This window comes from Neobacillus canaveralius (assembly GCF_047237705.1).
In the GTDB taxonomy this organism is placed as follows: domain Bacteria; phylum Bacillota; class Bacilli; order Bacillales; family Cytobacillaceae; genus Neobacillus; species Neobacillus niacini_K.
The window spans coordinates 2,447,672-2,678,357 of sequence record NZ_JBDFLL010000001.1 but is presented as its reverse complement, the minus strand read 5'-3'; the positions used below and the strand labels follow the sequence as shown (position 1 = coordinate 2,678,357).

The following is a 230,686-nucleotide window of genomic DNA, read 5'->3' as shown; positions in this document are numbered from 1 at the left end:
TATTCAATACAATCATCATTAATTTCTTATATAATGAGTTCAAAGGAGTGTTTTAATGAATTATGAATTAGTTGAAACCTTTGCTATATTAGCGAAAACAATGAATGTAACCAAAACCGCGGAAAAACTATTTTTATCTCAGTCCACTGTCAGCTATCGATTAAAAGCTCTTGAAGAAGAACTAGGTGTCACATTAGTTGAAAGAGACCGAGGTTTTAAACATATAAAATTAACAGACTCTGGAAAGTTCTTTCTATCCATTGCTTTAGAATGGCAGAATATTAATGATAAAATCCAGAATTTCGCTTCTTCCCCATTTAAAAAAACAGTATCAGTAGGTGTTGTGGATAGCGTTAATAATTATCTATTTTCGGAGATTTATCAGGAGATATTTAAAAATACTCCAGATGTACAGCTAACGATAAAAACGCTCCATACAGGTGAGATTTATGATCAGATTGACGCAAGAATCATTGATATAGGATTCGCTTTAAACCATATCATTCTGCCTAACATTGAATCGGTAAAAATTTTAGATGAGGAAATGGTATTCGTTTCTAAATCCGACAATTATGGTCATGTTAAGGAAATGGACCCCGAGGAACTTAATCCTAATAATCAAATCTTTATCAATTGGGGAGAAGAATACTTAAACTGGCATAATAAATATATTCCTCATCATTCAACTCCTAAATTAATCACGGATTCAGCATTATTATCATTTGAATTACTTGATAACGATTCATGGTTAATCGCCCCATATAGTGTGGTAAATAAATTGAGAAAAAAGATTTCAGTCCATCTGTTACCGTTTAAAGAATCTGCTCCACAAAGAACGCTTTACATGATTAGTAATAAAAGTCCACTATACAGTAATAGGGATGCAATCAAAGAATTTAAAATACTTATAAGTAATTACATGGTCGAGCAGGAAAGATGGCAGCAAGAGTTTAAAGAAGGTTTAATTAAACCAGAATTGTAATTCCATACTTTCTTAAGAGGTGGGGATTCCCTTGTAATGAGCTAATTTTTTAGCCTATTGCGAGGGCTTTTTTATTGCCATTCATCTATTTAAGAAAATTTTACGAATAAATATTAAATTTTTCCCCTTTTAGATGGCAATAATCAAATTTATCGATAATTAATATGTAAAAAAACCGTTTTTAATAAATGTAAGCGATTGCTACTATTAAACTAGATTTCCGGAATCGAAATGATAAACCTAATTAAGGGGCGAATAAATCATGCTAACGTTTAATCGTAGTTTTGAAAGACCAGACAAAAAATGGTTTGAAAAGTTTGCTGCTATAGCTACACCAATAATTGGTGATGTAATGGGAAGACAAAATATCATGGATCATAGAATTAGACCCATTTGGACAGGGGCACGATGCGTTGGATCTGCATTAACAGTTATGAGTTATCCTTCTGATAACTTAATGATACATCTTGGTGTCAGCTTAGCAGAAGAAGGAGATATCCTTGTCGTCGATGCAGGAAATTATCAAAACGCAGGTGTTTGGGGAGAAATTTTAACAGTTAATGCAATGAACCGTAAAATTGGCGGCATCATCATTGATGGTGCTGTAAGGGATATTAAAGAAATCGAAGAACTAGGTTTTCCAATGTTTGCATCGGGAATCAACGCCCGGGGTGGTTACAAGAGTAATCCAGGAACTGTAAATAAGCCAGTATCTTGTGGAGGAGTTGCAGTTTGCCCGGGAGACTTAATTGTAGCGGATGAAAACGGTGTAGCGGTCATTCCTAAGGAAGACATAGAAATTGTCTATGACAAATGTTTAGCCAAAATCGAGGCAGAGCAACAAATTATGGAGCAGCTAAAACGTGGAAAAGATACGTTGGAAATTATGAATATGGATGAAACGCTTGTAAAACTTGGAATCAAGCTAATATAGAAAGAGGTGCTACTTGATGAAAACGTTTATTTTTGACCCCATTGAATCCAGTGCTTTACGATATGCAATGGATAGACTAGATGTTGTCGCTTGGAGCGATAAAGAGATTGAAGATTATTCGAAAGCAGAAGCAGTCATTGTACGCACTTTTAAAATGACGAAAGAAGTAATAGACAAAATGCCAAATCTAAAAATTATCGCAAAACATGGTGTAGGAGTAGATAATATAGATTTGGATTATGCCAACAGTAAAGGAATAAGAGTGACGAATACTCCTCAAGCTAACATGCACTCCGTATCTGAATTAGTTATTGGTCTTGCATTAAATAGTGCAAGAAAAATTAGCTTATCTCAAAAATTGCTGGATAAAGGGATCAGCAAAAATTCTCCTGTTGAATTAGCAGGATTTGAATTACAAGAAAAAACAATTGGCTTAATTGGATTAGGACGCATTGGAACATTAGTGGGACATAAATTAAAAGCAGCCTTTAATATGAATGTTCTCGTTTATGATCCATACGCGAGTGAAATGCAATGCAGCGAAGAAGGATTTATTAAACAGGATTGTTTGGACGATGTATTAAAAGAAAGTGATATTGTTAGTATTTCTGTTCCATTGACAATAGATACAGAGAATTTGATTGCTGCACGTGAGCTTTCCATTATGAAAAAGAATGCTATTTTAATTAATACATCTAGAGGAAAAATTATTAATGAACAAGACCTCTATCATGCATTACGAAATGGTGAGATTTTTGGGGCCGCACTAGATGTTTTCGCAGAGGAACCTATTTCTAAGGATCACCCATTATTAACATGTGATAATTTCATTGGTACTCCTCACAATGGTGCAAACACTGTAGATTCACTCATTCGAATGGGTACCGGTGCTGTAGATGAAATTGTTCGGTTACTAAACCACGAAGGAGCTTCATCAAGAATTTCATGATTCATTCGGAATTATTATATTTTTTAGAGGTAAGCTACACCACAGGAACTTCTATTCCTTGCCGGAGAACATTTTAAATCTATGTCCAAAAGCAATGCTTTTGGACATCCTTATTTATACTGATTATCATCTGTACCCGAGTAAGACTCTATCGCATTTTGAAGAGCATTGTGCGCTTGACCGAAGGCTGCGGCAGAAGATACATCCCCTGCATTCTGCAAGGCCACAATCGAATTTCTCGCTTGCGTTACTGCAGTGATACAGTTCTCAAGCATATTACCTTTATCACCATACTGTTCCCGTGCAGCCTGAAGCTGAAGAAGGCATTGATCTAAATTGTTGGATTGTGGATTATCATATGCCTTTTCTAATTCCTCTTTTACCTGTTGTAAAATTTCCTTCATCAACCTGTCCCCATTTCTTCATAGTTAGTAACAAATGGTATTTTGACCAAGCTATCATAGAATTATTCTAGAGAAAAAGTACAAAACAATAACGTTCCTTATAACGCGTAAGAAACAATCAGGAAATTAACAATTCATATTAAAACAAAACGTAAATGTAAAAATAAAAAATCTAGCGATTAATCCCTAGATTTCAATAATCTTAGGAGCATATTTGAACGTCCTAACGAAATCAACTAGGTATCTTTCATATAAATCAAATTTCCATTTTTCCTCATCAAAACTCGATCCATATCCAAAAGATAAATTAAAAGAATGGAATTCTTCTTGGATTTCAATGAAAGAATTTGAAGAAATACACTTGCAACAAATGTGTACAACTAGCACCGTTTACATCTGAACAATTGGTATTAAGTTAGGATACAGAAAAACATTCTAGTGCAAAGACTTAGTGAATTGGGAGATATAAATATAATTAATAAGTTGGTAAACTTATAATTAGTAACCTATACTTTTATGAAATAATTAAAGCCTAATTTCTCGTTTTAGTAACTTGAAATTAGGCTTTTTTATATAATATATTTCCTTAGCGTTGTAAATCCGTATTTATCTATACTAAGAAGTAGAATGGTTTGGATTAGCCAAGTACCGATTCGATACCTTATCATTGTCAATACATCGCTACGTTGAATACTTCAACTATACTAGCATCAATACTTTATTTAATAATAAAATATCAAGTGTTCGAAGAAACTTTTCACTCAATTTTTCTTCATAGAATACTTTAAATACTAATGATTTTCAGAGTACAGATAACCCCATTTTCCTGACTCTACCCCTACTAGAATACATACACCTGCCTAATCTTCTTATAAAGAATCAAAAAAGGCATCCTTTCGCAACCTATATAGCCATTCTAAAATAATTTTATCAAAAAAATAAATCTTTATATTCGTAAGTTTGCCCGCCTATGTAGGTGAACGAAGACCCTTAAAGTATGAAGATATATGAATCTTAAATCTCTATTTTATGAATCATATGCATTTAAGGCATTCACACTGTGAGCTAAAGCTGAACCTGCTTTTAATGCCGTTGCAACCATAATAGATTCTGCTAGTTCTTCCTTTGTTGCATTTGCCCGTTTTGCCCTTTTCGTATGATCGTCAATACAGTATGGGCATCCCGTTGTATGAGCAACCGCAACCGCAATCAATTCCTTCTCTTTTACACTTAAAGTACTTTCTTTCATTGCTTTTCCATCAAAATCAACAAATGACTTAAAAACTTCTCCATTGAGTTTTGAGAATTCTTTTAATCTATTAAAATATCCTGCTCTATACAATTCTTCGTCTTCATTTTGATCATATGCATTTAAGGCATTCACTCCATGAGCAAGCGCAGAGCCTGCCTTTAAGGCTGTTGCAACCATGATGGCTTCAGACATTTCTTCTTTAGAAACATTCTTCGATTTTCCTTGTTTAACATGAAGTTCAATACAATAAGGACAGCCTGTTGTATGAGCAACCGCAATGGCGATTAGTTCTTTTAGCTTTTTTGTTAGTTTCCCCTCTGCTAATGCCAGTCTATCAAAATTCATGAAAGCTTTAAAAACATCTGGTACAAGATCACTTAATTCACCAATTCGGTTAAAATATGATTTTTTATACAGTTCTTCTCTATTCAAAGTTTTCCCTCCCAATTTTCTATACTTCTTTTTTCAATCGTATTAGGCTCCCTATCTTCTATGCCTATTTATTAACCCTTACTCATGACCATCACCTTTTGTTTTCAAATAAATTATCGGACTAAAAGGTTCAGACAATTATATTAATTGAAAACATTTTATCACTTTTACGCAAATAAAAATTGACCTATATCTATAACATAAAAGAAGATAGGGTAGGAATTTGATCAAGATATTGACAAATCTCCCAATCCATTAGTCAAACATAGTAAAGGCAGAGTTACTGTATGAAATATCGGTTTGTTACCACAAGGCAAATTTACCATACCTCCGATGGGTATGTCAATATATAAAAATATAATACCAGTTATCGGTTACTGGTATTAAATATTGGGACTTAGAAAACCGTTTAAACACTTCCATTAATTCCTGAATTGCTTCTTCACCATTTCCATCTTTTATCGCAACGGATACACAATGATGTGTATGCTTTTCCAATAAATGAAGACCTACTTTATTCATGGCTGCATTGATAGCAGAAATTTGGGTAAGAAAATCCATACAATATCGTTCATTTTCAATCATATTTTGAATACCGAATACTTGACCTTTTATCCGTTTTAATCGGGTTATTAACTGATCTTTTTCTTTTGTTTATCTGTGTGTCACCTTTATTTCTTCAGCGTTGTTCATACAAGTATCACCTTCTTTTCTTAAAATGGTAAGCTATACGTAACTGGGGTACGAATATGATTTGTACCCTAAAAAGGAGGAATTTGAAAAGGCATGAACAATTTAATGAGTGTATTGAAGAATGTCTTGCTTGTTTAACAGAATGTAATCATTGTTATGATGCATGTTTAAAACAAGAGGGGGTACCACCAGCAAAAGGCAGATTAACAACGTTAAGGGATCTGGATACAAAAAATAGCCGGTTTTCTCCACGCTAAGCGTGTAACTAACCGGCCTGATTGATTATAATACAAAAGTAGGTTACTAAATAAATCGCTTTTTATTCCACTAACTTAGTTACGATTCTATCATTTTGGACCATCCTATTCTCCTTGCTTCGATGAACGGACAAATAGGAGGGCCAATACTGCTCCTGCAAAAGCCACCATGCCTGACCAGAAGAACGCTTGTTGATAGCCCTCGTTTAGAACTACTACCGGGTTCCCTGCAGTACTAGAGGCAATTGCTGCTGCAATGGAAACCATGATAGCTAAGCCAACTGCTGAACCAATCTGGTACGTCGTGTTATATAAACCAGATGCAAGACCAGATTCTTCTGACTTAGCCTCCGATACAGCTGCCGTGGTTGCTGGGAGATAGGCAAGGGCATTGCCAAGAGCAGCCAATAGTAGAGCGATGAACACATCACCCCAATAATTCCCATTAATTGTATTATTTGAAAATAAAATTCCTGCAATACCAAGTATGATAAATCCAATCATCATTGTTATTTTCATACCCAATTTATTCATAACTCTTTCAGCTAGAACAATCATGAATATAGCCATCAGAATCGGCGCCGGTAACATTCCCATTGCCGCTTTAAAAGGTTCAAATTTTAATACTTGTTGCAAGTATAAAATAAGGAAATAAATAAGAGGGAACCAAGATGCCGATAATAAAATAAGAGAAATGTTCCCTGCTGCCAAATTAGGCGTCTTAAAAATGCTAAGTGATACTAATGGATCTTTTCTAAACACTTGAATAAGGATAAAGAAGATGAATAAAACAACACCAATTCCTAAAGGTATTATAGTTGAAAGTGCTTGCCAGCCATTATGTTCTACATTTACGATTCCATAAACAATTAGAACGAGGGCTGCTGTTATAGCAATAGCACCTGCATAATCAATACGACCTGTTTTTGGCATATATTTTTGTAAAAGCTTTGGTGCTAATAACAAAACGATAATACCGACAGGAACATAAAATAGTAGTGTCCACCGCCAACTAAGTAATTGTGTCAAAACACCGCCAAGAACGATACCAAGTGCACCGCCTGCTGCACCAGAAAGCCCCCATATTGCAAGCGCCTTTCCCATTTCTTTCTTATTGGCAGAAAATAAAATCATAACAATTGAAAGTGCTGACGGTGCAATTAAAGCCGAACCAACACCCTGGATTGCTCTTCCTATGTTCAATGACATTTCGTTCCAAGCTAATCCAGCGAATAAAGACGAAACAGTTAAGATTGAAACACCCCACATAAAAATGCGGCGGTGACCAAACAAATCAGATAGTTTTCCTCCTAAGAGTAGTAATCCCCCAAATAAAATAAGAAAGGCGTTCATAACCCATTGTAAATTCGCCTCTGTATATCCAAGTGCACCTTTAATAGATGGTAAGGCAACTTGAACAACAGCTGAATCCATCATTACTATAAAATTTGCAAATCCCAATAAAGCCAATGCTTTCCAACGCTTCGGATCGGGTTGTGCAATAGTCTGTGAATGTGTTGACATTATTCAATTTCCTCCAATTTTTTTCGGATTTATTTTCATTTCATTTTGACTTCGAGACTCCTGTGAGTAGCAAGATTATCTTGTTTTTATACCCTCTCCTAGTAAAAATATAGTAAACTTGCGCATAGTATTTAATATAAATTTTCACACTCAACAATAGCAGCATGCATTCGACAGATTAAGTCTTTCATTTTCAGGTAATTATATTTTATTTTGCTGAAAGTTCACTTTCTGTTACCCATTTATGATTTTTCACTTGTTCTCCACCAGTTGTCGAAGTGTAATCAACCATAAAAACAGTAGTTTGTTGGGCTGAATCAATTGTTGCTTTTGCACCCTTCATGCCTTTGATGTGGTCAGCTTCAACGGTTGCTTCATCTCCAGGTTTATATGGTTTTTCGCTTGCATCTTTAATTTCTTCATGAATAATCCATTTGTGATTTGTTACTTTTTCACCACCAAATGTCGGTGTATACGAAATTATATAAACAGTGGTATCAAATGCACCAACAATGGTTGCTTCAGCGCCATTCATCCCTTCCATGTGATCAGTATTTATAAGGGCTTTACTCCCAAATTTAAATTTAGGATTCACCGCCATTTTTAATCCCTTGGGTACTTCGCCTGAACTTGAATGATTCATGTGATCCATTTCTTCCATGGCTTCATCGTTCGCAGAGCTTGAATTCTTTTCTTGCTCGGAATTATCGCTTTGATTCATTTTTCCATGTTCGTTCTCATTATCTCCATTGGAGCAAGCTACTAAGAGTACGCCAAGGGTCAATGTAAGTAAAAATAGTACCGTTCGTTTAGTTTTCATCATTATTAACACCTTTACTTAATATTTAGTAAATTTTTTCTGTTCTTCTTTGATTTCACCCATTACATCATCTGTTAGTCCACGGGTTGACTTTTTAAATTCCTTCAACGTTTGCCCAAAAGCGCGACCGATTTCCGGAAGTTTTTTCGGTCCAAAAATGATTAAAGCAAGAATAAAAATCAAAATTAATCCTGGCACTCCTATGTTAGAAAGCATGGATTTATATTCCCTTCTATTATTATTATTTCTATTACGGTTAACGTACTAAAAAATCTGATTGAGTTAGAAACTGAGATAATTCTTACCAGAAATATATATACTAACTTATTAATTGTACTCTACCTATCCGTTTCAAAAATTTATGAAACGATTCTCGTTTTTTTTTCTTTTGTGCATAAATTGCGATAATTTTGTCAACTGCCTCATATAATTGCTCTTGCCCTAAATATTCTAGAAATAAAGAACCAACCTCTGTGCCCTTCCCTTTTTTCCCCTTTCAGTTAATTATTTACTATACGTCGGTAAGGTATATATTACTGAAATTATACCTGCCGCTAAATAATGCGACAGGTGATATCAGTTTTTTAAATTTAAAATCTTCCTTATCTCATCTATATTTTGTTCAAATCCAATCAGGACTTTCGGTTTGCTCATCAACCCCAACAAGGATTTATTCTTAAATACAAATGTTGGAACAATTCTTGTACCTGTTATTTTAACTAAATCTTCTTCTTTAGAAGGCTGTTTCGTTAGATCGTATTCAATATACGATACGTTATTTTCGGAAAGAAACTCTTTCCCTGTCTGACAATCTGTTCAGGTAGGTCTGGTATAAAGCTCTAGTTGAACTTTTGTCATAGACAAATCACCCTTCCATTTTTATTATTTAACTTCTATAACAAATGGGTATATATTGACCTGTCCTCCAAATTTGAATTCAGCCCAAAGCTTATAAATACCTGGCTTATCAAACTGCGTGTCAAATACAGTTTTATCATCTGCTACTGGGTGAACATGGATATATTTTTCTCCATCTTCATCCAAGACCACAACATGACCTAATGCGCCTAAATGTGGCTCAGGTTTTGCATCCTTTACATCAAAATTAAGAGTTATCTCCTTGTTGACCTCAAAGGATTCAGTAGTTAATTCAACTGTTTGACCATTGATGGTCTTTGTAAAATCCGAATCGGCAACGAGTTCGTTAACACCGTGTTCATGATGCGTTTCACCAACATGGAATTCAATTGGCATTACTGAATATTGAAGACCTTTTGGTTTTATGTCAACGAACGCTTTATAAGAATTACCAACTAAACTTACCTTCTGTTGGTAGATTCCATCGCCCTTTTTCTCTGGATGTAAATGATGATACTCTTTTAAGTCTGAACTTACGACAATGAAATGCATATTTTTTTCATGAGAAACTTCCAGTTCCGGAACATGATTATTTTTATCTTTTAGCTCAATGGTGATTTCTCCGTTAGCATAAGATACTTTTGGTGTAACCTCGCTAGTAGTGTTTGCACCATGATTCTCGTGATCTTGATGACTATGTTGATGATTAATGCTTTCTTCCTCCTGTTCAGTAGTTGTAGTTGTATGGTTATTGTGTTCCCCTGATTTTGGATTAATACTTGCATACACACTGTAACCAGCGATGACAATCCCAAGGTACACGATAGCTGAAACCGCCCAAATCATAATACTATTTTTCATATAAGAATCCTCCACTCCATTCAAGCCTTTAACTTAATTCTCTGAAGTCTGAGTGCGTTTAGAACAACCGATACAGAACTAAATGCCATCGCTGCACCGGCTAACCATGGTGCTAAGAAACCGACTGCTGCAATTGGAATTCCTATAACGTTATATGCAAGCGCCCAGAAAAGATTTTGTTTAATATTAGTTATTGTCTTCTTACTCATGAAAATCGCATCTGCAATACTAGTTAAGTCGCCTCTGATGAGGGTAATGTCAGCTGCTTCCATTGCCACGTCGGTACCTGTACCAATCGCCATCCCAATATCAGCTGTTGCAAGTGCCGGAGCGTCATTAATTCCATCTCCTACCATTGCTACTTTTTTACCTGCTTGTTGGAGCTTTTTCACTTCTTCAGCTTTGCCTTCTGGTAATACTTCTGCTATGACTTTCTTAATTCCAACTTGGTTGGCAATTGCCTGTGCGGTTTGGGTATTATCCCCTGTAATCATTACTACATCTAAACCCATGCTATGCAAACGGAAAATGGCTTCTTTAGATGTTTCTTTAATGGTATCAGCGACCGTCACAATTCCAGCAAAACGTCTATCAATAGCTACCAACATGGCTGTTTTCCCTTGTTTCTCCAAGTTCTCCATTTTTACTAATTCATCTTGCACATTGATGTTATGTTTAGCCATAAGTCTGCGTGTACCGATGAATAATTGTTTACCATTCACCGTTGACTGAATACCAAAACCAGGGATGGCTTCAAATGTTTCAGATGACCCCAGGTTAATTTCTTTTTCCTTTATACCTTCCACAATTGCTTCTGCAAGTGGATGTTCGGAGTTTTTCTCAGCCGTACCAACGAGCGTTAGAAATTCCCTTTCATCCACGCCTTCTGCTAAAATAACATCTGTTAATGAAGGTTTTCCGTTTGTAACAGTACCTGTTTTATCAAGAATAATCGTATCTAAGCGATGAGTTGTTTCAAGGTGTTCCCCGCCTTTAAATAAAATCCCAAATTCGGCTGCACGACCTGAGCCAGCCATAATCGAAGTTGGTGTTGCCAAACCAAGTGCACAAGGACAAGCGATAACTAATACCGCAATAAATTTCTCAAGAGCATCCGCAAAATCTCCAGGGTTTACAGCAAAATACCATACAAGGAAAGTAATAATTGCTATTCCTACAACGATCGGCACAAATATTCCTGAAATCACGTCAGCTAACCGCTGAATAGGTGCTTTAGAACCTTGTGCTTCTTCAACCACCTTAATAATTTGAGCTAAAGCTGTATCTTTTCCAACTTTTGTTGCTTTAATTTTCAAGAAACCATTTTTATTAATCGTTGAACCAATTACCTTATCTCCAATCGTTTTATCAATTGGAATGCTTTCACCCGTTAACATTGATTCATCAACCGCTGATTGACCTTCCACAATTTCACCATCAACCGGCACTTTTTCACCCGGCTTTACATAGACAATATCCTCTTCTAAAACATCTTCGATTGGGATAATCATCTCGATACCATCGCGAACAACTGTTGCATTTTTCGCCTGTAATCCCATTAACTTCTTAATTGCCTCAGATGAACGCCCTTTTGCCTTTGCTTCAAATAATTTCCCTAATAGAATTAAGGTAATAAGCACTGCACTTGTTTCATAATAGAGCTCTACCATATGAGCACCGGAGCCAATAGAAATAATACTTAAATATAAACTATAGAAATAAGCAGCTGATGTACCAAGTGAAACAAGCACATCCATATTTGCACTCTTATTTCTTAACGCCTTAAAAGCTCCTACATAAAACTGTTTACCAACGACAAATTGTACTGGTGTTGCTAAAGCTAATTGAACCCAAGGATTCATAAACATATCTGGCAGCCAAATAAATGACGTAAATTCAAAGTGACTCACCATTGCCCACAATAACGGGAATGATAGTATGGCAGAGAAAAGAAACTTTCCTTGTTGCTTTTCAATTTCCTTTTGACGATGGTCAACTTGTTCTCCTGCATTTTCTTTCTTTTGTTCAAGGGCATAGCCTAATTTTTTGATTGCCTCTTTCATTTCAGAGACAGAGACCTGTTCTGGATTATACTCGACAAGGACTGTTTCTAACGCGAAGTTGACAGTCGCCTTTTCGACCCCATCGAATTTATTAAGCCTTTTTTCAATTTTATTTGCACATGCGGCACAGGTCATTCCTGTTATATTAAATTCCACTTTTTCCTTTACAACATCATATCCTAAAGATTGAATTTTCTTTTGAAAATCCTGTTCAGATACCACTTCTGGATCATATTTTATGGTGGACTTTTCAAGTGCTAAATTAACATTCGCCTCTTTCACGCCCTCCATTTTTTTGAGTCCTTTTTCAATTCTTGTTGCACATGCCGCACAGGTCATTCCTGTAATTTGAAAATATGTTTCTTTTATTTCACTAATCATCGTTATTCACCTCTCTCATACGGGTAGGGGGTATAATTTATTGTTAAAGATAACGTGCTTTTCTGCGCACGTTATTTTTAACATCTATTCAACATCATAGCCTTGGTCATCAATTGTTTCTTTAATCTTGCTTAAAGAAACTTCAGCAGGGTTAAATTCTACATCGACTGTCCCTTCAGCTAAATTAACTTTAACAGAATTAATCCCTTGTAACTCTCCGACGCTTCCTTCAATAGAATTTACACAATGACCACAAGACATTCCATTAACCTTTAATGTAATGTTTTCCATCAATAATCACTCCTCATTATTTTTTCATTAATCTTTCAATTGTTAAAAGAACTTCATCTAAAACTTCTGTATCACCTTCGTTTATTCGTTCCAATACACAAGTTTTTAAATGTCCTTCTAGAAGAATCTTTGCCACACTGTTTAAAGCAGATTGTGTAGCAGAAATTTGTGTAATAACATCATCACAATAAGTATCCTTTTCAATTAATCCTTTTATCCCGCGAATTTGACCCTCAATTCGATTTAAACGAGTGACCAAATTTTTCTTTACTTTGTCAGAATGATGACTCTTTCTTTCTTCAGAAAGAAGACAATCATGATTCATGTTTTCATTCATCCAACCTCACCTCACATTCCTAATTTACTATACCCCCCTATAGTATGTCAAGAAACTTTTTGAAATCCTTTTTGCTTTACCAGAGTGGGAGTTGTTATGTAGGGGATATGCAGAGATTTAACCTTCATTTTGGTTTTTGCCCTACAAATTGTATGACATGGGATAAACCATTATGGAGCTTTCCTTCATGCCTGGTAACCTCCCCCATAAAAAAGTGGATAATCCTCCAATCCGAGAAGACTTGTAAAAATTCTTCTGGATTATATAAAAAGTCCAAATCCTTTGGTCCGCCACTTACATATGGTAATTGGTATATTGAATATACCTCTGATACATAATATCCACCTGGCTTAATCGTTTCCTTAACACCTTGAAGTGTTTTCTTGCGTAAATCTGTTGTAAAATGCCCGAAAATGCAAACAAGCTGATCCCACTTATCTTTTTCCCAGTTTATATCATTTAAATCAACAAGCTCGGTACTAACCGTTACAGCTCTGCTATCGGCGAGTTTTTTTGTTTTTGCTAAGCCGGATTCCGCATAGTCCCAAGCGGTTACTTTCATTCCTTGTTCAGCTAAAAAAACTGCATTGCGCCCTTCTCCTTCAGCGATTGCCAAAGTATCACCGGATAATTGAAGTTTTTTCCGGATATCTGCTAAAAATACATTGGGTTCTTTTCCATAAACATAATCATCATCCTGAAATCGAATATTCCATTGATTCAACATATTTCTCCTGTCTAATCAATATTATTTATTAATTCTGTCATCATTTCTCCATCCATTGGACCAATTATCTTTTTACGGATAATACCATGAGAATCAATGACATAACTTGTTGGAATTGTAATAGCCTGATATCGGTCCCCTATTTCTCCCTCTAGATCAAGTAACACTGGAAAAGTTACGTGATTATCTTTAATAAATTTCTCAATATTTTTTATATTTTTTTCAGATGTAGTTAAATTGACTGCAAGTATTTCTACGATTTTGTTTTGTTCTTCATAAAAATCTTGCATATGGGGCATTTCTGCTTTACATGGCGGACACCAAGTTGCCCAAAAATTTAATATTACTTTCTTTCCTCTTAATTCAGAAAGCTTTAGTTCTTCCCCATCTATTGTTTTCATTTGAAAATCGGGAGCTTTATTGCCTTCCTGAACTCCGATTTTTATTTTTTCTTCACCTGTTGGCATTGTACTGGCTGTATTCTCCATTTTTACTTTAGGGATTTTGCCAGAGGAATAAAAGATTCCAAAAGCTAACAATCCAGCCAAACTTATTATTAATAATCCATTTTTCGATGAAGATACCTTCCTGGTAAGACTCAATATATAAAGCAAAAGGGAAAGTAATCCTACGAAGAGATGAAAAAGAATATTTTCATTAATTAAGAAAAGCAATAAAAAATGATACCCGCTTAATACTGAAAAACTTAAAATTAATGCTGTTTGCAAGGTCATCAAAAAAGAAATGTTTAATTTCATAGTTTTATAAAAGAAATAAATAACTGAGCCAAGAATTCCTAAAAATAACCCTTTATCCCCACCTGTAAAATACAACAACGATAATGGACTTTTAACTATTAATTTTGGCTCCAGCAACAGCAAACTGCCTTTCCATATAAGAAATCCTAAAAAAACACTATTTGATACTAAATCAAATAATTTTTTATCTAATTCATTTCTTTGTGAACGCAGCAACCATAGCTTTAAAGTAATAAATCCTATTAGAATTGCAATTGCAAGAACAATCCATTTCATCATGATGGTAAAAGACCCAATTTGTACTACGTCGATTCTCGGCTCCTCCCTTCATTTATCAAGAGTTACTAAAAAAATAGTATTAACTCTTGCTTATTTTAAAGTATTTTTTGTATTAATATGATGACTCCTACCAGGAGCCAAATGAAAACCCCAGGTCATATGGGAGGTGAAAATTTCGAACGGGGTTTTTTATTATTTATTCCTCAAGTACCGTTACCACAATTCTTAGAGCTATTATTATTCAAAATTTATCTCCCCTATGGACTTTTACTTTATGGCTCCAACTCAAATAAAAAATTTATGTCCTTTCTACAGTTTAATCCGTCACTCCGTGTAGTCTTATTATTATCCCTGACAACTTTGTTCTTTTTTTGGTGTTTTTGTTCTCTCACCAACAAAACGATTATCCCTAAAATCAAAAGAACTATTGAAGGCATTGTATCTCCAATACCCTGACCTGCATTTAAATGTGTAAACGCAGCACCTGCCATTAGTAACACTGCCCCTCCAGAAGCCAGTAATGCGAATTGTGAGTACCAAAACCCAATTAACAATCCAAGCGCTCCTAGAATTTCTCATACGCCGACTATGTACATAAATTCTACTGAATAACCAAACGTTTCTGTAAACACATGAATTTGTTGTTGATTACCAGTTACCTTCTTAACACCAGCAAGAATAAATGCAACGGAATAAAATCCTTGAATAATACGCAACATCCATATCATATAAAATCCCCTTTATATCTAGCCTATTTCTTCAACGCTAAGGTTTAAAAAAATCAGCCAGGATTTTCTCACCCAGCTCGTTTCAATTTTATCGAGTTAGTTCATCACGTCTTAATCCACATCTCCAATAACAAAAAGCAATATAACTGCTAACGGTTATTAACTACTTTAAACGTTTTCTTAAAAATTGTTTATCAGATTAGCAATAACGTCTAAGTCCTCCTCAAAAGCAAAATTCCCATTATTTAATAAATGAAATTCCATTATTTTCATCAATGCTACTATTTTCTTGAATGGCTTTATCACTAATGTTTGTTCCAATTACCCCCTGTACTTTTTCAATCGTCTTACAATTTACCCTTCCTTGATCTTGTAAAGTGAAGCGCAACCGGGTTACACAGTGAATTACATTTTGAACATTTTCTTCCCCACAATGCTCAAGAATGCCTTTAGATGTCTTATAATATCCATCAGTGTCTCCTCCCATTTTCATTTTGTAAGCATCACTGCACTCCCCACCATATAACCTTCCATTCTTATATAACGTAAAAAAGATTATTTTGGCTACCTCTCCAGAAATCCTCTCAGGCAATTAAAAAACCTAAATTACAGTCAATGTAGGAATACATAGCTTCCCCTACACTTTCTGTAATTTAGGTTTTGCCTGATTAACCAGTAACAATCCTAACTAGATATTTAGGTTTTGCCTGCTTAACCAGTAACAATCCTATTGGATATTTAATTTGATTACTTTGCCCCACCTATTTTAATCGTTTTCCTAAAAATTGCTTAATCAGATAGGCACTAGTTTCTAATTCTTCTTCTAAAGGAAAATGCCCGGTATTTAATAAATGAACCTCGCATTCTTTAACATCGTTTTGGAAGGCTAACGCTCCTTTAGGTCCAAAGAACATGTCATTTTTCCCCCAAGCTACTAATACAGGAGGCTGATATGTTCTAAAGAATTCCTGCCAGCTCGGATATTGTTTAAGGTTGTTTCGATAATCGTAAAATAGTGCAAGTTGTATTTCTTTATTGCCAGGACGATCCAAAACGAATTGATCCATATTCCAAGCATCTGGGCTAATTCGATCAGGGTTACGTGTCCCATTTGTATATTGATACTTTGTAAAGTCCGCTGATAAAAGGGCTTTTAAATTATTTTTATTTTCCTCATTAGGATTTTCCCAATAAGTGCGTATAGGATCCCAAGTAGACAATAATCCTTCCTCATATGCATTTCCATTTTGAGTTATAATGGCTTGAATTCGTTCAGGATGTTTCGTTGCTAATCTAAATCCTACTGGAGCGCCGTAATCGTGAACATAGATACTAAATTTCTCTAAATTTAATTTCTCTACAAATTTATTTATTAGAAGAGCTAAGCTATCAAAAGTATATTCAAATTCATCCATTCCGGGTTGATCGCTATTTCCGAAACCTGGGTAATCTGGCGCGATAATGTGATATTCATCCATAAGTTTATTTAATAAATTTCGATACATATGAGAAGAAGACGGGAAACCATGAAGTAATAAAATTGTGGGATTGCTTGTATTACCAGCTTCTCGATAAAAGATATTAATGTTATTAATATTTATTGTTTTGTATTGTACTAACATATTTTCACCTCATGTTATTGAAAATGATATTTTCATCATTTATTTTACTCACGTAGTGAACCCTATCTAAATTATAGCAATTAAACTCGGATCACTTTAAATTGTCCGCCACCATATATCATCTTTATATAGTCAATTTTTGTATTTTCAAAATATACCTTATCTCTTTTATTAACTAGAAACTGAATCCCACTTTCTTCAGTAATTTCATCACTCTCTAAAGCTGACTCTTCCAGAGCCAGACGAAGTTGCGGTCCTCCTCAGCCAATCCCCATTGATAAACGGATTAATGGCTTCCTACCTTCTTTAATAAGGTCTTTAACTTCTTTGGTAATTTCCGAAATTGCAGCCTGCGTTATTTTAACCATATATTTCCTCCAAAAGAATACTTATTTTATAGTTTTATCCGCCCTATTTTTTATGGCAAATACGCTTAAAGTAAATCATTTAAATCTTTATAGCTGTTGCTAAAATTAATAAGGCTAATTCTATTCCAAGATCTTAGTGCTTACCAGATTATCCGGAATCATCCACGTATTAACTAACTACATTTTCCTCGGATAATAAAGAAACTTTGCCTTCAACACCTATTTGAACATCTGCTTTTTTCAACATGTTTCCGACTGCGCATCCTTTATCTGCAGCTACAATTGCTCTATTAGCTGATTGAATCTGCTCTTCTGTTGCATCAGCAGATAAAATAATATGAGGATAATGTATAATTTTGAATCCTTCTTCCTTTGAATTGGTTGCTTCCGAATCCATTGTCAAACCAGCTACAGGCAGTTTTCTTGTTTCAAGCATAGCGGCAAGAGTCATCGTATAACAGGCTACGGCAGAAGTTACCAGTAATTCTTTAGGCTCTGTACCTTCTCCACTGCCACCCAATAATTCAGGTATCGCTATTTTTGTTTCAAGATAATTTGCTTTAATTATCCCCGTTCCTTTTGTGTTTCCATTCCACACAGTCTTTAAATTTATTTTTGCCTCCAAGTATTTTCACTCCTTAACTAAAATACAAACTTAGTTAACTAGTTTATTAGTTAACTATACATTTAACTATAATTAATATTAATAATGTTTGTCAACTCTTTTTTATCAGCTGGTTAAAAGCACTTTTGCAGAACTTGATTTTTTAAGATTTCTTCATTAAGCTAAACATATTTAGACTATTAGTTAACTAAGAAAGTTGGTTATTTAATTATGGAACATTCAGGCTTACTTTTTAAAATCGATTCCAAATCTCCCATACCCATCAATTTACAGATAAAGGAACAAATAAAATGGTTAATCGGAAAAGATTTACTCAAACCTGGAGATACCCTCCCTTCGACCAATCAGTTAGCGGATCAACTATCCATTAACCGAAATACGATACAAGGAGTTTATTCTCAACTAAAAGAAGAAGGTCTATTGTCTATACAAAAGGGGCGGGGAACGCAAGTTGCCGGCGAGGAAGAAATTACGAGGTTTAAAATACAAAATACCTATTTTTCTTTTGTGGAACAAACAATTAAGGATGCCTACGAATTAGGTTTCACTATCGAAAACGTGTTGTTGTCCGGATTTGCCTACATGCAGCTGTTCGGACAGCCTCTGAAACGGAAGTTGAGTTATCTCTTTATTGAATGCAAAGTAAGTTCGTGCATTTTTTATTTGGATGAAATAAAACGGATGACATCTGCAGACATTCATACTATCGATGTGTCATCGTCACCAGAAAATATCCTTATTGAGTCCATTCACAATGCGGATGTGATTGTGACGAGAGCTGATTTAGCTGAGAAGGTGAAAAGGTTTGCCGACGCCGCTAAAAAAACGGTCATCTCCGTTGGTTCCTCAAACGATGTGTCGCTGTTACTGAACATGTTAAGACCATAATGATTTTTTATGGGGACGTAAAAGTGAAAAGCCCAATTCCCCCATGAAGATGATAAATGTTAATTGTTTTGTTGAATACCCTTGTTTTCATATAAAAAAGTAGACGAGTTCCCCCGTCTACTTTTTCATTATTAAACTACCAATTTATCCTGCTTCTTTTCAAAAGCCATTAACTGCATGTTTTTTCCTACCTCTTTATCTTCATGAGAAACTAATCCCTTTGTATCACTCTTGAATTCAGTTAAAGTGCGTTCGAATTAAATTTTTCACGGACAACGAACAATTAAAGGAGTGGACAATTGTAAGTTTGTATAAAAATTCCATTTTTGAAACACTATTTTTTGTATCAGGTCCCAACGGGCGACTCTTGTTGGAAAAATCTACACAAATTCCTCATAAAAACACAAAAACCTAAATTACCCTTCACATTTAAAAAAGGTACAATTTAGGTTTTAAACTTGCAAAAACAGTAACAATCCTAATTTTGGGTTTTGCCTGAAAATAGTAACAATCCTAATTTTAGGTTTTGCCTGTAAAACATTAACAATCCTGATAAAAATAATTTTGAAATTACCTTTTATTTTCTATATTAACATTTTCACAAATTCTCACCATTGGACTCAATTACTTTCTTATACCAATCAAAAGATTTCTTCTTACTTCTTTTTAAGGTTCCATTTCCTAAATTATCTCGATCCACATAAATAAGTCCATAACGTTTCTTCATTTCTCCAGAACCTGCACTTACAATGTCAATACAACTCCACATCGTATAGCCCATTACAGGTACCCCATCTAGGTCTATCGCATCTTTCATTGCCTTAATATGATCCGATAAATAATTGATTCGATAATCATCATTAATGTTTCCATCTGAATCAGGGATATCATTTGCACCTAAACCATTCTCTACTACAAATAAAGGCTTTTGGTATCTATCATATAATTCAATCAACATTATCCTCATACCTAAAGGGTCTATTTGCCAGCCCCATTCAGAGGACGGTAAATATGGATTTTTGACAGAATCAAATATATTTCCAGTAGTTTGTTCCGCTATTTCAGGATTAGCAGTACCCACACGAGACATATAATACGAAAATGAAATAAAATCAACCGTATTATTTTTTAATAGCTCCAAATCCTCTTTCTCAAAATCAATTTGAATTCCTTCTCGTTCAAATTTTTTAATCATATAGCTTGGGTATTCTCCTCTTGCTTGAACATCCGAAAAGAAATAGTCTTCCCTATCTCTTAATTGACTTACAAGAACATCATCAGGATTACAACTATATGGATAATGCTTTCCAGCGCCTAACATACATCCTACTTGGTTTTCAGGATCTACTTCATGTGCAATTTTTGTAGCTAATGCATTCGCTACTAACTCATGATGAGCAGCTTGGTATTTGACTTTTTCCTTTTCTTTTTCATCAAGATCCCCAACATATAATCCAGCTGCCATAAAAGGTGCATGTAATACCATATTGATTTCATTGAAAACAAGCCAATACTTAACTAAACCTTTATATCTCGTAAATACTACTTTGCATAAATTTTCGAAAAAATCTATCATTTTCCGATTTCTCCAAGACCCATACTTTTCAACTAGATGCATTGGACAATCAAAATGAGATATGGTTACTAAAGGCTCAATACCATATTTTCTACATTCTTTAAAAACTTTCTCATAATATTCAAGACCAGCCTCATTAGGCTCTTTTTCGTCTCCTTTTGGAAAAATTCTTGTCCATGCAATTGACATACGGTATGTTTTAAAACCTAATTCACCAAGTAATGCTATATCTTCCTTATATTGATGGTACATATCAATTGCATTTTTTGCTGGATAAAAATAATCATCTAAGAAATGGAACATCTTCTTTTCACCCATAACTACCGCTCTTCTATCTTCTCCTACTGGTAGTAGATCGACATTTGCCAATCCTCTATTATCAAGGTTATATGCTCCTTCACTTTGATTAGCGGCAGTTGCTCCGCCCCATAAAAAATTTTCTGGAAACCCCATAATTATCCTCCTTATAATTCCATTTTAATAATTGGTTGAAGTTTTTTCACATCTTGATTTTCTTTAAGTAATTTCGAAATCCTTTTGTTTGTTGTAGACTGATTGGTGATAACAACCGGTGTAGTGATATCATAGCCTTGTGATTGAATATACTGAATATCAAAGTCTAAAAGAAGATCGCCAGCTTTTACTTGGTCACCATCATTAACTTTTGGAGTAAACCCTTTTCCCTCAAGTTTAACTGTATCTAACCCTACATGAATTAAAATTTCATCTCCATTTTCTGATAAAAGTCCAATTGCATGCCCTGTCTTAAACATTACTTTGATACTCCCATTAACCGGTGAATAAACCTTACCAACTGATGGAACAATCGCTACGCCATCTCCTAATAACTTTTTGGCAAAGGTTGCATCAGCTACTTTATCAATTGAAATAATTGTTCCTTCCATTGGAGAAAGTAATTCATCTCTTTCACATTGGATACTATTATTGTTATCACTTGTTTTTTTATCGGTTAAGTCCTTAAAACCTAATACAAATACAGCTATAAAAGAAACGATAGAGGCAATAACAGCGACAATAATTGCATTAATAAAATTAGATGATTGCTCTGGGGAAATAAATTGGATCATCGATATAACACCTGGAGAAGCCAATGCAAAGGACTTTATCTTAAATATACCGACAAATATTCCTGCAACACCAGAACCAATCATAGCTGCGAATATTGGTTTTTTAACTCTTAAAAGGACTCCGAATAGACCTGGCTCTGTTATTCCAGCTATACTCGCAGATATAGCTGAGGAAACGGCAACTGATTTAAAATTTTTATTTTTTGTTTTAACTCCAACCGCTAGACAAGCAGCTCCAAGCGCAAAGTTAGTTGCCAACATCATGGGTAAAAATAGTCCATCAAATCCTGGTCCAGCAAAGTTAGCAAACATAATAGGATCAAAAGCATGGTGCATTCCTGTAATAATTAACAATGGCAATAAAGCAGAAAGAATAGCCATAGTAAGCCATGGTGAATACTGTTGAGCAATTTCTGTAATTTGAGTTAAGCCTTCCCCAATTATTGCGCCTAGTGGTGCAAAAACAATTAAAACAATAGGGATTGTTATAACCAATGCCAAGAGCGGTTTAAATATTGCTTTACTCCATCCTGGCGTTAACTTATCGACAACAGGTAAAATTAATTTTAATATCCACGCTGCAAATAAAGGAGGGATTACTGCTGAGACATAACTAGTAGAATAAATCGGCATGCCTAAGAATGATAAACCCTCTCCAGCCATTCCTTTAATTAATAAAGGATGGATTAAAACAGCAGATACCACCATAGAAAGAACAATATCTGTATTTAATTTTTTTGCAGCGGTATAGGCTAATATCACCGGTAAAAAATAGAAAGCTGTATCTCCAATAATATTCAAAACATTATAGGTGGGCGTATCATCTAATCCAACCATTGCAAGAATGACTATAACAAGTTTTACCATCCCACCACCAATAATGGCAGGAAGCGCAGCTGTTAAGGATCCAGAAACGTAATCAAAAATAGAAGTTAGAAAACCCTTCAGGTTTTTCTTATTTGAAACATTGCTTTGCTCTTCTCCCTCCGAAGAGGTACGCTTATTCTTGGGGAGTACATTGAAGACACTAGCCACCTCTCCTCCGATAATAATCTGATACTGTCCTCCTTGCTTCATTACCCCTTTAACACCTTGTATACTTTCTACAGATTCATCATCTGCTTTAGACTCATCTTTTAAAACGAAACGCAACCTGGACATACAGTGTGTGGCAAATTCAATATTTTCTTCCCCACCAATAGCCTGTGTAATCTCTTCTGCTATTTTTTTGTAATTCATTTTCTTTTCCTCCTATACAAATTCAAAATTATCTTCCCCACCTATTGTATTGGTAATCTCTTCTGCTATTTTTGGTAATTCATTTTTTCCCCCTATAAATAAAAAGACCCAAACTCCTGTGGTTAAAGAGTTTGGGTCAAGCTCGAATAATTCGATAACAATCCCATTTATAAATCATTTATGACACGGTTAATATGAATAGTGATATAAGATAACTCAGCTGTTGTTAGCTTATGCCTTGTTTCTTCATAAACATAATCATGGATTTTTAATGCACAATTATATTCTTTTGGATAACTGTGACGAATCATCGAAAACAATTCCATATTGTCGTCAGGTATGGACCGATTCATCGTAATTCGTTGCACAAAAAATTTCAAGTGTGTTAACAATCGTCCATAAGATAGGTTTTCTTCAGCAAATTCAATATTAAAAGTATACTGTATAATATTGAATATCTGCTTGATAATTTTTGTCATTCCTACCGTGTTTTCCATGGTATTATCCAACTCAGCATTAACGATATGCAACGCTATTGATATTGCTTCATCAACCGGCAATTCAACTTTTAATCTTCTTGAAATAATTTCCAATGCTTCTTTCCCTATCAAATACTCATGATGATAAAAATGTTTAACTTCCCAAGCAAGAGGATTTTTAAAATCTAAACCCTTTTCATGTCGTTCAATGGCAAAATGTAGATGATCAGTGAGTGAAATATAAATGCTATCACTTAACCTTTTTCCTAGGGAAAGTTTTGCATATGACACTATTTCGTTAATTGTTTGAATTTCTTCCAATGGAATATCTCGTAGCAAATGTTTAAACCTATCTGTATTACTAGGGTTATCTAGCGTGTATACCTTTTCAATTTGGCTAGGATCAATTGCTTGACCAATTTCTTTATGAAAACCCACGCCTTTTCCCATAATAACAACTTCATTTTCATTTTGCACTGACGTTACAATATTGTTATTTATTATTCTTACGATTTTCATCACAATCCTCCTTTCAAATATTATTGAACAAAAAAAATAGTTATACCCAACACAAATAAGTTGGACATAACTGGGTTAAGCTTACATTTGTAATAACAATCCCTATATTATATCGTAGATACACTGTTAAATTATAGACTTGCCCACTTAAGGTAACAATCTAATTAGGATTATAACACGCTTACAAATAAAATCAACATCTTTTATTTGAAGCTTTTTTGCAATCAATGCTTTTTGGAAAACATTTCAATAACTATAAGACACGCTTTCATTAGTTGTCAAATGTTTTGTAAAACCTGCGTAGAATCGTAGCTGGATTTTAAGAATGAGCTGGTTGCTCCAATGTGTTCATATATAAATAACCCATTTTTTAGCATGAACTATTTAATAATAACAATAGATAATTTATAGCTCACATAATTACTCAAGCCTGTCAAGAATTCATCTAATATTTCATTGGAGGGGAATTTTCACTCGAGGAGATAACAACTTTCTCCACTGAATTTGTAGTTGTTTATGACGTATTGATTTTGTTCTTTTATGAACGAGAGATAAGGTGATGAATCGTGCTTTTCGTATAAATATGTATAATTGCATGAACAAGATACCCCATTTTTACTTGTTGAAGGGTATACCATTAAAGTGAATCGTCGCACAGGCAATAGTAGTTAATGGGGTTCCACCTCACCGTATGGGACTCGCCACATCCACCTTCTTTATATTTTTTGAAATCGGTACTGGATTTGGTCCTTATCTTCTTGGATTGTTTATTCCAAAAACCGGCTATAATGCCCTGTATGCTTTTTAGGGAATCATCGTCTTTGCAACGTCTGTCCTCTATTACTTCCTGTACGGAAAAAAAGAACGTGCACATCGGATGCGTATGGCTGCATCAACATGATAAGTGTTTAGCTAAGGGCATCCTGCAGCAGCACGGGATGTCCTTTTTGAAGTTTTTCCATATTCCTTACCTAACCCACAACCCTCTTTTGAGAGGGAAATTAATAGTATTTTCAAGTGCCTTGTTTTTGTACTCATAAGATGTATTTGTTATGTTAATATTTGGGGCTAAAGCAAGAAGAATGTATAAAAATTAGTTAAAAACTGCATGTAAATTATATAAAAAATTTGGTTTTACACTTTTTGATAAACCACTACGGGTTCTGACTATTTTGCTATGAATGCATGGTATTTAAAAGCTTTAAATTAACGATAGAAGTCCATTAATCTGGTAGTCACTTTAACGATTTTTTAGTATGCTAAGTACAGAGAATTAATCGTATTGAACTAGTTACACGGAGACTGTTAGTAAATTAATAGTGAATTTCTCCTAAAGGGGGGTGTTCCAAATAGAACTATCCATTCTAGATAAACAATTAAGGGAAATAACCGATTTTGAAAGGAAGCATTCCGGTGCTGAGCTGTCTTTTCCTAAATTTGGTGGGTCACCTCACATCATTCCAATCGAACGTTTTCTCAAACCAGATCAAAATGTAGCCTTTTTTAAACACCCACGATTTATCAAATTTACTGAACACCGACATTCTTTCATCGAAATGAATTATGTTTACTCTGGTACTTGCATACAAGTGATTAATGGCAAAGAAGTTATACTAAAAGAAGGGGATCTTTGTATCCTTGATACAAACGTCTTACATGATATCCATATTGCTAAAGAAGAGGATATTATCATAAACATTATGATTCGTCCCAGCCATTTTGACTCCATCCTTCTTCATAGAATGGCGGGAAATGATTTATTAACTGATTTTTTTGTACATGCAATTTATGAACAAAAGAAAGATAGCCGATATATTTTATTTCTTAGGAACCAAAATCATGTATTGAAAGACCTAATATTGAGGGCAATATGGGAAAGCTTTCACCCGCAGCTTTGCTCTAGTGAAGCCATTAATTCCTATATGCTATTAATTTTTACTGAACTGCTAAGAATGTATGATAAAGAGAAAAAGAAAGAAGAACCCGTTTTAAAAAAGGCTGTATTATCTGACATTCTTAGCTATATGGAACAGAACTATCAAAGTATAACCTTAGAAAAAACAGCAGAGAAATTTCACTTTCACCCCAATTATTTGACGAGGATTCTAAAAAATAATTTAGGCAAAACATTTATGGAATTATCACATCAATTAAAGAACAAAAAAGCAACAAGTCTTCTAGAAAATACTGATTTAACCATTGAGCAGATTGCGAATCAAATTGGTTATTCGAATGTTGGCTTTTTTATAAATCGTTTAAGAAGCTACATGGGGTTACTCCTACAGAATACAGAAAGACAAAGAAAGCTTTACTCTAAGCAAGTAAAGCTTTCTTTGTCTTTTTGGTATTTTTTATAACTTTATTTCAAGCTGTTGTAACTTGCCTAACTCTTAATTTTGCGCTAACACTTCATATTCTGTGAGCATAATGAATTCTAAAGAAATTCCGGCATAAAGTTTAACTCTGGCAAATATTCTAAAATGCCAAGGAATGACCGTTGCCGCTTCACCGCAAGCGGTGGAACCATGCCCATTAAAACCGTTCGTTGGAACGACGAACGGGACGCTGCCGCCAAATTTACTTTGTTCTGCCTCTACATCGTTTCGATACTTTTGAAAAAATGCAGCTGTATCCATGTTAAAGCTGGCTTTCTCTTCAGTTTATATAATAACTTGCAAGACTACTATAGCGATATCCTCCTAGATTCTATCCAATTGAAACCAAAACGGATAATCAAATTGGAACCATTTGAGTATAATCTAAAAAAATGAAAAGCCTGTAGAAAATTATACACTACAGGCCTATTTCAATAATTAAGTTATTTCATCCTACATTCTCTTTTGGTAATACTTCCTTCATTTATTTATTACTGCGGTTTAGAACCCGCCATAATAGAACGGAACTCATAACTTCCTGATTGGAGTTCATACACTGCTTTACCATCTTTAAACTCGATAAACTTAACCCCTTTTACCTTAGTTATTGGCTGTCCGCCTTCCTTAATGGTATTAACATTGTTTGTAGGAATATAGACTGTTGCAGTTGTATTCGCAGGTACAGTTGTATGATAAGTAAATGTTCCATTCTTGACTTTCCATTTACTTTCGATTGTTCCATAAACTGAATCAAATGAACTATCCACCCACGTTATACGGCTGCCACTATCAATGGTTGGCTGAAGAATAAAATGTTGGAATCCAGGTTTATTTGGATCATTTGAAATACCCGCCATGTATTTGTACATCCATTCAGCCACAGCTCCATAGGAATAATGATTAAAGGAATTCATACCTGAATCTCCAAAGCTGTCTTGAATGGAATAAGAATTCCATCTTTCCCAGATCGTCGTTGCTCCATTCTTAACACTGTATAACCAAGATGGCATTTCATCCTGTAACAGTAATGTATAAGCTAATTCCTCTGCACCTATATCAGATAATACCGGCAGGATCACATTTACACCTAAGAAACCGACTGCTAACGTATTTTCTGGTTGATCTTTTCGAATCATGCTGCCCTCATTTTTAATATTAGCAGTAAGATTTTCAATCATTTTTTCCTTTTGGGCCTCTGTTTCATAAAGACCAAGTTTTAACGCCCACAGTAGTCCTGTTTGTGCATTATCGGCACCAGGATAACCATGTCTAGAGACGGTAAAATTATCGGCGGATGCTGTTAAGAGATTAAAATCTTCATCAAAATATTTATTGATAAAATCAGACTTAATCTCCGCAAATAGTGTTTCATATTTTTGAACCATTTCCTCATTCCCAATCACTTTCGCCATTTTGCTCATAAGCTGCGCATCATAAGCACGATAAATGGTATTTAAATAAACGGTTGAGGTAGCTTGGAATGCCAGCCAGTCGCCAAATAATGCTGTACTATAACCATTCGCACCAACATAGTCCATATATTTATCCATTTGTGAAAAGTTTTTTTCAATAATCGTTTTATCTCCGGTCTGCTGAAATAATACCCAAGGGATGATAATCCCTGCATCACTCCATCCGGAAGCAACCGTATTTGCTAGGAAACCTACAAAGCCAGTTGGCATAACACTTCCATACTTCCCATTTTGTTCTCTACTGTGGACATCCATAATCTCACTGTAATTTTCTAAAAATGGTATATCATTAAAATTATAAACTGCAGTTTGTGCAAATAATTGTGCATCCCCAGTCCAGCCCGCACGTTCTGCCCGTTGAGGAGAATCTGTTGGGATAGATAAGTAATTTGATCTCTGTCCCCACAGGATATTATTAAATAATTTATTTACATCCTGATCTGAAGTGGATATGGATCCCACCTGTTCTCCTACAGAGGTGATGACTTTCCCTTTTACTGAAATGACACTAATATCATGATCAACGCTAATTTCTACATATCTAAACCCATGAAAAGTGAATACAGGCTGATACTCTTCCACCCCATCGCCAGATACGATATATTTATCTGTCTGTGCGGCAGTTGTTAATGCTTTTCGATAGAGAGTATCTTTTGGTCCATCACTGCCACCTGCTGCAATCGTTGAATTTTTTCTGCCATCATTAAGCATTTCTGCGTGCCTCATTGTAATTGTAGTGCCATTAGTACCTGTTACTTTAATATTGGGTACGCCGGCAAAGTTTTGCCCCATATCAATTATCAGTGTTTCTCCGGCCTTAAGAGAAATTTCGGTATTTATATCAACATTGCTTGTAATCGCATGACCGAAATCGTACGTTGATTTCCCGCCTTCTGAAACTGGCTTCTCAATTCCACTGTACTTTAACCCTTTGATTGGCGTTAGCGTATATTCCTCCGCTATACGAGCAGCCGCACCCCTATTTCCCTTAACTTTTCCTTTATAATCAAATACAGAAACAGGATTCCATTGGCTATCATCAAAAGTTATAGTGTTCCATCCATTAATTTCTTTTGCTATGTTTGCATCATAGGTTTCGCCGTCAAAGAAATCGTTTGCTAATATAGGGCTCTTATCACTAGATTTCCAGTTTGACTGATCTGTGACAATAACAGTCTTACTACCATCCTTATACGTTACAACCATTTTTGCTAGTAAAGCCAATTTGTTACCTACCTTTTGAGGATATTCCCCGGTTTGACCGATTCGTCCTCCAAACCAGCCTTTACCCACCATAACACCTAAACTGACTTTAGATTGATTAGAAATATAGCTTGTTACATCATATGTTTGATAATTTACATACGATTTATAATCAGTCCACCCTGGATTTAGTGTCTCATCGATCGAGTTACCTTTATTGATCAACTTAACTTTTTCCCCGTTTATAAATGCGTTATATATGCCTAACGATGTAATATAAAGTTGGGCACTCTCAATTGCCTTGTTTCTTAAGTCTTTTTCTGTTCGGAATAAGGTAACATTAACTGGGTCCGATGTACTTTTATCATCTGTAATCCACTTTGCTCCCTCCCAGTTGGTTGTACCATCCGTACTCATTAAACCTGTTTCGAAATATGCTTCTTCCTTCGATTCTAGTATATTATTATTCTGGTCCCACACTTTCACTTTCCAAAAATACCGGGTACTTGATTTAAGTTGAACATTACCTGTATATTTAACACTTATAGAACGTTCTGAAACCTGCTTCTGACTATTCCATATATATTTACCATTTTTTAGATTTTTTTCACTATCGGCCAAGGTAATTTCATAAGCAATTTGTTTTGCCCCACGCGTATCTGATACCATTTTCCAACTGAATCGAGGTTGCACCGTATCGATTCCTATCGGATTCTCCATATTTTCAACTATCAAGTTAGTGATGGCAGCATTAGTCGAGGCATTTACACTCTCTGAATTTGGGAATAATAGACTTACAAATAAAATCATAATTAGAAAAATAGATAAAACGCGTTTAAAAACCAATGGATAACCCCCTTTTAATTTATAAAAAAGTCGACCTGTTCAATATAAAATTTTAAAAATAAACTTTAAGAAAAGCCTGTAGACTCCCGGACTCTATCTACAGGCTTTTCTTAGGTCAGTAATGATGAATTCTAGTAAACTTCTTTCCACTCAGCAATATTTTCTTGATCAAACTTGAACGGGTCGCCAAGCATGACTTGTGCTCCGTCACCGTCTTCAACGACTTCTTTTTCACCAAGGTCGCCTGCTGTAAACTTGTCGCCGACCTTACCAGTCATCTTGCTGCTTACTAAGGCATCCGCAGCGTAGCCTGCCAAGTACCCAACATCGATTGGATTCCAAAGGTACATCCAATCACTGACACCGCTTTCAATATACTCGGCCATTTCACTTGGTAATCCTAGACCTGTAAGATGTACTTTATCCTTTAACCCTTTGTCAGTTAAAACCTTACCAGCAGCAGCAATTCCTACTGTCGTTGGAGCGATAATCCCCTTAAGATCAGGATAAGATTTTAATAGAGCTTCTGTTTCGGAAACACTCTTATCTCGTAAATCATCCCCATAGGCTACTTTTACTAATTCAATATCTTTGTATTTAGGATCTTCAAGTTCTTTTTTCATCCATTCAATCCATGTATTTTGGTTTGTTGCTTGAGAGGTTGCACTTAATACGGCAATTTGTCCTTTACCGCCAATCATTTCAGAAATGGCTTCGATTTGGATTCGGCCGATTCTTTCAGGATCTGCTTGGTTGATGTGAACGATCCGGCTGTTTGTATTAACCGCAGAATCTAGAGAAATCACTTTGATGCCATGATCCATTGCCTTTTTCAACGCAGGCTCGAGCGCATCCGGGTCATTACCTGCAATGGCAATGCTGTCTACCTTTTGTGAAATTAATTCTTCAATCATTTGAATTTGCGCTTCAGCTGTAGGCTGGTCTGGGGCTTTAAGAATGGCTTCATGACCAAGCTCTTCAATGGCTTTTTTGTAGCCTTCCATCATTTTCTCACCATATGGATTCCCCGTGTTCTTGAAGACAATCGCAAATCTTTTCTTGCCATCCTTACTTCCTTCATTGTTATCTCCGCCGCTGCTTGGTGCAGATTGCGTACAAGCTGCTAAGATTGAAAATACCATGAAGATTGAAATAAATACCGCGAACCATTTTTTCATCGTCAGATCCCCTTTTTTGTTTTTTTATACAATCAGTCAAAGGACTGCTTTGTAACATTGTTTCGCGAAAAATTCATCCTGCAATTTGTCGGGATGTATCCTTCGCTGTTTTCTGTTTTACTTTTTCTTTTGGTTTTAAATTTGGCACCATAACAGCTGTAATCAGAAGTAGACCTATGATTATCATTAACACTTGTGCTGGTATGTTGATTAAACCCAGTCCGTAGCGAAGGTAACCAATTAAGAAAATAGCAATGATCGCTCCTGCCATTTTCCCTTTTCCACCTGCTGTACTAATTCCACCTAGTACGACCATAGCAATCACATCCAGCTCATAGCCAAGAGCGACGTTTGGTCGTGTACTGCCCATTCTGGAGGTTAAAAATAGTGCAGTAACACCTGCCATTAAACCAGCAAGTGTAAATACAATGATTTTAATCTTATCGACTTGGACTCCTGAAAAACGACTTGCAGTTGGATTATTACCAATCGCATAAACTCGGCGTCCAAAGGTTGTTTTATGCAACATGAGCCCAAAAATGACGGCTAAAACCAGAAATGACAGTAAAATGAACGGTATTCCGTATACATATCCCCAGCCGAAGAATCCAAACCATTCTGGAAAGGACCCTGCAGATTTATCCTCGAGAATGATATAGGCAATGCCACGGTAGATAATCATTGTTGCCAATGTTACAATGACTGCTGATAATTCCTTAAATTTAACAATTAATAATCCGTTGATAAGACCGCAGACTGCCCCGACGGTCAAACAGATCAACACTGCCAGCTCCATCGGTACTCCTAATGTATATAAATGAGCCATCACAACGGATGCTAGGGCGACAATCGACGCCACAGAAATATCAATATCTCGTAAGATCATGACCATAACCATTGGAAAAACGATAAAGGCTTTATCGAGAAATGTCATGGTAGCATCTCGTAAATTATTAAAATCTAAATAAAAGGGTGATAAGCTTGCATTTGTAATGTTTACAACAATAAAAAGTAAAACTAGCAGCCATTCCCATTGTAGAAAGAATTTCTTAACCGAAAACTCTTTTTTGCTTATATTCTCCATCGCTAGATTTGCCTCCTCATGAGAGCATTTAAATCTACTCCTCTTTTTACTAGAGCATTTAACACGACAGCGATTAATATGATGCTGCCTTGGATCCAGCTTTGCCAAAAAGGAGATACATTAATAAGTGGAAGAGCATTATTTAAAATTCCAATCAGTACTGACCCTAAAAGAAGTCCCGATATCTTTCCAGAACCTCCGGCAATATTTACTCCCCCTAATACACAAGCAGCAATAACCGTTAATTCATAGCCAGATGCGGTATCACCTTGTGCGGAAGCAAATTTCGATACCCATAAAACACCCGCAAGGCCTGATAGACCACCCATAAGGGTATACACCAAGAAAATAATCCGATCATGGTTAATTCCTCTAATAATGGCTGATTCGGGATTACTTCCGACTGCATAGATTTGTCTTCCTATTCGGGTGTGGTTAATAAAATAGTAGAAAATGAGATAAATCATAATAGCAATTACAATCAAGTTATTGATACCAAGAAATGATCCGGTCGCAATCTCTTTGAAACTAGCCGGCATCTGGTGGGCGCTTACCCATTTTCCACCGCTGACCATAAAGGTTAAGCCTCTAAAGATATACATCATTCCCAGTGTAGCAATGATGGGTAAAACTCCACCCTTAGAAATAATTAAACCAATGATTCCACCACTGACTATTCCTACGAGAACTCCTAACAGAATTGCCCAAATAGGGTTAAGAGCTGGAAACGAACCGACCGTTAAGGCTGAAATCATACCTGCTAAAGCGAGTGTGGCCCCTATCGATAAATCGATTCCCCTAGTGATAATTACAAGCATCATTCCTACGGCAAGAATACTTAATATCGCCGTATTGGTAATCATATCGTTAAGATTCTCAAGCGTTAAAAAACTTGAATTTCTCATTTGGACTACAATGGATAAGAGGATGATAAATCCTAATAAGCCAACTTCCCGAAATCGTGCAATATTGGCACTAATCGAGTTTTTCTCTACCTTATTTTCTGCCATTCACCTTCCCCCCTTATAAGCTTGCAACCTCAAGTGATCCACCCGACTGACGAGTCTCTTTGTTCGTCATTGCAGCCTCTAATATCGCTTCCTGCGTAGCTTCCTTCCCATTGATTTCTCTTGTAATCCGCCCTTCTCTCATGACGATTATTCGATCACTCATGCTGATGATTTCAGGCATTTCCGAAGAAACCATAATAATTCCATAACCTCGGCATGCTAAATTGCTGATAATTTCATAGATGGCAGACTTTGCTCCTACGTCGACACCCTTTGTCGGCTCATCGAGGATGATAATATCTAAATTGGTAGTAAGAAGCTTTGCAACCGCCACTTTTTGCTGATTTCCACCTGACAATGAACTGACCAAATTATAAATAGTTGGTGTTTTTACATTTACCTTTTTTGTTAGACTGCTAGCTATCTCTTCCTCTTTCTTATTGTTTAACCAGCCTTTATTAGAGAGAAGATTTAAGGATGGAAGTGTTATATTTTTATCGATTCCCCATGAGAGAATCAGCGCCTGTTGCTGCCGATCTTCCGGTAAATACCCGATACCTTGATTCATGGAATGTAAAGGATTGGAAATTTTTGTTTCCACACCTTTGATGAAGACTTTGCCTTTATCAGGTGGATCAATTCCAAATAATGCCTGACATACTTCACTTCGGCCAGCCCCAACAAGTCCCGTTAGTCCAAGGATTTCTCCTTTCCGAAGTGAGAAGGATACGTCTGCAAAAAATCCCATTCTGCCAAGTTTTTCTACTCTTAATACCTCTTCGCCAATCTTTGCAGCCGCTTTTGGAAAGAGCTGTTTAATTTCCCTGCCAACCATTGCCACGATTAAATCTTCATTGGAGATCTCATTTTTCCCCCATGACCCTATGTACTTAGAATCACGGAAAACCGTTACTTGACTTGCCAGCCGGTACATATCCTCAAACCGGTGAGAGATAAAGATAATAGATGTTCCGCTGTCTCTAAGTTTTTCAGTGATTCGATAGAGCTCTTCACTTTCATTTCTTGTTAATGCCGCCGTGGGCTCATCCATGATGATAATTTTTGCATTCGTTGATAATGCTTTAGCAATTTCAACGATTTGCTGTTGTGCCACACTGAGTGTCCCCATCGTGGTTTTTGAATCAAAATTGGCACCGAGTTCCTTTAGCAGCCTGTTTGCTTCCGCATGCATTTCCTTCCAAAGAATCCTTTTCGTCACTTTTTGCACTTTTTCATGACCCATAAAAATATTTTCTGTCACGCTTAAATCTGGAAAACAGGTAACATGCTGATAAATGGCCGCTATTCCTTTCTCCTGAGCCTCTTTGGGATTTTTAAACACAACCTCCTGGCCATTTAAATAAATCTTTCCTTCATCATGCTGATGAACTCCGGTAATCACCTTAATAAAAGTAGATTTACCAGCGCCATTTTCCCCCATCAAAGCATGAATTTCTCCTGGCTTTAATTTAAATTGAACTTCATCGAGAGCCTTTACCCCTGGGAAGGTCTTAGAAATCCCATTTAGTTCTAGTACATACTCAGACATTTTTTCACTCCTATCTGTTGAGCTTTTTATTTCAAGGGGGTTGTAATCGCTTACCTACTTGTTATATATAGCTTACTCATTCTCATTACTTGGGAAAAGGAGATAGGTTTCGGGTAGGGGGGTCTATTTTCGGGAATTTTCTAAAAATTAAAAAACCTCCTGTTTTTGGAGGTTTCATAATGAATTATATTTTAGTTTTTCCTTGAATTTAGAAGGGACCTCACCAAAATACTTTTTAAAGAGCTTACTAAAGTATTTGGTGTCGGAATACCCTACCTGTTGTGCTATATCGTATACTTTTAGATCGGTTGTTAGGAGTAATTTTTTGGCTTTTTCCATCCTTGTTTTGGTCACATAATCCAAAACGGTTTCTCCGGTTAGATTTTTAAAGTACTCACAAAAATAAGTAGGATTCATGGGAATCTCACGTGCAATCTTTTCGATGGTTATATTTTCTCCTAGATTCCCTAAAATCCATTTCTTTGAAGTTTGAACAGGGTCAGCCTGTTCCTTTTTATTTAGTTGGTCTAAACTTGTATAAATTCTCTGCATCCAAACGATAAAATTTCCCCTTAAAGTGTTAAAATTTGGGGAGCTTTTCGCTAGATGAAGTGCCTCGTGGATCAAAGGGATTTCATCCTTCGTTTTTGAATATTTCAGCAGGTAATTCACTACCTGAACGGTTAATAATTGGATGTTACGATCAATCTCTTGGGGAGAGTTCAGCATCTCTAGTTCTTTTAGGAACTGTCTTAAGAGAACATGTGTCTCTCCTTCCTTTTGAAAACGCTCAAGTGATTGCAAGATTTTATTAATAAGAGTCTCTATTCCCTTTGAATCTTTAACTATAACTTTCTTCATTTCGTATTTACCTATTGAAGAAAGTGAATACACTTGATTTCCGCCATAAATCAAGCGAAATTGCAGCAAAGAAAGGAGATTATCTCTCAAACTGGGAAGCAGAGTCAGGTCTTGGAACATTTCACTTACAGCAATTGTATTTGCTTGGCGAGTAATGCTTCTGATTTGTGATTGAAGATTCTTTGCAAGTTTATAGGCACTATTGTCCTCATTGCTAACGTGTTGAATCAACACCCAATAACAGGACCCCTCACCCTTCCATAGCCAATGATTCATTCCATGATTTTGTTTCAGAAAATCCGTGATGACATGTTCTACACTTTTAGTTATTTGTTCAGGATTATACATCTCCTGATTATCTTTTGAGATATTAAGCAGAAAATAACTGCCTTGAGGAAAATCTCTTATCCAATCTAATTTAGACAAGTCCATTTCAAACCCTCTAAATAGTTCACTCAGTAATTGGCTCTGTTTAACGAAATTTAGTTCTGAATCTATCTCCTCTAATCGCTCTTCTTCTGCACGCTTTTGTTGAATTTTTTCATTGACCCGTTGAAGCTGCTGACGAAATTCATCCCGTATAAGCGGCTTAACCATATAATCGATTGCCCCTTCGCGTATGGCCGTCTGCAGGTATTTAAAGTCATTAAAACCGCTGATGACAACTGCTTCAAACGAAACAACATTTTTCAATTCCTTGATTAACTCCAGTCCATCCATGCCAGGCATTTTTATATCTGTTATTAATAAATCAAATTCCAGCTCTTCCTTAAGGTAGAAATCTATCAATTCAATTCCACTAGAAAAACTCCCAATGATCTCAAACTCATCCGAACAAGATAGGACCAAACGCTCTATCCCCCTTCTAATCCGTGGTTCATCATCAACAACAATCGTTCTAACCTGCCTGGTATTCAAATTCTCCACCTCCGTCCGTATATTCGCTCAGTTTCTCAGATGTTGTTAAAGGAATTCTTACCTTCACTTCCGTTCCTTTACTGATCATACTTTCTATTTGGATACCATACTGCTCTCCAAACATCATAACCACCCTGCCATGGACATTGATTAACCCAAATTTTGAGTCTCTTCTTTCCATAGGATTTGATTCTAGATACCTATTAAGTTCCAATAATATTTCTTCAGAAATTCCGGGTCCATCATCCCTTACTATAAAGATTAACGCTTCTTTGTTAGGAGATTTCATAATAGAGATTTCAATCTTAAAATGAAGCTGGTGATCTAAACCATGCTTAATCGCATTCTCTACAATTGGCTGTAAAATAAACTTTGGTGTAAAATAAGCATTCGTATTAATTCCTTCCTGAATGAAGAATTCAATTCGGTCTTCGAATCTTATTTTTTGGATGGTTAAATAATCTTTCATATGCTGGATTTCTTGTTCAATGGGTACCATTTTATCTTTATTATTGATCGAAAATCTTAACATACGCCCAAGGAGAGATACCATTTCTACAACCGTATCATCCTCCCCTTCCTCTACTGCCATTCCGATTGTTTCAAGGGTATTGTACATAAAGTGAGGGTTGATTTGGGACTGTAGGGCATAAAGTTCAGCCTCTCTTTGCTGTAATTTAATGTGATAATTCATTTTAATTAAATCCTTAATCTCCAGTACCATGGAATTAAAGCTCTTAGCAAGTATCCCCACTTCATCTGAACTCTTAATGGAAAGGTCCACTTCAAAATTACCCTGTTCCACCTTTTTCATTAACTTTGTTAGGCGATGAATAGGCCTTGAAACGTTCCATGCAAGAAAAATGGAGATGATGGTACTTAATAAAACAACTGCCATAAATACGATTATAGTCGTATTACGCACCATATCCGTTCGTTCGGTTAAATTCCTCAAAGGCACACTATGTTCTAATACCCAGTGGTCTAGACCACCTCTACTAATACTAATTAACCTGTTTTCTTCTTCATATCTGGTTCGAAAACTACCGTTAATATTTGGATAGTCAGCTAGAGTTTTATTGGTTTTTCCAATAAAATCTAAATTAGAATGATAAATAATGTATCCATTTACATCCATTAGTGAGATGACTGCTTCTTTGTTTGTCTTTATATTTTCAAATATCGTCTTAAAGGATGTCATTTCTACCGCAATGAACATCGTACCTAGATTCATTTGGTTTTCTGTATCGGTAATCTGTCTCATTACTAAAATGTAAGGCTGGTTATCTATAAATTTTAAATCCGTTTGTCCCGGAAAGATAATAGCTTGTTTCCCTTCTAACTCCATATCCTGACCATATGGTAATTCAATATTTTCGAAGCCTGTATAGGGAACCTTTGAACTTTCAAATAATCTATTTTTTGAAAAAATAAACACACCTAATATATCAGGATTTCCACCATTTATATATGTTCTCTTTAAGTAACTATTCACGATAAACTTATCCTGTAGTAACGATGATTTGTTTTGAAAAGAGTCCTTTCTCAACACCTCAATTACTTGTCCAGAATTATAAAGAAGATCTGGAAGCTCCTTTACGTCGCGAAGATAGTCATTAATCCGCTCATGTGCCTGATCCAAGATTTTCGGTATGTTCTCGCCTACTTGTTCTTCGATGGATTTTGTATATTGGCTGTAGGCAATATACCCCAGAAAGACGATCGGTATTACTGTAATACAAATATAGGTAACGAGTAATTTTGTCATTAAATTATAATTATTGAATTTTTTCCATTTAAAAATCATACTGATCCACATTTTCCTTTGTAAAATCAATCGGTTCTCCCATAATCACCATATCTTCTTTAACACTAATTTTTCCTACTTGCGAAATTTCCTGGCGATCAAATGGTACCGTTCCATCTAAAAGGTTTGTTGCAAGTGCAACTGTTAAATAACCAAGCTTTTTGGGACTCCACAATGTAACGACTTGGGCTGCATCAATTTTTAAGTATTCATTCATTGGATTAGGGGAAGATAATCCAACCACAGCCACTTCACTTGATTTTCCCGCTTCCATTACCGCTTGAGCTGCGGCCGGCGGTCCAACAGAAGAATTTCCAATAATCCCCCTCAAATTTGGAAATTCTTCTAAAAGTCCTTTTGCTAAAAGGTATGCTTTATTTGGATCATCATCAGATGCCACAACTTTAACTAAATTCATTTTCGGATAATATTCTTTCTGTTGAATTTTAATCCAGTTAAGCCAACTGTTTAGGTTGGCAGCTGACTTTGCCCCTGTTATAATTGCAAAATCACCCTCCTCATTTACATTCCATGCCAGAGTATCCATCAAATGTCTTCCTAACGTCTCCGGGTCCACCATATTGATAAAAAACTCCCTAGCACTAGAGTGAGTATCCGCATCCCAAGTAATGACCCTAATATTTTGACTTTGCGCCTTATTCATTACGGGCACAAGTTCAGCGGGATCATTTGCTGAAACAGCTATGACGTCTACCTTCTGATCGATTAATTCATTAATAATTTTTATTTGCTGTCCTGAATCAGCAACAGTAGGTCCTTTATAGATGACATTCACCCCTAGCTCTTTCCCTGCCTCCATTGCACCTTCTTCAACAGCATTAAAATAGGGAATATTTATTAATTTTGGAACAAGAGCAATGGTATACTGCTTTCTTTCATTTTTTTCTATCGGACTTTTCACTTCTCCCTTGGAGTATACAATTTCGTAATTCTCACCTCTATTGCAACCGCTTGCAAAAATAAGTAACAGTAAGACGATGAAACTTGTATGTTTTCTAACCATTTTCCATCCCCCCAATAGCATATAAATATAACAGGATTTATTTATTTGAAAATTCGCACTCTTCTACTATTTTAACAGAATCCACTATAACGATATCAAACAAATACATAACCAAATCAAACTTTATATTCGATATTTTTAATTTTCGCAAACTACGAATTTTCTCAACAAACCTGGGAAAGTATAATTAGCTGTTCGATTGGAATAATAGGTAGGTAAAAATTACTGGTAGGAGGTTAATACAGGTGAAGTCAAACGATGAAAAATCAAATAACGAATTAAATAAAGCGGAACAGTTTTTACTTGATAAAACCGACAATGTACTGATTGATAAGAATATCAATTCCGCTAAAGACGGATTTCGGTACGATTACAATGATTCTTCGGATTTTAATGATGATAATAGCTAATCATGTTGAAACGGTTCTCAAAATAAAAACAGACAGAAACATAGAATTTCTGTCTGTTTTTATGCCTCAACTATTGTTCACTTTAGTAGCTTTATTCAAATTCTTTTTATATCATATTTTTTTCCTGCTAATGTATCGAATGATATCCTGTTATTAGACATGATTTTAACAGGTATGTTCTGTCCATCAGTCACTTCAACTGCTGGTTCTATGACTAAATGACATAGTCCGCCTAAATCGGAGTAGATTTCCGCACATTGCAATTCACCTTTTTCCCACTTAACATTTACTTCAAATCCACCGCGTGCCCGTAACCCTTTCACATATCCATTCGGCCAGACAGTAGGAAGTGCAGGCAGCAAATGGATTTCATCTTCATGTGACTGCACGAGCATTTCGGCTAGTCCTGCAGTAAACCCAAAATTCCCATCAATTTGAAACGGAGGATGCGCGTCAAACAAATTTGCATAAACACCGCCCTTTTGATTGTTGCCATCCTCCTCTTTCACGAGCTGAAGAAGATTAGAAATCAATTTATGAGCTCTATCACCATCTTTAAATCTGGCCCACAAACAAATATTCCATGCCAGACTCCATCCTGTACCATCATCTCCCCTTCTTTCCAACGATCTTCGTGCTGCATTGAACAGTTCACTTCCTTCAGAATCATTAAGCTGACGCCCTGGATAAATTCCAAAAAGATGTGAAACATGCCGGTGATTTTGATCTTCATCTTCCCAATCCTTTATCCATTCTTGAAGCTGTCCATAACGACCTATTTGCATCGGGTATAATTTCTCACGTGCTGCGGTTAATTGCTTGCTGAAATCTCCATCTATTTGCAATAGCTCTGCTGCCTCCATACAATTCGTAAACAAATCCCAAATCAACGAAATGTCCATAGTCGTGGCCATGCTGACTGCTGCAAGTTTTTCCTCTGTCGTGATAAATTTGTGCTCGGGTGAAGTAGATGGAGCAGTAACCAAATTTCCTTTACCGTCATCTATCAGCCAATCCAAACAGAAAAGAGCTGCCTCTTTCATAATAGGATAGGCAGTTTCCCGAAGATACGATTGATTTTTCCCGAAGTTAAAATGTTCCCACAAATGCTGAGATAACCAAACTCCTCCTAAAGGCCAGAAAACCCAAATGGGATCCCCATGTCCATAATCGCCAACAGGAGCGGATTGACGCCAAATATCTGCATTATGATGCGCTGTCCATCCTCGGCACCCATAATTCACAGAAGCGGTTTCCTTCCCGTTTTGGGCTAATTCTTCAATGTAGTCTAAAAGTGGCTCATGACATTCGGAAAGATTACAGGTTTCAACTGGCCAATAATTCATTTGAGCATTAATGTTTAATGTATAATTGCTGCTCCATGGAGGCCTGACTTCTCGATTCCAAATTCCCTGAAGGTTAGCAGGCTGTGACCCTGGCCTTGAGCTTGCAATCATTAAATAACGTCCATAATGAAACAATAATTCCACAAGATTTGGATCCTTTGCACCATATTTCAAAATCCATTCATCGGTTGGCAGATTTTCCGGAGCAACTGCTTGCCCCAAGTCCAATTCCACACGATTAAATAGAGACTTGTAGTCTTCAATATGGCATTGCCTTACTTTTTCAAAAGATTTCGACATCGCATTCTCTATAAATGCCTTTGCAGCTAAAGAAGGATCCTTACCCTCTTTCCCTGGAGATTTATTAAAGCCGTTAAAACTCGTTGCTGCACTGAAGTACAATGTTACTGTTGTAGCTGCAGTAACGTGGATGCCATCATGATCAAGATGAATAGAACCATCTTCCGCCCTTACACCTAAGCGTCCTTCGAATCTCATCGCTTCCGTAGTATCTGGGTCCCCATATTTAATTGGATCATCACTTCGATAATAAGAAGGATCAACATGCTCCGGACAGATGCCGCTTAATACCAATTGTTCTTGTTCCGGAGTAATATTAAACTTTAAGGAACTCCCCAGACTTGCAGAAAAATTTAAGAATCCTTGTTTACTAGTCTTTAGTCGAATGGCAATCACTTGATCCGGAAAGGAGGCAAATATTTCACGTGAATAGTGCACATCGCCAATCATATATTCCACATGGCCAGTGCCTGTTTCTAAATCAAGGGTTCGCTCGAATGAACGAACAGGTTCTCCATGATAAAATTGAAGGTACAAATCCCCTAGTGGCAGATAGGATTGTGTATATGGTCCCATCATCTCCCTGCATAATTGGTCAGCTTCTGTATACCTTCCTTCAAATATCAGTTTGCGGACCTCAGGAAGTATTTCTTTTGCCTTTGGATTATTAAAATCTTTAGGGGTTCCTGACCATAAGGTATCCTCATTTAATTGCAAATGTTCTCTCTCAATTCCGCCAAAAATCATAGCACCGAGACGTCCATTACCGATTGGAAGTGCTTCGTTCCACGTTTTAGCAGGTCGGTTATATCGTAACTTCATATTTGATGTTTCCTCCCATTAACATTGAGTAGGAAATATTCCTCTCAATTATATAAATACCTGCGTTTTTAAAAAATTTATCAATAATATAGTGCTGTAATAATACACGGTGTCATTATAATAAATCCATAATATAAATTAAATACAAAATTCAGTCTTTTTTAAATAATTAACAGTTCGTTTCTATCAAACAGAACGTGCCCTCCGTGAACACAGCTTGTCCAACTGGACAATGCCTAAAAAAGTATACTCGAAGGTGACACTCTACAGGAAAAATCGAAAGACACCGCTGATCGTCCTTTTAACGGTGTCTTAATTCCAATCAAACTATTTATTTTTATTAAAAACGCTTGAAGAATAGTTTCCCTTATGCCTAGTTGTTTCGACCCTATCAGTTGAATTTTGGTTACCTGTGTCCTGTAGACTGTTTTTATATTTCCATTGGTCATAGGTTAATAAGCCCGTACTGTCATCGTTTAAATATTTAATATAATCTTTACCGTAAATATACATCTAAGGCTTCACCTCCATTGTATAGTAACAATGTATGCGCTTTCATTAATAAAAAACACCAAACCATGCATAAAAAAAAGTGTCACAATTCCCTATAGTTTTTCCTACAAGGAGTTCTGACACCTTTTTTATTAATCAACATTCATTATGAGACTCTTTTTATTTTGCCTTAAAAAGGCATGTCACCCATTCGTTACTTTGTTTCTTTTCCTTCAACTGAAATCCTGCGTTTTCAAATAAAGTCTCTACCCGTTGGGAATTCCACTCAAGCATGCCTGACGTTATAAATGTAGTGTCCTGGCAATCTAAGAGTCTTTGGGCATTAAGGATATCGATATTTTCCTGCGTTCCGATATTAAGGAAGATCCAATCATATTTTTTGTTGATTCGATTTTTATTCTTAATTAGATCACTTTGAAACACATTCACCGGCTTCACACGATTTAATTCACACTGATAAAGAATTTCCCGTTCTACCGGCTGGATGTCATATGTATCGATCGTACTTGCTCCCTTGAGCGCAGCAGCAACACTTAATACTCCTGAACCTGCTCCGATATCCGCAATACTCAACCCAGTTAAATCATGTTGTAAGATGAAGGACAAACAATCTTTTGTCGTTTCATGATAACCTGTACCAAAATTCCCCTGGGAGTCTAGTACAATCAGCTTTTCTATGTCGTAATGATCCTTCCTATCCGGTGTCGTGATGACCCAGCCATTCTCAAGGAAAATGTCGTCAAAAGTTTGCTGGTAATTCAGCTCATCTACTTCTTTAACAACAAGACTGGATTCATCAATGGCCAATAATTCTACTAACTGACGTCGTTCCCTTGCTTCTAAATAATCGTTTATATAGATATTAAGTTCTGTTGTTTTATCCCTCTTTTCAACAAAGGCATAGCCGTTGGCATCTGTGACCACATCTAATGGAACCTCGTAAAAGGTTTGGTAGTAGCCCTTCTGGTATAAATGGGTAATGATTCTCTCGATCTTTTTAGTTGGGAGGTTTACGGTTATTTCATACATGGTTTTTTCTCCTAGCAGTTGGCTTCATAAATCATATTTTTTATCATTATCGCCAGTTGGACGGAAATAAAAACGGCTTAGATGACAAACACTGAAGAGTTGTTTTATGATCCACGCAACTATAATATGGTAAGTTCGTTCTCGGCCAAGATATAGGAATCAAAGAAAAACACCTTTCGCGCAAAAATTAGTATTGATACCAATCAACTAGAGGTGTTTTTCTATGGTTATGGTGTAATGACGATGCATGTTCTATTCTCATACCTTTGATGAGCGAACAAATAATAGGGCTAATAGTGCACCTGCTAATGCAACCATTCCACCCCAGAAAAACGCTTGTTGGCAGCCCTCGTTTAGAGTGACTAACTGGTCCCCTCCAATTGCGGAGGTTGCTGCAGCAGCAATGGAAACCAAAATGGCTAAGCCAACTGCCGATCCTACTTGGTACGTGGTGTTATATAAACCTGATGCAAGACCGGATTCTTCTGATTAAGCTTCCGATACAGCTGCCGTAGTTGCAGGAAGATAGGCAAGGGCATTTCCGAGAGCGGCCAATAGAAGTGGGATGAACACATCACTCCAATAGTGTCCATTAATCGTATTCCCAGAAAATAAGAGCCCAGAAATACCAAGTATGATAAATCCGATGAAAATTGTAACCTTCATACCGAATTTTGCCATTACTTTTTCAGCTAAAACAACCATGAATATGGCCATCAGAACAGGGGTCGGTAACATGCCCATTGCGGCCATGAAAGGTTCAAATTCCAATACCTGCTGTAACGGAAATAGCACCGGCATAGTCAATACTACCAACTTTTCTTGTGCCTTTCTGCAGGAGTCTTGGCGACTTAATTAAAACGAGAATACCAACAGGAACATAGAATAGTAATGTCCATCTCCAACTTAGAAACTGTGTAAGAACTCCACCAAGAACAATACCAATGGAGCCACCCGCTGCCCCAGAAAGTCCCCAGAATGCTAGCGCCTTTCCCAGTTCCTTTTTGTTTGCACTAAACAAAATCATTACTATCGAAAGTGCAGCAGGTGCAATCATAGCTGAACCAGCACCTTGGATTGCTCGTGCTACGTTAAGTGACATTTCATTCCAAGCTAACCCTGCGAATAAAGACGCAATGGTTAAGATTGATACCCCCCACATGAAAATACGTCGGTGACCGGATAAATCTGCCAATCTTCCACCTAATAATAGGAGGCCTCCGAACAAAATAAGAAAGGCATTCATTACCCATTGCAAGTTTGCCTCCGTATAACCTAGTGAGTTTTTTATCGCAGGTAAAGCAACTTGGATTATAGCGGTATCCATCATAACAAGAAAGTTCGCAAAAGCTAATAAAGCGAGTGCTTTCCAGCGTTTCGAATTAGGTTGTGCTATTGTCTGTGATTGTGATGGCATAAAACAATTCCTCCAATTTTCGGTGTTTAATGTTTCTCTAATTTTAGAAATTGTGAAGAACTTCTCGTATTTCATCTCTTCCATTTCTCTTTAGAAATTTATTGAATGGCTCCCGCCTTTTACCCTTTTGTGAATATACCTCAATGATCTTTTCTACTGTTTCGTACAATTCTTCTGATGTAAGTTTCTCCATTAACAAGGAACCAACCTCTGCGTCTTTCCCTTTTGCCTTTCCTCCAACATATAAATTGTAATAATCTCCAATTTTCATAATGCCTATGTCGCTTAACATTGGTTCACCGCAACCAATAGGGCAACCTGTATAAGCCACCTTTAGGGTAAATGGTACTTGTTTCCCTGCTATACGGTGATTTAACTCTTTTGCCACCGGCATACCTTCCTCTTCTTCCCCTTTGCAAAAATTACAGGTTCTCAAACTTTTTACGTAGTTTCCAACCGGATAACATGCTAATCCAACACCTTGAAATTCTTCTATGATTTCTTCTTTCTTATCTTCCGGGATTACTATATAGAGTTGCTGGAATGTTGTTAACTCAATTTCCTCATCTTCATACATATATTTTGAAATCGTCACTAGCTGTTTTGCATTTAACCTGGCACCAAACCCAATTCCTCCATTTACTGCGTATTTAATCTTATTTACTTCATTCTCCATATAAATCTCTCCTCTGTTATTAAAACTCTAATTCTATTTAATAGTTTACTATCTACCATACTCCAGTAAGGTATATAAAATAGTCAAAAATATACCTACTTCAAAATACTGGCAGGATCTTTGATTATTATTTTTATTGTTCAAATTTTTTTAGATTTTTGTTCGAATTATACCGATAGGGGGTATAATTTATTGTTAAAGATAACGTGCTAGTCAAAAGCACGCTGGTTGTTTATTTTTCGGATCGTTGACAATTTTCATTCATCTAACATCACATCCGCAATACTAATCTACTATACCCCCCTATAGTATGTCAAGGGATTTTTTAACAGCTTCAAAACACAATTTCATGTCAGTAAACTGAACGTGACCTTTTTAGGACATAACTTGTTTACTTAATCCGTTCAAATTAGTTATTTCTACACCTTATCAAGATTAGCTAGTTTTAATAGAATAATGAAAATTGGCTTTACTCGATTGAAGTAAAGCCCTGCGTTAAACGGTTACATTTCTATATCTATTTCTATTTCACGAATAGCTGTAACCTTGATTGATTTAATTTCTGCAATTTCTTTATCGATCACCTCCGCTCTTGCTGCCATTGGTGAATCACTTTTGACAAAGCTGCCCTCTTTTAATGGCGAAATATAAATATACATTCCTTTTTCTAAAAGGTCTTGTTTATGCTGATGTAGTCCGATTTCCCATGTATTATTATTACAAAAATTATCATGAATGAGCTCGCCATCGATAAACGCATACCCAATATCGCCAGCATAGTCAATTTGAAGAAGAAGTTCTTTTACATCGTCAAAAGCCTCGGACTGAAAATGAATCACCGCTTTATTTTGATTGACCATTTTAACTTCTAAGCCTGTTTGAGTTTCAATGAGCATTTTCTTAAATTCCTTGAATAATCCATGGTTCCGACAAAGAACTTCTTCTCCGGCTATTTTAATCGGAGTATTATTCCCTGGGAATGATATTATTTCAACGGTCTCTAGCTCTTCGCTTTCTAACCTTATTTTTTCTTCGTCTACAAGTAAGGTTGCATTCGTAATGAAAACCTGCTCTTTTCCCCTAAAATGAAACTTCCAAAAATTTAAGCTTTGTTCGTGTGTCACCGTACAAACATGAAGCCTCTTACCAGATTTCAATGTGATATCAACTAGACTAATCTCCTCATGACTTACTTGTATCAACGTATGTTCATCAGAAATGATGTTTCCCTTATCTACGCTTACCTCTTGGATATCATCACTTTCAAAATAATACTCACCATTCATTCCTTTTGGTGTGAAGAAGAAAAAGTATGTTTCACCCTCATGGTTTATGCTTGTTAGTAATTGCGTCGTTGAAGATTTTAGATTTAGTCCTTGCAAATCCAAGTTAAATGGAAGGATACAGCACTCATCCTTTGCTAACGACATACTGCCGGTTTTAGGAAACTGTATCTCTTCATTCTCAAGGTTCACTGTGATCGCAAAGTCTTTTTGGTCCTTCGTTTCCACATGGTCCTGATAATTATTAATAAAAACAAAACCAGAATCTTGATGCGCTCGTACAGCAAACCGTAGTGTTTCTATATCATATGGGTCCATATCTTTCGTATCATACGGAAGGACGGTTTTGGTTTTACAAAAGCTTTCCTCTACTGTTTCATAAAAGTAGTGTTGACGCTTTAATCGCTTATATGACTCTCTTATTTGTCCAAACTCTCCAATCGGAGCTTGATAGTCATAAGATATTTTCGGTGTAGCGTTTTCATTCAAGAAAGGTGTCTTTTTCCCCTCGGGATTTGAACCACCATGGAAAACATAGTAACCTACAAAGTTACATCCACCGGCTACCTTCATTTCTGCCATGGCGTCCACACTTTCATATGGAAGCTTGAATCTATATTTATAGAAAACGGTCATCCCTCCCCCCATTTCACAGCAAGCAAATGGTAGACTCTCAGGACGATAAGCAGGATCAAACCCATAATTTTTCTGGTCGTTATTATGATAGTCTCTAAAGATAAATTCAGGTGTAGCCGGGTGCTCCTTCACATCACCATAGAAAATCCATGGCCAAAATGCATAGCCTCCCCATAATGGGAGTACCTCCTCAACAGGTGCAGCTGCACCTCCCCAGCCGGTACTTGTATAAATAGGGGTTTCGATCCCAGTTTGGATGGCTAACTCTTTTAGTTTAATAATATGTGCATTTCCATCTCTCCCTGAGGATACCCACTCATTGCCTGTTCCATTGGTAATTTCCCACGGTGCACCTGCATGTTCATACTCATTCTCAATCTGGGTTCCGATGATAGGACCACCGTCTTTAAAGCGGTACCCTTGAACCTGTTTTCCAATTTCTTGATAAAACCTTTCCACATACGACAAATACTCTTTATCATTCGAACGAAGCTCAAAGGGTCTTCCGAACAGCCAATCGGGAATTCCGCCATTTCTCGACTCACCATGGGCAAATGGACCAATCCTCAAAATGACAGCCAACCCATGCTTTCCGCAAAGCCCGACAAATCTTCTCAGGTTTTTATTCGCATCCCAATCAAATATTCCTTGCTGCTCTTCATGATGATTCCAAAAAATATAGGTTGGGATAATATTAATCCCTCCCATTTTCATTTTGATGATTTCATCTTCCCATTTTTCACAGTTATATCGACTGAAATGGAACTCACCGCATATACCAAAAAACGGACGACCATTTTTCTCCATATAATAGTTTGTAAAACTATAATGTTCACCTGCAATATTTGATCCACCCAGCTTTTCAAGCGGGTATATCTCTTTTTGCGTATTTTTGACGTCAATACTATATGCTCTCATGAAAAACGATTTTCTCCTTCCAATTGGCAAACAGGTTTTAGCTCTTTTATTAAATCCACTTCCATAAGCGACGGGCGATCCTTGCAAACAGCAGTGCCTGTGTCCAGCGATTGCTCACCTCGCGCTGGACTCCGTCCGTGCCACGCATTGTGATTGCATAAGGCGGCGGCCCCAGCTCGCAGATAAACGGTAGCACCTCGTCTTCCTTTGCCGCTTTGAGCCAGCTCCGCATACCTTCAAGCCACCAACGTACAAAGTGCTTCAACAACGGGTCTTCGAACTCTCTTTCATTGGCAACCTCTTCACCCTTACTATCAAACATGGGTATATCAATCTGCACCTGCTCTCCGTTCGATACGCGAGCGTGAATGCTCTTCGTCCGAGAAAGCAGCGTCTGGAGCAGCTGTTCAGCCTCGTCCGACACCGTACGCATTTCCCCGGCAACGACATAATGTGAAAAATCAATCGTTAGTTCAAGCTCAGGCATGCGCTCCGCATACTCAACCGTGCGCAGCAAATCCTGAGTAATGGTGCCGCGGTGTGTTTCGATATACGCCGGGATGCCTGCAGTCCGAGACATCTCTGCCATGTCTGCAAGCAGTTGCACCGCTTGATCTCCGACCAGAAATGGTCTCATCACCTGTACGTTGACAAAATCGACCCTACCGAACGATTTTGCTTTGCAAAGAAAAACATCCAGCTCCTCGGCCGTTTTCGGATATGCGTTTACGCTGTATGAAAGGTTGTATTGATCCAGCAAAAGGTGCCATTGGTCGGCCTCATTGCCCTCCGGCAGCATGCCGTTAATGCCGTCGTAGCCCGCCTCGGCAATGCGCCGCACCTTCTCCTCCATGCTCCATTCGTTGCCAGCGCCATTTTGACCTCCCAGTCCACTCATCCCCCACCAGGACATTAACACCTCGAGACGTTGCTCACGCTTAGTGGTGATACGGTGCATCGTACTCAACGCCACACGGACCTCCATTCGGATTGCTCTCAAGTTCCAGCGGCGTGCCGTCAGCACGGAAAAGAGGTCGATAATGTGTGGCAATGTGAGTGGCAGAGCTGTTAGCATAGTGGCAAATAAACGAGCGGCGGAAACGATCTTTCGTCTTATTACGGTAGGAGCCGTGAATTAGATTCCCATTGAAAAAGAGGACATCGCCCCTCTCCATGACGACTGGAATTGCCTTCTGATCCTTTGGCGGCTTTACGTAGTGAGTAGTGAACGATTCCTTTGAATCGGACAACTCAGGACATACGATATCATACGCACTCGTCTTTGGAACAACCAACAGTCCGCCGTTTTCTTCATCAGCCGAATCAATTGCCGTCCAAGCAGCGATGCAGTTACCCGGTTCGACCTTTAAGTAAAAGTTATCCTGATGAAGCGCCTGACCCCGTGCGCCCGGTGGCTTGTAATAGAACATGCTTTGTGCCGCCAACGGTTCTTCCTCATACAAATCAGTAAGGACATTCAATACTGGTGAATGCAGCATATACCGTTTAGCTGTTTCATTAAACCGGTGAGGATGCATGACCCTCGGATAACGCTTTAGTGGGTCGATCGTTTCTCTTTGTAAATCCGGCTCAAAATACCCCGGAATTACCTGATTGCTGATACCCTCAAAGGTTTTATCAATCTCCGCCAGATGCTCATCCGTAAACAATCCTTTAACTATTAAATAACCTTCCGTTTCAAACTGTCGCTTCTGCTCTTGCGTTAACACTAAATGGTTATACACCATGTCCTATCCCTCCCCTAATTCTACTGAAGTGATATTTATCACACTTTCATTATACAGATGAAATATAGACTAGAAGAAGGATGAATCATGCTAACAATGCATACGATTCTGCTATTTTTTCAGATGTACACTTGTGAGCTACTCTCAGTTAAGCTAAACTATTTTTGAGAAAGTACAATTTAGAAAAGGATGTGCACCATGGAACAGGATAGCCCCTCCAACTATAACGGATTTGCCTACAGCATGGTGATTGCTGGACATTACCATGAGAGCGACACCTATTCTATTGTACGTCCGGACGGAATGAGTGACTGGCTTATCACTTACACGCTAGGCGGTGAAGGTTATTTCGAGGTAGATGGCTGCGACCAGCAGGTAATAGCTGGTGATGTAACACTGTTGAAACCGGGAACACCCCATCGATACGGAACACCTAAAGGAAAAAGCTGGAATTTTGTTTGGGCGCATTTTACTGGCGGATTCATGGACACGAGTCTACTTCCATCCGATGCTCTGACCATCAAGCAGATTGAGCAGCACGGTGTGAGGGAACGCATCTACCACGCTTTTCTCCGAATTCTGTCTGACTCCCGAGAACAAGGTGCTTATTGGCACGAGCTGTGTTTGGGCTCGCTGCGTGAGGTCTTGATGCTGCTCGCAAAGCAGCAAACAAGCAGGTTTGACCCACGGATCGAAGAAACGCTGTATTTGCTCGCCCAGCGGATGCAGGAGACTGTTCGAGTTGAGGAGCTGGCCCGTAGTGTTGGGCTCTCGGCATCGAGGCTATCGCATCTATTTAAAGAAAATACCGGCGAATCGATTGTGGAGGCACTTAACCGCATGAGAATTAAGCAGGCTGCATTGCTCCTTGCACATACGAATCGGAATGCAGCGGAAGCAGCCCATGACGTAGGCTTCCAAAATTACAATCACTTTACCCGGCAGTTTCGCAAATATATAGGGGTGACTCCAAGCGAATTCAGCCGCCAAAGCGCCCCGACCAAAGAGTAGCAGTGTCCTTATTAGTTGATTTTTTAACTCTGACAGGTTGGGGAAATTTCCATGGCGAAAGTGTCAGATTCGAGGGTTGGCGTTAATAATTTTTGCGGTTTTAGAAAATGGGAAAGGCGAACAGTTTAAAATACTGTCCGCCCCAGATTGTCGAGAAAGGTATTTTCTCGGCATTTTTATATTTCCAGCACCTCTGCATTGACCCAAATTTCTTTTTATGCCAAGCTTCGGTCACTCCAATACTTCTGCATTGACCCAAATCGCTTTTCCTGCCAAGCTTCGGTCACTCCAGCACCTCTGCATTGACCCAAATCGCTTTTCCTGCCAAGCTTCGGTCACTCCAGCACCTCTGCATTGACCCAAATCGCTTTTCCTGCCATACTTCGGTCACTCCAGCACCTCTGCATTGACCCAAATCGCTTTTCCTGCCAAGCTTCGGTCACTCCAGCACCTCTGCATTGACCCAAATTTCTTTTTATGCCAAGCTTCAGTCACTCCAGAACCTCTGCATTGAAAAATAATGGCTGTCGAGACTTTCTCGACAGCCTTAGGCGAACAGTTAAAATACTGTTCGCCAGTTTCTTTTAGATAATGAAGATTCTTTGTGTGACTCTAGGAAGGTTCTCTCAAATTCTTCACCCGATAGCGGAGGACTGAACAGATATCCCTGTACAACCAAACAGCCATTTGATTTTAGGAATAGTAACTCCTCTTCAGTCTCAACCCCCTCTGCAATCACATCAAGATTTAAATTATTGGCCATTGAAATAATCGTTTTTACAATGGCACGATTTTCAGAATTGCTTGTAATATCTTTTACAAAGGAACGATCAATTTTTAGAGTATTAATCGGAAACTTTTTCAGATAACTTAATGAAGAATAGCCTGTTCCAAAATCATCTATTGATATCGAAATCCCCATTTCCTTTAACTCATTTAACCTGCATATCACAGAATTGATGTTTGCCATCGAAATACTTTCCGTGACTTCTAAATCTAGATAGTGAGCGTCAAGATTTGTTTCTTTTAAAAGATTCATCACAGATTCTACAAAGTTCTCGTCATAAAATTGCCGCATGGAGATATTGACCGATACTGGTATAGGCGTGTACCCCATATCTTGCCAAATCTTATTTTGAAGACAGGCTGATTTCAAAACCCATTCACCCAGCGGTAATATGATTCCCGTTTCTTCTGCTAAAGGAATAAACTCATCGGGTGAAATCATTCCTAATTCAGAACTCTCCCATCTTACTAACGCTTCCATGCCAGTGATGCTGTTACTTACAATATCAATTTTTGGTTGATAAACTATTCTAAGTTCATTGGAATGCAATGCTTTTCGCAAAGCTTTTTCTAATACCATTTTCTTCTGATAATCATGATTCATCTCCTGCGTAAAGAAGGAATATGAATTTCTTCCCGATTCTTTAGAACAATACATTGCAATATCAGCATTTTTTATTAAAACATCTGGAAGATCACCATCCGCCGGATACATACTGATGCCCAAACTGGAAGTGACATATAGTTCATGATCTTTTAGCGTAAATGATTTCTTAAATATATTTAAGATTCTTTTTACAAAGATGGTTGTTTCAGCCTTTGTTTGACTAGATAAAATAAAAGTAAACTCGTCACCGCCCAGTCGATAAACTGAAAAATCGGTCACCCTTTTATCATCCGAATTACTTAAGCGTTCTGCTACCTTCTTTAGTAGAAGATCCCCATTTTCATGATTGAGGGTGTCATTAATAATTTTAAAACGATCTAAATCTAGAAATATGACAGCAACATTATCGTTATTCAGTGCAGCAGTTTTCATTCTTTCGTTTAAATCTTGATGAAAGGCACGTCGATTGGGTAAACCGGTAAGAGGATCATGAAGAGCTTCCCACTCTCGCCTTTTTTCATTGATCTTTCGCTGTGTAATATCAGTCGCTACAGTAAGGACTTGTTTATCTCCAGATGAAACAATAGGCAGCTTAACCGTTTGGATCCACCTTATATTTCCCTGTGCATCGATGATTTCATTTTCCGGTATATGCTTTTCTGCTAAGCTTGTTAATACCTCATAATCAATATATACATTCTGCATTGCCATATTCAGATCCGGATTATAATCCAATTCATCATTTCCGATAAGTTCTTCGGAATCCACCCCAAAAAGTAAACCATAAGCCTGATTGGTTAAAGTGTATTTACCATCCTGACTTTTGGCATAGATATAGCTGGGATTCAAATCGATGATTTTATGAAAAAATTCTTTTTGATCTAAAAGTGCATTATTCATCTTTATAATGATCTTTTGATGCATTCTAATAACAGGGATGAGAATCCCCATGGATAAAAATAAAACAGCGATACTGCTCGGTAATAACAGATAGTTTTTTATCATATTTAAGAATCCAATACAATATCCAACTGTTGCAATGATAATAAAATAATGCAAAAACGTTTTTGTTTCAGAATCCTTCAGTTTTTTGCTTAATGCAAGTGATATGACAGTGATAATAATGAACATACAGGTATTAAAGTTAAAAATCCATGACCAATCTCCATAGACTGGGTATAAGAAATTCACCTTTATTAACCCCTGGGATTTTACTAACTCAAAGCTTTGAATGCCTTTGTGGCTCCATCCAATCAAGTAGACAAAAGTTGACCATATATAAAGAGTGACTACAGTAATTTTATTAACTGCATATTTTACCATTCTAGATTCAACCATTTGTGTTTGGTTAATGGCCGTATAAATAACGGCAAATAAAGTTGGAGCCAACATGATTGAACCAAACCGAAATAACTGAAATAAAAACTCAATAATATTATTAGAAAAAAATTCACGAGCATGTAATAACGAAACATCTATTTGCCAAAACGAGGTAAAAATAAAAAAGATAAATAAGAGCTTTGATAGTTTCGTTTTTCCCAAAATATAGATGGTTGTAATTCCAGCTGCTAAAGGAAATAAGGCAAAAGAAATCATTAATAGAAAAATCATTGCTTCTTCCTCAATTTTGTTTTGTCATGAATAAACAAGTATTATTGCCGCTAACCCCATGGTTCGTTATTGCGACACTTTCGACATTTTGATACTTCGTCTCAAAGACAATTGGCAAGTCATTAAAACCGTCTCCACTCGTTTTAATGGTTGGTGGAATAAATCCATATTCCATACTTAATAACGAAGAGACGACTTGCATCGCTCCCATTGATCCAAACATATGGCCGGTCATTCCCTTTATAGAAGTAATAGGGACTGTGGATCCAAAAAGATTAGAATGAGTAATATACTCAATCATATCATTCTGTACTAATCCAAGAGCTTGACTGTTTACATAGGTAGGGACGCTATTGCCTATTGCACTTTTTAATGCAGCTGTCATTAAACGGCCAGATGCATCTGACTGTAATATTGGTAGAGCTTCATTGTTAGAAGCAGCCCCGCTGACTTGCCCCCATATCTTAGCGCCTCTTGATTCTGCATCCTTTTTCCGTTCCATAATCACAACGGCAGAACCCTCTGATTTAACAAATCCTTTGTGAGATGTGGAAAAGGGTACTCCGGTCTCTTCAATTTCAACATTTTCCGCAATCGTACCCGTCTTTAAAAATCCATAGGTAATCCAATCCCCTAGAAGAGCATCAGAGCCGCCAACGATACAAATATCTGCATGTCCAGCTTCTAAAAATAATTTGCCCATAAGTATCGCATCTAAACTTGCGGTACACCCTGTAGAGATGGTAAAAGCCTGGCCATTTATCCCAAGGTGCCTTGTGATCCCAGAAGATAATGTATGCGGATCACCTACAGGTATATAGTGAATAGGTACTTTTTTAAGATTATTTCCATGGTTAGAGAATTTTTCAGCTTCTAAAATTCCTCCACCTGATGTACCCATTATGACGGCTACACGTGCAAAATCAGCATTTTGTAAGTTGGCCATCTTATAAGCCTGCTCAGCAGCTGCAATGCCCAACCGAGCTGTACGTGGGTACCTTTTATAATTTTGACCAGAAATAATATCCAAATCTTCATGAACTACCCCACATACTATATTAGAGCCGTTATTGCCACGGCCTTGGAGTATTTCCTGTGTACAGATACCCTGTTCTAACACGTCTTTAAGTTGAGCGATATTACTGATACCTGGGGCTTTAACTCCGTAACCTGTTATGACAATTTTGTCCATATTTGACCTCAATTATATTAAATTTATATTAATCTAGAAAAATTTAATTATATGAGGCGTACCGATAATTAGCAACAAATCTCGACAGAAATCTCCTTGCCATTTTCCCCCATTTGCGCCAATAAGAAAGGGGCATGCCCAGTTTTCCGCGGGCACGCCCCTATTATCTTTTCTCGAGAGCTATCAGTTAAGACCGTTACCCCCGGAACTCGGCTTGCACTGGAAGCTGCTGGACACTTCCGGGTCGCCCTTTGTATAGCGAGCCACCAACGGGTAAGGGCACAGAGGACGGGACCGGTCCGGTGCCCAGGTAGATGGTACATCAGTGTTAACGCCGCCCGGATTGCCCACACCGCGAGCCGTGGCCGTAATATGGTCCGGCGCCTCGCCGTATTCAACCCAATCAATTAGCGCGCCAAGCCCGTCAAACTGATCGGTGGCGGGACCACCGCGGGAGTGCCCCATGCCTGGGATCTCGAAATATCGGGCGAATTCCTCGGCTTTGTTCCGGTAGTTCGCGTCGAGCTCCTCATACCAGCGCGCCGTGTCATCAGGGGAGAAGACCCCGTCGGAAGCACCGTGTGCCACGATCATCTTCGCTCCTGAATTTCGCATGCTATCTAAATTAGTTGGATTCGGCGGTGTCATGAACTCCATGGCACTTTCGGTGTACAGCTCGTTAGACTCGTAAATCAGCCCCGCCTGAGTGTCCACATCAAAGTTCAGTGCATAGCCCAGAGTGTCCTGCAGCATGCTACGATCCACCGGAGGCGTTGAGAAGACGAAACCGACGGCCACTGGATCGCGTGGACCCACGGAGTTCTGGAACTTCCAGCTGGCCCAGCCGCTCTGGGCTACCCCTGGGTCAAATGGGAAGGAAGAGTAGATTTCTTCCCCGGAGCTAGTGCGTGCTCCCGCGAAAACATCCTTCACAACAAGCTTCTGCTCTTCCGTCAGGCAGGTGCCATCTCGTACTGCGTCACAAGTTGGGACGTCCCGCTCAACGTCGAAGAATTTTTGACATCTCTCACTGTCTTGCACCATACCGTCTACCAGTCGGTCCAGACCATCACAGCGGTCCAGGATCGCTTGCGCAAGCACTTTGCGCTCGGCCGGCGGCAGTGCCGTCTCCAGGTTATCATTTGTGGTGGCTACCTTGGCCCACTGCTGAGCTCCCCACAGCTGTGCTACCGCGGCCTTTGGCAGGTTGAATCCAGGCGCCACAGCAAGGAATCCGTCGTACTGGTCACTGTATCGGGAAGCAGCCACCATTGTGTGTCGGCCACCGTTGGATGTTCCGGCAAAGTAGGCGCGGTCAGGCTCTCGTTCATACGCTGCCTCAATCAAACTCTTAGCCATTGGAGTGAGCGTTCCGACTGCCTGATAACCGTAGTCCAGACGTGCCTGAGGATCGAGTCCGAAAAGTGGATTCTGCGCTCCGTTGTGACCTGCGTCCGAACTCATAACAGCGAATCCCATCTGTATACCGTTTTCTAACTGGCCACCTGTTATGCTGCCAGTTGCAGAAGCAACAACACCGTCAAGTCCGCCATTGGCTTGGTAAAGGAATCGACCAGCCCAGTCGGCAGGTAGACGCATTTCAAAACCGATGGCATACGTCTGGCCATCTACAGGACTCACTCGCTCGTTCATTTTTCCCTGGATTAAGCAATGCTCGCCAACCGGCTGACCGGCATTGGACAGTCCTCCCTCAGGAACGATCTCTGCCTTTGTGATAGTGGTACGAGTAAATTTAAAGGATACTAGTTCCTCGCACTTCAGCAGGATTCCCAGCTGCGCGGGAGATAACTGAGGAATTGGCTCGGATGAACCCCGCGTATGCTTATCCACTTTTGAAGCGCCTCCACTTTCCGCCAAAACAAATGAAGGAATAAATGACATAATGATAAGAACCAATATTAGTAGAATCGAAAAACTTTTCTTTCTGTTCACAGATATTCTCCTTTCATTCTCAGCTAACCTCAAATTATGTAACCCCTTTCATTTTTGTAACTTCATTATAGGCGATTAAAAAATATATAAATACGTACAGAATGAACGAAAAGATGTTGTAAAATTCATTAAAATTGGGGAAGCATTAATGCAAAAAAGCTAACAAGGGACAAATCGTCCAACCTTGTTAGCTTTTTTCATTTAGGGCACAGTCACTTTTATCCAAGTGCTGGAGTAAACTCACTAATAACGGTTTGGTGCCCATTATTATTTTCATAACTTTGTTTATGTTCAAGATTAAACTTTTCCAAAATTGGCAGGTCATTGGTTGAGAATAAATAACTATCTTCCAGAGAAACGTGCTCATGCCATGCCCAGTTTGGAACAACAAAGAAATCCCCTTTTGACCAATCGAACCGGACACCGTTGATAATACTATAACCGGAACCTTCATGTACGTGATAAATAGAAGCATGAGTATGACGATGAGCTTTTCCTTTAAATCCTGCCGGCAGTTTTTGCATCCATGCAGCGATGGTAGGACATGCAGTCTCTCCATTTGATGGATTTATATATTCAACTGCATATCCATCACATGCATCTGGCTCGAATCTAGACAAACCGCTAATCGCTGCTTCTGTCCCCGCCCATTTATAAGATCCAACTGGTGCCTTCACTGTATGCCGATCGGATATTGGTCGAACCATTCCTCCTTGATAACGCTGAGATGAATAGTTATCGGGAACACTTGGCTGCTCTATATGTTCTGGATAAGGTTCAAAGAATGTTCCTCCAAGATAATAAACAGTAGGAATATCCAAACAATCCATCCAAATCATTGGTTTTTCTCCAGGATGACCATGTCCATGCCAAAGTCCTCCTGGGGTTGTTAAAAAGTCTCCGCGCTCCATAAATATCCGTTCACCTTGAACAATTGAGTATGCCCCTTCTCCTTCCATAACAAAACGCATAGCGTTTTGAACATGCCGGTGTGATGGTGCCGTCTCACCCGGCTGAATGAGCTGAACAGCTGCATAGAGAGTTTGGGTAGTAGATGCCCACCCCCAGGGCTTACGATAGTTAAGTCCTGGGTTTTGGAAATAAATCGCTCTACGCTCTCCACCACGGTCAGGTGTAAAAATTTCTGTAGCTTCCATCAACTTTTTATGCAATAATTCACTTTTCCAAAGATATGCCTGTGCATGTGGTTCAGGTGTGTGTTTCATTAAATCTGGAATCGCATTCCATAACGGCCCGAGATGGTATTGTTCTATATCACGGTTAAAATCCTGAACAACTTTACTATCAAAAAATGCCTGCTTTTCAGCCACGTCCATACACCTCTCTCAATCTATTTAATAAGACCAAATTTTGTTAAGTTGCGCTGTATCTGACTATAGTGTTTTTCAACATGTTCAACCAGCAAGTGGTCAACAATAAAAGTAAGTGGTTTGACTCCGAAACGTGGATTTCTGCTAGGTGCCTCTTGTTTTAACATTTCAACATTTAGCTTCGACAATGTTTTTTCAACTTGTTCTTTTAGGTTTACAATTTCAGTTAATACATTGGAAACAGACTCATTTTCTATATTCGTTACAGCAGCAAGACGTGCTTGATCTTGTAACCCTCTTCCCCACTCAACGCCTGGTGTCGCAAGTAGTGTTTCAATCTCGGTTAACCAGTATGGAACCGCCTCCACAATATGACAAAGAATTTGCATGATGGACCATTCTTCCTCTGAAGGTTTCCTTTGAATGGTTTCCGCCTCCAACTCCTTAACCTGTTGAATGATTTTATCGAGTGATAGATTTATATCAGTAATGGATTGAGATAATGTAGATGCAGCCATTATACGAGTACCTCCGCATTTTGTTTAACACGATTTTCTAATACACCGATTTTATCAATTTCAATTCTCACAACATCACCATTTTTAAGGAATACCTGTGGTTCTCTTGCGACTCCAACTCCCCCTGGTGTCCCTGTTAAAATAACGTCACCAGGTTCAAGCGTTGCGATTGATGACAGGAACTCGACAAGATACTGGACGGTGAATACTAGATTTGCGGTATTGGATTTTTGCCTTTCTTCACCATTCACGGTTAACACTACATCTAGACCGGATGGATCCTGAAGTTCATCAGCTGTAACAAGCCATGGGCCCATCGGTGCACTGCCGTCCACTGTTTTACCCTGCAGCCACTCAATCGTCCTGCGTTGAAGATCACGGTATGTTACATCATTGACAATGGTGTATCCTGCTACATAATCTAATGCATCATCTTGTGATACGTTTTTAGCCCGCTTGCCGATTACGAATGCAAATTCTGCTTCATAATCAAGCTGTTCCGAAATAGGATAAAACGGTATTTCATCCTCTGGTCCGATTATGGTGTTTGCAAATTTAGCAAAGACCACCGGATATTTCGGTATTTCTCTATTCATTTCAAGGATATGTTCGCGATAATTATGACCCACACAAATCATCTTACCAGGAGCTTGTACAGGTGCCTCCAATTTAATTTGATCTCTATCATAAACGAGAACTCTATCATTATACTGATTGATTTCCAGTGCGAAAGTAATCGCTTTCTTTGCTTCGGTAATACTTTCCTCTCCACCTTGAAGGAATCCAACCATATCAACGGGTACATATGCTTCAGCAATTTGTTTTGCCCGAATTTTCCCTTCCGATTCTAACAGTGATTGATAGGCAAGGTTTAAATCTACTACTTTCTGATCCAAATAAGCTCCAATACGGGATACCCCATTTTTATTAAATGTTACTAGTTTCACACCAATTCCCCTTTCCAAACAGGTATTTCATTTGATTAAAGAATAACAAGGTTTGCATCATGTATGAATGAATAAATTCTGCTATGTGGAACAAATCAAAATTTTTAGAAAAAAAATAATTGGCATTTAACCAATTATTTTAAACTGAGTATTTATTCTCGTAATATCTTTTTCTTCTTCTGATTTTTACCATTTCTGATAGTTTATCGGCTGCACTTTTCACTTCTTCAATAAAAGCTTTTTGTTTGATTTTTATCAACATGCGGTTCACCGGGCCCACAATACTAACAGCCGCGATCACTTGGCCTTTTTCATCAAAAACAGGTGCGGCAATGGAAATAACACCTTTCACATATTCCTCATCACAAATAACAAATTGTTGTTGTCTAATCGTTGATAGCTTCAGTTTCAATTGATCTCGAGTAGTAATGGTTTTGTCAGTAAACCTTTCCAGCTTTTCGGGTAATAGCTTATGGATCGTTTTTTCATTCTGAAAGCCAAGAATAATCTGTCCGATACTCGTTGCGTGAATCGGCTGCCTCATTCCGATATGAGTAGACAGTTTAATAGGATTTTCACTATCTATTTTTTGTAAATAAATGATATGCTTACCCTCTATTATCCCTAGATGTGAAGTTTCTCCTGTTCGTTCGGTTAATACGTTCAGTATAGGATTGGATTCGTTCACGATTGGTAATTGGGAGTTAACAATATTGGTTAAGGCTAAAAAAGAGGTCCCCAGACTATATCGATTTGAATTTGGATCTTTATATACAAATCCCTCGCTGCCCAACGAAAGCAATAACCGATGAACAGTACTTTTGCCAATATTCAAATTCTCGGCAATTTCTGTTACCCCTTGTTCAGGGTTATCCATCGAAAAGCTTTTCATAATCGTTAATGCATTGGTGAGTGAGTTATTGCTCTTATCCACTTTTGCACCCCCTGTTCGTTAAATACATCTATGAATCTGTTATTCAACACCACGTCCTCTTTTTCCTTTTTTAGTAGTCGAAAGATGTAAAAAGAACCAATCGTTTTAAACAGATTGGTTCTTTGATTACTGATTTATAGACGTTCCCAAATGGAGGCAATTCCTTGTCCGCCGCCGATACAAACAGCAGATGCCCCGTATCTTGCGTTTCTTCTTTGTAATTCATAGATGAGCGACAAGGTAATTCTTGTACCACTTGCTGCTAGTGGGTGTCCTAGTGCAATCGCTCCCCCATTCACATTTCCGATTGCTGGATCAAAACCTAATTCTCTTTGACAAGCTAAATATTGTGCAGAGAAGGCTTCATTGATTTCTATTAAATCTAGGTCTTCAATCTTTAGGTCTGCCTTTTTCAAAGCATCTTGAATTGCAGGAACCGGGCCGATGCCCATATATTTAGGGTCAACGCCAACAACGCTCCACGATACAAGTCTTGCGAGTGGTTTTAAGCCTTTTTCCTCGGCATACTCACTTGAAGTGACAATAACAGCAGCTGCTCCGTCTACCATTCCGCTAGCATTACCAGGAGTAACAACACCATTATCGACAAACCGAGGCTTTAATTTTGCTAGTTTTTCCATACTCGTTTTTCGGACATGTTCATCACGATCCACGATGATTTCTTCTTTTCTCCCTTGAACAGTCACTGGAGTAATTTCTTCTTGCAAATAACCTTTTTCAATTGCTGCTAAAGCCCGCTCATGGCTTGATAGGGCATGCTGATCCACTTCTTCACGTGAAATTTCATATTTTTTCGCCAAATTTTCCGCAGTTTCTGCCATTGTACAGTCGCCAACCGTATCATATAAACCATCCCAAACCCAGTCTTCAATAACAGGACCGCCAAGCTGGCTCCCCCATCTCATTCCTGGAATAACATGGGGCACATTACTCATGCTCTCTGTTCCTCCTGCAAGCACAGCTTTTGCTTCTCCAGTCAAAATGTAACGGGCTGCTGTGAGAATCGCTTCTACTCCACTTCCACATAAACGATTGATGGTCAACGCTGGCACATGGATTGGAAGCCCAGCTTTCAATCCAACATGCCTTGCTAAAATGTGAGCATCTTTACTGGATTGCTGAACGTTTGCAAAGACAACCTGATCAATCTCTTCCGGATTAATATTTGATTTGCTAATCGCGGCTCGTGCTGCCTCTGCTCCTAGATCTGTTGCGGAAATTCCTCTAAATGTGCCAGATATTTCGGTAAATGCTGTTCTAGCCCCTTCTACTAATACGATATTGCTCATCTTCTCCATCTCCTTTTCAAAACGCTTTCATTTTTATATAAAATAACTTATTCTATTACTATTAAAAACTCTTTTTTCCAAGTTCTTATCTTTATTGTAATGATTTAGCTTACATTTTGTTACCTACACTATGTAGGAAAAACACTACTATTCTTCATTTATAAAGTAGCAAACAGAAAACGTTGGATTTGGGGGTTCTTGTTTTGTCCAGTGATGAAAATAGCAAATATATTATAACCTCTGTTAGAAACGCCATGAGGATCCTTCGTTTATTTAAAATAGGACGGGAAGAATTCAGTGTGACAGAAATTGCTGCTCAGACGAACTTGCCTAAAAGTACTGCTTACCGGCTTATTTCGAAAATGGCTGATGAAGGCTTCTTATCTAAAAATCCCAAAACCAATCATTACCGTCTTGGGCTTTCCATTTTAACCGTGGGTGGCGTTATTACCAGCCATCGTGATTTATTCAAAGAAGCAAAACCAATTGTGGAGCGGGTGGTAGACATGTTAGGAGAAACTGCACACATTTGTCTCCTTGAAAATAATGATGTAGTCTATTTACTTCGTAACGAGGGTCCTGATTCTGTAAGACTGTTAACGTATATGGGCAGAAAAAACCCCCTTCATTGTACCAGCGAAGGATTGGCTCTCCTTGCCTATCAAGATGAAAAAACGATTCATAAATACTTAGAAAAAGACCTCTACGCCTATACCCCTTCTACCATTACAGAACGGGATGAGTTAGAAGACTATTTAATAGAGATTAAGAAAAATGGATATGTTATTTCTAAAGATCACTTTTATGAGGGTTATGTTGGAATCGCTGCACCAATTCGAGATTACTCTGAAAATGTAGTGGCTTCTCTTTCTGTAATAGGACCGACATCCCGAATCACCGAAGAACAGTATCCAGTCTTTATAAAAACCATTATGGAGGCTTCAAAAGAGATTTCCTCGTTGCTTGGTTATTATGCTTAAAAATGAAATCAGCCCTCTCAAACTAGCAGGGCTGATTTCTTTTTTTTATCCGAGAGTACTTCTCTCTTTCCGAGAGTTATTTCTCCCTATCCGAGAGTATCTTCTCCTTATCCGAGAGTATTTTTCTCTATCCGATAGTTATCCCTCTCCATCCGAGAGTATACAAGGTTTAAATTATTATAATAGATAAAAGGTGTTACCTTGAGGTCCTAGCGGTAGATGCCCTTCCACCAAAAGGTCTACTAAAATTGAAATCTTATCTTTTTCATCCGCAAGTTCAGCTGTACATGCCAATGTGCTAATATACATCGCATGGCCAACAAGAAATTTTATCGTATCCGCTTCATTAAAAGCCTCATAAGCATGTTTGTATGCTCCATGAAAAACAGCTTCTGGTACCTTATCCACGACATCGTTTAGAAGTTGTTGATTACCAAAGTTGTCAATCTTTTTTCTAAACTGGTCTGGTAACTCTTTCAATACTTCCCAAAGTTCACTATTTTCAAATGAGAGTTTTCCAATTGTTTCAGCAACCTGTTCTTTTGTAATCCACTTAATATCATAATTGTGGACACCAACAGCACTCATAAATCTTGCTAATTTGCCTTCCACATCCGGATTCGTTTGGCCTGCTTTTGAATACCAGTTTATCGTGGTTAATTTATCAATCAACTCATTTACCGAACGAGCAGTCTCACCATATTTTCCTTCATTTATTAACTGTGCCAAAGCCATTCTATTCGCTCCTCTCTGATACGTTGTACCATTGACTAATATTTTGTTGTTAATTCTGGTGGACCAAATTTAGGACCATACGGACCCTCTTCTAACCACCGGCCTAATCTCGGTACAACGGAAACGAGAGAAGCAGCAAGATCACGTTTCAAATTCATTTCCGGAGAGTTCCCCTGTAGGTGATGCAGGGCAGTAGTGGAACAATCACGATTCCAATTTGCTGCAATATACCGTTCATTTGCCGCAAAATGAATCGCCTTCCTTCGTTCCTCCTCTGAATTTGATTGCAAGGCCTTTTCAATCCCCGCTATTGCCTTAAGAGCATCAGGAACACCAGAGTTAAGACCACGAGCACCGAATGGAGCAAATAAATGAGCTGCTTCCCCGGCAAGTAAAACACGGTGCTTTTCATCCGTGAAAGAGTTTGCCACAACTTGATGGAATCGATACGTCGATACCCATGTAACTCGATCCGCATATTTAGGATCCATGACTTTCGGTAGCCATTGTTTCACACCTTCCATGCTAGTAAAATCATCTGGATTGTCACCCTCTAGCAACTGAAGGTCAACACGCCATCCTCCTTTAAACGGAACAAACATTACATTTCTTCCACCTGTAGCAGGATGCTGGTAATGGAAGGTACGTTCCAGCGGCAGCGGATTATCTTCGTCTTCTTTCACATCAAGCACTAGGAATGTATCCGCTGTCCTAGGACCTTCAAATGTTAAACCAGCTTGTTCCCTTACGACTGAGCGGGCACCATCACAACCAATCACATACTGTGCTTCCCAAACTTCACCCGATTCAGTCGTTAAAATGACGCCATTATCGCTAATATCAAGATTAGATACAGGTGAACCCCAACGAATCTCTACACCAGCCTCCACGCATGCTTCATAAAGATGCTTTTCAATTTCATCCTGATGAAGAGAAGTAAAATGAGGCAACTTAGTTGGATCTTGGTTATTTGTTATTCCATAATTTCTAACGTATACTTCTTTTCCTTTATAAAGCGTTCGATTAATTGGCCAGATAATCCCATTACGCGCTAAAGTAAAACCTAATCCTTTGTATGTCTCTTCAAGGTGGTTAAGTGTTGCATTATGGATATAGATCGCTCTGCTGCCAGGACGTGGACGTCCAAACGGATCCGCCTCAATCACAACAGAAGAGATCCCCTTTTGATTTAACGCAAGACCAGCTGTGAGACCAACAGGGCCCGCTCCTACTACAATCACATCAACTTTGTTTTTTACCATGCTTTATGATCTCCTTTTTTTGTTTTTTGTTAATTTGATTATAAGAAATATGATTGCTAGAATAATATGTTGTTGTTCTGCTATGTGGGAAAATACAATAAAATTATTCATTATTTCTAATTTTCTGCCGATAATAGTGCTAAAAAAACCTCACAAAGGAATTACCTTTATGAGGGCCATTTTGCTATTTTATTTACCTGTAGTACTATATTCTGTTACAACCTTCTCTGCATATTGGACATTGACGGTAAACGCTCCAACCTTTTCAATTTCAATTCGAACAGTGTCGCCATCTTCGATAGGACCAACACCTTCAGGAGTTCCAGTTGCAATGATATCACCAGGATTAAGCGTCATATTTTGATTGGCTGCTTCAAAGCATTGGTAACAATCATAAATCAAGTGCTTTGTACTTCCATCCTGACGTAGTTCATCATTTACCCATAGCTTCATCGCTAAATCATTGGGGTTATCAATTTCATCTGCTGTGACAATCCATGGACCAATCGGTGTAAAGCTATCAAACGATTTTCTCCATGTTCTTTCTTCGTTCCCTCTAATAGAGATATCCAACAAAGCGAAATAACCGAAAATATAATCCTTAGCCTCTGATGCCGAAATATTTTTTCCCTTTTTTCCCACGACATAACCTAGTTCGGTCTCATGGTCCGTTCTCCGACCCTTAATTGGCAGTAAAATCGGATCTGATGGTCCAGATAATGATTCTGGTGATTTTAAAAATAGTTTAATTTCTTCAATCGTACGTGGTGCATTGTTGAATAGTTTATTCATTTCGATTTGGTGATTTCGATAGTTAACGGGTGCTGCCCATATCTTTCTTGTTTCAGGTACAGGAGATTTAAGTTTCACCTCTGACAGCTGGAAAGTAGGACAAGATTCAATCGCAGTTTCAATTTTTCCTTTTAATTCCTCAAAGTTCTCTACCAACTGCAAAAATGATTCATTTGGCTGAACAGGGTTCCATCCTGCAACATCTGAAATATTTGCTACTCTATCACCGATTACTACACCTAGCAAGTTTTCATTAAAAATGGCAATTTTCATTCCGTATTCCCCCTCATTCTACAGATGTATCTGGTACAAAAACCTTTTCGATGATTTGATGGCCATCATTTTCCTGATAAGCCTCACAATACTCCAGCTCTAATTTCTCCATAACAGGCTTATCGTTAAATGAGAAAAGGTAGACATCGCCCGAGCCAGTATTTACATGCTCATGCTTGCTCCACGGCGGTAAAATAAAGAAGTCACCCTTCTCCCAATCAAACTTCTGCCCATCAATGACGGTATAACCATTCCCCTCGAGAACATGGTAAATAGCACTATGTACATGACGGTGTGCTTTTGTCTGCTGTCCTGGTTTTAATTTTTGCATCATGGTACCAATGCGGGAATCCGCAGAGCCACCTGTTAATGGGTTAATATATTCAATGGCATACCCATCGTATGGATCATTATCAGTTTCCTTCATTTGGTCTAACAAATATTTCACTCTATCAAACTTGTATCCATAAATGGGCGAAGGATAGCCAGGCTGTTTCGATTCGTTTAGCTTTTTAAATGCTCCCATTGAAAATTGCATTTTTGAATAGTTCTCAGGAGCTTCCATTGGATAACTTTCTTCTTCGTAGGGTTCAAAAAACGATGCAGCTAAAGTACGAACAAGTCCCACATCAAGACCATCAAGCCAAAATACTGGTTCTGTTCCCTCGTGCTTGTGTTCGTGCCATGTCCATGCAGGTGTCAATACCATATCGCCGCGTTCCATATAGGTTTTCTCTCCATTAACCGCTGTATAAGCCCCGCTTCCTTCAATAATAAAGCGAATAGCTGATTGTGAGTGATGATGGGAAGGAGCACTTTCTCCCGGAAGCAGTAACTGAATCCCAGCATAAAGCGTATGGGTTCCATAGCCGACAAGCCCATGTTTTAATAGACTTGGATTCTGTAAATAAACAACCCGCCGCTCTGCATCTTTACCTGGTTTTAGCAGTTCACCCGCTTTGAGTACATATTCTCTTATTGTTTGCCATTTCCACAAATAGGGTTCGACATCATGAACAGGTTCTTTTGTTACCATATGGCCAAGATCATACCAAAGTGGACCCAGGTGGTTCTTTTTCATCCCTTCATAATACAAATCTAAATTTTCCTGCGTTTGAACATCATTTTTTGTCATATCGCATCACTCCTATTAATAAAAGTAAAAACTGATTCAGGGAAACTATCTGAATCAGCCCTTTAATTCGTTAATCCGCCGACCTCGGGTTTAAATTAGCAAAAATAGCATTCTTTCATTATGGCAGCATCGGCAATTCTGCGTTTTACGGCTATGATATTTTCCGGACTGCTCATAACGAGGAGACTGGCGATTCGTGAAAAAATATCGCCATTTCCAAAATGGTTAATCATATTTAAGGCTCTAAGAGCAAGCTGTTGAGAAGTTTCTAGTGAATATACTTTAGTACAATCAATCTTTTGTCTATTGGTTTCCTCACTTGTTTTCAGTATTGCTTTTTCCGTCCTTAGGATCGCGCTTTCAACGGCATAAATTGAAATAACCAAATCTGCTAGAAACGCAGCGATTTCTTGTTCACTATTAAAATTACTAAGTGAATTCTCCTTAACTGACTCAATTGATTCATGAAACAGCTTTTTTAATAGCTGAAGAACCTGCTTCTCCCGTTGGAATAGCCCATTCTTGAAATCAATACTTTCGGCTGGCTTCAGATGGTTCTTTAAGACCGTACTTGCGATAAGGATTCGGTTAATCTCATTTGTACCTTCAAAGATTCGATTAATTCTAGAATCCCGATATAGGGTTTCAATTTCATATTCAGCCATGTACCCATAACCACCGTGAATTTGTACGGCCTCATCTACCACAAAATCAAGAATCTCAGTTGACATGACTTTATTGATTGAACATTCCATGGCATACCGGGCAATGGTTTCACCGTAATCACCACCGGTCTGCTTCATTTCATCGAATCCATCCTGCATCAAACCTGACGTCCTGTAAATAGCGCTTTCATTCACGTATGTTTTTATGACCATATCCGCAATCTTGCTCTTGATTAGATTGAAACTAGACAAAGGCTGACCAAATTGCTTTCGCTCATTGGCATATTTTACAGCAAGTTCAATGGCACGTTTAGCTGTTCCGAGCGAAGTTGCCGAAATCTTATGACGCCCAATGTTTAAAACATTAAACGCAATAATATGTCCTCGACCTACCTCACCGATGACATTTTCGACAGGGACTTTTACATTCTCTAATACAAGTGATCGAGTGGAGGAACCTTTGAGCCCCATTTTCTTTTCTTCAGGGCTGGTAGAAACACCCTCGTACTCTTTTTCCACAATAAAAGCTGTAAACTTTTGGCCATCCACTTTTGCATACACTATAAAAACGTCAGCGAATGCCGAATTGGTAATCCATTGTTTTTCTCCATTAAGTAAATAGTAGTTTCCACAATCTGAAATCAAAGCATTTGTTTTCAAACTCATGGCATCTGTACCAGAAGAAGGCTCAGTTAAGGCATAGGCTAATATTTTTTCACCAGACAAAATATCTGGGAGGTACTTGTCCTTCTGCTTTTTCGTTCCAAAATAGGCGATAGGCAAAGCACCAATTCCCGTTTGTCCACCAAACGTGATCGAGAATGAACGACCGACAGCCATTTTTTCCGAAATAATGGTTGCACATACCTTCCCTAACTCTAGGCCGCCATCTTCTTCTGGGATATCGGCACCGATAAGACCGAGTTCTCCAGCTTTTTTTACTAGATTGATTGTTTCATTAAATTCTTGATTCTCTATTTTCTCTAGTTTTGGATACACTTCATTCATGACAAATTTAGTTGCCATGTCCGCAAGCATTATATGTTCATCTTCAAAATCCTCTGGGGTAAACACATTTGCTGGCAAAATTTCATCATATAAGAAGTTTTTACGATCCTTCTTTTCCGTTAGCATGATATTATCCCTCCACGATTTCTACTTGTGGCAGCATCTTCTCTCGGATAATATCTGGAATCGGCTGTGCTTTTGGTTTTTCTTTAAAGGACGTCCACGCACGAACTTCGTAGCCTTCTGCTGCAATTTGCTCTCCTTTTAAAAATACATGCTTGATTTTAAATACTTTGTTATGAAGTTCTTCCACATAACTTTGTACTACCACCTTGTCTTCAAACAGAAGCGGTCGTTTAAAAATACAGTTTGCCTCCAATAACGGTACCCCGATTTGCTGTTCAGCAAATAGCTGTGAAGAAGGATAACCAATGTCTGCTAAATATGCATGTGTTGCGTCATCCATCCATTTATAGAAATTTGGGTAAAAAACAATTCCTGCAGCGTCTGTATCTCCCCAGCGTACTTGAAAATGGTATTCAGATTTCACCTTAAATGCTCCCTTCAATTTTTAATAGATGGACTCTTTTCAGCAGTAATCTCTTCCCGTAGTTTTAATTTTTGAATTTTTCCACTTGCAGTGACTGGAAACTTATCCGTAAAAATAATTTTTTGGGGAACCTTGTAATTTGCCATGTGTTCCTTTAAGTAGGATTTCATTTCTTCCTCTGTACTTTCTTTCCCGCTCTTCAACTGGATAACGGCACAAACGATTTCTCCTAGCGTTTCATCCGGAAGCCCAACCACGGCAGATTCTACTACTTTAGGATGCTTTGATAAAACAGCCTCTATTTCCTGAGGATAAATATTAAATCCTCCTCTGATAATCATTTCTTTTTTTCGACCAATAAATTTCAAATTGCCTTGATCATCAAGCATCCCGAGGTCACCGGTGTAATACCAGCCTTCGTGATCAAGTACCGCAGCAGTCTGCTCTGGCAATTTATAATAACCCTTCATGGTTCCGAAGCTATGAATTGCGATTTCACCCTTTTCGCCATTAGCCAGTGACACTCGATTATCATCTACTATTTTTAACTTTACGCCTGGAAGTGGTTTTCCAAGTGTTTCAGTAATGTTCTTTTCCACGTCGTCATAAGGTGTTAATGTAACCGATACGGTCTCTGTAATTCCAAAGGATTGACAAAGGTTCATGCCCATTCGGTCACGAATTTCTTTCACTTTCGTTGCTGAAATAGGTGATGCTCCTACAACCCCCGTTCTTAGTGAGGATAAGTCATAGGTGTCAAAATCTTGTGTTTCTAACAGTTTAATAAACATTGTTGGTACTCCGTTAAGAATGGTAACCTTTTCCTGTTCAATTAAACTGAGAATTTCTTGAGGTTTGAATTTTTCAAGTAAAATGACCCGTGTATTTGTAAAAAACGCATTAAACAAATTAACGGCCATACCAAAGATGTGGAATAATGGTGAAGGAAGAATTAAGACATCATTTTCAGTGCAGCGTAGTTCAGCACCCATCACATTAGCAGATTGTACAACACTACGATGTGTAACCATTACCCCTTTAGGAACACCCGTTGTACCCGATGTATATAAAATGCAAAATAAATCATTATTTACATCAATATTTTCTTGCCCAATTTCATCGGTCTCATCATTTAATAAGTCATTATATGATGGGTAGTTATTTAACTTAGTCCTGACCGTAATGATCTGAGGTACAAAGTAATTTGCTTCCTCAAAGCCGAAATTTTCTTCAAATTCTTCTGTAGCAATTAATGCTTTCGGTTCTGAATTTCTTAATATATGACTGACTTCATGTGCCTTATATTTAGGGTTAAATGGTACGAGCACCGCTCCAATTTTTGCGGCAGCAAAATAGATGACGATTATTTCATACCAGTTTGGTACGGAGACAGCAATTCGATCTGCTTTTTTAATTCCTCGTCCGACGAATGCAGCGGCTAGCTTATCTGCATCGGATTTAATTTGTGAAAATGTTATTCTACTAGTTAAATCAAAAACGGCTTCATTCTCACCATAGACCTTTGCTGCATGTTCTAGAATTCCATATACCGTAAAATGATTACGATCATTCACCATTCGTATCATCACTCCAATTATTCACTATGATACAATCTTATTTAATAAATTCGAAAATGAAGTATCCATTGCGTTCTGCAGGATACTTCATTTTGTTTAAGTTAAAGGAAAAATTATTTCCCAGCGAAAACTGGTTTTCTTTTTTCTACAAATGCCTTTAGTCCTTCTTTACGGTCTTCTGTTGAGAACGCATTTGCAAAGCAGGTACTTTCAATAATTAGACCTGACTCGATATCCGTGTTTCCGCCGGTATTAACAGCTAACTTTAACATTTGCAATGCCACTGGCGGTTTTTGTGCCAGCTTTTGAGCCCATTCCTTAGCAAAGTCTAGTAGTTCTTCGACTGGAACCACTTTGTTTACGATGTTTAATTCCAAGGCACGATAGGCATCAAACATTTCCCCAAAGTATAGAAGTTCTTTTGCTACTCCTTGACCAACGATTTTCTGAAGACGTTGGGTGCCGCCTCCTCCAGGGATAATCCCAAGGCCAACTTCTGGGAATGCAAATTTTGCTTTACTTGAACTAATCCGCAAATCACATGCTAGTGCGAGTTCAAGACCTCCACCAAGGGCTAGTCCATTAAGTGCGGCAATAACCGGTTTTGAAAGATTTTCAATCTTTGAGAAAACCAGTCTTGATGTTTTGTTCATTTTATTAATACCAACCAGATCCAAGTTAGCCATTTCATTGATGTCTGCACCTGCTACGAAAGCTTTTTCACCGCTTCCAGTTAAAACAATGGCACGGACTTCATCATTGTTTTCCAATTGGTCAAAAAGGTCTGATAATTCGTTGAACACTTGTGTGCTCAGCGGGTTTACAGGTGGTCTGTTAATGGTTACAACTGCTACTTTATTTTCAATTTCACATAATAGATATTCATAACTCATGATAGTTCCCTCCAATTAATTATTCGTAATCGTAAAATCCTGCACCCGTTTTCTTCCCTAATCTGCCTGCCTTGACAATTTGCTTTAATAATAGCGGCGGTGCATAATAGTTCTCGCTAAATTCTTCTTTAAAATACTCCATAACATGGTAGCCAATATCCACCCCGGCAAAATCTTGAAGTTCAAATGGTCCCATTGGATAATTCAACCCAAGTTTAACTGCCTTATCGATGTCTTCGTAAGAAGCGACGCCTTCTTGGACAAGTCTTATTGCTTCAATAAACTGCGGAAGCATGATTCGGTTTACAATGAATCCAGGAGAATCCTTTTTTACTTCCACTGGTTCTTTTGAAAGTTTTTTAGATAACGCTTTCAATTGTTGCACTGTTTCATCACTTGTTTTAAATCCACGAACCACTTCAACAAGTTTCATGATTTGGGCTGGATTAAAGAAGTGCATTCCTGCCACTAACTCTGGGCGGTTTGTAGCTGCCGCAATTTCCGTAATCGACATGGACGATGTATTTGTTGTTAAAATTACACCTTCGCGGACGATTTTATCGAGAGCTGAGAATACTTCTTTTTTAAGATCAAGATCCTCTAAAACCGCTTCAATGACAAGATCAACATCTTTAAAGTCTTCTAAGCTAGTCGTCGTTTGAATACGACCTAATGCCTCTTGCTTCTGCTCCTCTGTCATTTTCCCCCTGGCAACGCTCTTTTCCATAAACTTACTCATTCGATTTAAAGCGCTTTCTAAAAAGCGTTCCTCGATATCTCTTAAAACGACATTAAATCCATTTATAGCAGCAAGGTTTGCAATTCCTGTGCCCATCGATCCTGCTCCTACAACACCAATTGTTTGAATGGTCATTTCTACAACTCCTTATATGTTTAATTTTTTGTTTTTTCTATAAATTTATTATAGCGAATCTATACAGTTGAAATACACCTTCACAATGTAGGAAAGAAGATAATATTTTTCATCTATTTTACGGTTTAATAGATTATGAATGAAGGAAAGCATAAAAAAGTCAATAATCTTTTACCATTTAAAAGATTATTGACCTTATAATTTTTGTAACTCGTGATCTTCAAAGTTACGAGGTAAATTGTTTTGAGCTTTGTACCTTTTCCAAGTTTCTTTGTACTTTTTTTAATAGTATTCTAAAGTTATGAATCTCCTCGTCCGTCATCCCATTACAAATGGTCTCTTCGCATTCAACAATCAGGTCATGTGCAAATAGCTCCAACTCTTTACCAACTTCTGTTAAATAGATTCTCTTAACACGTCCATCCTGTGGGGAGGATTTCCGTATGAGCCAGCCTTTTTTTACCATACTATCAATCATTCCCGTCAATGATGCAGGTGTCACTCCCAGTGCTTCAACGAGCTGCGTTTGAGTAAGAGCATCGTTCTCCCAAAGCAGCTTTAATATCCAATAATTCGAACTAGAAATATCGCAAGCTGACATTTTTTGGTTTACTAGACTATTTAAATGTAGCGATGTTCTTCGTATGATACTACCAAACCAATTACTTCTATCTAGATTCGCAGACATGATACACTCCCCCAGAGTTAACTCCTAGAAAAAAACTTACATGAACCTAGTAACATCTCGAATTTCTTCAATATTTTCCAAGTTAAGAATTTGTTCTATTACACTATTTAGATCTTCTGGAAGAATACTATTTCTTGAATAATGACTGCAGTTAATAAATTTCTTTGTTAACTCTTCGTTCGTCATCGGATGATTCGGATGTCCAAAGGGCACATCGACCCTCTCAAAATATACATTTTGATCCTTCGTCCTAATCTCCAAGTAACCCTTTAGTGTATCTTTCATAGCGAGATTCTCGTTTACTTCATATTGGAATTTTTGAGCCACTGCAAGTACCTCAGCATTCTGAATCGCTTCTGCACTGTAATGTTCCAAAGAAACATTTCCATAAACCATAGCTGTTGCAATTGCAAACGGCAGGCTAAACTTAGCATTGATCGCATTTTCGGGTTTACGCTTTCCTTCAATTGGCTCACAGATGAGTGTCTGATTAACGGGACCTACCACTGCTTTAATTTCTTCAATATCATCCACTTGTAGATGATGCTCCCCCATTATTTTAAGGACACACTCAATATATGGATGGGTACCCCTGCAACTTGGCCATGGTTTAAAACTCACATTGGCACCTTCAAAATTTTTGCCGAGGTCACTCACTAATAGTTCAGGGTCATAATGATCTCTAGAAAAAGCATAGAAAAACCCTCTTTTTCCATCAAAGGGTCGCTCAAACCCGGTTACGCCTTCTTTGGCTAACAATGCAGATGTCACACCAGCTTTCGCAGCAAAAGCATCTCTAACGGATCGAATCAGAGTTTGTGGGTTTTGAGTAATCTCAGCACTACAAGTGGCCTGACATAATAGTAAAGAAAAGGCATCAAGCATCTGCTTTTCTGTCAAATTCAATAGTTTACCGGCTGCAGCTGTGGCTCCAAAAGCACCTAAAATCGGAGGAACATACCACCCATATTCCAACAAGTTCTTGGTCAAGGAAAGGCCCATTCTACATACCAAATCATTTCCTAACGCAACGGCTGTGATCAAGTCCTTACCATTAACATTTTCAAGCATTTCAGCGATCGCCAACGCAGCGGGAACGGTCGGAGAACTAGAATGAACAAAAGCAGTATCGTGCGACTCCCCAAAATCCATGGAATGGGCCATTGCACCATTCACAAAAGCTGCTGAACTCGCTGAAACTTTTTGGCCAAATCCCAGGATTGAACTTTGTTCTCTCCCTCCTTCAGCAATGGCAACGTTCGCAAAAGCTTGGCAGCCTTCCCCTAAAGTATTGGCGGCAAGTATGACCCCAATGGTATCTAATATACTCTTCTTTGTAACTTCGACTACTTCCTCTGGTAAGTCATCGTATTGAATCTTTACCAAATGCTGAACTATTTCCTGTGATAAATTCACAATGACACCTCCACACGAGCCTTTTCAGTAATGATGATCTCATTTCCCTTTACTGTAAAGGCTGCCGGTAATTCTTCGGATTGAGTGATTTTTTTCATATCTTCCACTATCTCATCAAAACGAGCATCTCCAGCATTTAACACGTGCGGCTGGTCCGTCTGGGGATCAATGTAGGCCGGTTGGAACGCGACTTTTTGCAGTTGCTTATCAGCGATGGTACATTTCACGATCATTGTTTTATAAGAATCTAATGGCCACAAGGCTTTATCCACATTCCAATCAGGATTGAGTGCCTGAATCTCTTTGAATGACTTGCTATTAGATACCTCTTTTTTAAAATGAGGAGGTAATTCGATTGCAAAATTACCTAGGCTATAAAAAATGACTTTTCCTTTATAGACTTCGACCCCTTTTAAGATATGGGCATGATGCCCTAGAATGATGTCAGCCCCAGCATCGATGGCGGCATGGGCTACTTCCCTTTGATAATCAGCGATTACCGCAGGAACAAAGTGAATACCCCAATGAATGGATACCACAATTAAGTCTGCTTTTTCTTTTGCTTTTTTAATATCGTTAACCATCGACCGAAGATCATCCCGTTGGGCGAAGGTATGGATGCGGCATGGTGTACCAGGCTGATCGTGTTCAATCTGTTCATACAAGGTATGCGCCCTCATCGGAACGCAACCCTGACGATCTTTTTCAGCCCAATAGCTTTGAGGTAAGATCGAGTTGTATCCTAAAAATGCTACCCTTGTATCCTCTTTTTCTACAATTGCTGGTTTCCTGGCTTCGTCTATGTTTGCCCCAACCCCGATGGTTAACAAATCATTCTCCCGTAGAGCATCTAAGGTATCAAAAAATGCTTCTCTTCCCATATCCATACAATGGTTACTCGCAAAGGAAACCACATCAAATCCTGCTTTTTTTATCGAACTTGCTGCTTCTGGGATGGTATGAGCTGCTAATCTTGCTTGTGGCAACGGAGTTCCTCTATTGGATAACACAGAGTCGAGTTGACAAAATGCGATATCGGCCTCTTGGATAAAAGTGGAAACGTGTTCAAAAATAGTATCAGGATTTTCTCTATTTGGAGCAATATCACCAACTGCATATAATTGAATCTCTCTTGTCATTATTGCCATCCTCTCTATGAATCTTTAATTTCTTAAGCTTTAACAACCTTTAGTGGCAGGGAAACGGGTCCCCACTCCGGAAATGGAGCCATTTGAATTTTACCTTCACCAAGTTCAATATTTTTGGTTCGGCCAAGTAATTCTTGAAGAGTTATCCCTAACATCATACGAGCAAGTGGTGCGCCCGGACATTGATGCGGACCCATTCCAAATGCCACATGTTCTTTAATATTTGGACGATGTAAAATAAATTGGTCGCTATTCGGAAAAATATCTTCATCACGATTGGCAGAGGCAAAGACCACCGCAATTGGCTCATCTTTCTTTATCAACCTTCCTCCAATGACAACATCCTCAGTTGGTGTTCTGGCAAAACCACGATATGGAGTAAACAGACGTAAGTATTCTTCAATTGCTGCTGGAATAAGACTCGTATCATTTCGTAATTGGTCTTGTATATCTGGATTTTGTGCAAGATGAACGGAGACGCTTCCAATAAACACAACAGGTGCAATCATTCCGACAACAATTAACTGACGAATCGTACCAAGGATTAATTCATCCGGTAGTGGTTCCCCTTTGTAGGTTCTTTGAAGAAACGCACTAGTTACATCCACCGTCGGGTCCATTGGTTCGTCTTTTCTCATTTGGATAATTGTGCGGGCAATATCGTATAGTTCCAAACTTTTTTGTTGAATCATTGGTTTGTCCATTACATTCAAAGCTTTTACATATAACTTTGTCACCTCACGGATTTTCATGGATAATTCCGTTGCAAGATTAAAAAATTTCGCAAAAACATAACCTGGTAATTGATGGGAGAACTCTGTGCAAATATCTCCTCCCCCAGCATCAATAAAAGGCTGCAGCAGGTTAACGGTCGTTTCTCTAATTAAAGGTTCTAATTCTTTCATCTTTTCATCTGTAAAAAATGGATCCAAAGTTCTTCGATAAGGAGTGTGCTCTGGCGGATCTAAATGCAGCGGCGGTCTCCTGCCGGTTGTGGAAACTTTGGGTACTACATTCTGAACAGAAGTTACAAAGGTTTTTGGGTCTTTTAATACGTTTACAACATCCTGGTGTTTAAAAAGCGCCCAAAACCCTGCATAAGATTCACTATGAGCAACCGGGCAACTTTGTCTTAATTCTTTATATTCTTCATGAGCACTTGTAAATGTTTCTTCCTTTACCGCCTCAAAATCATGGGTTAACCTTTCGGAATTGAGTTGATTAAAATCAAACTCTCCATGATTGAAGGGGCACTTTGACACATTTGCTGAATCTACTGTCAAACTCTTGTTATCTTGATTACTCATTGTTTTACTCATCCTTTCCATTTATAAAAATATTTTGTTGAAATTAATCGTTAGGTTCCTTAATAATTAACCATCTAAAAAACTAATTTAAGTGACAAAAATCGTTAGGAAGCTAAATATCGTGGAGGTTTTATATATTTTTGAATATACTGATAATTCATACTTTACGGAAGATACATCCTAAATTCAAGATATTGTAGAGGACAGAGCGTAGGAATTATTTTTAATTTTTCCTACGAAGCGTACGATTGACTTATTTTTTTGGGGAATAATAAAGAAAAAACACTAATAAATTTTGATATTTACTAGTGTTTTATAAGTAAATATTATTTTAATTTGACTAGTCTGTTACTCTCTATTTCTTGTCCATACATATCGTAAAGCTTTAAAGCCAGCATTAAATTGAATCTAACTTCCGCGTCGCTTAATTGAATATCGAGAAGTGATTCTATCTTTTCAAGTCGATAGAGTAACGAACTTCTGTGGATATAAAGCTCTTCAGCTGTATTTTTCACATTCCCATTGTTTTGGAGAAACGTGTGTAGTGTATTAATTAAATCTGTATTTTTCCCTTCAGAATAGGATAAAAGCGGGCCAAGATGTTGCATTACAAATAAATCAATCGCCATTGAATAATTTAAGTGATGGAGAATGGCATAGGAACTGAGTTCATCAAATAAGGAAAAACCGTTTTGCCGTAATCGGCTGGTAACAATGTTTAATGCCTGTATGGCTTGTTGATAGCTAATATAGTAATCTTGTATGTTATTTGTTCTCCCGCCAACTCCCATTAATACCTTACATTTAATCGTGGTTTCTAATGCCCACTTATTTATTTTAGAGTAAATGGAATGCCAGAACTTATTGGGAAGAGCACTTTCATTTTTTAATGGAACAATTAATATATATTTCTCATCATGGTAAGCGGTTATTATAGAAGCGTCATCCACGCTAATTTGGGATTTAATGTATTCCCATACTTGGGTTTTTTTCGACTGTTGTTCAAACAGATTGCTTCCTTTTAACTCTTTGTCATCAAGTGTTATTGACAAAACTGCAATTTGATGACTATGAAAAAGATCCCACTGAAAAAGATTTGCATATTGCAGAATGCCCTCTTTATCTTCAATGTTCTCTGTGAGTAATTTATTGATAAAACTATCTTTGGCCTGTTCTTTTGCATCTAGAACCAGTTTTTGCTTAATGAATTGAATAGAACAAATATTTCGGGACAATTCAACGGTTAAACGATCAATCTCATCCATTTCTCCATTTGGCCGGCCCACGGCAAGATAACCAAGTAGACTTCCTCCTCCATTAATCATTAATAATGAAAAGCAACTGGAAGGATCATCCGAGTCTTCCACTGTGAAATAATCAAGACTTTTTTGTTTGCTTTTCATAGTTTTCGCTACATTTGAAATTTGATCCGGTAGTTGACTCCGATAGTGTTTTTCATACAAACTAAATGAAATGGGCTGCATAAAACGATCGTAGAGGATAACCGGATTTTGAAACAAGTTTGATAGCATAGATGTAATTCCATCAAAGTTGTCGACTTCTACCGTTTCTTTAACAAGAGCTTGTTGAAAATCCAACAGAAATTGAAGGCGATTTTTACTCTCCTTCTCTTTATTAAATAACCGTGCATTTTCCAATATTGTGGCAACATGATTGGATAATAACTCCAACATTTTTAAATCATTTTCTGTAAAAATAGCATCCTTCTTATTCTCAATATGCAATACGCCAATTGTTTTTAAGTCAATAATCAAAGGTATCGACATTTGCGATCCGCCAGGGACCTCTAAAAACGGAAAATATTTATTTAGCATATAGTTTTCTTCGATCATAATTTTATGAGGAAACTCACTTTCTCCATAAGCTGGCGGCTGAAAAATAAAACAATTTTCCTTTTCATCATATAAATAAATACAAGCAAAGTCCGCATTGGTTCCTTGTCCAGCTCTCATGGTAAGCTCAGCAATATGTTGTTCAATGGGAGCTTTTAGGGATAAATTCTTACTAATCCATTCAATCCCTTCTATTTTTTTCAATTGTGATTTTTTTTCTCTTGCCATTGCCATTGCTACAGCAATATCTTTTCCGAATTCTTCAAATGGCTTTTCCATTTCTAATAGTGGTAAATAGTTTAAAAAACCTACAATACAAAACCCTAAATTGTAATCGTTATCATAAAGAGGCACAGTAAACCAAGTATTAACCTTCGCATCTTTAAGTACTTTTGAAAGTTGGCAGATTTCTGGGAAGTCTGCACGTTCATTTGTCAAACTCTGCCGAAGAAGCTTCGGAGAACATTTATGTATATCTAAAGGAAAAGAATTTGTCACCGCAGGCAGGTTTCCACTCCATGCTTTGGGTACAAAATTCTCAGATTCATTAAGTATCACACCGACAAAATCACAATAAAGTTCCGAATGGAAGACGGCTGTTAAATATTGGAGAACTTCATCTTCGGTATCAAATTTAATCAGTTGTCTGGCTGTAGAGCGTAAATGGTTTTCTAATTTTTTCATTAGTTTATCCTTGTCAATGTACGGCATAACCCATTTCCCCTCATCCATAATTTCACTTTCCCCTCTTATTTTAATCTATTTATAGACAAAAAACATTTTATTTTCCTAATAATTAGACAAATCCCGAGGGAAACTCCCGGGATTCAATACTATTATTTTGCCATTTTTAAATTTTCATCATGCTCAGCTTTTCTTCCCTTTTGATAATCTCCATGTTTTTCTTGAACGCATAACATCGCAATGCCGCCAAGTACAGCAGCCGTCGCAATTGCGGCAAAGTTAAATTGAGGCATTAAGTTCATCGAGAGTAACACTCCAACAAATATAGGGGCAACGATTCCTCCCAATCTACCAAAGGCCATCGTACTGCCTATTGCTGTTGAGCGCATTTTGAAAGGGTAATACTGTGAGACAAAGGCATTGGACATATTTTGTACGCCTACAGATGAGGCACCGATCACCGAAATGTAGATAAATGCAAGCATTGTACTTTTGGTAAACCCGATTAATGAAAGTGCAATCGCTCCACAGAAAAAGAGGGGAACAAGAACTTTCTTAAAGCCCCATTTGTCTACTAGACGACCAAAAATTAATGTACCTGCGATCGCCCCTACTTGCATAACGGCTGTAAATGTAAGGCTTGAGCTAAGATCATAGCCCGACTGCATCATGAGGCGAGGTAACCAGGTATTCATAGAATAAATAAGGACAAATGCGCTAAAACATGAAACCCAAAACATCAACGTACTCAATGCACGTTTTTCTTCAAATAATTTGATAACAGGAGAACCTGGTACCTTTATTTGCTGTTTTTCAACGTGAATCGCAGCATTCATATTCAGAGTAGAATCGATTTTAGAGAGAATTTGTTTAGCTTTCTCTTCTTTTCCTTTCTCTATTAGAAATCCAATTGATTCAGGTATACTTCTCCACATAAATGGAAGGAGCAATAACGGAAACCCCGCCATTAAGTAAACAGGTTCCCAACCTACAGTTGGAAGAAGAGAACGACTTGTTAAAGCAGCTATTATTGCCCCTATTGAATAACCGCAGAACACAAAAGATACTACTGCAGAACGGATACGTTTTGGAGCAAATTCAGTGGTTAATGCAATAACATTCGGCATCACTCCACCCAAGCCTATACCAGCAATCACACGGAACACCGTAAATGTAACAGGGTCATTCGCAAGACCAGAAAGGAATGTAAAAAAACTAAATAAGATGGTTGTTAAGAGGATAATGTTCTTACGACCGAATTTATCTGCTGCCATTCCAAACATTATCGCACCAAGTGCGGTACCAATTACGGTATAACTTCCAATTGCTCCAGCCATGACGTCAGTTATTCCCCATTCCTTTATAAGGGAAGGAACGGATGCACCGTAAATTACCACATCATATCCATCAAACATAATGACGAGAAACATCCAAAAAACAAGCCAAAAATGATAGGAATGAAATTTACTATTATCAATCACGTTGTTAGGATTAATAGATTTTGCTTTCATGTTTTACAACCTCCAGTTTCTATGTAGTTATGCTCCAGCAGTCTTAATACCTAAATAGGCTGACATTACCTGAGGATTAGCACTGATTTCCTCTCTTGTTCCATTTAAAATAATTTTCCCTTGATCAAGGACATAGGCTTTGTCGGAAACCTTTAGTGCCGCTTTAACATTTTGCTCTACTAAAATTACCATGGTCCCAAGATCTTCTTTAATAATTACTAGTGTATCTAGTATTTCGTTTACGATTTTGGGAGCAAGACCCATAGACGGTTCATCAAGTAAAATAATTTTTGGATTAGACATTAACCCTCTCCCAATCGCTAACATTTGCTGCTCACCGCCACTTAAATTACCAGCTAGATTATTTAAATGCTTTTTCAAGCCTGGAAACATATCTAGTATTTTCGTTAAGTTTACATTCACCAGCTTCTTCTCTTTATAATATTTTGAGAACATACCGAGCATTAAATTTTCCTTAACGGTAAGATTAGAAAAGATTTGTCTCCCCTCAGGTACTAGGCTTAATCCTTTTTTTACAACCTTAAAGGCTTGGTTACCACTTATTACTTCGCCATCGAGTGTTACAGTACCTGCTGTTGGCCGATATAAACCAGCTAATGTATTTAATAAAGTACTCTTTCCCGCTCCGTTGGCCCCGATAATCGAGACAATTTCTCCTTTGTTAACCTCAAAGTCAATATCATGAAGGATTTGTATTTTTCCAATATGGGTGCATAACCCTTGTACTACTAGCATTACACAACCTCCTCCCCTAAATAGGCCGCAATAACCTTTGGATTTTGTTGAATTTCTTCAGGGGTCCCTTCCGCAATGTTTTTCCCAAAGTCAAGGACAACAATGCGGTCTGCAAGTTCCATAACAGTCGCCATTTTATGTTCAACAAATAAAAAGGAAGTTCCTTTCCTTTTTAACTCTTGAATATAGCCCGCAATCTTATTAGTTTCGGAATCGTTTAACCCTGCCATCGGCTCATCCAGCATAATCAGATCCGGTCCATAAACGATCGCTCTTGCAAATTCCAATTGTTTTTGAAGTCCATAGGATAACTGTCCGGCCTTTTCAAACATTAGATCCTCTAAGCCTACTAGATTAATAACCTCTAATGCCAATTCATAGGCTAGTTTTTCATCTCTTCGAATTCTTGGCAGTCTAAATGCCGCATTGAGGACATTGGTTTTCAGCTTGACATGTGCCCCCATCATCACGTTTTCCAGTACCGTCATATTGTGAAATATCTGTAAGTTCTGAAAAGTTCTCGACAATCCTAAAGCTGCTAATTCCGGAATCCTTTTTCCTGTCAGCTTTTTCTCTTTATAATATACCTCTCCTCGTGATGGGGAAAGAAAGCAAGAAATCATATTAAATAAAGTTGTTTTCCCAGCTCCGTTTGGTCCAATCACTGCCACGATTTCTCCTTCTCCCACCTCAAAACTTACATCGGAAACAGCAACAACCCCACCAAATTGTTTCGTTAATTCCTTTACCTCAAGTAATTTAGACATGGTTATACTCCTTTTTGAGAAATCATATCTTTAGGTGTTTTCGCAGGTAGATGTTTTTTATGTTTAAGTTTTTGAAAAGGTTGAGCAATAACAGATATCAGCCCTTTTGGCAAATACATCATGATTAAAACAATGATTAAACCGTAAACAACGATTTCGACCTCACCACTGATTCCAAAATACGTATGTCCGACAAACCGAATGATTTCATTTAAAAACATTATAATGGTGGTACCTAACAGCGCACCCCATACAGAACTTGCTCCTCCTACCATGACCATAATCAAAAAGAGAATCGATTTGGTAATATAAAAGGTTGGCGGCGCTACAAAGGTAATATAATGTGCATAAATACTTCCAGCCAGCGAAGCAAAGGCAGCACTTAAGGCAAAGATCGCAACTTTATATTTGGAAACTTGGACTCCAAGTGTCTCTGTTGCAATTTCACTATCATGAATACTCCTAAGCACCCTGCCAACATGAGAGCGAACAATATTTAAAGACAATAGCAACACTAGTAAAGCAGCAATCCACACAAAGAAGTAAAAGACTACTTTATCAGTCAGTGAAAGCCCAAATAAAGATAGGGTTGGAATACCAATTAACCCCGCAGCCCCTCCCGTCCACTCGTTCAGACCTAATATGATAATAAAGAAGATAATATTTATTCCAAGGGTAGCTAGTGCTAGGAAATGTCCTTTAAGCTTTAAAATCGGGATACCAATGATATAAGCAATGAAAAAAGTTATAACCATTCCAATGACCATTGCACTCCAGGGAGAAACCTGATAGCTTACAGTCAGGATTCCGGATGTGTAGGCCCCAATTCCAAAGAAGGCAGCATGTCCGAGTGAGATTTGTCCTGCATAACCGATTAAAAGACATAAACCAATTGTAACAATGGAATAAATTCCAATTAATATTAAGATCGTAAAAATATATTGCGACTTCACCACTAATGGTAAGATCAGAACAAGTGCACTTAAAAATAGGAGAGGTTTTAATCGACTCCCATATAACACATTTTCTAGTTTCGACATCGGAATTCCCTCCTATTAAACTCTTTCACCGGAAGCTCTAGCAAATATCCCATTAGGTTTTAAAAATAAGACTAAGATTAATACGGTGAACATAATCGCATCACTATAAAAGGTAGAAATATACGCGCCCGAAAATGTTTCCAACAATCCAACAATTAAAGCGCCGGCAACCGCTCCCGGAATGCTATGCATGCCGCCAATAACCATTCCTACAAATCCTTTCACTCCGATAAGAAATCCCATTTCATACGTCGCATCAGTGATTGGGGTGATCATGATACCGGCAACTGCACCTAATGCTGCGGCCAGTGTAAACGCCAAAGCCGACATAGTGCTCGTATTGATCCCCATCAACTTTGCAGCCCGTGGATTTTTCTCACTTGCCCTTAAAGCAGTGCCAATATATGTTTTTTCAAAGAATACGTATAAAAGTGCTAGAAGGATAAATAGAATAATAAAAATGAAAATACTTTGAGGATTAATAACGGCACCCATAAATTGAATTGGATCTGCTTGTATGATTGGAGCAAGCTGTTTTGGATTCGTTCCCCATACGATAAGGCCCATTCCTTTTAGGAAGGTCGATAATCCGATGGTGATAATGATTAAAATAATAACAGATGTATTCCTGGCGTGGAGAATGGCTGTTCTCTCCACAATCAGCCCTATAGCTGCCGTAATCAAAATCGCCAGAATGATAGCTGCAAACATAGGTAATCCAGAATTGACTAAAGTGATGCAAGTCATTGCCCCAATCATGGCAAATTCACCCTGTGCGAAGTTTAGTATTCCAGTAATGTTATAGATGGTGACAAATCCAATCGCTAGTAAGGCATAAATACTTCCGACGGTTAACCCCGTTACGATATATTGCATGAGTAAATCCATGAACGAACTCCTTTCTTAATGCCAATGGCAGAAACCGAAGATTCTGCCATTGGTTCATCTATTCTTTAAAAGTGACCTCTTTTGATTTGGTATTTTATTCACTATACTTCCAATTGTTATTGTCAATACCTAGAACAGCGAATCCATCTTCATGAGGGCCTACATAATCAGACTTTAATTCAAAGGTACCTGTAAGACCAGGATACTCGCTTACTTCTTTTTTTAAGTAATTATGAATCTCTTCAGAGGTTGTGTTCCCTGCTTTTATTGCTTCAATGATTAGATGGAAACCATCTGCAGCATGTGCTGTAAAGTTGTCAGGTTCACTGTTAAACATTGCAGTGTAATCTTCACGGAACTGCTTTAAACGATCCTTCTGTTCACTGTCAGTTAATTGATCTACAACACTTAATTTGCTTCCAATGACAAAGAGGTTTTCATTGTTATCCTTCACTTGATCTAAGTAGCCCTGATTTGCCGCTGCAGATGATTGGATCATCGGTATGTCAAAACCAAGTGATTTAAAATTACGGGCAACAATCCCTGCACCTGGAGTTCTTGACCAAACAATCACAGCTTCTGGATTCTCTTTACGAACATTGGTTAATTGTACAGTCATATCTGTAGCCGTGGCATCGAATTCTTCATGAGCAACAATCTCAATCTTATTCTCTTTTGCAACCTTTTCAAATGCTGGAAGACCATCTACCCCAAAACCATCTCGTGCATTAATCCATGCTACTTTCGTAATCTTATTTTCTTTTAAAAATTCTACGATCAGGTTAGAGCTGGTTAAATTGCTAGGTGCCATTTGATAAATGTTTTTAGCTTCAGGATTTACCGGAGCAACCGTCATAAGTGGAATTCCTGCACCAGAAATCTTAGGTAAGATTGCCATGGACGTACTGGCTTGAGTGGCACCGACAACAGCAACCACTTCCTCAGAAATTAATTTATCTGCAGCAATTACTGCTTTTGTATCATCTGTTTCGTAATCCTGCATCACAATTTCAATTTTCTTTCCGTCAATAGGACCTTCCTCATCTAATTGTTTTTGGAGGAGCTTCACATAATTAGCTTGAGTTTTTCCTAGAGTTGAAGCCGGACCAGTTTCTGCAAAAATAGCACCGATCTTAATGACCTCTTCCCCGGCTTTTCCACCTTCACCACCGCTTCCGCCAGAGCTTTCAGTATTGCAGGCGGCTAAGCCAAAAACGAGTGCGGAAATTAAACCAAAAGAACTGAACTTCTTAACGATCTTTTTCATAATCAATCCCCTTTTTAATTTTTCTAATAGATAGAACTCATTTCCTTTGTTGGAATTGCATTCTATTTAAATCCTTGTGCTAACCAACTTACACCTCCATAATCTAATTAAGTTAATAGAAATCTTGAAGCTAACCCCTAGTAATGTAATCGCTTTCAACTTAGACGCAATAAATTAGTAGAAACACTTCCAACAAAATTAGATAGCGATGTTTATGAATGTTCTGAATATTTGTAACCTCATTATAGGTGAAGGAAATATAAAAAAATACGTACAAGATGTACTAAAAATCAATAAGAAATTCATTAAATTTGTGGATACAGATATAAAAAAAAGCTAACAAGGTGAAAAATTTGTCCCAACTTGTTAGCTTTTTTCAATTTTTTGTATGTATTTCTCAGCCAAGCTCACTTAAAATCAAGAACAACTTTACCTTGATTTCCAGATAAAGCCATTTCATATGCTCTTTGATATTCAGTCCAGGGTAATATCTTTGTAATGATAGGATCTATATTTAGACTTAAATCTCTTAAATATTCCATACTAACTAGAAAGTCATCAGGATACGTGTAAATGATACTCCCATATAATGTAATTTCATTTCTTACAATATCCACAATCGGTAACTCTGCTTCAGGAATCATCCCAATCAAGACAACAGCACCGCCAGAGCGGACCATCCTGGTCGTCTGTTCTACAGCTGATTTTGCTCCAGCAGCTTCTATTACCACATCATATTTCTCATCCCCAACTTCATCAGGAGCTATTGCTTTAATATCTGCTAATTTTCTCACCATTTCACGCTTCATAGGATTAATGTCAATCGCTGTGACTTTAGCACCCAAGTAATTAGCCAAAATCACTGCTAACATTCCCTCATTTCCAGAGCCTACTACGGCAACCGTTGTATCCTTATTCAGAACCACTTTTTTTAGCGCATGGACCACGACTGCAAACGGTTCAATTAAAATGGCTCTCTCATCCGTTAAATCTTCTGGAATCGGAAAAACATACTTGGCTGAAATTGTCATTGCTTCGGAAAATCCACCATCTGCATTGACTCCAATTGACTTCTTATGTCGGCATATATTGGTTTTCCCCTTTAGACACAAATCACATTCTCCGCAAAAGCTGTTAGGGAAAACGACCACTCTCGTTCCTACTTTATAAGGTGCCGCTTTTCCAGCCTCTATGATTGTTCCAACCAACTCATGGCCCGGCCTTATCGGGTAAGAAGCATGAGCTAATTTCCCCTGAAATACTCGAAGGTCAGAGCCACAAATTCCACCGTAAACCAACCTAATTTTCACGTCACCTTCCTGCAAAAAATCGGAAGGATGACTTTCTCTTAACTCCAATTCGTATGGCCTTTTTAAATATAACTCTAGCATTTAGGTCTCCTTCGGCACTTTACTTTTGGTGAAACGTCTAATGTAAATGTCAATTTATGCACCTAATACATCCTAAACAATCATTTTCTTAATCTCATGAACAATGCTGTTACTGATCTCGGTATCCCAGTCGGATATATATACTACTCCTTCTGCTATCGAGACTTTCTTTTCAAAAAATCTTTCTGCCAACTCTTGGACAGGGACCCAAAGACTGCCTTCAATCATTTTCGGGGTCACCTCAAATGGAAATACTTTATGATCCACCCATAAAGCAGGATGTTCAGCTGTTATTTGACAATTTTTTTCTTTATATATAAGTGTTGCCTGACAAAGCTCTTGATTCCATTCAACATTTGCTCCAAAGATATCAGCAATGAAATGGATAGGTGTATATAGGCATTTCTCTATAGTGAGGGCAGCAACAGTTAGCTTTCTTGGGTCTAGCTTAATTATGTTTCCTTTAACCATTGCATGACTACTACCATCAACCAGTGCAGCCGTAAAGATATTAGAAGGTGGATGATCAAAACGATTCAATACGATGACAGATCCATCCAACCCGCGTGCAAAATGGCAAAAAAATCCATACCAGACAACACTTGCTAATTCGATATTTAAACGATGGGGTCCTCCCTTATATTCAACAAAGCGGACCTCCGCACCGCAATCACTTTGATAGATGATTGTATTAAGTTTTCCATCGAGGTGAAATTGAGGGTTTGTTGTACAGCCATTGATTTCGATCCAATATTTGTTTAGCAATTGGTTTACTTGTGTACGAGTCAAATCTCCGCCACCAAGGGGGTCCCTTTCCCCATTCCAACGTAAATATGGAAGCGGAATACTTGGTTTCATTCTGTTCCCAGCCATGTCCACGATTTTATCGGGATGGGTTGGGCCATTTAGCCCGGCACAGGCCGCAAACAGTTCTGGATAAGTTACGGCAAGCTGAAGTGCCATTTGATCTCCATTTGAATGGCCTGTTAAATAGATTCGGGAACGATCGATCCGATAGTCATTACATATTTTTTCAATCAGCAACTTAAGCCAATAAGTTTCATCCTCAGACTTGTTATTCATATAAAAAGCGTTCCATTCGTGGTGTCGCCCATCTTCATCTTCATAAGAAAATGTGGCCTCAGGATATAGAATAATGAAATTTTCCCTGTCGGCAATGGTTGTAAATGTGGTGGCTTTGGCGGCGCCCTCCCCATTATTGCCCCCGCCATGCAAACTTACCAGCAAAGGTACAGCTAAATCACTTTTATAATAGGATGATGGGACATATTCGTACCATGTATGAAGGTTCCCGCTGATTATTCCACTTTTACGTTCTAAGTTTTTAGGAACGGGCATCGGTGGAATATTTCCTAGGACGTCTTCCATGTTATATTTTTCCCTAAGTTTTTTTGGATCCACTGCTGGCTTTAGTTTTTGAACAGGTTCTGAGTTAGACAAAGGAGTACCCCCTTTTTTAAATAATTTGTAAGGATCGTTCAGTTCTCCCATCCATACTTATTCCAATTAATTTGGTAACATCTTAAAATGAAATTAATTAGGAAACTAAATATAAATCTTCTATATTTAATACGATTTCATTTCTATAGAGTGGTTACTCCTTTTTTTCCTCAGCTTCGAACATACGTAGATAACCAGTAAACTGAACATAATAACCGCTGTGCAAAAATACATGAAGGAATAGCTGCTAACGGACGCCAAGAATCCAAGGATTACAGCACCCCCGCCAATCCCGATATCAAATGAGTTATAAAACATTGCGGTTGCCTCTGTTCGGCGGTTTGATGCAACCATGTTCATAATCCACGCCTGCAAGGATGGTAGAATGGAACCTGAACCTAATCCATAGAGGACTGCTGAGAGGATTAATTGATAGGTGGATGTAGTTTGTGATAATAGAACTAATCCCATGGTTCCCATAATAGCTCCAGGAATGATCGTAAACGCAGGCCCTTTGCGATCGAAAACTCTACCGGCAATTAATCTTGCAGAAAAGGAGCCAATAATGTTTGCGAAAAAGAACCAACCAACATTGGAAATATCAATTTCCTTTCCAAATAATGCCATAAAGCTCATAACACTCCCAAAACAGAGTCCTAAAAGGAAGGCAAGAAACGCAGGAAATACTGCTGTTTTTTCAATTAGACTCCCAAAAACGTTTCTTGAGGAATTACTGTCCGGCGGGTCAACAGGAACTGGCTTTGAGATAAACACCACACATAACATGGATAGAAGCAGTGCTAAAGCCGTTACGGAGAACAAATAAATTGGACCGAATCCATTGAACACCCATAGCCCCAAAAATGGGGCTAACGAAGAGGTAACAGCAATACCGAACCCAAGGTAACCAATGCTTTCGCCCCTGCGTACGCTTGGAGTAAGATCTGCGAGAATAACCGCAAATAAGGTCGTGGAAATGCCAAATCCAATGCCGTGAATGATACGAATGCTTAAAGCAGAGAAGAACGTAACCCCGAGTATATAGGTACAAATAGCCAACAAGCTGATCAATTGACCAACATTTAGAAAGACTTTCTTCCCCCACCTTCTTGAACCCACTGCAGTAAAAGGTCGGACCAATACAGCGGATAAAGTAAAAATCCCCATCACAATTCCAACCTCTTGACTGTTGTTCCCATGTTCAGATAAAAATACAGGAAGTGTCGGGAATAGAAGCTGAAAGGAACAAACTGCGAGTGAATTTGCCATAATTAATAGAATAAACTCTTTTGTCCATAATGTATCTTTCATAAGTTATCACTTATTTTTCCGGTCAATGCTTCCACCTCTCCCTTTTCCTAGATGCTTTAGAACAGGCCCCTTTGCCTACCGAATTGCAGGATATCCTCTACAATCTCCTCACGGCGTTCCTGCCCCAGGGCGCTATGGGTCGCACCTGCATACATGACCAATTTGGAATTCTCTACAGCCTCGCAAGAACGGATCATGTTAGCAGGAGTACTGATGTCATCCTTCATGCCACCAATCATAAGGGTAGGAATTTTAATAGTCTTCAAAATCTTAATCAACTCTTCTTCTGTTTTCACCTTAGGATAGGGCTTTCTCGGATTCAGGATGGCTGCTTCTCTTGGCATGTTGATCCAAAAAGATCTCGTCTGCTCATATGCCGCCTTCGCTCTCTCTTTCATTTCCTCATCTTCTGCATTTTCTATTATTCTCTTAAAGACAGCTCCGCTCCCCTCTGCCTTTTTCTCAGCGTAAGGAAGCCATGTTTCAGGACTTTCGGCTGCTATGATTGTGGCCATCCGGGCTGCTCCAGTCTCCTGTCCGTCCTTCGAATGGGGACCTCCTACGATTGGGAAAAAGCCGAGAAGCCTCTCAGGGTGATTCATGCAAATATGCCATCCAATTCCTGCTCCATGGGAATAACCTGAGTAGAAAAACTTTTCTATTCCCATTGCGTCGGCAAAATCGCATACATCCTGCGCCCAGACGTCGTACCAAGTGTCGCCTAAATCTTCCAGAATCGGAGTAGACTCACCATAGCCACGGATTTGAATATTAAATACATGGAACCCCTGCTCGGCCAAGTCGATCGAGTAATGAAGCTTGTTATTTACAAATTGCTGAGCAACAAGCAAATATCTATCCCCTGTACCAAATTCGTCATACGACAATTGGATATTTTTTAATTTTAGAATGGACATGAATCCTTTCTCCTTCCGTCACTCATATTTTTACAGTATCCTGTGATAGATTCTTTATCTCTATTAAATTATAGTCAAACCCTAAGGTTCCGTCTTCCTACACCATGTAGGAAAAAATTCAATAAATTTATTCTTCCGTGGTTTCCAGCAGTGACTATCGAAAACGAGGGATTGTTTGTCTAGTAGATAGAAAAGTCCAAGGACTCTCTATATGTTTGCAAGAACCTGCGCTTTACTGAAACTGGTAGCAGCTTTTCCAAGGTTCAACATGTACTGGTTAATATCATTCCCGAAGGCCAAGGCTCTTGCCATTTGGGTGGACCCTTCCCAGACGCAGCGTTTGGCTTCGTTCATCCTGCGCTCCACCGACCAGTCCATCGCCAGCCTGCCTGTTTCCAGTCTCTCACTAAGACTGAACACCTGTCGTTTTGCCTCCTCTTCCGCATCCATCACCATGGCAAGTGGGGTGTCCTTTAAAACCAGCCTGCTGAATTTCCCTGTTGAGCCAGGCATGCCGGAACTAGTGACACAGCTCTGTCCCTGCCGGATGTACGCCGTCCTTCGTTCCGGGTCCGCTAGACACTGCATGTAGGTAGCATTCCTGTGACTACGCTTTTCCGGTGTCCATTTGCTGTATTCTTCATCCCAGACGTCCTTCACCCACTTTTCTCCATCATAGTAATCGCGACTGGACAAAATGCCGTCGATCGTTTCCAAGGTAATTTTGCCGTAATTTCCCTTCAGAAGCTTATCCTCTGTGCGGTATCTAAATTGGGCATTGATGTAGCTGGCGTTGGATGCAGGTTTTGAAGACTGCATTTCTTCACTGAGAAAGAAATTGGTGGCTAGCAGGTAATCCTTTTCGCCGTGTTCCCCCGGTCTGCGTACATAATAATGGGCATGTGTTGCCTCAATCAGGAAGGCATCGCCGCTGATATCGGCGCAATGCAAGTTTTCTGCTGCGCTGATGGGTGCTGAGTGCAGGGTGTACCGCTCCACGGCTTCTTTTGCGTTGGAACAGCACCAGTTCAGGTGCATGGCAGGCAATACAGAAGGCGTCCCAATGCCTCTATCATCCTTACGGCCGTTCCAGCCGCCGTTGGATGCGAGGATCACTAGGCCCTTATTGTTCATTGCAAAATTACTATTATATCCTCCGTTGTTAACGCTGACATTGCCCTCATTGGGATACATCACCAGAGTCGGTTCATAGGACGTGTGGGTAAAGGCTGCTCCATCCGCATTGCAGCCGGCGATTAAATGTCCGTCCAATGCGGCACTACCCCAGGCCGAGATGGTGCTGCACTGATTAGGAGAAGCTTGAGCCAAATTGAGAATCGTATAAACCAATATGGCTTCATAAGGTAGATCTGCCCCTTCCGCTGTTCCTTTGAACATTTCGATTAGCTCAGGCGATTGTGTTCTTAAAATTTCTTCATAGCGGTATGCATCAGCAATGATATCTACGTTGGGCCGTGCTGCCATCAGTCTGGCTGCCAGATGCAGCGTACGGGTGCGAATATTTTTCTGCAACTGCTGCCCGTATTGAAATCCCATCTGATAATTATCCCCAGTAACGATACATACCGGCTTCACTATATCGGGGATTTCTCCGGGAACCACCCTCTCTGCCAGCAACGCAGCAATCTGCTCAATAGTCATCATACAGTCGCTCCTCCCCCTTCTCTTATAAACCGGAATTTTTCCGTTTATTTTTGAATAACAGTGAAATCAACATTCAGCTATAAGTCTATCCCATTCTCAGCTTTATACCTTTTCATGTATTCTCTAAATCTAGCCTCATCTTGTTCCAAATCTAATTCTTTTATTAGACTTACTTCTAGATTATAGCAATCTAGTGGAGTGTATATTTTTTCCGTTCCCAACAATTCTCGAATTATATATGCGAAGTCAAAGGACATTTCTCCTCCATGCTGGCTTATATAGCAAGCGCCACGACCCGCTGCCGATTTCAAACCAAACATCAACTCAGCAAGATCCGAGATAGGCACATAGAGAGAATTGTCAAAATACAATGTACGGTTGATATCTCTCAACCTATTATTTAATACGACCGCTCTATTTCCCATAGCTAGTTGCAATTGATTAGGGCCCCAACTTATCACTGCGGCTTCTTCATCATGATACATCTCCACCGTAACCTGAAATGCTTTTTCAAGGAATCGTACCGGTACATAATAAACACCATCTATTAATCTTGTTTTGCGTCCCTCTTCATCCATATCTACCAGCTTATTGTCTATATAGGCCTTAGAGGCACCATCTGCCAGAGCTATTGTTCCTTGATCCGGCTCTACCTTATCATTGGGCTCTGTACGAATAATCTTTCCGTTTACTCTTTTATATCCGCTAAAGAAATAAGTCCAAATATAGTCTGCCATGTCGTGATAAGGTCCGTGTTCTCCTTTTTCTACTATATAATAGATTAGGTCACAGGGGTCTCCTTCATAATGCAACCAGCTATATCTTCCCCGCATACTTAATTTGGGTAATGAAGTACATCTGTTCGTTTCCCGCCAAAGGTAAAGATGAATCATCTGATGAGCGCGAAACTTATTGGCACGTTCTTCTTCCGTTATATGCCGTTCCACTTCGGGAACAATAACAGATGTTTTTCCACTCCTTTTTCCCATCGGACCACCAACATCCTCAGAACCATGGCAACGAATGATCGGAAGCTCGTATTCTGGAGCCCGGATAATCTCACCTGTTTCAGGGGATACAAAGCGGTATGCTCCAGCCGGGCCATTGAGTGGAGCGGCGGCAGCCAGTTTATATCCTCGTTCAAAGATATAGGTACTCGTCATCATATCCCCATTAGACTGTCCCTGCATATAAATCCGCTCATCATCAATATTGTATTTTTCCTTCATCATTTCAATTAATGCGTCAAAATAAGCAATATCGTCAGGCATATCTCCGTCACCATCGTAGTCACGCCAGAGATTATACTTAATTCCTTCAATCAAGCAATGCGGATAAAGAACAATAAAGTTTTCCCTTTCTGCAATCATTGGCCATGCTGTATATTTATCTGCATTATGATGAGCAGCGCCTGCTACTGTGATGACAAGCGGAACCGGAACGCTTCCATCGTAACAAGACGGTACATACTCCTGCCATGTGCGGTACCATCCGTCTATCATTTGCTTATATTTGATAATGCCTTCCGGAGGAATAATATTTCGCCAATTATTGGTACATGGTTGTGGTTTTACTTCCAATTAAAGTCATTCCTTTCTTCACTTTTTCTATTGTTTATCTAAGGGTAGGGTAATGTATGAAGGATAAATCGCATTGCGATAAATCGTTATTTGTGGCACCGGTTCTTCCTGATGAAAGAAGTATCGCTGCAAGGATGTGGTAATGGCTAGACGGATACGGTGCCCCTTTTTGAACATATAAGACGTTGGCAAGAAATCAATGACCATTTTTACAGGTATCCCTGGCTTTAGTTTTTGCACATCCTCCTTTCGACATGGATGCCATGGGAGACCGTTAAAATTATACGGTGGAATTTCAGTCTGTCTCATTGATGCACGAAGAATTCCATTGGTAACCGTTGTACTTTTTCCCTGTTCATCTACATCAATGAGGAAAACAAAGAGGTCACTATCTGTTCCTGTTGAGGAGATCCAGAGATTTGCTAATGCATGGCCGGTTACAACCAAATCCTCTGACAGCGCTTCCGTGGTAAACGTCATTCCTTTCGTTTCAAGCTCCTTTGGGAATAGACTTTCCTCCAAATCTGTTATGGTGTAGTCCGCCATATATTGGTCACTTTCACCTTCGATGGAAGGCGCCTCATCTACAAGGGATTCTTCCCCAAGAAACAGACTTTTGTTATACAAATTGGCAGGCGGCCATTCCTTTTCAAACTGCCATTCATTATTGACTGTTTTGTAATAAATAGGGTGTTCGTCCATCACACCATTTTCAATATCTTTTAACCAAAAGTCGTAGAAACGCAAATGCTCAATTAATAGATTCACTTCTAGTTTTGGGCGTGTATGAAACCATGGACCAACAATCATCTTTCTAGGTCCCGAGAGATTATTGTAAGTCACAAGAGTATCCCGGCGGAATACGTCAAACCAGCCGCCAATTAAATAGATTGCTACACCAGATTCATTAATCGCATCTTTATATGTGCTTGCACTCGTATCAACCCAATAACGATTATCGGTCAACGTGCTAAAACTATCACGGTAAGGAAGCCGATTATAAGTATATTGCGGCTCTATAGGTGGGGTCGTCTCATCTGGCGGCAACGTAAATTTACTATTATGTCTATGCTGTTCAATAGCTGCACGAAGTAAAGATCCATCTACATCTTCATCGACAGGCACGGCCAAATTAATTTCATCATCAACTTGCATAGGAGCATCGCCGCCTCTAGGAATTCCGCCTCGAACCCAGCCATCATATTTGTCGTAATCTGTCATGCATACCACAGCTGCTTTAAGATGAGGGGGCTTCGTCCTGATTGCCTCAAGCTGAGTTTGACCCGTATAAGAAGAGCCGTACATCCCTGTTTTACCGTTACACCATGGCTGTGTTGCAAGCCATTCATTGATTTCATATCCATCATCCGCTTCTACCTGACCCGGATTAATACAGGGGAGCGTACCAAAAGAAGCAAATTTGCCGCGCACATCTGCCTGCGCAACGATATATCCATGCGCCGTGAACACTTTTAACATCAATTCATGCAGCGTATCAGGTTCGCTATCAGAAAGTCCCTGGCAATAATTATCCTTTTCATCCCCTAACTTACGCTCATGGATACCATCACCAGTGAAAGCTGTGGTATATTTTAGAGTTCTGCCATCTTCGTGGTATTTTATTCGTCCATAAGGAGTAAATCGCCATATCACTGGCAGCGGGGTTTCAACAACCTCCCCGTTCATGGTCGGCCGATAATAATCTACAGCGATTTTCACACCATCCCTCATCGTGACATATTGCGAAAAACGTTTGAAACCATCATATTTCATTTCAGAGTAACCCTGATACTCGCCGGGTCGGGATATCTTTTGACCTGCTACTGATATAAATGCTTCATAATAGTTTTTCATCACTACCTCCAAAAAGAAATTGTTAGTGCCAAGAATTACTCTTGGCACACTCATTCCCAATAGCTGATTAAGTCAATTATGATTTCAATATTCTCTGTAAAGTTCGCGCAATACCCCTGCTTAGTTCAGCACGATGGTCCGATATATAAGCAACAAAGGAATTGCAGGATATATTTTTGTGGAAAAGCTTCTCGCAAACCGTTTGAACCGGAATCATCAGCATGTCGTCCTTAAATTCCATCTTTTGATCCAAAAGCGTAATGCGATTGTTCACTGTAACGGATGAATTCCCATGCGAGAATCCGATGGTAGTACCATCTTCGGTCCGGACAACTGCCTGTTTTCCTTCCCCAACGAGTTCTACTTCGGCGCCGAATGCTTGCCCCAAAAACTGTACCGGCACATACATACTGCTTCCGATCATTACAGGTCCACCTTGCTTTAGGACATACACCTCATTGTCTATGAAAGCTTTATTCGTTCCCAATACAATGGCCACCGCGTTTTTATCTCCCTCAGGTGGATCTAGGGGTTTATTCGAAACGATTTCTCCATCTGAACCTCGGTGACAGCCGCTGAGCATCTCCCGCCACATCACATCTGCCGCATAAACATCGGTCTGATGCGGAGCATCCTTCACTTCATTATAGAAAAAGGGTACACTTCCTCCACGGTAAATTTCCAAATTGTCCCTACCGCGAATGCGGATTTGGGGAATGTGCTCGTGGCCGCCAATTTCTATCCACAATTGCTTATTAAACTCATTCAAATCATCGCGAATCGACGGATCACCGCCTTCTTCTCTTTGAATCCCGGGCACAATCAAATCCTGTTCCCCTCGCCATTGATAGACAGGTAGTGGCTTCTCCGGCTTGAAAATATCGCCCTTCTCAAAATTCCGCCAAGGAGTGGGGCCAATTCCGCTGGCCAGTCCGGCCAGCACCTCGCCATGTTTGAGGGCAAACTGCAGGGACATCATGTCACCGTTGGAGATGCCGTGCATATAAATGCGGGAATCATCAATGTTGTATTCAGATACCACATGTTCGATCAATGCCTTTAAATAATTCATATCGGTTCCATCCCATTGATTGTCCCAGCGGTTGTTCGGATTTCTGGCGGTATCGATATTGGTCGAGGAATTCGGAAAAATGACCATCAGTCCATCCCGCTCTGCGACTAAATGCCACCCGGTACTCCTGGCTTGGTGATGGCCAGTACCTGATGCTCCATGCAATGAAACAACAAGAGGCAAGGCCTTCTCACCGTTATACCAACTTGGCACGTACTCATACCATGTATGCTTCATGGCTTCCACTAGTGTTCCTGTTCTCCTGCTCAACCGATCAGGTAACGCCATTTGTCCAATATAGTAATCAAATATGTTTTCATCATTCGGCTCCGGAATAATGATTTTCTCCCAGTCTTGTATTGTCATTTGCAGCACCTCCCCTTTTATTTCAAAAAGCGATCCAAAAAGTCAAATTCCCGCATGATATTTTCTTGGATGAAGTAGTTAGGGTCCTCCCCACCACCAACACCTTGGAGAAGGGATAATTCCACTTTTTCCTCTCCAATGCTCGCGACCAGCAGTTCAGCCAAGTGAATGGATTGATCATGCGGTAGTATGTAGTGCTCGGTTCCATGTTGAATGAAAAAGGGCGGAGACGATGGAGAAATATACGTTTCGGGATTGGTTTGTTCTACAATTTCGGGCACTTTCTCCATTAAATCCCCAAGGTATAGCGCACTCGAATATTGCGGGGCATTGTAGCCATCTGGTATTTCACGTCCCAACCGGAGGAGCTGTTCATTTACAGTAGCGAAGTTCACTGGCGTAAAATCGACTGCTACTGCTTGCACCACAGTATCCATTTCCGGATTACCCAAACTTTTATCTTCTAACTCCCCTACCGTGCCGGATGTTCCTGCCAATGCAGCCAAATGAGCACCTGCTGAAGCACCCATGAGTCCAATTCTTGCAGGGTCGATATGATAATCTCTTGCGTTAGCTTTCACCCAACGGATCGCTGCTTTGACCTCATGAATTTGCGTCGGAAAGGAAGCGTCTAAACTAAGCGTATAGTTCATCATGACCACCGCATATCCTCGGTCTAAACCATTCAAAGCAATCGTTGCACTCTTATGGTCATCTTTACTACCTCTTACAAATCCTCCGCCATGAATATAAATGACTACTGGAAACGGCCCATCTCCTGTCTCAGGCAGATAAACATCAAGCATCTGGGAATTCGGCAAATTGGTGTAGGGGATATTCAACCACTTTCTTTTAATATGTTCGTTGCAATAAGTGGGGTTTGGCCTTAGAGATTCTCTTACTTTTGCTGCATACTCCGTTCGTGTCATCCCGCAAATTATCACTTCTTTATGCTTGCCCATGAAAAGCACCTCTCTTTCATTCTAGTAGAATGTGATCATTTGTAAAAAAACGGAAACTTCATCAGTTGAGCCCCTATCACGAAGAAAGGGACTCATTCCTATTGGGGACAAATTCACTTTGCTTTTGCTTCAAATTTAATCGGGACGTTTAGTGCGCCCCATTCGGCCCATTTTGTCATTTTAATTTCACCGCTAACTTCGAAGTTCTTCGTGTGAGTGAGCAAATATTCAAGCGTAATCCCAAGCATGTGGCGAACGAGATAAGATGCAGGACATTTATGCGGCCCTCTGCCGAACGCGACATGATCATTGATGTTCGGACGATTGATAATAAATTTATCGCTTTCCGGAAAAACTTCCTCATCGCGGTTCGCTGATGCATAGACGATTGCAACAGGCTCATGCATCTTGATTTCATGGCCTCTTATTTCGACATCACGCGTTGGAGTACGTGACATTCCACGATACGGCGTATTGAGTCGAATTAATTCCTCGACAGCGGCCGGAATCAGGCTTAGATCATCGCGCAACATTTGCTGTATATCGGGATGCATGGCCAGATAGGCGATGCTGCTCGGCAATAATACGGCAGGGGCCACCATGCCTAGCACGATTAATTGGCGAATCGTGCCGAGCAGCATATCGTCTGGTATGGACTCTCCCTTTTCAATGGCTTTAATAAATGCACTCGTCATATCCTCCGACGGATCCATCGGATTTTGCTTGCGCTCTTCAATGATGCCATTTGCTATTGCATATAATTCGCCGCTAAGCGATTTAACGACTTCATGATCCTGTTCGTGGATCGCCGCTACATAAATACCAATAACTGATCTGATTTTCCGAGACATTTCAACAGATAAGTTAAAGAATTCCGCGAAAACATATGCAGGGAAAATATGCCCGTATTCAGTCCCAACATCCCCCTCGCCCTTGTCGATCATCGTCTGCAGCAAAAGTGAAGCATCGCGCTTAATGAACGGTACAAGACTATCAATCTTTTCCCTAGTAAAAAACGGGTTAATAATGCGGCGATAGACGCTATGTTCAGGCGGGTCTAAGTGCAACGGAGGCCGCACGCCTGTAAATGCGAAATTTGGCACTGCATTTTGCACACTCGTCGTAAACGTAGGATAGTCTTCAAGGGCTTTCACTACGTCCTCATGCTTAAATAACGCCCAAAAGCCGCCAAACTCATTGCTATGGGCTACTGGGCAGCGTTGTCGAATATCTTTGTAAATTTCATGCGAGCTTGTAAACGTTTCGGGAAGAACCGGATCAAAATCGTGATGAAGAATTCTGCCAATGCCGCCTTTCCTTCGCAACGCTTCTATTGATTCATATGACATAGTAAACCCTCCCGGTATTTTTTATTACTTTTGGTAGATTCATTTCTTTAACTCTATTATCTTCTTTAATGTAAAGGTATTTGTTACCCCATAGGCATGTGGGTAATTCCTAGTCGCCTCACAGCTTCTTCCCACAGTTCCCGCTCCTTTTGATCTGGATTAAAAGCTAAATCACTTTCACTGTTAAAAATCATGGTTGGTCGATGTTGCACATTGTAACTTGGCCAATGCGGAATCACCTCATTATTGGGATCACCGTTGCGTGCAAAGGCAATCCATGCCTGGTGGACTTGTCTGGCAACGGCTTCCCGGTCTGGCGATTCACCAACTCTCTCCTTAGCCTCCGGGGTATTGATTGTATTAAATACAAACGGCACTTCCATCCCATGGCAGGCGCCTAATCTTCCATCTTGAACGGAGGATCTCCAATCAAACCTATAAATCCACGTCGGTGCAAGACGCTCGGAAAGTTGTGTTGCCAATTGCATCATTGAAAAAGAATAGCGATGAAAGGTCATTAAACGCTTCATTTTTTCGGAAAGCGTTGTACCTGCTTCGTCCTCTCTTAGATAATATGGGGATACTTCCGGCCAAAAAGGTCCCAATTGCTCCTGAAAGTAATGAAGCATGATTTCCTCATCTGTTTGCTTCAATACAGGCTCATTTAAAGCCGCTTTCCAATATTCATCCCTTGTAGAGCCGGCCATGACCGGTATGTCGTCTACGCTTCCTTGCTGAAACATGCTTATCGGCGCTTTGGGTAAAACGATTCCGTCTTCCACCGGGCGAATGCTGACATAAGGTAATTTCACCGTTGCTTGAGCCAGTTGGTCAGCAGGCATTTCCATCAACTTATGCATAGCGTTCACATCAGGAGAAATACCTACCTCTCTTAGCAACTGTGCTGTAACCTTTTCGGCAAACGGGATACTTCCGGTTGAGGACGTGCTCCAGCTTTGTAAAATTGCACGATGGAACAAGCCTTTCGCTTTGGGTGAAGCCATAAGCACACTGACACTCCCAGAGCCGGATGACTGACCGAATATCGTCACCTTGTTGGGATCTCCACCAAAAGCCTCAATATTGTCCCTGACCCATTCCAATCCAGCGATTTGATCTAGTGTCCCGCAATTGCCTGAAAAAGCAAATTCCTCTCCGCCTAAATGTGCTAACTGTAAATACCCAAGAGGTCCCAAGCGGTAGTTTAGGGTAACCAGCACAATGTCGCCTTGAGCTGCAAAGGATTCTCCATTAAACATTCCATTGGCACCAGTTCCCTGAAAATAGGCGCCACCATGAATCCAGAACATCACCGGTCTTCGTTTGTTATCTGCTGACGGAGACCAAACATTTAGGTATAAGCAATCTTCATTTGTGCTAATACCTCTTTTTTGCAACAATGCTGCTGCCATTTTAGGTTGTGGTGCTGCATCTCCAAAATTTACGGCCTCCCTAATGCCACTCCATGGCTTAGGAGGCTGAGGAGGGTGGAATCGTAATTCCCCTACTGGGGGCATCGCATACGGGATTCCCTTCCACGATACAACTCCACCCTCTTTTTTTCCGCGTATACGTCCATATGTTGTTTCTACAAGCGTGTCCATTCCCTTCCTCCCCGTCTTAATTTTCTGGGAAAATGGGTATAAAAAATTACCCTTGTGTTAACCTTTTCAATCCCTAATTTTAATTTAATTGTTTTAAGCCGCAGTTTACACCTACGCGGTGTAGGGAATTTATTGTGGATTTCCTACACGATAAATAAATTTTCAAAATACTAATCTATTAAATCCTCCAGCAAAACAATTTCATCACTCTCCACTACGTATTCCAGCTTTAGCTTCTGATCCTCTGAGATCGAGTTTAAATAGTCTAGTATTTCCTCGAACCGTGCATCTTCCGACGAAAGAATCTCCGGCTCTGACAGCTCATCAATCATGACGGGCAAGAATGACACCCGCTCAATTCCCTTTTTGGAAATCTTGCATTTAACAGCAATGGTCTTAAAAGAATCGGGAGGAAGTGACTTCTTTCCATTAGTAAAATTAGGATTTAATGCAACGATCTCTTGATGAGAAGTTTTATTTTCCAAGTTTTCATCAAATGCAAAAGGTGACTCTAGCGCAAAATTTGCTAGACTATAAAAAATAGCTTTTCCCTTATAAACTTCAATCCCCTTTAAGATATGCGGGTGATGCCCTAAGATAAGATCGGCACCGGCATCGATAGCAGCATAAGCCAAATCCTTCTGATAATCCGCAATAATTGCCGGTACAAAGTGAATCCCCCAGTGCATGGAAACAATGACGACATCTGCTTGGCTTCTTGCCTTTTGAATATCTTCCAGCATCCCCTTCATATCTCCTCTATGCGGAAACGTATGTACGCGACAAGGAGTGCCGGGCTGATCGTGCTCAATCTGTTCATAGAATGTATGCGCTCTCAAAGGAACACAACCTGGACGATCACTTTCCGCCCAATATTCTTGGGGCAATATTGTATTATAGGCCAAGAAGGCAACTCTTGTACCCTTCTCTTCTACTATTACAGGTTTACGAGCTTCAGCTAGATTGCTGCCAACACCTACCACATGCAAATTCTCTTCCCGAAGGGCATCAATCGTATCTTGAAAGGCCTCCCTTCCCCAATCCATACAATGATTGCTAGCGAAAGAGACGACATCGAAACCAGCTTGCCGGATAGCTTTTGCTGCGACTGGATCTGCACGCATTGGCAGTCTTGCCTGAGGAATCGGCGTTCCTCTGCGGGATAAAGCTGGCTCAAGCTGACAAAACACAAGGTCTCCTTTTTGGATAACAGGTGCTACATGCTGAAAGATGGAATGCGCATCCTTTCGGTTTGGACCCACGTCCCCTACAGCATACATGGTAATAGAATCGCTCATTCTTTTTCTCCTCTTTCTCCTTTTTAAGTAAGTGCAACTTTGTCGTCTAGATAGTCTAAAAGTGCTGCAGCAGATGCTACAACACTTCACTCTTTTCGATCGACTAGTTTTTAGCGGTTATGATGATAGGCGTAAACTCAATCACTTCTCTTGTTCTAGGATTACGCCTGCTAATTTTTGCTCAATCATTTGTCATCTTTTCACAAGCTCCCAAGCCAATCGGCCTTCTCTTAGAGGATCTTTGACCATGCGGCACTCCTTATCGAAGGTCATCGTTGCCCGTTCTTCCAGCGAATAAGCTGGCCACTCCGGCAATCCGGGGTGATTCGGATTGCCATAGGTGGCAAATGCAATCCAAGCTTCACTCATCTTGTTAGCCAGCGGTACAAGTTCCGGATCATCCCCGGTCAAGGCTGTTGGGGCAAGGCTGAGCGTATCAAAGATAAAGGGTGCATCGGCTCCGTGGAAGGATTTCATCTTTCCGCCCAATATAGGAGACTCCCACGAAAACATATACATGTATACAGGAGCCGATTTGAGGGCAAGCTTCCGTTCCGCTAGGGTGATGCTACCCATACGCGTCAAACGGTCAGTCACCATGGCAACAAGTAAGTCGTTCGGTGAAGCATCTGGCATCGCACTCCGATAAGCATTCAATACCCTTTCGCTATCATCGCCTGCATATAGATTCAGCCACTTCATCATTCCCTGCTCATCAATGGATCCCAATTGCGGATCGGATAGAAGAAATAAGGTAGCTTCATCTTTTGTCGTTCCTGTCATAAGCGGTACATGAGCCGAGATGGATGGCGCAACAGGATCACAGGGATGGTTCGGGAGATATCGGCCGTCGACAACGGGAGCGGCCATCACATTCCGTCCCTTTTTGGCAAACGATTCCGGACTCCATTTTGTCGCTGCCCAATATGCCTCCCAAATCTGCTTTGGATGCAATTGATGGAGCTTGTCTAGTTGATCCACTCCCAAGCCAAGTTCGAAAAGAAGGGTTTCCGCCAATTGCGTTGCTTCCTCACGCGTCCTCATCCTTAAACCGGAAGAGCTTTGGATGGCTGCGCGATGAAATAATCCCTGTGCGGAAGGCATGGCGAGCAGCGTGCTGACCTTGCCTCCGCCCCCGGAAGTACCGAAAATGGTGACATTGCCCGGATCACCGCCAAACTGTTCGATGTTGTCGCGTACCCATTCCAAAGCCAATACCAAGTCAAGCATTCCCGCATTCCCAGAGGCAGCATATTCTTCCCCTGCCAAATCCCCCAAATGGAGGAAGCCTAGAGGTCCAAGGCGGTGATTAACAGTAACAACCACCACATCCCCCCTTTTGGCAAGAAATTTTCCGTTATTCCTTGCTCTAGCCCCTGAACCCGCGAAAAATCCCCCGCCATGGCACCAGAACATTACCGGCCTTTTCTTGCCATCTGTTATTCCTCGTGTCCACACGTTTAGAACCAGACAATTCTCGCTTTCGTCCTCTGGCCCGTCATCCCATGCATTCGCCTTTTTCAACTCGCGGTCAAATTCCTGTATGCCTCCCTCTGTTTGATAACACCTCGATCCAAAGGCTATGGCATCTCTAACACCTACCCAGGGCTGTGGTTTCGATGGGGCCATAAAGCGCCGTGCTCCTTCGGTTGTATCACCATATGGGATCCCTTTGAATGTATATACCCCTTCATCATTTGTTCCGCGAACTTTTCCAGCTACCGTTTCTACGATAGGATCAAGCATAGATCAAGCTCCCTTCTTTACTATAGTTCAGCCAAACATTTGAAGTGTTTTTATTTCTTTTTCCAAGCTTCTTCCGGTTTCCAATTGCTTAGATAGGTCTTTCCGAATCCGTCATCTTGGACGTTAGGAGCCTTTACCATCGTATTCATCGATACTCTAATCGGGATACTGACTAAATTCTCGTCAAATACCTTGGATTGCAATTCCAGTGATATTTTCATCTTCTCTTCAAAGGTTGGTAATGCACTGGCTTCCTCTATGACTTTTTCCAGCTCTTCCGGGAACAAAGTCTTCAAGTAGTGTGTTCCTTTGGATGACATATTGCGGTTCAAGTTAAATACGAGATCATTATCCACCCGGAAAGTGCTGTGAATGAGCCCCTCCCAGTCTCCTCCTTTTGCCGACATTTCCTGCCACTTCGCAGTATCTACAGGATTAAGCTCAGCATCGATACCTATATTCTTGAGATAGCCTTGAATGGCTGTATACATCTGCATGTTCTCCGGATTGCTTGAGAATGTAATTTTCGTTTTAAAGCCATTTGCATATCCCGCTTCTTCAAGCAACTGCTTCGCCTTCTTAGGATTAAAAGGGGTCCCTTTAAGATTCGAATTGTACGTTGGGGCACCTGGAACACTCCATTGATCAGCAGGTACAGAAAAGCCATGAAAAATAGTATCCGTAATAGCCTTCTTGTCAATCGCATAACCTACAGCTTGCCGAACTCTGACATCATTAAACGGCGAATTAGGGTCATCGCTATCAGGTGCAAGGGAAGTTCCTGCAGCCCCCATCCCTGACTCTAATTTCACCACTTCCAAAGTTGAACTCAGGTCTTTCGCAACTTGTGCGGACGTATTGACATATACGTCGTAATCTCCGGTTTGCATGGATGCTTGCGCTGTCATAGGATCCTCCATAAATGTCCACTCTACAGCGTCCAAATAAGGCTTACCCTCTTGCCAGTAATTTTCATTTTTCTTATATTTAACGGAAACTCCTTTGTCCCAGCTTTCAAACGTAAATGGGCCAGTTCCGACTGGATTATCCTGGATCCCCTCCTTGCCGTTTTTCTCATAGGCCGTAGGAGACATCATTCCTGCGAAGTTAAACAGATTATCTATAAAACTATTATTCCATTGAGCTAAATTGATCTTTACCGTATGATTATCTATCAAGTCGATGGATTGGATATCCTTCGCCTCTACACGACCCCCATCGCGGTAATGCTCCAGATTCCACTTGACTGCCTCGGCGTTAAATTCTGTTCCATCATGGAATTGGATTCCCTTTTTTAGTACAACACTTATCGCTTTAGCACTCGGGTCGGATTCCCATTTTTCTGCCAAGAAAGGCTCCATCTCCCCTTTTTCGTTATACCGGCCAAGGGTTTCATACGCACTGTTACTGACCATGAAATCCGTCACCGAACGAATGTCAGGTTGATCTCCAATATTGTTAATGTTGCTTCCTACGATGACTTTTAGGGTTCCTCCAGATTTTGCCTCTTCCGATTGCGAAGCAGATGGCTTTTCGTCTGTTTTTTGAGGTTTTGTAGTTGACTCTGATGATTGTGTGCAACCGGATAGAATAGCTCCGGCAAGGGCAAAGCTAACCAAACCAAATCGCAATGCTTTAGTGGAGAAAAATTTCATTATTCCTAACCCCCTCTTAAATTTTTTAGTAAAAAAAACATACCGTGAACTAACGATTGTATCAGACAGACATTTCCTCCTTATCAATCGTCACCGTCGGCTGCTTCAGGCTTCTGTTTAACATAACAAAAAGAGCGTTGATAAATAGCAATCCCATAGTGATGAAAAAAACATAACTGAAGCCTAGACTGGCAGACACCAAACTTCCTAATAATGGTCCTATCAAACTGCCTATAGAACGACTTGATGAATTCAGTCCATGGGCTCTTGCTTGCATATGACTCGGTGCATGCGTCTTAATTAATGAATTTAATGAAGGAATCATTCCCCCAATAAATAATCCCAGAAAAAATCGGCTGATAAGCAGGATGACAATACTGCTGGTTAATACCTGTGGAATAAACGTAATGCCACACATGATCAACGAGACAATGAGGATCGTGCGATGCCCAAAATGGTCCCCTAATCTCCCTAAGATCGGTGAACTTATTAATGTACCGATGCCAGAGATGGAGATCACCAAACCGGCAATCAGTTCTACATGAACACCAGTATAGATAGACGTTGCATAAATGGGAATAATCGGTTGAATGGACATCGTAGCTATAGTCGTAATCGCTGTTGCCACAAAAATGGGAACGAGTGGAAGCATTTCTCCCCAACCTTTATTTTTTGTCCCATGGTCCTTCTCCAATTTTTTCTGAGGCTTATCATTTTTAACATAAACCCCCACAATGATCGTGGCAATTAAGGACATTACTCCAGTAAGAATAAAGACCATTCGAAAGCCAAAAATACCCGCCAAGACTCCACCGATAAGCGGGCCAATCAGTATGCCTGCTGTTGAACCAGTATGCAGCGTCCCCATGGCCCTGCCGGCATGTTCCTGAGGTGTAACAAGTGATTGCAAGGAGATGGACATTGGTATAAATCCAGAAAAAATTCCATTCGTCATTCTTAATACTAAGAGGTGCCACGGTGCCCCCGCAAAGCCCATCAAAATAGTTATTAAGCTTCCCATGATACCGGCACGCATCAGCATCATCCTATGTCCAAACCTGTCTGCCAATGAGCCCCAAAGTGGCTGGAAGATAATAGATGTAAAGGATTGCGCCGAAAAGATGAATCCTGTCCATAAGGCAATGTCTGAAACATCCTTCACCCCAAGATCTTCAATGTAAAGGGGCAAAAAGGGTAGGATCATGCCTATGCCGGTTGCTGTACAAAAGTTAGCGACCCAAAGTATCCATAAAACCCGTTTCCAACTCATTTAAGTAAACTTTGCAAATTGGTTGCCATGGAATAGGCTATTTTTGCGCTATGATCTGAAATATAGGCCACACCGTTTTTATAGGTCACTTTCTTGTTCAGCATATGTTCGGCTATCGCTAAAATGGGCACCATTAGTTGTCCATTGATCATCTCAGGTTTGACATCTAGCTGAATGGAATGAAAACCGTTCGTGATCATGATTGGAATATCTGCTTGGAGGACAGCGGTTTGGACATATTTTCGAATTTCAACCCGATCCTCACCCCCAGTTTCCCACTCTACAATTGCTCCAAAGGCTTTGCTAATAAAGGTGAGAGGTACCAATATGTCCGGCTGCATTCCGTCAATAGATTTATCAATTGCTACTACCATCTCATCATGATCGTCAAGTCTGATCTTGAACCCATTGGCGAAACCCTGGGATCCACCATCTGCCACAATCACGGCATCACTGTCTGCTTTCAAGTCATATTGACGATTTTTGATCGTAAGTATTTCACCATTTTCCCCTCTTCTGAAACGACTAAAGAAATCTTTCCAAACCGTCATCGCGACATTCAGATCCTGTAGGTGAGTCCGTCCCTCCAGGATGGTAAAGCGAAATTCCGCCTCTCCTTCGGTGTAAACAAGGGTATTATTAATGCCCTGAATATGCACTTGAGGTAGGTTAGAACATTGATTTACAGCCAGCCAGTATTCATTGGCCAATTCATCCAAATCTTCATGAGAGTAAGGAGGGAAAGGCGAAAGTGGGTCGTTCTCTCCATGCCATCTATAAACCGGCAGCGGGATAGAAGCACGAATTGGATTTCCATCCTGGTCTATCATCACATTGGGATCCGTGGGACCAACAATCCCACAAATACCGGCTAGCATGTCTGTGTGAACGCTGGCAAAATGGGTTGTCATCATTTCACCGTTTGAGACCCCTGTCATATAAATTCGGGATTGGTCGATTTGATAACCTTCACATACTTTTTCGATTATCCACTTTAAATAAGCTACATCATCACCCTTATCAGGACCAATATGATTAAATGCATTCCAAGAAAAGCCACCTGGTCGTTTGTTTGATGGGTTATTCGCATTAGGATAGATCACAATGAATCCCTCTTGCTCCGCAACTAACGGCCAAGTCGATTTGCGTGAGGCATCCAATCCATTTCTTCCCCCGCCGTGCAAATAGACCAGCAGTGGCACTGGCTTTTGTCCCGTATAAGATTTTGGTACATATTCATACCAAGTGTGCTTGTTTCCGTTTAGCATCCCATTCTTTTCTACGAGTCCTTCTGGAACAGGCATTAAAGGGAGGTAATCTCTTAATCTTTCTAAGTCTGCTTTTCTTTCTTCTATTGAAGCGCGTTGTTTCCTCATCTATGCATACTCCTTTCTAAATAGTATGTATTTTGTAACTTACATGTAGAAAAAAGAGAGAGGCCTCAGCCAAACATAAGACCTCTCCTCTTGCTTTATAGATTCAGTGAGTATAAGTTTATATGAAAAGCCGAATTGTTAGGTTATGCTTATTTTTGTAACCACGCTTTTTCAGGTGTCCAGTTCGATCCCTTCATGTCTTCGTCCATGACTTTAGGATATTTTGCACTCAATGATGTCTTTCCGTAAATCCAATTGACCATCGCATATTTATCATAAGCAAGCTCCTGTATTTGATGGGTAACTTTTTTCAATTCCTCAGGATCATTTATAGCCAATGTTTGACCTATTAGTTGTGTCACTTCATCTGGATTATCTAATACAGGCAGCCTTACCTTACTAACCTCTGGTCCAAGTAAGCTGTTATATGTCGCAACCTCATTAATATTAATCCCCATTGGAATAATAGCGTACCCGTCATTCCAGCCGCCTTTTTCAGGTCCACCTGTAAGCATCGTGTCGTACCTAAGCTGATCCATCATTTCGACCTTCGCTTCAATTCCAACCTTCGCCAAATATCCCTGAATCGCTGTCATCAAGTTTGAGTATTCTTGATTCGACAAACCATATAGTGTTATAGAGAACCCATCTGGATATCCGGCTTCAGCTAGCAGCTTCTTTGCTTTTTTTGGATCATAAGGATAGCCTTCAACATCAGGATTATAAGCAAAGCTTCCTTCCGTCGCTAACTGGAAGGTTGGAATATAGTAACCAAGACCGAGCGTTTCGGTAATCGATTTAAAATCAATAGCATACCCTACTGCTTTACGAACCTTTACATCTGCTAAAATCGAATTCTCATGCGCACTATCCGGAATCATCGCTAGCTGAGAGGTAGGCCTGGGACCACGCAAAATTTCAAATTTAGAATTTTCCAAATCTTTTGCATTGGCTGGTTCAACTGCATACAGGAGATCTAGATCGCCATTTTTAAAGGATGCCACAGCTGACATCGTATCAGGAATGGGAATGAATTCAACTTTATCCAAATAAGGAAGTCCTTCTTGCCAGTAGCCTTCAAATTTTTCGTAAGTAATTTTCTGGTCCCTTTCCCAGCTGACAAATTTAAACGGACCCGTACCGACAGGATGGGATTCGGACCACTTTTCGCCTCCATTTTCCTCATAGGATTTTGGAGACATCATCATTCCTGTGGACAATGTCAAATTCGGTATTAGCAAGCTGTCAGGTGAAGCTAAATTGATCTTCACATTTTGATCATCCACCACGTCAATGGATGCAATGTTTTTCACTTGGCTTCTTCCTGCCTCTATTGATTTTTCCAAATTCCATTTTACTGCTTCTGCGTTGAAATCTGCACCATCATGGAACTTGATGCCTTTTTTTAGAGCAATGGTGACCGTCTGACCCTCTACTTTATAACCTTCTGCCAAAAACCCTTCCACCTCACCCGTATCATTCATGCGAAACAGTGATTCAAGTGCAGGAGAATTGAAAATTTTGTCCGAGCCTCTCTGCATGGTTGGTGGATTTCCCAAGTTAATAACATCCATAAGAGTCCCAATTCTTAGTGTTCCTCCACTGACTGGATCTGTAGATTTATTTTGTTCGTTTGTGGATGCTTGTTCAGAGGAACTGTTTCCGCTGGTTCCACTGTTTGAACAACCAGCTAATGCTAAGATGGAAACAAGAAGTAAGCTCAACACTTGCCAAAATATTCTCTTCATAAAAATATAACCCCCCATGTTAATTCTCATAATTTTAGCTCACTTCATGCACCGGACTTTACAAATGCATCACCTCTTTCAAGAAATAGAGCTATAAATGAGGGAAACATTTATGTTACGGTTAAATGAATTTTTGTTATGATAATAAACTGTTTATGAAAATATGAAACTTATACCTTAATACAAGCAACACCATGATCCAAACCAACCGATCGTAATGAGGGTTCCATCTCGCTGCACTCTTTGGTAGCGAGCGGACATCGATTGGAGAAATGGCAACCTTTCGGCTTATTTAAAAGACTTGGAACCTCCCCTTTAATCTCAATATGCTCTCGCATTTCCTCTACAAACGGATCCGGAATGGGAACCGCAGCTAACAACATTTGCGTATAAGGATGCTTTGGGCTCTCATAAAGAGTCTTCCAATCTGCAATCTCCACAATTTTCCCCAAGTACATGACCGCTACCCGGTCACTGATGTGACGGACCACGGAGAGATCATGCGCAATAAACAAGTAGGTTAATCCCAGCTTCTGCTGCAGATCCTCAAGAAGATTGATAATCTGCGCCTGGATAGAAACATCCAGGGCCGAAATCGCTTCATCGCAAACGATGAAGGAAGGATTACTAGCCAGAGCTCGAGCAATCCCGATCCGCTGTCTCTGTCCGCCGCTGAACTCGTGCGGCATCCGGTTCCGGAAGTCCGGATTGATGCCTACCATTTGAAACAGTTCAGCCAGTCTTTCTTCATACTCCTTTTGATTTTTTACCAGCCGGTGCACTTTAAGCGGCTCTCCAACGATGTCACCGACCGTCAAACGGGGATCGAGAGAACTAAATGGATCCTGGAAGATCATCGGCATATCCTTGCGGAGCGGACGCATTTTATTCATAGACATTTTTGTAACGTCATGTCCTTGAAAACGAATGCTGCCGCCCGATGGTTCGTACATGCGGAGCACGCTACGCGCCACTGTGGTCTTCCCGCAGCCGCTTTCTCCCACGAGTCCTAAGGTTTCGCCTTTCTTAATGTCGAAGCTGACACCATCCACCGCTTTAATGTCGGCGACTTTCCGGCTGAAAATACCCTTGGTGACGGGAAAATACATCTTCAGGTCTTTGACTTCTAAGATCACTTCACGTTCTTCACGCGGAGTGGCGTCCTTCCTTTCAATCAATTGGGTTGCTGCTGACACCTCATTCCATGCGCTCTTCATCTGGACTTTGCCCATTTCAATCTCTGTAATGGATAAGTTCTCGTAACAGGCAGCCTGATGACCACCCTCTCCCATCAAGGATGGGGCCGGTTTACTGCTGCAAGCCGCCGTCTTGAACGCACAACGTGGGAGAAATGCGCAATGATCGGGTTTATTCGCTAGGTTCGGCGGAGACCCTTCAATCGCAAGCAGCTTCCGATCCTTTGGATCATCCAGACGCGGCACCGCTTTCATCAGTCCGATTGTGTAAGGATGTTTGGGATGATTGAAAATCTCCTTGGTCGTGCCCGATTCCACAATCCCCCCGGCATACATCACGTAGATTCGGTCGGCATAACGCGCCACGATTCCCAGATTATGTGTGACCAAAATTAAAGATGTGTTGGTTTTCTTGACAACGTCCCTCATCATTTCTAGCAATTGGGCCTGTGTCGTCACATCCAGGGCGGTCGTCGCTTCATCGGCGATCAGAAGCTTCGGATTACACGATAACGCCATTGCGATCATAATTCGCTGGCGCATCCCGCCGCTGAATTGATGCGGATAATAATCCACACGCTGCTCGGCATCGGGAATTCCTACCATCTTAATGAGCTCAATTGCCCGAAGCTTCGCTTCAGACTTATTAAGTTTCATATGCAGAATTACTGACTCTGCAATTTGCTTGCCCACGGTGATAACCGGATTTAGGGAAGTCATCGGCTCTTGGAAAACCACACCTATTTTACCGCCTCGTACCTCCCTCATTTCCTCACTGTTGGGCTTATATTTCAACAGATCTGCCCCTTCAAACAAGACGCTTCCATCCACAATGCGTCCCGGTGGAGTTGGAATCAACTGCAAGCCTGAATACTGAGTGACCGATTTTCCGCACCCGCTTTCTCCGACAAAAGCGACAATTTCTCCTGCATTCACATGATAAGACACACCATCTACTGCCTTGGTAGTAGAACCATCACTAGTGAAATAGGTTTTTAAATTATTAACCTCAAGAAGATGACTCATGTATGTTTTACCTCCCGAATCTATTAATCCATTCCTCTCAACCTTGGATCTAGTGCATCCCTTAATGCATCTCCTACGAGGTTAAAGGCTAGAACCACAATCACGATGGCAACCCCAGGAGCCAGGGAAAGCACAGGGTTGGAAAGCAGATAGCGATAGCCATCATTGACCATGGATCCCCAAGAGGCTTCTGGCGGTGCAATTCCCAGTCCCAAAAAGCTTAATCCCGCTTCAGCGAGGATTGCCATCCCCAAGTTCATCGTAATTAATACAATGATGGGTGAAAGACAATTCGGGAGAACATGAACGAGCATATTTCTGAGGCTGCTCACCCCTGTCAGTACACCAGCGATCACATAATCCGATTGTTTGACGGATAAAACTTGTCCTCTCATAAGCCTTGCATACTTAGGGACGGCGGCTAATCCCAGTGCCACAATGACGTTAACAATCCCTCCGCCTAGCACGGCTCCAAGCGCCATCGCAAGGACAATCATCGGTAACGCAATCATCGCATCCATAATCCGCATGAAAACAGTATCGATCCAGCCCCCAAAATAACCCGAGACTAATCCAATCGCCATGCCCAACGCACCAGCAATAATGACAACCACCAATCCCACTGTCAACGATACTCGCGAACCATAGATAATGCGGCTCAACACATCTCTTCCCAGCATATCTGTCCCCAGCCAATGAGTGGCGTTAGGCTGCAACAAGGACTTCGCTAAATCCTGTGCATAAGGGTCATGCGGGGCAATAAGTGGTGCAAAAATGGCTAGCAGCACGGTAGCAATCAGGATGATCAATCCTAACACAACCACCTTTCGGGCTAAGAACACGCGCAAAAACCGGCTCACATTACTTTTCTGCGGAGGAAGTTCATTTAAGGAAGCAGCTAGGTTTGTTTCCGTTGTCATCATTTACACTCCTTTTTCCTATTTATACCGGATTCTTGGGTCGACAAAGCCATAGGCAATATCCACCAAAAGATTCGCGAAGGCTACCACCGTAGCGATAATGATTACCACGCTTTGCACGACAATGTAATCTTTTCCGAATATCGACTGTACCATCAGTCGTCCCATGCCTGGAATATTAAATACTTGCTCGATAAATACGGACCCGCCAACCAGATTTGCCAATCCCATCCCCAATAATGTGATGACAGGAATTAAAGCATTCCGCAATGCGTGCTTCATGATTACATGATTTTCTTTTAAACCTTTCGCCCGTGCCGTACGAATGTAATCTTGTCGAATGACCTCAAGCATGGAAGAACGGGTTTGACGCGCCAGCTGGGCAAGGGAAACCAATGATAACAGAACCACCGGCATAATGCTTTGGTGTAGGCTCTTCCAAAAATCCTCAGACGGTGAAGTGTATCCTTGAACAGGCAGCCACCCAAGCTTTAAGGAAAACAAATAAATACCGAGAATCCCTAACCAGAAGATAGGCACCGCCATGCCGAGATTAGCTGTCACCGTAATCAAGGAATCCATCCAACCTCCTCGTTTTACGGCTGCGATCACGCCAGCAGGGATTCCAATGATCATGGCAAGGATAAAAGCCATAGTCCCAATATGAAAGGATACGGGCAATCTTTGCTTCATGAGTTCATTTACATCCTCGTTAAGGGATATTGATTGACCCAGATCCCCTCTGAGTAAATCCCCTATCCAATTTGCGTACTGAAGTGGAAGAGGTTTATCTAGACCAAGCTCTTGTCTTAGGTGCTCAACTTCCTCCTGAGTCGCATTATCGCCAAGCATAATCGAAACGGGATCCCCCGGAAGTAAATGCATGAGCGAGAATACGAGAATGCTTACAATGAATAGTATTACTATCGTTTGGAATAACCTTCGTACAATGAATGTAAACATAATTAGATCTCCTTATCATTGTATCTTTTTGTTTTGGTAGGGCTTACATTTACAAAATTCATATCTTTCAGTAAATTTAAATTACTAGTCTATCATTTTGTTTTTTTATGTTAGTTTCATCGCCCAACCCTTAATTTGTAAGCAATCGCCTTAAATTTATTATAATAAATACAAAACTACTTCTTACACATACACCATGAACTAACTTCGCAAAGTTTTTCCTACATGGTAGACAATTGGCCTAGCAAATCGGGCTGTTTTTCGCTTTTTCCCAAGCTAAACGTTCCTCCCGATTCATATCGATTTCAACCCTGCTTTCCAAATTAAACAGCATAATAGCTCGATTTTCTGCCTGATATGCCGGCCAGTTCGGAATGGCGGTTGTATTCGGGTCGCCGTTGTGTGCGAAGGCTATCCAAGCTTGATGCATTTGATTCGCGAGCGCCTGGCGTTCTGAGGAACCACCAACCATGGTATCGACGCCTGCCGCATTCAAGTTATTAAAGACAAAGGGAAGCTCCAATCCATGCGTGGCGTATCCATTCATTGGATTCTTCCAGTCGAAGCGGTAAAACCATGCCGGAGATCCATGATTATCCTGCAACCCCAATAGTTTTAGGGCAGGATACGTAAATTCATTATATATAAGAAGAGGAAGTAATTTTTCCACAAGCGTTCGTCTGTTCTCTCCTTGATTCAAATAGTACGCTGATATCTCAGGCCAAGCGTCCCCCACTCGGTCGGCAAAATCTTGAAGAATTTCTTCATCATTCATCCTCTCCCAATTAGGGTCGAAGTTATGGATAAAATCGTTCAAGGTGTGACCAACCATTATCCTAATATCTTTGGCCCATCCTGCCTCCACGGCCTCCAAGGGACGCTTCGGGAGAAACACGCCATCCACATTTGGTTCCATACCATTTCCAGCTCTTGGCGGCGGTGTTGCCTCCACAATCTGCTCCACCGGAATATCAACCAACTTCGCTAACTCATCGTGCTGAACATGTAAAGAAGCTAACATCTCATTGGCTAGCTTACCAGCTGTTTTCCGGTCCGCATAGGTTTGAATGCCCCCGCTATGAATAATAGCTTGGCTGAATAATCCCCGTGCTTTAGGAGTGGCAAGCAGAGCACCGACGCTTCTTCCCCCGGCTGATTGGCCAAAAATCGTGACACGTTGGGGATCGCCACCAAAAGCCGCAATATTGTCTTGAATCCACTGCAATGCAGCCACCTGATCAAGCAAACCATTGTTCCCCGAAGCGGCGTACTCCTCTCCACCGATATCGGCCATTTGAAAAAAGCCTAACGGACCCACACGATAATTGATAGTCACTAATACCAAATCTCCCTCTTTAGCAAAGGAAGCTCCGTTAAAATAAGAATAGGAACCCATGCCTTGTCGGAAAAATCCACCATGAATCCAAACCATGACCGGACGTCGACGATCATCGGCCCCCGGCGACCAGATATTCAGATAAAGGCAATCTTCACTGAATTCACTAGTTCCAAAGCAGGCTTTTCTCGATAGATTAGGAGTCTGGGCACAATTAGGTCCGAACTTAGAGGCATCACGAACACCCTGCCAAGACTCGGGGGGCTGTGCTTCACGAAACCGCTGACTACCCACAGGCGGCTTAGCGTAAGGAACTCCTTTCCAGGCACAAACTCCTCCTTCTTCAATTCCTTTCACTTTCCCGTATTTGGTTTGAGCTAATGTTCTATTCATTGATTCCCTTCCCTTCACAAATTAAATTCCTACTATAATGGAGATGCTTTAACATAAGTATTACTCTTGCGGAATAATCGGCAGGGTGATAGAAGATGCCGTTGCCCCGCCATGATATAGAGTGATGACCGGCGGAGAATCGTTATGGATACGCTCCGGCTGTTGAACACCCCGCTCAGCACAGGTAACAGAAACCCGAATGGAGCAGCCTTTCCTGAAAAGATAGGAGACTGCCTCCAATAGAAACGAACATTTCACCGGTTTTCCCATCGGTAATGGCTCTTCTTCCTGTTCCAGGCTCCGGTGATAAGGGAGCCCTAAGGAATCCCAGACTTCATTCTTGGAAATCTTCCGATGCGTGGCCCGAATAAACCCTTCCGTTACCAGATGAGAATGGCCTTCCTCATCCACTTCCTCGAGATAAGCTAAGAAATTTCCGTCATTGGCAGACGATGCTATCCAGAGTTCAACGACAGGATGGCCTGTCACTTCTGTATGTGCTTGCAATGGCTGTGAAGTATACGTCAATCCTTTTTCGTCGAGCATTTCACGCATATCAAGTGGACAATATCGGTCCATCCGACCTACTCTCGGATCGAAGACCTCGATGTCGAAATTCACCTCGTACTCGTCATGGTCTTCGAGTTCTGGAGGTTGAAGTCTTAACGATCCGTCATTCACCGACCGAGCCGTTCCGGTTTGCCCGGAGCCGAAATAGAATGTTGTGTTTTGCTGACGTTCCAAGGGCCAGCTGTATGACTCTCGCCATTCTTCCCCTGCGGGAGCATTTTGGGTATAGTACCTTACAGGAGGCTGAGAGCTAAACGTATTGTCGGTGCCTTTTAAGATAAAATCGAACCATTTCAAATGCTCCTCTCCCATGTCGACATTTCCGTTTGGAAAGGATGACGTGCCATGAGTGATTTGAAAATGATTCCAAGGGCCTATCAAAATATTCCCTCCCCAGTCCTTAAAAGTAATCAATTGTCCGCCTACACTTGGATCAAACCACCCGGCCATCTGATATACGGCAACGCCGGATTCCTTCACGGCTGCCGATTGCTCACACGGAGGAATGGCTAGGTTTGGGATGTAGTCAAAAAGATCATTTGGCGTATCCCGGAACATATGGGGAATAAACTGGTATCCGATGAACGGTTTGTTATTTTCATGTTCCTGCAAGGCGGCAGTAGCCATCGGATAGTGTGGAGGTGGATCTTCATCCACGGGCGCACCCATCTCCGTTTTAATAGGCCGTTCCTGCATTCGTGCGGGCAATGCCGAAACACCATTCGGATAATTTTGATAATAAAAATCACTGTTGCATACCGCTGGTGTGATGGCCACAAGATGAGGAGGTGCAGTTACCGCGGTTGTTTCCTGGATAAACCCCTTATTGGAACTTCCCATCATGCCGATGCGCCCGTTGCACCAAGGCTGCGCTGCCGCCCATTCAATAACAGATTTCACGTCCCTGCTGTCCTCGGGCTCACAAAAGCCCTGCGAATAACCAAAAGAAGCTCCGTACCCTCTTGTTTCGAGCACCATATAAACGTAGCCACTTAATACTAGCTTCTCGACAATCGCTTTGGTACGCTCAAATATCTCGCGCCGGTGAAAACGTCCAGCTATTAAAATAGCAGGCAGTGGTTCATCCGATGGACGATAGATATCAACAGCTAGTCTAATGCCATCGGGTCCCTGAACATATTGGGAATAACGTTGATAGCTTTGAAATTGGGACAATATACTTTCCTCCTAAATTTATAAAAACAGTTTGGTTGCGTTTCCATTTATCACAAGGCTAAAGTCCTGTTTTTAAGAATCTTGCTTGATTAAATTATATAATTGCTCCTGAAATTGTCACTGTTCACCATGAAGGAAAATCAAACTACAAATCATGCATCATAGTGCATAATCTACGACACTATCAATTTCATTCTTCATTTTTTCTATTGTGTTTAACTAAAGGGGATTGTAGTATATGAGGGATTGGAAAGGGACTCTGACTATAAAAGCCAGAGTCCTTCTTTGTGTCATTATTTTTTCAGCCAGGCTGCTTCTGGTTCCCAGAAAGTAGCTTCTGTTTTATTAAATCCTGAGTCTTGTACGTTTTTGTCTACTATAAGTGGCATGGTATTAATATAAAAAGGTATGGCCAAAGCATGTTCTTCAAAAATCAACTGTCCCAACTCTTTATATAATTGTTTTTGAGTTTCAAGATCATGTGCCTTTTGTACCTCACTAAGCTTGTCCAGCACATCTTGAGGATGCGTAACACCTTTCGCATACAGTTGTCCAGGAACACCAAAATTACTATTAGCTCCCGAATAGAAGTTCGATTGTGACTTAAAGCCCCAATTAATAATACCATTCCACTTGGACAATACTAACTCTTGATTTTTGGCATTATCATTTGGTGATAGCTCTAGGTCAATTCCCACCTCTTTTAAATACCCTTGTACAGCTGTATATAACAATTGACTTTCAGGACTATTAGAAAAATCCATGGTTGTTTTAAACCCATCTGGGTAACCCGCTTCTGCCAGTAGCTTTTTAGCTTTTTTAGGGTCATAAGATTTTTTTGTAAGATTCGGATTATATGAATATGCCGTTGGAACTACAAATTGGTCTGTTTTAATTGCATAACCGAAAGTTAACGTGTCGATTAAACTTTCAACATCAATGGCGTAGGATAAAGCTTCTCTTACTTTTTTGTTTGCAAACGGAGATTTCGGATCAGCACTGTTGAGCATCAATCCACTGCCGGCTGCTCCAAGACCGGTCTCCATTTCTAATACATCAAACTCTTTGCTCAAATTTTTGGCAACCTCAAATGGTGCATCAAAAATACCATTGATATCCCCATTCTTCACACTTGCTTCCGCAGTCATGGCTTCAGGCATGATTTTCCATACAACACCATCAAGATATGGTTTGCCCTCTTGCCAATACCCATCGAATTTTTCAAATTCAATTTGGATTCCTTTCTGATATTCCTTAAGTTTAAACGGTCCTGTTCCTACCGGATTGCTATTTGCCCAATCTTGTCCATTTTTTTCGAATGCGGCAGGTGAAGTGATACGCAGAGATAACAATCTATCAATAATGTCCAAATTCCATTCCTTCATCGTAAGCTTTACTGTGTGATCATCTACCACTTCTACTGACTCTGTATCATTCTCATTTAATACTGGCTTCTTTGTTGCCCGATACTGCTCAATGTTCCATTTCACTGCCTCAGCATTAAAATCGGTGTCATCATGAAATTTAACTCCTTTTTTGAGTTGGATGGTTAGCGTCTTGGTATTCGGATCGGCTTCCCAACTTTCAGCCAGCCAAGCCTGTTGGATACCCTTCTCGTCATAGCGTCCTAGAGATTCGAGAGCTGTACTGGCAACAATTAGCTCAGATGGTCTACGAATATTCGGCATCCAGCCGAGACCGACCGGCTCACCATCAATAGCCATTGTCAAAACTCCACCGTTTCGATCTTCTGTTTTTCCTCCAGATGAATTTGAATCAGTTCCGGATGTGCTACCGCTGCTGCATGCTGCGAGTAGACCTATTACTAAGCTCAAACAAAGTAAAATCAAACTAAACTTCTTCTTACCGTTTTGAACCATTTGTAATTTCCCCCTTTATGATAGCGTTTCCAACCGCTATCTTTAGTTTAATAGATTAAAGTCCCACTTTACACATGCGCCGTGTAGGAAATTCTAAGGCAATCTCCTACGTTATGGACAAATTGATCATCACCACTTAATTTAAAATATTTGTTAAGATGTGCTCCGTATAGTGATCGATTGAATCTCTGTGATTTTTTGAAAGGTAAAAGCTCTTTCCACTACAGGCTGCATGCCAATTGCAAAGAAGTTCGGCTATCGCTTTAATTGGAATCACTGCCCCTACGTTCTCTTTTTTAGGAGGGGTATCTAATTGATAAAATACATTTTCATTGATCATCAATAATGGAGAATCGACCTTCAAAGTAGCCTTATTTCCATGATAGTTGATTATTATCTCTCCAGTACTAACATTGTGTTCCACCACTGCACCAAAGGCTTCGCCAAAAAATTCGAGTGGAACCAGTATATCACCTTTTATAAAATCAGGAATAAAGGAAGAATGACCAGAATGAAGCTTTACTTTGGTTCCGTTCACTAACGCATAGGAACAACCTGTAACCAATGCTATACCTTCGCTCTTCTTGATTTCTGGTGAATGAATCTCGGTAACGTTCCCCTCTTCGTCACGGCGAAAGCGGCTAAAGAATTCCTTCCAGATGATATTGGCACCGCTGAGATCTAAGGAATGGTCTCCTCCAACAAATTCTGTAAACCTGAATTCAGCCTGACCGCCTGTATAGATTTCCGTATTATAACGTCCATCGATTATGATCTCAGGGAGCTCTGTGCATCCATTGAATTTGATCCATAATTTCTTATGCTCATCGTCTAACTCCATGCGACTAATCGCTTCTGTTCCGCCCAAATCATCCTTTTCTCCGTGCCAACGATAAAAAGGCAAAGGGGCAACTCGCTCCTTCAAGTTATCCATGCAATCTCTCATGATTTCATACCGTGTGGGACCAGAAGTACCCGCCGCTGCTGCAAGCATTCTTCCATGCACTAAGGCAAAATGGGTAACCATTTGATCCCCTCTTGATTGTCCTTGCATATAGATCCTAGATTTGTCGATATGATAAATCTTAGAAACTCTTTCTATTAAAAGCTTTAAATAAGTGACATCATCATTGTAGGGACCCTTCATGAAAAATGCATTGAACTCGCATACCTTGGTTCCGTCATCCAAGATCATTTTATTGGTGGCATCAGGATAAACCACGATAAAATTCTCACGGTCTGCTATCTGGTGCCAGGCGGTTCGCTGAACACCTCCCGACAAACCGTTACTGCCACCGCCATGCAAAACAACCACTAATGGAACGGCTACAGATCCATCATAAGATTCCGGAATATACTCATACCACGTATGAGAAACGCCTTCGAATTCATCGTTCTTCTCGTTCAATCGTTTGGGAACCTCCAGCACCGGTTTACCCCTAGATCCGGATGGAACGGGTTTCCAAGCAGGATTCTCATGTTTCATTTCAATCACCTCATATTTTTTTTACGGTATGATAGGTAGATCAATATACGATACATTCCCTGCCTGATGATATACCGTTTGTTCTGCAATCACGCCAACAGCATCCTCTCCTGATGGACGGCCCGTGTTCATATTCCGATCGTATAATGGAAAATTGCTGCTCGATATATGTAATCGAATACGATGTCCCTTTTTGAACACATAGCTTGTATTCCCCATATAAATCTTGTATTCGTTCACTTCACCCGGTTGGACCGGCGACAAAGTACCATTCCATTCTCGGAAGCTAGCTCTTTGAATACCATCCGCTACTAAAATAGACCTTCCATCAGGGAAAACATCAATCAACTTAGCGGTAAAATCTGTATCTTGGGCCGTTGTGGAAGCCATTAAATGAAAAACCAATGGTCCCGTCACTTCTAAATCTTCTCTCATTTCTAGTGTTGTGTAACACAAGACATCTTCGCGTTGTTCGATAAACGATTGATTCATAGGTCCTGGTACTAAACCTGCCATCGGAAGAAGTTTTCCTCCCACTGACGGGACGGGATCAAGCGGATTATACTGATAATGGTCCTCTGGCTCCATTCCGGGCTCTTCCAGGTTCAATACGCCATTGCCCATCGCGGTATTGGCATGCCCATTACTGTGAAGATACCAACGCTCCCACTGAGTATTTGGTAATGGCCAGGTTTCTCCAGTCCTCCACTCATTCCTTCCCATAACAAAATATCTCACAGCTGGTATATCCAAATCATCCTCTAGAAGATATCTTTTATAGAAATCTATCACATACCCACGCAGCTTCTCCTCGTCCGCAGAGGCAGGGCCGAATTCCAATTCTCCCAAATAGCTTCTTGGATTGCCATGATCCCACGGACCCACCAGAAGGTGTTGATGCTTCCTTGCAAAATCCGTGCCTGCGTTCTGTGAAAGTTTGTGGAAATGTTCGAATATCGACCATTCCAACTGATCATACCAACCTCCAATATGCAGGCCAGGTACGGCTACTTTTTCGTATCTTCGACGGTCTTTTAGAATTTCCACGGAAGGTGGAGTCAAACGTTGTTCGAGCATGGTTCGGAATTCTTCGAACTTCGCAAGAGGAAATTCCTTAAATGGAAGATAGTTAATCACCCATTGGGGATCCTCTTGCATCATTTTCAGATACTTAACCATTTCACTGACGTCCCTGCCTTGTGCTTTCATCTTTTCTACTAAATCAAATGCGGTTCTAGGTATCGCATTTGCCGCTGAATAAAAGGAGACAGTCCCACTCTCAGGCGGTGGTGCTATATTCGTTCCGATATCTCCCACACAAGGTGCAAAAGCTTTTAAATGGGGAGGATTAGCCATCGTTGTAATCCATTGCATCGCTGTTAGATAAGAGGCACCTGCTAACGCTACATTTCCATTGCACCAGCTTTGCTCCGCAATCCACTCCACCGTATCATAGCCGTCCGTTCCTTCAACCTCGAACATACGGTGACGTTCCCATATTCCATCGGATTCATAACGTCCTCGAATATCCTGAATTACCACACCAAATCCTGCCCTAGCAAGTGCAATTGGACTAAACATGGTACGGTTAAATAAATTTTTATTATATGGAGTACGTATTAAGATGGCAGGACGTTTACCTCCCCCCTCAGGTCGGTAAACATCACCTCTTAATAGAGTTCCATCGGACATTTCCATTGATGTATTGAGTTCAATTTTAATAGAATCCCTCATATCCAAACCACTCCTAGTGTCTGTTTTATGCAGTAACACTGTTTATGAAAATATGAAACTTATACTTTAATACAAGCAACACCATGATCCAATCCAACGGATCGCAATGGGGGTTCCATCTCGCTGCACTCTTTGGTAGCGAGCGGACATCGATTAGAGAAAGGGCAGCCCTTCGGCTTATTTAATAGACTTGGAACCTCCCCTTTAATTTCAATGTGCTCTCGTGTTTCCTCTACCACTGGATCCGGAATGGGAACCGCAGCTAACAACATTTGCGTATAAGGATGCTTCGGGCTCTCATAAAGAGTCTTCCAGTCTGCGATCTCCACGATTTTCCCCAAGTACATGACCGCTACCCGGTCACTGATGTGTCGGACCACGGAGAGATCATGCGCAATAAACAAGTAGGTTAATCCAAGTTTCTCCTGCAGATCCTCTAGAAGATTAATAATCTGCGCCTGGATGGAAACATCCAAGGCCGAAATCGCTTCATCGCAAACGATGAAGGAAGGATTGCTGGCCAGCGCTCGGGCAATACCGATCCGCTGTCTCTGTCCGCCACTGAACTCGTGCGGCATCCGGTTCCGGAAGTCCGGATTGATGCCTACCATTTGAAACAGTTCGGACAGCCTTTCTTCATACTCCTTTTGATTTTTTACCAGCCGATGTACTTTAAGAGGTTCTCCAACGATGTCACCAACCGTCAGCCGGGGATCAAGAGAACTAAACGGATCCTGGAATATCATCGGCATGTCCTTACGGAGCGGACGCATCTTATTCATGGACATTTTCGTAATATCATGTCCTTGGAAACGGATGCTTCCGCCCGATGGATCGTACATGCGGAGCACACTGCGTGCCACTGTGGTTTTCCCACAGCCGCTTTCTCCCACGAGACCTAAGGTTTCACCTTTGCGAATATCAAAGCTGACCCCATCCACTGCTTTAATGTCGGCAACTTTCCGTCCAAGAAGTCCCTTGGTGACCGGAAAGTACATTTTCAGGTCTTTGACTTCTAGGATCACCTCACGCTTTTCACGCGGAGTGGCTTTCTTCCTATCGATCAATTGGGTTGCCGCAGACACCTCATTCCATGCGCTCTTCATCTCGGCTTTACCCATTTCAATCTCTGTAATGGATAAGTTCTCGTAACAGGCAGCCTGATGGCCCCCCTCTCCCATCAAGGATGGGGCCGGTTTACTGCTGCAAGCCGCCGTCTTGAATGCACAACGCGGGAGAAACGCGCAATGATCGGGTTTATTCGCTAGGTTCGGCGGTGACCCTTCAATCGCAAGCAGCTTCCGATCCTTTGGATCATCCAAACGCGGCACTGCTTTCATCAGTCCGATTGTGTAAGGATGTTTGGGATGATTGAAAATCTCCTTGGTCGTCCCCGATTCCACAATCCCCCCGGCATACATCACGTAGATTCGATCGGCATAGCGCGCCACGATCCCCAGATTATGTGTGACAAGAATTAAGGAGGTGTTGGTTTTCTTGACAACGTCCCGCATCATTTCCAGCAATTGGGCCTGTGTCGTCACATCCAGGGCGGTCGTCGCTTCATCGGCGATGAGAAGCTTCGGATTACAGGATAGCGCCATTGCGATCATGATCCGCTGGCGCATCCCACCGCTGAATTGATGCGGATAATAATCCACACGCTGCTCGGAATCCGGAATCCCGACCATCTTGATAAGCTCTATGGCCCGAAGCCTAGCTTCTGCCTTATTCATATTCATATGCAGCATCACGGATTCAGCAATTTGCTTGCCTACGGTGATTACCGGATTCAGGGAAGTCATTGGCTCCTGGAAAACCACGCCAATTTTACCGCCTCTCACTTCCCTCATTTCCTCACTGTTAGATTTATATTTTAATAAATCTTTCCCTTCAAACAATACGCTTCCATCCATAATGCGTCCCGGTGGAGTTGGAATCAGCTGCAGGCCGGAATACTGCGTAACTGATTTCCCGCACCCGCTTTCCCCCACAAAAGCGACAATTTCTCCTGCATCAACATGATAAGAAACACCGTCTACTGCCTTGATGGTAGAACCGTCACTAGTAAAATAGGTTTTTAAATTTTTGACCTCAAGAAGATGACTCATCTATGTTTTACCTCCCCAATCTATTGCGGTGTATTCGCTATTCCTTGTTTAATCCATTCCTCTCAGCCTTGGATCCAGAGCATCCCTTAATGCATCTCCTACGAGGTTAAAGGCTAAAACTACAATCACGATGGCAACCCCAGGCGCCAGGGAAAGCACAGGATTGGAAAGCAGATAGCGATAGCCATCATTAACCATGGATCCCCAGGAAGCTCCTGGCGGCGCAATTCCTAGGCCCAAAAAGCTTAATCCCGCTTCAGCGAGGATTGCCATCCCCAAGTTCATCGTAATCAATACAATGATGGGTGAAAGACAATTCGGGAGAACATGAACGAGCATATTTCGGAGACTGCTCACCCCAGTCAGTACACCAGCGATCACATAATCCGATTGTTTGACGGATAAAACTTGTCCTCGCATAAGCCTTGCATACTTAGGGACGGCAGCCAGACCCAATGCCACGATGACGTTAACAATCCCTCCGCCTAGCACGGCTCCAAGCGCCATCGCAAGGACAATCATCGGTAACGCAATCATCGCATCCATAATCCGCATAAAAACAGTATCAATCCAACCCCCAAAGTAACCCGAAATCAAGCCAATCGCCATTCCTAATGCACCTGCAATAATGACGACCACCAATCCCACTGTCAACGATACTCGCGAACCATAGATAATGCGGCTCAACACATCTCTTCCCAGCATATCTGTCCCTAGCCAATGAGTGGCGTTAGGCTGCAGTAAGGATTTTGATAAATCCTGTGCATAAGGGTCATGCGGGGCAATAAGCGGTGCAAAAATGGCTAGCAGCACGGTAGCAATCAGGATGATCAATCCCAACACAACCACCTTTCGGGCTAAGAACACGCGCAAAAAGCGGCTCACATTACTTTTCTGCGGAGGAAGTTCATTTAAGGAAGGTGCTAAGTTTGTTTCCGTTGTCATCATTTACACTCCTTTTTCCTATTTATACCGGATTCTTGGGTCGACAAAGCCATAGGCAATATCCACCAAAAGATTCGCGAAGGCTACCACCGTAGCGATAATGATTACAACACTTTGCACGACAATGTAATCTTTTCCGAATATCGACTGCACCATCAATCGTCCCATACCTGGAATATTAAATACCTGTTCGATAAATACGGACCCGCCGACTAGATTCGCCAATCCCATCCCCAATAACGTGATGACTGGGATCAAAGCATTCCGCAATGCGTGCTTCATGATTACATGATTTTCTTTTAAACCTTTCGCCCGTGCCGTACGAATGTAATCTTGTCGAATGACCTCAAGCATGGAAGAACGGGTTTGACGCGCCAGCTGGGCAAGGGAAACCAATGATAACAGAACCACCGGCATAATGCTTTGGTGTAGGCTCTTCCAAAAATCCTCAGACGGTGAAGTGTATCCTTGAACAGGCAGCCACCCAAGCTTTAAGGAAAACAAATAAATACCAAGAATCCCTAACCAGAAGATAGGCACCGCCATGCCGAGATTGGCTGTTACCGTAATCAAGGAATCCAACCAACCTCCTCGTTTTACGGCTGCGATCACGCCAGCAGGGATTCCAATGATCATGGCAAGGATAAAAGCCATAGTCCCAATATGAAAGGATACGGGCAATCTTTGCTTCATGAGTTCATTTACATCCTCGTTAAGGGATATTGATTGACCCAGATCCCCTCTGAGTAAATCCCCTATCCAATTTGCGTACTGAAGTGGAAGAGGTTTATCTAGTCCAAGTTCTTGTCTTAAATGCTCAACTTCCTCTTGCGTAGCATTATCGCCCAGCATAATCGAAACGGGATCCCCCGGAAGTAAATGCATGAGTGAGAATACGAGAATACTTACAATGAATAGTATTACTATCGTTTGAAACAACCTGCGTACAATGAATGTAAACATTATCAAATCTCCTTATCATTGCATCTTTTTAGTAAATTTAGATTTGCTGTTATTTTCTGAAAATTATAATCGATATTTTGGACACTTCTCTTTCTTTATTGTTCTTTAATGATAATTTCATCGCCCAACCATTCAAACCTGGCATTGAGACGAGCTTTCCTCGTTATTTTATCCATATAATCAAAAACCTTCTGACCATTTTCATCTTTTCCCAATACGATTGGCTTTCCGGATTTATCAATTATGCACGGCAAATAACTGGTTTGAACGATGGCTCCATTCTCGATTTCACATTTTGCTATAATCGTATAAATGGCTTCCGGATGGAATGGATAAGTAGGATATTCGGGATCCGGCTCAAATCCGAATAATTCAATTCTGCGCATCGCCCACGAATCCGGATCTTTGTCTTCAGACGGAGCAAGCAAAGGGACCCATGTTACGAAATTACAAAGCCCATGGTAGATAGTTTTCCCTTTATAAACCTCTATCCCTCTTAAAATATGAGCATGATGGGATACCACCAAATCGGCTCCAGCATCAATAGCTGCACGGGACACCTGTTGCTCATACTGAGCAATCTTTATGGGAATATGACCAATTCCCTTATGAAAAGCAACAACGAGAACATCACACATCGATCGAACCTTAGCAATATCCTCCTGCATGGCCTTTAATGTCTCCATTGTTGCCCAGGAATAAATCGTAGGCGGTCCGCCAGGGGTTTCATGATCGAGTTCATAATGGGTAATAATTTCCAAATAGGCGTTCCCCGGATTATCCTTAGTTGCCCACGTATTCTTCGGTCCCACACAGTTGTAATTGAGATAGCCAATTCGCATACCCTTTTGCTGAAGGATCACGGGTCGCTTTGCTTCCTCCAGATTCATACCCGCACCGACATAAGCGATGTTATGTTTGTCCAGCCACTCTATTGAATCCTCGACTCCTGCAGCACCTGCATCCATTAAATGATTACCAGCCATAGTAACCAAGTCAAATCCGTTCGAGATTAGCGGAGATAGATTCTCAGGAATACGTCCCAACTCCACCGCTTGCTTATTCCTTTTGGTATGGGTCACTTCCAATTGACCGACCACGATATCGGCTGCAACTAGCGTTGTTTTGACTTCTGAAAAATATGGTTCTGGATCAGGACCAAGAATGATATCTCCTACATTGAGAAGAGTTATTTTTTGATTCCCCATCTTTTCCACCCCCTTTATGATAGACTTGTAATTTATATGATTCCTGCTTCTTCAAGCTCCTTTAAATCAAAATCATTTAATCCCAACAGCCCTTTATACACTTCCTCATTATCCTGACCCAATAAAGGTGCTGGCTTTACCTCAAGCGGCGAAGCTGAGAGTTTCATCGAGTTGCCAGGAATGACTAACTTACCTCTAACTGGATGGTCGATTTCCACCATCGTCCCGCGCTTTCGAAGATATTCATCATTCGTAATATCCATCGTTGAAAGGACAGCAGCAATCGGAACATCAGCCTGTCCAATAATTTCCATAGCTTCATGTTTTGTGTAATTTCTAGTCCATTCACTGATCATTTCATCTATTTCTTCCTTATATATATATCTTGACTCAGGTGTTGCAAATCGCGGATCATCCAAAAGGTCGGTTCGGCCAATTACTTTCAGTAGCCTTTTCCATTGAGGGCTGTCCGGCACACGAGAAGTATAGATGAATACATAATCATTAGGACCGCCTGGCTTACATGGATAAACGTTACATGGCGCAACCGCGGCCATAGGCATTTCATTGCCAACTCTAGGCGCTTCGTCTCCAGTCATAAATTGACGGCACCATGTCGAACGGCTGAAATTTATCATTACATCCTGCATGGTTACCTCTACCTGTTGGCCAACTCCTGTTACGGTTCGTTGGTAAAGTGCCCCCAAAATAGCAATGGCGCAATGGTAACCAGCACCACTATCCGCAAAGTTTACACCCGCATGCATAGGTGGTCCATCCTTTTCTCCGGTTACACTCATCACAACACCCGCAGCCTGACCAATAGCATCAAATGCTGGAAATTTTGCATAAGGACCATCAGAACCAAATCCTTTTATTTGAGCGTAAATCATTTTGCTGTTAATATCCCGGACCGTTGCGTAATCAAACCCTAGTCGTTCAATGACACCTGGAGAAAAATTTTCTACTAAGACATCGGCTTTCTTAATTAACTTCTTAACGAGCTCTTTTCCTTCTGGCTTTTTGACATCTACCGTAATCGATTTCTTATTAGAGTTAAGAATAATGAATCCATATGAATCTGCTCCCGCCTGGTCTGCCGACGCTCCTCTTCCCTGTTCACCAGTTCCTGGACGTTCTAGCTTAATTACCGTAGCACCTAGCCAAGCCAACGTTTGAGTACATACTGTACCTGACTCAAACTGTGTAAAATCGAGAACAACGATTCCTTCTAAAGCTGATTTTCTCAATGTCACAACCCCCTTATCCTTTAGAGCCTTATTTTATTCAGGTTTAACCTTTACACGTTCCTCCAAGAATTGTTCAAGTTCTTGAATCATGGCAGAGTCATCCCAAGAGCGCGCATCCACTGGATCTGCTCTTAATTGGAGTACAGGAATACCAGCATCTTCAAATGCTTTTTTAATAAAATAAGTGCCTCCTGCCCCCTGCGTGCAGCTGTCTGAAATCAAGTGGACGACACCATCAATTTTGTTCAGCTTCGCTTCCTTCACATACCAGTCACTGTTCCAAGGAGGCATATGCAGCATATCCTCCATACCGACAAAACGGCTGGCTAATGTGCGCAACGGATCTTCTCCGTATCTGGCATAGGCGTCTGCTGCTAAACCCAAATAAATGGACCAAATAAAGGAAGCACCATACTTTTTCTCGAAATGCTGATAAAACCCGAGATTAAACCATAATCCTCGTCCAACCCATGCTAGTCGAACTCGTTCATTTGGATTGGCTGATTCTCCACGTTCAACCAGCTCACTAACTTCCTCATATAAAGATCTGGCAATATCAACAGCCCACTCTGTACCGCGCTGCCATTGTGGAACCATAACTGTTTGTACGGTATCCGTAATACTGACAGGAGCTGGGACCGTTTTGGCGATGAGGTCACGAGTCTTTTTGTTATACTCAGCCTGTTCATTAACCAGACTCATTACCTTTTTAAAACGGGTTTCACTAAACGTTTTACCCGTGTTTGTTTCTAGAAATCTGATCAATCCCTTAAAATCCTCAACCAGTAAATCCAGACGATGTGGTTCAAAGAGCTCATCCCAGTTCCTGCTAGCCTTCGTCCACCATTCATCAGGAATTTGCAAGGGCACGGTATTCTCAAGCGGATAAAACGGAACTCCATATTCCCTTGCAAGCAATTCAAAGATTTTTGCTTGTGAATCACACGTTAAACGAGTAATTGCAACCGTTGGTTTAGGCAATCCGCCCCAAGGACCCTTCTCTGGCTCGGGATCAAAGGAAGAAGCAAGGGCCAAAGAGCAATAACGGCACAAATCCTGTCGGTAGCCTTTTTCATTGAGCAAATCTAGATAATAAGGAGCCTTTTGTTTGGCTGAGCATACTGACGACCACCATTGATTAACCACATAGGGAATATCCATCGCACGCAAAATTTCTTGAGGAACATCGGCATTGACCACAGCTAAGGGTTCGCCCGCTGCCACTCTTTCCTTTAGGCCCATGAACCACTCTTTCTGATAGGCCGTTGCCCGGGCTGCTGTTTTCAGTTTCTTTACACTCACTCGCGAACCAGATTTTGGTAGCAAGGTTGGATTTGATTGTTCTGTCATCTTATGTTGACCCTCCCTTTCATGGATACAATAAATTCAGACAACTTCCGCTTACTTTCCTCTGTTATCGGTCCATAAGGCTGATCCTCTAATAACAAGACCGATACTCCTTGAGCCTCTAAGGCTTTACGTTGTGACGGGTAATCCCAGGATATGGCATCATGCTTCTCGTAAACATAAAAAACAACGGCTTTTGCCTTCGTATTTTTCACTTGTTCAACCAGGCTTTCCACTCGTTGGGTTACGGTTGCCTGACCTGATACGGGTGGACGAAGGTGATAACGGTCCACGATTCCATCGACCGGATCTGCCTGTGTATCAATAAAACCTTGAGCATGGCGATCTCCCATCTCGTGATCTTCACCTACCACAACTCCCCCATTGGACTCGACCCACTCGTAAAGATAGGGATGATCTTGAGCACTTCCTGTTACAAAAATAGGTGTGCCTCCAAGAGCTGGAGTTCCTTTTATTTCATTTAACAGTTGCTTCAACAATGAGTTATACTCTTCTCTCGGCATAACCATGGATGAACCTATAATATGTAAAGCTTGGGTCCCGCTAATTCTAGGTGTTTCAGAATCTCTCAATTCCATTATCTCTTTAAGTAGCTTTCTAGTTTCATTACATAGGTTAATGGCATACTCCAATTTTTGATTCGTTATCTCCTTACCGGTCCAAGCTTCGACTTCACGAATAAAGGCTTTTAACCGGTTTCGATTATACAAACCGCTCATTCGAAACGGGGTATGCAAAAAATCGAAAAAGTACAAGGGAGGAACATGATTCTTAGACTCTACTTTTCTTATCGCTCTTAAATAATAGTAGACTCTAATGATTGCATCCGAAGAATTTGAAATGACCAAACGATCCAAATATGAATAAGCTCCGTTTACAATTTGATCAAACTGAGAAACGGTATAGGGATCAAAGCCTTTTTCCAGATATTGATCTGCTATTTCTACTCTTTTGTCCGGGTTTCCGAACACTCTCACTGGTATAATATCAGCTGCGATTAACACTTCCTCTGGGACGTCTGTTCCAAAACAGCCTACTAATTGTTTCCCTCTTTGTTTCCATTGCAGGGCTGTTTTGTCTCTGTGCTGGTAAGCTTGATACAATGCTTGATAGGCTTGAGATTGAAGTAACACTTGAAACCCTCCTTACGAATTAAGATATAAGTTCACTTGTTATTCACTAATCTATTCACTACAAGAATTTCTTCTCCATCCCACTCGTATTCCGTTTTCAACCCAACTTTTTCGGTAATGCTTCTTAAATAATCAAGCATTTCTTGACCTTTTTTCGATCTTCCTACCAGCTCAGGCTGGCCCGTTTTATTGACAAAGCACGGAATAACAGCAGCTCTAGTAATCTCATTTTTATCAATCGTACATTTAGCAAACATCGTAAATTTTGCCTCTGGATGAAAGGGATAAGTTGTATATTCTTGGTCAGGCTCGAAGCCAAACATCGCTTTTCGTCTTTCCGCCCAATTTTCTGGCAGCGGCCCCGTATGGAGTGCTTCCATCGGAAGATACACGAAACCATTGCATAAGCCATGAAATATAGGTTTGCCTTTATACCATTCCACCCCTTTTAAAATATGAGAGTGATGGGAGATAATAAGATCGGCACCAGCATCTATTGCTTCGTAGGATACCTGTTGTTCGTACTCTACCAAACTTGCTGGAGTATGAACGAGTCCTTTATGGAGGGCAACTACCACAAAATCACATTGTTCCTTCAGCTTCTTAATGTCCTCCTTCATCCACCCCATGGTTTTTGGCTCAGCATATGTATATATCTTAGGTAGTCCTCCTGGATTCGCGTGATCCAAGGCATAATGGGTAATAATGTGGATGTAGGCATTACCGGCCTTCCGAGACCCTGCCCACGTTTCTTTAGGTCCGACACAATTGTAGTTAAGAAATCCGATTCTTGTATTGTTCCGCTCTGTTATGAGCGGTCTTCGAGCTTCTGTTAAATCCATTCCTGCTCCAAGATACTTGATTTGATTCTGGTTCAGCCAATTGATTGTGTCTTCAATGCCTTCCTCACCATAGTCCATTAAATGGTTTCCAGCTAAAGTCAATACATCAATTCCTGCATCGGCTATCGGTTTAAGGTTTTGTGGTATGCGACCTAAAGATACCGCATGTGCATCCCTTTCTGTGTGAGTTACTTCCAGCTGACCTACTACTAAATCAGAATCATCAAACAATGATCTTGCATTTTCAAATAAGTAATCACAATTAGATCCAAGTATGATATCTCCTACTGCAATGAAATCTACCGTTTTTTTAGTCATTGATTTCCTCCTTACTACATAAGTAGAATCCCTTCACATATTTAGTTAGTTAACTAAATAGATTGAGGAAAGGATTTTAGCATTCGTAGCCAAATCCAAGTTTACTAGTTATAGAAGTGCCAAGTAGTTACGAAAGACACTAACTATGAATCTTAACGTTTTCTAGACTAGTCTCAAGGTTATTAAGCATTTTTTTTAACTGAATCTGCATCACTTTCAATTCGTCGTCGGTAAAGTTATAGGTTAAACACTTTTCAATTACATCTACTTGCTTGAGATGAAATTCTTCCATTTCAATTCCCTTCATTGTCAGGAAAATCCGATTGACACGAGCATCTTGCGGATCTAATTTACGATAAATAAGACCCTTAGACTCCATCGAATTAATCAGCGCTGTTACAGAAGCTGGTTTAAAGCCTAGAATTTCTACTAATTCTTTCTGTGTCAACCCTCGATTCTCACTTGTCCACAAACTGACTAATACCTGTAACTGGGACGTATTCAAGCCGAATTTTGCTCCATATTGACTAAATATGAGATCGACATTGCGATATATTCTCTTAATTAAAGACCCATACCATTTATCTCTATCGATAAAGGACATCTGAAACCCTCCTATAACACTTCTTAATGATGGTTCATCCTGTTTAATATTTAGTTAGTTAAACTAAACAAATGGCTAAAAAAAACGACGTGACAACTACTTACTACAAGGGGTAAAGCACATAAACAGCCTTCAGCTTCATAAAAACGCTTACAATTAACTTTAAATAGAAAATGCTTGCATATGCAAAAACTCACGAGCTAAGTTTTTGAACATTTGTTTGAATATTTTTTTTTTGAAAAATATAACTAATCAGATTATAAGTTATATTCAGAAAAGTACAAACCGTTTTTTGGTGAAAAAAGCAATTCAAATTTCATGCATTTGTTTTTAATAATATTAATATGGTTGTAATATAAATTACACCTACTTGGTGAAGGAATTTAATTATTATTTTCCGTCATGATGACCTAGAGGTCCTACCTTTCATACAAATCATAGAGTTTGTAGGCTAGCATCAAATTAAACCTTTCTTCAGCATCATCGATATTCAATTGTAATATATCCCTAATTTTTTCTAATCTGTATTTCAAAGAACTTCGGTGAATAAATAAATGTTCCGCTGTCTCTTTCAAATTCCCGTTCATCATTAAATAGACGCGCAGTGTATCGAACAGATCTTTGCCCTTACCATTCCCATACTCAAATAACGGATTGAAGTAGTTTTTGAAAAACATGTGGGCGGAAAAAGCATCTTGCAGATTGTATAGAACAGAGTAAGAACCTAAGCTATCAAACGTGAGGAATTGCTTGCTCGGGTAATTATGGATGACAATCTTAAGTGCTTGCAGCGCTTGGCGGTAGCACGTGTAATAGTCTTCTAAGGAACTCGTCCCCTTGCTTATGCCAATAAAGACATCCATACCTTGCATATTTGCCTTAATAATCTTTTTCATTCGGGAATGGATGGTACTCCAAAAATCCTTTTTCTCTAACTCTTTCTTCTCGGAAATTATCAGCACATACTGCCCAGCCCTTCTTGAAATCATCAATCCTGGTTCATATTGCATCAAATCCTCCCTGATACGTTCCCAAAGCCATGTCTTTTTTGATTCTATCGTCAATAAATCTTCTTCCCCAGATAACCAATCTTTTGATTCGATGGAGAATAAAGCCACTTTGTTTGGTTCGAAAATATTGACGTTGAACAAATAAGCATATTCAATTAACTTCTCCCTATCTTCTATCTTTTCAGAAAATAACTGATGGATAAAACCATCCTTTACCTGCTCTTTCACATCCAAAACAAGCTTCTGCTTGATAAACTGAATCGCATAAACGTCCAATGCATGATTCAAGGCAATGCGCACAAGCATGTCCAATTCCTTCTTATTGATTTTTATTCCTAAAAATCCGAGGAGATCTCCTCCTCCCATTACTCTCCATACGGCAAATTCACTTAGTGAATCAAGTTTAAGCCACTTCTCCCGACTGTTCGAATTAAGGATTTTCCACTTTTCTTTATTAACAAGAGCAAATACCTGCTCGAGGACCTCTCCTTGATCCTCTGTTGAACGAAAAGAGATAGGTCTTAGAAATCGGTCAAATAACACGACTGTGCGACCAAGCATCTCGGACAGCGATGAAGTAATTTCATTGAATCCTTCCCCTACCAATGTCCGTTTAACTAATTCCTGTTGATGAACCATGAGCTGCTCCAAACGACGCTTATCTTCCATTTCCGTTTTATATAAACGGGCATTTTCAATAAGAATCGAAATGTGTGAAGACAGAAACTGCAATAACTCTAAATCTTCTCTAGAAAAAAGACCTTTTTCTTTATTGACAACATGAAGCACGCCGATGGTTTTAAGATTAACGATGAGTGGTATCGTAATTTCACTACCACCTTCCCGATCTAAAAAAGGAAAATAATGAAATAAGTTATTGTCTTCTTCGAGTTTAATTTGGGTCTTGGAAACCAAAGGTCCAAAGGAAGGAGGTTGATAGAGGAAACAATTTTGCATCTCGTCATAAAGATAGACAATAGATGATTCAGCACCTGTCCCTTTTCCTGCCCTTTTTGTGATATTAGCCACTAGCTGCTCAATGGAAGAACCGAGATACACATTTTCCTTCAGCCATTCCATTCCCTGGATTTGTTTCTTCTCATTTTCCTTCCCCTGGGCTATCCCAATGGCAGCTGCGATATCCTTTCCAAATTCTTCAAATAGCTTACTTGCGTTAAGTATGAGGGGAACCTGTTGCAAGTAGCCGATCACACAAACGCCCAAACTTTCGGAACCGCTTTCTTTTATAGGAACAGTAAACCAGGTAGCAAATCCTTCATCTTCTATATGTTTCAAAAAATCACTTTTCACCCGATCACTCATATCGTCATAGCAGCAGGTTGGCTCTGTTAAGATGAGTTCAGAGCATCGTGTGCGATCGAGCGGAAACGCCTTCTCAAACGTTGATCCACTTCCTTTGCTCACTCTAATAGTCAAAAACTCATCATTTTTTAAGATAATCGAAACATAATCGCATCCAAACTGCTCCCAAAAGGATTCTATAAGATAATGAAGTGTTTCATCGACAGTGTTGAATTTAACAAGTTGTCTAGCGGTTTTCCTTAAATGAGAATCAATATTTCCGATTCTTCGATTTCTCTCCACATGAATCATATGAACACCCCTTTACCGAAAATAGCTTATTAATTAAATTATACTAATTTTTATAATATTCAAACAATCATAATTTATAAATAATTATATTTTTTCATCTCTTCGTAGGAAAAATTGCAAAAAAGTTGATCATGTGACTGACCAACTCTGGCAAATTCAAAGAATATTATCGTACACTATGTACGAAAAACACAACTAGTTTCGGCCAGGTTGAACGTACAATTAATTTTAGGAAGATTTTATAATGTAAACATGCTTCATATAACAAATTTAGAATTAAAAATAGAATAGAGAAAGGGTTGAATACTATGACAGCTACCTTTAAGGTTGGTGTGGTCGGTGCAGGAAACATGGGTTCTGGGATCGCACAAAAGATGGCTCAAGAGGGATTCCAAGTCATTCTTGTTGATGTAAAAGATGAATTTGTACAAAGAGGAATGGAATCTATTAGAAAGACACTACAGGAGGGATTGGAGCGAAAGGTATTTACCCAAGCACAAGTTGATTCGACACTTTTGCGTGTGAAGGGGACAACTTCCCTTGAGGACCTTACCGATGCTGATCTGGTTGTTGAAGCCGTCTTCGAAGACATAGATGTAAAAGGGCAGCTATTCCAGCGTCTTGATACCATTTGCCACTCCAAAACCATATTCGCAACCAACACTTCTAGTTTTTTTGTTCACAAAATTGCAAAATATACAAATCGACCTGATAGATTTATAGGAATGCATTACTTCTATCATCCTGCAAAAAATCGTTTGCTAGAGATCGTTCCCCATGAAGGAACCAGTAAAGAAACTTTGGAAAAAGTTCTTCTTATTGGTAAGCTGCACGGAAAAACCAATATTGTGGTAGCAGACACTCCTGGTTTTGCAGTCAATCGATTTTTTGTTGTTTTCCTTAATGAATCGGTACGGATACTTGAAGAAGAAATTGCCAACATACCAACTATTGAAAGCGCTACAAAAAAGGCATTTTCAATAGGAATGGGTCCCTTTGAGCTCATGAATGTAACCGGAATTCCGATTGCCGTTCACGCCTCGACAACACTAGGGAATGAAATTGGACCTTTCTATGCAACAGCAGAGCTTCTTAAGCAGCAAATGAATTTGAAAACCAATTGGGATCTTTCCGGTGAGGTTGATGAAACGAAGATAGATGCTGTCGTTAACCGGTTGTATGGGGCGACATTAGGAGTTGCTGCTGAACTTGTTGAACAAGGCGTTGCTAGTATTGAAGATACAGATCGTGGCGCAAAAATCGGACTTCGTTGGCGTTATGGTCCATTCGAACTTATGAACAAAGTTGGCGTTGAAAAAGTGTACGAGAATGCCTTAGCTCTCCTCGAGCACAATCCGGACTTCAAGGTATCCAAACTTCTTGAGAAGCAAGCCAAATCCGGACAACCCTTTGAATTCAATTTTGTTGATCTAGAAATTAAGGAGAACATTGCCTATATTACCATTAACCGTCCAGAAGCAATGAATGCAATAAATCCTGACGTTGTTGCCCAGCTTGAGAATAGATTTGATGAAGCTGAAAACAATCCGCAAGTTAAAGCCATTGCCATTCAAGGCGCTGGAAAGGCCTTTATTGCAGGCGCGGATATCAAATTCTTTATTAATAACATTACAAACAACACTCTTAATAAAACAGTTGAGTTTACTCTTAAGGGACATGAGCTCCTTTTGAGATTAGAAAACTCACATAAGCTGACAATTGCCGTTCTTGATGGTTTGTCACTCGGTGGAGGCAGCGAGCTTGCCTTGGCTTGTCAGAAAATTGTAGCAACACCTGCAGGTTCCCTAGGATTCCCAGAAACAGGAATTGGAATCTATCCTGGTTTAGGTGGAATGATTCGGATGGAAAGACATGTTGGACCAGAACTAACTAAGTATTATGTATTTACTGGCAAAACATTAAAAGCTGCTGAAGCCTATCAATTAGGCATCGTATCACTTCTTACCGAGCCGGCAAATATTGATTCGGCCATTAGAGAATTAGCTTTTGCGGAAAGAGTCAACAAGTACCGTGACCGTGAAATTCCTGAAACTTTTGCTGATCGTAAAGCAATCTGCTCCGTATCGAATGTCCAACGTCTCTTAGAAGGCATTCAAGTTACGGATATTGATGAAAAGTTTGCTGAACAGACAGCAAAAATCTTGGCCGTTAAGGCGCCAATCGCACTCTCCATGGTAAATGAGCTGATTAATGCACAATCCAAAGTCACCATTGAGGAAGCGATAACTCTGGAGTTAAACCGTCTTATTGAGATCTTTTCAACTGAGGATGCGCTGACAGGGTTACAGTCCCCTCCAGGAAAGCCTCCGAAATATAAAGGAAAATTAAAAAGTAGGATATAAAAAAATAACCTAAAGGATGATTGCTAACTCCTTTAGGTTATTTTCTTTAATTGGATACCATACCCAAGTCCTTTTTAAGGAAGTTTAACGATTTGAGTATTAATTCCCTTTTTATCCACAACTTTAAGACGGTTAATGATTTCATCCGTTACCTCTTTAGTCGTGTACTTTCCACCAATGTCCGGTGTTAAAAATCCATCCCTCGTAACGCTTTCCACAACATTCAATAATGTGCTTCCGAGTTCTTCTTCACCAAAGTGATCCAACATCATTTTTGCTGTCCAAATCTGACCAATTGGATTTGCAATACCTTTTCCTACGATGTCCGGAGCTGAACCATGAACAGGTTCAAACATGGAAGGATATTTTCCATTTACATTGATATTCGCCGCTGGAGCAATTCCGATGCTTCCCATGATAGCCGCACCTAAATCTGTCAAAATATCCCCAAACAAATTACTTGCTACAATAACGTCAAATCTGTCAGGATGGGTAACGAAAAATGCTGATAAAGCATCAATATGTTGTGAGTCGGTACTTATTTCTGGATAATCTTTTGATACTTCTTCAAACACATTATCCCAAAAAGGCATAGAATGAATGATTCCGTTAGATTTCGTTGCACTCGTTACATGCTTTTTACGCTTCTTTGCTAATTCAAAAGCATAACGCATGGCCCTTTCTGTCCCTTTTCTTGAAAAAATAGCATTCTGAATGGCTATTTGATCTTCACCTTGATAGATTTTTCCCCCAACAGAGCTATATTCGCCTTCACTATTTTCTCGAACAACAATTAAGTCAAAGTCTTTTGGATTTAATAAAGGAGACTTAACACCATCAATTACTTTTGCTGGACGAATATTAATGACTTGTTCAAATTCACGACGGATTTTAATTAGAAGGCCCCATAATGAAATATGATCAGGTACAAGTTTTAAGTTACCTACTGCTCCTAAAAAAATACTATCAAAATCTTTTAATCTCTCAAGACCATCTTCAGGCATCATTTTACCATGTTCAAGATAGTACTCACAGCTCCAAGGGAAATTTGTAAACTCAAACTTTAAGCAACCATGGATGTCAGATAGCGTTTTCAAAACTTCGGTTGCTGCCAAAACAACTTCTTTCCCAATTCCATCTCCAGGAATGTTAGCAATCTTTAATGTTTTCATCCTCATTCTCCTCACTATTCTAAAAGTGTTCAAGAAAATCGGTCGCCAGTATCCAGTCGACTGTATCTATGTTTTGATTCTACAATAAGGCATATTATTCCGCAAGTAGTTTTTATAATTTTCTAACATTCGTAGAAATTTCCATAAAACACATTAAAACTTTGTATAGTATTTTTAAAAGGATTGGCCACTTTATTTGTAAAAATTAAAGAAAAGCAAACAAAAAACCATAACCTTAAAGATTATAGTTTTGTCTCTTCATAAGAATTAGATAGTATTTCAGTTAAATGTTCTAAATCAAGTTTTAAATGATTAATCATTGCCTGCGAAGCCTGGTCAGCTTCTCTCCTTTTAATACATTCAAATATTTTACGATGTTGATTAAGAATATTATCTGCACGATTTTCTCCCTGAGTGTTTAAAACTCGAAAGAAGTATATAAGTGATTTCAAATCATTTAGTTGTTTTTGTAATCGACTGTTTTGAGTGTAATTGATGATTAAACTGTGAAATAACTCATTAAGAGTAATAATAGTATCATTTTTTTGTGAATCACGAATTGCCTGTTCTGTATGCATCAGAGTTTTTTCAATTTCATCTAATTCATCGTTTGTAGCAATTCTAGTAACTAATTCAACTGCAAAAGATTCAAGCGCCATACGGCAAAAATAAATTTCCTCAACGTCTTTCATCGTTGGTTGGTAGACCATAACTCTTGATTTTTGATCAACTATTACAAGTCCTTCTTTTTCTAAGATTCGTATAGCTTCTCTTACTGGACTTTTACTCACATTAAAATCTTTAGCTAGTTGGGTCTCAATAATCCGATCGCCTGGCTTTAATTTTCCTTCAAATATCATTTTCTTAATTGTATGATATAATTTTTCATAATATGGTACAGGTTTTTCTATAGCAAAATCACTCATAGTCTCATCCTTTTTTACTTTTACATATGTTTAAAGTTTATATTATTTTATAAGTGCAAACAATCAGGCTTTATAGAACTTTAATAAAACTTTATCTGGTAATCTAGTGGCATAGCATACAAAGATGTGATTCATCAACCATTTATATTTTTCATCATATACCTCAAAAGTTGGAATGGTTCGAAAATAGTAAACATCAGGATCCACAAACTTACCTGATTTTACATCTTCCACATATTCCTTAGGAACTGTCCGTATTCCATTGTTTTCTATGTAAATGGCAGCACCATCCTCTAGCCTTATTGCATATCTAGCGGAAAGTTCACATTTTCCATCTGGACGAATAATTTGACTATCGATCCCTCCCGGTAAAACCTTGCCATTAAAACCATTTCCAATTACTTCACCTGACAATATAGGAATTAGCTGCCTTCTCCCGACAATTTCATCCTGCCCCACTACAATAGGTTTATCAACCTCAATAAAAACACTAAATACTTCCTCAAGTGATGTTTTTGTAGTCAAAATTTTTCCCACCTTAATATTTTTTAATTGTTACTGGAAACCGAATCGTAACCGTGGTTCCCTTCCCTTTTTCGCTATCAAAGTGGATGGTTCCTTTATACTTTGCAGCAATATTAAAGCAAATCATCATTCCTAGACCCGTTCCTTTACTTTTTAACGAGTAAAATGGAGTACCAAGGGAATCAATTTCTTCTTTTGACATCCCTTGTCCACGATCAATCACTTTAATTTCAACTAAGCCCTTTTTACTTTCAGCGCTAACTACAACAGAATCACCGTCTTTGGATGCTTCTATGGCATTTTTAATAATATTAATTAATAGCTGTTTAAATTCAATAGTATTCGCAGCGATATAACAATCCTCATCCATACTTAGCATAATCTCATTGTCATGTATGAGGCCATATGTGTTGAGTAAATCCGTTACACTTTGAAGAACATTTTTTACATTTACTAGTTCCGTTTCATTATCTTTGTCGGGCTTGGCTATGGATAAAAATTGAGAAATTACCTGTTCTGCCGTGTTTAATTCATTAATCATTAACGAAAAATGCTGCTTACTATTTTCATTATATGTATTATCTTTCTCATATATCTGTAAGAAGCCTTTAACAACTGTTAATGGATTTCTAATCTCATGTGCCACAGCTGCAGCCAGCTGCCCAGTTGTTTTCAGACGTTCTGTTTGTTTAATTTGCTCATAGTAGAGCTTTTGTTTCTCCAACCTTCCATACGATAAATAAAAAATAAAGTAAAGAATGGCTTGGCTTCCTAAAAAGTTAATAATATTTCCGATTAAATCTTCTCTTATATAAGGATAAAGATTTCCTCGATCACTTAAGGCAATATAGCTAAAAAGACTTATAATGGAGAAAGTATTTAATAGTAAGGAAAGATAAAAAAGTTTTGTATCAAAAAACAAGATTGAAATCGCAGGAATAAAGCATAAAAATATAAAGTTAGACCAGGTATTCGGATATAAAAAGAAGATGGTATAAAAGTAACTAGATGCAACGACGATTATAATGATTCTAAGAAAATGCGATTTATATAAAGGGTAAATTATTTAGCATATAGAAAAAAAGAAAACTAATATACCATGCGTAATATAGCTTGGTCCAGGATGATGCAGAAGTGGATTACCGGCAAACAGCCCAAGTAGCATAAGTGCAATCACCAATAACACTGTGCTGTAATATACCTTTTGATTAATTTGAGTATTTTTTTTCTTCATACGTATCCCTTCTGCTAAAAGCCGAAGCTTAATTTGTATCAAACTTCCTATATTCTATCATATTTGCTTTACCGAAATATAAAGCTACAGGTTAGATTGTATAAAAAATAGCCTCAGTAGAAACTGAAGCTAAGTAAATATAGACATCCAAATATCTAGGATGACAGATGAACATATAGTATCCTTCCTCATCTGCATTTTCTATCTTTTCTTTAATGATTCAAATTGGTTGTAATTCGGATCCATGGTTCCATTCTAATATGAACGGTTTTATTACTAATCTCATACGAGTGTCTTTTGGTGTGTCATCTTTCACACAAGATAAGTTTAAAAAAACGGGGTAGTCAAATTCATTTTATTGTTTTTTCAATTCATTAACAATCTCATTAATACGTTTTTCCACTTCATAAAGGTTCTTCTGCATCCGATCACGCCGACTGGTCAAGACCTTCAATTCCTCATTCAATTCCTCTGTTTTGCTCATGATTTCCCCTCCAAATTATGATATATCATTATGCTAGCAGGAAACCTATCTTTAGATTGGTTTCCTTGAGATATCATTACTGAAATTCATCTTCTTTATTATTCTTAACGTAATAATTTTAATTCGTTAAAATCTCCAATTGCTTATTTTCTTGACTCTTTGTATACAAACGTATACAATAAAACACAAGAAATGTATACATTTGTATACTTAGAAAGGAGTTTTATGATGAGAAACGAGGGAAATATGGGTCATCACAAAGACAGGCATCACCGCGGGGATGGGCATAAGCATAAAGATCATAAACATGGTGCCAAAACTTTCAGACGTGGAAGAGCGCTAGCATTTCTAGAAATGTTGAATACTAAACGCTCCACATTAAAGCAACAACTCATTACACCAGAGCTTCAATCAATTAATCCCATTCTTGTTGGGGAGTTAAAAGCCATTGAAATGGTAATTAGTGAATTTATTCAAGTATTTGAGCTGCACGAAGTAGAAGAACTCGAGTTTAATAATCAAAAGGAAACATCATCATTCCCTTCTTCAGAGTCACCTGAAAATGGTGTGAATGAAAGTAATGATAAGGTATAAATTGACTAGATTCGGCTTTATTAATTCGTGATGTTAGAGAAAGTTCCATAAGGACGTTTATTTGGTTCTACAAATTACTTACAAATTGACTTGGAGGAAAAACACTTGGATATCTTAGAAATAATGAAAACTCGACGTAATATAAAAAATTTCAAACCAGATCCTATTGACCCTGATAAGCTTCAATCATGGTTAAATGCCGCGGCTATGGCTCCTAATCATAAAATGACAGAACCTTGGGAAATTTATATGATCGGTCCTGAGACCAGAACAAAACTAAATCATAAAATAAACTTCGGTAATGCTCCAGTTGTGTTAGCGGTGTTATCTAAGCATGGTAAGACTGATAGTGAAACAGAGGAAAACACACTAGCTACTGCATGTTTCGTTCAAAACTTCAATTTAGCCGCATGGTCAGAAGGTGTGGGAACATTCTGGTCTTCTATGGGAGGGAATCCGAAAAATCGTGAAATCCTTGGTGTACCGGATGATTATGATGTAATTGGCGTTTTTGGTGTTGGTTATCCAAATGAGATTCCAGAACCAAAGCAACGTACACCTATTGAAAATAAATTGAAGCAGCTTTTGTAGGATAGGGGTTAGTTTAATTTTTCACATAATTAGACAGAAAAAAGAGGAACTATCGCTAGGGTAGTTCTTCTTCTTTTTTGCCAATTCCCCTATTTCTTATCTGGCTGTTTCTATTTTTTACAAAACATCACCTAGTAATTACTACGCCACTATTTTTATATCAATATAATCTAACTGAAGCTGACCACTTTTACAAAGAAGATGTAATGAATATTTTTTGGTTTCAGGATTGATGAACAATGGTGTATCAATCTCTGACCAATCACCATTTACATGTAACAAACAACTAAAGTGATCACAGACTAGTTGGAGTTCTCCATTTCCTCTTGCAAAAATTGAGAATTGGATATTAGGATATGATTTATCTGTAACAAATTCATATTCTAGACCTTCTCCTTCTGAGATATCAACAATGATATTTTCTTCCTTAGGCTCCGGCTCACCGCCGTGTCTTTTGTAATCTGGAACTCCACTTTTCCCATTTTCAAACAAAAGAAGTACTGGATCTTGCAAACGCAATTCAACTTGTTTTATTCGAGGTCTTATATTAGAGTATTGCAAATAGAATTCCCCATGAATCCTTATCGGTACTTGACATATGAGACTATTAAAAACAGAATCATTAATCATTGGATTTTGTATACACAGGAGAAAATCATTAAATATCTCAACTGCTTCATTTTGAGAAATAGATATATCTCCATCTATATATTCGATTAATTTATTCCATCCCTTAGGAGTAGAAAAGGAAACAGGCGAGTTGACATTGTCCATTTTTTTATAGGCCCAAAAAGACCATGAAATGTCCAATTTATCGTAAAGCGGGAATATAGCACAATACCACATAAGATTATTTTCTCCACCCTCTCCCATGAACAAGGGCACATTCAATTGATCTCGATAAGCTAGAAAACAAGCTAAGCTTTCTTGATCTGGCGGACTCCAATATTTATGAAATTGCAGCATGATATTAGCATCTAACTCTTCTATACTTACACCATCAAATATAGAGAAATCTGTTGCCCAATGAACGCCTTCCAGGATTATTAGATGATGTTGGTCAACACTTCGTATTGCTTGAATTAATTCTTTGTATAATGGGACAACTTGATCATTGAATTTTGAAAACCAATTCGGTAAAGGTTCATTTAATAAATCGTAACCGGCAATTATACTTTCATCCTTGTATCGTCTTGCAATTTCGGTCCAAAGGGCGATTAAATCAAGGCGATCTTGACGGTTCTTAAATAATTCAGGCTGATCCTCTGCACTATCATCAATGTTGGTTCCTGTTTGTCCGCCAGGTGCTCCATGCATATCCAGAATAATATAGATACCATATTTTTTACACCAGGCAATCAGTTGATCGATGTATTTAAATCCCTCTTCTTTCCAGCTATATTGTTGATTTTGCCTATCGTAAAGGTGACGAGCATTTAAGGGAAGCCGTACAGAATTATATCCTTTTTTTGCGATCAGCTCGATATCCCATTCTGTTATATAGGAAGAATAGTAGGTTTTCCAAAAATCCTCTGCATACTTCGAACCACAGAGCTCAATGATTAGTTTTTCCATCCGACGAGGACGATCACATTTGGTATATAACTTCCACATATAACCTTCAGGTAAAAGCCATCCCCCTAACCCGAAGCCTCGAAGCACAATCGGTTCATCCCCGCTAAATAGAGAGCTGTTCTCCCTTTTGATAAAGTTCATCTTCTTCACCCCTTCGTCGCACCTTCTGCAATGCCTTTAAGGATGCTCTTCTGAAAAATAACATAAAAAACAATCACAGGAATCGCAGCTAGAATCAAAGCACTTAAAATAGCACTCCAATCACTACTGTACTGACCAAATAATGTATTTGTGGATAGAAGGAGTGTATATTTTTCGTTGTTTGATAGAGCAATTAATGGCAGTAAAAAATCATTCCAAATCCAGAGGACATTGGTTATACAAACGGTCACCGTCACCGGCTTCAATAATGGAAAAATGATATAGATAAAGATTTGAAATGGACGACAGCCATCCATTAGGGCAGATTCCTCTATCTCCTTAGGAATACTTTTTACAAAACCGTGATAGAGGAAAATAGCCATACTTACACCTAGACCAACGTATACAAAACCTAGCCCAATTAAGGAATTATTGATATTAAACATTAACATTGTTTTATATAATGGAATCATAATCGAACTGAATGGGACCAACATCGAGAAAACGAAAAGACCAAAAATAAAGGTAGACAGCTTCGTTTTCGTCCGAGCTAATCTCCAGCCTGCCATTGCAGAAAAAAGAATCATAAGAGAAACACCGATGCTCGCCACAATGACTGTGTTCATTAAACTGCGTGCATAGCTCATTTTTTCAAAGGTCCGAAAATAGTTTTCAAACTGTAATTCTTTAGGTAAAGATAATACATTGGTTAAAAGCTCCCCATTTGTTTTAAAGGAGTTCAGTATCGCGATGAAAAGTGGGAAAAGCCAATAAATCAGTAGTAGGATTAGGATGGAATATACGATTAAATTTCCTGCCTTCTGCTTTATTTTCATAACTCCTGCTCCTTTCTTTTCATCATTTTAAGTTGAGCCAATGTGAGCAGGAACACGATGACAAATAAAATAGTTGATTTTGCTGTGGCATATCCATACCTTATATTGCCTTTAAACGCCTCTTCATAAATATTCATTGCCACCGATTGGGTCGCTCTTCCGGGACCTCCACCTGTTAAGGCATAAATCACATCAAACACCTGGAATGCCGAGCTCAATGACCAAAAAATACAGATAGTAAATGCATGTTGAATCATCGGAAAGGTGACATTTCGAAACACATTCCAGCTATTCGCTCCATCTAAAACTGCCGCTTCCTTCAGCTGAAGAGGTACACCTTGGAGGGCAGCCATGTAGATTAGCATTAGATAGCCTACTGTTCCCCAGCTCGATACAATGATAATCGCTATAAAAGAATAACGTGGATCACCAATCCAAGATTGATCAAGGAAGGCTAATCCCCATTTATCCGCAAGATAATAGATCACCCTAGTAAAAATAAACACCCACATATAACCGCCAATAATCATGCTAATCATATTAGGCATATAAAACAGCGTTCGAAATAACCCTCTAGCTTTCATTCTGGATTCTATTAAAACAGCCAGAAGTAATGCTAAGACATTCGATACCACTAATATGACCACTACATACTTAAGGGTAAATTGGATTGATTCCCAAAAATAAACGTCTGCAAATATTTCTTTAAAGTTAGCCAATCCAATCATTTCATAGGATTGATCAATTCCATTCCAATCTGTTAATGAATAGTAAAACCCTAAAAGAGCAGGATACAGTTTAAAAAGAAGATAGGCGATAAGTGCTGGTAGAACATATAATAATAAAATTCTATTTTCCTTTTGTTTACTAAACATGATTATTCCTTCCTTCTAAAGGATAATAAAAGAGGCGAACAGTGGCCCGCCTCTTTTCATTACCAACAATCAATCAGTTTATAGTCTAGGATTTATTTCACAGCCCCAGCAAAAACCTCATCCATCCTCTTAATAAATTCATCTTTCGTAACACTTCCTACATAGTATTCCTGTAATAGTTTACCCTGTTCTTCTGTGACAGCTTGAGGAAGAACTAAATCCTGGTAAGAACGCCCCTCTTCCACATATTGATAAGCATCTGTTACCCAAGGATCTGTTTCATAATTGTGAATGGTGGCGATTGGATTGAAGCGTGTTGATTCGAATAGAGTAGAAGAATCATTATCATCAAGTACATAATTAGCAAACTTTAGTGCAACATCCTTCACCTTACTATCTGGATGAACAGCTAAAGTAGTTGAGGTAGAAAGGTTCACTAGCGTATCAGCTTTATTATTATTAATTGGTAATGGGAACACACCTAATTCCATATCAGGATTTGTTTGCATGATGGTTCCAGAAGCCCACGTTCCTTGCACAAACATGACTGCCTTCCCATTTGCAAAATCTGCTGCGCCTAGTTCAGAGCCTAATTCCATGGCACGATCCGTACCATTCTTCATAATCAAATCTATTGGGCCAAAAATATCCCTCATCTCTTCGTAGGAACCATCACCTGTATACATTCTTTCTACCCAATCAGGAACTTCACCTGAAACCTTCCCTCCTAGAGTAAGCGCTGTCATTAATTGTGGCACCCATTGCTCTTGATACGCTAATAGAAATGGCGAATATCCATTCTGTTTTAATGTTTCTGTAATTTTTTCCAGCTCATCAAGCGTTTCTGGGGCTTTTAAATTTAACTCGTTGAATATTTTCTTATTATAAAGGACACCCCATGCCTGGCTTTCAATCGGTACCACTAAGATTTTACCATCATGTGTAATGGTCTTTTTTACATTCTCAAACAACTTTTCTGTAAATGGTTCATTTGAAAGATCCGTTAGATGTCCCGCTTTATTATAAGTTGAAATATTATTGCTGTGCAGGGTAAAAAGATCTGGAGCGTCATTTCCACTTAATCGAGCTTGTAATATACTCTCATACTGGTCAGAACTCGGCATTTCTAAATTCACCTTAACCTTTAGATTTTCTTCGTCCAGCATCTTTTTTTCAAATTGGTCTGCATACGTTTCCCACTGATCCATAAATTGAGGAAAGCTCATCATAATATTTAATTCGATTTCTTCTGGATCTGCCGAACTAGAGGATTCTTTGTTACTACAACCGACCATGACCATTGCTATAACGAGAATGACAGATAGCATTTTTTTCATAGACATGAACCCCTTTCAGATTAATAAAGCGCACTTTATCATTTACAGACAGAAGACTCCCTCTTCAATCGTGTGAAGGGCGTAGCCCAGCGATAAGGGGGAGATGAATGTCGGTTGGCGATAGCCAAAACTTCTCTAACTAATGTATAATAGGAACATACATTCTTTTAGAAAGTGAGGTGAACGTAATGTTAGTCAACAAAGCTTATAAATTCCGTATCCATCCAACCAAAGAACAGGAAATTCTTATTGCTAAAACGATTGGCTGTAGCCGTTTTGTGTTCAATCGCTTTTTGGGACAATGGAACGATACATACAAAGAAACAGGCAAAGGATTAACGTACAATTTTTGTTCTGCTGAATTAACACAGTTAAAAAAAGAATTAGTCTGGTTAAAAGAAGTTGATAGCATTGCTCTTCAGTCCTTATTGAAAAATCTTGCTGATTCGTACACCCGATTCTTCAAAAAGCAGAATAAGGCACCTCGCTTTAAGTCTAAAAAGAATAAGGTTCAATCCTACACGACTAAGGAAACAAATGGGAATATCGCCATTGTAGGCAATCAGATCAAGTTACCTAAACTCGGTCTTGTTCGCTTTGCCAAAAGTCGGGAAGCAGAAGGGCGTTTTCTAAATGCAACCATCAGACGGAATCCAAGTGGCAAATACTTCGTATCCATTCTTGCAGAAGTGGATGTACATCATGTAGGCAAAACAGGCTCTTCCGTTGGTGTTGACTTAGGATTAAAAAACTTTGCCATTCTTTCAAATGGTGAAGTGTTTGGTAATCCTAAATGGCTTCGTACATTAGAAAAGAAGCTAGTTGATGCCCAGCGTATTCTTTCCCGAAGACAACAGTTAGCTTTGAAACGAAAATGTAAATTGGATGAAGCAAAAAACTTTCAAAAGCAAAAGCAGAAGGTAGCTCGTATCCATGAGAAAATCACAAATGCAAGAACAGACTACTTGCAAAAAATCTCCTCTAAAATCATCAAAAACCACGATGTAATTGGTATTGAAGATTTGCAAGTGTCCAATATGCTAAAAAATCACAAGTTAGCAAAAGCCATCAGTGAAGTATCTTGGTCACAATTTCGCACAATGCTTGAGTACAAAGCAAGATGGTATGGCAAAGAAGTAGTTGCTGTATCTAAAACTTTTGCTAGTTCTCAATTGTGTTCATGTTGTGGCTACCAAAACAAAGACGCTAAGAATCTTAATCTTCGTGAGTGGAATTGCCCTTCTTGTGGCACACATCACGACAGAGATATTAACGCAGGACAAAATCTCAAAAATGAAGCCATAAGGCTTCTAACCGTAGGAACTACGGGGATAGCCTAATCAATTAGGGTCCGCTTGAACCCTATACTTAGGAATCTCCCACTTCAAACACCCCGTAAGGGTGTTAAGTGGTGAGTAGTTCAATTGACTTAACTATACAAAATCTAAAAAGAGTTAGCATTCTACTTTTATAAGATGATTCATTGGATTATTTTAAGTTCTCATGCATTTTTCCAGGGGTCATACCAAAATACTTTTTAAATACTCGATAAAAATAGGCTAAATCTGCATACCCAACAAGTTCAGGGATTTCCTTTAATGGGACCTTTGATTCCATCACCAACTCTTTCGCTTTGTTCATTCGTAACGCTGTCACATAATCTGAAAAACTTGTTCCGGTCTTCTCTTTAAATACTTTACTTAAATATTCTTTACTGATAAAAAATTGATTGGCTGTCTGTTCTAATGTAACAACCCGTTGATAATTACTTTCTAAAAAAAGTTCAATTTGTTTTACATCTATAGTTTTTCTCGACTTTATGAGACGAGTGACAATGGATAATGCCTCAGAGTAGAGATTCCGGGTAAATAGTAAAACATCCTTTAACGTGCTATCTTGATGAAACACAAAGGAGGTATCTTTTCCTTCAAACACATCTTGAATACTGTAACCCTTACCTGCAATAAAACGTTGTAACCAATTATGGAGATCATAATAAATACAAACAATTAAACTCTTTTCAACTCCATTCCCTTCGTTCTTTACAATATAATCAATGAACCCTGTGAATTTTAGCTCCAGTAATTCCTGATTATTGGAACGTAGACATTCGTAAAGGGATGTTTGGAATTCAGTATATTCCTTGATCCAATGTACATTCATAAAGCCATTTAAATCCAAGGTTTTTTCTTTCAGTTTCCTAGATTCTTCCTTCAATTCATTAGTACAACGCTCTAATTGCTCATTTAACTCATCAGGTTTTATGGGTTTTAGGAGATAATCATTTGCCCTTAGCTTGACGGCATTCTTGGAATACTCAAAATCATCGAATCCGCTTACAATCAACACTTTTGCGGTATTCCCTTCTTCTCGTATCTTTCTAAGTAAATCAATTCCATTGAGATGAGGCATTTTGATATCGGTTATGATAATGTCAGGTTGGAGGCGAGAAATCAGCTCGTAACCATACTTACCATCTGAGGCCTCCGCTACCACTTCTATTCCAAGCTCGCTCCACTTTCCTAGATGTTTAATGACTTTTCTCGTCCATTCTTCATCATCAATTATAATCACTTTATAACTCAACGCTGCCACCTTCCTTCATCAGAATTTTCATAAAGATGGTCACAACTGCTCCTTCTCCTTCCCTATTATCCACTGTTAATCCATATGTCTCTCCGAAAGACAGTTTAATGCGTGAGTTTACGTTAATTAACCCAATATGGTGTGCGGAGGTTATCGCTTTTGGTGTACCTTGTTTTAATTCTTCTTGAATTGTACGTAAACGCTCACTTGAAATTCCTTGACCATTATCACTAATGACCAGCACTACATCTCTCTCGTTCATCATCTTTGCTGAAATCGCAATATTCCATTCTCCAGGTTTATCTTGAAATCCATGAATCAGGCAATTTTCAATAATGGGCTGAACAACCAATTTAGGCACTAACATATCCATTAATGTATCAGAAATATTTTGTTTAACATGGATCCGATTTCCAAACCGCTGATTCTGTATGAATAGGTAACTGTTAAGGTAAACAATTTCCTCACGAAGGGGTACCATTTCTTTAGAAAAGTTTAACGAGTAACGCATGATATCACTCAAAGCGAGGGTAATGTTATAGATTTCTTGAACACTTTTCTCTAGTGCCATCCCTCCAATGACTTGTAAGGTGTTATACATAAAATGAGGATTAATTTGGGCTTGCAGTGCCCGGAGCTGGGCGTCTCTTGCGTCAATTTTACTTTGGTAATCCTGCAAAATAAGCTTCTGATTCCTTTTTATCATTTCATTAAAGCTCGTATGCAATATTCCGATTTCATCATCTCGTTTCACAGTATTTGGTTTATTACTAGAATCCAAAGTGAGGGTTTGCATTTTTTTCGAAAGGGTGATAATAGGTTTGCTAATGATGTTGGAAAACATGATGGAGAATAAAATAGCAGCAATAATATTAAGTAGCGTAATGAGGAACCCAATTAAAAGAGTCTTTTCGAGAGAGTTAACTAAAACATGATTAGGAACAATTTTCACAACTTGTAATTTCCCATCACTAACTGATTGGTAAAAATAAAAATAGTCATCCAATTTAATAAACTGTTCATTATCGGCATTTTTCATTTCTCTTAATCGAGAAGTTATAACATCTTCCGATGGAAATTCACCATCCCCTGTATTCATTTGAATGATTTCGTCTTCATCATTTAATAACACAACTGATTCATTTTCAGTAGTTTTTATACTTTCTAGGATATCACCTAGTGCTTCTGGTTTAAGATGAATGACCATCAGAGCCTTGGGGACTTTGGTTTCAAACTGATTAATCCGGTGGATAACTAGGATTTCCTTTTCCACTCGCATAAAGAAAAGGTTCGTTTGCAAGTTTAGATTCCTTTCATCCAAGGTTGACGTTTCCGGTTGAATTTCGCTTACAAATGTCCCTGAACGTAGAGCAACAAATGATTTTCCTGTAAAAAGGTTGTGTAACTCAATAGAATTAATCGTGGCATCCATGCTAATAGCGGTATGAAACGCAGTTCTTATTCTCTCTTGCGCAGGATATTCTAATTTTCTATCTTCATCTGCCCAAGAGAGGATATCATTTTTCAACGACTTATTGACCTCAAACTCATAAAATTGATCCCTATACTCACTAACACTTAATGCCAACCGATCTGCGACCCAGTTAATGCTCATTTTTCGGTTATCGATAAGCTCCCTATAAGTATCCGAATAGACCGAATTTGCCGTGAATATGGTTAGAATTGTAAGGGGAATAATGGAAATGATAAGCATCGCAACCAGAATCTTTTTGCGGATAGAAAGCGAAAGGAAAAAATTCTTCATTTTCAATAAAAAGCCCCCAATTCCTATTGTAATTGTACTTTTTGCCTAACAACTTTAATTCTCTTAATCTCTTAATAATATTATTAATTCATCCATTTTAGCTATACCTTATTTTTCTTTTTAATCGGAAGTTCTTTAGTTTCCATAATTCCTTTTCTAAAATGTGTTTGCAATATATAATTTAATAATTAATAGTTCTGAAATTTTTGATGAAGTCATGCAGTTAACGCATAAACGTGGAGTGGTAAAAATGGAGACGAGACAAATACAATATTTCCTAGAAGTAGCAAAAAGAGAGCATGTAACAGAAGCCGCAGATGCGTTGCATATTGCCCAATCCGCGATTAGCAGACAAATTTCCAATTTAGAAAAAGAATTAGGTGTAGAACTTTTTTTTCGTGAGGGAAGAACCGTCAAATTAACGCCTCTTGGCAAAATTTTTTATGAACGGATAAAACAAGTGTGGTATTTGATGGAGGATTCAAAGAGAGAAATAAGAGAATATTTAAATCCTGAAAAAGGGACCGTTCGAATTGCCTTTCCGATTAGCATGGCAGCCCATACATTGCCTCATATCATATATTCTTTTCGTACTCGTTACTCCGAAGCAAAATTTCAAATGAGCAATGCCCTTTATTATGATTTAATCGATGGGGTTGTAAATGGCCAATTTAATTTGGCGATGATTGCCCCGATGCCAAATCTAGAAAAAGAAAAAAAGATTAAGGGGGATATTCTATTCACAGAGAATATTGTAGCACTCATCCCTCTTCATCATCCGTTATCGGACAGGGAATCCATTCGATTACGGGATTTAATGAATGACCCATTTTGCGTCCTTCCTGAAGGGTTTGTATTTCGTGAACAAGTTGTTCAAGCCTGTAACGGCGTGGGTTTTTCACCAAATATCGCATTCGAAGGGAAAGATATTGATGCATTGAAAGGGTTAGTATCTGCAGGCTTGGGTGTAGCCTTAATGCCTGAGATGACATTGGTGGATAACACACCACGCTCTACCGTCGTTATTCCCATTTCAGACTCGAGACTGACTCGAACAGTCGGTGTTATCTACCCAGCAGACCGTAACCTGCTTCCAACTGAAGAGTTGTTTTATGATTTCTTGATTGAAACCTATGAAAGATTGAATGAGTTTAAAAATTAGAAAAACAAGCATTCCATATTTGTTGGTAAAATTAAATCAGTCACATTTTCCAAACTACATCAAAACGCAAGTTAAATAACGTAATACGCAGTGGGAAGCATTCGTTTCCCACTGTTTTTTAGTGGTTATTGTTCTAGACTGCCTCATTATTACAGTAAGATCAGCTTCAGAAATATATGCAAGTGGATATTTTTGAAATCATAACAATTATTAAATTGGTAAATAATATCGAAGAGGTGATAGTATGGATAATTATAAACTAAAACTCACATCTTCCGAAATAGGAACACTATGGGGAGAGTACGTGAACGGCACCATGACAGATGTAGTAAATCGATATATGGTTTCTATTATTGAAGACGAGCCAATAAAAGCGATTTTTGAGGATGCTATTAATACTTTTGAAAAGCAAAAGAGACAAATCGTACTTTTTATGCAGAAAGAGGGATTTCCAATTCCAATTGGATTTACTGAATCTGATCTCTTTAAAGGAAAACCAAGATTGTTCACGGATATTTTTTGCCTAAATTATTTACATATCATGACATTACATGGTTTGCTGGGGCACAGCACTTCATTAGCTGTATCGGTTAGAAAAGATTTAAGAGATTTTTACGATTCTTGCGATAATGACGCAAAAAAAATGTACCATCAAACCATTGAGTTATTGCTTGAGAAAGGAAATTTTCAAAGAGACCCATTATTTTATCCGGCTCAAAACCCTGAATATATTTCAAGCCAAGATTTCACAGACGGTTTTTTCGGAAAGGGTCGAAAATTAGCAGCGACTGAAATTATTAGTATTTCGTTGAACCTTAAAAAGAGCGTTATGGCTAAAACTCTTTCAATCGCATTTAGTCAAGTCGCTCAAACAAAAGAAGTAAGAAAGTTTTTAACTGATACAGAAAAAACAGCTGACCAACAAATAAAAGCTTTTTCAAAAATTATGCAAGCGGATAATTTACCAGTTCAGAAATCATGGGAAACAGAAGTAACAACTTCAACTGATTCTCCTTTTTCGGAAAAATTAATGTTGTATCATATCGGTTTCTTATTTCAAGCTGCACAAAACTACCATGGAGCTGGTCTTGCATCATCCATGAGAACTGATCTTGTGACAGCATATGAGGGTACTGTCCTAAAAAATCTTATGATTACAAAAAAATGGTTTGATTTGATGGTACAAAATAAATGGTTAGAACAACCGCCTCTTGCTCCCAATAGAGAAGAAATTGCACAAAATAAATAATAACTATCGTGTCCATCCACATAAGGATGGACATTTCTATTTACAGATTAAGAGTGGTCAAACAATTTGATCAGTTTGATTCACCGAACCCATGTACTTGAAGAAAAAAACAATCTTCATAACAACATATGTTTGTCAAAGAAGGAAACGAGTAACGGTACATTTTCACACAACCAGAGATTAAAATCTGCTCTTTGATCGTCGTTTATTATGCCCGAATTTTAATTTAGCCTTTGCTTTTATATAAAAAAATACCCGCATCGTTCTACGACGCGGGCGAAACTCCTAGTAAAGTTCATATAATAATGGAGTATTTTTATGAGAGAATAGTTACTTCCCCCCAGCTGCCATCACTTGGTATAGAGAATTCCAGTAATTTTCCCTCATAGTTATATTTAAGTACTCCCTGACCATGAGTGGCCCTTACACGTATCTTTTCTTTATCCATATAAATTTCCACGTCCCCAGGCCCAATCGGTACGGTCCCCTGAATCCACTCAAGGCCGCCGAGGTGAGGTTCTACGTCAAAAGTTTCATATCCAGGAGTAGTGGGTTTGACCCCAAGGAAGTACTTTCCGATAAGATAAATTGGGCTGGCTCCCCATGCATGGCATAAACTTCTCCCGTAGGGCATCCCATACATGCCAAGGTGCTCCCTTCCAGTCTCTTTGGGATCATATTCCTCCCAGAAGGATGTCGCCCCCAAGTCAAGCATGCCACCCCAGTAGTCCAACATCTCATCAATAACATACGTTTGCTCCCCTACTTCACACATAGCAGCGAGTTCGTAGAAACGCATGTATGGAGTTTTGATTCCCTGAACACTAGGATTTACCATTACATTTTGCTTAACACTTTCGGTCTGCACTTCGTCCAAATATCCAAACATAAGAGCAAACATATTAGGATATTTCGTGACCTTATGATTGAGAATGCCTTCGTGCCGGTTGTGGACAAGAGCTCCCTGCTCTTCGTCCCAGAAGATTTCCATGATTTTTGGTTTAAGTTCATCTGCCCGTTTACGATAACCTTCAATCCGCTCGTGATCTTCCATCAACTCTGCAACTAGCGCCATTGTTTCCAAGCTTCGGCACAAAAGTAATTGGATGGTGCTTACTTCACCGCGATTATCTATATCTGCCCAATCCACGAATACCCAGTCATCTATACCTTCCATCATACCTTCCGCATTGCTGCGTCCCAAACAGAAATCCATCAGTGAAATCATGCGTTCATACTGCGATTGGACAAAGTCTTTGTCGCCGGTATACAGATAATAATCATAGATTCCGATAAACCAGTACAGGCTGTAATCAAGGATTGTATTTATATGAAGAGCAACTGGGTCCTTCCCTCTTAAAGCAATCATTGTTCTCTTCACAACTTCACTGTCAAAAAAACTGTAATAATTCATCAAATAAGATTGATACGCATCGCCGGACCATACCCAGCGGTCGCGCTTAATGCCGTCGAAGAAAAACTCCCGGGTATTGAGATGTAACGTATACATTGATGTGTCCCAGATCTTATTCAGCTGGTCATTTGAACTTCGAAAGTTGCCGCGGTATTGGACAGGCAGATATTCGTATAGCATAGAGATTGACTCTAGCTGGAAATCACTTGTATCTGGAACTACCTGAACAAAACGAAAAGCTCGTGCCTCTGCAAAAGTATAGTCACTCGTTTGAAATGTGTCTTTAGAAACTAGGTCTAACTGGACACAGTTTTCCCTATCTTCCGCTTCTTCTCGAGATTCACCATAATAAACACTCAGCGCGCTGCGTCCCTTAATACCCTTTAATTGTAGATACCCAAACGTCTCTTTCCCAAAGTCCACTAACCAGCCGTCACTCCTGCGTTCAACGCTTACCGGTTGTTGCGGCACGGTTGCCAATCGGAATTCAGACGGTGAACTTGTGGGGTCATGCAGAACCTCTCCCCAGCTGCCTGCAGGATGCCAGCGTTTGTCATAACAGGACACTTCCCAGCTACTGTTAGAATTAATATTCTCTCCCTTTACGAATAATGCAGGAACGCCAACATTATTATAGACAGCAATTCTTACCTCGTGCTTTCCCGCCGGAAGGATCATCTGAGGATTATTGTATCGATAGTTATCCCTGCCATCCAAATACAGGGCGAAACTTCCATCTGCAGTAATAGAAACTTCCTCGGGCTGCTCCAATTCATAAGAATATTTATAAATAACAGAGCTATAATGTCGATCCACTCTCCAAAAAGCAGGGTAGATTACCCCGCGTGTTTGACGTCTGACTGAGATTTGTTCATTTAAATAGATTTCCCAATCCCCCGGGTACCAAATCCAACATGCCTGTTCTTTTATCCCATCATTTTTCAATTATTTCCTCTCCTTTCGTTGATTCCTATCAGACAAAAAGTATATTCATAGATGGCTTTTTTAGACAGTAGTTAAATAATTTCTTAACATTCAGACTATTGAATGTAGAGTCATGAATTAAACGCTTTCAACGAGCTATAGTCTTTTGTTTTTAATTGTATACCATATCTGTTTATGTTTGAATATCTATAATGCTGTACCGCAAAAATAAAATGCGATCCTTCATATAAAAAACAGACAGAAACATAGTATTTCTGTCTGTTTTTTATAACGGTTTCTAATCCTTGAATGGTCCTTGTTTTACAAAGTATTGATCTATTATTTCTAATACACCACTTTCATTATTAGTAGGAGCTAAATAATCTGCTATATTTTTACTTCGTCACTGCCATTTTCCATAGCAAACCCATACTTTACATGCTTTAGATTTAATGTTTTAGCATTTCTTCTATATATTAAAATGCTGTTGAGTTTGTTTCTTTCCTTTTCAGTGAGGTATTTAATTTTTCAGATCCCAAGAGCATGATTGCAATAAAACCTGTTATGACAAATGGAAAGATTCCTATTGTTGAGTGTGCTGCAATGAAACCAAGAAGAGGCGGCAGGAACGTACTACCTGTATATGCAAAACCCATTTGATAGCCCATGATTGTCTGGGAATGTTCTTGCCCAAACCGTGTTGGCGTCTCATGCAACATACATGGAAATATCGGTGATAATCCTAATCCAACCATAATAAAACCTACAAGCGAAAAAGCGGACGGCAATGGCAGGAATAGAAGTACAGCACCAACTAGTGCGATTATTTGTCCTGTCACAATGAGAGTACGGTTACTTATTTTTAAAGTAATAAAACCTGTTATAAATCTACCAATGGTAATACCTGCGTAATACAAGGAAACCCATTTTGCTGCGGTGTCTACAGATAAATCTTTCACATTCACTAGGAAACTACTTCCCCAAAGTCCCATAGTGGCTTCTGCGCCACAATAAAACAAGAAAGAAATCAAAGCATATTTAACTCCCTTAATTTGCAAGGGTTTCTGTTTTTCAGTAACTGCACTATTCATAGTTTCTTGCTCATTAGTTGGATTACTATTGGAATTTCCTGCAACCTTATTCCATAAAGGCAAAGTAAAGAAAAGAATAACAACTAATGCAAATTGCAGGCCGGCAATGGCAAGGTACCCGCTCCTCCAAGAGTGTTGCCCTGAAATAAACTGAGCCATAATCACGGGACCCATTGTTGCTCCTACTCCCCAAAAACAATGTAGCCAACTCATATGGTGAGCCTTGTAATGTGAAGCAACATAATTGTTTATTCCCGTATCCACTGCACCTGCACCTAATCCAAGTGGTATGGCACAAATGAATAACCAAAATAACGAAGGAGTAAAATGAAACCCAAGCAGTGCGACAGCAGTCATTAAGACGCTGACAAATGTGACAATACCAGTTCCGAATTGATTAAGCACTGGTCCACTAACAAAACTGGAAATGATTGTTCCTCCAGCAATTGTCATAAAAAGCAATCCGGCAGTCTCAAGTGGTGCTCCAAATTCCAATTGCATCAAAGACCATGACACCCCTAACAGTGAATCAGGTAAACCTAAGCTAATAAAAGCCAAATAGATAATTACTAAAAAAAATGTAGCCATGTATATTCTCCCCTTATTTATATGGTATTAATTGTCTAAGTTACTAATATCGGTAATCATAAGATCAAGTCCAAGACTTTGTAATCCAATTAGATAATCTTGTTTCCAATCACTCATTATAATTTCTGGAAGATGTTCTACCGGAATATACTCTGAGCTTCTTTTTACAATTTGGTCGATATTAAATTGGTTGACTTCATCATCGCAAAAAATTATGGTATGAGGGTTAATGATAGATACAAATGAGGCCACTAACCTGCTTATCGCATCGATCTCATTTTCCTCATATATAAATGCTTTCTTAGTCCCGTTTCCATTGTCCAAAGCCTGACCAAAATTTCGGTCATCATATTGTGGAATGAACGAAACCTCTCCCGAAAAATTAGTACTCCCCCTTACCACGACACCATTTACCATTATTCCAGCACCTGGACCATTTTGACCCGAATATAGATATACTAGAGATTTATCTTTTCCAAATCCCTTACTATCGTAATATCCAAGCACTGCCGCATTCATATCGTTCTCTATTACAACAGGTATTGAGAACAGATTTTCCAAGTATGTCTTTAAATCAAAGTTTTGAAGATGCTCATACCCTGGTATATAAAAAATCCGTCCATTATCAACGGAACCAGGTACACCAATGGATACAGCACTAATTTTTGGATATTCCTCTTTTATCACTTCAACATAATTGGTTAATAATTTTATATCCTCATCCATTAATACACTTGAGGTTTTTCCAAAATCCTTAACTTCTCCTAAACAGTTAAAAACAATATAATTTGTCTCTGTTCTCTCTAAAAAGATCGCCAACCCTAACCTATACTCAGGATTGTATGTATATCTTTTTGCCCTTCTTCCACCGCTTGAATCGTCAAGACCGGCTGAAAAAAGTTCACCTTCCGCTTCCATCTGTGATAAGAATTTACTTATTGTAGGAAAACTTATTCCTAATTTATCGCTAAGTTCAACTTTGGTTGCACTTCCAAGTTCTAATAGAGATTTACGAATACTGCGAAGGATTTCCGTTCTCATCGATTTTGGAGAAGTATTCACTAGGTTCACCGCCTATAATATTAAACTTATTAAAGAACTTTAATAAGTATCTATAAAAAAACTTATTAAACTTCTTTAATAAGTGATGGTGATACTATATCATATAAAGCTAACCATAACAATGGAGATGATTCATTTAATATGGTTGTTGCTGGCAGTGTTTTTTTAAATATAAAAAGCCGAAAATTCGCAAAAAACAAATGAAAAATTTGCAAATTTTCAGCTTACTATAATTCAGGATATTAAACAAATGCATCCATATATGTTAAGATCAATATTACACAACCTTAACATTAGAAAAAGTTAGAAACATCTACTCTACTTCTAACGCCTTCTTCAAGTAGACTTTGAATCACTTCACTTGTTAGGGGTATACCTTCTTCTAATCGTTTTTTCGCCGTTCTTTCTTCTGGTTCTCCAGGTATTAGTATTTCGTCAAAACCTTGTGCTTTCGGTAAATCTTTCGCGCGATCCACAAATGAGTCCATCCGTTCATTAAATTCCTCTTTCGTAATAAAAAGATCTGGACGAATAGCAATAAATAGATGTCCTACATTCTGAGGTTCAGAATGATCGAAATAAAGACTCTTAACATCCCCACCGTAGTTTGCTCCTGTTAGAACACCGGCAAGCAGATCCATTAACATAGCTAACGCAGCGCCCTTGGCTCCTCCAAAAGGTAAACATATACCCTCAAATGCTTTTTTAGCATCTGTTGTTGGCACTCCATCTGCATCAAGAGCTAAACCATGAGGAATTGGTTCCCCATGAGTTGCAGCTAATCGAATTTTACCACGAGCTATTACAGTCATTGCCATGTCTAAAAGGTATGGAGATCTCTCTCCTCCAGGAACACCAGCTGCAAATGGGCTAGCTCCTAGAAACGGAGTACGTCCTCCCCAAACCGGAATAGCAGGTGATGAATTCGTATAAGCCATAGAAATATATCCTGCTTCAATTGCCTGTTTCACATATAGGGCGGCCATACCATAATGAGTACTATTTCGAACACCAACAAGACCAATCCCGCTTTGTTTCGCCAATTCAATGGCCTCGTCCATAGCTTGGTGACCAGCTAGGAAACCCATACCGTCGTCACCGTCAATTAAAGAAACAGCAGAAGTTATTCTCTGAATCTTTATATTCGGTTGTGGATTTACTACTTTTCGTCTAATGCGTTCTAGGTACATTGGGATCCGAGAAACTCCATGAGAATCTAACCCACGTAAATTTGCTGCGACCAAGTCTCGTGCGATAATCGCTGCATCATCGCTCCGTAATCCCCCACCTTCAAAAAGTAAAGTCGCAATATCTGTTAATTTCTGATAACTAATCAATTTGTTTGTCTTATTCACGGCGTTTTCCTCCAATACTTTAATTAAAATTTTTACTTTCGGAGGATCCATTCTAATGTTTAAATCGCTGTCCAGCCTCCATCTACCTTAATCGTTTCTCCAGTAATAAAGTTAGCCATATCAGAGGCTAAAAATAAAACTGCACCCGTTACATCATTGGTTTTAGCCAGAGTTCCTAATGGAATTCGACTTAACACATCTTGATAAAAATCTTTATCTTCAAACATTTTTTGTGTAAGGTCTGTTTCAATAAAAGTAGGAGCCACTGCGTTCACCTTAATATTATGTTCTGCCCACTCAACAGCCAATGCCTTTGTTAACTGGACAGCACCTCCTTTACTTGAACAATAAGCAGCACGATTTATATAGCCAACAAAAGCCATTTGTGAAACAATATTGATGATTTTACCTGGAATCTGTTGCTGTATCATATACATGCCAGCTCGTTGAGAGCAAAAGAACGTTCCTTTTGTGTTGGTATCTAATACACGATCCCAATCTTCTTCTGTCACTTCTAATGCTGGCTTAGGAATGTTAATTCCCGCATTATTAACGAGTATATCTATCTGGCCTAAATAGGAATATGCAGAGTCCATCATGCTGCGTATTTCATTAACGTTTTGTATATCTGCTGTTAGAAAAGAACAATAAGGATTTAACTCCCTTAGTAAGTGACATGTTTCTTTTAGGTCAGCTTCTTTCCTGCCCGTAATAACAACATGTGATCCCAATCTAGCAAACGCTAGGGCTATGTCTTTTCCAATCCCCTTGCTTCCACCGACAATGATTACTTTCTTACCTTTTAATTCAGAAAAATAATTCATTTCCCTTCCCCCTGGTAATCATCCTAATAAGATGATTACAATTCAGCCCTAAAATAAAGTTAGATTTATACTAGAACAGTAGATGACTCTTCTACCAACCCGTAAGCATCCTCGTATATCTCTTTTATTTCTTTTACAGTCATCCATCTAGGATTATTGTTTAATAGACGATCGATTTTACTAGCTTCCTCAGCAAGAGATTTGATATCGGATGAAGTTACTCCTACATCCTTTAGGCTTGCCGGAATCCCTACATCCTTTGACAATTGAGCAAGAGCAGTAACGGCAGTGTCAGCAGCTTCTCGTAGAGATAATCCTTCTATATTTTCTCCCATTGCCTTTGCAATCTCAGAAAATTTCTCTAGATTAGCTACCACATTATATTTCATAACAAATGGCAACAACAGAGAATTAGCTACCCCATGGGGCACCTTAAATCTACCACCTAGCGGATAAGCCAGTGCGTGAACTGCACCAACACCAGCATTTCCTAGCGAAATTCCAGCTAGTAAACTTCCCATTGCCATATCTTCACGCGCTTTTATGTCCCTCCCGTTATACACTGCTTTACGCAAAGAACGGGAAATAAGCTTGATTGCTTGTAAAGCAATTCCATCTGTTAATTCATCAGCACGAATTGCAGTGTATGATTCGACAGCATGAACTAATGCATCCATACCCGTTGCAGCTGTTACTGCTGGAGGTACTGTTAAGGTCAACTCGGCATCAACAATCGCCACATTTGGAAGTAAATAAGGACTCACTATCCCTTTTTTCACCATATCCCTTGTATCTGTAAAAATAGCGTTATAGGTAACCTCTGATCCTGTACCAGAAGTTGTTGGAACTAGGATTGTAGGCAATCCAGGGTTTTCTATATTCTCAATCCCAATCATGTCTCGAACATTTTTCTTGTTCGTAAGCATGACCGAAAGAACTTTGGTAATATCTAATGCACTGCCACCACCAACACCAATAAGTAAGTCGTAGCCCTTACCTTCTATTTTGGTAATCATCTGTTCCAGGTTTTCAAATGGAGGCTCAGGAATTACATCATCAATAATGTCCACTTCAATATTTAAAGAAATTAGAGGTTCTGTCACTTTAGATAATACACCTGTTTGACGAATAATTTTATCGGTAATGATAATTACTCTAGAAGCATGTAACTTTTTAGCTTGTTCACCAATTTGAGCAATAGATCCAGTTCCTGTAATTAACGTTTCCGCTGTACGAAAATAGGTAATTCCCATCATCAATTCCCCCTAAGCCAATTTGATTCCAACAAATTTAATTTCAGTCATATCTTCCATTGCGTATTTTACGCCTTCCTTACCTACTCCACTTAACTTTACCCCTCCATACGGATAGTTATCTTGACGATAAGTTGAAGTTTCATTAATCCAAACCCCTCCTGTTTCTAAACGACCTGCTACCCGCATAGCGCGATTAATGTCTGTTGTGAATACCCCTGCTTGCAATCCAAAGTCAGAGTCATTCGCATATGCAATCACTTCTTCTTCCGTTTCAAATGGAATAATAGAAACAATTGGAGCAAAGGTTTCTTGACAAACTACTTTCATCTCTGGTGTTACATCTACAAGAATGGTTGGTTCCAACAATGTTCCTTTTCTTTTCCCTCCTGTAACGATTTTTGCTCCAGCATTTACGGCTTCCTCAATCCACGTTTCTGCTCTGATAGCTTCCTGTTCACTAATCATTGGTCCAATATCCGTACTTTCTTCAAGAGGATTACCAATAACTAATTGTTCAACAAGGGACACATAAAGATTTAAAAACTCTTGATAAACATCTTTTTGTACATAAATCCGTTGAGCTGAAATGCAAACTTGACCTGAGTAAGCAAAGGCTCCACGAACAAGACCTGCCGCTGCTGCACTTATATCCCCATCACTAAAAATGATATTTGGAGAGTTCGATCCAAGCTCAAGGGTAACTTTCTTTAATCCTGCCTGCTGGCGGAGAGAGATACCTACAGCAGGACTTCCTGTAAATGAAACCTTGCTGATACGAGGATTAGTAACTAGAACATCTCCTATCTCTGAACCATTTCCAATCACAAGATTTAAAGCACCTTTTGGTAAACCAGCCTCTTCAAAAAGCTTTACAAGCATGTAAGAGGTTAAAGGTGTTTTGCCTGCGGGCTTTAACACTACCGTATTTCCTGCAGCAAACGCAGGAGCCAACTTATGTAAAGCCAAGTTTAACGGGAAGTTAAAGGGAGTGATTGCTGCTACTACACCAACTGGATAACGCCGAACCATTCCTATTCTTCCTTCTCCACCAATAGCTGCATCCATAGGTACAAGTTCACCTTGAATTTTTTTAGCTTCATCTGCTGCGAAACGAAGTACTTGTACAGCTCTTCCAACTTCTCCACGACCATCACGAATAGGTTTTCCTGCCTCCTGAGCAAGAACTTTTGCGAATTCCTCTGTTCTTCCTTCTAACAGATCTCCAACCTTACGGAGAATGTCTGAACGGCGATGTGCAGGCAGCTTTTTCATTGTCTTGTGAAAAACGTTATAAGCTGTTTCAATGGCATTTTCTGCATCAAGTCGTGTAGCTAAATTTACCCTACCAACTACTTCCCCATTAAAAGGACTAGTAATATCCATTGTTTTCATCTCTGGGTGAGTAACCTCTTCTCCATTGATGAGTGAGCTAACGTGCTTTACATTGATACTTATCATCCTAAAACTCCTCCCAAATAAATCTAATAAACTTTTTAACTATTAATATTGGATTTTGATGAGACTTTACTAACGATTGATTTAACACTTATCTCAGGGCTAGTTAGTACTGGTTTTACCATTGTTTCTAGAGTATCTAGTGCGCGAACCATAGAAAACTGAGCTAAAACAATACAATCGTTTTCAATTGATAATTCATGTATTTCTTTTTGAATTAGTTGGTCATGTGTTAAACGGTCACCATTTTGTAAGGCATTAAATGCTTCTGGGATAATTATTGTTTGGATTTCTACTAATTTCCCTCTTTCGTCAGCAATACTTTGCAGTAACCTTGTCGTTGTTGGCCCAGCCATTTCGACCGTTGCAATAACACCAATATGTTGCCCAATTTCCACTGCTTTTTCCAACATGCTATAATCAGCACTTAACATAGGGAGGTCAAATAGTTCACTAATTTTAGGAATAAATGGAGTAAACGAGGAACAAGTAAATAAAATTCCATCTACATCACTTGCTTCTGCCTTTTCTGCTAAATGTATTAACCTCCTAATCATGCTTTTGGTAATGATTCCGGTTTCATTTAATTCAAAGATAAGACTCTCATCCATAAAGTTAATCAAGGTCACATGAGGTGCATGCTTACTAAAAGCGTCATGTATTGGCTGAACCGAATTTAATGTTGCATGGATAAGCCCAATTCGGTAACTTTTTCTATCCATATTATCACGCTGCCTTTTTAAATTTTTTCTAATAATGTACTTTAGTAAATGGGTTTTTAAGGTGTATAATATGTCTTTAAGAAAATTCTATCACAGGTAAAATTCCAAAAAAAATACATATACTGCATGGTTAACTATCAAAAATTCGAATATCAAACTACAAGTTTTATCAAAAAAAAAACGATTTACTGAGAAATAAATTTTTTCTCAGTAAATCGTTAAAGTTTGTTAAGTGATTAATCGTCTTTAAGGTTAAATATTTTCGAATTCTAAATTATTTACAAAATCCACAAATGCCCTAACTAATTTAAAATTCAGAGATTCCTCATGATAAAACATCCAAGTATCTCGAATTAGGGGATTTCCCTTTTTATCTGAGAGCTCCATTTTAAATAAATCGTTTGAATCCTTCAATACATAGCCTGGGACAATTGCGTATCCAAGTCCATTCACAATCATTTCTATACAGGTGTCCGATTTGTCAACAGACATGCTGATCAATGGTGGAACAGAAAAATGCTCACTCCACCAAGTATCAATCATCTCCCTTAATTTATAATCAGAGTTATAATCAATTCTTGGGAGTTTGGGTAAATCCTCAATTTCAATTTTTTTGTCACTTACTAGCACTAACGGTTCTTGTAATAATAAACTCTTTCCATCTTGCCAATTATAATCACCTCTGAGCATGACAACTTGGACATCCTGAGTTACAAGTGATTGATACACTTCTTCACTCCAACCAGTTGTTACCTTAAACTCGACGTTTGGATACTTTTCTTTAAAAAGTTTAAGTAATCTTGGGATTCTGGTTCTTGTTATTAAGTACGTTGCACCTATTCGAAGGGTACCCACAACTTTATCATCCATATTTGCAAGATTATCATTTACTTCCTGGAGTTTTTTTAACATCTCATCAGCACATTTTACGAGGTATTCCCCCTGAGGAGTGAAGTGAATGCCTCTTCTCCCTCTGAGAACGATTTGTACGCCAAAACTCTTTTCCATCTGTTGGATACGTTTAGTAAGGGCTGGTTGAGATATGTATAAAAACTCAGCTGTTTTTGTAATATTTTTCTTTTCAAAAAGTACCTTTAAAATTTGCCAATCTCGAGATTCCATATCTGGGTCCTCCAAGACTACTAGAGTATGTTACCTATAGTTTATCTTACTTTATAACTCATACAAAAAAAAGATTGGTATAGAGATCCAATCCTTTTTTATTACTATTTAATTATATTTAATTACCTTTTTTTCTTCTTTCGTATGAGTGATAAATGCTCCACCTACAAGAAATAGGCCACTGACTAAAAATACTGATAATAAACCTGCTCCACTGCCAATGATTCCAAAAAGAATAGGCGCAGTTAATTGGGATATCCGATTGGTAGCTAATCGTAACCCTAGTACCTCTCCTGTTTTTGATGTAGGAGAGGCATTATACATTGTTGTCATTGACAATGGTTGACCACATCCCAACCCCGCTCCCATTAAGGCTGCAAAAAACATTAACCATCCTACACTAGAAGTAAAAGGAATAATTAAAAATGACACACCTGCTACAAGAATGGAGATTAATAGCAATCTTTCACGTCCGATGATCGCTAACAATCTTGTTAAAAAAAATCTAACCGGTACCATTGCTAAACCCTGTATGGCAATAATCCAGCCAATTTTAGATTCAGATATAAATTGAGAAGATGCATATAAAGGGAAATAGGCAACAAATATATCTCGTGAGTACAAAACCAACGCACTGCCAATTAATGCTTTTCTAAGCATTGGTATTTTCAGAAGGGTAATTGTTTTTCCGTCTTTTATACTTGACTTCCCCCTATTTTGAACAACGATGGCAGGAATCCAAAAAGCTATAATGATCGGTACAATCCCGATAATTGCAGAGACAAAAAACGTAAATGAATAGGATGTATATTCAGCTAAATAACCACCTATGAGCGGTCCCACAAATTGTGAAATTGCCACCACCATACTAAATATACCAAAATAGTGATCCCGATTTTCTTTAGAAGCTGCATTTCCTAAAACATTCTGAAGAGAAATAATTATAAATATGTGCGACAGACCTACAATAATTTGTGAAACAAAAAGGCACCAAACAGAGTGAATGAAAAAAGGCATTAATACTCCTAAACTAGCAAAAATCATTCCGAATATAACCGGGAGTCGGTCACCAATTCTATCAGCAATTCTTCCTGCTGAGATGGCAAATAACAATGGAAAAAAAGCATAAATCGCTGTTAGAATACCAATCTCAAAAGTAGTTGAACCTAGGTCTGAAGCATATAATGGAAGAATAGGTCTCGTTAGCTGTATCATTGTTTGAAAAGAAAATACAATTATAAGAACTATCTTAAGGACCAATGATCCCAATTTCCTCTATTATATTGAATTCCCCCGGTAACGACGACAACCATTTCTTCCAAACTAAACAGTTCACTTAACTTCATCTCTACCTTCACCTCTATTATTGGACAATACTTTTAAATGGTTAATCGCTTTTTCAAGAAATTCTGGAGTACCAAAGCTTCCAGATTTTAAAACAATTAACATGGAGCGGTCCAATGTTAAGCCTGCTGGTAATCCGGTTTCTATTTCTTCTAAAACATAGTTCCCTTTAATCCCTAATCGGCGACAAACGGTTCCGGAAGTATCCCCGCCAGCTACCACTAATCTTCTTAAACCTGTATTTTCTATAAGGAGCTGGGTAATTTCAGCTAAGGCTGATGATATCATCTTACTTATGGTCATTTCATTCATCAGAAGCTGTTTACCCAACTTTTTTGTTTCTTCAACGATTTCCAGTCTATTGTCCGCCATCACCAATACATCTTTCCCTGACTTAATCATTGACACAGCCTCTGCCGTTACCCGGTCAATTTCAGATTCTTTTAACTGTTGATCCAAAACCTTACGAGAATCCAAAATGATTGCCTTTGTTCCCTTTTCAATTAGATGAGCCGTCTGCGAACGGGTTTGCGGGGTAAGACTGCCTGAGATGACTAATACTCCATTAGAGTCGTCAATGATTAGATCCCCTAAAGAAGTTTGAACAAGTTACTTTTTAATAAATTTGGGTAATTCCTCTGCGATTGCCGAACTGCCGCAAAGAATTGGCATGTCATGAATAGCTTCTGCTAGGATGGTCAAATCTGATTGGTTCTCCGAATCGACGATACAATACTGGTATTCTTTACGATGTCCTTCAATTTCTTTTCGCAACTCTATAGGACCTTTCCTGACAATTTCTAAAGGAACCATGGTTACTTTTCGGGAAGTTTGTTGTTGCAAGATTTCCACAAGGTTTGATTGGCGCATCGGGTGTACCGGATCTTTAGCAAACTCCGATAGCTCCAAAAGCTTTCCGTGTACCGTATGAATCCCATTTACCGTTTTCCTTCCGTTTTTAGGAAAAGCTAAACTAATAACAGCAAATTCCTGATTGAGGGCATCTAACATCGCATCAAATTCTTTGCCAATATTTCCGCGGAATACTGAACAGGTCTTGTTAAAAAAGAGAGTACAGCCCATTTTCTGCAATATTTTAGTCGCCTTAAGAACCTTATGGTAACTCTCTCCAGGAGGATCCAGCCGGCTGTCCGTATCAATAATCATTACATCGACATCAGAGGTAAAGTTCATTTGTTCATCAAATGCTACCACCTTCGTTGTATAGTTATTTTTGCTGAACATAATGCCTATATCATTTGCACCGGTTGTATCATCTGCCACTACACCAAGCATCTTTACTCTCCCCTTGATGCAAATTCTGAACTTCCAAGTCGTTCAATGATTGCTTGCGTAAACGCTGTTGTCGAAGCATTTCCACCTAAATCCCTTGTTTTTACACCTTCTGAAACCGCACTGAATAGTCCATTTTCAATAATCCGAGCTATTTCCGATAAATTTGAATCATTGTGCTGAACACTTAACCAATCAAGGAACATAACCGTGGAAAGCATGATTCCAGTTGGATTAGCAATATTTTCACCAGCAATATCCGGTGCCGAACCATGCGCAGCTTGTGCCATCGCTTGATCATTATTACTATTGATGGATGGTGCTAACCCTAAACTTCCTACTAATTCACCTGCTAAATCAGATAAAATATCACCAAACATATTTTCCGTCACAATGACATCAAAGTCCTTGGCACGTCGAACAAGGTGTGCAGTCATGGCATCGATATGAAAATCATCCACCTCTACATCTGGATATTGCCCGCCTACCTCACCACAAACATCCAGGAATAACCCACTGCCGAGCTTGATGACATTAGCCTTATGAACAATCGTCACTTTCTTACGACGTTGCTGGGCCATTTTGAAAGCTGCGTGTGCAATTCTTTCAACCGCTTTTCTAGTAAAAACTCCTGATGAAATAACTACATCTGGGGTTACTTTCCATTCCCCAACCCCAACGTACATATTCCGATCACTATAAAAACCTTCCGTATTTTCTCGATAAATAACTAAGTCAGCTTCCCCTACAACACTCCGGATTCCTTCCATTGTTCTTGCAGGTCTAACATTTGCATATAAGTCAAAATAAATTCTCAGTTCCCCACTCGGATTACGATTTTCCTTATGTTCTGCAGGATAGGCTGCCGAATCATGAGGTCCCATGATCCAGCCATGTGTTTCCTTGAGTGCGTCTTTTGTGAATTGAGGCATTGGGTTATTGTATTTTTCAATACCTACCCACCCCATTGGCAGCTCAACATATTCAAATTGAGTATTACCGGTAATTTTTGAAGCTGCTGTAAGTACCTCTACTGTTGCCTTCGTTATTTCTGGACCGATTCCATCTCCATAAAGAACACCAATTTTATAAGTTGCCATGTAAAATCATCCTCCAATGGTTTATTTGCAGTTTAGAATGTTTGCTAAAAAACAAGCAGCCATTTTTGCTTCGTCATATCTATCCTTCTCATAACCTACCTCCATTGAAAGATATTTGTCATATTCAATCAATTTCAAGGTTTCTAAAACTGTTACAAAATCAAACTCACCTTTTCCTGGGGCCATACGATTACTGTCCGCCAAATGGATGTGCAATAGCTTATCTTTTGCCTTTATTAATTTTGATGAAATGGCTTGATCCTCAAAGGACATATGAAAAATATCTAGCATTAGATACAAATTAGGTATTCCAATAACCTCAATAAATTCTATCGACTCTAAGGCAGTATTTAAATTATTCATATTCTTTTTGTTTTGAGGTTCTATCATCATATTAATTCCTTTTTTATAAGCGTATTCACAGACATCTAACAAACACTCTCTCATCCATTTCCATGATTGGTGTGGTTGATTTTCGTCGATATCTCCACGCAACTTTCCAATATTTATAGGAGCTCCAAATAATAAGGAAAAATTGACAATATCCTTTACTCTATTTACTGCTGCTCTTCTAATATCAGGGTTAGAATCTGTAAATGTAAAACCATCATCACTTACAACAGGTCCCGTACCAATAGCTGCTATATCTAGTCCAAAACGATTCACAGCTTTTTCAAATGCTAATCTATCCATCTGATTTGGATCCCGTATAAATGGCTCGATTGCTTGATACCCGCATTCCTTTAGTAATGGGAAAATACTATTGGGGTCCCCTTTCGCCCCCAACACAGGAGCAACCGTATCTTCAGTCCCATAAACATAGGCTAGTTTCATCCCTCCTGACCCCCTTTCTTGGTTTATATCAATCTAAATAATTAATTGTTTTTCTCGGTTTATAACGTGATTCCTCTAAGAAACTACTGACAACGTGATTTGGTATTTTGTTAAACTCAACACCAGCCGACTTGGCAGTTATGATCATTCGGCATGCCATTTCTACTGTTTCAAGCCTCATTAACGCATCATTTAATGTATCATCAAATACTGTAACCCCATGATTACGCATAATGACAATATTCGATTTAGATGATTGTTTTGATACAGCTTCCGCTAATTCTGATGTGCCGGGATGGAAATAATCAACATATGCCATATTCTCGAGATAATACATGGTTTCTATAAACAAATTTGAGAGAATAGTTTCTTTACTACAAGCAATCAAAGTAGTATAAAAAGGCGAGGAATGCAATATAGCTCCGATGTCACTTCTTCGTTTGTAAATTTCAGAATGCATTGGGGTTTCTTTAGATGGTTTCTTGGAACCTCTATATTTAGCTGAGTGAATATTAGACTCGACAAAATCCTCTGGTGAGAGATCTCCCATAAACGTGCCGGAAGCTGTAATGAGCATATTTTCTGTATCAAGCCTAATACTTATATTCCCGGAAGTTCCCCATGCCAGATGATTGTTTACTATATATCTCCCTGCTTCTATTAACGGTCGGGCTTTATCCATATCTTATCCCCCAGACTAAGTGTTTCTATAGTAAGAATGTATAACATAAGTTAACAAAAATAAAATATGATTTTTGAATATATTTCCATAGTTTTCATTTATGGCAGAAAAAAATTGAAATGAATTTCTTATCTTTAACTCTGGGTTTTTATGCTAAACTAGGATGAAAGAAGTGCTAATTTTAAAAAAATTTTGTATTCTTTACGATCCATAAAAAAAGTGGGGGGCAACCATGGACGAACGCGATTGGAAAATATTAGAGGTCCTTTATGAGCAAAAGAATATCACAAAATCCGCAGAAGTCTTATTTATTTCCCAACCAGCATTAACGAAAAGAGTTATGCAAATTGAAGAAAACTTTGGGGTTAAAATTGTTGATCGAGGGATTAGGGGTGTTCAGTTTACACCACAAGGTGAATATCTAGCTGGGCGTGCTTCTGAAATACTGACCTTATACAGAGAAATTAAAGAAGATGTAACAAACATGAGTGATGAGATTGTCGGTACTCTGCGCATAGGAGTCTCCAATTCCTTTGGAAAATATATACTTCCAGAGCTAATCCAACGATTCTCGGAGCAATATCCTCAAGTGTCCTTTCATGTTGAGACGGGATTAAGTAAAGATATCTTTAATTTAACGTACAATCAACACGTCCATGTGGGATTTGTTCGCGGTGATTATAGTTGGCCCGATCAAAAATACTTATTATTTAATGAAAAAGTTGTTATTGCCAGCAAATCTTTAATTGATATAAAAGAGCTTCCAAATCTTCCGAGAATAGACTTTGAAACTGATCATTTATTTAAAGCATTAGTGGATAATTGGTGGAATCAACATTTCTCAAAATCTCCCAATATATTAATGAAGGTAGATCGCGGTGATACCTGTCGCGAGATGGTAACGAGGGGTATCGGTTACGCCATTATACCAGATATGTTTCTTCGAGATGTCCCGGATATCCATCAGATACCGATAAAAAATCAAGACGGTATTACCCTAACCCGTCCTACTTGGATGTTTTACCATGAAAGTTCTTTAGTCCAGAATGTGGTGACGGCATTCGTCCAGTTTATCAAGGAAAACTCGATATAAATAAAAGTTATAGAGAATCATATGGAATTCATATTTTTCTAAAAAAATTTTGACCTTTATACTACTCTTAACAATTAAGTTAGGAGTTGTTGGTTTATGAATCATACATCTAAATATGTCTCTGAAGTAATTTCTTCTTTAGAGCTTAGCGGAAAAGTCTATCACTATTACAGCCTAAAGAATCTAGAAAAAATGGGACTTTCTAAAATTTCAACACTTCCATTTTGTTTAAAAATATTGTTAGAGGCTGCCTTACGTGTGAATAATGGCATGTCTGTAACAGATGAACATATTGAAAATCTAGCAACCTGGGATGGTAATAGCCATTCTAATAAGGAAGTACCTTTTAAACCAGCCCGGATTTTGCTTCATGATACAACTGGATTACCGGCAATAGTAGACTTAGCTGCCATGAGAGAAAAGGTTTCTAAACTTGGAGGAAATCCTTCCATTGTTAACCCAACCATTCCCGTTGATCTCGTAGTTGACCATTCCGTCATGGTCGATTACTTTGGTACACCGGAGGCGTTAGAAGCCAATGAGAAGCTTGAATTTGAAAGAAATGCTGAGCGCTACCGTTTTTTCAGGTGGGCCCAAAAGGCATTTAGAAATGTAAATATCGTACCACCTTCTACAGGAATCATGCATCAAATAAATATGGAATTTCTTTCATCGGTCGTGGTAGAAAAAGAAATAGATGGAGTAAGCGTATTATTTCCTGATTCTCTTGTTGGGACAGACTCTCATACCACGATGATTAATGGAATGGGGATCGTCGCATGGGGTGTGGGTGGAATTGAAGCAGAAGCTGCCATGCTGGACCAGCCTCTCTATTTTGTAACTCCAAAGGTGGTTGGGTTTCGATTAACGGGGGCACTTCCTGAGGGCTCAACTGCTACAGATTTGGCTTTAACCATTACGAATATTCTAAGAACAAAAGGTGTAGTTGGCAAATTTGTAGAATTTTATGGACCAGGGGTCGCTCAAATGAGTGTTGCTGACCGTGCGACCATCGCGAATATGGCTCCTGAATACGGGGCTACAATGGGATACTTTCCAGTAGATCATGAAACACTCAAATATTTAAAGTCTATTGGTAAAAGTGATGCTCAAATTTCATTAATTGACTCCTATTTTAAAGCTCAAGGAATGTTTATGGATTCTGAAACAGCCGATCCTTTCTATAATGATTTAATCGAATTGGATTTGTCCACTGTTGTTCCCTGCCTAGCGGGCCCTAAAAGACCACAGGATCGTGTGGAATTAACCAAAATGAAGCAAACTTTTCAAAAATCACTAAGTGATTCCGTTGAACTAGGTGGATATGGAGTCACGGACGAAAAGGGTCAAAAAGAAGTGCAGATCACTTTACCATCTGGTGAAAAAATAACGATTGGTGATGGTTCCGTTGTATTAGCTGCGATTACGAGTTGTACAAACACATCCAATCCAATGGTACTTATTACAGCGGGATTACTTGCCAAGAATGCAGTCGAAAAGGGATTGCTAAAAAAAGCATTTGTTAAGAGTTCACTTACACCTGGTTCCAGAGTGGTTAGTGAATACCTATCGCAATCAGGTTTATTGGAATATATGGAGAAGCTTGGTTTTTATATTGCGGGTTATGGCTGTGCAACATGTATCGGTAATTCTGGACCTTTACCCGATGAAATTAGTAAGGCCATTGTGGACCATGATTTGGTTTCTGTTTCTGTGCTATCAGGAAATCGTAATTTTGAGGGTCGAATTCATCCTCAAATTAAGGCGAATTATCTAGCTTCCCCACCATTGGTGATTGCATATGCCTTAGCTGGTACAGTAAACATTGACTTTCATGACGAACCAATTGGTTTTAACAGCACGAATGACCCGGTATTTTTAAAAGATATTTGGCCATCGTCAAAAGAAGTTTACGAGTATATTAATAAATGGGTTCAGCCTGAGTTATTTAGGAAAAGGTATTCGTCAGTATATGAGGCAAATAAAAGATGGAACAAAATACACACTCCTGAGAGTGAGCTATATGAATGGGATCATCAATCAACCTATATTCAAGAACCACCGTTTCTAAATAATCTTACATCCAGCTCGGGCAGGATTCAAGAGGTGCGTTCTGCAAGGGTGTTAGCATTATTTGGCGATTCAGTTACCACTGACCACGCTTCCCCATCCGGAGCGATTAAACCGGAAAGTCCTGCAGGTTCATATTTACTTGAACAGGGTGTCAAGAGTAGGAATTTTAACTCCTATCCATCCCGGCGCGGTAATCATCAAGTGATGGTTCGTGCGGCATTTGCAAATGTGCGGATCCGTAATAAACTGGTTCCTGGTTGCGAGGGTGGCGTTACGACTTATTTTCCTGGTGGTGAAGTCATGTCCATTTATGAGGCAGCCATGAAATACAAGGAAAACGCTACAAATCTTATCATTATTGCTGGCAAGGAATATGGTACTGGGAGTTCCCGTGATTGGGCGGCAAAGGGGCCAAACCTCCTGGGTGTCAAAATGATTTTGGCGGAAAGTTTTGAGAGGATTCATCGTAGTAATTTAGTAGGGATGGGAATACTTCCTTTACAATTTACCCATGGGATGAATATTGAGTCACTTGGAATTACTGGAAGGGAAACCTTTGAAACACACGGTCTTACTGATCATATAAAACCTGGTCAAACCATCTCCATCCTTGCAACCCGTGAGGACGGTAGTCAATTCTCCTTTGATGTGATTGTTCGTCTAGATAATGTGATAGAAATAGAGTATTATCGAAATGGTGGTATCATGCAAACCGTCGTTCAAAAACTGCTTGCAGGTACAATTTAATAATTTTTATCACAAAAATCCCCGCTTTCTTCACATAAAAGTGTGCAAGCAGGGATTTTTTTATTTATCCTAATGAACTGTACGGTTTTCGTAGAAGCTGTATGTTTTTTTGTATGAACTGTACGCTTTTTTGTACGAACTGTACACTTTTTCGTAGAAGCTGTACACTTTTTTGTATGAACTGTATGGTTTGCTTCAATTAGTTTAGTTTCCTGATTGGTTGTCCGTTTAAATAGGCTTGAATATTTTCTACAGCTTCACTAAAATAAGTCCGGTAATTATTCTCAGATACATATCCTAAATGAGGTAAGGCGAGAACATTGTCTAGTTGGCGTAATACATGGTTCTCTGTCAACGGTTCGTGTTCATATACATCAAGACCAGCACCAGCAATCCACTTATTTTCAAGGGCAGTAACAAGGGCTTTTTGGTCGACAATTGCGGCTCGGGAAGTGTTAATTAAATAGGCATTATTTTTCATCGTCTGTAATTCCCTTGCTCCAAGGAGATGCCTAGTTCGATCACTCAGCACTAAATGGATGGATACAAAATCACTCTTGGATAATAGATCTTCGAGGGATGAAGCAAGCTGTATCTCCTCCTTTTTACATTTTTCTTCAGTAAGGTTTTGACTCCAGGCCATCACTTCCATGCCAAATGCTTTCCCGACACGTGCCATTTTACTTCCGATTTTCCCCAGCCCGATAAGACCTAATTTCTTTCCATATAAATCCACACCTAATGTACTTTGCCATGGGCCATTTGATCGAAGTGATATGTTTTCTTTAACAACATGACGGCATAATCCTAAAATGAGTGCCCAAGTCAATTCAAGAGGTGGTTCAGAGCTGCTTCCTGTCCCACACACGGTAATGCCTTGAACATTCGCCGCTGCCAAATCAATCGAGGCATTTCTCATCCCTGAGGTGATAAGTAATTTTAATTGCGGCAGTTTCGAAAAAACAGAAGCCCCAAATGATGTTCTTTCGCGCATAATGACGATAATATCACACTCTGATAAAGCGTAGACCAAATCCGCTTCATTTTCGAAATGCTCCCTGAAAACCTTAATATCTACTTGCTCTTTGATAGCTGACCAATTTGCCATTTGTAAGGCAACATTTTGATAATCATCGAGAATCGCACATTTAAGTTTCATATTATCAGCAACCCCCATTCGAACCAAGGGGACGGTTCTGTCGGCTTTTTTGTTTTAACTAATGAACAAAAAAGCCATGAGAACCGTCCCTATGGTTATCTCAATTTCATCCTTCATCATTAATTACAACATTTTTCCCTTTCAGTTTCATCAAAAACGGAATGGTAATCCATAAGAAGGCGATAATTAAAAAGATTATTGATAAAGGCTCTTTGAAAAAAATTGTATAATCGCTATTGGATATCGTTAATGCTCTTCTAAAATTATTCTCTATCATTGGCCATAGAACGAGACCTAATACCAATGGAGCAATTGGATAATCGTTCTTCGTCAAATAGTAGCCAGCCACACCACAGATCATCAGAAGCATCAGATCAAAAGTAGTTACTTGTACGGCGTACACCCCGAAAATCGATATGGCAATAATCATTGGAATTAAGTATTTCGGTGGTGTTGAGATAATTTTGGCAAATACCTTTACTAAAGGCAAATTCAAGATTAATAGCATCAAGTTCCCTACAAACATACTTGCTATAAGGCCCCATGCAACATTGGGATGTTCTTTAAATAACATTGGCCCAGGATTTACGTTGTACATAATGAGCGAACCCATTAAAACTGCGGTTGTCCCCGAACCTGGTATTCCCATTGTTAATAAAGGGATCATTGCCCCTCCAGCAGCAGCATTATTAGCGGATTCTGGTGCCGCGACACCTTCAATCGCACCTTTTCCAAAATTAGCTTTGTTCTTAGATATTTTCTTTTCAAGCAGATACGACATAAATGATGCAAGTGTAGCCCCTGCCCCCGGCAAAATACCAATAAAAAAGCCTAAGAGTGACCCTCGTACGATAGGGGCAGCACTATCCTTCATATCTTTTTTTGTTGGTAATAATTTTTCAATTCTTGCTAATTTTCCCGAATTAATATCGTTGTGAAGAATCGTTTTAAACACTTCTCCTAACGCAAACAAACCGACAGCAACAGTTAAAAACTCCAAACCGGAATAAAGCTGAGTGAAACCGAAGGTAAACCGTGCAGACCCGGAAACAACATCAATTCCGATGGAAGCTAAGAGTAAACCCAAAACTGTCATCATTAATGCTTTTGTAACCGATTTTCCTGATAAACCACTAACTGCGCAAAGTCCTAATACCATTAGTGAAAAATAGTCAGCTGGTCCGAAATCTAACGCTATACTTGATAATGGTTTAGCTAAAAATACCAAGCCAATTAAAGATACAATTCCTGCTACAAATGAACCGATTGCCGATATAGATAACGCCGCTCCGGCTCTCCCCTGCTTTGCCATTTGGTAACCATCTAAAGTAGTCGTAACCGAAGAGGATTCACCCGGTGTATTTAAGAGAATGGAAGTAGTAGAACCACCATACATGGCACCATAATACACTCCAGCTAATAAAATAATAGAACTTGTTGCCGCATCTGCAGGACTCAATCCCCCTGTTAATGTTGCTGTAACAGGGATAAGCAGTGCAACACCACTGATTGGCCCAATTCCTGGAAGGACGCCAACAGCTGTTCCTATTAGTACTCCAACAAAAGCAAAAATTAAATTTCTCCAAGTAAAAGCTACCTCAAATCCGTCCATTAAAAATTGAAAGACGTCCATTTTATCCCCCCCTAGAAGCCTAGCCACACAGGTAAACCAGGCAATGTTCCTTTCATTACATCAACATAAAGAAAATAAACACCAAATGAAATGATCGCAGAAAAAATGCATGAATATATCATTTTTCCTTTTTCCATCACTTGAAACGCTAATGTTAGGAATAGAAATGTACTGATGACATATCCTAGCGGTTCAAGTAGTAAGCAATAAAGAATGGCAGTACCCAGGAGGATTAAAAAACGCTTATATTGTAACTTCTCTCCCTTTTCGATACTATTTTTCACACGGAAAGTTTGATAAAAATTGATGAGTGATAAAATTGCTAGCACGATTGCCATAATCATCGGTAACAAGCCAGGTCCAATCGTACTGCCAAAAGACCCTTTCAACATCTTAGTGCTTTCAAAAATAAATACCGCACAAACTGCAACTAAAACTAAACTTAAACTTCTGTCAAACGTTTTGTTCAAAAAAAAGCCCTCCTATTACAATGAGTGAGAAAGAGGAACAACTCTTCTCACTCATTGCAGATTGTATAACATTTAATCTAGGAAACCTTACACAGGACAAGAAAATCCTTATTATTTAGCTAAGCCCAGTTTTTTATATAATTTCAGATAAGACTCTTCTTCAGCTTTCATTGATGCAATCCAATCCTCAGAATTCATATAACCATCTTGAATTCCAAGTCCTTCTAGTTCTGCTTTCCACTCATCGCTTTCAACAATCGATTTTAATGTTTCCTCCCAGAATGCTTTTGCTTCTGGTGACATATCTTTTGGTCCATAAAGGCCACGCCAGTTTTCTGTCACAACGTCAAAGCCTTGTTCTTTGTATGTTGGAATGTTAGAGAATTCGCCATCCACTCTTTCAGTTGAACTAATTCCTAGCACTCTTACATCACCCGATTTCAAATATTCAGCGACACTTGATAAGTCAGAGGTAAGAACATCCGCATTTCCACCAAGCAGCGCAGTCACAGCTTCTGAACCACCGTCGTATGCTGTATATTTCACCTTCGTACCATCAATACCATTGGAATCAGCAACAAGAATGGCATTTAAGTAATCCCATGTCCCCGGTGCTCCACCACCAGAAACAGTTAATGAGGAAGGATCTTTTTTCATTGCATCCATAAGCGATTTTAAATCTTTAAATTTTGAATCAGCTTTCACTACAAGAACACCATAGTCTACCTGTAATCGTGCCAGTGGTGTAACATCACGGAAAGAAATCGTTGCTGTTCCTTCTTTCTTTATGAAGTTTAGAACGAATGGGGTGGAAGCTAGCATAAGTTTATAGTCATTTCCTACTTCCTGGGTTGCAAACTCAGTCGTACCTAAAACTTGTCCACCGCCTGGCTTATTCTCAACGGTAATCGGCTGTTCCACTAAGCCTTGTTCACTGGCAAATTTGGCTACCATTCTAGCAGCTGTATCAAGTCCGCCCCCAGCCCCCGATGGAGCCATAATCGAAATCGCCTTTTCAGGTTTGTATTCTTTCTTTTCTTTATCAGAATTATCACCTGATGTTTTGTCCGTTCCTGAACAGGCCGCCAAACTAAATGCCAGAAGACCTGTCATCATCCCCATTAACCATTTCTTCTTAAACATCTGATCCCCTCCGTTATTTTTCTACTTTTGTTATCGCTTTCATAAATAACTTTAAAATAGAATACTATTAAAATAAAATTCTCTATTTTTATCTAAAACCATAACTTTTAATTATGTAATTATTTTGTATTTTAATTATCTACCAAATATTTAGAATTTTCAATTTTATATATCCTGTTCTTTTGCTATACTATTTTTGATTCCTTTTTGTTATATTCATCCATTCCTATTTACTATTATTGAATGTCCAAACTTTTTTGTAACATGGAATTACATTCTATAAATATTTTAAAGGAGGTCTACTAATGAGTGAGATTGTTTCAGCATTTCAAGCTATCCCCACCACGTGCATTTCTGACACGATACAAGGGCTAAATAATATGGATCCATTAATTAAACCATTAAAAGAGGAATATAGAATTGCAGGGCGCGCCTATACGGTCAAAATGCCTGTTGGTGATAATAAATGCGTTTTACGTGCCATTCGTGAGGCTAACCCAGGAGATATCATCGTTGTCGATGCCAAAGGAGATACCTATCGAACCATCGCAGGTGATTTCATCATTGGACTTGCGCAAACATTAGGTATTGCAGGGATCGTAACCGATGGGGTTATTCGTGACATCCTTGGTGTAAAAAAGCTGAATTTTCCAGTTTTCTGCAAAGGTACCACGGTAGCTTCAAGTGCTAAGGGTGGTTGGGGAGAAGTAAATGTGCCGATTTCTTGCGGTGGAACCTCGGTAAGTCCTGGAGATATCATTGTCGCGGATGCTGATGGGGTTGTAGTGGTTCCGAAAGAGATCGAGGAAGAAGTATTAAGGAAGGCAAAAGAAAAACTTGTTAAAGATCAAGAACGGGATGAGAAAGTTTCTGGAAAACCCGATGAAGTTATCCGTTATTTAGATAGTATGTTGAAGTAAATAGATTACCATTGTAGAAAAGAATATTGAAAAGAATGCTAGATAATAAAAAAAGACACATTATTTTCTCTGGATATAGAATTAAGAGAATTTAATGTGTCTTCTGTTCTTCTTACAAATTAATTTCTAAAGAAATCTGCCTAGAAAGCATGTTGTAAGATCAATAATTCTAACTACGGAACATAGGCAATTGCCAAAAGCATCATCAACGACCGTATCCACGTCCAAAACCACTGGCTTCATCGAAACTCTCCATTCAAGTTAATTTATGTAATTGCATAAATTCTTCAATTTCCTCTTTAGTTGGCATTCCGGTTTGTGCCCCTAACTTGAAACCGGAAAGGAATTTGGCGTATTCGAGAGGATTTTTCCTATATTCTTTTCGATTTGAACAAAATACTATTATTTTCAGACAAGGGATTTGATCATGATAAAGTCAATTTGTTCTTCATCGCCCATATAAAAGGAGTGACTTCCGTCTTGCACGAATCCTAACTTCTTGTAAAATGCAATGGCATTCTCGTTTTTCTCCCAAACACCAAGCCAGATTTTATTTTTTCCCTGTTCCTCCGCTATTTCTATCGCCTTATTAATAAGATATTTACCAAGTCCTAGTTTTTGAAATTTCGCCCTTATATAAATCCTCTCAATTTCAAGTGAATCCTCACCCATGTTTTCAGACTGTGCATCCTGGGTATTCACCTTTAAATATCCAGCGACTTCATTATTAAAATAAACAAAAAAGAATTGCGAAGAGATAGTCGATAATTCTTTTTCTAATTGGTTATTGTGAAATGCCCTCTCCAAATAAGCGTTCATATTTTCAGGTGAATTCTGATCCTTAAATGTTTCGATAAATGTTTCACAACTAATTTCCTGAAGTATGGATAAGTCTCCGATGGTACACGGTTTTATATTGATATTCATAAAAATAAGCTCTCCTTTATCTAATTAATAATTTCTCTTGTTTCCCTTTTTTACAGATTCCCAGTCTTTTTCGATATTTTTTCTTACTCTGTGAAGAAGGTTGAAAATGGTGTCTACTTCTTCTTCGGAAAATCCCTCTAATGCTACGTTATTGGAATAATCATGTTCTCTTTTTATAATTGGATAAACAGTTTTCCCTTTCTCTGTTGGAAAGAGTTTTTTTATTTTTTTGTTATGCTGATCGTCTTTCTTTTCTATAAAGCCATTCATTTCAAGTTTTTGTATAGCGCGAGCTGCTGTTGTTCGGTCTACTTTAATCATTTCAGCTACCTTTTCTTGAATGATTCCAGGGTTTTCACATATCCGCACAAGGTACAAATACTGACCCTTAGTAAGCTCCAATTCTTTAAATTCAATATTACTTATCGAATCTAAAGCTCTAGCAATCATTCCAACTTCGCGTAAAATTTCCTTCATATTTTCTCCTTAGACGAAGATTTTTGTTGCAATTACAACATATTTACTATAAATTTAATTTAACCTAATATTGTTGTAATTACAATAAAAAATTCAAAGGATTGAAAAATATGAAGGCAAAAAGAGTAACGATGGAAGAAGATTTAAAGAAGGCATTTGAGATAAGAAAAGAGGTTTTTGTTGAGGAACAAGGCGTTCCCTTAGAGGATGAATTTGACGAATTCGATAACCTTAATGGTCAATGCGAACATATCCTGGTCTATTACGAAGAAAAACCTGTCGGAACAGGACGGTTACGATGGGTAGATGAGGTTGGAAAATTAGAGCGAATTTGTATTTTGGAACCATACCGAAAATTTGGCCTTGGTAAAGTGATCATTACAGCATTAGAGGGAATTGCACAGGAAAGAGGAACAAAGAAGGTCAAATTACACGGTCAAACACATGCCGAGGGTTTTTATAAAAAACTAGGTTATCAGACTTCATCAAGTGTATTTATAGAGGATGGAATTCCCCATTATTTGATGACAAAAGAATTATTAAACCGGTAAACAACTGCGGAAGTAAAGTCCATCCTGCTGTTAATACTATTTTCTTAACACCCCGTTACTACCATTACGGGGTGTTATTAATGAGCGATGCTCATGGGACGATTTTAGTTGATTTAGCCCTTTCAGCTGTCCGGTGTATCCACCCTCCCAAAGGCCGTTTGAGAGCTAGTGCCAAAAGGAAGCTAATGCCAACGAAAATGAGCAGATACAGGGTGTCTCTTATCACGACCGTCTTAATCATTCCGCCCACCGTTTCACGCAATATGCTGACCGCATAAGTGAACGGCATGAACGGGTGCAATGTTTGAAAAAAGGAAGGCGTTAAGCTTACCGGAAAGGTTGCACCTGAACTGGAAATTTGCAATACCAATAAAATGATGGATATCCCCTTTCCAATATTGCCAAACACCGAACATAGGGTATAAATAATAATTGTAAATACAACGCTGATATAAATACTAAATAGCACAAACCATAGTTTGTCCGCAACATACGCATGAATTATATACAAATCTCCGATTGATACAATGACCGCTTGGAGAATGCTGATGGTCAAAAACGTTAGTAGTCTTCCAAAATATATTTGGTAGTGCTTATATTGACTTTCCACGTCTTCTACATCGACTCTCAGTGAAGACACCAGTAGTGTGCCGCCCACCCAAAGTGCCAGCATCGTATAAAAGGGTGTCATCGCTGAACCATAATTGGGAATGGGAAAAATCCGCTCTGTTTTTAACAGAATCGGTTTTGCTAAAAAACTGCTTTCCTTATTGGGATCATGCTTTAAGTATTCAATCAAATCATAAATATTGATACTACTCTTAAACTGTCTGAGTCGGTCTGCTGCATTCCTTACTTTTTCTTCAAATCCCGGCAAATCATTTCTGGCAAAATCAGCGGCCTTATGGATCGCTTGTTCTGCCGCCGGAAGCTTGGTACGAATCAGATCTGCGGCTTCACGAATATCCTCCTCCACTTTAGGCAGGTCGTTCTGTACAAAATCAGCTGCTTTATGAATTTTTTGTTCCACTGTCGGCAATACATCTCTCACAAAATCTGCTGCAGTGTTAATCCCACTCGTAACCTGATCTGCCTTTTGCTGTAAATCATTCCGGGTATTTTGGATGATTCCGTGTATGTTCATTATTTCATTGTATAGTAAAGTTAACTGCTCCGAATTGATATCTGATTGATTCGCTTCATTGATACTATCCATTGCTTGTTTTATTTGTGTTTCGATTTCGGTGATATGATTCACAACGTCATTGATGATGGCAGTCGTTCTAGAAATATCGTTGAGCCTTTCCTGCATAACTAACACTTGTTCACCTGCATCCATGACTAGTGGCAGGCTTGCCTCGACTTTTAGGATACTCGCACCTACCTGGTCAAGTTCAGGAATCCTCTGTTCCAAAGCAATAATTTGTTGACCTTTCTCATGAATTTCAGGTAGTTTTTCTTCCAGTTGGATCGCTTTCCTCCCCATTTCTTCAATTTGTGGGAGTGCCTTTTCAAGCTCAAAGATTTGGTTTTCCACTGAAAAAATGGAAGGCAGGTCCTTCTCAAGTTCAACTCCTGCTTTATAAAATGCGGAGAAAATGGCGTCTCCAACTGTTTTAACAAATGCTTCACTAATTTGGGCGGTTACACCTGTTGCACCAGTGGCTGCAATTTTAGGAGCAACCGCATTAATTTTTTCATTTACACCAAAAATGATTTGCGGCTTTTCTGGATTCACTTCTAAAATACTTGTAATTTTCTCAGAGAATTCTTTTGGAATAATAAGATAGGCATAATAATCTCCATGTTTTACTCCACGAATGGCTTCTTTCTGGTCGACAAACACCCAGCCAAGCTTTTTATTCTCTTTTAGATTTTTTACAGTTTCTTCTCCAACATTGATCTTCTGCTTGGTTAAACGAACTATAGCGCCTTCATCTTCATTGGCAACGGCAACGATGATGCCTGAAGTATTCCCATACGGATCCCACATGGACTTGATGTTAAACCATGCATAGGCAGAAGGAAGCAGCATAAGTCCAACCACTAATAAGGCGACTGTTGGTACACTGAAGATATTTTTCCAATCAGTAATATAGATATTCCATATTTTCCTCATTTATCAAAACACACCCATTTCACAACATACTATTTCTATTGTTGTAAAAAATGGGTTTTTTATCCCAAAACAAAACAACACCGTTCAAGGCGAACTCCAATTGCTCCAGCCCCGGTTTTTTTTCCGTATACAATGGCGGCTATAAAGAGAGGTACATTTCCGAGATGGATTAGACCTCCGTTACCCATGATTGGGAGCTTAATGTTGATAAACATCGTAGCTACTAGGGTTAATGCGATGATAAGAGAATTGATGACTATTGTTCTTGTTTTCGTTGATTCTGTCGGTACAATTAGTGAATTCATAAAGCGACAACATTTTCTGTTTTTTAGAAAGGATATCATATATTCATATTATAGTGCTAAAACTTGCTTGGTACTGCTGACTTACATAGATAAACTCGTAACTGGAATCACTATGGTATTTCAATATATCTATACAAGTACACCTTACTTGCATGAATAACAAACGAAGGTTATTATTTAAGATTGGTAAGATACTTTTCAATCTTGTGTTTTTCTTTTTAAACTCCTAGGAGGAAACAAAATGAATGTCATTGAGGTTCAAAATTTACGAAAAGAATTTAATTCCTATACAAGCCGGCCCGGTTTGGCTGGAGCTTTTCGAGATTTATTTACGAGAAATTATAAAGTCCATGCAGCCGTTGATAATATTTCCTTAACGGTTAAACAAGGCGAAATGGTTGGGTATATTGGAGAGAACGGTGCTGGTAAATCAACCACGATTAAAATGTTAACCGGCATTTTAACGCCAACATCCGGTTCCATCATGGTAAATGGGATGAACCCCCACAAGCAGCGGGAAGAATTTGTGCGTACCATTGGCGTGGTGTTCGGTCAGCGGTCACAGCTATGGTGGGATATCGCGGTTCAAGAGAGTTTCCGGTTATTAAAAAAAGTGTACCGTGTTTCTGATGAGGACTATAACCGTCATATGGGTCATGTGATAGAGACGTTAGAAATCGGTCCATTACTAGATAAACCAGTCAGAAAGCTGTCCCTTGGACAACGGATGCGCTGCGAATTAGCCGCGGCTCTTGTACACAATCCTCCGCTCCTTTTTTTGGACGAGCCCACGATTGGACTAGATGTGTTGGTGAAATTAAAAATTCGTAAGTTCCTGCAGGAAATTAACGAACAATATAAAACCACCATTCTCTTGACGACACATGACTTAACCGATATTGAAGCCCTTTGTGAACGAGTTGTGTTATTAGATGAAGGAAAAATCATTTATGACGGCAAGCTGAATCAGCTTCAAGAACATGCGGTAGAAGGAAAACAAATCGAATTTGAATTTTTGTCAGAGGTGACACGCAGCTCCCTGCCTCGTGTCGAAAATATCCAATGGGAACAAAAGGATGCGACGACCTGGCGAGGGGTTTTCAATGGGGATGAACAAATGGTTTCTCGATTGATAAGTGATGTCGTCCAAAGGAATCCGATTAAGAATGTTCGAATCAATGAAGTTTCCACGGAAGAGATTGTCCGGAAGATCTATGAAGAAGGTATGGCCCTCACATGAGTATGTATATGGAAATGATTCGGGTTCGATTTTTAATGATGCTCGCTTACCGGACAAACTATTATAGCGGGATATTAATTTATAGCATTAATATCGGAGCCTACTATTTTTTATGGTCAGCGATTTATGGAGGGAAAGAAGAGATTCAGGGATTATCAGTGGCTCAAATGACTACATATGTGGCAGTCTCCTGGATGGCAAGAGCGTTTTATTATAACAATATTGATCGTGAGATTGCTGCTGAAATCAAAGACGGAAAAGTCGCGATTGAAATGATTCGTCCGTATAACTATTTAGGGATGAAAACCATGCAGGCACTTGGGGAAGGCGTTTTTCGCTTATTGTTTTTTTCTGTCCCTGGTATGATTATTGTGGCCTTGATTTTTCCAGTACGCTTTGATGCTAGTTTAACAACTTGGTTATTTTTCTTTATTTCGCTAGTTTTTAGTTTTATTGTCAATACGCACATCAACCTATTAACGGGTATTATGACGTTCTTTTTATTTAATAACTCAGGGTTGATTCGAGCAAAACGAGTCGTGATCGATTTGTTCTCGGGTTTACTTCTCCCAATCTCGTTCTATCCAGACTGGGCTCAAACTGTGATGTCCTATTTGCCTTTTCAAGCGATCAGCTATGTTCCTAGTATGATTTTTACAGAAGGCTTTGTGGGTCAGGCGATTTATAACGCTTTGCTATCACAAATATTTTGGGTTGTCATTTTACTTATTCCAATCCGGCTATTATGGTCGCTCGCAAAAAAACATTTAATTGTACAAGGAGGCTGACCAATGTATTATCTATCATTGTTCTTTCAATACGCCTCTCAATATTTAAAAACAAGGCTTACTTATCGTGCTGATACGATTATTGAAATCCTGTCTGATTTATTATTTCAAGCTGTTAATTTAATTTTTATCGTAATCGTATTCCGCCATACAGCTTTTTTAGGCGGCTGGAACCGAGATGAAATCATTTTTATTTATGGATTTTTCCTTGTTCCTTATGCGATATTTTCGTCCTTTTTTAACATATGGGACTTTAATGAACGCTATATTGTCAAAGGAGAAATGGACCGTATCTTAACACGCCCGGTTCATAGTCTTTTCCAAATTATTTTGGAACGAATCGAGCTGGAATCTTTATTCGGGGCCATTACCGGTTTATTGGTTATGGGATATGCGATTATGAACCTAGACTTGACCTTTGCTTGGTACGATGTTTTGATCTTTATTGTCATGGTAATTGGCGGGGCTTTTATTTATGCCGGGATTTTTATTTCTATTGCAACGATTGGATTCTGGTCGGACAGCCGTACCGATATAATGCCCATGATGTATAATATCAGCAATTATGGTCGCTATCCTATTAACATTTACAACAAGGTGATTCAATTTGTGTTAACGTGGATTTTACCTTTTGCCTTTGTCGGTGTGTATCCAGCTTCCTATTTTTTAAATCGAGAGGAATGGTATGGCTACGCCTTTTTCACGCCCGTCATGGGACTCCTTTTCTTCGGTATTGCGATTCTTCTGTGGAATGCGGGAGTTAAGAGATATCGTGGGGCTGGGAATTAATATACCAATCCTGTTCATTACAAGATAAATAAAATGATATGAAAAGCATTCAAGGGAAAATTTTAACGTTAGCGCTGAACGAAAAAGAAGAGCCCACCGGCTCCTCTTTTTTTTACATAAATTTAAACAGAACTGGAATGATTAAAATAAAATTTTCTTTCCGATTTTTGTACTATCTAGTGCTCCAAAAACCATCTCCATACTTTTAATGTTATCCGTGCAGTCTGTTTCTGCTAGACGGTTTTCTTCAATGGAGCCAAACATTTCATCAAGGCACCCCCAATGGCCTTCCCGACCTTCCCAGGTGCTAGATGCGGTTTCAAATTTTGTTTTGCTTATAAATTCAATGGTTTGAGTGGAATCCACCACTTCATAAACGGGTAGACATGATCCATCCCAGCGGGCGGTTCCTTTGCTTCCTGTTACCCGCCAATCTGATTCCCATGAAGTATTCAACCCCTCTGCACACCAAGATCCTCGGTATGAGAATACAGATCCATCACTCATTTCATAGATGATAATGGCTGATGCGTTTCCTTGATACCATGATCCTGGAGGATTAAACTCATGACAATAAACAGAAACAGCGTCAGCTCCGGATATGAAACGTGCCTGATCGAATGTATGAATAGCCATGTCCACAATAAGCGGGCTATCCATCTTATCACGGAAACCTCCAAAATGTGGCCCTAGAAAAAAGTCAGCATGTAATGAACCAATCGTACCAATCGATCCGCTTGCTAAAAGGTGTTGCAACGCACGAATCTGTTTGTTATATCTGCGATTTTGCATGACCGTATATTTTTTCCTCGTTTCTTGAGCTACTTTTAACACATTCCTAGCATCTTCTAACGATTCCGCCATTGGTTTTTCCCCGAATACATTACATCCTGCTTCCAACGCAGTTGTGACAATTTGTTTATGTGCTGCAGGTATCGTGACATCAAAAACGAGATTTGCGTTTGTTTCAGAAAGTGCTTGTGATAGATTTGAAAATATTGGTACTTGCAAATTTCTTTGTTCTGCCATTGCTTTTGCTGCATCTAAAGAGACATCAACTAATCCTACAATTTCTGCGTTATTTCGTTGTTCCGCATAATCCAGCCAGGTATTTGACATGCTTCCACATCCGGCTACAACAATTTTATGTAAAGTCAAAGAAAACGCTCCTCCTTTATTCGATGACAAATCTTTCTACCCAATATGGAAGAAATAAATCATTTGCATCTTATTTCATACTTTTCTCTTAAACTATCAAGAAGACTATGGATTGTCAACGCTTTCATTGTGGTGATGGCAAAAAAATTGGACGATTATTACGTAATACAACTATCTTATTGTTATAGAAATATCCTTCTAAATATAGACCTAAAAAAAAGCATTCCTCATTACTGGGAAATGCTTTCTAGTTTAAAAAATTCCTTTAAAAAATGTAAGGAACGGGATTTTAACTCGGATTATATCTATTGATTATATGAAATCACTTTGAATACTTCATTTGAATAGTTCAAATGTGTAATGCTAGAATTTTTTATTTCAATCGCCCCAATTGGCATTTCAGAAAATAGGTTGATCATACTCATTATAACTACTCCATGAGTGACAAGTAGGATATTTTCATCCTTTTGATTTTCCGAAGTAATCATTTTTAAACCTCGTTTAATCCGGTCTGTGAACTCGTTATAACTTTCAGCATGTCCAAGTGGATCGGAGTTTTGAATTGCATTAATGACTTCTTCCATTGAATATGTTCTCATCATTTCAGCACTGTTTGAAAACCCATTGTCTATGGCCATCTTGCTCCAAGTAGCTTCAGACGAATCCCCTTCGAAACTGCCAAAAAACATTTCTCTGAACTCTTTAACCTTTTGAATGGCTAAATTCTCTTTATGCTTATTCTGTTGAAGAATTAATTCAGCGGTTTCTACCGTTCTTCCTGAATCACTTGTGTAGACACGATTAAAAGTTACCTCTTCTAGCTTTTTTCCAGTTTCAATCGCAACTGCTTTCCCTTCTTCGGTTAATGGACTGTCAGCCCATCCCTGCATTTTTTTATACTTATTTAAAAGAGTTTCTCCATGTCTGATACAATATAAATTGATTTTCACTATCAACTCTCCCCTAACTCTATTGGTTAATCCTAACCTTTACCACCTTCATTATGGGCACCTTCCAATTGGTTTGCAGCTGTTGCTTACCCCATAAGAACCCTTCTTTGTAATTATCATTATCTCCTATGTACAAATTCAAAAGTAGTATGGAAAACATATAGGTAAATGATACTCTTCTTAATAATAAAAAACTGGTCTCATTTAGACCAGTTTAAGACTTATCAGAGCGATAATGATGGGGAAATTGGTTAGCCAACACATCAAATAATCGTAAAGGGTAAAACCACAACAGCAATGTTTTTAATTCAACTATTCTTTTACTTCGTTATATTCCTCATCTGATACTTGTTCCAACCATTCAGGCGTACCAGCAGTGATTGCAATGTGTTCAAACCAGCTGTCTTTTGAAGCGCCATGCCAGTGTTTTACACCATCATGGGTGACAATAACATCACCGGCTTTTAAAAATTGAGCAGGTTTTCCTTCTTCTTGGTACCAACCTTCGCCACCAGTTACTAATAAAATTTGAAATCCATCACGATGGATATGCCAGTTATTTCTGCATCCTGGTTCAAAGGTCACATTCCCAACACCAACATTCACGTTAGGATCAGAAACTAATCCTTTAAGATAACTTTGTCCCACAAAATATTGTGCATATGCTTCATTTTTTTCGCCCACTGGGAAAATAACACCATTTTTTACTTCTTCATGTTTTGCCATTTTTTATTCCTCCACCTGTTTATTTTAACTTTCCACCGAATACTGGGAAGACCCATGCTCCCCATAATTCTGGATTTGTTCTACATTTTTCAAAGTCTCCATATCTCCATCGCTGATAACAAAATCAAGCTCTGAATTGTTTCTCATGTGTTCTGGATTTGCCGTCTTAGGAATTACTACAAGACCAAGCTGGATATCATAACGAAGGCAAAGTTGAGCAACAGATACTCCATACTTATCAGCTATTACCTTAACCTCTGCGTTATCGAGAACTGCACCGTGTGCAATTGGTGAATATGCTTCTACTAAGATGTCATTCTTCTGGCAGTATTCAATTAGGTCCAAAGGAGTATTGCTCACATGTGCCAATATTTGATTTACCATAGGCTTGACCTCACAGCTTGCAAGAATATTCTCTACATCATCCTGAAGGAAGTTAGAAAGACCCATTGCCTTTACCTTTCCTGTCTTATAAGCATCCTCCAAAGATTTCCACACTCCTTTGTTTTCCTCGAAGTAACGTTTCTCTTCACGGAACTCCTTCCAAGGCTGTGGACTGTGGATAATTAGAAGATCAATGTAATCCAGTCCCATCTTTGCTAAGGATTCATCAATGGACTGCGTAACTGCATTATAGGTCTTTGCTTCTGCAGCAACCTTTGTCGTAATGAAAAGTTCTTCTCTTGAGACACCGCAGGAACGGATACCTTCGCCTACTCCAACTTCATTCATATATGCCTGAGCAGTATCAATATGACGACCGATAGATACCGCATCCCGAACAGCTTGTGCCGCCTGTGCATCGTCAAGCAGCCAGGTGCCAAGACCTAATTTTGGAATTTCAACACCATTTGGTAATTTGTAAGTTTCGTTAAACATGCTTTCGTCTCCTTTGCATTTAATTTTCAGCAATAATTTCATTGACTAAACATGATGCTTTAAAAATTAATATTGATTGATTAATCAACAGCTGTTTATCATTATAAAAAAGTCCATCATACTTTCAATGGTTAAATTACTGCAATTTGTTGAATTCTCAACAAATCAATTAAATCTGTTGATTATTTTTAGAAAGATTGGTGAATTCCGATGGCAAAAGTCAATAGAAGAATAGCCAAAAGTCAAATTGCAATAAAAAAAGCTGTAACAGAATTGCTGTCTGAAAAAAGCCAATCTTCCACTTTGGAAAATCGGCTTTTTCTGATACTCTAATGTTACCAATCGATTTGTTTTCCATCTCTGAAGAATTTCCCATTTGGTCCTTCAGGTCCAATCGTCGATAACCACAGGATAGACTCAGCAGCTTTCTTAGGAGTTCTTGGAGCAGAAGGTCCTCCCATATCTGAGCTTACCCATCCCGGATCGACTGCATTAATTTTGATATCATCACTGATTTCTGCAGCTACCATTCGTGTTAATCCATTTAGGGCAAATTTAGATAACTTATAAGCTCCTACTCCTGGATATGACATGTCGCTCATCGCCCCATATTCAGAGGAAATATTAATAATTCTTCCATAGCCTCTTTTTTCCATGAGGGGTATAAAGGAACGAATCACATAATAAGCACCGAAGAAATTGGTTTTCATCGTTCTCTCCAAAATGGAAGGATCCATTTCCACTAACTTTTTATTCTCTTCCAAATACACCCCAGCATTATTAATCAATACGTCTAATCTTCCATACTTTTCATTAATAGAAACCGCAGATTGACGGATGCTTTCTTGATTATCTACATCCATTTCCACAAAAGAAATGTCAAGATTTGAATCATAAAGTCTTTGCGCAGCTTCATGGCCCATCTCTGGATCCCGACTTGCCAATATAACCTTAAAACCTTTCAACGCCAATTGCTTGACCAACTCATATCCAATTCCTCGATTACCGCCGGTGACAAGAGCAACATGTTTATCCAGTGACATATAAATCCTCCTTATATGGAAAGTTGTTTTGTAGGACTCCCCATATAGTTTCTTAGAAAAATAGTTACCAAACTTAGTATCAATGATAGGAATCCCACCAAAACGACGTATTGTGTACCCAGCTCTGATAAGAAAAATCCGCCTATAGCAGCGCCAAATGTTGTCCCTAGATTAGCAGCTGTTAAAAATAAGCCATTTGCGAAATCAGGAGCTTCGGGAGCTGAAGACGTAATCCAATATTGATTAATATTACCTCCTATTCCAGCTAAAATTCCCCAAAATAAGGTAATAAAAATCATTGGGACGGTAAATTGTCCAAAATAGAATAATATGACGTAAACAACTCCCAATACAAAAGGAAAAGTCACTACAGATTTGATTGCATTTTTAGTAAGTAACTTCCCTGCAACAATGCTGCCAATAATATTGGCCCCGCCGTATACGAATAATATTAAACTAATAGAATTCGAAGACATATTCGTAACTGTTTTCAGATAATCAGCAAGATAACTATAAACTCCAAATACGGCAGAATTTAATAAAATGACAGTCACAATGGAAAGCCCTGTAATTGATTTTTTTAATACAGATAATTGAGTTCCGTAAGAAAGTCTTTCCTCAATCGGCATAGAGGGCACAAATAGTACCGTAGCAATGAATGCTACAACATTAACAACAGCAAAGAAGACCATTGCCATTTGTAATGAAACTGCGCTAGCAATAAAACTAGCGACTGGTACACCGACTACCATTCCTGCAGATACTCCAATGAATACTTTAGAAACAGCTTTCGGAGCTTCTTCTTTACTTACAGAGGCGACAGCTACAGAAAAAGCCAAAGAACAATAAATAGGATGAAAAAAGGCTGGAATCATACGAGCCATTAATAGAATGGTAAAGTTAGATGTAAATATGGATACGATGTTCCCCAAAACAAAAACTCCTAGTACAAGTAACATGACCTTCTTCCGATTAATCCCTGAAAATAATAAAGGCATCGTTGGGCCAGATACTGCAACAACAAGGGCAAAGAAACTCACCAGCCATCCTGCTTTAGATACACTGACATCAAAGTGATCAGCAATATCAGGTAGTATCCCAATAACCCCCATTTCGGTATTTAAAATGCCGAAGACTCCGATCGTTAATATAAAAATCAATAAATTATTTCGTTTTCTCAAAAAAACAACTCCTATCTTCAGCTTTTAATCGACTTTTGCTTTGTTTTTTTCGTGTTTAACCAAAAATCGATCTTTGTTATTTATTCTAATATATTCCTTGCATATAGCAATTACTTATATCTCATATCAAGATATGCTTGATGGGCATATCTAGATTATATATACTAATTATTATAAAGGAGGAGAAGTATATGGAATTAAGAGTTTTACGCTATTTTCTTACTGTTGCAAGAGAAGGAAGCATGACGGCTGCCGCTAATTTTTTACATGTTACACAACCAACCTTGTCAAGACAATTAAAAGACCTTGAAGAAGAATTAGGAAAAAAACTATTTATTCGCAGCAGTCACAGTATCATTCTTACAGAAGAAGGAATGCTCCTTCGAAACAGAGCTGAAGAAATCGTTAATATGGTCGATAAATTAGAGTCAGAATTTAGTTCTATGGAGGAAACAATAAGTGGTGATGTTTACATCGGTGGTGGGGAAACAGATGCAATAAGACAGATTGCACGGGTAGTAAAAGATTTACAGTTACGTTATCCAAATATACGGTATCACCTCTACAGCGGAAACGAAGACGATGTGACTGATAGACTTGATAAGGGATTGCTTGACTTTGGCATTTTAATTCAACCAGCAGACTTATCAAAATACAATTATAACAATATCCCTGCCAAGGATGTTTGGGGAGTTGTGATGAGGAAAGACAGCCCTCTTGCTTTCAAAGATACCATTCAAACAGTTGATTTATTAAATGTTCCGCTCATCTGTTCACGACAGGCTATGAAACAGACATTTTCTAAAAATGAATTTGCGGATTGGTTTGGTGAAGATTTTGATAAATTAAACGTTGTGACTACATACAATCTTGCCTATAATGCTGCCATTATGGTGGATGAGGGCATTGGTTATGCCATAACCCTTGATAAAATAGTGAATACGTCTAGTGAAAGTAACCTTTGTTTTAGACCACTTGAGCCAAGGCTTGAATCGGGTTTAAATATTGTTTGGAAAAAGCATCAGGTCTTTTCTGCGGCTGCTGATATGTTTTTAAAAGAAATGCAGGTTAAATTTTCAAATCCTTGAACCGACGGCCTTATTCTTCCTATCGTAGTAGCTAATTTAATATTCATTTGTGGGTTATTAGCTCATCATGTAACTAATTAACTTTTTTTGAAGAGAAAGAATGAAACTAGCTTTTTAGAAGCATTCTATATTTTGTATAGCAAACTGACTATTAAAACTATAAATGAGGTGGATGAATAATGGCCAATGAGAACACAGACTCACCCAATAAAATTAAATATAGTATATGGAATACACGAACGGACGAACCTATACCTGAAATCAAAGATAAAATCGTTGAATCCATTGACAAACCTATCCTTAAATCAAAAAGGTCAGACAATCGTGATTAATTAAATTGTCTTATAAGCTATAAGCAAAGCCCTCTTCACAAGCTTCCCTTTTATAAAAAAAAGAGCTGCATAGTTGCAGCCCTCTTTACTTACCCCATATTATCCGCTGGAAATCGAATCTTTACCGTTGTTGAAAAAATAAAATACATTTGACATGACACCTTTTGGTGTTATAATGAAAAACGCAAATCAAAAGGTGTTACCAATTAAATTTCTTTAGGAGGAAAAAGGAATGGACAAGCAAGGACAAGAAATGTTTTTAAATTTTATTTTACAAAGGGTTCAAGAGGGCAAGGAGGATGAAGCAAAAGAAATACTTACAGAAAACTTCAGAAAACAAGCTGAAGGCACTTTCTCACAAGAAGATATTCAAGTGTTTATCCCTAAGATGATTAGTCTATTAAAACCAGAAAAACTAGAGGAAGTACAAGCAGTTGTGAAGCAATTTTCCGGAGAATTCGGATATAAATAAGGTCATCCAATCTAAACACGATGTTTTCCAACATTATTGGAAAGATAAGCTCTCAGCTCTTAAAAGATTGGTAGAGGAAGACAATGATTCGTTATAAGAGAACCAAGATTGTGTTATTTAACAATATTGGTTCTCTTATTTTTGTTTTATAGTCCTTTTTTCAACTAGCCTAATCCTTTATAGAAGGCATTTCTCAGCCGCCTTCTATACTCATTACTTTCCGTGCTCTGTAACAATAGGTATCTTAATCGTTTTATTATAAAAATCAATCTTCGGAGTTAAGTCATATGATTTCTTTAAAAATTCAATTACCCCTACACTGGTAATGCTAAAGCGAGCTATATATTCATCCTTATGATCAATAATTACAAATTCATCTTTGTTTTTAAATAAGGCAAAATTAAATTGCATGATGATTTTCCAATTGTGAACTAAATCGTATATTTCTAAAGGGATGATTTGTTCATCCTCTATTTTGTCTTCGTTCGACTTTTGTTTTTGTTTACTTTTATTCCTCACCTATGGGTTCTTCTCCTCTCTCTTCAACTCATTTAAATAAATTATGATTGGTTTTGCATCAGAGTGTGGATGTTTGTACAAAAAGTAAAAAAAAGAGTCTATAAATACGCTCCGCAGAGTCGTTTACTTGTAGTGCCGACGTTTCTTTTCAAACGTATCGCTAATATTTCTTAACTCCATGGTAAATGTCCAATCGATTCTTGTCTTTAGAAATATATATAAAAAGAATATTATTCGGATCATCCTAAAGGTGGTGAAAACATGGGCTTTGGATTCGGCTGTGGCGGATATGGCTATGGTGGTGGCTATAACGGCAGTAGCTTTGTACTGATCGTTGTATTGTTCATTCTGCTGATTATCGTACTTTCCAGTTGGTGTTAATGTTCAAACCTGCATTATTAGTAAAATCTGGAGGTGATATACATGAGTGAAGGAAGAGGATTTGGATCAGGATTTGCATTAATTGTTGTATTGTTCATTCTCCTAATCATTGTCGGAGCTTCTTTTATGGGTTACTAATTTGTACGAAAAAAAATGACAGGTTATGTTCACCTAGCCCCTTTGTCATATAGACTTCTGAAAGGAAAGGAGGGTGAATGCAGTGCCATTTTTTGGATTTGACCGAAGAGATCGTTTTTTTCGTGACGACTTTAGAAGAAGACTGTTTTTCCCTTTTGTATTTGTATTTGATATAGATAGAGGAAGACGTTTTAAATTCGACAGAGAAAGAAGAAGAAGACGTAGGTTCTATTAATAAGTATGATCAATATTTCCAGATGGAATGGGGTAAGAACAGCTGCCAACATACGCAGCTGTTCTTATTGAGTTACAAAACTGGTTGAAAACAACGGGAATTTAGAGGTACCCCATCACTTTTTTACTTTTATATTCTTAGGTATAATCCTCCAGAACATAGGGTCTTCTAAGCCTAGCCGCCAAATCCCGATTCCTCGTAAGTTGTATTTTTCTACAAGATCTAGCTTAAACCGCAGACTATAGCTATTTTCAAACCAAGCCTGGTGGCTATGTTGTTCTTTATCTATGTAATTGAAATGAGGTGTTTGCGAACGGGAGTCCCATATTTCCTTAGCTTTATATTTCGTTTTCTGATCCATTAACTGTGCATAGGAGCTATACGAGGCTTTGTTTGTTGTTGTATCCCAGTCCCATCCATAACCAGCGATACCAAGTAAAATCTTTGATGATGGCACTCCATGTTTCAAAGCATAACGAATCGTTGCTTCTGTCCAATCGACTGATGCTGTTGACCCAGGTTTTGTTCTGGGATTGTGTTCATCGTATGTCATAATCATTAATCCATCTGAATATAGACCAAGTTTTTCGTAATCAAACCACGGTGACCAGGGATTAGCACGGGAATCACCTGTGTTTGCCGGGACTGATACAGTAACTACTTTTCCATCACGGTGCAATGCATCAGACAGTTTTTTTATCATCAGACTAAAGGAATCCCGGTCAGTCAAATTCAAATTTTCCATGTCAATATTAATACCGTCATATTTAAACTGATTCATTTCATTGCGTAAGTTCTGAATGAAAACATTGCGGTTACTATCGTTAATGAGTACATTACTCGCTACCTGCTTGCCCTTCTCCACGGTTTCATAAAAGAGATTATGTACAACCATATATACCTTGAGGTGTTTTTCATGAGCACTCTGAATAACCATTTTTTTATGATCTGCTGTAACCGAATCAATAAGATTGCCTGGTCGCTTATCATCGAGCTTATACCAAAAGGGTGCAATAATGCTCAAATTGGCGAATTGCAAGTTCACTGTTGGTTGCGACCCTGGATACGTTCCCTCCTGCTCTGTATAGAAACCTAAAACTTCACGAGGAGTATTATTCTTATAAGATTCCTCTTTTCTTTGTATCTGACTACAGGAAGACGTTAGTAATAATGCCATGCTTACAGAAATGATGGTGAACGACAAATAACAATTTTTCGCCATAATACACCTTCTTCAACTTTGTATATTTCTTAAGTTGATAAGAAATGTTGTATCTTATTCACGAATTGCCTTCCGCCCATATATTTAGTCATAAAAAACACCCCAAAAGTCAGATTTCACATCTAACTTTCGGGGTTAAGTACACTTTTGGGACACTTTTTAAAATACCATTAAAACATACAATTGTCGCAGCTTACATTGTGCTAGTATCAATCACAAAACGATACTTCACATCTGAAGCTAAAACGCGTTTATATGCTTCGTCAATTTGATCGGCCGTGATCACTTCGATATTAGGTACAATGTTATGTTCTGCACAGAAATTCAACATCTCCTGAGTCTCACGGATGCCTCCAATCATTGAACCTGCAAATGAACGGCGATGACCGATGAGAGAGAAAACATTTAAAGACAATGGCTCTGCAGGCGCACCGACATTTACTAGCGTACCATCCAGCGCTAACAGAGAGAGATAAGCACTAATATCGATCTTTGCACTTACCGTGTTAATGATTAAATCAAATGTACCGGCAAGCTTCTCGAATGTTTCAGGGTTGCTTGTGGCATAGTAGTGGTCTGCGCCAAATTGCAAGCCATCTTCCTTTTTACTCAATGTTTGTGATAGAACGGTCACTTCTGCACCCATGGCGTGTGCAATCTTAACAGCCATATGACCAAGACCGCCCATACCAACAACTGCCACTTTCTTACCTGGTCCTGCTCCCCAATGGTTTAATGGTGAATAGGTGGTAATACCTGCACAAAGTAATGGTGCTGCAGCGTCAAGCTCGATGCTGTCAGGAATTCTGACTACAAAGTCCTCAGTAACAACTATGTGGGTTGAATAGCCACCTTGAGTTGGCTCGCCGTACTTGTCAACACCGGCGTATGTAGGAACATTTCCGTTAAGACAGTATTGTTCCTCTCCTTTACGGCAATTCTCACAATCGCCACAGGAGTCAACCATACATCCAACCCCTACCCTGTCACCGACCTTGTACTTTGTGACCTCTGCTCCTACTTCGGTCACAATTCCAGCAATCTCATGACCTGGCACGAGTGGATAGTTCACGGGCCCCCACTCGCCATGAGCAGTATGGATATCAGAATGGCAGATGCCAGCAAATTTAATTTCAATTAGAACATCATGTAAATCAAGATCGCGTCGTTTAATTTCAGCAACTCGAAAGTGTTTGTCTGGGCCGTCTACAGCTCGTGCTTTAGCAGTTATCATAAATATAACCTCCAAGTAATCTATATTTTTTCAAGAGGATACGCTTGTTCAGGGTTCAATTACCCTCTATTTCATTGGTACCCTACTTTTTCTCTTGCAAATCAATATTAATCCTTAGAGTTAACTCTAGGTCAATACCTATTTTTAAAAAATACTAATTCTTTTAAATGTTAATGTACCATTTGACATTTTGCCTACAACATGATAAATTTCCTTCATTCATAGAGTTAACTCGAAGTCTATATTTATAAGAATTGGAGATAAATAATGAAGACATACACAATTAGCGAAGTTGCAAAAGAATTGAATCTTACCGTATATACCTTGCGTTATTACGATAAGGAGGGACTTATGCCTTTTGTAGAACGGACACCCAACGGAACACGGCAATTTAAAGAATCCGATATCGACGCTTTAAAAATAATTGAATGTCTAAAATCCACCGCAATGCCCATTAAGGAGATAAAAAATTTCATTGATTGGTGTTCTGAAGGAGATTCCACGTTGCAACAAAGATACGACATGTTTATGGATCGAAAAGCTATTGTAGAAGCACAGATAGAAGAACTAAAAAAACAAATGGAAGTCATCGAGCATAAATGCTTATATTATAAGACTGCTTTGGAAACAGGAACGGAAGCTATTCATAAAGACAATAAAATGGCAATTTCCACTCCTTAAAAATTAATAGAAAAAAAAGGAACATACCGTTTCTTTTTTATAATGCCAGGATAAAATCAACCGGAAAAAGTCGAATTCCTTTAAGGATCCGACTTTTTTTAAATGGTTTTCTTCTTATTATAAAAATTGATTATTATCTATTTTGTTGGAATAATTGCTTCCTTTAACCTGTTTTAGTGTGGCTACGATAAGAAAGCTAACAATCACTAATAATAACCATGAACTCACCTTTCCAAGATGAACCAGACTCCATGCTTCTGTTTGGTTTGGATATTCCCAAGCCCCAAAGAACGTTGCAATATTTTCTGCTATCCATATAAAAAATCCAATGAGTACAAAAGATAGTGCCAGTGGCATACGGTATCGAATTCCACCAACCTTGTATGTGACCCATGATTGCCAAAAGACAAGCATGACAAGAGCTGATAAATACCAACGAACATCAATCCAATAATGGTGAGTGAAAAAATTTAAATAAATCGCAGCTGCAAGTGGTACGACGATCAAAAACGGTGGCCACTTTACTAGTTCAACCTTTAACCTTCTCCATGCCTGACAAAGATAGCTCGCTACACTGGCATACATGAATCCGCTATACAAAGGCACTCCAAAGATTTTAAAATATCCTTCCTCTGGATACGACCAGGATCCCATGTGTGTCTTGAAAAGTTCAAGCGTAATTCCAATAAGGTGGAACAAGGAAATAACCTTCAGTTCATCACGAGTTTCAAGTCCAGAACGCACCATCCACCACTGCATTATAAGGCAAATGATGAGCAGCCAATCATATCGTGGCAGTAAAGGAAGCGGTATAATTTGCGTTATAGCCAAAGAGGCAAAAATAACAACAGGAAACACACAAGATAAAGCCTGCTCCCAACCAAAACGAACTAGTTGTTTTAGTGCTCTCATGATCTTTCCTCCAAAGTTTCTATAAAAATCTTACGGGGTTTCCTCATCACTTCTGTATTCTAAAATATCTCCGGGTTGACAATCTAATGCCTTACAAATCGCCTCTAACGTTGCAAATCGAACCGCCTTAGCCTTTCCATTTTTCAATATAGATAGGTTCGCCATTGTGATTCCAACTCTTTCCGAAAGTTCTGTTACACTCATTTTCCTTTTAGCTAGCATCACATCAATATTGATTATAATTGCCATCGTTATCACCTCAGACCGTTAAGTCATTTTCAGATTTTATATCAATCGCTTCTTTTAAAAGTCTTTGAAGAACAGCAGCAAAGACGGCGATTACTATTGCAGCAAAGACAGGAACCATTCCGATTATGATGAGACCCGGTGCGTCGTCTAGCTCTGCTACGAGAAAAACAAATGGCAATATGATCACATACAAAACACTAATTGTGATTGCACAGATTTTGATATTCTTAAGAGCTTTAACAGACAAATCAGAGAAAGCTTGGTTTTTGTCAATATAGCTTAAAAGTTTAAAAGCCTGAACCAATGCTCCAAAAAACGGTATCACTGATACATACATACCGATTACGATTGGATATAGTATATGGGCATATTCTGGATTTGCTGGATTTTTAGGTAACCACGTTAACCCGAATATACCCAAAGCAAGAACTGGAGTTCCAATAAGAAAAACAGCCATTCTTAAAAATAATGTTGACCCTATTTTCATAAAAAGCACCTCACTAATTTATTTTCTATTTGATATTATCACGATGTTTATCGTTTTGCAATAAATTTTTATCATATTTTACGACATTATTATTGTTAATATCCATGAAAAAAGCATTTCTCATGACAAAGAAATGCTCTTTAACTGTAACTATTAAATTTATAACCTGTCTTTCGATTTTTTATAAGCTTTACTTCTCGTTGTTACCCCTTATATGCTTTCTGTAATTCTGCAAGATCAAATTTCTTCATTTTAAGAAATGCTTTTGTTAGACGACCCTTTTGCTCTGGTGTGCCCTTGCTCATCATCTCATCCATCTCACTTGGTACAATTTGCCAGGATACGCCATATTGATCTTTCAGCCAGCCGCATTGCTCTGCTTCAGGAACAGCAGAGAGCCTTTCCCAGTAGTAATCAATCTCTTCTTGTGTGTCGCAGTACACCATAAATGAGATTGCCTCGTTAAAATTGAATTGATGCTTGTGCGCACTATCCATTGCGGCAAACCACTGATTTTCTAAGCTAAAATCAGCGAACATCACTGTTCCTTCTTTATCAGGTTCCATGCCATTAGAGTATCGGACGATATGTCCCAGCTTTGCGTTTTTAAATACTGATAAATAAAAATTAATCGCCTCTTCTGTTTTGCCGCATTGATCTCCCACGAACAAAAGTGACGGCACGATTGTAGGTCGCTCTTCTCCATCTGGATTGGTAAGCATTAATTGCCAGGATAAACCATATTTATCCTGAATCCAGCCAAACTTCTCACTGAACGGATACTTATCAAGTGGCATTAACGGAGTGCCACCATCGGACAATTTGTTCCAAACATCATTAAGTTTTTCACTTGCGTCATTTTCACGTGATGGGTCAAAATTGACGATAAAGGACACAGATGGATTGATTTTGAAATACGGGCCTGCGCTGATTGCCATGAACTTTTGCCCCCAAAGCTCAAAAGTGACGATATGAGAGTCGCCTGATGGTGTGTCATGGAGCGTTGTTACAGCCGTAATTTTTGAGTCCGGGAATATGGATGCGTAAAACTCGGCTGCTTCTTTAGCCTCCTTTTCGTACCATAAATGCGGAACAATTTTCTGTTTTAAAATTGACATAGGTAGTTCTCCTTTATTTTCTATTAATTTTTAGACATTATGAGTATGACCAATTTCCGAGTGTAAGTAATCATTTGACTTCCTTGTTCAACTATTTTACTTTTCTCTCCTTATTTTTTTCATAATATACTAGACGTGCAAGTACCCAAAATAGTTTCGTTTTCATTACAATTAAAGCTTAGGACTAATTTTACATAAATTTTACGAGCAAATCCTGATAGAATAATAAAGATATCTATATTAGCATGAGTCCAAATTAGAATTAATGTAAAGGGGGAAAGATAGGAATGACAGACGTAAAGGATTGGAAAAATGGTGCCCACGGGCATAAATTTATAGCTTCTTTTAGTGGAGGAAAGGATAGTGTCTTAGCACTCTATAAAGCTATGAAGGTTGGAGAAGCAGTTGGTCTTATTGTCATGCTAGAGGAAGAAGGGAAACGTTCCAGATCCCATGGAATGCCTCCTGCGCTCATCGAAGCCCAGGCTAAATCGATAGGCTTGCCAGTATATACGGCAGCTGCAAGCTGGACAGATTATGAACCTGTATTTATGAGTCTTTTAACAAAAGCAAAATTCCAAGGAGCAGAAGTGTTAGTAACTGGAGACTTGGATATACCTGCTCATGGCTGTTGGCATGAAAAAGTTTCGAACAATGCTGGATTAAAGCTTGGAATGCCTTTATGGGAAATGAATCACCGTAAAGCTGTAGAAGAATTCATAAACCTAGGATTTACAACAATCGTTGTAACGGTTAATTTATCATTGGGAATGAGAGAAGATGACTTAGGGCGAACATTTACCCATGAATACATTAAGGAACTTGAAGCACGTGGTATTGACCCCTGTGGAGAAGGTGGAGAATTTCATACTACAGTTATAGATGGACCCATATTTAAACACCCAATTCCAGTTCGTAAGGGTGAGATTATTAAGAACGGAGAATATGCCTTCTTGCCTCTGGAGCTTAATCAGATTCAGCTGGATGAATTTTGTTCCTGACTCATTGAACAATTAAAAAACCTTAGTCCGCATTTAAAGGGCTAAGGCTTTTCCTAAGTTGGTTTATATTAATCTAGTAGAACGGGCCGACAGCCACGGATCAATCGCAAAGGCAAACTGGCCAGTTAAGCAAAGGGATACATGCCCAGCCTCCACATGCTGATAGGTTTTATCTTCACTTGAAATAAGGTCCATGATAGGGAGGCTTTGTGATTCTAACACTAATTCATCCCTGGTGGAGGTAATTACCAAGGTACTGCATTTAATATTGGTTAAATCCACTTTCTGACCGCCAATCTTCATTTCACCTTTTACAAGCTTGTTATCTTTATATAATTCATTCATCATTTGCTTAAATGCTGCACCTGAAAATGTAACGGCATCCTTCATCCATTTGTCCATACTCCGCCACTTATCAACATACTTTTGATCGTTTCCACGGGTGACCAGATTTACGGTTGGTCCAATGTTAAATCCTTGAAGCGCCATAAAAATTGCATATAAAAACTCTGATGGAATGACTTCGTAAGCCTCTGCAAACCGGTCAAAATTTAGTGTACCATTTTGGAGTGCTTTAACCCATTTATTAGGAACAATAGCGTTGCTGTAGTCAATTGGAACTGCGGCAAGGACGAGATTTTTGATTGGCAAATCTGTTAGTGATGTTAACATTGCCGAAAGCATTCCACCAATACAATAACCTACCAAAGATATTTCTTTTGCCCCTGAATGCCTTAAAGCTCTTTTTACCGCAACTTCCAAATAGTCAATAAGATAGTTATCTAAAGTGAGATCCTTGTCCTCCAACCCAGGTGAACCCCAATCTAGCAAATAGACATCATAACCCTGTTTTGTAAGATTTCCAACGACACTTCCTTCTTCAGAGATATCAAGAATATACGCTTTATTTAATAAAGAATACACCAAAAACAAGGGCGTGCTATACTTCTTCTCTGGAGCAGCGTGATACCACAAAACAGATTTACCTTTTTTCCAGACTGCTTTTCTAGGTGTTGATTCAATATCAGGCTTCGGTTCGCTCAAAACTTTATAAATAGTATTCCACCGCTTCTTCTCACTTTCAAGATTAAGAACCGGGATATTTACTAGTGATTTAACCGCCATCATCTATTCTCCTTCACCTTTATTTGGCTGCTAAAACTGGTTCCTTTTTTTTATCTTTCTGCAAAAGCTTCTTCATCTCTTCAAATTCATTTTTCATTTCAGATAATGCAGCAAGCTCCTGAGACGCTTTTTGCCATTCAAAATGGATATGTTTGGTGAATTCTAGTATTTCTCCAAGCACCTTATTTTGCTCTTGTGTTGCTAACGCAAAACTATCTTGTAAATTCCAGATTTGCTCTTCAAGAATATCTATCTTTTCCTCTGCTTGCATGGTTTGTTTGACTGCATTAGCTACATCATTTTTTGTTGGTAGATTCATATAATTCGCCATTAATTCTCGGTTTCTTTTTAACAACTCGATGTATCTAGAATTCGCCTCAATGCCCAACTTCGTCACTTGTATTAATGGGTTGTTATTAATGGATTGAAATAATAAGCCATTTAATCCCTTTTCCAACATCCCACTTATTTGCCTAAAAGAATCATAAGGGTTCATTTCTGACATGTTCTCTCACCTCTGTTTAATATTTGTTAACTACAACGCTCTTTTTCGCTGTATAAATCTATTCTCCTTCCTAATGAATGAATACTCATTCACTACTAATTACCTGTATTTTACATCGGAAAATAGTTACTTACAATAGAAGAAATTGAAGATTCTAAGAATAAATAAAAGATTTTCATCGACTTTCGCTAAATGTTTTCTTTATAAAGTTACCTATCTCTTTCACAGCCTTTTTCGCTTCAGGTAATCCGGCACTGATTTGCCATACATGCCACATACCCTTCCAAACTTTGAAATGAACCTTCACCCCTGCCTGACGTGCTTTATGCGTCAGCATTTCTGCGTCACTTAACAGTATCTCAATACTACCCGTCTGGATAAACATTGGCGGAAATCCACTAAGGTCTGCAAAAACAGGAGAAATTAGATGATTGTCGAGAGACTCTTCTCCCGCATATTGCTGAGCCGTTTTTCGAACAAGATCGGACCTCAAATACGGATCTTTCTTGCTGTTTTCCCTGTAGCTTTTTCCAGAGCTTGTTAAGTCAACCCAAGGGGACAAACATACTAATGCTGCAGGAAGCGGTTCATATTGATCTCTAAGCACATGCGTGGCAGCCACGGATAAACCTCCTCCCGCTGAATCACCGGCAAAGATGATATTCGAAGAGTCATAGCCCTGCTTAAGAAGCCATCGATAGACAGTGAGAGTATCTTCAATCGCTGCAGGAAATGGGTGTTCAGGTGCAAGTCGATATTCCGGCAGGAGGACTCTAACACCTGAATCGATCATGATATTCGCAGCCAATGTTCGATGGGTATCCGCGGAACAATAAAGGTACCCTCCTCCGTGCAAGTAAAGAATGACCTTTCCTTCCACACTTTGATTGTTGGAGATCCACTCTGCGTAAATTCCTTCGATTTCAATGTGTTCCACCTTACATTCCTTCGGGAGCTTGGAGAACTTCCGTGCAAACGAATCAATGACCTGCCTGCCTTCACTCACTTCCTTTTCTTCCAATTTCAGTTTTTTTGCACCAGCTTTAATGCCTTTTTTAAAAAAATAACTACTAATACTAGGCAAAACAATCCTCCCCTTTTCTGACTTCAACCACACCAAAAATGGCTTCTACATTAGTGAATAGTTCATTTTCATCTAACTGTTCTTACTCCTAATTTTACCAAAATGTGTTATCACGCGAATATTCACTTTTGACAATTTTTCGTATTAATAATTAATTACTTAATTCAAGTCCAAGTCATTTAACAATTTCTTTAATTGAATTAACTCCTCTTTTGACAAGGTAATCCCTTTGCCCATTTTCTCATGGTTTTGGTCCCAATCACGTAAATCATATTTTGGCTCTCGGTCATTCCAACTGATGAGGTTTAGTTCCTTGTTCCATCCCTTTGCACCTTCTGAAATTATTCCAATCGTTTCTTTTATTTCATATTTCAAATTTGCCATGATTGCACCCCTCTTATTTTCTATAAATTAATCTTCCCTTTTAAAAAAACAAAATGTAAAAGGGCTTTCCAAAGGAAGCCCTTTTTGTTTTCTTCACTATTAGATAATATTAGCCGCTTAAACGCGTTTAAGTAATAAAGTAATTAACAATAAAAAATTAATGGAGGTGAAAGTCTACGATGATACTATCCTCCATGCCGATCTCCTTCAAATAGGTGACAATCTCCTGGTGTGCCGGATGAGGGCCATAGTTGTCCAATGAAGCTTTGTCTTCAAATCTTACCGCTAATCCGATTTCATACCCCTGACTTCTGTTTGAAAAATTAAAGCCCTGTTGGATGTCCAGAATACCAGGAATCACATTTTTTAACTGTAAGGTCCTGCGAATAAGTTCTTCCTTTTGTTCCTTCGTGGTTTCCGGTGAAAATTTTATTAAGACAATATGTTCTACCATTATTGAACTCCAACTTTTCGGTTTAGCATATCTTTATCAAAGCCAGCAATTTGCTTGTACTTATTCGCTATTTCTTCTAATTCACGCCGGGAAATGACATCATGTAGATTCACAAAACCCTTCGGAGCCCGTTCTTCTACAATTTGCATAACTTCTTCAGGACCATTCTTACGATTTGCAAAAACAATCTTGGATGTAGGTTCTAGTCTCGCATCTTCATAAGCTATCAATGCCATTTCGGCATTTGGCTGCTCCAAGATGGCTTGTCCTATAGCATCTGCATCGAGAATCGCCTGTGAAGCACCATTGGATCCAATTGGATACATAGGGTGGGCTGCATCTCCAAGTAACGTTACTCGGTCAAACGTCCATTGAGGCAGAGGATCTCGATCAACCATCGGGAATTCAAATACCGTATCCGTTTCCGCAATTAATTTTGGCACATTGAGCCAGCCAAAATCCCACGATGAAAAAGCTGGAGCAAATTTCTCTTTGTCGATTTTCTTGTTCCAATCCGCGCGGGACGGCATTTCATCCTGGACTGTCAGCTCTGCAATCCAGTTAACGAGAGAACGTCCTTTTGCAGCAGTGTCAGGACACACCGGATATGCGACAAATTTTTGGTCTTGGTAACCGGCCATAATCATCGATTTACCTGTTAAAAATGGAGTAGACTCTGTCAAACCACGCCATAAAATCCGACGGCTAAATTTCGGTAATCCTTCATCTGGATAGTAGAATTTCCGTACAGTTGAATGGATGCCATCGGCTGCAATCAAAATATCAGCACTATACGATCCTAACCTTTCCCCTGTCTTTCGATTTTCAAACTGCGCTGTTACTTTGTCACCCATCAACTGAAAAGATTTTAAATGATGTCCAGTATATACAGCATTTTCTCCCAATTGTTTTTTAACGGCGTTAAGAAGCAGCATTTGCAGACGTCCTCGATGTATCGAGTATTGTGGCCACTGGTATCCAGCGTCTATTCCCCTCGGTTCCTGCCAAATATTTTTCCCGAATTTATTTACATAAATGAGTTCTGCTGTTCGTACACCTACTTGATCAAGTTCATCGGCTAAACCTAATTCAGTCAAAACTTTAACCGCATGGGGTAGAAGATTAATCCCTACTCCGAGTGCAGTAATATTTTCCACACTTTCAAAGACTCGCACTGACACGCCAACGCGATGAAGCCGAAGAGCAGTCGTGAGCCCTCCAATGCCCCCTCCAACAATGATTGCACTTTTAACTTTAGACAAATCCATCCCTCCAAGAAGCAAAAGATATTAAAATTGATTTTTGTCAAATGATTTTAAACTATTCTTAATTTTACAACAGTAGACAAATATTTCAACAATAATATTATTGTCTTCGAACTTTGGCATCAGCCAATAGGTACCAACTCTTACTCTGTTAAAAAATAATTCTTATAAAAATATCTGATATTTTTAAAAAATGATGGTCATTTTTATCTATTGTGTTATATAATAACTATAAATAACAAAACTGTTATATAACATTAAGAAAAGGGGTATTGGAGATGAATAAAACAGATTCAATCGCACGGAGAATTCTAGGTTGGAAGTTAAATCGTTGGGATCGCTGGTTTGATTACGAAAAAGGTATTTTCATTCACGATTCTGAATTTCAGCCTGAGCAAAACCTTGAACATGCTATGTTAATCGTTAAAAGGCTGGAGGAATTCGGGTTTACTTTTTCAACAGCAGGAGAATCTGAGGTCAGCTTCAATAACATCCGTGCGAAAGGTGAAACATTAGCACAAGCCATTACCAATGCTGCTTATTCGATCATTGAACAACACTCCGTGGCAAACACTACTAGAATCTGGAGCACCTTGTGCTAACACGTTTGTAAAATTCCTCCATTATTAAATAACAATCTACTAAAGTCTGTACCTATGATAAAATCTAGAAAGATATCATACACACCTGAGAGGAATACAACAACGATGATATACGTTTGGGCGATAATAATAAGTGCTGTAGTAACGATACTTTTTGATATGGTTTATTCCAAAATTCAACATGAGCGGGAAATAGAAAAATCATGGCAAGCGTTGAATGATCAGCTTGAACGTGAAGGTAGACCTCGTTTAGATCAGATGGATCGTGAGGATGAAGGAAAATAAGAACTACAATAATCCCAAGACTTAAATGACTTGGGATTATTTATTTTTTGATTGAATTAATTTAAATAAGTTCATTAGCGATTAAAATATAGGAATTCATTTTAGCTTGAAAATCATAAATATTCGTAATAATCATGAATTCATTAGTGTGGTATTTTTCACTCAACAGTAGAAGTTCAGTTTTGACCATCTGAGGTGTACCAATAATCATTCTTCTTCTATTTTGCTGGATCTTCATTCGTTCATCAGCAGTTAAGGAGATTGTCTTTGCCTCTTCGACGGATGGTATCCTAGTATCGATTCCTCTTTCAACACCTAGCAGCCATAAATCCTGACTCACCGCTAATTCTTCTGCTTCTTCTTGGGTTTTAGCACATACAACAAATATACAAACATTCGTTTTAGGTTTTTGTAAAAAAGGCGATGGCTGAAAATGAGTGTAATAATAGTCCATGGCCCGTACACCATTATCCGGAGTAATGAAATGTCCATATGTAAATGCAGTCCCATGTTCCGCAGCCATCCTTGCCCCTCGATGCGTGATGCCCAGCATCCACATCTCCGGTAAACTGTCTATAGCAGGATAGGCATTAACATCATGAAAACTGTGCTCATTGGGTAGTTGATTAAGCAAAAATCCCTGTAAATCTTGAACCTGTCTGGGGAATTCATTCAGGCTTTTGCGCAGCCCGTCGGTTAACGCCATCCGAGTACTTGGGGAACCTCCAGGCGAACGCCCGATTCCGGCATCGATTCTGTGTGGAAATAGTGCTTCTAATACCTTGAAGTTCTCAGCAATTTTATATGGGCTATACTGCGGGAGCAACACACCGCCTGAACCCACCCGAATTTTACTAGTATTTGAAGCGATATGAGATATCAAGATTTCCGGTGAGGAACCAGCGATTCCATTTGTATTATGATGTTCAGCTACCCAGAACCGTGTATAGCCCAACTCTTCTGTTACTTGAGCAAGTTTTACCGTATTTTGTAAAGCAGTGCTTGCGGAATCCCCTTTACTAATGACTGATTGGTCGAGAACACTTAATTTCAATGAATCCCCTCCACCATTTTAGTTTTTTTTAGTCAAAAAACGTGCCTTAAGATAATAAGAAACCCCATCTTCATCACATGTGAATTCAGTAACATCATCGGTGATTTCTTTAATGCGATCAGGAGCATTTTTCATGGCTACCGAATAATGAACAAGTCTCAGCATTGGCAGGTCATTATCACTATCGCCTATTGCCATTGTTTCTGTCTCTGACAAATTAAATTGTTTTAACATTTGCTGAATCCCTGTTGCCTTATTCACGTTAGCTACCATGACCTCGACGTTATGATTAGACGAAATCGAGGTGGTAAAGTCTATTTCCTTCTTTAATTGTTCTAGTTCTTCTTTCCAACGATTGATATGTTCCTTTGACTTAGCAAAGAAATAGAATTTAGAAAATTCATGTCCAACAATTTCATCCACCCACATAATTTTCTCTTTAATCGCTTCTTTCCTGGAAAGCCACTCATTGATGCCGACACTTTCGGGCTTTGGTTCTGTTATTTCATTTTCAACATAATTTTGATCCTGTTTTAATGTGATACGGTCATATCCATATGGAAATAATTCGTAATAGACTTTGTTTTCCCTTGCTCTTTTAATTACTTCCTCCACCAGGTTAAGCGGAAGTGAATGTTTAAAGATTACCTCATCCCCCACATATCCGGCCATTCCATTGGAAGTTACAACTCCATCTACTTCAAAACCTGCCGGAACAATTTCCTCGATTTCATCAAACGCTCTGCCCGTTGCAATAAAAACATAAATTCCCTGATTGCGCAGCTGATCAATGACATCCTTCGTATGTACACTTACCTGATTATGATGATTTAAGATTGTGCCATCCATGTCTAAAAAGATCGCCTTTGGTTTAAATTCCATCTGTGTTTCCCCCTGTGATCTGAAAAAAGTTCATTAAGTAAGTATACACTTTGGCAATACCCGAAACAATTTAGAAACACATAACTGCTACAAACAAAAAATGAGTAAGGATGGAAGTCCCTACTCTTCAGCAAACATTTTATTTAACCAGCATTTCGGCATTTTCAGTTTTGATCTGTCTATTTTTCCAGTTTCGTAACCATGCAATAATTTTATCTTTTAATTCAGAATCAATAGGATGTTTTAGTGATTTTTTATTGTTGTTCATGATTTTGCTAATGCTGTATTCCACATCAGTTTTCCGAAGCATATGTGTCATATCTTGAATAATATGTGTTTCACACTCACCTTGAACCAGTGATTTGATTTTATCTAAATCGCTAACCTTTACGTTTACATCCTTTGTACCCGTTATAGCTAGAACAGAACAAGTGACTTTCTGTAGAGGTTTTGATACATCAAATTGAATATGCTCTCGATTCCATTTCGCGTTAATTTTTTTCCCTTTATACTTTATAACAGGCGCGTCCGTGCCAAGTAGTGCCTGTATTAAGTCTTCATTCATTTTTGTAATCTTTCGATCAACTTTTAAAAATCGAATTAACCATCCTTGAAATCCTTTTACAGATCTTACATCCTTGATTATTTCCTCGCGTTGCCAAGTCATCGTTTCTGCTAAAGGTTCAGCCGTGCCTGCAAGAAGAATCATCCCATCTACAGGGACTTTTTCATTCACGAATGGTGTGATAATACTTCCTTCACTGTGTCCTAGTAAAATCACATTCTCAGAGTCTATGTTTGGATGCTGTTTAGCAAATTCTACTACCGCCTGTGCATCGTTGATTAAATCGTGCACTCCCGTTTCGTAATAGTCCCCTTTACTCGCACCTACGCCTCTTTTATCATAACGAATGCTAGCAAAACCTTCTGCCACAACCAAATCGCTTAATTCTTTAAAAATATTCATCGGCATTCCTTTAGCATTCGAATCTCGATCTATAGGACCACTTCCGTGGACCATAACAACCAAAGGGTATTTTTCAATTACTCCTTCTGGGATAGTTAAAGTTGCCGCTAACGGATATTCTCCCTCTATCATCACTTCCATCTCTTTACCCATCACTCTCATCGCCCTTATTCATATATTTGATAATCTAAAGATATAACGTCTAGGTTAGCAAAATCGTTCAAAGTTTTTTAAATATATTTTTTTATTAGTATATTCAGATAAAGCAGCTATTATGTGGAAGCCATTGATTGTCTTTTGTAAAAAAATCACAAAAAAAACTACCAAATTGTAATACAATTTAGTAGTCTTTTAAAGGTGTGCTGCCATTTCTAAATGCTCTTTGCATTTGTGGCTACAGTTGATATTTTTCGTTTCTTTATCATTTGGCGAACATTGGAGATGCTGAAGATTACTAAAGCAATCCAGATGCATGAAAAAGTAACCGCATGGTCCTTCGTAAACGACTCTCCGTAAATAAGCACTCCAAGCAGTAAACTGATAGTCGGAGCAATATATTGTAAGAAGCCCACTAGGTAGAGTGGAATTTTTTGTGCTCCAATCCCAAACCATAAAAGCGGCAGTGCTGTAGCGATACCCGATCCTAGTAAAAATAAATCATTTTTAAGAGACCCAGTTGCGAAGCTATGCTGACCATTTACACCTAAATATGCTAAAAACATTAAAGCAAACGGTACAATAAACAATGTTTCCAGCAGCAAGCCTAAAATGGAGTCTACTTTTATTAGTTTCTTTGACAGCCCATAAAAACCAAAGGATAAGGCTAAAATTAGTGCAATCCATGGGAAAGTTCCAAGCGACAGCGTCATATAGACTACACCGATTCCGGCCACTACAAATGAGACTGCCTGCCATACATTCATCTTTTCACCTAATACAAAAACCCCTAACAATACGGCGACAAGCGGATTGATAAAGTAGCCTAAACTTGCCTCCACGATATGGTTCGTATTCACAGCAAATATATAAACAAACCAATTAATACTAATTAATACTGAAGCAAGAAAAAGTCCAAGCAAAGTATTTTTTTGTTTCATTTGAACTTGAAAAAAGTTTTTTAATAGTTTCCGCTTCAAAATGCCTACGATCAGTAAAACGAAAATAAACGACCAAATGACTCGATGAGCCAAAATTTCAAGCGCTGAAACTTGGTCTATAAATTTCCAGTAAATCGGTAAAACTCCCCAAAATATATACGCACCGGCAGTAAAATAAATACCTTTTGTATTCTCACGTTCCATATCTTTTTTTCACCCAGTTTCTGTTTTATCGAAGTTGTAAACACGCCTTTATAAAAAGCACATGTAATTATATCACACTATTCTTTTTATGCCAGGATTATAACACTTCTTCAATACTGTAGACTTACCATTACCAATGATTCATTAACAGGCAGTATCTTCATGCCAAAGCCAATCTAAAGGAAAGCCCTTCTTAATTTATGAAGAATACTTCATAATCTTTTTATAAAATACAAATCATAATCATTACGTTTTATATTGACAGAAAATTTAAAGCATAGTATATTCATAAATGCATAAAAAGGAACCATTACGATTTATAAAGTTCCTTTTTAAATAATTTACGAAAGGTGATAAATATGAGGACGATTTTGTCAACTGATATTTCTTCTTTAAAGTACCAGGAAAAAACATAAGTCATAATTGTTATTATTTTATTAAAAAGGAAAAGGAGAGTTTTATTTATGAAAAAAGATCTTATAAAATCAATGGTTGCGTTTTCCTTATTAGGTCCAATGCTGGCAGGGTGCCAAGAAAAAGTAGATACACCTGTTAAAAATACTTCTTCTGAATCTAAAGAAAGTACCGTGCATTCCCATAATCATAACCATATACATAGTCACGATGATGAAAAAAACCAAAAGATATATTCAGGGCTATTCCAAGAGGACGAAGTTGAAGATAGAGAATTATCAGATTGGGAAGGAGATTGGCAATCAGTCTATCCATTTTTATTAGATGGAAGTTTAGATAAGGTCTTACAGAAAAAATTCGAAACAAACAAAGATAAAACTCTTCAAGAGTACAAAGAATATTATAAAGTTGGGTATGAAACTGACATTGTGCGAATCGTTATAAATGATAATACGATCACTTTTTATAAAAATGGAGAAAGAAAAACAGGAGAATATAAGTATCATGGATACGAAATTTTAACTTATGAATCTGGAAATAAAGGAGTTCGTTATCTTTTTGATTTAGTTGGAGAAGTAAACGGGTTGCCAAAACATGTTCAATTCAGTGATCATATTATTTATCCAACAAAATCAGAACATTACCATATTTATTTTGGGGATGAAGAGCATGACACTCTTTTAAATGAATTAGAGAATTGGCCAACTTATTATCCTTCTAATTTAAGTGGTAATGAAATAGCAGAAGAAATGAATGCACATTAATCATTAATGGCCATGCTGAATGGAGACGCATTCTTCATTTCAATATCAAAGAAAATACATGACCCGTTATGTTATGGAAACACTAGATGAATATGTAGAATCACGATATCATGAAGGAGGAAGAGGTTTTGGAACATACGTGGCTTTCTCTTTTACCATTTATCATTGTTATTGCCATGTCCATCTGGCTAAAAAATATCTTACCGGGTCTAGTCGTTGGACTTGTGGTTGGTTCTTTGATTTTCACATCAGATTTATTAGATGGAACGATTCAAAGTGTTTCCTATATGGTCACCACCCTGTCGGATGAGACCAATATAAAAATCATCGGGTTTCTCTACTTGTTTGGCGGGCTGGTGGGAATGATGAACATTTCTGGAGGGATTAAAGGTTTTTCAGAATGGGTTGGGACGAAGATAAAAAATGAACGCGGACTGCTTGGATTGATTTGGCTTACCCTCCCATTTACCTTTATGATGCCGATGTTCCGGATCATGATGATTGGACCTGTCGTCAAATCCCTAGCTAAGAAAATGAATGTCTCGAAGCAAAAAGTTGGACTGACGATGGACATTTCGACGGAATCCGTAATCGTCCTCCTACCGGTCGCAACCGCATTTGTTGGTTTCATGGTTTCTTTGGTGGAAGGCAGTATTCGGGAGTTGGATTTTGGTATGTCGCCCTATGAAGTATTCTTACTAAGTATTCTGTTTAACTTTTTTGCCATTACCACGCTGATCATTGGATTGATTCAAACCTTTTGGAATCGCGGTAAAAAGGGTTCGAGTGTAAAAGGTGTTCAAGAGCAACTAGAAGAGGAAGAGCATGAATTTCACCGAATTGGTATAAAAAAGGAATTGTCGATGGTAAAAGCGCAGCCGTGGAACTTGATTGTGCCAGTCTTTTTACTTTTAGGGTTATCACTGTTTTTATTGTGGCAGGACGGTAGGAGTAAAGGTGCAAAAACCGTATTCGATGCCTTTTCTATCGCAGATGCCACCTTTGTCATGTTATTAGCGGTTTTTATCACACTGATCCTATCGTTGATTTTTTATATTATTAGAAAGCAACATCTTAGTGAGCTATTGTATCACTTTTATGATGGCGGGAATCAGATGATGGAGGCCATTAGTTTGCTCGTGTTGATTTGGTCATTAACCCTTTCAGCTGAGGACCTGGGTTTTTCTAACTTCATTAGTTCGACTTTAGGTGCATTTCTACCAGCTTGGTTAACTCCAGCAACGATCTTCCTGCTCGGCTCTGTGGTAGGCTACTTTATTGGATCCTCGTGGGGAACATGGGGATTATTTATGCCGTTGGGCGTTAGTTTAGCGGTCTCTACAGGCGCGTCTATCCCATTAACCGTAGGGGCTGTATTTGCTAGTGGAGCCTTCGGGGCACTTGCCTCACCTTTAGGAGATACCACGATTACGACCGCTTCCATCATGGACTTGCCGATTGTCGAATATGCGCGATATAAATTGAAGGTTTCTGTAATAGGCGGCGTCATATCCATAGCCTTCTATCTGGCTGCGGCATTCTTTATATGACTTAAGAAAAGACTTGGTATGGCGGGTGAAATGCACTTGCCATTTCCTTTTTATGTTGTGTAAACTAGCGCTATTTTTTTGACGGACGTGATAGCAACAAGCTAAATAGATTTTTCGGGTTCTGAAAGACAAATCTCAGAGGTTTCTAAAGAAGTCTTAAGGACAAATCTCACTATGCTACTTAAAGATTTGTCCTTCATACATGGTCTTAAGGACAAATCTCACTATGCTACTTAAAGATTTGTCCTTCATACATGGTCTTAAGGACAAATCTCACTATGCTACTTAAAGATTTGTCCTTCATACTGGGTCTTAAGGACAAATCTCACTATGCTACTTTAAGATTTGTCCTTCATACATGGTCTTAAGGACAAATCTCACTATGCTACTTTAAGATTTGTCCTTCATACTGGGTCTTAAGGACAAATCTCACTATGCTACTTTAAGATTTGTCCTTCATACTGGGTCTTAAGGACAAATCTCACTATGCTACTCAAAGATTTGTCCTTCATACTGGGCCTTAAGGACAAATCTCACTATGCTACTTAAAGATTTGTCCTTCATACATGGTCTTAAGGACAAATCTCACTATGCTACTTAAAGATTTGTCCTTCATACTGGGCCTTAAGGACAAATCTCACTATTCTTCTCAAAGATTTGTCCTTCATACAGGGAAAAGTCAAACAATCTAAAAAAACCACTCAGCGTGGTTTTTTTAATCTTGCATTGCTCCTGCCTCTCGGGAAGTCATTGCACCTTGTCCCTGGCTTACATCTTTTTGAATTTCTTGTTTTACCTTTTGTGGATCAGTTCCAGCAAATTCTGGCTTCATAATCGAACCTATATTCTTTTTAGCTTGTTGGTTAGATTGCATTATAGTCCTCCTCCATTATTGTGTACTCTCTTATTATTTGCATAACACCAACAAAATTAATCTATCTTATCCCGAAACAAATCAATATATAAGTTTCCTTTTGTCCCTACGACGGCATACGAGATGTCTTTAACAGACAGGTTTCTTTTGGTAAGCTCACCCATTAACCATTCCTCATCGTAAGTGTGTTTCAATAAGTTATCGTATAAGATATTCCCATCATAAACCAACTCTATTGGTACAGTTTCTGCATTGGGCAGTATACGTAAATCCTGCTTGGTGATATTTTGGTATGGTGTTTTTTTTAATACAGAGAGTGAGCCATTTACCTCTAAAATAGCACACTCCACCTCATCTAAGTTGAAGATATCTTTTCCTCGCAAAGCCTGTTTAAGGGAATCTAATGAATACCCCATTCGTTCCATTGTGTCTACAAGAATTTGGCCTTTTTGAATCAAAGTAGCCGGTTCTCCCGCAATCCATTTTCGGAAGCGGTGATTTCGGACTGCAACAAGATTCAACATATAAACGATGCTGCCCATTATACAAATGGAAATAATATAATACATGAATTTAATTTTTATATTGAATGCTAGATTTCCTGCAATTGTCCCCATTGTAATTGATGCGATGTAAAGGTGATAGGTCTTCTGAGCAATTGTCTGTTTACCGAGGAGCTGGACAAATACCCATAATAAAATAAAAGCCGTAAAGGTTCGAAAAATAATTTCAACCGATTCTAACATCGTTGTTTCTCCCCTTTTTAAATCCATAAAGTTCATTTCTAATAGTTTGTTCATAAAACAAGCTCATTATAAAAAGTAAAAAGCCCAGTTCACTTAACTGAGCTATTTCTCCTGGGATATCTGGGGTAAAAAAATAACAAATTCAGTCCCAATATCCTTCTCACTGTTCACTTGTATTTTACCTTTGAACGAACGTATGATTTGAAAACTGACCATCATTCCCAGTCCTGTCCCACTTTCCTTTAAGGAATAATAAGGAGATCCAAGCCTATCAATTTGCTTTTTTGTCATTCCAATTCCTTGATCCTTAATGGTAATCTTAATATACCGATCATCCGTTGAAGTACATGTAATCCAAACCGTTCCGCCGTTCGGCATTGACTCTATCGCATTCTTCAAAATATTAATTAAAGACTGGTTTAATTTTTGAGGATTAGCGTATATCCAACAGTTTTCTTGAATATCAGTTTTAATCTCAACATTACGGTTGAAGGTGAAGCTTTGAATAATATTTACTACACGCAATATCTGATAACCTATGTTGACTCTTTCCTTATCATGAATGGATGGTTTTCCAAAAGATAAGAAATCATTAATAATTTCATTTGCACGGTCTAATTCTTCAAGGGATATTTGGATATATTCTTTCTTTTTCTCAGGCAAGTCAGGCTCATTCAGAAGTTGCAGAAAGCCACGGGTCGCTTGCATTGGGTTTCTAATTTCATGAGCGAAAACACTGGTTAACTCTCCTATAACACGTAATTTTTCCGAATTTTGCATTTCTAAGCGCAGCTGGTGTATTTCTCTTATTGCTTCAATTAACATAGTGAAGCACCAAGTGACTACGACTGCAAAGAAAAGATGAATAATCGGAACTGTAAGATATTCCTTGGAAAAACCTCTTAAAACACCTAACAACGTTAAGCCAATCAGACAGTAATAAAAGGAAAGACCCACAGCAATTTTAACTCTCATATCTTTTTTCGAACTGGCAAATGATTTTTGAAAATACACCATTACGGGTAGGGATAACAGTAAAACAAGAACTGTGTTATAGAAACCTATATCAAAGCCAAAAGAAAGTCGATAAAAGATGATAAGTGCTGATAGGAAGATTCCTGGCAAAAATCCGCCATATAACGTTCCTAACAATAGAGGAATTATTCTTAACTCTAAACGAGCATTTTGACCAAAAACCACTGGAAAGGACATGCATGCTATGATTGATATTCCCCATAAAATGGTCATTATTAAATTTCTATTTTTATCATTCTTTACCCGCTCTGTAATAAATGTATAGTGAATAAATATGGGTATTAACATAAACGTAAGCTGCAGCAAGAAATCCTTTATTATACTCATTTTCGTTACCTTTCATATCTCTTCAGTATCTGAAGCCTGCAATAATCATGTTCTATATGTTTATACCTGTTAATCAAACATTAATATTTAATACATTACACATTATACTTTATTATTACCATAATTTGTCGAATTTGTTTTTTTAACATTAAAGTTAATATAAAATATGGCCAATATCTTTTAACTGAAGCTTATCTTGGTATGTTTCTATTATGGTTTGATATTCTAGGTCTTTGGCGCAACGACTTTTGCAATCATTCCATTTTCATTGATCGATAACCCCATAAGAAAAAGGCTGCCGCAGCAACCTATCCTTCTTTGTAAAATTCCTTGTCTAAATTGATTAAATAATTTTCCTTCTTATTTCATTTCCCCTAGTAGGAGCGACTGTAATCCCTGTTGTTTCTTCAAAATTATATAAACTAGTAGGCAAATCTGTGAATCGTTCTAATTCATTATAAGCGGGAATACCGTGGTATGACATATCCAATCCTTCATCTTCTTCCCGTTCACTCGCTCGTAAACCAACGGTCTTTTCACATACCTTTGCCATAAATACACCGCCTAAAAGCCCCCATACAACTACTACTGCTGCACCTAATAATTGTACTTTTATAAGTGAGAAATCACCTGTTGTTAAAAGCCCCTGAGTTTTATCAAACAATCCAACCGCAATGGTTCCAAATACACCATTGAAGCCGTGAACCGCTACTGCTCCCACTGGATCATCAACTTTTAAATGGTCAACGAAAAGTGTTGCATTAATCACAATTAAGCCACTGATAGCCCCAATAATGATTGCACTCCATTGAGAAACAAAGGCACAACCAGCTGTCACCGCCACTAGACCAGATAATACTCCATTAATCGTCATACTTGGATCTGCTTTACCAAACTTCTTCAATGTAATAAGCAGGGCAGAAGTACCGCCACTTGCTCCTGCAAGCATGGTATTAATAGCAATAGATGCAAGGGCTGTATTGGAAGCATCTAATGTACTACCAGCATTAAAAGCGAACCAACCAAACCATAAAATAAACGCACCAGCTGAAGCTAGAGGAATGTTACTAGGTGCAAATACATTCGCACTTCCATCTGAATTAAATCTTCCTTTTCTTGCTCCCAATATTTTCGCAATAGCAAAAGCAGCAAAACCTCCAACAGCATGGATGGCAGCCGAACCTGCAAAATCCTTCATTCCTAATTTTGCTAACCAACCTTCGCTGTTCCAAATCCAATGACCTGAAAGTGGATATATAAGGATACAAATTAGTACTGCAATTAACATATAGGCTTTAAAGTTCATACGTTCAGCTACCGCACCTGAAACAATCGAGATACAAGCTACTGCAAATCCCATTTGGAATAGTACAAAGGCTGTACTAGGCAATTCAATCGAAAGGGCAATCTTTTCTGGACTGCCAAATAAAGAAGTACCAATGAATCCGAAGGCATCATTCCCAAACATAATGCCAAATCCAATCATCCAGAAAGCTAAAGCTCCTATCGTTAAATCCACAAATATCTTCATTGTTACATTGACAGCATTTTTAGTTCGAACGAGACCTGCTTCCAGTAAACTAAATCCGCCTTCCATAAACAGTACCATAGCGGCTGCCAACACAATCCATACGGTATTTAAATAGATTAATTCCATGTTTGTTAGCCCTCCCTATCTACTAACTCATCAATATCAAAGTCTGCTTTTCCTGTTCTAATGTTATAAGCTTCAAAAATCGGATAAACGTAAATTTTTCCGTCCCCATCTTCTCCTGTTTGGGCTGAATCAACGATGTTCTTTATGGTACGTTCTACCATATAATCTGAAAGAACAATTTCCAATTTTACTTTTGGATGAAGAGTTACTTTATAGTTTTTTCCACGATAGACACCCTGAGTATCTTTCTGTTTGCCCCTCCCAACTACCTGGGATACTGTAAAACCTGTAACTCCAATATTCTTCAATCCCTTAATTGTCTCAGTGAGCCTTTCTGGTCTTATAATTGCTTCAATTTTTTTCATGTATATCCCACCACCGGTTCATGTTATGTTTCCTAACATCGATACGGTAAATAATATACCATGCAAATAAAACTTTCAATAATAAATTGCGAAAATTATAAATAGTAAAATCTTGGATTATATAAAGGTCTTTAAGAGCGAAAAAGAAAAAGACATTTAGGCAGGGTGCAAACGAACTAATTTCCCTTGGGATATGCTATGATTATTATGATTTGTTAACTATTTGTCTATTAAAGTTAACATATATATTTAACCAAACGTTTTGAAATGGGGGGGATATTATGTTTAAGCTGAGAGGTCATCATCTGTTTTGCCTTTTGGGCTATCGGGGAATGGGCTATTCCCAAGAATACGTTGAAAATATGACACTTCTGCACAAAACCTTGAGAGACAACCCGAAGACGAGAATTGAACTTGTAAAGGGTCCTGATCAGTTGTGTGAAAAGTACCCAAACTCAGGTATATACCACTGCCAAGATGACAATATTTATGAAAGAGACGCTGCTATATTAGAAAAGTTAGGGCTTACAATTGGACAAATTGTGAATTGGGAGGACATTGAGTTGCTCATCCGAAGCTATATCATCCCATCTGATATTCAAAGTGTATGTAAATCTTGCTCCTGGAGGTCATATGGAGTTTGTGAAGAAGGAATTCAAGAAATTCTTGATGGGAAAGGCTTAAGGGAAGTGACCTCAGTCAACAAACAAAATTTGAGTAATTTCTAACTATTCAAAAATAGCAAAACTTTATAAAATCAATTAAAATATAATCAGACTTCTTTGTTAGACAAAACGCTTAAGTAGATATTGGTATTAAGAGAGGCGGGAAGTGAAATGGAAACATCAAAAAAAATAATTGTAGAAACAACGGTCCAAGCACCAGTAGAAAAGGTCTGGGAATATTGGACAGAGCCAACTCATATCACAAAATGGAACACTGCAACAGAAGAATGGCACACCCCATTTGCTGAAAATGATTTGCAAGTTGGCGGGAAATTCCTTTCAAGAATGGAAGCTAAAGATGGCAGTTTCGGATTCGATTTTGGTGGGGTTTATGATGATGTACGATTGAATGAGAGTATTGCTTACACCTTAGAAGATGGAAGAAAAGTTACTATCTCTTTTATCCGTCAAGGAGACGAAACAAAGGTAATTGAAACTTTTGATGCTGAAAACAGCAATCCTATTGAGATGCAAGAAGCCGGCTGGCAGGCCATTTTAGATAATTTTAAAAAATACGTAAATAATTCAAAATAAGATTAGGAAATAAAGGCATTTAATAGGATAGTATTAGAACCGGGCAAGTGACAGGTATTGACGCCTTCATCTTGCTCGGTTCTTTTCAATGTTCTAGTTAACTTTTATTGATACAATATATCGTCTCGTAGAGATGCTACTTTTGTTAATGCTGTATCTATATCTGTTTCATTCACACCAAAGTGAGCAAGCGCTTCGTGTAGATGTTTTACGATTGCATTAAAATGGGCTGGTTGAAGATTCATCCCTTCGTGCGCTTTTGCCATAGATTGTCCAGAATATTGATTTGGACCACCTAATGCAAAGCTAATGAATTTTGACTGATGACTGCGTTGTTTTTCCATATCTGTTTCTTTAAAAAAATGATTTACTGTATCATCCTTAAGAACCAACTCGGAGTAAAAATAGTCTACCACTTTCGCAATCGCTTCTTTTCCGCCAACTTTTTCATAAAGGTTTTGTTCCATATGTACACTCCCTGATAAAATTTAATATACGTATTTTTCTACAGAAAAGTTGTATTTATTCTATAACATTTTTTTAACCTTTACGATCGGGTACTCTAGTTTTTGGTTTTTGTTTTATGTTCCGCAATTGGTTGTTATAATAGTGGTTATGAAATACTTAGGAGGTTGTCACAATGACCACATTTGAAAAGTTAAAGCCTATTATCGCAGACCAACTGGGTGTCAAAATGGAGATTATCAAAATGGAATCATCCTTCAAAGATGACTTTGAAGCTGATTCACTTGATATGGTGGACCTGACGATGGAAATAGAAGATGAATTCGCGATCGAAATTAGCGACAAAGTTGCAGCGACGCTTCAGACAGTCGGCGATGTTGTAAACTATATACAAAACCAACGTAATAAATAAGCAATAAACAAAATAAATAAAAAAAATCCTTCTCTGTCAATTTAGAAGGATTTTTTTGTTATTCATTCTAGTGTAGGGAAAAGTTCGTATATTCAATCTACTTAGGAAAATCATTATATTTATTTTTGAAACCTTTTTTTACGCCAAATTTACTTATTCCAAAGTATATTATAAGTAATTGTAATAAATACTGTGAATATGAATTTAATGAGAGTCCCCAAAAAGAAATAGTAATACCTACTATTAATACTGAAATAAATGAAATAACACTAACACATACACAAACGAAAACAAATCTAAATAAACCCATTAGATTAGAACAGCCCCTCAAATTCTTCCTAATATTTTCCTGTTTATTACATTCGCCATCGAAGTGGTTTACCCTCTTTTTAAAATGTTATCCGTACCTTTGTTCTTGAAAAAAAACTCTGCTGCTGATGTTGCGTTCAGGGTAGGTTACGAAAGTCCATCGCAATTCAGCCGTGAATATTCCCGACTATTCGGGTTGCCGCCTAAAGAGGATATGAAACGCCTAAAAGAATCCTATTACCAAAGGATAAATGCTTGAAAAAACAAGGAGCAGCGGTTTTAGACCACTGCTCGTTTCATGTTTAAAGAAACCTTAATTTTATTCTATGACTAGTCATAAACACAATTATTAAAACGGTAGTTTTATCTGTAGTTATTATGTGTAGGTTGGAACAAGTCATCTTCACTTTTTCGAACGAGAACAAAGTGGTCGACGTTGTCATGTCCATGGAGTGCTCTATTATGATGATTGATGATCTGTTCTGCAGTAAGCACAGATGAGTCTCTCGTGGAATGCCCATCAGCCGCCAGGGTAACATCAAACCCATTGATGGACGCGGTTCTCACAGCCGAATCAATACAGTATTCAGTTTGACAGCCCATGATAACAAGATGTTCAATTTCATTATCTTTCAAGTAATCTAGCAAACCTGTCCCATAAAATGAATTGGTAGCCTTCTTATCAAAAATCATTGAAGCAGGAGGGATATTAATTTTTTGGTGCACTTGAAACCCTTCACCTTCGCCGCCAGCCACATCTTTATCCCTAACTAAAACCACTAACGCTTCTGCTTCTTTTGCTTTTTCAATTACTAAGTTAATATTCTTCAAGAGTTCCTCTTTTTTAAAGACACTGCTCTCATTTTCATTACCCTCGATTAGTTCCTGCTGGGCATCAATTACGAGTAAAGCTTGATTCACTTCCAAAACCCCTTTCAACTTAATGTTTAGTTCAGATACTTCATAGCATATGTTAATATTACCATTAAACTCCAAATTGGTAGTATTATGTTCATAGAATATTTTCGAGCAGTTTTGAATATTAGAATACGATGGCATATAAAAGTAATTGGAGTGATTTACTTGAAAGTATTGGTAACTGGTGCAACGGGTCAATTAGGTTCAGCTTTGTTGAGACAACTGAAAAATACTGATTATCAAGTCAAAATTACATCGAGAAGAAAGCCGGAGAACGTAAATTTTGAGTGGGTTTATTGTGATTTTTTGACTGGTGAAGGTTTGGAAGAAGCTGTGAGCAATATAGATGTGGTTATTCATGCTGCTACAAGTCCAATAAAGGATTCAGATATCATCGATGTTTTAGGTTTTAAAAAGTTTTTGGATATGACTCAGCAAATAAAGCATTTCATTTATCCATCTATTGTCGGCATTGAAGATATTCCAATGAAATACTACCGGAATAAATATCAAGCAGAAGAATTGTTAAAAAACAGTACTGTACCACATACAATTGTTCGTGCAACTCAGTTCCATAGTTTTGTAGAGAATATTTTTTTATCCAAACCGCTTTTTAAAAGATACCTTGTGCCTGGAGATATTAAAATTCAAAGTGTGGACGTTGATGAATTTGCAGCTCATTTAATTCAGACGATTAATGTGGGACCTCAAGGAAAAACAGAGGACTTCGCCGGGCCAGAAATATTAACATTAAGAGAAATGGCTGAACTGAAAATAAAGGTGAATAATGAATCTAGTAAAGTAGCAAGCTTCCCGTTCCCAGGTAAACTTTATAGAGCATTATTAGATGGAAGAAACACTAATGACCTTCGGAAAGTAGGTAAAGTTACATTTGAAGAATTTTTGATCGCTAAGGGGAATTAAAGTTTCATAAAATCAGTAACAAACTCAGGGTTGTGACCTAAATTATTAAGACTACTAATGTTGGGTCACAATTCACCTCGGATTGTGACCCAACATAGGTATCCTTTTGATTTTCGGTAACAATTCTGCACTGATTGTGACCGAACCATTACTCTTTCCAGATTTTCGGGCACAATCACCTCTAACTCTATCAAGATTTCCCCTAAAACTTTATAAAATTATCAAACTTGTTTGATACAATGCACTCTTTATTTTAAAGCCGCTGAGGCATAAAACGCCAGCCACCTGTATGTGAAATATCTTCTGCTGTTTTTGCCGCACTTGTTTCACAGATAAATCCTGGTATTTCAGAACCATCCTCCAAAACAACCTTTCCGATCCCAAGTGGAGATGGAATCAGAGAAACAAACGAACCGAATTGGCTAAGTGGCATCTCCCAAACCTCTACTTCAATAGATGCCCCTGGTTCGTTCAAGCGGATTAGTCCCGGTTTAGCCGGATGGGAAGGTAGTTTAATCATTTTGTATTGTGGGGCGGTTTTCGCTTCTCGAATAAAGACCGCTCCATGTTCGATCATTTGCTTTTCAAGCGGAAATCCACGCATATGCAAACCACATACAGCTACCAGGGTCGTTTCCTTCTTTTGCATCGAGCGGCGACCATGTAAAAATAAATCGGCAAGCCCACAAATCAAATTCTCATTTTCACTGTTTGAAAACAATGTAATTCCAAATGGTAGATTTTCTTTTGCAGCTTTTGCTGGAACCGCTACAGCACTTAAATCTAATAGATTGCAATGATTTGTATATAAACCCATAAGACTGTTGGTTTCTATTGGATTTTCACGTACCTGATCACGCGTCCATGTACCACCGCATGTTGGCATGACCAAAACTGCATTTTTTAACTGCTGATGGGCTTTTTGGGTAAATTCTCGAAGCTTGTGCATCGCTTTAAATAAAGAAGCAGCATCATGCTCTGGTTTGGCTCCGGAACGAAGGACAGTTTCTGTCACAGGAAAAGCTGCATTCTCATGCGTTGTAATAAATTCCCCTAATTCTGCCCAGCGTTCAGCGACCCATGGTCCTTCATAAAGAATAGCAGAGGCTTCCGCTAAATAACTTCCATCGATGTATACAATCGGGATACCCAATTTTTCGATGCGGACAACCGCTTTTTCCCATGCCTGTTTGTAGTCCTGTGCAAAAGGTCCGTAAAATGCAGGAGGTTCTTGCACAAGACAAATTTTTTCCGGAAGGGCATCCGATTTACGCGTGACCAACTTTGACCATGGATCAGTGCTTTCAACCCCGCGTACCACTTCATCCACAAGCAAGGCATCTGAAAGATTATTAGCAAACACATTAATACAGTCCAAGCTAGCACAGGCTTTAACCAAACCTTTAATCGGCCACGCCCCAAGGCTCGGTTTATAACTGACAAGATTATTAAGTGCAGCCGGTACGCGACCAGATCCAGCAGTATCCGTTCCAAGTGAAAAGGCGGCCATCCCACGTGCAACCGAGACAGCAGAACCTGAGCTTGAACCACCGCTGATCAACTCAGGGTTCAACGAATTTTTTGTTTCACCATAGGGACTTCTTGTTCCTACAAGACCTGTTGCAAACTGATCAAGATTCGCTTTACCAATTGGGATGGCGCCAGCCTCAATTAGTCGCTTAACGACTGTCGCATGCTCATTCGGCGTATAGGAAAACTCAGGGCAACCTGATGTAGTAGATATACCCGCAAGATCGATATTATCTTTAATGGCAAACGGGATTCCCCAGAGCGGTGTTTGCTCTGGATCCATTTGCTTTAACTGCTCTAAATAGGGTTTAATCTTTTCCATCGCAGGCGGGGTAATCCAAACATTATATTCTTTGTCTTCTTCTGCACGATGAACGATTTCCTGAATAACATCTTCTGGTGTAAGTTCATTAGATTGATATTTTCCCTTCAGCTCAGGAATGGATAACAGTTGCGGTACGTTTATTGTTTTCATCAGAAGCACCTCGCTTTTCTTTTGTCATGGATATAATTAATTGACCACCATGAACCTCTTCTCCTGGTGTTACATGAACAGAGTGAATAAATCCGTCATATGGAGCCAGCTGTGGAAACTCCATCTTCATGCTCTCCTCAATAATCAGGGTATCGCCTTTTTTCACTTCTTCTCCTTTAGATACAAGAACTTTCCACACACTACCTGGCATCGTACAACGAACAGCTTCCACACCATCTGGCAGTATTTCTTCTGTCGTTTGGGTCACCTCATGTTCGGATATATACTCATCAAGACCCAATTCATGCCATCTTTCTCGCTCCTCATGAAAGGCAGCCTGTTGGGTTGTTCGGAAAGCATCAGCACTTTCTTTGATAGATTCTAAGAAACTAACATAATCACTAAGTTTAAAGGTTGTTTCGGTAATCTCTACTTCAAAACGTCCTCGTAAAAAGTCCTCACGCATAGTGAGAAGATCATCCGCACCAACTGGATAAAATTGAATTTGGTCAAAGAAACGAAGTAACCATGGCT

The 230,686-nt window shown here is 38.9% G+C and carries 203 protein-coding genes and 6 pseudogenes (1 of these 209 only partly in view); 39 read left to right on the top strand and 170 right to left on the bottom strand.

Going from position 1 to position 230,686, the window contains the following annotated elements; genetic code table 11:
- Positions 1-55: 55 nt before the first annotated feature.
- The 3 genes from ABC255_RS13610 (at position 56) to ABC255_RS13600 (ending at position 2,865) form a co-directional block, all read left to right on the top strand.
- The gene (locus tag ABC255_RS13610) at positions 56-982 is read left to right on the top strand and encodes a LysR family transcriptional regulator (protein WP_412994226.1); all 927 of its coding nucleotides are present in this window, start codon (positions 56-58) and stop codon (positions 980-982) included.
- 262 nt (positions 983-1,244) lie between these two features.
- On the top strand, positions 1,245-1,916 hold the full coding sequence (locus ABC255_RS13605; protein ID WP_412994224.1) for a 4-carboxy-4-hydroxy-2-oxoadipate aldolase/oxaloacetate decarboxylase: 672 nt from the start codon (positions 1,245-1,247) through the stop codon (positions 1,914-1,916).
- A gap of 16 nt (positions 1,917-1,932) precedes the next feature.
- Positions 1,933-2,865 carry a phosphoglycerate dehydrogenase gene (locus ABC255_RS13600; RefSeq protein WP_412994223.1) on the top strand — a complete coding sequence of 311 codons (933 nt, stop codon included), beginning with the start codon at positions 1,933-1,935 and terminating at the stop codon, positions 2,863-2,865.
- A 110-nt stretch (positions 2,866-2,975) separates the two neighbouring features.
- Here the strand turns inward: ABC255_RS13600 and ABC255_RS13595 are convergent, their stop codons facing one another.
- The 3 genes and pseudogenes from ABC255_RS13595 to ABC255_RS13585 form a co-directional block, all read right to left on the bottom strand.
- Entirely contained in the window at positions 2,976-3,269 is a 294-nt protein-coding gene (locus ABC255_RS13595; protein WP_412994221.1) for a hypothetical protein, read from the bottom strand.
- Positions 3,270-4,296: 1,027 nt separating this feature from the next.
- Positions 4,297-4,953, bottom strand: coding sequence for a carboxymuconolactone decarboxylase family protein (locus ABC255_RS13590; RefSeq protein WP_412994219.1), 657 nt, complete (start codon positions 4,951-4,953; stop codon positions 4,297-4,299).
- A gap of 342 nt (positions 4,954-5,295) precedes the next feature.
- Positions 5,296-5,646 (bottom strand): annotated as a pseudogene (locus tag ABC255_RS13585) (metal-sensing transcriptional repressor).
- 56 nt (positions 5,647-5,702) lie between these two features.
- On the opposite strand from ABC255_RS13585, the gene ABC255_RS29695 reads away from it, so the two are divergent.
- A complete protein-coding gene (locus ABC255_RS29695; RefSeq protein ID WP_487247424.1) occupies positions 5,703-5,903 on the top strand; it encodes a four-helix bundle copper-binding protein in 201 nt (66 codons plus the stop codon).
- Positions 5,904-6,008: 105 nt separating this feature from the next.
- On the opposite strand, the gene ABC255_RS13580 is transcribed toward ABC255_RS29695, so the two are convergent.
- The 15 genes and pseudogenes from ABC255_RS13580 to ABC255_RS13510 all read right to left on the bottom strand — a co-directional run bounded on the left by ABC255_RS13580 (position 6,009) and on the right by ABC255_RS13510 (position 18,145).
- Positions 6,009-7,427 (bottom strand): MFS transporter, encoded by a 1,419-nt coding sequence (locus ABC255_RS13580; protein ID WP_412994218.1) that lies wholly within the window; start codon positions 7,425-7,427, stop codon positions 6,009-6,011.
- 208 nt (positions 7,428-7,635) lie between these two features.
- Positions 7,636-8,247, bottom strand: a complete 612-nt coding sequence (locus ABC255_RS13575; protein WP_412994216.1) for a YdhK family protein — start codon at positions 8,245-8,247, stop codon at positions 7,636-7,638.
- 18 nt (positions 8,248-8,265) lie between these two features.
- Positions 8,266-8,463, bottom strand: coding sequence for a twin-arginine translocase TatA/TatE family subunit (gene tatA / locus ABC255_RS13570; RefSeq protein WP_412994214.1), 198 nt, complete (start codon positions 8,461-8,463; stop codon positions 8,266-8,268).
- 360 nt (positions 8,464-8,823) lie between these two features.
- Positions 8,824-9,048 (bottom strand): annotated as a pseudogene (locus ABC255_RS13565) (glutaredoxin family protein); the annotation flags it as partial.
- A gap of 81 nt (positions 9,049-9,129) precedes the next feature.
- Positions 9,130-9,966, bottom strand: coding sequence for a hypothetical protein (locus ABC255_RS13560; protein WP_412994212.1), 837 nt, complete (start codon positions 9,964-9,966; stop codon positions 9,130-9,132).
- A 20-nt stretch (positions 9,967-9,986) separates the two neighbouring features.
- A complete protein-coding gene (locus ABC255_RS13555) occupies positions 9,987-12,407 on the bottom strand; it encodes a heavy metal translocating P-type ATPase (protein WP_412998556.1) in 2,421 nt (806 codons plus the stop codon).
- 87 nt (positions 12,408-12,494) lie between these two features.
- Positions 12,495-12,701, bottom strand: coding sequence for a copper chaperone CopZ (gene copZ / locus ABC255_RS13550; RefSeq protein ID WP_412994211.1), 207 nt, complete (start codon positions 12,699-12,701; stop codon positions 12,495-12,497).
- Between the two features lie 16 nt (positions 12,702-12,717).
- Positions 12,718-13,038: a metal-sensitive transcriptional regulator gene (locus ABC255_RS13545; RefSeq protein WP_412994209.1), complete on the bottom strand. Its 321-nt coding sequence runs from the start codon at positions 13,036-13,038 to the stop codon at positions 12,718-12,720.
- A 124-nt stretch (positions 13,039-13,162) separates the two neighbouring features.
- Entirely contained in the window at positions 13,163-13,762 is a 600-nt protein-coding gene (locus ABC255_RS13540; protein ID WP_412994208.1) for an SAM-dependent methyltransferase, read from the bottom strand.
- A 14-nt stretch (positions 13,763-13,776) separates the two neighbouring features.
- Complete coding sequence (locus ABC255_RS13535) at positions 13,777-14,802, bottom strand: peroxiredoxin family protein (RefSeq protein WP_412994206.1); 1,026 nt, start codon at positions 14,800-14,802, stop codon at positions 13,777-13,779.
- A 272-nt stretch (positions 14,803-15,074) separates the two neighbouring features.
- A complete protein-coding gene (locus tag ABC255_RS13530; protein ID WP_412998555.1) occupies positions 15,075-15,374 on the bottom strand; it encodes a DoxX family protein in 300 nt (99 codons plus the stop codon).
- A gap of 3 nt (positions 15,375-15,377) precedes the next feature.
- Positions 15,378-15,530, bottom strand: coding sequence for a hypothetical protein (locus tag ABC255_RS13525; RefSeq protein ID WP_412994205.1), 153 nt, complete (start codon positions 15,528-15,530; stop codon positions 15,378-15,380).
- 241 nt (positions 15,531-15,771) lie between these two features.
- A complete protein-coding gene (locus ABC255_RS13520) occupies positions 15,772-16,023 on the bottom strand; it encodes a PTS transporter subunit EIIB (RefSeq protein ID WP_412994203.1) in 252 nt (83 codons plus the stop codon).
- A gap of 268 nt (positions 16,024-16,291) precedes the next feature.
- Positions 16,292-17,152 (bottom strand): alpha/beta fold hydrolase, encoded by an 861-nt coding sequence (locus ABC255_RS13515; RefSeq protein ID WP_412994201.1) that lies wholly within the window; start codon positions 17,150-17,152, stop codon positions 16,292-16,294.
- A gap of 537 nt (positions 17,153-17,689) precedes the next feature.
- On the bottom strand, positions 17,690-18,145 hold the full coding sequence (locus tag ABC255_RS13510; RefSeq protein ID WP_412994199.1) for an OsmC family protein: 456 nt from the start codon (positions 18,143-18,145) through the stop codon (positions 17,690-17,692).
- Positions 18,146-18,355: 210 nt separating this feature from the next.
- Here ABC255_RS13510 and ABC255_RS13505 point away from each other — a divergent pair, with 210 nt between their 5' ends.
- Positions 18,356-19,033, top strand: coding sequence for a GntR family transcriptional regulator (locus tag ABC255_RS13505; protein WP_412994197.1), 678 nt, complete (start codon positions 18,356-18,358; stop codon positions 19,031-19,033).
- Positions 19,034-19,631: 598 nt separating this feature from the next.
- On the opposite strand, the gene ABC255_RS13500 is transcribed toward ABC255_RS13505, so the two are convergent.
- The 4 genes and pseudogenes from ABC255_RS13500 to ABC255_RS13485 all read right to left on the bottom strand — a co-directional run.
- Positions 19,632-21,062, bottom strand: a complete 1,431-nt coding sequence (locus ABC255_RS13500; RefSeq protein ID WP_412994195.1) for a 6-phospho-beta-glucosidase — start codon at positions 21,060-21,062, stop codon at positions 19,632-19,634.
- A gap of 11 nt (positions 21,063-21,073) precedes the next feature.
- A complete protein-coding gene (locus ABC255_RS13495; protein WP_412994193.1) occupies positions 21,074-22,936 on the bottom strand; it encodes a beta-glucoside-specific PTS transporter subunit IIABC in 1,863 nt (620 codons plus the stop codon).
- A 167-nt stretch (positions 22,937-23,103) separates the two neighbouring features.
- Complete coding sequence (gene licT, locus ABC255_RS13490; protein ID WP_412994191.1) at positions 23,104-23,934, bottom strand: BglG family transcription antiterminator LicT; 831 nt, start codon at positions 23,932-23,934, stop codon at positions 23,104-23,106.
- A gap of 380 nt (positions 23,935-24,314) precedes the next feature.
- A pseudogene (locus ABC255_RS13485) lies at positions 24,315-24,568 on the bottom strand (Lrp/AsnC family transcriptional regulator); the annotation flags it as partial.
- A gap of 706 nt (positions 24,569-25,274) precedes the next feature.
- Here ABC255_RS13485 and ABC255_RS13480 point away from each other — a divergent pair.
- On the top strand, positions 25,275-26,291 hold the full coding sequence (locus ABC255_RS13480; RefSeq protein WP_412994189.1) for an AraC family transcriptional regulator: 1,017 nt from the start codon (positions 25,275-25,277) through the stop codon (positions 26,289-26,291).
- A gap of 33 nt (positions 26,292-26,324) precedes the next feature.
- Here ABC255_RS13480 and ABC255_RS13475 read toward each other — a convergent pair.
- The 9 genes and pseudogenes from ABC255_RS13475 to ABC255_RS13435 form a co-directional block, all read right to left on the bottom strand.
- A pseudogene (locus tag ABC255_RS13475) lies at positions 26,325-26,573 on the bottom strand (hypothetical protein); the annotation flags it as partial.
- 227 nt (positions 26,574-26,800) lie between these two features.
- Complete coding sequence (locus ABC255_RS13470; protein ID WP_412994187.1) at positions 26,801-29,830, bottom strand: family 78 glycoside hydrolase catalytic domain; 3,030 nt, start codon at positions 29,828-29,830, stop codon at positions 26,801-26,803.
- A 131-nt stretch (positions 29,831-29,961) separates the two neighbouring features.
- Positions 29,962-31,008, bottom strand: a complete 1,047-nt coding sequence (gene rhaS / locus ABC255_RS13465) for a rhamnose ABC transporter substrate-binding protein (protein WP_412994185.1) — start codon at positions 31,006-31,008, stop codon at positions 29,962-29,964.
- A 73-nt stretch (positions 31,009-31,081) separates the two neighbouring features.
- Positions 31,082-32,092, bottom strand: a complete 1,011-nt coding sequence (locus tag ABC255_RS13460; RefSeq protein WP_412994183.1) for an ABC transporter permease — start codon at positions 32,090-32,092, stop codon at positions 31,082-31,084.
- Positions 32,093-32,094: 2 nt separating this feature from the next.
- On the bottom strand, positions 32,095-33,102 hold the full coding sequence (locus ABC255_RS13455) for an ABC transporter permease (protein WP_412994182.1): 1,008 nt from the start codon (positions 33,100-33,102) through the stop codon (positions 32,095-32,097).
- Between the two features lie 13 nt (positions 33,103-33,115).
- Positions 33,116-34,651, bottom strand: coding sequence for a sugar ABC transporter ATP-binding protein (locus tag ABC255_RS13450; RefSeq protein ID WP_412994180.1), 1,536 nt, complete (start codon positions 34,649-34,651; stop codon positions 33,116-33,118).
- Positions 34,652-34,825: 174 nt separating this feature from the next.
- Positions 34,826-36,430: a response regulator transcription factor gene (locus tag ABC255_RS13445; protein WP_412994178.1), complete on the bottom strand. Its 1,605-nt coding sequence runs from the start codon at positions 36,428-36,430 to the stop codon at positions 34,826-34,828.
- On the bottom strand, positions 36,411-38,198 hold the full coding sequence (locus ABC255_RS13440) for a cache domain-containing sensor histidine kinase (RefSeq protein ID WP_412994177.1): 1,788 nt from the start codon (positions 38,196-38,198) through the stop codon (positions 36,411-36,413). Before ABC255_RS13440 ends, ABC255_RS13445 begins: the two co-directional genes overlap by 20 nt.
- 28 nt (positions 38,199-38,226) lie before the next feature.
- Positions 38,227-39,261, bottom strand: a complete 1,035-nt coding sequence (locus tag ABC255_RS13435) for an autoinducer 2 ABC transporter substrate-binding protein (RefSeq protein ID WP_412994175.1) — start codon at positions 39,259-39,261, stop codon at positions 38,227-38,229.
- 245 nt (positions 39,262-39,506) lie between these two features.
- Between ABC255_RS13435 and ABC255_RS13430 the strand changes: the two genes are divergently transcribed.
- Positions 39,507-39,671 carry a hypothetical protein gene (locus tag ABC255_RS13430; protein ID WP_412994173.1) on the top strand — a complete coding sequence of 55 codons (165 nt, stop codon included), beginning with the start codon at positions 39,507-39,509 and terminating at the stop codon, positions 39,669-39,671.
- A gap of 95 nt (positions 39,672-39,766) precedes the next feature.
- Here ABC255_RS13430 and ABC255_RS13425 read toward each other — a convergent pair whose 3' ends face one another.
- Positions 39,767-42,139, bottom strand: a complete 2,373-nt coding sequence (locus ABC255_RS13425) for a glycoside hydrolase family 95 protein (protein WP_412994171.1) — start codon at positions 42,137-42,139, stop codon at positions 39,767-39,769.
- A 672-nt stretch (positions 42,140-42,811) separates the two neighbouring features.
- Positions 42,812-43,681 carry a 50S ribosomal protein L11 methyltransferase gene (locus tag ABC255_RS13420; RefSeq protein ID WP_412994169.1) on the bottom strand — a complete coding sequence of 290 codons (870 nt, stop codon included), beginning with the start codon at positions 43,679-43,681 and terminating at the stop codon, positions 42,812-42,814.
- A gap of 247 nt (positions 43,682-43,928) precedes the next feature.
- Here ABC255_RS13420 and ABC255_RS13415 point away from each other — a divergent pair, with 247 nt between their 5' ends.
- On the top strand, positions 43,929-44,174 hold the full coding sequence (locus ABC255_RS13415) for a hypothetical protein (RefSeq protein WP_412994167.1): 246 nt from the start codon (positions 43,929-43,931) through the stop codon (positions 44,172-44,174).
- Here the strand turns inward: ABC255_RS13415 and ABC255_RS13410 are convergent.
- The 6 genes from ABC255_RS13410 to ABC255_RS13385 form a co-directional block, all read right to left on the bottom strand.
- Positions 44,171-44,476 (bottom strand): hypothetical protein, encoded by a 306-nt coding sequence (locus ABC255_RS13410; RefSeq protein WP_412994165.1) that lies wholly within the window; start codon positions 44,474-44,476, stop codon positions 44,171-44,173. The two genes, ABC255_RS13415 and ABC255_RS13410, sit on opposite strands and share 4 nt — an antisense overlap.
- On the bottom strand, positions 44,442-45,098 hold the full coding sequence (locus ABC255_RS13405) for an MFS transporter (protein ID WP_412994163.1): 657 nt from the start codon (positions 45,096-45,098) through the stop codon (positions 44,442-44,444). The genes ABC255_RS13410 and ABC255_RS13405 overlap by 35 nt, the downstream gene beginning before the upstream one ends.
- Positions 45,099-45,141: 43 nt before the next feature.
- Positions 45,142-45,774, bottom strand: coding sequence for a nitrite reductase (locus tag ABC255_RS13400; RefSeq protein ID WP_412994161.1), 633 nt, complete (start codon positions 45,772-45,774; stop codon positions 45,142-45,144).
- 503 nt (positions 45,775-46,277) lie between these two features.
- Positions 46,278-48,611, bottom strand: a complete 2,334-nt coding sequence (locus tag ABC255_RS13395; protein ID WP_412994159.1) for a beta-galactosidase — start codon at positions 48,609-48,611, stop codon at positions 46,278-46,280.
- 49 nt (positions 48,612-48,660) lie between these two features.
- Entirely contained in the window at positions 48,661-49,569 is a 909-nt protein-coding gene (locus tag ABC255_RS13390; protein WP_412998554.1) for a sugar phosphate isomerase/epimerase family protein, read from the bottom strand.
- Positions 49,550-50,359: a phytanoyl-CoA dioxygenase family protein gene (locus tag ABC255_RS13385; protein WP_412994157.1), complete on the bottom strand. Its 810-nt coding sequence runs from the start codon at positions 50,357-50,359 to the stop codon at positions 49,550-49,552. The genes ABC255_RS13390 and ABC255_RS13385 overlap by 20 nt, the downstream gene beginning before the upstream one ends.
- Before the next feature lie 198 nt (positions 50,360-50,557).
- Between ABC255_RS13385 and ABC255_RS13380 the strand changes: the two genes are divergently transcribed.
- Positions 50,558-51,370 (top strand): helix-turn-helix domain-containing protein, encoded by an 813-nt coding sequence (locus ABC255_RS13380; RefSeq protein WP_412994155.1) that lies wholly within the window; start codon positions 50,558-50,560, stop codon positions 51,368-51,370.
- Positions 51,371-51,601: 231 nt separating this feature from the next.
- Here the strand turns inward: ABC255_RS13380 and ABC255_RS13375 are convergent, their stop codons facing one another.
- The 9 genes from ABC255_RS13375 to ABC255_RS13335 form a co-directional block, all read right to left on the bottom strand.
- On the bottom strand, positions 51,602-51,733 hold the full coding sequence (locus ABC255_RS13375; protein ID WP_412994153.1) for a hypothetical protein: 132 nt from the start codon (positions 51,731-51,733) through the stop codon (positions 51,602-51,604).
- A 196-nt stretch (positions 51,734-51,929) separates the two neighbouring features.
- The gene (locus ABC255_RS13370; RefSeq protein WP_412994151.1) at positions 51,930-54,374 is read right to left on the bottom strand and encodes a putative bifunctional diguanylate cyclase/phosphodiesterase; all 2,445 of its coding nucleotides are present in this window, start codon (positions 54,372-54,374) and stop codon (positions 51,930-51,932) included.
- 10 nt (positions 54,375-54,384) lie between these two features.
- Positions 54,385-55,566 (bottom strand): beta-ketoacyl synthase N-terminal-like domain-containing protein, encoded by a 1,182-nt coding sequence (locus ABC255_RS13365; RefSeq protein ID WP_412994149.1) that lies wholly within the window; start codon positions 55,564-55,566, stop codon positions 54,385-54,387.
- A 183-nt stretch (positions 55,567-55,749) separates the two neighbouring features.
- Positions 55,750-57,519, bottom strand: coding sequence for a tannase/feruloyl esterase family alpha/beta hydrolase (locus tag ABC255_RS13360; RefSeq protein ID WP_412994147.1), 1,770 nt, complete (start codon positions 57,517-57,519; stop codon positions 55,750-55,752).
- Positions 57,520-57,737: 218 nt separating this feature from the next.
- Positions 57,738-58,850, bottom strand: coding sequence for a cupin domain-containing protein (locus ABC255_RS13355; protein WP_412994145.1), 1,113 nt, complete (start codon positions 58,848-58,850; stop codon positions 57,738-57,740).
- Between the two features lie 20 nt (positions 58,851-58,870).
- A complete protein-coding gene (locus tag ABC255_RS13350) occupies positions 58,871-59,368 on the bottom strand; it encodes a DinB family protein (protein WP_412994143.1) in 498 nt (165 codons plus the stop codon).
- Positions 59,368-60,315 (bottom strand): fumarylacetoacetate hydrolase family protein, encoded by a 948-nt coding sequence (locus ABC255_RS13345; protein WP_412994141.1) that lies wholly within the window; start codon positions 60,313-60,315, stop codon positions 59,368-59,370. The genes ABC255_RS13350 and ABC255_RS13345 overlap by 1 nt, the downstream gene beginning before the upstream one ends.
- Positions 60,316-60,454: 139 nt before the next feature.
- Entirely contained in the window at positions 60,455-61,249 is a 795-nt protein-coding gene (locus ABC255_RS13340; RefSeq protein ID WP_412994140.1) for an IclR family transcriptional regulator, read from the bottom strand.
- A gap of 134 nt (positions 61,250-61,383) precedes the next feature.
- Positions 61,384-62,559 carry an acetyl-CoA C-acetyltransferase gene (locus ABC255_RS13335; protein ID WP_412994138.1) on the bottom strand — a complete coding sequence of 392 codons (1,176 nt, stop codon included), beginning with the start codon at positions 62,557-62,559 and terminating at the stop codon, positions 61,384-61,386.
- Positions 62,560-62,762: 203 nt separating this feature from the next.
- Here ABC255_RS13335 and ABC255_RS13330 point away from each other — a divergent pair, with 203 nt between their 5' ends.
- Complete coding sequence (locus ABC255_RS13330; protein ID WP_412994136.1) at positions 62,763-63,539, top strand: IclR family transcriptional regulator; 777 nt, start codon at positions 62,763-62,765, stop codon at positions 63,537-63,539.
- Between the two features lie 177 nt (positions 63,540-63,716).
- Here ABC255_RS13330 and ABC255_RS13325 read toward each other — a convergent pair whose 3' ends face one another.
- The 55 genes from ABC255_RS13325 to ABC255_RS13055 all read right to left on the bottom strand — a co-directional run bounded on the left by ABC255_RS13325 (position 63,717) and on the right by ABC255_RS13055 (position 137,299).
- Positions 63,717-64,274 (bottom strand): hypothetical protein, encoded by a 558-nt coding sequence (locus ABC255_RS13325; protein ID WP_412994134.1) that lies wholly within the window; start codon positions 64,272-64,274, stop codon positions 63,717-63,719.
- 35 nt (positions 64,275-64,309) lie between these two features.
- Positions 64,310-65,536 carry an FAD-dependent monooxygenase gene (locus ABC255_RS13320; protein ID WP_412994132.1) on the bottom strand — a complete coding sequence of 409 codons (1,227 nt, stop codon included), beginning with the start codon at positions 65,534-65,536 and terminating at the stop codon, positions 64,310-64,312.
- 189 nt (positions 65,537-65,725) lie between these two features.
- A complete protein-coding gene (locus ABC255_RS13315) occupies positions 65,726-66,601 on the bottom strand; it encodes a fumarylacetoacetate hydrolase family protein (protein WP_412994130.1) in 876 nt (291 codons plus the stop codon).
- Between the two features lie 13 nt (positions 66,602-66,614).
- Positions 66,615-67,736 (bottom strand): cupin domain-containing protein, encoded by a 1,122-nt coding sequence (locus tag ABC255_RS13310; protein ID WP_412994128.1) that lies wholly within the window; start codon positions 67,734-67,736, stop codon positions 66,615-66,617.
- A 95-nt stretch (positions 67,737-67,831) separates the two neighbouring features.
- Positions 67,832-69,535: an acyl-CoA dehydrogenase family protein gene (locus ABC255_RS13305; protein ID WP_412994126.1), complete on the bottom strand. Its 1,704-nt coding sequence runs from the start codon at positions 69,533-69,535 to the stop codon at positions 67,832-67,834.
- A gap of 4 nt (positions 69,536-69,539) precedes the next feature.
- Positions 69,540-69,959, bottom strand: a complete 420-nt coding sequence (locus tag ABC255_RS13300) for an acyl-CoA thioesterase (RefSeq protein WP_412994125.1) — start codon at positions 69,957-69,959, stop codon at positions 69,540-69,542.
- 14 nt (positions 69,960-69,973) lie between these two features.
- Entirely contained in the window at positions 69,974-71,536 is a 1,563-nt protein-coding gene (locus ABC255_RS13295) for a class I adenylate-forming enzyme family protein (protein ID WP_412994124.1), read from the bottom strand.
- Positions 71,537-71,649: 113 nt separating this feature from the next.
- Positions 71,650-72,429, bottom strand: coding sequence for an enoyl-CoA hydratase-related protein (locus ABC255_RS13290; protein ID WP_412994122.1), 780 nt, complete (start codon positions 72,427-72,429; stop codon positions 71,650-71,652).
- A 19-nt stretch (positions 72,430-72,448) separates the two neighbouring features.
- Positions 72,449-73,303 carry a 3-hydroxyacyl-CoA dehydrogenase family protein gene (locus tag ABC255_RS13285; RefSeq protein ID WP_412994121.1) on the bottom strand — a complete coding sequence of 285 codons (855 nt, stop codon included), beginning with the start codon at positions 73,301-73,303 and terminating at the stop codon, positions 72,449-72,451.
- Positions 73,304-73,529: 226 nt separating this feature from the next.
- A complete protein-coding gene (locus ABC255_RS13280; RefSeq protein WP_412994119.1) occupies positions 73,530-73,991 on the bottom strand; it encodes a MarR family winged helix-turn-helix transcriptional regulator in 462 nt (153 codons plus the stop codon).
- Between the two features lie 36 nt (positions 73,992-74,027).
- Positions 74,028-75,407 (bottom strand): MmgE/PrpD family protein, encoded by a 1,380-nt coding sequence (locus tag ABC255_RS13275; RefSeq protein WP_412994118.1) that lies wholly within the window; start codon positions 75,405-75,407, stop codon positions 74,028-74,030.
- Entirely contained in the window at positions 75,404-76,546 is a 1,143-nt protein-coding gene (locus ABC255_RS13270; protein WP_412994117.1) for a CapA family protein, read from the bottom strand. Before ABC255_RS13270 ends, ABC255_RS13275 begins: the two co-directional genes overlap by 4 nt.
- A gap of 32 nt (positions 76,547-76,578) precedes the next feature.
- Entirely contained in the window at positions 76,579-77,862 is a 1,284-nt protein-coding gene (locus ABC255_RS13265) for a cytochrome P450 (RefSeq protein WP_412994115.1), read from the bottom strand.
- A 326-nt stretch (positions 77,863-78,188) separates the two neighbouring features.
- Positions 78,189-80,399 carry a helix-turn-helix domain-containing protein gene (locus tag ABC255_RS13260; RefSeq protein ID WP_412994113.1) on the bottom strand — a complete coding sequence of 737 codons (2,211 nt, stop codon included), beginning with the start codon at positions 80,397-80,399 and terminating at the stop codon, positions 78,189-78,191.
- Between the two features lie 152 nt (positions 80,400-80,551).
- Positions 80,552-81,910, bottom strand: coding sequence for an MFS transporter (locus ABC255_RS13255; RefSeq protein ID WP_412994111.1), 1,359 nt, complete (start codon positions 81,908-81,910; stop codon positions 80,552-80,554).
- Positions 81,911-81,937: 27 nt separating this feature from the next.
- Entirely contained in the window at positions 81,938-82,666 is a 729-nt protein-coding gene (locus tag ABC255_RS13250) for an ABC transporter ATP-binding protein (RefSeq protein ID WP_412994110.1), read from the bottom strand.
- On the bottom strand, positions 82,666-83,433 hold the full coding sequence (locus tag ABC255_RS13245) for an ABC transporter ATP-binding protein (RefSeq protein WP_412994109.1): 768 nt from the start codon (positions 83,431-83,433) through the stop codon (positions 82,666-82,668). The genes ABC255_RS13250 and ABC255_RS13245 overlap by 1 nt, the downstream gene beginning before the upstream one ends.
- Positions 83,434-83,435: 2 nt before the next feature.
- Entirely contained in the window at positions 83,436-84,473 is a 1,038-nt protein-coding gene (locus ABC255_RS13240) for a branched-chain amino acid ABC transporter permease (protein WP_412994107.1), read from the bottom strand.
- Positions 84,474-84,488: 15 nt separating this feature from the next.
- Positions 84,489-85,361 (bottom strand): branched-chain amino acid ABC transporter permease, encoded by an 873-nt coding sequence (locus ABC255_RS13235; protein WP_412994105.1) that lies wholly within the window; start codon positions 85,359-85,361, stop codon positions 84,489-84,491.
- A gap of 94 nt (positions 85,362-85,455) precedes the next feature.
- The gene (locus ABC255_RS13230; RefSeq protein WP_412994103.1) at positions 85,456-86,628 is read right to left on the bottom strand and encodes an ABC transporter substrate-binding protein; all 1,173 of its coding nucleotides are present in this window, start codon (positions 86,626-86,628) and stop codon (positions 85,456-85,458) included.
- 407 nt (positions 86,629-87,035) lie between these two features.
- Positions 87,036-88,019: a zinc-dependent alcohol dehydrogenase gene (locus ABC255_RS13225; RefSeq protein WP_412994101.1), complete on the bottom strand. Its 984-nt coding sequence runs from the start codon at positions 88,017-88,019 to the stop codon at positions 87,036-87,038.
- A gap of 72 nt (positions 88,020-88,091) precedes the next feature.
- Positions 88,092-89,480, bottom strand: coding sequence for a PHB depolymerase family esterase (locus ABC255_RS13220; protein ID WP_412994099.1), 1,389 nt, complete (start codon positions 89,478-89,480; stop codon positions 88,092-88,094).
- Positions 89,481-89,606: 126 nt separating this feature from the next.
- Positions 89,607-90,791 carry an MFS transporter gene (locus ABC255_RS13215; protein ID WP_412994097.1) on the bottom strand — a complete coding sequence of 395 codons (1,185 nt, stop codon included), beginning with the start codon at positions 90,789-90,791 and terminating at the stop codon, positions 89,607-89,609.
- 56 nt (positions 90,792-90,847) lie between these two features.
- Complete coding sequence (locus tag ABC255_RS13210; protein WP_412994095.1) at positions 90,848-91,708, bottom strand: alpha/beta fold hydrolase; 861 nt, start codon at positions 91,706-91,708, stop codon at positions 90,848-90,850.
- A 207-nt stretch (positions 91,709-91,915) separates the two neighbouring features.
- On the bottom strand, positions 91,916-93,373 hold the full coding sequence (locus tag ABC255_RS13205) for a C45 family autoproteolytic acyltransferase/hydrolase (protein WP_412994093.1): 1,458 nt from the start codon (positions 93,371-93,373) through the stop codon (positions 91,916-91,918).
- A 77-nt stretch (positions 93,374-93,450) separates the two neighbouring features.
- Positions 93,451-94,953: a stalk domain-containing protein gene (locus ABC255_RS13200; protein ID WP_412994091.1), complete on the bottom strand. Its 1,503-nt coding sequence runs from the start codon at positions 94,951-94,953 to the stop codon at positions 93,451-93,453.
- Positions 94,954-94,980: 27 nt separating this feature from the next.
- Positions 94,981-96,807 carry a CocE/NonD family hydrolase gene (locus ABC255_RS13195; protein WP_412994090.1) on the bottom strand — a complete coding sequence of 609 codons (1,827 nt, stop codon included), beginning with the start codon at positions 96,805-96,807 and terminating at the stop codon, positions 94,981-94,983.
- Between the two features lie 76 nt (positions 96,808-96,883).
- Entirely contained in the window at positions 96,884-98,245 is a 1,362-nt protein-coding gene (locus ABC255_RS13190; RefSeq protein WP_412994088.1) for a stalk domain-containing protein, read from the bottom strand.
- A gap of 17 nt (positions 98,246-98,262) precedes the next feature.
- Positions 98,263-99,207 carry an alpha/beta hydrolase fold domain-containing protein gene (locus ABC255_RS13185; RefSeq protein ID WP_412994086.1) on the bottom strand — a complete coding sequence of 315 codons (945 nt, stop codon included), beginning with the start codon at positions 99,205-99,207 and terminating at the stop codon, positions 98,263-98,265.
- A gap of 113 nt (positions 99,208-99,320) precedes the next feature.
- Positions 99,321-100,556 (bottom strand): cytochrome P450, encoded by a 1,236-nt coding sequence (locus ABC255_RS13180; RefSeq protein WP_412994084.1) that lies wholly within the window; start codon positions 100,554-100,556, stop codon positions 99,321-99,323.
- Positions 100,557-100,639: 83 nt separating this feature from the next.
- Complete coding sequence (locus tag ABC255_RS13175; RefSeq protein ID WP_412994082.1) at positions 100,640-102,160, bottom strand: carboxylesterase/lipase family protein; 1,521 nt, start codon at positions 102,158-102,160, stop codon at positions 100,640-100,642.
- A gap of 170 nt (positions 102,161-102,330) precedes the next feature.
- Entirely contained in the window at positions 102,331-103,458 is a 1,128-nt protein-coding gene (locus tag ABC255_RS13170; RefSeq protein WP_412994080.1) for a CapA family protein, read from the bottom strand.
- Positions 103,459-103,650: 192 nt separating this feature from the next.
- The gene (locus tag ABC255_RS13165; protein ID WP_412994078.1) at positions 103,651-105,204 is read right to left on the bottom strand and encodes a carboxylesterase/lipase family protein; all 1,554 of its coding nucleotides are present in this window, start codon (positions 105,202-105,204) and stop codon (positions 103,651-103,653) included.
- A gap of 50 nt (positions 105,205-105,254) precedes the next feature.
- Positions 105,255-106,835: an ABC transporter substrate-binding protein gene (locus ABC255_RS13160; RefSeq protein WP_412994077.1), complete on the bottom strand. Its 1,581-nt coding sequence runs from the start codon at positions 106,833-106,835 to the stop codon at positions 105,255-105,257.
- 85 nt (positions 106,836-106,920) lie between these two features.
- Positions 106,921-108,129: an MFS transporter gene (locus ABC255_RS13155; RefSeq protein ID WP_412994076.1), complete on the bottom strand. Its 1,209-nt coding sequence runs from the start codon at positions 108,127-108,129 to the stop codon at positions 106,921-106,923.
- Positions 108,126-109,505 carry a stalk domain-containing protein gene (locus tag ABC255_RS13150; RefSeq protein ID WP_412994075.1) on the bottom strand — a complete coding sequence of 460 codons (1,380 nt, stop codon included), beginning with the start codon at positions 109,503-109,505 and terminating at the stop codon, positions 108,126-108,128. The genes ABC255_RS13155 and ABC255_RS13150 overlap by 4 nt, the downstream gene beginning before the upstream one ends.
- A 149-nt stretch (positions 109,506-109,654) precedes the next feature.
- Positions 109,655-111,253: an ABC transporter substrate-binding protein gene (locus ABC255_RS13145; RefSeq protein ID WP_412994073.1), complete on the bottom strand. Its 1,599-nt coding sequence runs from the start codon at positions 111,251-111,253 to the stop codon at positions 109,655-109,657.
- 170 nt (positions 111,254-111,423) lie between these two features.
- A complete protein-coding gene (locus ABC255_RS13140) occupies positions 111,424-113,475 on the bottom strand; it encodes an ABC transporter ATP-binding protein (protein ID WP_412994072.1) in 2,052 nt (683 codons plus the stop codon).
- A gap of 23 nt (positions 113,476-113,498) precedes the next feature.
- On the bottom strand, positions 113,499-114,395 hold the full coding sequence (locus ABC255_RS13135; protein WP_412994070.1) for an ABC transporter permease: 897 nt from the start codon (positions 114,393-114,395) through the stop codon (positions 113,499-113,501).
- 18 nt (positions 114,396-114,413) lie between these two features.
- The gene (locus ABC255_RS13130) at positions 114,414-115,358 is read right to left on the bottom strand and encodes an ABC transporter permease (RefSeq protein ID WP_412994069.1); all 945 of its coding nucleotides are present in this window, start codon (positions 115,356-115,358) and stop codon (positions 114,414-114,416) included.
- A 241-nt stretch (positions 115,359-115,599) separates the two neighbouring features.
- On the bottom strand, positions 115,600-117,087 hold the full coding sequence (locus ABC255_RS13125; protein WP_412994068.1) for a carboxylesterase/lipase family protein: 1,488 nt from the start codon (positions 117,085-117,087) through the stop codon (positions 115,600-115,602).
- Between the two features lie 60 nt (positions 117,088-117,147).
- Positions 117,148-118,833, bottom strand: a complete 1,686-nt coding sequence (locus ABC255_RS13120; RefSeq protein ID WP_412994067.1) for a CocE/NonD family hydrolase — start codon at positions 118,831-118,833, stop codon at positions 117,148-117,150.
- A gap of 293 nt (positions 118,834-119,126) precedes the next feature.
- Positions 119,127-120,713 (bottom strand): ABC transporter substrate-binding protein, encoded by a 1,587-nt coding sequence (locus ABC255_RS13115; protein ID WP_412994065.1) that lies wholly within the window; start codon positions 120,711-120,713, stop codon positions 119,127-119,129.
- Positions 120,714-120,849: 136 nt separating this feature from the next.
- Positions 120,850-122,199 carry a stalk domain-containing protein gene (locus ABC255_RS13110; RefSeq protein WP_412994064.1) on the bottom strand — a complete coding sequence of 450 codons (1,350 nt, stop codon included), beginning with the start codon at positions 122,197-122,199 and terminating at the stop codon, positions 120,850-120,852.
- Between the two features lie 21 nt (positions 122,200-122,220).
- Complete coding sequence (locus ABC255_RS13105) at positions 122,221-123,933, bottom strand: CocE/NonD family hydrolase (RefSeq protein ID WP_412994062.1); 1,713 nt, start codon at positions 123,931-123,933, stop codon at positions 122,221-122,223.
- A 59-nt stretch (positions 123,934-123,992) separates the two neighbouring features.
- On the bottom strand, positions 123,993-126,044 hold the full coding sequence (locus ABC255_RS13100; protein WP_412994060.1) for an ABC transporter ATP-binding protein: 2,052 nt from the start codon (positions 126,042-126,044) through the stop codon (positions 123,993-123,995).
- 48 nt (positions 126,045-126,092) lie between these two features.
- Positions 126,093-126,989 (bottom strand): ABC transporter permease, encoded by an 897-nt coding sequence (locus ABC255_RS13095; RefSeq protein WP_412994058.1) that lies wholly within the window; start codon positions 126,987-126,989, stop codon positions 126,093-126,095.
- 18 nt (positions 126,990-127,007) lie between these two features.
- Positions 127,008-127,952, bottom strand: a complete 945-nt coding sequence (locus ABC255_RS13090; RefSeq protein WP_412994056.1) for an ABC transporter permease — start codon at positions 127,950-127,952, stop codon at positions 127,008-127,010.
- A gap of 95 nt (positions 127,953-128,047) precedes the next feature.
- Positions 128,048-129,160: a CapA family protein gene (locus tag ABC255_RS13085; protein ID WP_412994054.1), complete on the bottom strand. Its 1,113-nt coding sequence runs from the start codon at positions 129,158-129,160 to the stop codon at positions 128,048-128,050.
- Between the two features lie 32 nt (positions 129,161-129,192).
- Positions 129,193-130,410 (bottom strand): CaiB/BaiF CoA transferase family protein, encoded by a 1,218-nt coding sequence (locus ABC255_RS13080; RefSeq protein ID WP_412994052.1) that lies wholly within the window; start codon positions 130,408-130,410, stop codon positions 129,193-129,195.
- A gap of 33 nt (positions 130,411-130,443) precedes the next feature.
- Complete coding sequence (locus ABC255_RS13075) at positions 130,444-131,760, bottom strand: 2-hydroxyacyl-CoA dehydratase subunit D (protein ID WP_412994051.1); 1,317 nt, start codon at positions 131,758-131,760, stop codon at positions 130,444-130,446.
- Positions 131,757-132,911 carry a 2-hydroxyacyl-CoA dehydratase subunit D gene (locus ABC255_RS13070; RefSeq protein WP_412994049.1) on the bottom strand — a complete coding sequence of 385 codons (1,155 nt, stop codon included), beginning with the start codon at positions 132,909-132,911 and terminating at the stop codon, positions 131,757-131,759. Before ABC255_RS13070 ends, ABC255_RS13075 begins: the two co-directional genes overlap by 4 nt.
- A 32-nt stretch (positions 132,912-132,943) precedes the next feature.
- Positions 132,944-134,071 (bottom strand): CapA family protein, encoded by a 1,128-nt coding sequence (locus ABC255_RS13065; RefSeq protein ID WP_412994047.1) that lies wholly within the window; start codon positions 134,069-134,071, stop codon positions 132,944-132,946.
- A gap of 139 nt (positions 134,072-134,210) precedes the next feature.
- Positions 134,211-134,675: a MarR family winged helix-turn-helix transcriptional regulator gene (locus ABC255_RS13060; RefSeq protein ID WP_412994045.1), complete on the bottom strand. Its 465-nt coding sequence runs from the start codon at positions 134,673-134,675 to the stop codon at positions 134,211-134,213.
- Between the two features lie 419 nt (positions 134,676-135,094).
- Positions 135,095-137,299, bottom strand: coding sequence for a helix-turn-helix domain-containing protein (locus ABC255_RS13055; RefSeq protein ID WP_412994043.1), 2,205 nt, complete (start codon positions 137,297-137,299; stop codon positions 135,095-135,097).
- A 308-nt stretch (positions 137,300-137,607) separates the two neighbouring features.
- Here ABC255_RS13055 and ABC255_RS13050 point away from each other — a divergent pair, with 308 nt between their 5' ends.
- The gene (locus ABC255_RS13050) at positions 137,608-139,662 is read left to right on the top strand and encodes a 3-hydroxyacyl-CoA dehydrogenase/enoyl-CoA hydratase family protein (protein WP_412994042.1); all 2,055 of its coding nucleotides are present in this window, start codon (positions 137,608-137,610) and stop codon (positions 139,660-139,662) included.
- Positions 139,663-139,736: 74 nt separating this feature from the next.
- On the opposite strand, the gene ABC255_RS13045 is transcribed toward ABC255_RS13050, so the two are convergent.
- From ABC255_RS13045 to ABC255_RS13020, 6 genes are all read right to left on the bottom strand, one after another.
- A complete protein-coding gene (locus ABC255_RS13045; RefSeq protein WP_412994040.1) occupies positions 139,737-140,834 on the bottom strand; it encodes a tartrate dehydrogenase in 1,098 nt (365 codons plus the stop codon).
- 242 nt (positions 140,835-141,076) lie between these two features.
- Positions 141,077-141,760, bottom strand: coding sequence for a GntR family transcriptional regulator (locus ABC255_RS13040; RefSeq protein WP_412994038.1), 684 nt, complete (start codon positions 141,758-141,760; stop codon positions 141,077-141,079).
- A gap of 63 nt (positions 141,761-141,823) precedes the next feature.
- Positions 141,824-142,285, bottom strand: a complete 462-nt coding sequence (locus ABC255_RS13035) for a DUF3237 domain-containing protein (protein WP_412994037.1) — start codon at positions 142,283-142,285, stop codon at positions 141,824-141,826.
- Between the two features lie 13 nt (positions 142,286-142,298).
- Positions 142,299-143,207 carry an ATP-binding protein gene (locus tag ABC255_RS13030; RefSeq protein WP_412994036.1) on the bottom strand — a complete coding sequence of 303 codons (909 nt, stop codon included), beginning with the start codon at positions 143,205-143,207 and terminating at the stop codon, positions 142,299-142,301.
- A 144-nt stretch (positions 143,208-143,351) separates the two neighbouring features.
- Entirely contained in the window at positions 143,352-143,519 is a 168-nt protein-coding gene (locus tag ABC255_RS13025; RefSeq protein WP_412994034.1) for a hypothetical protein, read from the bottom strand.
- Between the two features lie 355 nt (positions 143,520-143,874).
- Positions 143,875-144,003, bottom strand: a complete 129-nt coding sequence (locus tag ABC255_RS13020; protein WP_335535947.1) for a hypothetical protein — start codon at positions 144,001-144,003, stop codon at positions 143,875-143,877.
- A gap of 228 nt (positions 144,004-144,231) precedes the next feature.
- On the opposite strand from ABC255_RS13020, the gene ABC255_RS13015 reads away from it, so the two are divergent.
- On the top strand, positions 144,232-144,597 hold the full coding sequence (locus ABC255_RS13015) for a hypothetical protein (protein ID WP_412994033.1): 366 nt from the start codon (positions 144,232-144,234) through the stop codon (positions 144,595-144,597).
- Between the two features lie 105 nt (positions 144,598-144,702).
- The gene (locus ABC255_RS13010) at positions 144,703-145,188 is read left to right on the top strand and encodes a nitroreductase family protein (protein WP_412994031.1); all 486 of its coding nucleotides are present in this window, start codon (positions 144,703-144,705) and stop codon (positions 145,186-145,188) included.
- A 141-nt stretch (positions 145,189-145,329) separates the two neighbouring features.
- Here the strand turns inward: ABC255_RS13010 and ABC255_RS13005 are convergent, their stop codons facing one another.
- The 4 genes from ABC255_RS13005 to ABC255_RS12990 form a co-directional block, all read right to left on the bottom strand.
- Positions 145,330-146,904 (bottom strand): glycoside hydrolase family 5 protein, encoded by a 1,575-nt coding sequence (locus tag ABC255_RS13005; protein ID WP_412994030.1) that lies wholly within the window; start codon positions 146,902-146,904, stop codon positions 145,330-145,332.
- Between the two features lie 5 nt (positions 146,905-146,909).
- Positions 146,910-147,740: a carbohydrate ABC transporter permease gene (locus ABC255_RS13000; RefSeq protein WP_412994028.1), complete on the bottom strand. Its 831-nt coding sequence runs from the start codon at positions 147,738-147,740 to the stop codon at positions 146,910-146,912.
- The gene (locus ABC255_RS12995; RefSeq protein ID WP_412998553.1) at positions 147,737-148,618 is read right to left on the bottom strand and encodes a carbohydrate ABC transporter permease; all 882 of its coding nucleotides are present in this window, start codon (positions 148,616-148,618) and stop codon (positions 147,737-147,739) included. The genes ABC255_RS13000 and ABC255_RS12995 overlap by 4 nt, the downstream gene beginning before the upstream one ends.
- A gap of 89 nt (positions 148,619-148,707) precedes the next feature.
- Positions 148,708-149,952 (bottom strand): ABC transporter substrate-binding protein, encoded by a 1,245-nt coding sequence (locus ABC255_RS12990; RefSeq protein ID WP_412994026.1) that lies wholly within the window; start codon positions 149,950-149,952, stop codon positions 148,708-148,710.
- Between the two features lie 188 nt (positions 149,953-150,140).
- Between ABC255_RS12990 and tnpB the strand changes: the two genes are divergently transcribed.
- Positions 150,141-151,292, top strand: coding sequence for an IS200/IS605 family element RNA-guided endonuclease TnpB (gene tnpB, locus ABC255_RS12985; protein WP_412994024.1), 1,152 nt, complete (start codon positions 150,141-150,143; stop codon positions 151,290-151,292).
- A 148-nt stretch (positions 151,293-151,440) separates the two neighbouring features.
- On the opposite strand, the gene ABC255_RS12980 is transcribed toward tnpB, so the two are convergent.
- Together ABC255_RS12980 and ABC255_RS12975 are read right to left on the bottom strand one after the other, a co-directional pair.
- A complete protein-coding gene (locus ABC255_RS12980) occupies positions 151,441-152,538 on the bottom strand; it encodes a response regulator transcription factor (protein ID WP_412994022.1) in 1,098 nt (365 codons plus the stop codon).
- The gene (locus ABC255_RS12975) at positions 152,528-154,303 is read right to left on the bottom strand and encodes a sensor histidine kinase (RefSeq protein ID WP_412998552.1); all 1,776 of its coding nucleotides are present in this window, start codon (positions 154,301-154,303) and stop codon (positions 152,528-152,530) included. Before ABC255_RS12975 ends, ABC255_RS12980 begins: the two co-directional genes overlap by 11 nt.
- 250 nt (positions 154,304-154,553) lie before the next feature.
- On the opposite strand from ABC255_RS12975, the gene gltC reads away from it, so the two are divergent.
- Together gltC and ABC255_RS12965 are read left to right on the top strand one after the other, a co-directional pair.
- Positions 154,554-155,465, top strand: coding sequence for a glutamate biosynthesis transcriptional regulator GltC (gene gltC, locus ABC255_RS12970; protein WP_412994020.1), 912 nt, complete (start codon positions 154,554-154,556; stop codon positions 155,463-155,465).
- Between the two features lie 244 nt (positions 155,466-155,709).
- Entirely contained in the window at positions 155,710-156,714 is a 1,005-nt protein-coding gene (locus tag ABC255_RS12965) for a DUF3231 family protein (RefSeq protein ID WP_412994019.1), read from the top strand.
- A 316-nt stretch (positions 156,715-157,030) separates the two neighbouring features.
- Here ABC255_RS12965 and ABC255_RS12960 read toward each other — a convergent pair whose 3' ends face one another.
- The 15 genes from ABC255_RS12960 to ABC255_RS12890 form a co-directional block, all read right to left on the bottom strand.
- Positions 157,031-159,073, bottom strand: a complete 2,043-nt coding sequence (locus ABC255_RS12960) for an alpha-L-rhamnosidase-related protein (protein ID WP_412994018.1) — start codon at positions 159,071-159,073, stop codon at positions 157,031-157,033.
- A gap of 455 nt (positions 159,074-159,528) precedes the next feature.
- Positions 159,529-160,731: an MFS transporter gene (locus tag ABC255_RS12955; protein WP_412994016.1), complete on the bottom strand. Its 1,203-nt coding sequence runs from the start codon at positions 160,729-160,731 to the stop codon at positions 159,529-159,531.
- Positions 160,732-160,758: 27 nt separating this feature from the next.
- Positions 160,759-161,772, bottom strand: a complete 1,014-nt coding sequence (locus tag ABC255_RS12950; protein ID WP_412998551.1) for an ROK family transcriptional regulator — start codon at positions 161,770-161,772, stop codon at positions 160,759-160,761.
- 314 nt (positions 161,773-162,086) lie between these two features.
- Positions 162,087-163,148: an Ldh family oxidoreductase gene (locus ABC255_RS12945; protein ID WP_412994014.1), complete on the bottom strand. Its 1,062-nt coding sequence runs from the start codon at positions 163,146-163,148 to the stop codon at positions 162,087-162,089.
- Between the two features lie 59 nt (positions 163,149-163,207).
- On the bottom strand, positions 163,208-163,972 hold the full coding sequence (locus tag ABC255_RS12940; RefSeq protein ID WP_412994012.1) for an SDR family NAD(P)-dependent oxidoreductase: 765 nt from the start codon (positions 163,970-163,972) through the stop codon (positions 163,208-163,210).
- Positions 163,973-164,037: 65 nt separating this feature from the next.
- Positions 164,038-165,225, bottom strand: coding sequence for an iron-containing alcohol dehydrogenase (locus tag ABC255_RS12935; protein ID WP_412994010.1), 1,188 nt, complete (start codon positions 165,223-165,225; stop codon positions 164,038-164,040).
- Between the two features lie 12 nt (positions 165,226-165,237).
- Entirely contained in the window at positions 165,238-166,686 is a 1,449-nt protein-coding gene (locus ABC255_RS12930; protein WP_412994008.1) for an aldehyde dehydrogenase family protein, read from the bottom strand.
- 35 nt (positions 166,687-166,721) lie between these two features.
- On the bottom strand, positions 166,722-167,405 hold the full coding sequence (locus tag ABC255_RS12925; RefSeq protein ID WP_412994006.1) for an aspartate/glutamate racemase family protein: 684 nt from the start codon (positions 167,403-167,405) through the stop codon (positions 166,722-166,724).
- A 252-nt stretch (positions 167,406-167,657) separates the two neighbouring features.
- Positions 167,658-168,527 carry a LysR family transcriptional regulator gene (locus ABC255_RS12920; protein ID WP_412994004.1) on the bottom strand — a complete coding sequence of 290 codons (870 nt, stop codon included), beginning with the start codon at positions 168,525-168,527 and terminating at the stop codon, positions 167,658-167,660.
- A 108-nt stretch (positions 168,528-168,635) separates the two neighbouring features.
- Entirely contained in the window at positions 168,636-169,787 is a 1,152-nt protein-coding gene (locus ABC255_RS12915) for an MFS transporter (protein ID WP_412994003.1), read from the bottom strand.
- Between the two features lie 72 nt (positions 169,788-169,859).
- Positions 169,860-170,423 carry a nucleotide-binding domain containing protein gene (locus tag ABC255_RS12910; protein ID WP_412998550.1) on the bottom strand — a complete coding sequence of 188 codons (564 nt, stop codon included), beginning with the start codon at positions 170,421-170,423 and terminating at the stop codon, positions 169,860-169,862.
- Between the two features lie 57 nt (positions 170,424-170,480).
- Complete coding sequence (locus tag ABC255_RS12905; RefSeq protein WP_412994001.1) at positions 170,481-171,167, bottom strand: four-carbon acid sugar kinase family protein; 687 nt, start codon at positions 171,165-171,167, stop codon at positions 170,481-170,483.
- Between the two features lie 2 nt (positions 171,168-171,169).
- Entirely contained in the window at positions 171,170-172,264 is a 1,095-nt protein-coding gene (locus tag ABC255_RS12900; protein WP_412994000.1) for an isocitrate/isopropylmalate dehydrogenase family protein, read from the bottom strand.
- A gap of 21 nt (positions 172,265-172,285) precedes the next feature.
- A complete protein-coding gene (locus tag ABC255_RS12895; protein WP_412993998.1) occupies positions 172,286-173,098 on the bottom strand; it encodes a TIM barrel protein in 813 nt (270 codons plus the stop codon).
- A gap of 28 nt (positions 173,099-173,126) precedes the next feature.
- On the bottom strand, positions 173,127-173,780 hold the full coding sequence (locus tag ABC255_RS12890; RefSeq protein ID WP_412993996.1) for a class II aldolase/adducin family protein: 654 nt from the start codon (positions 173,778-173,780) through the stop codon (positions 173,127-173,129).
- 232 nt (positions 173,781-174,012) lie between these two features.
- Between ABC255_RS12890 and ABC255_RS12885 the strand changes: the two genes are divergently transcribed.
- Positions 174,013-174,873 carry a LysR family transcriptional regulator gene (locus ABC255_RS12885; protein WP_412993994.1) on the top strand — a complete coding sequence of 287 codons (861 nt, stop codon included), beginning with the start codon at positions 174,013-174,015 and terminating at the stop codon, positions 174,871-174,873.
- A gap of 96 nt (positions 174,874-174,969) precedes the next feature.
- A complete protein-coding gene (gene acnA / locus ABC255_RS12880; RefSeq protein ID WP_412993992.1) occupies positions 174,970-177,693 on the top strand; it encodes an aconitate hydratase AcnA in 2,724 nt (907 codons plus the stop codon).
- A gap of 199 nt (positions 177,694-177,892) precedes the next feature.
- On the opposite strand, the gene ABC255_RS12875 is transcribed toward acnA, so the two are convergent.
- The 4 genes from ABC255_RS12875 to ABC255_RS12860 form a co-directional block, all read right to left on the bottom strand.
- Positions 177,893-178,852, bottom strand: a complete 960-nt coding sequence (locus ABC255_RS12875) for a D-2-hydroxyacid dehydrogenase family protein (RefSeq protein ID WP_412993990.1) — start codon at positions 178,850-178,852, stop codon at positions 177,893-177,895.
- 106 nt (positions 178,853-178,958) lie between these two features.
- Positions 178,959-180,485: a tripartite tricarboxylate transporter permease gene (locus ABC255_RS12870; protein ID WP_412993988.1), complete on the bottom strand. Its 1,527-nt coding sequence runs from the start codon at positions 180,483-180,485 to the stop codon at positions 178,959-178,961.
- An 11-nt stretch (positions 180,486-180,496) separates the two neighbouring features.
- Complete coding sequence (locus tag ABC255_RS12865) at positions 180,497-180,955, bottom strand: tripartite tricarboxylate transporter TctB family protein (protein ID WP_412993986.1); 459 nt, start codon at positions 180,953-180,955, stop codon at positions 180,497-180,499.
- A 111-nt stretch (positions 180,956-181,066) separates the two neighbouring features.
- Complete coding sequence (locus ABC255_RS12860) at positions 181,067-182,098, bottom strand: tripartite tricarboxylate transporter substrate binding protein (protein ID WP_412993984.1); 1,032 nt, start codon at positions 182,096-182,098, stop codon at positions 181,067-181,069.
- Between the two features lie 305 nt (positions 182,099-182,403).
- Here ABC255_RS12860 and ABC255_RS12855 point away from each other — a divergent pair, with 305 nt between their 5' ends.
- A complete protein-coding gene (locus tag ABC255_RS12855) occupies positions 182,404-183,018 on the top strand; it encodes an RraA family protein (protein WP_412993982.1) in 615 nt (204 codons plus the stop codon).
- Between the two features lie 408 nt (positions 183,019-183,426).
- Here ABC255_RS12855 and paiA read toward each other — a convergent pair whose 3' ends face one another.
- Together paiA and ABC255_RS12845 are read right to left on the bottom strand one after the other, a co-directional pair.
- Positions 183,427-183,945, bottom strand: a complete 519-nt coding sequence (gene paiA, locus ABC255_RS12850) for a spermidine/spermine N(1)-acetyltransferase (RefSeq protein WP_412993981.1) — start codon at positions 183,943-183,945, stop codon at positions 183,427-183,429.
- A gap of 24 nt (positions 183,946-183,969) precedes the next feature.
- The gene (locus ABC255_RS12845; RefSeq protein ID WP_412993979.1) at positions 183,970-184,422 is read right to left on the bottom strand and encodes a MarR family winged helix-turn-helix transcriptional regulator; all 453 of its coding nucleotides are present in this window, start codon (positions 184,420-184,422) and stop codon (positions 183,970-183,972) included.
- 110 nt (positions 184,423-184,532) lie between these two features.
- Between ABC255_RS12845 and ABC255_RS12840 the strand changes: the two genes are divergently transcribed.
- On the top strand, positions 184,533-184,973 hold the full coding sequence (locus ABC255_RS12840; protein ID WP_412993978.1) for a GNAT family N-acetyltransferase: 441 nt from the start codon (positions 184,533-184,535) through the stop codon (positions 184,971-184,973).
- Positions 184,974-185,064: 91 nt separating this feature from the next.
- Here the strand turns inward: ABC255_RS12840 and ABC255_RS12835 are convergent, their stop codons facing one another.
- Both ABC255_RS12835 and ABC255_RS12830 read right to left on the bottom strand, forming a co-directional pair.
- Positions 185,065-187,092, bottom strand: a complete 2,028-nt coding sequence (locus ABC255_RS12835) for a YhgE/Pip family protein (protein ID WP_412993977.1) — start codon at positions 187,090-187,092, stop codon at positions 185,065-185,067.
- Positions 187,093-187,178: 86 nt separating this feature from the next.
- Positions 187,179-187,397: pseudogene (locus tag ABC255_RS12830) on the bottom strand (ECF transporter S component); the annotation flags it as partial.
- Positions 187,398-187,638: 241 nt separating this feature from the next.
- Here ABC255_RS12830 and ABC255_RS12825 point away from each other — a divergent pair.
- The 3 genes from ABC255_RS12825 to ABC255_RS12815 are packed head-to-tail and all read left to right on the top strand — an operon-like array spanning position 187,639 to position 190,214.
- A complete protein-coding gene (locus tag ABC255_RS12825) occupies positions 187,639-188,637 on the top strand; it encodes an ABC transporter ATP-binding protein (protein ID WP_412993975.1) in 999 nt (332 codons plus the stop codon).
- Complete coding sequence (locus ABC255_RS12820; protein ID WP_412993973.1) at positions 188,634-189,425, top strand: ABC transporter permease; 792 nt, start codon at positions 188,634-188,636, stop codon at positions 189,423-189,425. The genes ABC255_RS12825 and ABC255_RS12820 overlap by 4 nt, the downstream gene beginning before the upstream one ends.
- Before the next feature lie 3 nt (positions 189,426-189,428).
- Positions 189,429-190,214: an ABC transporter permease gene (locus ABC255_RS12815; RefSeq protein ID WP_412993971.1), complete on the top strand. Its 786-nt coding sequence runs from the start codon at positions 189,429-189,431 to the stop codon at positions 190,212-190,214.
- Positions 190,215-190,355: 141 nt separating this feature from the next.
- Here ABC255_RS12815 and ABC255_RS12810 read toward each other — a convergent pair whose 3' ends face one another.
- From ABC255_RS12810 to ABC255_RS12785, 6 genes are all read right to left on the bottom strand, one after another.
- Entirely contained in the window at positions 190,356-191,372 is a 1,017-nt protein-coding gene (locus ABC255_RS12810; RefSeq protein WP_412993969.1) for a Gfo/Idh/MocA family protein, read from the bottom strand.
- A gap of 305 nt (positions 191,373-191,677) precedes the next feature.
- Positions 191,678-192,322, bottom strand: a complete 645-nt coding sequence (locus tag ABC255_RS12805) for a histidine phosphatase family protein (protein ID WP_412993968.1) — start codon at positions 192,320-192,322, stop codon at positions 191,678-191,680.
- 312 nt (positions 192,323-192,634) lie between these two features.
- Positions 192,635-193,048 carry a cupin domain-containing protein gene (locus ABC255_RS12800; RefSeq protein ID WP_412993966.1) on the bottom strand — a complete coding sequence of 138 codons (414 nt, stop codon included), beginning with the start codon at positions 193,046-193,048 and terminating at the stop codon, positions 192,635-192,637.
- Between the two features lie 24 nt (positions 193,049-193,072).
- Positions 193,073-193,927 carry an aldo/keto reductase gene (locus tag ABC255_RS12795; RefSeq protein WP_412993965.1) on the bottom strand — a complete coding sequence of 285 codons (855 nt, stop codon included), beginning with the start codon at positions 193,925-193,927 and terminating at the stop codon, positions 193,073-193,075.
- Positions 193,928-194,262: 335 nt separating this feature from the next.
- Complete coding sequence (locus ABC255_RS12790) at positions 194,263-194,970, bottom strand: SDR family oxidoreductase (protein ID WP_412993963.1); 708 nt, start codon at positions 194,968-194,970, stop codon at positions 194,263-194,265.
- Positions 194,971-194,981: 11 nt separating this feature from the next.
- A complete protein-coding gene (locus tag ABC255_RS12785) occupies positions 194,982-196,151 on the bottom strand; it encodes an MFS transporter (RefSeq protein WP_412993961.1) in 1,170 nt (389 codons plus the stop codon).
- Positions 196,152-196,342: 191 nt separating this feature from the next.
- Between ABC255_RS12785 and ABC255_RS12780 the strand changes: the two genes are divergently transcribed.
- The 3 genes from ABC255_RS12780 (at position 196,343) to ABC255_RS12770 (ending at position 198,043) form a co-directional block, all read left to right on the top strand.
- Positions 196,343-197,239: a LysR family transcriptional regulator gene (locus ABC255_RS12780; RefSeq protein WP_412993959.1), complete on the top strand. Its 897-nt coding sequence runs from the start codon at positions 196,343-196,345 to the stop codon at positions 197,237-197,239.
- 179 nt (positions 197,240-197,418) lie between these two features.
- Positions 197,419-197,571, top strand: a complete 153-nt coding sequence (locus ABC255_RS12775) for a hypothetical protein (RefSeq protein WP_412993957.1) — start codon at positions 197,419-197,421, stop codon at positions 197,569-197,571.
- 232 nt (positions 197,572-197,803) lie between these two features.
- Positions 197,804-198,043 (top strand): hypothetical protein, encoded by a 240-nt coding sequence (locus tag ABC255_RS12770; RefSeq protein WP_412993956.1) that lies wholly within the window; start codon positions 197,804-197,806, stop codon positions 198,041-198,043.
- Between the two features lie 213 nt (positions 198,044-198,256).
- Here ABC255_RS12770 and ABC255_RS12765 read toward each other — a convergent pair whose 3' ends face one another.
- Positions 198,257-198,562: a hypothetical protein gene (locus ABC255_RS12765; RefSeq protein WP_412993954.1), complete on the bottom strand. Its 306-nt coding sequence runs from the start codon at positions 198,560-198,562 to the stop codon at positions 198,257-198,259.
- A 261-nt stretch (positions 198,563-198,823) separates the two neighbouring features.
- On the opposite strand from ABC255_RS12765, the gene ABC255_RS12760 reads away from it, so the two are divergent.
- Positions 198,824-198,943 carry a YjcZ family sporulation protein gene (locus ABC255_RS12760; RefSeq protein WP_335529144.1) on the top strand — a complete coding sequence of 40 codons (120 nt, stop codon included), beginning with the start codon at positions 198,824-198,826 and terminating at the stop codon, positions 198,941-198,943.
- A 42-nt stretch (positions 198,944-198,985) separates the two neighbouring features.
- A complete protein-coding gene (locus tag ABC255_RS12755; RefSeq protein ID WP_412993952.1) occupies positions 198,986-199,081 on the top strand; it encodes a YjcZ family sporulation protein in 96 nt (31 codons plus the stop codon).
- 350 nt (positions 199,082-199,431) lie between these two features.
- Here ABC255_RS12755 and ABC255_RS12750 read toward each other — a convergent pair whose 3' ends face one another.
- Positions 199,432-200,538 carry a glycosyl hydrolase family 18 protein gene (locus tag ABC255_RS12750; protein WP_412993950.1) on the bottom strand — a complete coding sequence of 369 codons (1,107 nt, stop codon included), beginning with the start codon at positions 200,536-200,538 and terminating at the stop codon, positions 199,432-199,434.
- A 193-nt stretch (positions 200,539-200,731) separates the two neighbouring features.
- Positions 200,732-201,772 carry an NAD(P)-dependent alcohol dehydrogenase gene (locus tag ABC255_RS12745; protein WP_412993949.1) on the bottom strand — a complete coding sequence of 347 codons (1,041 nt, stop codon included), beginning with the start codon at positions 201,770-201,772 and terminating at the stop codon, positions 200,732-200,734.
- 267 nt (positions 201,773-202,039) lie between these two features.
- Here ABC255_RS12745 and ABC255_RS12740 point away from each other — a divergent pair, with 267 nt between their 5' ends.
- Complete coding sequence (locus ABC255_RS12740) at positions 202,040-202,453, top strand: MerR family transcriptional regulator (protein WP_335529154.1); 414 nt, start codon at positions 202,040-202,042, stop codon at positions 202,451-202,453.
- 117 nt (positions 202,454-202,570) lie between these two features.
- Here ABC255_RS12740 and ABC255_RS12735 read toward each other — a convergent pair whose 3' ends face one another.
- The 4 genes from ABC255_RS12735 to ABC255_RS12720 all read right to left on the bottom strand — a co-directional run bounded on the left by ABC255_RS12735 (position 202,571) and on the right by ABC255_RS12720 (position 205,219).
- Positions 202,571-203,365, bottom strand: a complete 795-nt coding sequence (locus ABC255_RS12735; RefSeq protein ID WP_412993947.1) for a DUF817 domain-containing protein — start codon at positions 203,363-203,365, stop codon at positions 202,571-202,573.
- Between the two features lie 30 nt (positions 203,366-203,395).
- Positions 203,396-203,614 (bottom strand): helix-turn-helix domain-containing protein, encoded by a 219-nt coding sequence (locus tag ABC255_RS12730; protein ID WP_179600770.1) that lies wholly within the window; start codon positions 203,612-203,614, stop codon positions 203,396-203,398.
- A 10-nt stretch (positions 203,615-203,624) separates the two neighbouring features.
- Positions 203,625-204,101 carry a DUF2975 domain-containing protein gene (locus ABC255_RS12725; RefSeq protein ID WP_412993946.1) on the bottom strand — a complete coding sequence of 159 codons (477 nt, stop codon included), beginning with the start codon at positions 204,099-204,101 and terminating at the stop codon, positions 203,625-203,627.
- A 203-nt stretch (positions 204,102-204,304) separates the two neighbouring features.
- The gene (locus tag ABC255_RS12720; RefSeq protein WP_412993944.1) at positions 204,305-205,219 is read right to left on the bottom strand and encodes a VOC family protein; all 915 of its coding nucleotides are present in this window, start codon (positions 205,217-205,219) and stop codon (positions 204,305-204,307) included.
- 287 nt (positions 205,220-205,506) lie between these two features.
- Between ABC255_RS12720 and ABC255_RS12715 the strand changes: the two genes are divergently transcribed.
- Positions 205,507-206,220 carry a Dph6-related ATP pyrophosphatase gene (locus ABC255_RS12715; protein WP_412993942.1) on the top strand — a complete coding sequence of 238 codons (714 nt, stop codon included), beginning with the start codon at positions 205,507-205,509 and terminating at the stop codon, positions 206,218-206,220.
- Between the two features lie 63 nt (positions 206,221-206,283).
- Here the strand turns inward: ABC255_RS12715 and ABC255_RS12710 are convergent, their stop codons facing one another.
- From ABC255_RS12710 to ABC255_RS12685, 6 genes are all read right to left on the bottom strand, one after another.
- Positions 206,284-207,345, bottom strand: a complete 1,062-nt coding sequence (locus ABC255_RS12710; RefSeq protein WP_412993941.1) for an alpha/beta fold hydrolase — start codon at positions 207,343-207,345, stop codon at positions 206,284-206,286.
- 19 nt (positions 207,346-207,364) lie between these two features.
- Positions 207,365-207,850: a polyhydroxyalkanoate biosynthesis repressor PhaR gene (locus ABC255_RS12705; protein ID WP_412993939.1), complete on the bottom strand. Its 486-nt coding sequence runs from the start codon at positions 207,848-207,850 to the stop codon at positions 207,365-207,367.
- Positions 207,851-208,025: 175 nt separating this feature from the next.
- Positions 208,026-208,934 carry an alpha/beta hydrolase gene (locus tag ABC255_RS12700; protein ID WP_412993937.1) on the bottom strand — a complete coding sequence of 303 codons (909 nt, stop codon included), beginning with the start codon at positions 208,932-208,934 and terminating at the stop codon, positions 208,026-208,028.
- A gap of 159 nt (positions 208,935-209,093) precedes the next feature.
- A complete protein-coding gene (locus tag ABC255_RS12695) occupies positions 209,094-209,318 on the bottom strand; it encodes a YdbC family protein (RefSeq protein WP_412993936.1) in 225 nt (74 codons plus the stop codon).
- Between the two features lie 157 nt (positions 209,319-209,475).
- Positions 209,476-209,772, bottom strand: a complete 297-nt coding sequence (locus ABC255_RS12690; RefSeq protein WP_412993934.1) for a Dabb family protein — start codon at positions 209,770-209,772, stop codon at positions 209,476-209,478.
- The gene (locus ABC255_RS12685; protein ID WP_412993933.1) at positions 209,772-211,034 is read right to left on the bottom strand and encodes a flavin-dependent oxidoreductase; all 1,263 of its coding nucleotides are present in this window, start codon (positions 211,032-211,034) and stop codon (positions 209,772-209,774) included. Before ABC255_RS12685 ends, ABC255_RS12690 begins: the two co-directional genes overlap by 1 nt.
- 281 nt (positions 211,035-211,315) lie before the next feature.
- Between ABC255_RS12685 and ABC255_RS12680 the strand changes: the two genes are divergently transcribed.
- Together ABC255_RS12680 and ABC255_RS12675 are read left to right on the top strand one after the other, a co-directional pair.
- Entirely contained in the window at positions 211,316-211,639 is a 324-nt protein-coding gene (locus ABC255_RS12680) for a BC1872 family protein (RefSeq protein ID WP_412993931.1), read from the top strand.
- Between the two features lie 105 nt (positions 211,640-211,744).
- Positions 211,745-211,924: a hypothetical protein gene (locus ABC255_RS12675; protein WP_412993929.1), complete on the top strand. Its 180-nt coding sequence runs from the start codon at positions 211,745-211,747 to the stop codon at positions 211,922-211,924.
- A gap of 61 nt (positions 211,925-211,985) precedes the next feature.
- Here the strand turns inward: ABC255_RS12675 and ABC255_RS12670 are convergent, their stop codons facing one another.
- The 4 genes from ABC255_RS12670 to rarD all read right to left on the bottom strand — a co-directional run bounded on the left by ABC255_RS12670 (position 211,986) and on the right by rarD (position 216,128).
- Positions 211,986-212,978, bottom strand: a complete 993-nt coding sequence (locus ABC255_RS12670) for an LLM class flavin-dependent oxidoreductase (RefSeq protein ID WP_412993928.1) — start codon at positions 212,976-212,978, stop codon at positions 211,986-211,988.
- A gap of 18 nt (positions 212,979-212,996) precedes the next feature.
- Positions 212,997-213,860: an HAD family hydrolase gene (locus ABC255_RS12665; protein ID WP_412993926.1), complete on the bottom strand. Its 864-nt coding sequence runs from the start codon at positions 213,858-213,860 to the stop codon at positions 212,997-212,999.
- A gap of 139 nt (positions 213,861-213,999) precedes the next feature.
- Entirely contained in the window at positions 214,000-214,980 is a 981-nt protein-coding gene (locus ABC255_RS12660; protein ID WP_412993924.1) for an alpha/beta hydrolase family protein, read from the bottom strand.
- 218 nt (positions 214,981-215,198) lie between these two features.
- The gene (gene rarD / locus ABC255_RS12655; protein ID WP_412993922.1) at positions 215,199-216,128 is read right to left on the bottom strand and encodes an EamA family transporter RarD; all 930 of its coding nucleotides are present in this window, start codon (positions 216,126-216,128) and stop codon (positions 215,199-215,201) included.
- A 464-nt stretch (positions 216,129-216,592) separates the two neighbouring features.
- Here rarD and ABC255_RS12650 point away from each other — a divergent pair, with 464 nt between their 5' ends.
- A complete protein-coding gene (locus ABC255_RS12650; protein ID WP_412993921.1) occupies positions 216,593-217,306 on the top strand; it encodes a metal-binding protein ZinT in 714 nt (237 codons plus the stop codon).
- Between the two features lie 128 nt (positions 217,307-217,434).
- Entirely contained in the window at positions 217,435-218,856 is a 1,422-nt protein-coding gene (locus tag ABC255_RS12645; protein WP_412993919.1) for a Na+/H+ antiporter NhaC family protein, read from the top strand.
- 715 nt (positions 218,857-219,571) lie between these two features.
- Here ABC255_RS12645 and ABC255_RS12640 read toward each other — a convergent pair.
- The 5 genes from ABC255_RS12640 to ABC255_RS12620 form a co-directional block, all read right to left on the bottom strand.
- A complete protein-coding gene (locus ABC255_RS12640) occupies positions 219,572-219,730 on the bottom strand; it encodes a hypothetical protein (protein WP_335529216.1) in 159 nt (52 codons plus the stop codon).
- Between the two features lie 56 nt (positions 219,731-219,786).
- Positions 219,787-220,530: a DUF421 domain-containing protein gene (locus ABC255_RS12635; RefSeq protein WP_412993917.1), complete on the bottom strand. Its 744-nt coding sequence runs from the start codon at positions 220,528-220,530 to the stop codon at positions 219,787-219,789.
- A 48-nt stretch (positions 220,531-220,578) separates the two neighbouring features.
- Complete coding sequence (locus ABC255_RS12630) at positions 220,579-221,838, bottom strand: ATP-binding protein (protein ID WP_412993915.1); 1,260 nt, start codon at positions 221,836-221,838, stop codon at positions 220,579-220,581.
- A 343-nt stretch (positions 221,839-222,181) separates the two neighbouring features.
- A complete protein-coding gene (locus tag ABC255_RS12625; protein WP_412993914.1) occupies positions 222,182-223,495 on the bottom strand; it encodes an ammonium transporter in 1,314 nt (437 codons plus the stop codon).
- 5 nt (positions 223,496-223,500) lie between these two features.
- The gene (locus ABC255_RS12620; protein ID WP_335535878.1) at positions 223,501-223,860 is read right to left on the bottom strand and encodes a P-II family nitrogen regulator; all 360 of its coding nucleotides are present in this window, start codon (positions 223,858-223,860) and stop codon (positions 223,501-223,503) included.
- A gap of 281 nt (positions 223,861-224,141) precedes the next feature.
- Here ABC255_RS12620 and ABC255_RS12615 point away from each other — a divergent pair, with 281 nt between their 5' ends.
- A complete protein-coding gene (locus ABC255_RS12615) occupies positions 224,142-224,588 on the top strand; it encodes a DUF1284 domain-containing protein (RefSeq protein WP_412993912.1) in 447 nt (148 codons plus the stop codon).
- 108 nt (positions 224,589-224,696) lie between these two features.
- Positions 224,697-225,119 carry an SRPBCC family protein gene (locus tag ABC255_RS12610; protein WP_412993910.1) on the top strand — a complete coding sequence of 141 codons (423 nt, stop codon included), beginning with the start codon at positions 224,697-224,699 and terminating at the stop codon, positions 225,117-225,119.
- Between the two features lie 104 nt (positions 225,120-225,223).
- Here ABC255_RS12610 and ABC255_RS12605 read toward each other — a convergent pair whose 3' ends face one another.
- Positions 225,224-225,586 carry a group I truncated hemoglobin gene (locus ABC255_RS12605; RefSeq protein WP_335535875.1) on the bottom strand — a complete coding sequence of 121 codons (363 nt, stop codon included), beginning with the start codon at positions 225,584-225,586 and terminating at the stop codon, positions 225,224-225,226.
- A gap of 173 nt (positions 225,587-225,759) precedes the next feature.
- Here ABC255_RS12605 and acpP point away from each other — a divergent pair, with 173 nt between their 5' ends.
- Both acpP and ABC255_RS12595 read left to right on the top strand, forming a co-directional pair.
- Positions 225,760-225,996 (top strand): acyl carrier protein, encoded by a 237-nt coding sequence (acpP, locus tag ABC255_RS12600; protein WP_412993907.1) that lies wholly within the window; start codon positions 225,760-225,762, stop codon positions 225,994-225,996.
- A 427-nt stretch (positions 225,997-226,423) separates the two neighbouring features.
- Positions 226,424-226,564 (top strand): annotated as a pseudogene (locus ABC255_RS12595) (helix-turn-helix domain-containing protein); the annotation flags it as partial.
- A gap of 104 nt (positions 226,565-226,668) precedes the next feature.
- On the opposite strand, the gene ABC255_RS12590 reads toward ABC255_RS12595, so the two are convergent.
- Positions 226,669-227,226, bottom strand: a complete 558-nt coding sequence (locus ABC255_RS12590; protein WP_412993906.1) for a cysteine hydrolase family protein — start codon at positions 227,224-227,226, stop codon at positions 226,669-226,671.
- Positions 227,227-227,340: 114 nt separating this feature from the next.
- Between ABC255_RS12590 and ABC255_RS12585 the strand changes: the two genes are divergently transcribed.
- On the top strand, positions 227,341-228,147 hold the full coding sequence (locus ABC255_RS12585) for an SDR family oxidoreductase (RefSeq protein WP_412993904.1): 807 nt from the start codon (positions 227,341-227,343) through the stop codon (positions 228,145-228,147).
- Between the two features lie 253 nt (positions 228,148-228,400).
- Here the strand turns inward: ABC255_RS12585 and atzF are convergent, their stop codons facing one another.
- A complete protein-coding gene (gene atzF, locus ABC255_RS12580; protein ID WP_412993902.1) occupies positions 228,401-230,152 on the bottom strand; it encodes an allophanate hydrolase in 1,752 nt (583 codons plus the stop codon).
- Positions 230,112-230,686: the final stretch of an urea carboxylase gene (gene uca, locus ABC255_RS12575; protein ID WP_412993900.1), read on the bottom strand. The gene runs 3,091 nt beyond the window's last position; only the last 575 of its 3,666 coding nucleotides appear in the window; its start codon lies off the right edge, out of view — the gene reads right to left on this strand; the stop codon is at positions 230,112-230,114. The genes atzF and uca overlap by 41 nt, the downstream gene beginning before the upstream one ends.

Coding starts and splice junctions, on each gene's coding strand:
- ABC255_RS12730 (WP_179600770.1), bottom strand. CDS start 203,614: ATGGCAATTATAATCAATATTGATGTGATGCTAGCTAAAAGGAAAATG.
- ABC255_RS13270 (WP_412994117.1), bottom strand. CDS start 76,546: ATGACAAGAGAGATTCAATTATATGCAGTTGGTGATATTGCTCCAAAT.
- ABC255_RS13100 (WP_412994060.1), bottom strand. CDS start 126,044: ATGAGTCATCTTCTTGAGGTCAAAAATTTAAAAACCTATTTTACTAGT.
- ABC255_RS12870 (WP_412993988.1), bottom strand. CDS start 180,485: ATGGACGTCTTTCAATTTTTAATGGACGGATTTGAGGTAGCTTTTACT.
- ABC255_RS12690 (WP_412993934.1), bottom strand. CDS start 209,772: ATGGTAGAACATATTGTCTTAATAAAATTTTCACCGGAAACCACGAAG.
- ABC255_RS12740 (WP_335529154.1), top strand. CDS start 202,040: ATGAAGACATACACAATTAGCGAAGTTGCAAAAGAATTGAATCTTACC.
- ABC255_RS12750 (WP_412993950.1), bottom strand. CDS start 200,538: ATGGCGAAAAATTGTTATTTGTCGTTCACCATCATTTCTGTAAGCATG.
- ABC255_RS13210 (WP_412994095.1), bottom strand. CDS start 91,708: ATGTCCATTCTAAAATTAAAAAATATCCAATTGTCGTATGACGAATTT.
- ABC255_RS12720 (WP_412993944.1), bottom strand. CDS start 205,219: ATGTCAATTTTAAAACAGAAAATTGTTCCGCATTTATGGTACGAAAAG.
- ABC255_RS13385 (WP_412994157.1), bottom strand. CDS start 50,359: ATGGTGTATAACCATTTAGTGTTAACGCAAGAGCAGAAGCGACAGTTT.
- ABC255_RS12835 (WP_412993977.1), bottom strand. CDS start 187,092: ATGAGGAAAATATGGAATATCTATATTACTGATTGGAAAAATATCTTC.
- ABC255_RS12955 (WP_412994016.1), bottom strand. CDS start 160,731: ATGGCTACATTTTTTTTAGTAATTATCTATTTGGCTTTTATTAGCTTA.
- ABC255_RS13415 (WP_412994167.1), top strand. CDS start 43,929: ATGTTCTATTCTCATACCTTTGATGAGCGAACAAATAATAGGGCTAAT.
- ABC255_RS12920 (WP_412994004.1), bottom strand. CDS start 168,527: ATGGAATCTCGAGATTGGCAAATTTTAAAGGTACTTTTTGAAAAGAAA.
- copZ (WP_412994211.1), bottom strand. CDS start 12,701: ATGGAAAACATTACATTAAAGGTTAATGGAATGTCTTGTGGTCATTGT.
- ABC255_RS13065 (WP_412994047.1), bottom strand. CDS start 134,071: ATGACTAAAAAAACGGTAGATTTCATTGCAGTAGGAGATATCATACTT.
- ABC255_RS13350 (WP_412994143.1), bottom strand. CDS start 59,368: ATGGCTGCATCTACATTATCTCAATCCATTACTGATATAAATCTATCA.
- ABC255_RS13455 (WP_412994182.1), bottom strand. CDS start 33,102: ATGGCAGAAAATAAGGTAGAGAAAAACTCGATTAGTGCCAATATTGCA.
- ABC255_RS13110 (WP_412994064.1), bottom strand. CDS start 122,199: ATGAAACATGAGAATCCTGCTTGGAAACCCGTTCCATCCGGATCTAGG.
- ABC255_RS13605 (WP_412994224.1), top strand. CDS start 1,245: ATGCTAACGTTTAATCGTAGTTTTGAAAGACCAGACAAAAAATGGTTT.
- ABC255_RS13400 (WP_412994161.1), bottom strand. CDS start 45,774: ATGGAGAATGAAGTAAATAAGATTAAATACGCAGTAAATGGAGGAATT.
- ABC255_RS13595 (WP_412994221.1), bottom strand. CDS start 3,269: ATGAAGGAAATTTTACAACAGGTAAAAGAGGAATTAGAAAAGGCATAT.
- ABC255_RS13155 (WP_412994076.1), bottom strand. CDS start 108,129: ATGAGTTGGAAACGGGTTTTATGGATACTTTGGGTCGCTAACTTTTGT.
- ABC255_RS13000 (WP_412994028.1), bottom strand. CDS start 147,740: ATGAAAATAAAGCAGAAGGCAGGAAATTTAATCGTATATTCCATCCTA.
- ABC255_RS13095 (WP_412994058.1), bottom strand. CDS start 126,989: ATGACAACGGAAACAAACTTAGCACCTTCCTTAAATGAACTTCCTCCG.
- ABC255_RS13320 (WP_412994132.1), bottom strand. CDS start 65,536: ATGGTAAAAAACAAAGTTGATGTGATTGTAGTAGGAGCGGGCCCTGTT.
- ABC255_RS12630 (WP_412993915.1), bottom strand. CDS start 221,838: ATGAGTATAATAAAGGATTTCTTGCTGCAGCTTACGTTTATGTTAATA.
- ABC255_RS12860 (WP_412993984.1), bottom strand. CDS start 182,098: ATGTTTAAGAAGAAATGGTTAATGGGGATGATGACAGGTCTTCTGGCA.
- ABC255_RS13190 (WP_412994088.1), bottom strand. CDS start 98,245: ATGACAATACAAGACTGGGAGAAAATCATTATTCCGGAGCCGAATGAT.
- ABC255_RS13560 (WP_412994212.1), bottom strand. CDS start 9,966: ATGAAAAATAGTATTATGATTTGGGCGGTTTCAGCTATCGTGTACCTT.
- ABC255_RS13580 (WP_412994218.1), bottom strand. CDS start 7,427: ATGTCAACACATTCACAGACTATTGCACAACCCGATCCGAAGCGTTGG.
- ABC255_RS12635 (WP_412993917.1), bottom strand. CDS start 220,530: ATGAACAAACTATTAGAAATGAACTTTATGGATTTAAAAAGGGGAGAA.
- ABC255_RS13045 (WP_412994040.1), bottom strand. CDS start 140,834: ATGAAAACATTAAAGATTGCTAACATTCCTGGAGATGGAATTGGGAAA.
- ABC255_RS12975 (WP_412998552.1), bottom strand. CDS start 154,303: ATGAAGAATTTTTTCCTTTCGCTTTCTATCCGCAAAAAGATTCTGGTT.
- ABC255_RS13215 (WP_412994097.1), bottom strand. CDS start 90,791: ATGAAAGATACATTATGGACAAAAGAGTTTATTCTATTAATTATGGCA.
- tnpB (WP_412994024.1), top strand. CDS start 150,141: ATGTTAGTCAACAAAGCTTATAAATTCCGTATCCATCCAACCAAAGAA.
- ABC255_RS13500 (WP_412994195.1), bottom strand. CDS start 21,062: ATGGGGTTTCCAGAAAATTTTTTATGGGGCGGAGCAACTGCCGCTAAT.
- ABC255_RS12795 (WP_412993965.1), bottom strand. CDS start 193,927: ATGTTTAACGAAACTTACAAATTACCAAATGGTGTTGAAATTCCAAAA.
- ABC255_RS13020 (WP_335535947.1), bottom strand. CDS start 144,003: ATGAGCAAAACAGAGGAATTGAATGAGGAATTGAAGGTCTTGACCAGT.
- acpP (WP_412993907.1), top strand. CDS start 225,760: ATGACCACATTTGAAAAGTTAAAGCCTATTATCGCAGACCAACTGGGT.
- ABC255_RS13090 (WP_412994056.1), bottom strand. CDS start 127,952: ATGTTTACATTCATTGTACGCAGGTTGTTTCAAACGATAGTAATACTA.
- ABC255_RS12620 (WP_335535878.1), bottom strand. CDS start 223,860: ATGAAAAAAATTGAAGCAATTATAAGACCAGAAAGGCTCACTGAGACA.
- ABC255_RS12840 (WP_412993978.1), top strand. CDS start 184,533: ATGAAGGCAAAAAGAGTAACGATGGAAGAAGATTTAAAGAAGGCATTT.
- rhaS (WP_412994185.1), bottom strand. CDS start 31,008: ATGAAAAAATGGTTCGCGGTATTTATTTCAATCTTCATGGTATTTTCA.
- ABC255_RS12715 (WP_412993942.1), top strand. CDS start 205,507: ATGACAGACGTAAAGGATTGGAAAAATGGTGCCCACGGGCATAAATTT.
- ABC255_RS13255 (WP_412994111.1), bottom strand. CDS start 81,910: ATGAAAGCAAAATCTATTAATCCTAACAACGTGATTGATAATAGTAAA.
- ABC255_RS12905 (WP_412994001.1), bottom strand. CDS start 171,167: ATGCTTGGTGTAGTGGCAGATGATACAACCGGTGCAAATGATATAGGC.
- ABC255_RS13305 (WP_412994126.1), bottom strand. CDS start 69,535: ATGCTAACGGAAAAGAAGGATCGTAAAAACTTCTTATATGATGAAATT.
- ABC255_RS13495 (WP_412994193.1), bottom strand. CDS start 22,936: ATGAATTACAAAAAAATAGCAGAAGAGATTACACAGGCTATTGGTGGG.
- ABC255_RS13005 (WP_412994030.1), bottom strand. CDS start 146,904: ATGAACTTTATCAAAAGGGAGAACAGCTCTCTATTTAGCGGGGATGAA.
- ABC255_RS13135 (WP_412994070.1), bottom strand. CDS start 114,395: ATGACAACGGAAACAAACCTAGCTGCTTCCTTAAATGAACTTCCTCCG.
- ABC255_RS13365 (WP_412994149.1), bottom strand. CDS start 55,566: ATGGACAAAATTGTCATAACAGGTTACGGAGTTAAAGCCCCAGGTATC.
- ABC255_RS13520 (WP_412994203.1), bottom strand. CDS start 16,023: ATGAAAATGGGAGGAGACACTGATGGATATTATAAGACATCTAAAGGC.
- ABC255_RS12885 (WP_412993994.1), top strand. CDS start 174,013: ATGGACGAACGCGATTGGAAAATATTAGAGGTCCTTTATGAGCAAAAG.
- ABC255_RS12640 (WP_335529216.1), bottom strand. CDS start 219,730: ATGCAATCTAACCAACAAGCTAAAAAGAATATAGGTTCGATTATGAAG.
- ABC255_RS13175 (WP_412994082.1), bottom strand. CDS start 102,160: ATGGACACGCTTGTAGAAACAACATATGGACGTATACGCGGAAAAAAA.
- ABC255_RS12625 (WP_412993914.1), bottom strand. CDS start 223,495: ATGGAATTAATCTATTTAAATACCGTATGGATTGTGTTGGCAGCCGCT.
- ABC255_RS12875 (WP_412993990.1), bottom strand. CDS start 178,852: ATGAAACTTAAATGTGCGATTCTCGATGATTATCAAAATGTTGCCTTA.
- ABC255_RS13085 (WP_412994054.1), bottom strand. CDS start 129,160: ATGGGGAATCAAAAAATAACTCTTCTCAATGTAGGAGATATCATTCTT.
- ABC255_RS13075 (WP_412994051.1), bottom strand. CDS start 131,760: ATGACAGAACAATCAAATCCAACCTTGCTACCAAAATCTGGTTCGCGA.
- ABC255_RS13315 (WP_412994130.1), bottom strand. CDS start 66,601: ATGAAAATTGCCATTTTTAATGAAAACTTGCTAGGTGTAGTAATCGGT.
- ABC255_RS13235 (WP_412994105.1), bottom strand. CDS start 85,361: ATGGATTTACTCATGCAATATATCGTAACGGGGTTAACCGTCGGAAGT.
- ABC255_RS13505 (WP_412994197.1), top strand. CDS start 18,356: ATGGAACATTCAGGCTTACTTTTTAAAATCGATTCCAAATCTCCCATA.
- ABC255_RS13025 (WP_412994034.1), bottom strand. CDS start 143,519: ATGAAGAAAAAAAATACTCAAATTAATCAAAAGGTATATTACAGCACA.
- ABC255_RS12615 (WP_412993912.1), top strand. CDS start 224,142: ATGTTTAAGCTGAGAGGTCATCATCTGTTTTGCCTTTTGGGCTATCGG.
- ABC255_RS12775 (WP_412993957.1), top strand. CDS start 197,419: ATGGCCAATGAGAACACAGACTCACCCAATAAAATTAAATATAGTATA.
- ABC255_RS13130 (WP_412994069.1), bottom strand. CDS start 115,358: ATGTTTACATTCATTGTACGAAGGTTATTCCAAACGATAGTAATACTA.
- ABC255_RS13015 (WP_412994033.1), top strand. CDS start 144,232: ATGAGAAACGAGGGAAATATGGGTCATCACAAAGACAGGCATCACCGC.
- ABC255_RS12725 (WP_412993946.1), bottom strand. CDS start 204,101: ATGAAAATAGGGTCAACATTATTTTTAAGAATGGCTGTTTTTCTTATT.
- ABC255_RS12665 (WP_412993926.1), bottom strand. CDS start 213,860: ATGGAATTTAAACCAAAGGCGATCTTTTTAGACATGGATGGCACAATC.
- ABC255_RS13610 (WP_412994226.1), top strand. CDS start 56: ATGAATTATGAATTAGTTGAAACCTTTGCTATATTAGCGAAAACAATG.
- paiA (WP_412993981.1), bottom strand. CDS start 183,945: ATGAATATCAATATAAAACCGTGTACCATCGGAGACTTATCCATACTT.
- ABC255_RS13280 (WP_412994119.1), bottom strand. CDS start 73,991: ATGTCTGCGAATCTAGATAGAAGTAATTGGTTTGGTAGTATCATACGA.
- ABC255_RS13205 (WP_412994093.1), bottom strand. CDS start 93,373: ATGATGACTATTGAGCAGATTGCTGCGTTGCTGGCAGAGAGGGTGGTT.
- ABC255_RS13145 (WP_412994073.1), bottom strand. CDS start 111,253: ATGAAGAGAATATTTTGGCAAGTGTTGAGCTTACTTCTTGTTTCCATC.
- ABC255_RS13180 (WP_412994084.1), bottom strand. CDS start 100,556: ATGTCATATGAATCAATAGAAGCGTTGCGAAGGAAAGGCGGCATTGGC.
- ABC255_RS29695 (WP_487247424.1), top strand. CDS start 5,703: ATGATTTGTACCCTAAAAAGGAGGAATTTGAAAAGGCATGAACAATTT.
- ABC255_RS12825 (WP_412993975.1), top strand. CDS start 187,639: ATGAATGTCATTGAGGTTCAAAATTTACGAAAAGAATTTAATTCCTAT.
- ABC255_RS13370 (WP_412994151.1), bottom strand. CDS start 54,374: ATGATTTTTCTATTAATGATTTCTTTTGCCTTATTTCCTTTAGCAGCT.
- ABC255_RS13545 (WP_412994209.1), bottom strand. CDS start 13,038: ATGAATGAAAACATGAATCATGATTGTCTTCTTTCTGAAGAAAGAAAG.
- ABC255_RS13535 (WP_412994206.1), bottom strand. CDS start 14,802: ATGATGAAATGGATTGTTCTTGCAATTGCAATTCTAATAGGATTTATT.
- ABC255_RS13285 (WP_412994121.1), bottom strand. CDS start 73,303: ATGACCATTCAAACAATTGGTGTTGTAGGAGCAGGATCGATGGGCACA.
- ABC255_RS13405 (WP_412994163.1), bottom strand. CDS start 45,098: ATGCCATCACAATCACAGACAATAGCACAACCTAATTCGAAACGCTGG.
- ABC255_RS13525 (WP_412994205.1), bottom strand. CDS start 15,530: ATGATATGGATGTTGCGTATTATTCAAGGATTTTATTCCGTTGCATTT.
- ABC255_RS13310 (WP_412994128.1), bottom strand. CDS start 67,736: ATGACAAAAAATGATGTTCAAACGCAGGAAAATTTAGATTTGTATTAT.
- gltC (WP_412994020.1), top strand. CDS start 154,554: ATGGAGACGAGACAAATACAATATTTCCTAGAAGTAGCAAAAAGAGAG.
- ABC255_RS12735 (WP_412993947.1), bottom strand. CDS start 203,365: ATGAGAGCACTAAAACAACTAGTTCGTTTTGGTTGGGAGCAGGCTTTA.
- ABC255_RS12940 (WP_412994012.1), bottom strand. CDS start 163,972: ATGAATTATTTTTCTGAATTAAAAGGTAAGAAAGTAATCATTGTCGGT.
- ABC255_RS12965 (WP_412994019.1), top strand. CDS start 155,710: ATGGATAATTATAAACTAAAACTCACATCTTCCGAAATAGGAACACTA.
- ABC255_RS12950 (WP_412998551.1), bottom strand. CDS start 161,772: ATGAGAACGGAAATCCTTCGCAGTATTCGTAAATCTCTATTAGAACTT.
- ABC255_RS13290 (WP_412994122.1), bottom strand. CDS start 72,429: ATGAGTTATGAATATCTATTATGTGAAATTGAAAATAAAGTAGCAGTT.
- ABC255_RS13435 (WP_412994175.1), bottom strand. CDS start 39,261: ATGGTTAGAAAACATACAAGTTTCATCGTCTTACTGTTACTTATTTTT.
- ABC255_RS12780 (WP_412993959.1), top strand. CDS start 196,343: ATGGAATTAAGAGTTTTACGCTATTTTCTTACTGTTGCAAGAGAAGGA.
- licT (WP_412994191.1), bottom strand. CDS start 23,934: ATGAAAATCGTAAGAATAATAAATAACAATATTGTAACGTCAGTGCAA.
- ABC255_RS13040 (WP_412994038.1), bottom strand. CDS start 141,760: ATGAGTGATTTTGCTATAGAAAAACCTGTACCATATTATGAAAAATTA.
- atzF (WP_412993902.1), bottom strand. CDS start 230,152: ATGAAAACAATAAACGTACCGCAACTGTTATCCATTCCTGAGCTGAAG.
- ABC255_RS13260 (WP_412994113.1), bottom strand. CDS start 80,399: ATGAAAAAATTAGAAAACCATTTACGCTCTACAGCCAGACAACTGATT.
- ABC255_RS13450 (WP_412994180.1), bottom strand. CDS start 34,651: ATGTCTGAGTATGTACTAGAACTAAATGGGATTTCTAAGACCTTCCCA.
- ABC255_RS12890 (WP_412993996.1), bottom strand. CDS start 173,780: ATGGATAAAGCCCGACCGTTAATAGAAGCAGGGAGATATATAGTAAAC.
- ABC255_RS12760 (WP_335529144.1), top strand. CDS start 198,824: ATGGGCTTTGGATTCGGCTGTGGCGGATATGGCTATGGTGGTGGCTAT.
- ABC255_RS12675 (WP_412993929.1), top strand. CDS start 211,745: ATGATATACGTTTGGGCGATAATAATAAGTGCTGTAGTAACGATACTT.
- ABC255_RS13460 (WP_412994183.1), bottom strand. CDS start 32,092: ATGGAGAATATAAGCAAAAAAGAGTTTTCGGTTAAGAAATTCTTTCTA.
- ABC255_RS13225 (WP_412994101.1), bottom strand. CDS start 88,019: ATGCTAGAGTTATATTTAAAAAGGCCATACGAATTGGAGTTAAGAGAA.
- rarD (WP_412993922.1), bottom strand. CDS start 216,128: ATGGAACGTGAGAATACAAAAGGTATTTATTTTACTGCCGGTGCGTAT.
- ABC255_RS12990 (WP_412994026.1), bottom strand. CDS start 149,952: ATGAAAAAAATGCTATCTGTCATTCTCGTTATAGCAATGGTCATGGTC.
- ABC255_RS12845 (WP_412993979.1), bottom strand. CDS start 184,422: ATGAAGGAAATTTTACGCGAAGTTGGAATGATTGCTAGAGCTTTAGAT.
- ABC255_RS12605 (WP_335535875.1), bottom strand. CDS start 225,586: ATGGAACAAAACCTTTATGAAAAAGTTGGCGGAAAAGAAGCGATTGCG.
- ABC255_RS12680 (WP_412993931.1), top strand. CDS start 211,316: ATGAATAAAACAGATTCAATCGCACGGAGAATTCTAGGTTGGAAGTTA.
- ABC255_RS12815 (WP_412993971.1), top strand. CDS start 189,429: ATGTATTATCTATCATTGTTCTTTCAATACGCCTCTCAATATTTAAAA.
- ABC255_RS13425 (WP_412994171.1), bottom strand. CDS start 42,139: ATGAAGTTACGATATAACCGACCTGCTAAAACGTGGAACGAAGCACTT.
- ABC255_RS13230 (WP_412994103.1), bottom strand. CDS start 86,628: ATGAAAAAGATCGTTAAGAAGTTCAGTTCTTTTGGTTTAATTTCCGCA.
- ABC255_RS13245 (WP_412994109.1), bottom strand. CDS start 83,433: ATGTCTAAATTACTTGAGGTAAAGGAATTAACGAAACAATTTGGTGGG.
- ABC255_RS13335 (WP_412994138.1), bottom strand. CDS start 62,559: ATGAGCAATATCGTATTAGTAGAAGGGGCTAGAACAGCATTTACCGAA.
- ABC255_RS13325 (WP_412994134.1), bottom strand. CDS start 64,274: ATGGCTTTGGCACAGTTAATAAATGAAGGAAAATATGGTGAGACTGCT.
- ABC255_RS12695 (WP_412993936.1), bottom strand. CDS start 209,318: ATGGCAAATTTGAAATATGAAATAAAAGAAACGATTGGAATAATTTCA.
- ABC255_RS13395 (WP_412994159.1), bottom strand. CDS start 48,611: ATGAGAGCATATAGTATTGACGTCAAAAATACGCAAAAAGAGATATAC.
- tatA (WP_412994214.1), bottom strand. CDS start 8,463: ATGCTTTCTAACATAGGAGTGCCAGGATTAATTTTGATTTTTATTCTT.
- ABC255_RS13125 (WP_412994068.1), bottom strand. CDS start 117,087: ATGAATAGAACATTAGCTCAAACCAAATACGGGAAAGTGAAAGGAATT.
- ABC255_RS13105 (WP_412994062.1), bottom strand. CDS start 123,933: ATGAGGGATTCTATTAAAATTGAACTCAATACATCAATGGAAATGTCC.
- ABC255_RS12900 (WP_412994000.1), bottom strand. CDS start 172,264: ATGGCAACTTATAAAATTGGTGTTCTTTATGGAGATGGAATCGGTCCA.
- ABC255_RS12705 (WP_412993939.1), bottom strand. CDS start 207,850: ATGTCAGAAATGAACCCTTATGATTCTTTTAGGCAAATAAGTGGGATG.
- ABC255_RS12820 (WP_412993973.1), top strand. CDS start 188,634: ATGAGTATGTATATGGAAATGATTCGGGTTCGATTTTTAATGATGCTC.
- ABC255_RS13440 (WP_412994177.1), bottom strand. CDS start 38,198: ATGACAAAATTACTCGTTACCTATATTTGTATTACAGTAATACCGATC.
- ABC255_RS13295 (WP_412994124.1), bottom strand. CDS start 71,536: ATGGTGAATGATCGTAATCATTTTACGGTATATGGAATTCTAGAACAT.
- ABC255_RS13050 (WP_412994042.1), top strand. CDS start 137,608: ATGACAGCTACCTTTAAGGTTGGTGTGGTCGGTGCAGGAAACATGGGT.
- ABC255_RS12800 (WP_412993966.1), bottom strand. CDS start 193,048: ATGGCAAAACATGAAGAAGTAAAAAATGGTGTTATTTTCCCAGTGGGC.
- ABC255_RS13165 (WP_412994078.1), bottom strand. CDS start 105,204: ATGCTTGATCCTATCGTAGAAACGGTAGCTGGAAAAGTTCGCGGAACA.
- ABC255_RS13240 (WP_412994107.1), bottom strand. CDS start 84,473: ATGTCGAAACTAGAAAATGTGTTATATGGGAGTCGATTAAAACCTCTC.
- ABC255_RS13575 (WP_412994216.1), bottom strand. CDS start 8,247: ATGAAAACTAAACGAACGGTACTATTTTTACTTACATTGACCCTTGGC.
- ABC255_RS13115 (WP_412994065.1), bottom strand. CDS start 120,713: ATGGTTCAAAACGGTAAGAAGAAGTTTAGTTTGATTTTACTTTGTTTG.
- ABC255_RS13195 (WP_412994090.1), bottom strand. CDS start 96,807: ATGAAAAACTATTATGAAGCATTTATATCAGTAGCAGGTCAAAAGATA.
- ABC255_RS12610 (WP_412993910.1), top strand. CDS start 224,697: ATGGAAACATCAAAAAAAATAATTGTAGAAACAACGGTCCAAGCACCA.
- ABC255_RS13380 (WP_412994155.1), top strand. CDS start 50,558: ATGGAACAGGATAGCCCCTCCAACTATAACGGATTTGCCTACAGCATG.
- ABC255_RS13600 (WP_412994223.1), top strand. CDS start 1,933: ATGAAAACGTTTATTTTTGACCCCATTGAATCCAGTGCTTTACGATAT.
- ABC255_RS13265 (WP_412994115.1), bottom strand. CDS start 77,862: ATGAGTAATCAAGATAACAAGAGTTTGACAGTAGATTCAGCAAATGTG.
- ABC255_RS13420 (WP_412994169.1), bottom strand. CDS start 43,681: ATGTATGAAATAACCGTAAACCTCCCAACTAAAAAGATCGAGAGAATC.
- ABC255_RS12930 (WP_412994008.1), bottom strand. CDS start 166,686: ATGATAAGTATCAATGTAAAGCACGTTAGCTCACTCATCAATGGAGAA.
- ABC255_RS12770 (WP_412993956.1), top strand. CDS start 197,804: ATGGACAAGCAAGGACAAGAAATGTTTTTAAATTTTATTTTACAAAGG.
- acnA (WP_412993992.1), top strand. CDS start 174,970: ATGAATCATACATCTAAATATGTCTCTGAAGTAATTTCTTCTTTAGAG.
- ABC255_RS13170 (WP_412994080.1), bottom strand. CDS start 103,458: ATGAGCGATTCTATTACCATGTATGCTGTAGGGGACGTGGGTCCAAAC.
- ABC255_RS12790 (WP_412993963.1), bottom strand. CDS start 194,970: ATGTCACTGGATAAACATGTTGCTCTTGTCACCGGCGGTAATCGAGGA.
- ABC255_RS13140 (WP_412994072.1), bottom strand. CDS start 113,475: ATGAGTCATCTTCTTGAGGTTAATAATTTAAAAACCTATTTCACTAGT.
- ABC255_RS12925 (WP_412994006.1), bottom strand. CDS start 167,405: ATGGATAGAAAAAGTTACCGAATTGGGCTTATCCATGCAACATTAAAT.
- ABC255_RS12855 (WP_412993982.1), top strand. CDS start 182,404: ATGAGTGAGATTGTTTCAGCATTTCAAGCTATCCCCACCACGTGCATT.
- ABC255_RS12755 (WP_412993952.1), top strand. CDS start 198,986: ATGAGTGAAGGAAGAGGATTTGGATCAGGATTTGCATTAATTGTTGTA.
- ABC255_RS13250 (WP_412994110.1), bottom strand. CDS start 82,666: ATGCTAGTAGTACAAGGGTTATGCACCCATATTGGAAAAATACAAATC.
- ABC255_RS13185 (WP_412994086.1), bottom strand. CDS start 99,207: ATGGGCAAGCATAAAGAAGTGATAATTTGCGGGATGACACGAACGGAG.
- ABC255_RS12745 (WP_412993949.1), bottom strand. CDS start 201,772: ATGATAACTGCTAAAGCACGAGCTGTAGACGGCCCAGACAAACACTTT.
- ABC255_RS12895 (WP_412993998.1), bottom strand. CDS start 173,098: ATGAAACTAGCCTATGTTTATGGGACTGAAGATACGGTTGCTCCTGTG.
- ABC255_RS13060 (WP_412994045.1), bottom strand. CDS start 134,675: ATGTCCTTTATCGATAGAGATAAATGGTATGGGTCTTTAATTAAGAGA.
- ABC255_RS13055 (WP_412994043.1), bottom strand. CDS start 137,299: ATGATTCATGTGGAGAGAAATCGAAGAATCGGAAATATTGATTCTCAT.
- ABC255_RS12660 (WP_412993924.1), bottom strand. CDS start 214,980: ATGGGTAAAGAGATGGAAGTGATGATAGAGGGAGAATATCCGTTAGCG.
- ABC255_RS12710 (WP_412993941.1), bottom strand. CDS start 207,345: ATGGCGGTTAAATCACTAGTAAATATCCCGGTTCTTAATCTTGAAAGT.
- ABC255_RS13150 (WP_412994075.1), bottom strand. CDS start 109,505: ATGAGGAAACAACGCGCTTCAATAGAAGAAAGAAAAGCAGACTTAGAA.
- ABC255_RS13390 (WP_412998554.1), bottom strand. CDS start 49,569: ATGCACCGTATCACCACTAAGCGTGAGCAACGTCTCGAGGTGTTAATG.
- ABC255_RS12935 (WP_412994010.1), bottom strand. CDS start 165,225: ATGGGAATTACCTATTTTCGTACAGCGGAAACGTTAATTACAGGAACT.
- ABC255_RS13515 (WP_412994201.1), bottom strand. CDS start 17,152: ATGTTAGTACAATACAAAACAATAAATATTAATAACATTAATATCTTT.
- ABC255_RS12650 (WP_412993921.1), top strand. CDS start 216,593: ATGAAAAAAGATCTTATAAAATCAATGGTTGCGTTTTCCTTATTAGGT.